Here is a 227,386-nt window from a genome sequence, read left to right as displayed (position 1 = left end):
GTTGATGGCGGGATGAGCGCCAGTGACTGGACGATGCAAAGCTTGTCAGACATTCTTGGCGCTCCTGTGGATCGTCCGGTGATGCAGGAAACAACGGTACTGGGCGCTGCATGGCTGGCCGGAATGACGGCTGGCCTATATCCCGACCAACAAGGGTTTGCGGAGACCTGGGCACGCGATCGGCAATTCACCCCGGCGATGGAAGAGGCGCAACGCGAGGCGGCCTACGCACGATGGAAACGTGCGGTCCATGCGGTGATCGGCGTTTAGGACCGAGGTTTAGGACCCAGACCGTTTCAAAAAAAAACGGGGTGAACTCCCGCGCCCGCAGGTGCCTTGCCTTTGGCAAAACCCCTTGTCGGCCTTGGGCCCGGCGCCGCGCTGATGCGCGGCGCCGGTCGCCTTTTTGGGAAACCGAGCCGATTCGGGGCAAAGGTCGTATCTGCGGCCACGCCAGAGGCGTGGTTTACCCTTGAGGCGACTCGGTTCGAAGATACCAGGCTGGAAAGTGCGCTTTCAGGGCAGATCTGCCCCTGAAAGTCTTGTCCGCAATCCCTCCTGCGCTGCACATCGTGCAGCGCCACGCCCAACCCGATGTGCATCATCCATGATGCTGCACCAAAGGGGCGGGAGCCCCCTGAGCATCAATAAAGGCGCGCGCCTTCTGCGATCATTTTCGGGCGGGCATTCAGATCTTCAATGCTAAAGCCGGCGATGGATTTGTACTTGGCGGCGTGTTCCGCGAGGCTCTTCTTCGACACAACGTCCTCGACGGTGGAGAAGTCCCCTGCACAGAGGTCTTCGATCATTTGCAACACCGCATCGGGTCCTCCTGCGGTGCGGTTGGCAAGGCCCACGTTCGTTGTGAGCGGACGCACCTCTGCCTCATAGGCCTCCAGTGCGGCGCGCGTTACGCCATGTTTCAGCAGGGCAACTCCGATGAGCCTGGCGTCCAGAATGGCCTGGCTGGCGCCGTTGGAGCCGACCGGATAGGTTGGATGGGCTGCATCCCCCATCAGTGACACGGCGCCGTATGTCCATTTCTCAAGGGGGTCCCGGTCCACCATCGGGTATTCATAAACCACATCTGCACCGCGAATGAGGCCGGGGACGTCAATCCAGTCGAACCGCCAGTCCTCGAAGTGACCGACAAAGTCATTGATATCCGCCGCGCGGTTCCAGTCTTCTTTTTTCCAGGCAGAGTCGGGGTCAAAGCTCTTTTCGGCGATCCAGTTGATTGTTGCCATGCCGTTGCTGTCCGGATCCGAGATCGGGTAAGCCACCATGCGCAGGGCATTGTGACCGATCATGCACATGGCGCCGCCGCCGTTCCAAACAGGGCCCTGGGTGGTTGCACGCCAGAGAATGCGGCCATTCCAGATCGGATCCCCCTCGGCGGGATACATCTGCTTGCGCAGGGCGGAATGAATGCCGTCGGCAGCAATCAGAAGGTTTCCGTCGAAGTGGCGGCCATCCGTCAGATGCAGAACGGCACCGCCTGCGGTGTTCTCAAAGCCAGCGGCCCGGGCATTCGTGTAAATGCAATCTGGCCCGGCACGCGTGACAAGAGCCTCGTACAGCATCATTTGCAGCGCCCCCCGATGGACCGAGTACTGCGGCCAGGCGTAACCCGCCTCAAGGCCGCGCGGCTCTTCCCATATGGTCTTGCCGAGCTTTGTATAAAATCCTAGCTGCCGCGTGCGCACCCCGATGCTGTCCAATTCTTTCGACAGTCCCAGGTCCATCAGTTCGCGGACCGCATTGGGCTGAAGATTGATGCCAACACCCATGGGCTTCAGCTCGGGTGTGGATTCATAAATGCGGAAGGGCACTCCGATCTGGTGCAATGTCAGGCCCAGCGTCAGCCCTGCAATACCGCCACCGGCAATGAGAATAGTCATACTGCGCCTCCCAAAACGCCCTTTGCCTGGCCGTTAAAAGCATGCCGGGGCAGGATAGGGCAAGAGCGAGCGTTCAATTTCCGCGGCGTGCAGGGCTGCGTCCATCAGCCCGAGGCAGCGATGATCAGGTCTGGGCCAAAGATGATGTCTGCATAGTTGCTCAGGTAGATCTTCAGCCAGGGCGTAAAGCGCTCCGGGTGGCGCTGCACTTCGGCGATCAGATCGTGATAGTCGACCCAGCGTGTTTCCATCACCTCATCAGGGTTTGGAGCCAGGCTGACGGGCCTGTGAGCATGGGCCAGGAATACATCGACGACCTCATGCTCGATCATACTATGGCCGACATCCGCCCTGTATTCGAGTTGATGGCGAAACTCAGGATAAAGACCTGTGATGCCAAGTTCCTCTTCCATGCGACGCACCGCGCAGGCAGATGCTGCCTCGTCCCACATTGGGTGCGTGCAGCAGGTGTTCGCCCAAAGGCCCGGCGTGTGATACTTGCCGATGGCGCGCCGCTGCATGAGGATCTCGGTGCCCTTCACCACAAACACCGAAACGGCCTTGTGTTTCAGCCCCTCTTCATGTGCGGTCAGCTTGTCCACAGGTGTTAGTTCGCCGTTCACCCAGGCCGGGATCGGATGTGTCATCTGCGGTTCAAATCCGTTTCAATCCCCAAAGGCGATACCTGGACCAGCTCCAGCCGCCACATCTTCAATTCGTTAGTCGCAATTAGGATCAAGAGCAATTACGCGAAAGGCCGCGCCCCTAGGGTCGCGGCCTGTTTTGCCAGATTTTTGTGCCCTGGTCTTTATTCGGTCGCGGCGGGCCCATGCTGCGCCAGGAAGGCGTAGATGTCTTCGCCGCCCTTCTTCAGCTTGAACGACATTTTTGACTTGGCCTTGCTGTCGTCCAGATACTCACGCAGGAAGCCGCGCGGATCTTGTGTGTAGGCTACGAAGGTTTCTTCGTCCCAGACCAGTCCAGCTTCGCCGGCGGCGACAAGGTCATTGCCATAACGGAACCCGTCAACGGCGCCTGCCGTACGGCCGACCACACCCCAAAGGTTCGGGCCGGTCTTGCCGCCCTTGACGATCGTTTCGCCGCTGTCAGAAACGACCATGTGGCATGATTTGCACTTGTTGAAGCCTTTTTCGCCCTTGGCAGCATCGCCTTCGGCAAAAGCGGGTGCGGCCAGCAGGGTCATTACAGCGGCGGACATCAGACGTTTCATATGCTTGCTCCAGTTTGAGTTGGCTGAGGGGAATACGAGCGCATTATTGGTCATAGTCAATGGACGTTTTGACGCGCCAGGAGAAATTTGCAGAGTTTTGCTGACCCCGCGACCCTGATCAAGCGGTGTTCCAGCAGGGCAACAGGTCTCCGGATGCGGGCTTGGCCTCGTAAACCGCACGTGCAATCGCCCGACTGAGGCACAGCGCCGCAGCATGGCCAATCTGGCCAAGTTCGGCCTCTGGGTTGGTCATGGCGCGTGCGCCGGATGTTGCGGCAAAAACCAGATCTCCGTCACCCGGCGCATGGGCTGGCAGGGTTGCGCGGCCAATGCCATCATGGGCGGCGGTGGCCACCCTTTGACACTGCGCCTTGGTCAGGGCTGCATCAGTGGCAACAATTGCGATTGTGGTGTTGCCGCGCTCATTTGATAGCGGCAGGCCCTCCGCCTGCCCACGCATGGTTTGCATCTTGCGGCTGGTCTCGGCCTGGCCCAAACCGCCACGGGGGTCGGGACCAAGGCCGCCGAATTCGCCATCCACTTCAAACGGTGCGGCCCAGAAGTGTCTATCACCGGGTGTGGTGACAGCGCCCATCGGGTTGGCCGCAACAAGCGCGCCGACCGTGATGCCGCTTTCAAGCACGAAAGAGGCCGAGCCAAGCCCGCCTTTTACCATTGCCGTCAGCGCGCCGGTGCCAGCGCCAGCCGTGCCGATGTCAAAGTCCTCGCCAGCGGCTTCAAAGGCTGCGCGGCCGAGGGCGCGATAGGGGTTTTCCTGCCAGTCCTTGTCGCCACCATTCAGCAGATCGAAAATGATCGCACCGGGTACAAGTGGGATGATTGCAGGCCCAAGGCGGAACCCGCGACCAACGGCGCGCAGTGCATCAACAACACCCGAACAGGCATCAAGACCAAAGGCCGAACCTCCCGACAGGACCAGCGCGTCAATCTGGGCGACCGATTTGTCCGGTGCCAGAAGGTCAGTTTCCCGCGTGCCCGGCGCACCGCCCATCACATGAACCGAGGCGGTAAAAGGACTGTCAGCGGTGAACACCGTTGCGCCTGATTTCAAAGTGTCATCCTGCGCATTGCCGACTAGAAAGCCATCAACGTCGGTGATCAGATTGCGGGGGCCGGGACGCATGACGATCCTCCTGAAAAAATTCTACCGATCGGTAAGGCGGTCGAGGTCAGATGCAGCGACCGCCGTCCACCTCCATGGCGACCCCGGTGATCATCGACGCCTCATCGGAGCAAAGGAAACAGGCGGCGTTGCCCATATCCTCAGGGGTTGAGAAGCGGCCCAGCGGAATGGTGGACAGAAACTTGGCACGCACCTCGGGCGTGTCTTCGCCCATGAAGGATTTCAGAAGCGGCGTTTCCCCGGCGACCGGATTGATCGCGTTGACCCGTACGCCAGCCGGGGCCAATTCGATCGCCATGGTGCGGGTTGCAGTGATCATCCAGCCCTTGGAAGCATTGTACCAGTTGAGGTTCGGGCGCGGCGAGACGCCCGCCGTGGAGGCCACGTTGAGGATTGCGCCGGTTTTGCGCGATTTCATATGCGGCACCAGAGCGCGGGCGGTAAGGTAGACAGACTTCATGTTCACGTTGAAGACCCGGTCAAAATCCTCCTCGCTGACCTGATCCAGCGGTGTGGGCAGATGGGTGACGCCAGCATTGTTGACCAGGATATCCACATGTCCAAAGGCCGAAAGCGCAGCCTCGGCCATGGTGTTGACCGAACCGCCGTCGGCCACATCGACGGCCTGTGCGATGGCGGAACTGCCTTTCTCCTGGGCCAGGGCTGCGGCGGCATCAGCGTTAATATCCGCAATCATCACCCGCGCGCCTTCGGTCAGGAACTTTTCGACAATTCCGGCCCCAAATCCCGAGGCGCCCCCGGTTACAATCGCCGTTTTCCCTGCAAGCCGCATAAGTGGTTCTCCGTCCGTATGAAATATCTTTTTGATAGCTTTAGCAGCGATCCCGGAAGGTGCAATCGCTGATCACACGCGCTGTTCTCATTCCGGATCTATCTTGCCGCGCCCCGCCTTGATCTGGCTACGCTGCTTCTTTGCCTCAAGACGGCGGCGGACCGACCCACGCGTGGGTTTCGTGGCGATCCTGCGTTTTGGGGCGACCAATGACTTGCGCACCAGTTCTGCAAGGCGATCACGGGCAATATCACGATTTCGCTGCTGCGACCGGGTCTCGTCGCATTGCAGGATGATCGCGCCCTCCTTGGTCCAGCGCCTGCCTGCGAGCCGTTTCAGTCGGGCCTTGACTGCCGGGGGCAGAGACGGGGAGCGGGCAGCCTCGAAACGCAGCTCAACTGCGGTGGCGACCTTGTTCACATTCTGCCCGCCCGGCCCCGAGGCGCGAATAAAGCTCTCGGTGATTTCCCAGTCCTGCAGGGCGATATCGTCAGTGATCCGTATCATCTTGGGGTGGACCCTAGCGTGGGTTGGCGCAAGGTAAAAGGGCCGCCCCAGCGGGACGGCCCTTCGAAAGTTCTCAGGAGGTCGGGTCGGTTAGATTTGCACAAGGCAAATCAGCCGCGGGGACCACACAGCAAAGGGCTGCCTCAGCAGGCGGACCCTCCGGTTGTTCCAACACCTTGCTCCAACACCTTTCTTGACACTGGATCACCTCCTTTACTTTTCTGTTTCCGTTGGTTTGAGCGTTGCACGGTTTTTCCGATCTGCCAAACAAAAAAACACGGCCCCCGAAAACCGGAGGCCGAAGCTGTTGCATTTCTGAGCAGTCGCCAGGGCGCAAAGATCAGGCAGGTTGCGCCGTGAGGCGGTTGACGATCACACGGAAGGGGATCAGCGCCACCAGGGCGAGCGAGAGTTTTACCATCCAATCTGCAACGGCGAGCGAGACCCAGAGCGGGGCAACCGGGCCTGTGCCCAACAGCGGCAACATTTCACCGGCCCAAGAGACATCATTTGCAGGCTCGATCCAGGACAGTGCTCCGGAAAAGGCGATGGTGAAAAAGAGCGCAGTATCCACGCTGGAGCCGACCAGGGTGGAGGCCAGCGGCGCGCGCCACCATGTGCCGCCCCGCAGGGCGGAGAAGACGGAAATATCCAGCAGCTGCGCGGTGAGAAAGGCCAGACCCGAACCGATGGCAATGCGCAGGGTTACGAGCGGGCCGAATTCGCCCATGATCTGAGTGCCGATGAGCGAGCATATCACGCCCACAATGAAGCCGACAAAGACCACACGGCGCGCCGGGCCTTCTCCGTATACACGGTTCATCACGTCAGTCACGAGAAAGGCGATGGGGTAGGTAAAGGCGCCCCAGGTCAGCCAATTGCCGAATAGGAATTGCACCAGGATGTTGGACGCCACAACAACGGCGGCCATGGCAAGAATGCCGGGGATATAGGAACGTGTCATCTATATGGTCCGTTTTGACAAGGTAGCGGAGACTTGTTAGGCGCTTCGCTCTGTTCGTTTGCGCCAAGGATCGGGCCAGTTAGTCGGTTCTGCGCAGTTTGGCAAGAGCTTCTGTGACAGCTGGGAGGGACGCTCCCGCCCGCCGGAAGGACCATCGCAGATGACCCATCGGCCGTTGGGCCGAGCAGCGCGCGCGTGCACGCTGCGGGTGCGCCTGTTCAATCGGGCAAGCTGTATTCGACCAGTTCGGTACGCTGAAACGAGCTGAAGTTATCGTCGGAAATCATCGTCGCGCGCAGCTGTCCGGCCGTATCACGCCAGACTGAGACGCCTTCGAGGTTGTCGTGGGTTCCGATACTCGTCTGCAGCAGGGTCACCTCTGCTGTGGGTCCGGTTTGCGTAAAGTCCCATCGCCGCAGGCGGCTCTGAAAACCGATCAGCAGGAAACGGCGCTCCAGCAGATAAAACCGCCCGTCGGGGCCAAAATCCGCACCGACCGGCATGAAGCCGTTGCGGCGCGGCAGGCTGAAAGGCTGGCTCCAGCCGGTGCCATCCCAGCGCCAGACCGGAATATTCCCATCATTGTCCGGAGCATTCTCCGGTACCGTGAAGAGCTGTCCCGCGCTGTCCATGGCCAAGGCTTCGAAAGACTTGTTGAAAGGCAGATGCCGGAACGCTGCGGGGCGTGGCAGGACCTTTGCGTTATCTTGGCCATTCTGATGGAATGCCACGCGCGATACGCCCTCGTAGGAAATGAAAAGGTGTCCATCGGGCCTATGTACCAAGCCCTCGCTGTCCATAACCCGTCCTTTGAGTAACTTGCCGACTGAGGTTCTGAGGGCGCGTCCCTCAGTGACGCGGGCGGATGTTATGAGCCCGCCGTTGCGCTCAAGCGTTGCGTAGGCCAGGGTTGCGCGGTCGCTGAGCACGACGATCCTGCGCCCCCTGTCCAACACCTCGATCCCGGAAAAACCGCCAAACCACTGAGTTGCCCCAGATGTTGGTGGAATCCAAGTGAAGGCCGACAGAAAACGTGCATGCCCCTCGGCCTGCTGAGCACGCGCACCGGCGTAGGCCGCAAGGGCCACAGCAAGCGCAGGGATCAGGGCAAGGATCAGTCTGATTGAAGTACGGCGGCACATTGCCGGGGCAGATCCTTGAGCGTGTAGTCACGGCGCGGTTTCGGTTTGGGCGCATTTGGATCGCGCGGCTTGGGCGGGGGCGGATTCAGGATGTCATTGACCCATTTCTGCGCATCGGCGCAGCCATCCCCGCGTGGCGGCGGATCCTGATCAACGCAGCCTCGGGCACCCCGCGGACAGTTGAGACGTACATGGAAATGGTAGTGATGGCCCCACCAGGGGCGGATCTTGCGCAGCCAGCGCCGATCGCCCTTGGCATCCTTGCACATCTGCACCTTGGCGCCCGGGAAGACAAAGATGCGTGCGACTCGTTTGTCGCTGGCGGCAGCCTTCAGCAGCTCGTGGTGCTGGCGGCTCCAATTGCTGTTAACATAGGCGCCCTTGGCCCGTCGCAGCGAAATTGAGGAGATGTTCTCGCGCTGGGCGCGGCTGAGGGTCAGCCGGTCGGGGGGCAGCATCCAGATGTCGATATCAAGACCGATCTGGTGGCTGCGATGACCTGAGAGCATCGGCCCGCCGCGTGGCTGGCTGATGTCACCGATGTACAGACCCTTCCAGCCCGGCAGCGTGGCGGCAAATGCACTGAGATCGCGAATGTAGTCGATGGTCTCGGGATGGCCCCAGTTGCGATTTCGCGAGAGGCGCATGGCCTGCCAGGTGGGGCCTGTTTCCGGCAGCTGCACCGCGCCTGCAACGCAGCCCTTGGCATAGGATCCCAGTGGGACGGGACGTTGCTGCGACCCAACCGCCTTGGCGCCGAATAGCTGCTTTGCGGGTGTTTCAGCCATTGCGGGGCCAAGAAGGCCCGTGAGGGCAAAAAGCGTCGCAATCAGCAGTCTCACTTCTGGTCTCCTTCGGCGTTGACCCATTTTAACAGAATCAAGCCTAGTACAAAGAGGCCGATAACGGGAGTGATCCCTAGGCGCGCGCTGCCGGTTATGGTGGTGGCAAGGCCGATCAAGGCGGGGGCAAGGAAGGCGGTGGCGCGGCCGGAAAGCCCATAAAGACCAAAGCTTTCGGTGGCCTTGGCCAGGTCCGTGTGACGCACCATCAGGCTGCGGCTGGCGGCCTGCAAGATTCCGCCGAAGCCGCCAATCAGAACGCCACAGCCAAAGAAAACGGCATCGGGCAGGGTGGAACCCTCGGGCAGCGGAATTCCAAAGACCTGTTCGCGGGACATAGAGACAACGGTAATGCAGACCAGCGTGAGCACCAGAATGGCGACAATGATAACCGGTTTCGGACCATGGCGCTTGTCCGCTTTGCCGCCCAGCCAGCTGAACAGCGTGGCCGAGATCGCGGCGATGATACCGAAGACTCCGATTGAGGTGATCGACCAGTCCAGAACCAGGCTCGCGTAGACCCCGCCAAAGGCGTAAAGCCCGTTGAGAGCATCCCGATACAGCATCGACGACACAAGGTAGCTGGTCAGGCTTGCGCGATGGCGCAGCCCGGCCACCAAGTCGATGACCATGCGCGCCGCGCGACGCATTGTGCCGCGCTGGCCGGTTGGGTTGTCATCATGCACCCAAAGAAAATAGGGCACCATGAAGAGTGCGAACCAGGTAGCGGTGAGCGGACCGACGGCGCGGGTGCCTTCGCGCGCCTCCGGATCAAGCCCAAGGATCGGATCAAGCCCGATCAGCGTCTTGCCGTTGCTCTGTTCCACGAAGAACAAGAGCATGATGAAAAGTGCGATTACGCCGCCTAAATACCCAAAAGCAAAACCCGAGCCGGAGATGGCTCCGACCTCTTCCTTACTTCCAAGCGAGGGAAGCTGAGCGTTTACAAAAATCAGTGCAAACTCGGCGCCGATGAAGCCAAAACCGAAGCTGAGCAGCATCAGCCAAAGGTTGCCGCCGGCGGGATCCATATACCAAAGGCCCCAAGCTCCGATCAGGTACATCATAGAAAACACCATGATCCAAGGCATCTTACGCCCGGAAATATCCGCCAGTGCCCCAAGAAAGGGTGCGCCAAATCCGATGAATAGCCCCGTGACTGTCATGCCGATGGACCAAACCGTTTGAGCCTGTGCTTCTGCAGCGGCCTCGCTCAGACCTTTCCCGAGGAAATAGTCGGCGGCGACAGCGGCGAAAAAGGGACCGAAAACGAATGTGACCAGCAGAGTGTGGTAGGGCTGGCTGGCCCAGTCAAAGAACCACCACCCCCAAATACGCTTTTTCTGTGAAACCTCTGCCATGTCGCCCATCCCCTCGTGTATTTGATGCCGATAAGACAGGCGCAGACGGTGCTAGGCAAGCCCAACCTTTTCATCGGACATTGGCGGCCAGGGGCGTGTGGCATCCGCCTGACACCAGGCATTGATCCAAGATGGCATGGAGGGGCTTTGCACATTTTCTTTGCCGATCGCTGCGAGGACCTTGGCTGGAGGAACAATGCCGTTTGCGTCTGTAATGGCGGTGCGCAGCATGACGTGGCTGGCGCAGTCTCCGTTCGCCTTCCACATGGACTGTTCGAGGTAGATGAACCTGTCGTCCCAAGCCACGGCGCGGCTGCGCATCTCGAAGCGTTCAAAGCCGCGGATGCGGCGACGAAACCGGACCGAGGTGCCCGCAACCGTCATGCCCCAGCGGTTCTGCCTGAGGGCGCCGATCAGCCCCACGCGCTGCGCCAGCATGGTACGCCCAAGGTCGTAGAGCGTCATGGCGCGCCCGTTGTTAAGCTCAAGCCAGATATCCAGATCCCAGGGCCAGCAGATATGGCGCGAGCGATGTACCGCCGTCAGCGGCAGCGGCTCCATGCGGCTGGCCACGAAAAGATCCTTCAGAAGGCGCCCGATTGGGAACATGGGGGTGACTCCGACTGTTGCGTGCCCGTCTTGCCACCCATTTACGGCCCGTCAACCGCAACCTCGCGGAAGGCTTGCGCATCGGGCCGCGTCTGCTTACCTGTTACGCTGCCTAACATAGGGGAATAGGATGCTCTCGCTGTTTCAAATCCTGCTTTTGATCCTGGACATCGTCTGGTTCTTCATCATCGCCCATGTGATCATGAGCTGGCTGATCAATTTCCAGGTGCTGAACCTGAACCAACAGCTGGTCTCTCAGATCTGGTACGGTCTCAACCGAATCCTTGAGCCTCTCTATGCGCCGATCCGCCGGATCATGCCGAATATGCAGGGCATTGATCTGACGCCGCTTGTTGTGCTGATCGCGGTCTATGCGCTGCGGATCATCATCCAGAATAACATGATGGCCTTCATCTGAGCCGAAGACGCAGGCCGTCCGTTCGGCGCGCCGCGTGCATGGATTTGACCGGGTGGCCCCTTGCCGCCCGATTCGTCCTGTGGGATTGTGTGCCTCGATACGAGCAGATACTCCCTTGAGGCCCCCCTTCGATGACGCAGACGATAGACCTGCCACAGGCAACCCCGCTGCTGCGCGATATCTTTGGATTTGACGCCTTCCGCCCCGGCCAGGAAGGGATCGTCGATGCGGTCACTGGTGGAGAGAACGTCCTGGCGATCATGCCTACGGGGGGCGGGAAATCCCTGTGCTATCAGTTGCCTGCGCTTTTGCGAGAGGGTGTGACTGTGGTGATTTCGCCGCTGATTGCCCTGATGCGTGATCAGGTCCGCGCGCTGCAAGAGGCGGGCGTTGTGGCCGGGGCGCTGACCTCGGGCAATACGGAAGAAGAGACCGAAGCCGTTTGGGAAGCGATCGAGGCGGGACGGCTGAAGCTTTTGTACATGGCGCCGGAACGTCTGGCCTCGGGGGCGGCCATGGGCATGCTGCGGCGCATCGGTGTGTCGCTGATCGCAGTGGATGAAGCCCATTGCGTCAGCCAGTGGGGCCATGATTTCCGCCCCGACTACCTGCGCATCGGGGAGCTGCGCCGCGCGCTGGGCGTGCCACTTGCAGCCTTTACCGCCACTGCGGATCAGGAAACCCAGGAAGAGATTGTTCAAAAGCTCTTTGATGGAGAGGCGCCCCGCGCCTTTCTGCGCGGGTTTGACCGGCCCAACATCCATCTGGCCTTTGGCGCCAAGGACGGGCCGCGCCGCCAGATCCTTGAGTTTGCGGCGGCGCGCAAGGGGCAGTCGGGCATCGTCTATTGCGGCACCCGTGCCAAGACCGAAGCGATTGCCGCCGCCCTGCGTGAGGCGGGTCATGTGGCCTGTCACTACCATGGGGGGATGGAGGCCGAGGATCGGCGTGTCGTGGAGTCTCGGTTCGCGCGCGAGGATGGGCTCATCGTGGTTGCGACGGTGGCCTTTGGCATGGGGATCGACAAGCCCGACATCCGCTGGGTCGCCCATGCGGACCTGCCCAAAAGCATCGAAGCCTATTACCAGGAGATCGGTCGGGCCGGGCGCGATGGCGCACCGGCGGAAACACTGACCCTGTTTGGCCCCGAGGATATCCGCCTGCGCCGCAGCCAGATTGATGAAGGCATGGCGCCGCCTGAACGCCGGGCGGCGGATCATGCACGGCTCAACGCCCTTTTGGGGCTGGCCGAGGCGCTGAAATGCCGCCGTCAAACTCTGCTGGCCTATTTCGGGGAGAAGGCGGCGCCTTGTGGCAACTGCGATCTCTGCGACAACCCGGTGGACGTCTTTGATGGCACCACTGCGGTGCGCAAGGCACTGTCGGCGATCCTGCGCACGCAAGAGACATACGGATCGGGGCACCTGATCGACATTCTGCGGGGCACCGAGACGGATCGGGTGCGGGCCAAGCGTCACGACGAATTGTCGGTTTTCGGTTGCGGCAAGGAATACGGGAAAGGGCAGTGGCAGGCGGTGTTCCGGCAGATGATGGGGCATGATCTGGTGCGACCCGATCCCGAACGCCACGGTGCCCTGCGCATGACCGAGGCGGCTTTGCCAGTGCTGCGCGGCGAGGCGGAGATTGCCTTGCGCAAGGATACGATCAAATCTGCCGACCGCCGCCCGGCCGTAAAAGCTCTGGTTTCGGACGAGGATGCGCCGCTGCTGTCGGCGCTGAAGGCAAAGCGCCGCGCGCTGGCCGAGGCGCAAAAAGTGCCCGCCTATGTGATCTTCCCGGATCGCACCCTCATCGAGATGGCCGAGCAGCGCCCCGAAAGCCTGGACCAGATGGCGCGGATCAGCGGGGTTGGTGCCAAGAAGCTGGAGCGCTATGGCGATGACTTCCTCACCGTGATCACCGGCGCCGTGGAGCAGTTGCACCCGCAGCGCAGGAAACTGGCGGCGCGGGACGGGGCTGGATCGCTCTATGATGCCCTCCTTGAGGCACAGGGCCAGTTGGCCCGTGGGGAGTGTGGCACTTTGAAGCCGCTCAGCTGCTCGGCATCACAATTGGCGAAGGTCGCCCAGATGCGTCCTGAGGATGAAACGGGGCTTGAGCGGCTTTTGGGGGAGCGCCGCGCGGAACGTTTTGCTGCGGCGTTTCTGGACGTCCTGCGCGGCGCGAGCTAAGTCTGACCCAGAACAAAACGAGGATGACAGATGCTGGTAGTGGTTTCCCCTGCGAAAAAACTGGACTGGGCCGAGCGCGATATGGAGATGACGACACCGGCTTTCCAACAGGATGCCGTGCGCCTCAACAGTACTGCGCGGGAATTGTCAGTAGCCGAACTGATGAAGCTGATGCACATCAGCGAGGATCTGGCCAAGCTGAACTACGACCGGTTCCGCAGTTTTGAGGAAGCACCCGAAGCAGACGCCTTGCGCCCTGCGGCCCTCGCCTTTGCTGGGGATACCTATCAGGGGCTTGAAGCAGCCTCGCTGGATGTTGAGGAAATGGCTTGGGCGCAGGATCATTTTCGTATCCTGTCTGGCCTTTACGGCGTGCTGCGCCCTATGGACGGAATGCAGCCCTATCGGCTGGAGATGGGCTCGCGGCTGAAGAACGAACGCGGCAAGAACCTTTATGAATACTGGGGTAGCCAGATCGCCGAGGCGCTGAACGCTCAGGCCGAAGTCACCGGCAGCGATATCCTTGTGAATTGCGCCAGCCAGGAATATTTTGGCGCCGTGGATCTGAAGGCCCTGAAACCAAAGGTCATCACGCCCGTCTTTATGGAAATGAAGAACGGCACGCCCAAGGTTGTCAGCTTCTATGCAAAACGCGCCCGTGGCGCGATGGCACGCTACATCATCCAGCACCGACTCGATGATGTGGCCGGGTTGCAAGAGTTTGATACAGGGGGGTATGCCTATCAGCCGGAGCTGTCTGAGCCGGACAAGCCGGTCTTTCTGCGGGGTGCCTGAGGAGGGTCAGGCGGCCGGAGACATGTCGATCGGTTGAGCGCCGTCCGGCACGTATTCCTCGATCCGTTCAAGGATAAGGGCCTTGCGCAGCGGTTTTGTGAGGTAGTGATCAAGACCGGCCGCTAGAATGCCGTCTGAATCGCCCGTCATGGCATGGGCGGTCAGTGCAATGATAGGCACGTGACGCCCGGTGCCTTCTTCAATCCGGCGAATCTCCGATGTGGCCTGTTTCCCATCCATGACTGGCATAGAGATATCCATGAAGATCAGATCAGGTTTGAAGCTTTCGTAGGCAGCTACGGCTTCGACACCGTTGTTGGCAAACTCCAGCTCTATGTTGATGTTCTTGACCATCTTGCGGAAGACCAGCTGGTTGGTCTTGTTGTCTTCAGCGGCCAGAACCCGCATCAAACGAGGCGCACCAGGTACGGGTTCCTCAGGAACTGCGGGGGCAGGCTCCGGCTGAGGTGAAGCCGCTTTGGCATTGTCTGCCGCATAGGCTTCTTCAAGCGTCATTTCATGCGGGTCCTCGACCGCCTGAGCTTGGGGGTCCGGTGTCTTGGAACCGGGCAGCCGCGTACCGATTTCTGCCAGTTTCTCAAAGAGTTCGTCTCTAGGGGTCGGCTTCTGGAGGATCTCGAACTTAAGCTCTTCTACATCGGCGTCCTGGACTGTGTGAGGGTTCGAGCTGAGCAGAAGGAAAGGCACGTCCGGCCAATCACCTTCATGGAGGCGTCGCGCCAGCTGCACCCCGCCACCGCCGGGCAGGCCATGTTCGCAGATGATAAGGTCAATGTCCGGCGTCATTGCATCCATCGCGCCAGCAATGGTTTGTGCAGTGGTTACGTCGACGCCGCGCAGCATCAAGTGACGCTGCATGATCTCGCAGTTGAGCGGGATATCGTCCACTAGCAAAACTTTTTTGAGGCCTCTGGGCACTTCCGGTATGTCGACCATTGCACCCTGCGGGGTGGGCATGGGCAGCCGGAAGCCGAAACAGGACCCCTGTCCCTCTTCGCTTTCAACCCAGATTTCACCTCCCATCATATCAATTAGACGCTTTGAAATCGCCAGTCCCAGTCCGGTCCCTTCGAATTTGCGATTGCGTTCGTCTTCGACCTGGTTGAACTCGCCAAAAATGTGCTCGAGCTTTTCTGGCGGGATGCCGATGCCGGTATCCTCGATGGTCACGTGGACCGAACAGCGGTTGCCGTCGGGCTCAGCTACCCCGGTAATCCTGACCGTGACATGACCTTCCTTGGTGAATTTCACAGCATTGCCGACAAGGTTGGTCAGCACCTGCCTGATCCGTCCCGGGTCCGCAACAAATCGGGTCGGCAGGAAGATGTCGTAATCCACGAGCAGCGCAATGCCTTTGTCCCGCGCCGTGGGTTGAAGGAGCATGACCACTTCGTGGATGCTGCGCTCAAGATCAAACGGTTCTGGATGCAGTGCCAGCTTGTCTGCTTCAATCTTGGAGTAATCCAGAACGTCATTGATGATTACGAGGAGGGCCTCGCCTGAGTTCTTGATCGTATTGGCGTAGAGGCGCTGTTCCTCAGAGAGCTCGGTATCGCTCAGAAGTTCCGCCATGCCGATCACACCGTTCATGGGGGTGCGGATTTCATGAGACATATTGGCCAGGAAGGCGGATTTGGCTCGGTTGGCGCTTTCGGCACGTTCGCGGGCGGCGCGCAGCTCTTCCTCGTAGCGTACCGATGAGGTGATATCGAGCGCGAGGCTCACGACATCCCCGCCCTGACCCCGTTGGTCGATCAGTCTCAGGAAGCGGTCGTCCCACATTTGGATCACGATGGGCTCAGGTTTCAGGGACATCCAGCGATCCGTCATCATTCCGCGCCAGTCGGACGGGTGCATGTCGCCGGTATTGACCAAGCCTTCGTCCGTCAGGATTTGCAGGATTCGAACGTAGGATACACCGGGGTTGATCTCTTCGAGCCCGTCAAAAATGTTGAGGTAGGCTGTGTTCGCGCCAATCAACCGGCTGTCACTGTCGAAAAAGGCAAAACCGTCCTGAAAGGCCTGGATCGAATGCCACAAACGCCGTTCCGCACGTTCGATCTTTTCGTTGGCCATGCTGAGGTCTGATTTGACCTTCGCGTTCTCGTCGCGTGTTTTGGCCACCTCGGCCTGGGTTTCCCCGATCTGTCGGGTCAGGGCCAGAGCATGGCGGCCGAGTTTGCGGTTCGCAGCGGTCAGCTCGGCCTGCTTCAATTCAAGCAGCCGCTCTGCCGCCAGGCGCGCCCGGCGTTCCTCAGCGAGTTTTTCGGCAAGGTTCATCCCTGCGTGCTCCAACCTCAATCTACAGACACACTGCGCCTGGCCTTCTCAAATACGACACATATGCCCTCTGAAGGTGTTACGACGGGAAACCTTGCTATGGCGTTAAACGCATGTCAGCCTGACATCATTTGGAGGGTGCCATGCTGGGTCGATTTCTTACTTTCTTTGTATCTCTATCGTGGATCTGTATGGCTCATGCGCAGGCTGCACCGGATCGGGTCCTGCCGCAGGTTCGCTACCAGTCGTTTGCGGACACCGACTACTATGGCTCTGATCTGCAAGCCCTTTTCGATACAGATCTCAGGTCTTGTGTCAGGGCCTGCAGTGCCAACCGCGATTGCGCCGGATTTTCCTTTAACAGCAAGGCAAATGCGTGTTTTCCGAAATCAGGGATGAAAGAGGCGACGCCCTACCAAGGCGCGATCTCTGCCGTCAAAATCCCGCTTCCAGCGGCCCTGGAAGTCGCGGCCCGCAAGCGTATGGAAGCAGCGCATTTCCTACGGGCGCAGGACTTTGAAGCAGCCCTTCGGCAGGCCACTGAAATTGGCCTGCGTTATCCGTCCTATGGTGCCAGCCTGGATGAGATGATCCGTTCTGGCCGGATGCAAGCGCGCAGTGGCAACGCACAGAACGCCATTGGCTGGCTCAGTTCAGCAGTTGCGATCACCGACGATCCGATGCTGTGGGGCGAGATTTCCACGCTTTGGCTACGATTCGCAGAGCGTGGTAATCAGGACAACAGATCCCGGCGCGAGGCGGCGTTGTCCGCTGCGCTGAACGCGTATCTGCGGGCCGACGTCTTGCCGCTTCAGGCAGATGCGCTGCAGCGCGCCGCCCGCGCCCTAGAGCGCCTGGGCCGTGGTCGTGACATGCTGCCAACCCTGCGTCTTGCCCAGGATCTTGCGCCGCGCCCTGAAACGGCTGCACTGTTGGACGAGGCGATTGGAAAATACGGTTTTCGCGTCACCGACAGCTCCGTGGAAAGTGATAGCGCCAGCCCCCGTATCTGCATGGAGTTCTCCGAGGAGCTGCAGCGCAGCGGTGTAGACTATGGCGATTACGTGAAAGGTATGGATGCAGGGCTCGCGGTTGTAGCGACCGGCCGCCAGCTGTGCCTTGATGGAGTGGAGCACGGCAAGCGGTATCGCATTGCTTTGCGACGCGGGCTGCCTGCCGCCAGCGGTGAAGCGCTGATCCGTGAGGTGGAAGTGACCCATTACGTGCGCGACCGTGCGCCAGCGGTGCGTTTTCCGGGCCGCGCCTATGTGCTTGCGAAATCTGATCAGGTCGCCTTGCCTGTTGAAACGGTCAATCTGCGCGACATTGACCTGCAACTACGGCGGGTCAGCGACCGCAACCTGCTGCGCACCCTGCAGGAAGGATATTTTGGCCGCCCTCTCTCCCACTGGCAGGATGAGTACTTTTCTTCTGACATTGCAGAGGAAGTCTGGGCCGGTACAGCGCGTGTTCAGAATGAACTCAACCGCGATGTGACTACAGGTTTGCCTCTGGCCGAGGTTTTGGCTGACCGACCGGTAGGGGTTTATGCATTGTCAGCCCGTATCCCGGGCGCTGACCCCTACGATGACCCCGGCGCGACTCAATGGTTCGTGCTGACCGATCTTGGTCTCAGTACCATGTCCGGCGCAGATGGGCTGCATGTCCAGGTGCAGGGTCTGACGGATGCCAAGCCCCGTGCAGGGGTCGAGGTGACGCTGATTTCCAACGCAAATGCCGTTCTGGCCACAACGGAGACAGACGCAACAGGCTACGCCCGCTTTGCCCCAGGACTGTCGCGTGGTCGCGGAGCTGCGGCGCCTGCCATGGTCATGGCGAAACAGGGAGATGTGGACTTTTCCTTTTTATCTCTGAAGGATGCAGCCTTTGATCTTTCGGATCGGGGTGTTGAAGGGCGGCCAGCGCCGGGGCCGGTGGATGTATTTCTGACCACGGATCGCGGCGCCTACCGGGCCGGGGAGGTGGTCCATGTGACCGCCCTGACACGTGACAGCCGTGCCCAGGCGATTGAAGGCCTTCCCCTTATTGCGATCCTGCACCGCCCGGATGGTGTGGAGTACAGCCGTCATGTCTTGACAGCGGGGGAGGCTGGAGGATATGCGCTATCCCTACCGATCGGTCAGTCAGCGCCACGTGGCACCTGGAGACTGGATCTCAAGAGCGATCCAAAAGGCCCTGCGCTGGCCACACGGCAGATCCTGGTGGAGGATTTCCTGCCCGAGCGTATCGATTTTGACCAAAGCGTTTCCAATGCCGATGCGTTGATACCCGGAGAGGCGGCGCAGCTAGAGATTTCCGCCCGCTATCTCTTCGGTGCGCCGGGCAGCGGTTTGACAATCGACGGCGATCTGCGCCTCAGCGCAAGCGACACGGTCGAGGGCTGGCCCGGATACCGCTTTGGCCGTTACGATGCGCAGGCCAATCCGCAGCGCTCGTACTTTGGCGGGGAAAAGACCGACGCGGCAGGAGCGGCCTCGCTTGTGGTGTCTCTGCCCTCTGCCGTCGCGGAGGGAAAGCCGATGCAGGCGATGGTCGTTACACGGCTGATGGATGGCGCCGCTCGCCCGGTTGAGCGTGAGCTGACGATTCCTGTCCGCCCCGCGACGCCGGTGATCGGTATCCGCCCCTTGTTTGAAGGTGTGGTCGGCGAGGGTAGCGAGGCCGGATTCGAGGTGATCTCCCTCGGCCCTGACCTTTTGCCAAAGCCGATGCATGTGAAATGGACCCTGAATCGGGTCGAGACGCGTTACCAGTGGTATCAGCTTTATGGCAACTGGAACTGGGAGCCAACCACCCGCCGCACTCGGGTTGCGACCGGAGAAGCGACACTCGGCACCGCGCCGCTGCAGCTGTCCGAACCCGTTCAGTGGGGGCGCTACGAGCTGGTGATTGAACGGCTGGATGGCACCCCTGTCTCTGCGGCTCTGGATTTCTATGCAGGATGGTATGCGCCCGCCGATAGCGCCGCCACGCCAGACCGTCTGGAGCTGTCGCTGGATGCGGGTAGCTATCAGCCCGGTGACACCGCGCGACTGCGTATCGTGCCGCGAGCGGCGGGAACCGCGCTGATCTCGGTAGTCTCCAATCGCCTGATCGAACGCATGGCGGTCGAGGTTCCCGCCGGTGAAACAACGATCCCTTTGAGCGTGACCGAGGAGTGGGGCAGCGGCGCCTATGTGACTGCGACCGTGCTGCAGCCTGTTACGGGCAAGGCCAGCCGTACACCCGCGCGCGCACTGGGGCTTGCGCATGCCAAGGTCACCCAGCCAGGCCAAGAGTTGAAGGTCGCAATCGATGTGCCCGCGGTGGCGCGCCCGCGTGGCACCCAGATAGCGCGGGTCAGCGTCGATGGCGCGGCCGCAGGTGAAGAAGTTTGGCTCACCGTAGCTGCCGTGGATCTGGGCATCCTCAATCTCACCGGCTTCCAAAGCCCCGATCCCTCAGGGCATTACCACGGACAGCGGCGGTTGGGGATGGAGCTGCGCGATCTTTATGGTCGTCTGATCGATCCCGGAAATGGCGCCATGGGGCAGGTGCGTTCGGGCGGGGATGCCGACAATGGAATGCGCATGCAGTCGCCGCCGCCGACGCAGGATCTGGTGGCGGTCTTCTCTGGCCCCTTGCAGGTCGGGGAGGACGGAACCGCCATGTTCCCCGTCGACCTGCCCGCCTTCAATGGCACGGTTCGCTTCATGGCAGTGGCTTGGTCGAAACGCGCCGTGGGGGAGGCCGAGGCAGATATGCTGGTGCGGGATCCTGTGGTCGTGACTGCTGCGGTTCCGCGCTTTCTTGCGCCTGGGGATCAGAGCCGCGCCCGGATCGAGATCGTTCATGCCGATGGTCCTGCCGGGGAAATGGCGCTTGCGGCGCGCTCTGTCGGTACGGGGATCAGCCTTGGCAGCCTGCCGACCTCGGTCATTTTGGCTGAGCAGGGCAAAGCGGTGCTGGAGCTTCCGGTGACGGCCCTTGGCGCGGGTGACCCCGAGATTGAACTCACACTGACGACGCCTGCAGGGCTGCCTTTGACCCAGCGGCTGCGCCTGCCGGTCCGAGCGAATGATCCTGCTGTCGCACAAACGCGGCGCTTCCGTCTTGCAGCGGGCGACAGCTTCCAGTTCAGCGAAGATGTCTTTGCTGGCCTCAGACCGGGCACCGCGCGGGCGGTGCTTTCTTCCGGACCTTTGGCAAGGTTGGATGTGCCCGGCCTTCTGGCACAGTTGGATCGTTACCCCTATGGCTGCACTGAGCAGGTGACCTCGACGGCGATGCCGCTTTTGTACCTGTCTTCGGTCGCTGAAGCCGCAGGGCTGGGAAATGGCCCGGCTGTGAATGCGCGCATTGATGCCGCCATTCGCAAGGTCTTGACACGGCAGGCAAGCAATGGGGCCTTTGGTCTTTGGCGGGCAGAAAGTGGGGATTTCTGGCTCGATGCCTATGCCAGCGATTTCCTGTCTCGCGCCCGCGCGCAAGGACACGACGTCCCGGACCAGGCCTTTGCTCAGGCCATGGACAACCTGCGAAACCGTATCAACTACGCCCCCGATTTCGATGAGGGCGGAGAAGACATCGCCTATGCGTTGCTGGTTCTGGCGCGCGAAGGGGCCGCCGCAATGGGCGATCTGCGCTATTATGCGGATGTGAAATCAGGCGATTTTGCCACCCCGCTGGCAGCTGCGCAGCTGGGGGCCGCCCTTGCAGCCTATGGCGATCAGCGGCGTGCAGATCGGATGTTTGCCCGTGCAGCGCAAATGCTTGGCCGTAGCGGGACCGAGGCTCCGGTCTGGCGGGCCGACTATGGGACCAACCGCCGGGATGCGGCGGCAGTTCTCGCCTTGGCCAGCGAAGCGGGTAGCGCCGCCGTGAGCCGCGACTACTTGCTGGCGCGGATGACCGAGGACGGTTCGACCATGTCCACGCAAGAGGCCGCCTGGACCCTGTTGGCAGCTCAGGCTCTGGTCTCAACCCCAGAGCACAGCGGTCTTTTGGTCAACGGACAAACTGTCAGCGGTCCGTTTGTTGAAGTGTTGGAGGGCGGCAGCGGTGCAGATCCCAAGTCCATCGCGGCAGCCTCTGGCCGTGATGTGGAGATCACTTTGACCACCATGGGTGTGCCCGAGGTTGCGCCGGACGCGGCGGGCTATGGCTACACGCTGACCCGCTCTTACTACACGATGGATGGCGCACCGATCGAGACGCTTAGCTTTGAGACCGGAGCGCGTTTTGTCACGGTGCTGACTGTAACTCCGCATGAGGGTACCGGAGCCCGATTGATGGTGAATGACCCGCTGTCGGCTGGGGTGGAGATCGACAACCCGAACCTGCTGCGCTCAGGCGATCTGCGGGATCTTGACTGGCTGAACCTCAGTGAGGCCACTCATGCCGAGTTCCGCTCGGACCGTTTCCTTGCGGCGGTTGATATAGGGGGCAGTAGCACTGTGACGCTGGCCTATGTCGCCCGCGCGGTGACACCGGGCAGCTTCCATCACCCTGCCGCCTCGGTCGAGGATATGTACCGACCTGCCTATCGCGCCCATACCGCAGCAGGCCGGGTCGAGGTTCGATGAAACGAGTGGGGCGGGGGGTGTCCGTGCCTTTCGTCTGGTCAGTCAGTTTCCGATGGCTTGGGCTGGCCTGTGCATTGGCTCTCGGCCTTGGGCTTGGCTGGCGTCAGTTCGACGTCTGGGTTGAGCGCACCGAGCTGCTCCCGACACTGACTGAAACCTCGACCGAAGTTCTTGATCGCAATGGGCAGATCTTGCGCGTTTATCCGGTGGAGGATGGCATCTGGCGCATGGGGCTCAGTCTCGATCAGGTGGACCCGCGCTTCCTCGAGATGCTGATCGCCTATGAAGATCGCCGCTTTTGGTCCCACTCTGGGGTAGATGTGCTGGCGCTGGCACGGGCAGCGGGGCAGGCGCTGCGTCATGGACGGGTGGTGTCCGGCGGCTCCACGCTGACCATGCAACTTGCGCGCCTTTTGGAGGATGGTCCCACGGGGCGCTGGTCCGGAAAGCTGCGTCAGATCCGGCTGGCGCTGGCCTTGGAACGGCGTCTCAGCAAAACCGAGATCCTGGCGCTCTACCTCACTCATGCGCCATATGGGGGCAATGTCGAAGGAGTGCGCGCGGCGGCCTATGTCTGGTTCGGAAAGGAGCCGCGCCGCCTGACACCGGCGGAGGCCGCTCTGCTGGTCGCGTTGCCACAGGCACCTGAAGGTCGCAGGCCCGACCGCGCGCCAGAGGCGGCCAAGGCGGCACGTGCTCAGGTCCTGAAGCGGATGGTTGCAAGTGGCGTCCTGAGTCTTGAGGACGGCTCAAGCGCCAGCAGGGCATCCTTACCAAAGGTCATGGCCGGAATGCCCAGGCTAGCGCCGCATCTGGCCGATCGCCTGCGCCTTGAAATGCCCGGTGTGCGGCGTTTGTCATTGACCGTTGATGCAGAGCTTCAGACCCGGATGGAGCGGTTGATGCAAGCAGCCGCGCAACGCGCTGGGGATCGGCTTTCGGCCGCGATGATCGTGGCCGACCACCAAAGCGGCGAGATTCTCGCCTCTGTCGGCTCACCCGGTTATGCCAATCAGGGACGGCAAGGGTTTGTGGATATGACCCAGGCGCTGCGGTCTCCCGGCTCAACCCTTAAACCTCTGGTCTATGGGCTGGCTTTTGATCAGGGGCTGGTGCATCCGGAGACACTGATCCACGACGGCCCGGTCGATTTCGAAGGCTATGCGCCGCAGAATTTCGATGGTGTATTCCGCGGAGATCTACGGGTGCGCGAGGCACTGCAGTTGTCGCTGAACATACCGGTGGTGAAGTTAACCCGAGAATTGGGCCCGCCGCAGGTCATGGCCGGGTTGCGTCGGGGAGGAGCCTCTCCTCACCTGCCGGGTGGCGCGCCCGGTCTTGCCATTTCACTGGGGGGAGTGGGCCTTTCCCTTCAGGATCTGGTGCAACTTTATGCGGGTTTGGCTGCAGGCGGACAGGGCGCTGAGCTACGCGTTCTGGGCAGCACGGCTAAAGTCGAACGCCCCCGGATGATTTCGGATGTGGCAGCCTGGCATCTGGGTGACATCCTGCGCGATCTTACTCCGCCACCGGGTGGGCGGGCGGGTAGTCTCGCCTATAAGACTGGTACATCATACGGACACAGGGATGCCTGGGCGGTCGGCTGGGACGGGCGCCATGTGATCGGTATCTGGATGGGGCGGGCGGATGGCACTCCGGTACCGGGCGCCTTTGGGGGCGATTTGGCTGCTCCTGTTCTGTTCGAAGCCTTCGGCCTGTTGAAACCCGATTTTGAGGCCCTGCCGCCGCCGCCCGCAGCCACCCTGATCCTGTCTGCTGCCGAGCTGCCACCCCCGCTGCGCCGTTTCCGGGCGCGGGATGCCGTGTTTGAACCAGCAGGAGATGCGCCTCAACTTCTGTTCCCACCTGATGGAGCACGGCTCGCGCTGGAGGGCCAAAGCTTGCCACTCAAGCTGCGCGGCGGGCAGGCGCCCTTTGTCGTGCTGGCCGATGGAAGGCCGGTTCTGAAGGGTGTTCAGTCCCGTGAGCTTGAAATCCCGAGCCCTGGTCTGGGGTTTTCCGATCTGGTGGTGGTCGATGCGGCCGGGCGCTCGGCACGTGTGGCGATCCAGATAGAGTGATCGATCAATCCGGTGCTCATGCGGTGTCATGCCGGGTAGCCATTAAAGACCACGCCGCGCTTGCGCGGCGCCCAGCCCAACTGGAGAGGGTCTCCGGTAGGAGGCCCGATACGGGCGGGAGGGACCCCGTTCACTTGTGTCATAACCGCCAAGGAAACTTAATCAAACGATCGGTCAGCTGCGCCCTTCCCGCAACCAACCGGCGGTCATCAGCGCGGCAATCACCAGCAGCATGAGCCAGGCCGGCAGCAGGGGGTGCTGAGAAACTGAAAGGGTCTCATAGGCTTCGCGTGGGGTCAGGCCGATCCAGCCACGCCCCGACGCGGGGCGTCCTTCTCGTACATCACGCAGTCGGGGAAGCCCCTCTTCAAGCCGCAGGATCCCGCCGCGCGCCGATGCAATCACCGGGCTCAGAATATCTCCGGTGGCGATTGTCTGTGCGAATTCCTTTGGCGCTGCTGGGCCGAGACCGATCACAGCTTCTGCGTCCCCTTCTTTTAGCCGATAAAGGCCGATTTCACTGCCCGTATGGCGACCTTGCCAAATTCCTGGTGCCTCTTCCGACAGCTCGAGGGAGGTTTCGCTGCCGTCGGGGGCCGTGATGGTCACCGCGCCGATACTGTCTTCGAGGCTGCGCCGGGTAATCTGCATGGTTTGCCCCGTCGCCTCGGCGGTCAAAACCTCTTCTTCCAGTTCCGGCTCTTTCATCATCCAATGGGCCAGTCGGCGCAGTAGCTCAAGTTGTGGGCCGCCGCCCTCATAGCCGCGACTCCAGAGCCAGGCATGATCCGAGGCCAGAAGAGCAACCCGGCCTTCACCCTCGCGATTGAGGATCAGGAGCGGGCGCCCGTCGACCCCTTCCATCAGGATATCGCCCTCGGGCGCCTCCAAATCGATCTGCCGCAGCCATCGGCCCCATGTCCCGTCTGCCTGCAGATCGGCAGTCACCGGATGGCGGTCACCAATGTCTGTCACCTCGGGCAGGTAGGGCTGCTCAAAGACGCGCGCCGTGGGGTTGGCGGGCAGAACGGCTGACAGGGGGCTGCGATAGATACTCGCGGCACTGGCAAAATCCGGACCTGCTGCAATCAGCACCGCGCCGCCCTTGGCGACATAGTCGGCAACATTGTCGAGATAGATCGCAGGAAGAATACCGCGCCGTTTGTAGCGGTCAAAGATGATGAGATCGAAATCATCTATCTTTTCGAGGAACAGCTCCCGCGTCGGAAAGGCAATGAGACTCAACTCGTCGACTGGCACCCCGTCCTGCTTTTCTGGCGGGCGAAGGATCGTGAAATGCACCAAATCTACCGAGCTGTCCGATTTCAGAAGGTTGCGCCAGGTACGTCCGCCGGGATGTGGCTCTCCCGAAACCAGCAGCACCCGCAAGCGGTCACGCACGCCGTTGATCTGGATGAGTGCAGTGTTGTTGCGCGCGGTCAGCTCTCCGTCCGCTTCGGGTGTTGAGAATTCGATCACGTTTCTACCGCCATGGGGCAGCGCCAGTGGCAGGTCGAAATCCACCCCAACCGGCAGGTTGAAACGCTTGGGCTCGCCCCCGTCGATGGCAATATCCAAGGGGGCCGAAGCGCTCCCGTCTGGTCGCGCGCCCTGATCTTCGATGCGGAGCGTGAGGGTAATCGGTTCGCCAATAATGCCAAAGGCGGGGGCATTACGGACCACAAGTCGGCGGTCCCAGTCGCTGTCTTTGCCGGTCATCAGCAGGTGAAGCGGGGCAGGCAGGTCGGGTACGCGATCCGCATCGTGCACTTGCCCGTCCGAGAGCGCGATTATGCCGGCAATCCGTCCACGGGGCGCATCGGCCAGCGCGTCAGATACTGCTTGCATCAGGGCGGTGCCGCTGTCGTCCGCTGCGTCCGGAACGTTGATCCATCGCGTTTCCGTATTGGGTCGGGCCTCAAGCGCGCGCGCGAGCCCTGTTTTGGCGTCTGCCATCTGCTCCAAGCGCCCCGGCAGGCTCTGGCTGGAGGTTTCATCCGTGACCACGATCACGATATCGCTGAGCGGTTCAGTGTTTTCATTCTGCACAACCGGCCCGGCGAGCAAGGCCAGCAACGCCAGGGATGCACCCGCGCGCAAGAGCCAGCCGCGCATCCGGGTCCAGATCGCAAGGAAAAGGGCGACAGCGGTTATCGCTGTCAGCGCCCAGATCGCGGGCCAGGGCAACAGAGGATCAAATAGGATTGTCTTGGTCATGGCCTGCCTCTATTGTCCCAGCCGCTCAAGCAGGGCCGGTACATGGACCTGATCGGATTTGTAGTTCCCGGTCAGCACATGCATCACCAGATTGACCCCGAAACGCCGTGAGAGTTCCCTTTGCCGCTCACCGGCAAAGCCGCGACCGACCGGCAGCAAGGGGCGGCCGTTTTGATCCACCGCCCAGGCCGAAGCCCAGTCATTGCCGCCGATCACCACCGGCGTCACCCCGTCATTGAGGTTGCGGAACGGGATGCCCTCGGTCTGTTCTGCATCAGGCGGGGCCGCTTCTACCCAAAGGGGGCCACGGGGATGGCGGCCAGGAAAGTCCTGCAGCAGGTAGAAGGTACGCGTCAGAACATGGTCCGATGGCAGGGGCTCCAGCGGTGGGATATCCAGCGCGAGAGCCAGTTGCTGCAACCTGCGGGCTTGCGGGCTGGTGGCCCCAACTGCGGCGACATCCGCATCGCGGGTGTCGAACAGGATCATGCCACCACTGCGCAAATATGTGTTGAGTCGGTCATAGGCGGCTGGCGACGGCATCTTCTGGTTTGCGGTTACAGGCCAGTAGAGCAGTGGGAAAAATGCCAGCTCATCGCGTTCAAGGTCCACACCCACCGGGTCCGAGGGTTCAATTGAAGTGCGGAAAAACAGTGTGTCCGACAGGCCCTGCAGACCGGCGCGCGCGATACGGTCAACCTCTGCATCGCCTGTCAAAACATGAGCTAGTGTCAGCTCAGCCGCCATCGCAACAGGGTCTTTCGATCCTTCGCTTTGGGCAAGGGCGTTATCAGGTGATAGGGCAACACAGGCGAGCATCAGCCCCGAGATGAGCGGTACCGCTGCCGCGCTGCGCCTCAGGTTGGCAAGCTGCCCCGACACAATCAGCGTGGCGATCACATCCAGTGCCAGCAAGACAAGTGCCAGTCCCAAAAGGACTCCGCCCAGGGGTTGCTCCTGCGGCAGACTGTAGCCCAGCAGCTTCACCGATCCCGGCCAGCTGGCGCTGTTCAGCGTGTCTTCCGGCCGCAGAACATTTCGGGCCAAGGTCTGGCTACCGCTGTCATAAAGACCGGGACGCATGAGGGGCCCGGAAGGCGCCGTGATCAGATCCGGGCCCTGAACGCCGGGCAGGGTGCCGGCATCAATCGCGCGGCCAAAGCCGTCGATCACCGATACCGGTCGCCAGACCGTTCCTTCAAGACTGGCCGCTTCGGGCGTGCCCACCGACGAGGACACCGCGAGCCGCTCCAGCATCTGCACAAAAAGGCCGGAGAGCGGCAGACTGCTCCATTCCGCATTCGCGGTTACATGGAAGAGCACAACCTGCCCCTGCCCCAACGGTTTACGGGTAACCAGCGGCGTGCCATCGGCCAGTGCAGCGATGGAGCGTGCGGCAAGGGTCGGATCGGGCTGCGCCACGACCTGTGCGGTGACCGTGACTTCATCCGGCGCGACCAGCCCGGCAAATGGAGTGCCTTCGCCAAACGGTGCGAGTGTTTTTGGCTCGCCCCAGCTCATGGCGCCGCCGATGCTGCGCCCGCCAAGGCGCAGGCGCACAGGCATTAGCGGCTCTTCCTCACTGCGGGCGGTGTCGCTTGCCGCAAGGCGCGGCCCGGCAAAACGCACCAATAGGCCACCCGCTTCGACCCATTCGATCATCGCGTCTTCCTGTGCGGGGGGCAGGCGGGCGACATCGGCAAGGACGACGACATCCGGGTTTGCGGGCAGAATATCACTGAGAGCGCCTTCCAAGAGATCGGCTGACGGCAATAGCGCCTGGCGCAAATAGTGCAGCGGCGACAGCAAAGCGAGGCCCTCATCCTCGCTTTCGGAGGCGATGAGAGCGACCTCGCGGCGGCGCAACCCGTCGTCAGCCAGGGCCACGGCGCCAGCGCTGCGCAGGCCGGTGAGTTCGAACCGGGTGATGCGTGCGCGCAGCTCGGAGGGAAGGGACAGACGCACGGTGGCTCGGCTTTCGCCATCCTCGAACCGTAGCGTTGCCTCTACCAGACTGCGCAGGGTGCCGCCCGGATCGCGGCCACGGGCCTGTAGCGTCAGTTCTTCTGCGGCGCCCGGCAGGCTGCGTTCGGCGGTCAGCTCCAGCGCACCATCCGCGATGGCCGGTGGGGCAAGGGCATAAACAGGGCCGGGGTGCTCATAGACCGTGAGGGGGCCGCGTGCCTCTAGCGCGGCGATTACCTGATCGCGGCCGGGGTAATCCAGCGCATCGCTGAACCAGAGCGTCTCAAAGCTTTCCGATGCCGTTTCAATATGTGCAAGAGTCTGCTCCACCTGAGCGGCAGAGGGTTGCCAGGGCTGGGGGTCGAGGCCCGGCAATTGCTGTAACCAGTCGCCGGCGGCGCGGAATTGCAGCTCGTCCGGGTCGGTCAACCTCAGCAGGGCCACCGGGCGTCCGGCCCGCCCGGCATCTTCAAGGCGCATGGAGATCTGATCGCGCGTGAGCTCCCAGCCATCGGCGCCCGCCCAGGTCGCATCCAGCACGACCAGCACCGGTCCGCTGCCGGATTGACGGCTTTCGGGGTTCAGGACTGGACCAGCAAGACCAATGATTGCGGCAGCCAGTGCCAGCATGCGCAGCAGCAAAAGCCACCAGGGCGTGCGGTCAGAGAGGCTCTCGTCATCGCTAAGGCCCAAGAGCAGTGTCACCGCCGGAAAGGGCTGCCGCCGGGGCGCTGGCGGCACCGCGCGCAACAGGATCCAAAGGATCGGCAGGGCCAGCAGGCCAAGCAGAAGCCAAGGGTAGGCAAATCCGATACCGGCGATCAGGGTCATGCGGGGGACCTTTCCAGCGCGTGATAGAGCCACATCAGTGCCGATTGGGCAGAATCGCCCGTGTGATGCAGCCCCAGTCGCCAGCCTGCGCTGCGGCAGAGGTTTTCCAGCGCATCGCGCCGCTCCGCCAGCCGGTCAAGGTAGCGATCCTTGAGGGCCGAGGCTTTTAGCGTTTCATGCATCAGACCGCCGCTGATGCTGTGAAACCGGGTGCGGCCCGAGAAGGGAAAGCTCTCCTCGCTGGGGTCGAGCACCTGCAGCAAGACGCCACGCACGCCGCGGTCAGCGGCCTTGGTCAGTGCCAGTTGTAACTCGTCATAGGGGCCAAGGAAGTCCGAGACAAACAGGGCGCGGGCATGGGGCGCCATGGCGCGGTGTTCAGGCGGCGCGTAGTCGGCCTCATCCTCGGCGCTCAGCGCCTCGGCGAGCCGCAGAACCTGTGCCTTGCCGCTACGGGGCGGCAGCTTGCCACCGGTGAGGCCCACCCGTTCCCCGCCGCGGAGCATCAGCACTGAGGTCGCCAGCGCCAGAAGGCGGGCGCGGTCGATCTTTAGCGGCAGGTCGGGGGAAGAGGAAAACCGCATAGAGGCGCCAAGATCCGTCCACAGGTGCACGGTCTGGGCGATCTGCCATTCCCGTTCACGGACAAACTGGACATCGCCGCGCGCCGAGCGGCGGTGGTCGATCATGCGGCGGCTGTCACCTTGCTGCAGGGGGCGGTATTGCCAGAAATCATCACCCGTCCCGGCGCGCCTGCGCCCGTGCTCCCCAAGCAGGACCGAGCCTGCCAGCATCTGTGCCTGCACCAAAAGGGGCGGTAGCGCGCTGGCCTCGGCCTCGGACCTGTGGCGTAGGTCGGCTGCGCCTTCGGCAGGAGAGGGGGCGGGCTGGTTCACGCGGCGGCCCCTGTGCGGGCGAGGCTTGCAGCGGTCTCATCAATCAATTCGGCGAGGCTTTCGCCGCGGGCGCGGGCCGCAAAATTCAGCTGCATACGGTGGGTCAGCACCGGGCGTGCCATCTCGATCACGTCCTCGACGCTGGGCGCAAGGCGCGCCTGCAACAGCGCGCGGGCGCGCACCGCCAGCATCAGCGCCTGTGCGGCGCGTGGACCCGGTCCCCAGGCCACTGTCTGGGCGATGCGATCAGAGACACCCGGCTCATCCGGGCGGAAGGCGCGCACCAGATCGAGGATCATCTCGACTACGGATTCCCCAACCGGCATGCGGCGCAGCAGGGTCTGTGCGGCGATCAGCTCATCGGCGGTAAAGACCTGATGGGCCTCGGCCTCTGCGACACCGGTGGTCGCCAAAAGGATATCGCGCTCGGTGCCGCGGTCGGGATAATGTACGTCGATCTGGAACAGGAAACGGTCCAGCTGTGCCTCGGGCAGTGGGTAGGTGCCTTCCTGCTCGATTGGGTTCTGGGTGGCGAGAACATGAAAGGGCGCACCGAGAGGCCGGTCTTCGCCCGCGACGGTGACAGTGCGCTCCTGCATCGCTTGTAGCAGCGCCGATTGTGTGCGTGGGCTGGCGCGGTTGATTTCATCCGCCATCAGAAGCTGGCAAAAGATCGGCCCAGGCACGAAGCGGAAAGCGCGGGTGCCATCGGCAGCCTTGTCGAGGACTTCGGAGCCCAGGATATCGGCCGGCATCAGGTCAGGGGTGAACTGGATGCGGTTGCCATCCAGCCCCATCACGGTCGAAAGGGTCTCAACCAGCCGCGTCTTGCCAAGGCCCGGCAAGCCGACCAGAAGCCCGTGTCCACCGCAAAGCAGGGTGGCAAGGGTCAGGTCCACGACCCGCTCCTGTCCGATAAAACGGCGGGTGATCGAATCGCGCGCCAGTTGCAGCTTGGTTTCGAGCGCCTCGATCTCGGCCAGCAGATCATCGGGTTCGGACATGACTTTCCTTTCACAGCGCATATATGTGAGTAGTGTATAGCGCCCAGCGGAAATGGCAAAAACAATGAGTGGACAAAACATCGTGACACCGACGGCCGAAGGGCTTGCTGCATCGGCTCAAGCAGCCCGAAAAGGCGGTGGATTGCCGCCTATTCATCTGTGGAACCCACCTTTCTGTGGCGATCTGGACATGCGCATCGCCCGTGACGGCACGTGGTTCTACCTCGGCACTCCCATCGGCCGGTTTGAGCTGGTGCGGCTTTTTTCATCAATCCTGAAGCGGGAGGGCGACAAATACTTCCTTGTGACCCCAGTTGAAAAGGTTGGCATCACTGTCGACGATGCGCCGTTTGTTGCGGTGGATTTCGAAGCTGCCGGGGCAGGTACGGATCAGATCCTGACCTTCTCTACCCATGTGGGGGATACGGCAGTGGCTGGGTCTGATCATCCTATTCGCGTTGTTCGTGATCCCGAAACGGGAGAGCCGTCCCCTTACGTCATGATCCGCGACGGTCTTGAGGCGCTGATTGACCGCAAGAGCTTTTATCGCCTGGTAGAGCTGGGCGCCCATCACGAGGGCTGGTTTGGGGTTTGGTCCTCGGGCCAGTTCTTTGCGATCATCCTTTCAGCCGACCTGGAATAGGTCTGAGCCACAGGGCGGCGGACCGGAGCTCGCCGCGCAAAAGGCGGCTATGGCAAAAAAGCGTCGGAACCGTGGCGATTGTGTGGCGGTTGCTTTCAATGCGGCATGTTCCTTCCCTTGGCGCTGAGAGGTCAAGGCGATAGACCTGCGCGTAAAACGACAGGACCCACCCAATGCCACGCTTTGCTGCCAATATTTCACTTCTGTTTGCTGAACTGCCTTATCTGGAGCGCTTTTCGGCTGCGGCGAAGGCGGGGTTCGAGGCGGTTGAGATCCTGTTTCCCTATGAACTGGCGGCAAAGGAAACCCAGCGGGCGCTTGTGTCCAATGGGCTGGAGCTTTTGCTGATGAATGCGCCGCCGCCGAACTACACCGGCGGCATGCCCGGCTACGCAGCGCTTCCGGGGGGGACGGACCGGTTCCAGCGGGATATCCGCCGGGTGTTGCGCTACGCCGATATCCTGCGCCCTGGCGCCATTCACATCATGGCCGGCTATGCCTCAGGGGATCTGGCAAAACAGACGTTCATTCAGAACCTGCAATGGGCCGCTGACCGGGCGCCCTCGCAGCAGTTCACCATCGAGCCGCTGAACACGGGCGATCAGCCGGATTACTTCCTCAACGACTATAACCTTGCCGCCGAAGTGCTAGAGGCCGTGGACCGCCCGAATGTGGGTTTGCAATACGATGCCTATCACGCTCAGCTGATTCATGGCGATGCGCTCAAGGTCTGGGAGAATTTCTCGGAAAAGGTCGTGCACGTCCAGATCGGAGCAGCCCCCAGCCGCTGTGAACCGGGAACGGGTCCGGTTGATTTTGAGGAACTTTTCGCCGCCATTGACGACAGCGGCTATGAAGGATGGGTCAGTGCCGAATACACGCCGTCCACCCTGCGTACCGAAGACAGTCTGGGCTGGATGGTCTGACACTTTCGCACAGGGAGTTGTGCTGTCGTGAAGCCGCAAACGGCTGGCATTCCTGCGTCGTGTATCACATACATACTGCTGAATGTGATCAAGGAGTCGCCCATGCTGCCTGCTCGTTTCGCCCCTGTCCTGTTTGGTTTCCTGTTGTCCGGGATCATGTCCTGCATCGTGACTTTTGTTGCGGCCCTCAAGAATATTGGCTTCACGGCGCAGACCGTGGACGCTTGGCTCAGCGCGTGGTTGTTCGGATGGCCGGTTGCCTTTTGCGTGGTGCTGGTCGTGGCACCGCTGGTGCGCGGATTTGTGAACCGGCTTGTGAAACAGGGCTCATGACCCTTCAGGTCCTCTGGACGAGAGCCGCAAAATCCTGCAGGTCGGAAGGTATCTCAGAACCTTGACACAAAGCGCTCAGCCATGACTGCCTGCACCTCTTCTGACTTGGTTGCCTTCCTCGTCGCCTGTGGCGAGCCGGACGTATCCCTTGCGCCCCTGCCTGGGGATGCCTCTGCGCGGCGGTACTATCGGCTTGAGGGGCGCGGCAAGATGCTGATGGAGGATCGCGTTGATCCGGATGGCTTTGCCGGGTTCATTTGGATTGCACGCCATCTTGCGGCCCTTGGCCTTAGTGCACCGCAGGTCCATTGTGCTGATGCTGAAAGCGGCCTTGCCCTGATCGAGGATTTCGGCACCCGCACCTACAGCGTGCAACTGGCCGCAGGACGGGACGAAGCGGAGCTTTATGCGCTGGCCGTCGACGCTCTGTTGCACCTGCATCATCACCCGCAAGCGGGCGCTGTGGATGTGCCGGACTACGATCTGGCGACGCTCCTCGATGAGCTGTCGATTTTCACGCAGTGGTTCGCGCCAGCTCTGCGCCCGGATGTTGATGTGGCAGCCTTCGATGCGGCCTTTCGTGCGCTGTGGCAGGCTCCGCTTGCCGGTCTGAACAAAGGGCCGAGTACGTTGGTTTTGCGGGATTTCCACGTTGACAACCTGATGGAGCTTGAGGGGCGCGAGGGGGTGCGCCGCTGTGGCCTCTTGGATTTTCAGGACGGGGTGATTGGCCTGCCAGAGTATGATCTGGTGTCCCTTTTGCAGGATGCCCGCCGCGATCTGGCGCCGGGATTGGAGCAGGCGATGCTGGAACGCTACATCGCGTCGGCGCCCAAAGGTGCCGGTGGGGAAACCGAGATCCTGCATCGTTATCATCTTTTGGGTGCGCAGCGTCACACGCGGATTGCAGGGGTCTTTCTGCGCCTGAACCTGCGCGATGACAAATCCGGTTACCTGCGTTTTTTGCCGCGCGTGCTGCGCCAGATGGAGGAGGCGCTACAGGCCGCCGGATTGACCGAGATCACAGAGTTCCTCGACCGCGAGCTGCCCGGATGGCGGCAGGCAGGCCCGACGCTGATCGGTACAGCCTGAACCGTCAGACAGGTCTGATCGGGCGGATGCGCAGATCACCCTGCGCGTTTGTCGAAACCTCCGCATGAACGCCATAGAGCGCCGCAAGACGCTCTGGAGTCAGCACCTCTACGCAAGAACCTTCGGCAGCAACACGCCCGCCAGAGAGGCAGATCACGTGCTGGGCAAACTGCGCCACGAGGTTAAGATCATGAAGCGCGATCACCGCGATCATGTTCTGACGGCGAACGGTTTCCTGAACGGCGTCCAGAACGACAAGTTGATGTCGCATGTCGAGCGCAGCGGTGGGTTCATCCAGAAGCAGCACCTCGGGGCGGCGGAACATGGCTTGCGCAAGGAACACCATCTGTCGCTGCCCGCCGCTGATCTGATCCAGCGCGCGGTCTGCCAGATGGGCGATGCCGAAGCGGGCCAGCGTGGCTTCAACCTCGTCCTGCAAGGCTTGCGGCACGGAGAGGCCAAGGCTGCGCATACGGCCCAAGAGAACCACTTCGAACACGCTGATACTGCTTTGCGCGCCGCTGTCCTGCGGCATATAGGCAAAGACTTCTCGCCGCTTGGGCGCATTCTGAACATCGCCGTTCAGGGTGACGGTTCCGGTGGCAGGCAAAAGACCGGAAATTGCCTTGAGCAGGGTCGATTTTCCGGTGCCGTTGGGGCCGATCAGGGCAGTGATCTGCCCCGTTTCAATCCGGGCGCTAACATCGGTCAGGATCGGTTTGCGCCCGTGGCTGGCATAAAGGGATTGGATCGAAAGGCTCACCAGCTTTTCCTCTTGCCGCGCAGGATCAGGATGAACAGGAAGGGCACGCCAAAGACTGCCGTGACGATGCCGATCGGGATGACGTGACCGGGTGAGATTAGCTTGGACAGGACCGAGGCCGCGACCATGACAAAGGCGCCGGTCAGGGCGGCCATGGGCAGAAGGAAGCGCTGATCCTCCCCCACCAGCATGCGGGCAATATGGGGCGCGACAAGGCCGACAAAGCCGATGGTGCCGACGAAACAGATCGCGCCTGCGGTCAACAGGGCGGTGAGGGTGAAGACCCGGATCCTGAGCCTGCCCACATCGACGCCAACAGCGGCGGCGCGCTCGTCCCCCATGCGCAGGGCGGTGAGGCGCCAGAGGTCCGGGATCAGGGCAAGGACACAAAGCGCGGTCAGGCCCGTGCTGATCGGCAGGTTGGTCCAGCTTGCCTTCAGGAGCGAGCCGAACAGCCAGAAGACGATGGCCTGAAGCACTTCGGGCTCCGCCATGTATTGCAGCATGGATTGCAGCGACTGGAACAGGAACAGCGTTGCAATCCCAGCCAGCACCATGATCTCTGAACTCATCCCCCGCACGCGGGAAAACCCGTAAACGAGTGCGGAGGCACAGGCGGAGGCCACGAAGGCGGCAAAGGGCACGGTGAACAGGCCGAGGATCGGTAGGGTGATCCCGGTGAGCAGAGCGAGCGACGCTCCGAAACCGGCGGCGGCCGATAGACCCAGCGTATAGGGGCTGGCCAAGGGGTTGCCGAGGATTGTCTGCATGGCAACGCCCGCAACGCTCAGCGCGACACCGATGGTGACGGCCATCAGGGTCATGGGCAGGCGGATAGACCAGACGATAACCACATTGGTGGCATCCGCCGAGCCAGGAAGGAAAAGGGAGTGCAGAACATCCGTCAGACCCAGCATCGCCGGGCCGGTGAGGATATCGAGCACTATTGCCAGACCCAGGGCGAGTGCCCCTAGGGTCAGCCATAAGACACGCCGCGCAATGATGCGGGCATAGAGAGGGGCGGCGTAAACCGCCCCGTCCATAGTGGTTTCAGGTACAGAGGTCATCCGTTTGCGGGATCCGGCAGCCGGGTCATATAGGTGCCCTTGAACTGGATCGGCATGTATTTGGCAAAGAAAGCCTCAAGGTTAGCCTCCGGGTCCACATCTGCGAAAAGCTCAGGATGCAAGGCCTTCGCGAGATACTGCAGGAAGACATAGTCATAGAGCGTGCGCGCACCGCCGTGGTAGATGGCATGGATATTGCCGTCCTGCACGGCAGATAGACCGCCCCAACCTGCCCGGTGGGTATAGGGCTGCATCCGGTCATGCGAGAGGGAGGAATCGATGCCCGGCCCCATGATCACGGCCTTGTCGCGGCCCAACCAGCCGGATCCGGCGAGGAAGATCACCTCGGGGTTTTGCGCCAGCACATACTCGGGACTGAGCGGGCCCCATTTCTCGATCTCGGTGGCGGCGATGTTCGTGCCGCCCGCGGTTTCGATCAGGCGGCCCCACATGGTGTTGCCATAGGAGTTGTCCACCTCATCGGCCCCCTTGCGGGCCAGTTCGACATAGACCTTGGGACGCGCGGTGACGCCTTCCAGGCGCTTGGTCACGTCTTCGACAGCGGCCTTATAGGACATGGCCAGTTCGCTTGCGCGGTCCTCTGCGCCCAGGATCTGACCCAGCGCCAGGGTGGAGGCGACATGTTTTTCAACGGTCTGCGCATTGAAATCCAGCACCACCACCGGGATACCGGCGGCTTCGAGCCGCTGAACCCCATCGCCAAGGGCGTTGTACTGCCAGCCCGCCAGGATTGCGACCTGAGGCTTGGCGGCCAGTGCGGCTTCTAGCGAGAAGGTACCACTGTCCACTTCTCCCACATCGGCAATGGTGTCGATACGCGGAACGGCCTTTACATAGGCCTTCCATTGCAGGCCGCGCCAGCCTTCCCAGGGGCTGCGGGAAATGGCTACCACGCGGTCATAGGCATCCTCGCCACCAACGGCGAAGAAGTCTTCAAAATAAAAGCCAAGCAGGATGCGGTCAGGGTTTGCGGGCACTTCGACCTCACGGTCGTAGGCGTCCTTGATGGTGATGGTCTCGGCCGCTGCGGGCGAGATGAGAGCGACTGCCAGCAGGATGCCGGACAAGAGGCGTGCAAAAGCGTTCAGCACGGGAGGTTCTCCAGAGTTTGTGGGTGGACGCGTGCGGGCACAGGGTGCCGACACGGAAAAGGGCATTAGCCGCAGGCAACGGGCACTGATCGATGCAATGCAACGAATTCGCCGCGCCGGGGCACAGATTTCGGGGGAGGGCATGGAGGAGGCAGCGCAGGGCTGCCGACCGTCAGGTCAAACCCGCCGGATCAGGCTGTGGGCGGTGCACGTGGTCCATGGGAGGTTCGCGCGTGTACATGCGGTAGAACGGCCGTTTCGGCGACCCGCTCCGGCAGGGCGACATATTCCAACTTGCGGTAAAAGCACAAAGGCTCGGGCAGCGTTGCCGCATCGACCAGCCGACACAGCGGGCAGGAGTCTGCGTTCGCTTTTCCGCTATCGCTGAATTCGCCGCAGAAATCCGCCGCTGCTTCGCCGTAGATCGCAAGGATCTCGGGGCTTACGGGGGCGTCCTTGGTCGTCACGCGCTGATGCCCAAATCCGACCGTCACCATGGTTATGGTGAAGACCAGTGCCGTCAAAAGGCGCAGGCAAAAACGTGTAGACAGGCGGCTCATGGCTTTTCGATAGCGCAAGTTCACGGCGATGTGAAAGGAAAAACGATTGTCATGTCACGTGTTGGCATCCGCGGATCGGTTTGAAAACCGAAAGCCCCGGTGCGCGGCAATTCGTTTATTAAGTATTTGATAATTATGTTTAAAATGATTTTTGCCTTGGTTCGACGCCTTGCGCTGATTCGTGCGAGTTGTCAGTAGGTCGTGGAAAGACGCCCCACCTGAGACAATTTGCCTGCCGCCGCCTTGCGTGTTCTGTGCAGGCCTTTTGTTTTAGCCTTGATCGGCGCGCGCCAGTGTTCTGGCGACCGTGCGCAGATGGTCTCTCATTGCGATTTCGGCCCCTGCAGCGTCATGGTTGATGATCGCAGTGGCGAGTGTCTGGTGCTGGCGGGCTAGCAGGGCAAAGACGTCATCCGAATAGGTCTCGGCCCGTTTGCGGGTCCAGTTGGCCTCACGCCGGACACTGCGGATCTCTTCATACATCGCGAGGTACAGGGCATTGTGGGCCATCTCGGCGATCTTGTAGTGAAAGATGTCATCTACCGCGTCATAGGCTGCCTGATCCTCTGCCGTCTGGCTGGCTTCTGCAATCTGGCTGAACTGCTCGCGCTCCTGCGCGTTGGCGCGGGTTGCGGCGAGCGCCGCCAGTGTCGGCTCCAGCCCGAGGCGGACCTCAATCACTTCGGCCGGGGTAATGCGGCGGGCAAGGGGCTTCAGGCGCGCCGCGTCGGTCGCCGGGGGCGGCAGGGCGAAGGTGCCCTGACCCCGGCGGCGGAAGATCGTGCCATCGGCGGCCAGCAGATCCAGAACCCGGCGCAGGCGGGTACGGCTCACGCCCTCCGCTTTTGCCAAATCGCGCTCAGGGGGCAGGCGACCATCCCGGTTCAGCAGATCGCCTGCAGCAATCTGCTGACGCAGGCGGTCTGCGATTTCTTCGTCGCTTGAGGTTGTAGCGGTCATAATGCCTTATCCGAAGAACAGATCCTTGAACATTCGGGCCGAGGTTATCAGTAGAAACAGACCGAACGACAGGCGCAGCGCGCGGCGCGGGATGCTGTGGGCCAGCTTCACTCCCACCCGCGCAAATGTGGTGCTGAGCGGGATGATCACGGCGGCCAGGAAGAGGTTCACATACCCAAGAGAGAAAGGTGGCAGACCTTCGGCGCCAAATCCCGTCGCCATGTAGATCAACGCGCCGGGGACACCGATGATGAAACCGATGGCAGCCGACGTGCCCACCGCCTTGCGGATGTCATAGCCGAGGAAGTTTAGCATCGGCACGCAGACGGTGCCGCCACCGATGCCCATCATGGCCGAAACTGATCCCGCAACCACGCCAAGCCCCGCCCAGACGGGTTTGGAAAAACTGCGGGGATTATCGCTGTCCTGTGCCTTGCGCAGGATCATGTCGAGCGCGACGAGGACGGCAACCGTGGCAAAGACGGCGATCAGAACCTGCCCCGAGACAACCCCGCCGAGGATACCGCCGATTACCACACCCACCAGGATCGACGGCGCCCAGAGTTTGAGCAGATCCATGTCGATGGCGCCCTTCTTGTAGTGGCCATAGCCCGAGGACAGCGAGGTAAAGACGATGGTGGATAGGGATGTACCCACCGCGACCTGCATCGTCAGCGCGGGCTCCATACCGGTGAAGGACAGGGCAAAGTAGAGCGCCGGCACGATGACAATGCCGCCGCCGACGCCCAGAAGACCGGCAAGGATGCCGCCGACGATGCCCGAACCTGCGGCGACGGCGGCCAGGGTCAGAAGCGTGTTCATATCAAGCATGGTGTATTCCCTTGTGGGGCTGTGTGAGGTGGTGGCCTAGCGGCCGATTGCATAGGCCTGCATCAGGCGCGGCGTGGCTGCGGCCTGCAGCGTGCCATCCGCATGGCGCAGGGCGGCTGTCAGGCGGCCGACGGTCCAGGGGTCGGCCACGGTCACGATATGGCCACGGGCGCGCAGGGCGGCGATAGTGGCGGCTTCATAGCTGGCCTCGATCATCATCTCGCCGGGACGCGCCTCGCGCGGGAAGAAGCTGCCCTGAAAATGCATGGTGTGAAACAAAGGCGCATCCAGTCCCTGTTGCAGGTCGAACCCATGGTGGACGAAGCGCAGGAACCAGATCAGCTGCCACTGGTCCTGCTGGTCCCCTCCCGGTGTGCCAAAGACCAGCCGCTGCCCGTCTTTTTCGGCAAGGCTCGGCGTCAGGGTGGTCCGCGGACGGCGCCCCGGCGCGAGCGAGGTGGGCAGGCCCTCCTCCAGCCAGAACATCTGCGCGCGCGAATTGAGCGGAAAGCCAAGCCCGGGAATGACCGGATTGGACTGTAGCCAGCCGCCCGAGGGTGTGGCCGAAACCATATTGCCCCAGCGGTCGATGATGTCGAGATGGACTGTATCGCCACGTTTCTCGGTCAGGTGGGCCATGGTGGGTTCCTGCGGGGCGGCATCCGCAACGCCAAAATCGCGGGACGCGCGCTCTATATAGGCGTCGGCCAGATTTTCGAACCCTGGCACCCGGCCCGGACGCTGCTCCAACGAGGCCTCACGCGTGATCAGCTTTGCGCGCTCTGCGTTGTAGCCATCCGACAGCAGTACCTCCATCGGCACCTCGCTGTGCGCGGGATCCCCGTAATAGGCCTCGCGGTCGGCATAGGCGAGCTTCATGGCTTCGATCACCGTGTGAGTGAACTCGTCCCCAAGGGGATCCATCGCGCCCAGGTCGAAATGTTTCAGGATCGCCAGCCCCTGCAGCAGCACCGGCCCCTGCGACCAGGCGTGGGTCTTGTGCACGGTCCAGCCGTGATAGTCGTAGGTCAGCGTTGGCTCATAGCCTGCGCGCCAGCCCGCCATGTCGGCGGGGGCCAGAACCGCGCGGTTTTTCTGCTCGGAGCCATCATGCACGCAGGCGTCCGACAGGTAGTCAAAGACCGCATCGGCCACGAAACCTTCGGCCCAAGCGGTGCGCGCGGCATCGATCTGTGTTGTGCGGTCTTCGCCTGCAGCCTCACCTACTTCCACAAGGCGCTGATAGGTGGCGGCAAGGTCGGGGTTGCGGAACATTGCGTTTGCTTCGGGGGCCGCGCCGCCCGGTGTCCAGACCTGGGCAGAGGAGGGCCATTCGCGGGCGAAATATTCAGCCAGATCCGCGATGGTATTGGCCACACGCGGCAGTACCGGGTGGCCGTCGCGGGCATAGTCGATGGCGGGGCTCATCACCTCGCGCAGGGACAGGCTGCCATGATCGCGCAGCATCAGCATCCAGCCATCAAAAGCGCCGGGCACCACAGTGGAGAGCAGCCCCGAGCCGGGGATCAGCGACAGGCCTTGCGCCTTGTAGTGTTCGATGGTGGCGCCCGCCGGGGCCGGACCTTGCGCGGCAAGAACCTCGGTCTTGCCTGTGCGGACGGAATGGAAGATCGCCGGAAGATCGCCCGCAGGGCCGTTCAGATGCGGCTCAACCACCTGCAGGACCAGACCCGTCGCCACGGCAGCATCAAAGGCATTGCCGCCCTTTTCCAGAATGCCAAAGCCCACGGCCGAGGCGATCCAATGGGTCGAGGTGGCGACCCCAAAACTGCCGCGGATCTCGGGGCGGGTGGTAAAGGACTGCATGGCTGTCTCTACTGATGTGGGTGCAGCCAGATTAGCTGCAACCAATTTTGAATTGGTCGAGATACTTCGTGGAAGCGGCGTGTTCTGTCAACCCGCCATCTGTAGCGTCTCAGCCTGCTGCCAGCGCCCGCGCCGCTTTGGCCAGTTTGGTAATCCCATCCCAATCGCCTGCCGCCACCAGATCCGCCGGGGCGACCCAGCTGCCGCCTGCACAGACCACATTGGGCAGCGACAGGTAGGTCTTGGCGTTCTCTGGGCTGATTCCGCCCGTGGGGCAGAATGAGATCTGCGGCAGGGGCGCGCCGATGGCCTTGAGCGCCGGTGCGCCGCCCGAGGCCTCGGCCGGGAAGAATTTCAGCATGTCATAGCCGCGCTCCAGCAGGCGCATGGCCTCGGAAGCTGTGGCCGCGCCGGGGAGCATCGGCAGGCCTGCGGCCTCGCAGGTATCCAAAAGTCTGTCGGTGGCACCGGGAGAGACACCAAACTGCGCGCCTGCTTCGACGGCTGCGGCCACATCCTCAGGCGTCACCAGTGTGCCAGCACCGACGACGCCACCGCGCACCGAGGCCATTTCACGGATCACATCAAGGGCTGCGGGGGTGCGAAGCGTTACCTCCAGCGCGGGTAGACCGCCTGCCACCAATGCCTCGGCCAGGGGGCGGGCATGGGCGATATCATGTACCACAAGTACCGGCACAATGGGTGCCATCTGGCAGATCTCGAGGGTGCGGGCGCTGGCGTTTTTGGGGGTGATGCTCATGGGGGTCAATCTCCGAATACGCTGGCGCCGGTATCGGCAGAGGTGACGGCGCGTCGGAACAGCGAGAACAGCTCGCGCCCTGTGCCATGCTGATAGGTCGAGAGGTCGGCAGTGGCAGGCTCCCTCTCTAGCGCGCCGGGGCTCAGCACATCGAGCGTGCCGCTCGTGGCATCCAGCCGCAGCATGTCACCATCGCGGATGCGGGCGATTGGGCCGCCGTCCAGCGCCTCGGGGACCACGTGGATGGCGGCGGGCACCTTGCCCGAGGCCCCCGACATGCGCCCATCAGTCACCAGCGCCACTTTGTGCCCCTTGCCCTGCAGAATGCCCAGCATGGGCGTCAGGCTGTGCAGTTCCGGCATGCCGTTCGCCTTAGGCCCTTGAAAGCGCACCACAAGGATCACATCGCCGGTGAACTCGCCTGCCTTGAAGGCGGCTTTGGCCTCGTCCTGATCGTGAAAGACACGGGCTGGGGCCTCGATCACGTGGTGCTCCTCGGCGACGGCGGAGACCTTGATCACTGCTGTGCCAAGGCTGCCAGTCAGACGCTTGAGCCCGCCGGTTTTCTGGAAAGGTTCCGCAGCGGGGCGCAAAACGCCCTCGTTCAGCGATTTGGTGGTGCCGGGGCGGAAGGTAAGGTCTTCGTCGGTCAGGAAGGGTTCCTTTGTGTAGTGTTCTAGCCCGGTGCCCGCGACGGTCTTGGTGTCGGGATGCAGGAAGCCGGCATTCAATAGCTCCCCGATCATATAGCCAAGTCCGCCTGCGGCATGGAAATGGTTCACATCCGCGAGGCCATTGGGATAGACCCGCGCCAGAAGCGGCACCACATCCGACAGATCCGCGAAATCCTGCCAATCGAGGATCACGCCCCCGGCGCGCGCCATTGCGATGAGGTGGATCAACAGGTTGGTCGACCCACCGGTGGCCATCAATCCGACGATGCCGTTGGCATAGGCTTTTTCGTCCAGCACATCGCAGACCGGCGTGTAGCTGTCGCCGAGGGCCGAGAGCGAGAGTGCCCGTTTCGCGCCCTCAATGGTCAGTGCCTCGCGCAGGGGCGTGCCGGGATTGACGAAAGAGGCGCCGGGCAGGTGCAGGCCCATGAACTCCATCAACATCTGGTTGGTGTTGGCCGTGCCGTAGAAGGTGCAGGTGCCGGGGCCGTGGTAGGCGGCCATCTCGGCCGCCAGCAGCTCCTCCCGACTTATTTCACCGGCGGCGAACTTCTGGCGGATCTTGGCCTTTTCATCGTTTGCCAGCCCGCTGGTCATCGGCCCCGCCGGCAGGAAGACGGCGGGCAGATGGCCAAAGGTCTGCGCGCCAATGACGAGTCCTGGTACGATCTTGTCGCAGACGCCCAAAAAGACCGCCGCGTCAAACACGTTGTGGCTGAGCGCAACCCCGGTCGCCATCGCGATGGTGTCGCGGGAAAACAGGCTTAGCTCCATGCCGGCCTCACCCTGGGTGACGCCGTCACACATGGCAGGCACCCCCCCCGCAACCTGCGCCGTGCCGCCCGCGGCGCGCACGGCATCGCGGATCAGGGTGGGGTAGGTTTCGAACGGCTGATGCGCCGAGAGCATGTCGTTATAGGCGGTGACTATGCCCAGATGCCCTGCGCTGCCGGTGGCAAGCGTGCCCTGATCGGCGCCGGTCGCGGCATAGGCATGGGCCTGACCCGAGCAGGACAGGTGCGCCCGTGCCGGGCCCTGGCTTTTGGCCGCCCGCATGCGGTCCAGATAGGCGCTGCGGGTCTCGGCGCTGCGGGTGATGATCCGTTCGGTGACCTCTTTGAGTGTCTTGTTCAAGCTCATGTGAGATGCCTTTCGGGTGTCTGGCGCGGGCTGGCTGGGGCAGGCGGAATGGGGCGGGTGAGGCGTGGGATGAGGGTCAGTCTCCGATACCGCGCCATCGGCGCCCGTCGCGGTGCATCAGGAGCAGCGAATCCTCGGGGCCGGATCCGCCGCGGTCATAGCGTTGTGGCTCGGTACCTGCCTCGGTCCAGCCAGCGATGATGGGGTCAGCCCAGGCCCATGCGGCCTCGACCTCGTCGCCGCGCATGAACAGGGTTTGATTGCCCCGGATCACATCCATGATCAGCCGCTCATAGGCGTCTTGGGGGCGGCCTGCGTCGGGCAGGGATTCGGCAAAGGTCATATCAAGGTTCGCGCCCGTCAGACGCATGCCGCCGGGGCCGGGATCCTTGATCGTGGTGCGCAGCGTGATGCCCTCATCGGGTTGCAGGCGGATCACAAGTACATTGCCATGTACCCCGTCTGCGCCTTCAAAGATGTTGTGCGGTGGGTCACGGAAATAGACCGCGATTTCGGACACGCGCTCGCGCAGGCATTTGCCGGTGCGCAGGTAAAACGGCGTGCCGGCCCAACGCCAGTTCGCCACCTGCACCTTCATCGCGACAAAGCTTTCGGTGGTGCTGTCAGGGTTGCCCGCATGGTCACGGTAGCTGTCACCGTTCTTGCCGCGATACTGGCCGCGGGCAATGTCGTCGGGGGCGACGGGATTGAGCGCCTCGATCACCTTGACCTTTTCGTCGCGTACCGCGTTTGGCGTGAAACGGGCAGGCGGCTCCATCGCGGTGAGGCACAGAAGCTGCATCAGGTGGTTCTGCACCATGTCCCGCATGGCACCCGATTTGTCGTAATACTCGCCGCGCCCCTCGACTCCGATGCTTTCGGCGACGGTGATCTGAACATGGTCGATATGGGAAGAGTTCCATAAGGGTTCGAACAGGGAATTGGCAAAACGCAGCGCCATCAGGTTCTGTACGGTTTCCTTGCCGAGGTAGTGGTCGATCCGATAGATCTGACCCTCTTGGAAATGCGCCCGCAGCGCTTGGTTCAGCGCCTGCGCCGAGGCCAGATCGTGGCCAAAGGGTTTTTCCAGCACGATGCGGCTGTCGGGCGTGGCGATACCACTGGCGCTCAGCTGGTCCGCGATATCAGTGAACAGGTTGGGGCCGACCGAGAGGTAAAATGCACGGATTACGTCTTCGCGCAGATGCTGACCGAGTTCGTCCCAGCCAGTGTCGCCGCGCGCGTCCACCGGCACATAGTCGAGTAGCTCTGCAAAGGCGGCGATATCCGCCTCGGTGGTTTCCCCCGGCTGACCGAACTCACGGATGGCATCGGCCGTCATGTTGCGAAAGCCTTGCCGGTCAAGGTCCGCGCGCGAGGTGCCAATGATGCGCGTTTGCGCATCGAACTGGCCGATCTGGAAGCGGTGAAACAGACTTGGCAGGATCTTGCGGCGGGCCAGATCGCCGGTGGCGCCGAACAGGACCAGATCGAACGGGTCTACGGGGATAACGCGGGAAACCATGTGACTGCCTGTTCCTTCGTTCGGGCCGGTTCTCTATCAGCCCGTCTTGCGGGTAAGTTTCGACAAAAGCCCCCGGGTAGAGCTGTCCTTGCCATCGCTTTCGGCGCCCTCGACCATGGGCAGGAGGCTGAGCGCAAGTTCCTTGCCCAGTTCCACACCCCACTGGTCGAAGGAGTTGATGCCCCAAATCACGCCTTCCGCGAAAACACGGTGTTCATATAGCGCAATAATCTGGCCCAGCACGAAAGGGGTCAGCTTGTCATAGGCGATGGTGACAGAGGGGCGGTTGCCGGGAAAGGTTAGATGCGCCGTCATGCGGTCCAGATCTGCGCCCTCGAAACCGCGCTTTGCAGCGATCGAGCGTGCCTCTTCAGGGCTGCGGCCCCGCATCAACGCCTCGGATTGGGCCAGGCAGTTGGCCACCAGCATGCGATGCTGGTGCGCAAGGTCCGGTTCGTGTCCTTCGGCGCCAATCAGGAACTCGGCTGGAATCACGCGGGTACCCTGGTGAAGCAGTTGATAGAAAGCGTGCTGACCATTGGTTCCCGGCTCCCCCCAGACGATGGGGCCGGAGTCGCGGGTCAGGGACGTTCCTTCCAGCGTGACGCCCTTGCCATTGCTTTCCATGTCAAGCTGCTGAAGGTAGGCGGGCAGTCGGGCAAGGCGCTGTTCGTAAGGCAGCACCGCGCGGCTTTCATAGCTGCAGATATTGTTGTGCCAGATTCCGATCAATCCCAAGAGGACCGGCAGGTTCCGGGCAAAGGGCGCGGTGCGGAAATGGTCATCCATGGCTGCCGCACCGCCGAGGAGGGCGCGAAAGTTCTGAGGCCCCACCGCAATCAGGATCGGAAGTCCAACCGGCCCCCACATGGAATAGCGGCCGCCGACCCAATCGGCGAACCCAAAGACACGCTCGGGCGGGATGCCAAAGGCGGCCGTCTTGTCGAGGGCCGAGGACACTGCCGCAAGATGTCCGCTTGCCTGATCTCCCAACGCCGCGCACAGCCACTTCAGCGCGGTTTCGGCATTGGCCATAGTCTCGGTCGTGGTGAAGGTCTTGGAGGCGATAATCACCAGCGTGGTTTCGGGGTTGAGGCGCCTCAGTGTGTCGGCGATATGGGCGCCATCGACGTTGGAGACGAAATGGCAGCGTGGGCCATCGTGGTAGGGGGCGAGGGCAAGAGTTGCCATGACCGGCCCCAGATCAGAGCCGCCGATCCCGATATTGACCACATCGGTAAAGGCTTGGCCGCCTGCCGTTTGGAACGTACCGCTGCGCAGGGCTCCGGCGAAGTCCTCCATCCGGTGCAGGGTTTCCTGCACGGCGGGTATGATGTCTGTGCCGTCCACGATGATCTTGCGACCTGCGGGTGCGCGCAGGGCGGTGTGTAAAACGGAGCGATCTTCTGTCGAGTTGATCCTATCGCCCGAGAACATCGCATCAATGTGGTCTGATAGTTTGGCGCCTTCGGCCAGTCTGATCAGCAGAGACAGGCTGGTGTCATCCAGCGATGTTTTGGAAAAATCCAACAGCAGCTCGTCGCTACTGGCCGAAAATCGGTCAAACCTGTCCGGTGTCTCGCATAGCGTAATAAGAGGGATTTCAGCGGTAGCCGCCCTCTGCTTTACCAAGTTTTCCCAGATGTCATTCATTCCAAATGATCCTTGCAAATCGTTTGAAGCCTGGTCCGGGAGCCTTGAGGCTTCAGGTCAAAGCAACAAAAGTTAGCGCTAACGCTTTTAGGCGTAAATTGGTTTGCGCACAATAGGCAGTAAAGGGTTTCGGCTGGGTTATCACAATCCGCCGCCTGTGCGTCAATTGCGAAGCTGTGGGCGGCAAAAGAGTATCGGCGCATAGGCTCCCGCCTGCTGCGGGGTATTCCCGGAATACCTCCTCGCAGTTGGGCCCGGCGCCGCGCTTTGCGCGGCGCCGGGCCCAAGACGGAAAGCGCCTTTTCAAAGGCGGTTGAAGGCGTGGGAGCGTTTGTCTGATGCCTTCCACTCATCCGGTTTCTTCAAGAAGCAGCGGAGAGGTGACACCGCCTATTCTGCACAGATGGGAAACGACATCTGGAACACCCTTGCCATGACGCAGGCTGGTGAAAACAAAGGGGAGGGCGCTGCGCATGCGGTGGGCATCTCGCTCCATCACCTCCAGCGAAGCGCCGACATGCGGTGCAAGGTCGGTCTTGTTGATGATCAGCAAATCAGATCGGGTAATAGCCGGGCCGCCCTTCCGAGGGATCTCTTCGCCCGCTGCCACATCTATCACGTAAAGGGTTACATCTGCCAGCTCGGGGCTGAAGGTGGCCGACAGGTTGTCGCCACCGCTTTCGATCAGCACGATCTCGAGATCGGCGTGGCGGGCCTGCATCTCGGCCACGGCTGCCAGGTTGATCGAGGCGTCTTCGCGAATGGCAGTATGGGGACAGCCGCCGGTTTCCACACCGATCACCCGGTCCTGCGGCAGCACCTGCATGCGCATCAGCGCCTCGGCATCTTCCTGGGTGTAAATATCGTTGGTGATCACCCCAATCGAGTGGTGGGGCGACAGCGCGCGCGCCAGTTGCGCCGTAAGGGTGGTCTTGCCGGCGCCGACCGGCCCGCCGATGCCGACTCGCAAAGGTCCGTTGAAACTGCTCATGAGCGGAAGATCCTCGAATACTGGGTTTCATGATGCATCGATGCGATGTCTGAGATAAAGCTTGCCCCGGCCAAAGCACCCAGATCCGTCTGAAGCGCATTCTGCGCGACATCCCGGATCAGGGGCGCCAACTCGGTCAGTACCTGCTGTCCCTCAAGCTGACCCACCGGAGCCAGCCGCTGGGCGGCGGCGACCAAGTTCGACACGAAGGCATGAACATACATTTGCAAGGTCAGATCCAGAGACAGCCCATGCAGCCGCGCCGCGCGGCCCACAGCAACTGGATAGGTGAGATCCGGCAGATCGTCCCCCCAGATGCCACGTGTTGTCTGACAGAAGGCAGCGCCCTGACTCACCGTTTCGGCCAGCCGTTCACGGGAGGGTGCAAAGGCTCGGGCGCGGGCATCCACCTGCACCAAGGCCGCGTCATCCTGCGCCTGATATGCGGCGGCAAGGATGATCGGATCGCTGCGTCCACTGCCATAGAGCAGCAGATCCCCGAGCCAATCCGACAGGGTCTCGGCGTTGGTGATCTGACCCGCGTTGCAGGCGGCCTCAAGCCCATGAGAATAGGCGAAGGCGCCCACCGGGTAGGCCGGAGAAAGCCATTGCATCAACAGGACCGCGCCGGGCTCAATGCTCATGAGAGTGCCCCTTTGCATGATCGTGACTGTGCTCGTGCCCGTGAGTATGCCCGTGATCGTGGGAATGCGTGCGCCCGTGGCCATAGGCGCCACCCTCGGGCGTGAAGGATTCGGTCACTTCCTTCACCGTTGCGCCAAGTTGCATTAGCATTGCGCGGATCACATGGTCGCGCTGGATCAGAAGCCGCTCGGGCGTGATCTGGCAGGGGGTGTGGCGATTGCCGATGTGCCAGGCAAGGCGGACCAGATCTCCCTTCTTTTCTGCTGTGATTTCCAGCAGGTCTTCCGGCGCGGCGACCACGGAAATCTCGCCACCGCCCTCAAGCAGCAGAACACCGCCTTGGTCCAGAGAGGTCGTCTGCGGCAGATCCACCAGAAGACGCGCGCCGCTTTCGGTGGTCAGCACCTTGCGGCGCAGAAATCGCGCGTCATAGTCCAGAACAACCCTGTCCTTGGGCTGTGGCTCATGCGCATGCCCGTGATACTGACGGGCAACCATTGTGTGCAGATGCGTGGGGGCGGTCATGACAGCCCCCCGCGCAGCGATGTGTCCGGGGCCGCGTCCCGGCTCAGATGTAATAGACGTCCGAGAAGACGTGCTGAACGATCTGGTCGCGCTTGAGACCGCGCTCTGCCAGCTCCGCATCGCTCATCGCCATCAAGGTTTGAACCTTGCGGCTGCGATCGTTGGCCTCGCCAAGTGCCACCAGCCCGTTGCCGATCGCCACGAACGGTTTCGCCAGGATTTTCAGAGCAGAGATCGGGCTGGCCGGAGCAGCCGATGCGGTGTGATGTGTCGTATATGCCATTGGAGGTCACTCCTGTTTCAGTTGTGAACTCCTCCCATTGGTGTTGAAGATAGGACATCAATTCTGACCTAGCTAGTCCTGAGTTGGAATGGCTGCCATGCGCCTGGCGCAACGTTATGAAAACGCTCATTTTTTGCGCTCCTCAGTACAAAAAGTAGCGCTGCGCCATGGGCAGCTCTTTGGCGGGCTCGCAGGTAAGCAACTCACCATCCGCGCGCACCTCATAGGTTTCGGGATTGACCTCGATTTGGGGCGTTGCGCTATTGAGGCGCAGATCCCTCTTGCCGATGCCACGGGTGCCTTTGACGGCAACGGTCTGTTTCGCCAGCCCCAGCTTGTCGCGCAGCCCATCGGCCTGCGCTGCCTCGGACACAAAGGTCACGGCGGAATGTTCGACTGAGCGGCCATAAGCGCCCCACATGGGCCGGGAATAGACCGGCTGCGGAGTGGGGATCGAGGCATTGGGATCGCCCATCTGCGCGCAGACGATGGTGCCCGCCATCAGAACCATCTCGGGCTTCACCCCGAAAAAGGCCGGGTTCCAAAGCACCAGATCGGCGCGTTTGCCTTCCTCGACGCTGCCGATTTCATGCGAGATGCCATGGGCGATGGCAGGATTGATGGTGTATTTGGCGATATAGCGACGAACCCGGAAATTGTCGTTCTCTCCGGTCTCCTCGGCGAGGCGACCGCGCTGTTTCTTCATCTTGTCGGCGGTCTGCCAGGTGCGGATCAGCACTTCGCCCACCCTGCCCATGGCCTGGCTGTCGGAGGCGATGATCGAAAAGGCGCCCATGTCGTGCAGGATATCCTCGGCGGCGATGGTCTCGCGGCGGATGCGGCTTTCGGCAAAGGCGACATCCTCGGGGATGGATTTGTCGAGGTGGTGACAGACCATCAGCATATCGAGGTGTTCCTCGATGGTGTTGACGGTGAAGGGCCGCGTCGGGTTGGTCGAGGAGGGCAGAACGTGATCCTCGCCGCAGATCTTGATGATGTCGGGGGCATGGCCACCGCCCGCGCCTTCGGTGTGGAAGGCGTGGATGGTGCGCCCCTTCATTGCGGCGACGGTGTGTTCGACAAAGCCGCTTTCGTTCAGGGTATCGGTGTGGATCATCACCTGTACATCCATCGCATCGGCCACCCCAAGGCAGCAATCGATTGCCGCAGGGGTGGTGCCCCAGTCCTCATGCAGTTTCAGCGCGCAGGCCCCGCCAAGCACCTGCTCTTCAATCGCAGCCGGAAGCGAGGCATTGCCTTTGCCTGCAAAGGCCAGGTTCATCGGGAAGGCATCCGCCGCCTGCATCATGCGGCCAAGGTGCCAGGCACCGGGGGTGCAGGTGGTGGCCAGTGTCCCGTGGGCTGGCCCGGTGCCGCCGCCCAGCATGGTGGTAAGGCCCGAATGTAGCGCATCCTCGATCTGCTGGGGGCAGATGTAATGGATATGGCTGTCAAAACCGCCCGCCGTCAGGATCCGCCCTTCGCCTGCGATGGCTTCGGTGCCGGGGCCGACGATGATATCGACGCCGGGCTGGGTGTCGGGGTTGCCCGCCTTACCGATCTTGTGGATGCGCCCGTCCTTGAGGCCAACATCCGCCTTGTAGATGCCAGAGTGATCGACGATCAGAGCATTGGTGATCACCGTATCCACGGCCCCTGCGGCGCGGGTGGCCTGAGATTGTCCCATGCCGTCGCGGATCACCTTGCCACCGCCAAATTTCACCTCTTCACCATACAAAGGCGCGTTCTCTCCCGCGCGTTCAGCGATCAGGTCGCATTCCACTTCGATGATCAGATCGGTATCAGCCAGCCGCAGCTTGTCCCCGGTGGTGGGGCCATACATGGCGGCGTAGTCAGCGCGGGAAAGTTTTGCAGGCATGTCTGGTGTTCCTATCCAGTCCGGTGGGTGCACGATGGCATGTGTACCAAAAAATATTGTTTCTTTAGGGCTTCGTAACTTGCGCTTTTCGGTTCGAGGACACCCTGTCCCCTGCGCTTGGCTCTGGCCTTGGAGGTGAATCTCAAACGTGGTTGTCTGTGTCGTGGATCAACAAATGAGCAGCACATGACCAACCTTTCATTCACTCTTCAGGCGCTGGGGTACGCCCTGTTTTTCCTTGCTATTCTCGGTCAGTGGCGCGGCTGGTGGTGATCCGCCCGGCGGTACGCCGGGCAGCGCCCGACCCGCCCCCATGGGCGGGCGCTTCACGCCCACCCTCGGGCCGGGCGCCGCCCTCTGAATTGAAACGCACCGGTCTGCCACGCTCACAAATCCCCCATGATCTGCTGGTTGAAACCATAGACCTTGCGCGCGCCGCCGATGGGGATCAGCTGTACCTCGCGGCGCTGGCCGGGTTCGAACCGCACGGCGGTGCCAGCAGCGATATCAAGCCGCATACCCCGGGCCGCATTGCGGTCGAAATCGAGCGCCGGATTGGCCTCGGCGAAATGATAGTGGCTGCCGACCTGCACCGGGCGGTCGCCGGTATTGGCCACCATCAGGGTTATCGCGTCGGAGCGCTCGTTCAGGGTCAGATCGCCGTGGGCGGGGAACAGCTCTCCGGGGATCATTTGCGCGACCGTACGTAGGCCAGCGCCGCAGCACCCCCTACGGTCAGTGCCGCCAGGATGACAGGCAGCCAGCTTTCCGATCCATGCGGATGCAGGTGCGCCCCACCATGGGCCAGGGCCGGACCAGCGGTGAGCGTGATGGCAGACGCGAGAGCGGGCAGGTGTTTCATCTGGGGTCTCCTCAAGGAATTCATCGAATGGGGTTGTGAACGGTCACCAGCTTGGTGCCATCGGGAAAGGTGGCTTCGACCTGAACCTCGTGGATCATCTCGGGGACGCCTTCCATGCATTGATCTCGGGAAATGACGGCGGCGCCTGCCTCCATCATCTCGGCGACCGAACGCCCGTCGCGGGCGCCTTCCACCACCGCATCGGTAATCAGGGCGATGGCCTCGGGGTGATTGAGCTTCACGCCGCGCGCCAGGCGCTTGCGGGCGACTTCGGCGGCCATGGCGACCAGCAGCTTGTCTTTTTCACGGGGGGTCAGGTTCATCGGATCTATAGTCTCCAGCAGCGCGGCAGGCCGGTCTCGGTCAGCCGGTCAAGAATGGGAACAAGGCTTTGGCGCAGGGTGAAACCGTCTTCTGCCAAGAGGCGCAGCACCAGAAGGCCATCAGTGACAAGCGACACGCCGCCGGTTGCGGGCAGCATTTCACGCAAGGGTTTGAGCCAGGCTTCGGCATCGGGCGCAGCCAGCACCAGCGCCGCCATGGCGCGCGCGCCTGCGGCAACGGCGGGGCGGTCAAGCGTGCCGGCGATGTCGCCCGAAAGATCCACCCCGTCATAGTAGATGAGGTGTCCGTCGCGGTGGATTTCCACGCGATCGCTGAAGGTGGCATCGCGCAGCTCTTCGCCCATTGCCATGCGGCCAAAGACGACAGGCTCCACCATCAGAAACCGCGCATCGCGGGCCATGTCGACATGTAACAAGCGGGAAAAGCGGCAGCCCTCGAAGAGAATGGTCTCCTGCGGCAGCCAGTTGAGCTGCGCGCCGCCGGCAAGCTCCAGCCGGGTCTCCATCCGCCCGGTCTCGTCCGGCTGGGCCCGATAGGCGCGTTCGGCGGCCTGGGTGGTGACCGTAAGTTTGCCATGCTCACGCGCCGCGGCCGAGACGCTGAACTGGTCTCCGCCGGTGATGCCGCCGGCTGTATTCACCAATACTGCCTCGGGATGAGGGCGGCCTTGAGGAAACAACAGTTTCATTGCGCCCGCCTGGTGCAGAGCCTTCAGGCGGACCGCGCCGTCCTTATAGTGGGTCGAGACACATGCGCGCCCCACAGCACGGGGCTGGGGGGGTATGACGGGGTGTGTACCCTGCTGCGATATGACGGCGGCTTCGGTTATCTTGCGCTCTCCCGCGGCTGATGATGAGTCTTACCAGTTGCTTAAGAGACTGCGCTTTGCAGGCGGCAATGACCATTTTGCAGGCGCTTAATGGCCGCTTCACAAGCAAAGCCGATCAAAGATTAATCGAGGACGGAAAAGAGCGCCCAGAATTTGGGCAAAGACGGATTCGTCGGTAAGCGGTGGATGCAAGGGTTTGCCAAGAGTGCCGCGCTGCAGAAACCTGACTGTGGCTCGCAGGTTTCGACATGCGGGTCATGGGAGTGTGGCGGCCACACGAATTGGACCTCGATCAGACCGCCACACGTTTTGCAACAACAGTTGCAGGGTTGACCTAGTGCCGCCGCCCTTCTTCCGCAAGGGAAAGAGACGGAACAGGTGCGCCCTGCCTGGAGGGAATGATGAGCTTCTTCAAGAAAACCGCTGCCAGCGTGCTGGCCCTTGGGATGACCGCCGGAGCCGGTATGGCCGCCGATTGTACCATCAAGGTGGGTGTTCTGCACTCGCTGTCGGGCACCATGGCGATTTCCGAAACCACCCTGAAAGACACCATGCTGATGCTGGTGGCCGATCAGAACGAAAAGGGCGGCCTTCTGGGTTGTGAGCTGGAAGCGGTCGTGGTCGACCCGGCCTCCGACTGGCCGCTGTTTGCTGAAAAGGCACGCGAGCTGCTGACCGTGCATGAGGTCGACGTGATCTTCGGCAACTGGACTTCCGTGAGCCGTAAATCCGTGCTGCCCGTCATCGAAGAGCTGAACGGCCTGCTGTTCTACCCCGTCCAGTATGAGGGCGAGGAAAGCTCCAAGAACGTCTTCTACACCGGTGCCGCGCCCAACCAGCAGGCGATCCCGGCGACTGATTACTTCCTTGAGGAACTGGGTGTTGAGAAATTCGCGCTGCTGGGTACCGACTATGTCTACCCGCGCACGACCAACAACATCCTTGAAAGTTATCTCAAGGGCAAAGGCATCGCCGAAAGCGATATCTTTGTGAACTACACCCCCTTTGGCCATTCCGACTGGTCCAAGATCGTTGCTGACGTGGTGGCGCTGGGCGCAGATGGCAAGAAGGTTGGCGTGATCTCCACCATCAATGGCGATGCCAACATCGGTTTCTACAAGGAACTGGCTGCTGCAGGCATTTCCGCCGATGACATCCCGGTGGTGGCCTTCTCGGTCGGTGAAGAGGAACTCTCGGGTCTCGATACCTCCAATCTGGTCGGTCATCTGGCGGCCTGGAACTACTTCCAGTCGGCTGACACCGAAGCCAACGAGGCCTTCGTTGCCAAGTGGAAAGAGCTGATGGGCGAAGAGCGTGTCACCAACGACCCGATGGAAGCGCATTACATCGGCTTCAACATGTGGGCCAACGCGGTGACCGCCGCTGGTACGGCTGACGTGGATGCTGTGCGTACCGCCATGTACGGGCAGGAGTTCCCGAACCTCACTGGCGGTACCGCTGTGATGCTGCCGAACCACCACCTGGCCAAGCCGGTGCTGATTGGCGAAATCCAGGAAGACGGACAGTTCGACATCATCTCGGCAACCGATCCGGTGCCGGGCGATGCATGGACCGATTTCCTGCCGGAATCGGCGGTTCTGATGTCCGACTGGAAGGATCTGGGCTGCGGTATGTACAACACCGAGACCAAGACCTGCGTGCAGACGCTTTCGAACTACTGATCTTCTGAACCGAGAAGAACAGTGTCGCGGCGGGGGCTTGTGCCTCCGCCCCGGCTGACGCCCTCGACCTGACGCCGAACCGGAGTCTTTGAGGGCATCATTTTCAGGGCGGATCTCAAAGACATGAAACGACTATTCCTTGCCTGCCTCGCGCTGATCTGCGCGTGTCAGGTCAGCCTTGCCCAGACACCTGCGGCCGATGGCCCACTGCAGCAGCTGTTACAGGACAACCGCGCGCTGATCGAGAAAAGCTCGCGCAAGACCATCGGGCCGGTGATCGACAGTATCGCGGCCAGTGGTCTGCCGCAGGCCCGTGGCTTCCTTGAGGCCTGGCAGAACAAGGACGTCTGGCAGCGAAAACAGGACGGCTTGTTTTTTGTCGGTAAGGAAGTCGCCAAGCGCACCTATGCCCTCAGCAGCCCCGATGATGGGACTTTGGCAGGGGAATATCCCAAGAAAGAGCTGAAACAGCTCAAACCCAACAGCGGCGTGCGCGCTCTGATCGCCACCGCCCTTGTACAATTCCAGCTGAGTGATCCCGATCCCGCCACCCGCGCCGAGGCCCTGCTGGCGATTGAACGCGCGCCGGGCGCGGACCTGCTGGCACCCCTAAGGGCTTCCATTGCGCGGGAGGACGATCCGGTCCTGAAAGCCCGCAAGACGCGGCTCGCCTTGCTATTGACCATCGCCTACGGCGCGGATGAGGCAGAGCGGATCGCCGCCATCGAAGGTCTGTCCGGTGATCTGAGCGTCGATGTGCGCGCCGCGCTCAACCCGTTGGTCGCTGTTACGGTAGAGGTGGCTGAGGAACTGCCCGAGGGACGCAATATTGCCCGCACCCTGACACCCGGCGAGGATAGCCTGTCCCGCACTGACGCCTATGACATGCTGGTTGCGGGCGGTCATGTGCCCGAACGCACCACCCCGGATGCCCTGCGCCAGACCCTTGCCGACCATATCAAGGGCGGACGCGTTGCGGGCGTGCCGCTGGCGCAGCTGTCAAACGAGATGGTCCGTCAAAAGGTCTACGAAAGCCTTGCCTCGGACGGGAAGGTGCCGCCCTTCGTGGGCGAAGAGGCGATCACCGTCGCCCTGAACCGCTATGTGTTCTTTGAAACCTACGCTGAACCATCCGCTGCGGTGACGGATGCTGCCGAGCAGGCGCTGGACAGCATTGGCACCAAGGTTGCGCTCAACCAGGCGGTGGATCTGGGGCTGGATGCGGTCTCTCTCGCGTCGATCTATTTCCTTGCGGCCATCGGCCTTGCCATCACATTCGGCCTGATGGGGGTCATCAACATGGCCCATGGCGAGTTCATCATGATGGGCGCCTACACCGGCTACGTGGTGCAGCAGGTGATCCCCAACCACACGGTGTCGATCCTGGTCGCCATCCCGCTGGCCTTTGCCGTCACATTCGCCGCCGGGGTCGCGATGGAGCGGCTGGTGATCCGGCATCTCTATAACCGCCCGCTTGAGACGCTCTTGGCGACCTTCGGGATCTCCATCGCGCTGCAACAGCTCGCCAAGAACATCTTCGGCACGCAGGCCCGCCCGCTGACGGCGCCGGGCTGGCTGGATGGCGCCTGGGTGATCAATGATGTGGTCTCGATCAGCTATATCCGTATCGCGATCTTCGTGCTGGCGCTGATCTTCCTCGCTCTGTTCCTTTTCATCATGCGGCGCACGCGGCTGGGGCTGGAAACCCGCGCGGTGACGCAGAACCCGCGCATGGCGTCCTCGATGGGCATCAATCCAGGTAGGGTGAACATGCTGACCTTTGGTTTGGGATCGGGGATTGCCGGGATTGCGGGAGTTGCTATCGGCCTATTTGCCAAGGTCACATCCGAGCTGGGACAGGATTACATCGTGCAAAGCTTCATGACCGTAGTTGTGGGCGGTGTCGGCAATATCTTTGGCACGCTCGCCGGTGCGGCGATGATCGGCTCCTTGCAAAAGGGAATCGAGTGGCTCAACCCGTCCAACACGCTGGCGGCGCAGACCTACATGATCATCTTCATCATCATCTTCATTCAGTTCCGCCCAAGAGGGATCATCGCCCTCAAGGGCCGTGCGGCGGGGGATTGATCCATGCGACAGTCATTCATTTCAAAGAACCCCTCTGTGCTGGTCTTTCTCGCGATCCTTGCGCTCTTTACCCTTGTGGTGACCCTGCTGGCCGAAGGGCCGGGAGCGGGGCTCATTCCGACGAGCTTTGTCAAGACGTTGGGCAAGACCCTGTGCCTGTGTCTGATCGCCATCGCGATGGATCTGATCTGGGGCTACACCGGTATCCTGTCGCTGGGTCATTTCGCCTTCTTCGGGCTTGGCGGTTACATGATCGGCATGTGGCTGATGTACGAGCGCACCCGCCTCATCGTGACCGAGGCATTGGCGCAGGGCGATATCCCCCCGACCGAGGCCGAGGTGGTCGATGCCATCGGCACGCAGATCTTTGGCGTTGTCGGCAGCAGCGAATTCCCGGTGGTCTGGATCTTCGCCGACAGTCTGGTGCTGCAGCTCATGCTGGTGGTGCTGGTGCCGGGCGTGCTGGCGGCGGTGTTCGGCTGGCTTGCCTTCCGCAGCCGGGTCACGGGCGTGTACCTGTCGATCCTGACGCAAGCCATGACGCTGGCGCTGGCCCTTTACCTGTTCCAGAACGACTCTGGCCTGCGCGGCAACAATGGTCTGTCGGGCCTGCAGAACCTGCCGGGGGTGGAGGCGCCGCAGGCAGAGGTCTCCATGTGGTTCTTCTGGGCCTCTGCGCTGGCCTTGGGGCTGGGTTACATGCTGGCGGCCTGGGTGGTGTCGGGCAAGTTTGGCTCGGTCATTCGCGGCATCCGCGACAACGAGGCCCGCGTGCGCTTCCTTGGCTACCCGGTCGAGACCTTCAAGCTTGCCGTATTTACCCTTACGGCCTGCATCGCCGCCATTGCCGGGGCGCTTTATTACCCGCAGGCGGGCATCATCAATCCGGCGGAAATGGCGCCGGTGGCCTCGATCTATCTGGCGGTCTGGGTCGCCATCGGCGGGCGCGGGCGGCTTTATGGCGCGGTGATCGGCGCTGCCTTTGTCTCGCTTGTGTCCACATGGTTCACCGGCGGGCAGGCGCCAGACATCCCGCTGGGGTTCTACACCATCAAATGGGTGGACTGGTGGCAGGTGATCCTGGGCCTGTCCTTTGTCCTCGTGACGCTCTTTGCGCCGAAAGGCATCGGTGGCCTCTTTGACCTCTTGCAGCGAAAGGACCGCACATGAGCACGCTTCTGGAAGTCTCGGGCGTCTCCGTCAGCTTTGACGGTTTCAAGGCGATCAACAACCTGTCGTTCCAGATCGCTGAGGCCGAGCTGCGCGCGGTGATCGGCCCCAATGGCGCGGGCAAGACCACCTTCATGGATATCGTCACCGGCAAGACGCGCCCCGATGAAGGTCGGGTGATCTGGGGCGAGAAATCCGTGTCACTCTTGGACATGGACGAGGCGCAGATCGCGCGGCAAGGGATTGGACGCAAGTTCCAGAAACCCACGGTTTTCGAGGATCAGTCGGTGCGCGACAACCTAATGATGGCCCTGAAAAAGGACCGCTGGGTGATCGCGGTGCTGTTGTTTCGCGCCTCAGATGCCGACATTGCTCGGGTCGAGGAGTTGGCGGCAGAGGTCGGCCTCTCGGATCAACTCGATCGGATCGCCGGAGAGCTGTCACACGGGCAGAAACAGTGGCTCGAAATCGGCATGCTTCTGGCGCAGGAGCCGCGGCTGCTTTTGGTGGATGAACCGGCGGCGGGCATGACGCCTGAGGAACGTGCGCATACCACTGATCTGCTGGTGGAGGCCGCCAAAACCCGCGCGGTGGTCGTCGTCGAACACGATATGGAGTTCGTCCGTCGCCTCAACTGCAAGGTCACCGTGCTGCATGAAGGCGCGGTTCTGGCCGAAGGGGGATTGGACCATGTGACCGCCGATCCCGAAGTCATCGATGTTTACCTGGGGCGCTGAGCGATGCTGGATCTGAAGGATATCACCCTCCACTATGGCCGCAGCCGGATCCTGAACGGGATTTCCATGCAGGCGGATCTGGGCGAAGTCACCTGCGTTATGGGCTGCAACGGAGTCGGTAAGACCAGCCTGATGAAGGCGGTGACCGGCACCCATCCCCGTTCAGGCGGCACCATGCATTTTGACGGGCAGGAGATCGGCGTCGTGCCCGCGCACCAACTGGCCCGTGCGGGCATTGCCTATGTGCCTCAGGGGCGCGATATTTTCCCGCTTCTGACGGTGAAGGAAAACCTTGAGACCGGCTTTGCCTGCCTGCCACCCGAAGAGCATTTCATCCCCGACCACATTTTCGAATTGTTCCCGATCCTGAAGGACTTCCTCGCTCGGCGCGGTGGCGATCTGTCGGGCGGGCAGCAGCAACAGTTGGCCATTGCTCGCGCCCTGATCACCAAGCCGAAGCTATTGGTGCTGGATGAGCCGACCGAAGGCATCCAGCCCAATATCATCAAGCAGATCGGCGAGGTCATCAAACTGCTGCGCACCCAGGGCGACATGGCGATCATCCTGGTGGAGCAGTTCTTTGACTTCGCCTATGAGCTGGCCGACCGTTTCGTGGTGCTGCGTCGGGGCGAGGTGGTGTTGGAGGGCCGCAAGGGCGCGGTGGAACGCGACGCGTTGCTGGAGGGCGTTTCTGTCTAGACCGCCCCGACCAAGCGCTTTTGGCGAAATTCCCCCTTGATCCGCTCGCCCCACTGGGGAACTTGGGCCCATGCGTGATTTCAACTGTCCCAACTGCGGCAGCGGCATCAGCCCTGCGATTGACGCGATCAAGATGCTGAGCTGCCCCTCCTGTGGCACAACCTTGTTCCTTGAGGACAAGGGCGCAAGGCTCGCAGGCGATGCGGGCGTCATGCACGATGTGCCGATGCTCTTTGGCCTTGGTGACTGGCTGCGCATCTCCGATTGGCAGTTCGAGGTTCTGGGCCATGCGCGGTTTTCCTACGGCCGCGGCACCTGGGACGAGTTCTTTTGCCGCCGTGAAGACGGCCCCCTGCGCTGGGTCTCGGTCGATGAGGGCGACGTGGTGATCCAGCAGGAGCTAACGCGAGCGAATTGGCCCCGTTACGATGGGACACTGCATCTGGGGCGGCAGATCGACTATGACCATGAGGATTTCACCGTTGTCGAGATGGACGAGGCGACCTGCGTGGCCCTGCGCGGCAGTTTCGATCATCCGCTCAGCGTAGGGGAGCGCTACAGTTTCGTGAACCTTCAGGACCGCCGCGGGCGGCTGTTGTCCGGTGAATTCCAGGGCAACTTTCGTGAGTGGTACAGCGGTGTCTGGGTGGACCCCTTTGATATCCGTGTCGAAACAGCGGGCAGGGCCGCGCAATGAGCCTCAATCCTGATCTGAAATCCATCGATTGTACCACTTGCGGAGCGGGGCTGGACGTTCTGGGCGGCGGGCGGGTTACTGTCCATATCTGCCCCTATTGCGGCACCGAGCTGGACGCGCTCGACAGCTACCGCGCCCTGCGCCGTTTCAACGATTTAGAGCGGCCCGAAACCCCCTTTCCCATTGGCATCACGGGGCGGCTTTATGGCGTTGACTTCACCGTCATCGGCATTCTGCAACACCGGGAATACTGGCAAGGTGAGGCCTATACTTGGCTCGATCACCAGCTGTACTCACCCACCCACGGCTATGCCTGGCTCACGATCGAGGACGGCCACCTGATCTTTGCCCGCCGCTATCGCGGCGGTGGCGGCTGGATGTCGGAGCGACAGGTGGAAACCTCGGACTATCCGCCGGAGGTCAGCATCGGCGGCGAGCGGTTCCGGTACTACGAGACCTCCACCAGTACGATCACCTATGCCGAGGGCGAATTCACCTGGGCGCCGCAAAAAGACGAGAAAACCACCGAGGTGACCGCCATCTCCGACGGTGCGGGCATGGGATTCGCCCAGACCGGAACCGAGCGCGAGACCTACCGGATGACCTATCTTGCGCCGCAAAAGGCCGAGGCTGCGTTCGGCGTCAGTACCGGGCTGGTGCCGCGCGGGGTGCATGCCTTGCAGCCGTTCCAAAAGGGGCCGAACCATGGCTTTCTCACCAAGGCAGGCCTTGCTTTTGCGGCTCTTTCGCTGCTGATCGCGGGCATCTTGTCGGCGCGACCCGGTGAGACAATTCTGTCGAACAGACTGATCTCCTTCGGGCAATTGCCAATAGAGATCCCCTTTGCCATCGAGACACCGGGGCGGCTGACACGGATCTACCTCGAAGGGGACACCCGCAACAGCTGGGCCTATTTCGCCCTGGAGTTGGAAGACCCAGAAGGCGAACCGCTGTTCGAGGCGGGCCGTACGGTGGAATACTACTATGGAACCGATGCCGATGGCCGCTGGACCGAGGGCACCAATCGCGCCAACCTCACCTTCCGGCCCGAAGTTGCGGGCGAATACACCCTCGCCCTTTCCTTGGAGGAAGGCGCGCACTGGGGGGCAGTCTATCCGCAAAGTAGCGCACCGACTGGGCCTGTGTTCCGACAATTGAAGATGGATATCCGCAGCAATCTGTCCAGTGGGCGCTGGATGGTTGTGCTTGCGGTGGTCTTTGGCCTGATCGGGGGCTATCCGCTGTTTCGGAAATATTGGCATGAAAAACGCCGCTGGAGCGGTAGCGACTGGACCGATGAGGACTGAGTGATGATTACCCCGTTCCGACTTGTCTTTCTGCTGCTGGCGGGGCTTGCCGTCGCCGGCACCTCCTATGTCGCCTACATGGGATACGGCAGCGAGAGCACGGATCTTGACCGATCGGTCAGGGTGGTGGGCGCCGGGCGCGGCCTGAATGGACATGTGAAATAACATCAAGAGGATGCCATGGAGTATTTTGCTGCAATTCAATTGGCTGAGCTGATAAGCACCGTCTTTTACACCTTTGTCGGCGTGGCGCTGATGTGGGTGGTCTGGAAGGTGCTGGACGCGCTGACGCCCTTTTCCATCGTGAAAGAGATCGAGGAGGATCAGAACATGGCTCTGGCCATTCTGATCGGCCTCTTGTTCGTCTCCATCGCCATCATCATCGCGGCCGTCATCTTGTCATGACCGGGGCCGTTCCCGGTGGCGGGGAACCCCGTGCGAACCTGCGGGAAGTCTGGCTTCTGGCGGCGACCTTTCTGGTGGCGGTTTCCGGCCTGATCTACGAGCTGATCGCCGCCACCCTGTCGAGCTACCTTCTGGGCGACAGCGTGCGGCAGTTCTCGCTGGTGATCGGGGTCTTCCTGTCTTCGATGGGGCTGGGCGCCTGGCTGTCGCGCTATGTGAGTCGCGCCATGGAGGGATTCATCTGGGCGCAGATCCTTCTGGGGGTGGCGGGCGGTTGCATGGCGCCTTTGGTCTTTTACCTCTACGCTTGGAGCGGCGCGGTGATGCTGCCGCTTTATGGGCTGCTGATCCTGATCGGGATGCTATCGGGGATGGAGATCCCGCTGATTGCCCGTGCGCTCAAGGAAATCGGCGCGCCGGAGTTCCGGTTCGAGAATGTGCTCAGCGTCGATTACGTCGGCGCGCTGGCGGCCTCGGTGGCCTTTCCGCTGCTTATCGTACCGCATCTGGGGCTGATGCCCGCCAGCCTCACCTTTGGGGCGCTGAACCTGCTGGTGGCGGGGGTCTCACTATGGGTGTTTCGCGCCGTTGCCAGCCGCGTGGCCGTTGTCATCTGGGCACTGGCGCTTGCGCTGACCTTTGCTGGGCTGGTGCAGGCTGAACGGTTGGTTTCAGTCGCCGAGGCGAACCTTTTTGAGGACGACATCATCCTCAGCGAGGCGACGCCCTATCAGCAGATCACCGTCACACGATACCGTGACCGCACACGGCTGTTTCTGGACTATTCGATCCAGTTCGACACGCTGGACGAGCACCGCTATCACGAAAGCCTGGTGCATCCCGCCATGGCTCTGGCCCCGCGCCGCCGCGACGTGCTGATCCTTGGCGGCGGCGATGGCATGGCCGTGCGCGAGGTGTTGAAATGGGATGAGGTCGCGCATGTGACGCTGGTCGATCTCGACCCGCGCGTCACCGCGCTGTTCCGCGATCACCCGGATCTGTCGGCGCTCAACGATCATGCCCTGTCGGACCCGCGCGTCACCATCCGCAACATGGACGCCTGGCAATTCGCGGAAAGCAGCGATCAGGTCTTTGACGTGATCCTCATCGATTTGCCCGATCCCAAGAACCTCGCCCTGTCCAAGCTTTACTCGCGCCAGTTCTATGGCGCATTGGTGGAGCGGCTGAGCGCTCAAGGGCTGATGGTGACGCAAGCCGGGTCGCCACTGTTTGCGCGGGAAGCCTTCTGGTCCATTGCCGCCACGCTTGAGGCGACGCGCAATCCGCTGGCGTTGGGGCAGGGGGCAGGGCAGGGGCTGCACGTCTGGCCCTATCACGCCTATGTCCCCAGCTTTGGCGACTGGGGTTTCGTGATCGCGGCGTCGCAGAGCTTGAAGACGCAAAGCCTGCCTCGCCTACCGGATGGTCTGCGGTTCCTTGATCAACAGGTCTGGCAGGCGGCGCAGGTCTTTGGCGGTGATACCGGGCCGGTTCTGGTCGAGGAGAACTCGATCCAGTCTCATGCCTTGGTGGGCTACTACCTTGATGGCTGGGCGCGCTGGTTTGAGTGATCAGGCCGAAACGGCTGCTTCGCGTGCCTGGGGCAACAAAAAGGGCACGCCGAAGGGCGGGGTGGTATTGACGGGCACCGGGCAGCCATAGACCTCGGCCAGGGTGCGGTCCGTCAGGACTTCTGCCGGGGTGCCTTTGGCGGCAATGCGGCCCGCCTGCATCAGCACCACGTGATCGGCGAACATGGCCGTGAGGTTCAAGTCATGCATCACCGCTACAACGCCGCCGCCCGCGCCGGCATAGCGCCGCGCCAGGTCCATCACCGTGAACTGGTGGCCGATATCAAGGCTGGCAACTGGTTCATCCAGGATCAGCCAGCGGGGGCTGCCATCGACCACCGGCTCCCACACCTGAGTGAGCACACGGGCCAGCTGCACGCGCTGCTGTTCACCGCCCGACAGGTCCTGATAATAGCGCCCGGCAAAACCGCCCAGATCCACGGCCTCAAGGGCCCTCAGCGGTAGATCGCTCTCACCCGCAGACAGGCCCGAGCTGAGACCAAGGCGCACGATCTCAAGCACGGTAAAAGGAAAGGCGATCGTGGTGCTTTGCGGCTGCACTGCACGGATTGCGGCCAGATCCCACGGTTTGAGCTTGGCTGTGTCCTGCCCATTGAGCAGCACCCGGCCCGTATGCGCGATCTCGCCGGTCATGGCGCGCAAAAGCGTGGTCTTGCCCGAACCGTTTGGGCCGACGATGGCAGTGACCCGGCCCGGTTCGGCTACGAAATCCACCCCGTGCAGGATGGTGCGGTTGCCCAGCTTAACGGTGATGTCTAAGGCTTTCATGTTCTGTCCAATCAAAGACCAAGGCCCGCGCGGCGTTTCAGCAGGATCCACAGGAAGACCGGCGCGCCCAGAACGGCGGTGACGATGCCGATGGGCAGCTCTGCGGGTGCGATGATGACCCGCGCGATCATGTCGGCGGCCAAGAGCAGCGTTGCCCCCAAGAGCGCGGCATTGGGCAGCAAGGGGTGGTGATCCGGCCCGGTGGCAAGGCGCAACAGATGCGGTACCACGATGCCGATGAAACCGATCCCGCCTGATACGGCCACAGCCGCGCCGGTGGCGCCGGCCACGGCCATGATAGAAATGTTCTTCACCCGTTGCACCGGGATGCCGATGTGCCCGGCGGCAGCCTCTCCCAGCGCCAGACCGTTCAGACCGCGCGCCAGGAACGGTGCGGCGCAGAGCGCCAGTCCAATCACCGGCAGAGCGGCGAGCACCTTGGTCCAGGTGGCGCCCGCCAACGATCCCATGCCCCAGAAGGTGAGATCACGCAACTGGTTGTCATCGGCCATGTAGACCAGGATGCCAGACAGCGCTCCGGCCAGCGCGCCAAGGGCGATGCCTGCGAGCAGCATGGTGGCAACCGAGGTCTGCCCGCCGCGGGTGGCGGTCCGATAAAGGATCAGGGTCGAGCCCCAGCCGCCAAAGAAGGCGGCAACCGGCACCAGCCCGGTGCCAAGCGTGTCGCGCAAGGCGGCTGGCAGCAGGCTGCCCAGCACGATGGCAGTGATCGCAGCCAAACCGGCCCCGGCGCTGACGCCGACGATACCGGGATCGGCCAGCGGATTGCGAAACAGCCCTTGCATGACGACGCCAGAGACCGCCAGCGCCGCGCCCACAAGAATACCGAGGCATAGGCGCGGCAGGCGGATGTCAAACAGGATTATCCGATCCAGTTGCGACAGCTCGCGCCCCGCAACAAGATCGCCCAGGGCGGACCAGACAGAGGTGCCCGCTGCGCCAAAGGTCAAAGAGGTGACAGAGGTCACCAGCAATAGAGCCGCCAGCACCAGCGTCAGGCGCCTTGCCTGATGTCGGCGGTCCACCGGCGCCCCGGTGGACCCGCCCCGAGCCGGGTCTGTGCTTCCCTGATGGGTGTCGGCGGCCAGGCTCATTTCGAGTGCCCTTCGTAAAAGGCACGCGACAGTGTTTGGATGGTTTCAGGGGTGCGCGGCCCGAACCCCAAGAGCGACAGCCCATCCATGCGTACCAGCCGCCCATTTTGCGCCGCCGGGGTGGGGATCAGCGCAGGCAGGCTGGCAAGTTGTTCCATTGCCACGCCATGATCGCCGCCCCGGTCCATCGCCAGGATCACATCGGGCGCCGTGGCCGAGACCGCCTCGTCTGTCATGGGCTTGTAGCCGTCAAAGCTGTCCACTGCGTTGATGCCACCCGCCATGCGAATGATACCATCGGCAGCCGTGTCGCGCCCTCCGGCCATGATGCGCCCGCCTTGGGTGGAGAGGATGAAAAGCACCCGCACAGGGGTATCCCCGGCCCGTTGTGCCGCGTCCTTCTGGGCGGCTTTCAGATCGTGTTTGATCCCGTCCAGCAGGACGCGCGCCTTGTCCTCGGCGCCAAGGGCTGCGGCGATGGTCTCGATTTTCTGGATCACCCCATCCGCCGAATAGACCTCGGGCACCTCGGAATAGGCGACATTGGCCTGTTTCAGCACCTCAAGCGTTTCTAGTGGACCGGCGCCGCTGCTGGCGATGATCAGGTCCGGGTCAACCGAGAGCACCCCTTCGGGCGACAGAGCACGGGCATAGCCCACATTCGGCAGCGCTTCGGCCTGCGGTGGATAGCTGGAGGTGCTGTCGCGCGCCACCAGGCGGTGACCTTCGCCCAAGGCATAGACGATTTCCGTGACAGAACCGCCGACACTGACGATCCGTTCCGCTGGTGCGGCTGCGGCCAATGACCCGGCCAGGAAAGCAAGGGAAACTCCCCTTGTCAGGTTGGAGATAAAGCCCATCATGCCGTCTCCACTTCTGCTCGGGCTTCGGCCTCAAGCGAGGGCAGGGAAGCCACGATCGCGTTCCACGCAGGGCGGCTGTCGTTTTCATCGGTCCGGCGTCCGAAGACCTGAAAGATGATGCTGCCATCGGAGTCAAACGCCTCATAGGAGATGGCATCGCCGCGTTTGGTGGGTTTGTTGACCGCCCAGACCTCGGCCACGTGATCAAGACGCAGGTGCAGATCGAAACCGGGGTCGAGAATGTTCTGCCAGGGACCCATTTCACGCAAATGCCGAACTGGTCCGCCGTGGATCTCGATGCAGCCCTTGTTGCCGACGAAAATCATCACTTCGATCTCCTGATCGCGCACGGCATCCAGCATGGTGTTTACAGTATCGGTGGGCAGCGCACGGGCAAAGGGTTCACCCACGATGCGATAGGCGCCAAGGCGGTTCATCTTGAGTTTGGAGCACAGGCGCATGAACTGATGGGTGTCGGTCATTTCGGCCCATTCGCGGCGCAGGGTCTCAGACTTTTCCGGGTCTGCTTTTGCGCCTTCGGGCGGCGTGCGGGCAACAACCGCAAGCGCGTCGGACTGATCCTCATGGGCGAGATCCGAAATCAGCGCTCTCCAGGCGTCGAGGTTCGAGGTTTCGCGCAGGTGCACCTTGTGGACCGCATCCCCCGCAGCATCGAAGAACTGGATGGACCGGCTGGTACCCCTTTTGCCCTCACGCTCCACCGCAAAGGCATGAGCAAAATGGCGGGGGAACAGGCGCAGGTCGATTTCCGGGGTCAGCACCATGCAGGCGTGTTCGCCGCTTTGGTAATGGCTGTACGTGCCGACCTTTTCGATCACGCAGGATTCGTTGCGGGTCAGAGCCATGACCTCTCCGAGATCGGCGAGCCTTGGGAACACCGCGTTCGGGTCGGCCGCGATTCGCGTCACCCCTGCGCCGCAGTAGGCGGCAACCAGCTGGCCTTCGCTGATGCCCAGTTTTGCGGCAAAGTCGCGGTCGCGCATTTCGGTGTGTTCGGCGCGCGCGGCACGGATGTCTTCTGCGTTGGCAGGAGTCGTTGTGGTCATGTCTGGCCCTTTCAAAGGCGGTCTTGGTGGCGTTTTGGAAAGGGCTGGCTGTGTTTGCCGACTGGCAAGACACGCTGGCGGCTGGCTGTGCAGCACGGCTGAATTTATGTTGACTGTTTTTATCACCTTTACTATCAGGCTCAAGCGGAATTTTGAATTTCGCCTGAATACACTCGGAAATACCGTGCCAGCCCTGCGCAAGCCTTCGGTTCAAGAATGAAAAGATGCGAAGGGAAATGTGATGGGCAAAGACCGTATTGCAATACGGCTGTTGGGGACTGTGTCGGTTCTGGGGCTCTTTATTGGAATGGGCGCGCAGGCGCAGGAATTGCAGCTCGAGCCTGCGTCAGAGCCTGAAGGGTTCCTGGGGACAGTGGAGCTTGGTCAGGGCAAGCGGGAAGTGCAGGTCAGCACGGCGGCTCCGGTGACCGTGATCAATCAGGAAGAGCTGGATGACCGGCAGGCCGGATCCGTGGCCGAGCTGGTCGATTCGGTTCCCGGCGTGACGCTGGTAAACGGCAGTCGGCCGCAAGGTTCGGGGCTGAACATTCGCGGGTTCGGCGCGACCAGCAGTTTCGGCACCGACCAGAAGGTGCAAATCCTGATCGACGGCGCCTCGACAGGTTCCGAAGAGCTGTACCGGATCGGCACACAGCTGTTCACCGACCCCGAGCTCTACAAGGAAGTCTCGGTCATTCGGGGCACGATCGGCAGTTTCGAATTCGGGTCGGGCATCATCGGCGGTGTGGTTCAGCTGGAAACCAAGGATGCGTCAGATTTCACCGGAGGCGAGGTAGGGCTGCGGTTCCGGCAGACCCTGGGCGCCTCGACCAATGCCGAGGGTTTTGTGACCTCCTCGATCCTGGCCTGGCAGCCGACCGAGAACCTGGAGGTTCTGTTCAACTACACCCTGCGGGATGTGGATGCCTATAAAGGTGGCGACGGTCAGTTGGTGCCCAACACGGAAAGCCGCATGCCCTCTTACCTTGGCAAGGCAACATACAGCTTTGGCGACAATCTGGAGCACTCGATCACCGCCTCCTATAACTATTCGGAAACCGACGAGAAGGACGTGCCATACGATACATTCGGAACCACCGGCGGCTCCTTCGGCAACGTGGACCGAAAGGTCACCAACGAAATTGCGGGCCTGCGTTATCGCTGGAACCCGGTCGGCAACGATCTGATCGACCTGGACGTGAACCTGACACAGTCGACCCAGCACATCGTGTCGAACTACGTGGCAGGCTCCAGCCCGCTTGAGGGGACGCCCTCGGGTCCGCGCATCATTCCGCTTGCAGATGCGGATCAGGATTACGAGATCACCAAGCTGACTGCGAAGAACAGCATGTACTTCGTGACTGGTATCGCGACTCACGACCTGCGCATCGGGTTTGAGCTGATGCAAAAAGAACGGTTGAATGCCCCTTCCGCGCCCGGAGGTACGGACAAGCGAATTGCGCTGTTTGCGGTCGATGACATCGGCATCGGGGACCATTGGACATTCACGCCCGCCATGCGGTTTGAAACTCAGGACATCGAGGCGCATGATGGCTCGGTCTCCTACGACAACTCGGCCCTGATGGGTGGCCTGTCCGCGCGCTATGCCTTCGACAACGGCTGGGCCATTTTCGGCAGCGGCGCCTATACCGAGAACCTGCCGATCATCGATGACCTCGGCACGCCGCGCTACATGACCATGCCGGAGCGGTCCCACACGTTCGAACTGGGGGCCTCTTATGCCACCACGGATCTGTTCGCAGGCGGTGATGCGCTGCAGGCCAAGGTGAACCTGTTCAGAAGCACGCTTTGGGACATCACCTCCTATGTGGACAGCACCTTTGTGCCGATCCAGGAGGTCAACAGCGAAGGCATCGAGATCGAAGCGACCTACAGCATGGAAAGCGGATTTTATGCCGACTTCAACGCCGCGATCGGAGAGTATGACGAGGTCAATTCAACCGGTGTCGCAGGGATCTGGCGCAACGCGCCCGCGGACAGCGCGCGCCTGACCCTGGGCAAACGCATCGGCGCAGCCTGGGATCTCAGCTGGGAACTGGTCGGAGCGAAGTCCTTTACCGACAGCACCGGCAGCAAGGTGAACGGCTACGGCGTCAGCAACCTGCGTGCCACCTACCGGGTGCAGACAGGCGTCATGACCGGCGCAGAGGTCCGTCTTGGCATCGAGAACGCCTTTGACAAGGCCTACACGCCTGCGCTTGCAACCCGCACCGCGCCGGGTCGCAACGTCAAGCTGACCCTCGCAAAGACCTTCTGATCCAACGGATATCAAAGAGGATTTAAATGGTACATCTGAACATGAAATGGGTGGCCCCGGCAGCAGTCATGCTGGCGGGGCTGGGGGGCGCGGCGCTGGCCGATGATTCTGCTGGCGCACCTGCGGTTTCCATCGAACTCAGCGCAGCAGAACAGGTGGGCGACGCCTGCCTTTTGTCCTTCGTGGCCCAGAATGGCCATGCCCGAAACATCCTTCAGGCGGTCTATGAAACGGTCCTCTTTGATGAAAACGGTCAGGTCGCGCGTCTGACACTGCTGGATTTTCAGGATCTGCCCGCGGGGCGGATGCGGGTTCGTCAGTTTCAGTTCGCGCGGGCTTGCGCCGGGATCAGCCGTGTGTTGATCAACGGCGCCACCACCTGCACGGGCGAAGCGCTGCCAGAGGGCGCCTGCAGCCGCGACCTGAGACTGAACAGCCGCACGGATCAGGAGTTGATCGGATGACCCTTCTGACCGATGCGCTGAACCGGGTGCTGGATCTTGGCGGCCCGGTGGTCTTGTTGTTGCTTGTGGTCTCGGTGCTGACAGTGGCGTTGGTGCTTTACAAGATCTGGCAGTACCGCGCGGCAAGCGTGGGTCGGCATGCGCATCTCTTGGCCGCGGTCACGGCCTGGGATCACGGTGACCTCGACACGGCGCTGCGGCACCTTGAAAGCAGCAAATCCTATCTCGCCCCTGTTTTTCGCACGGCCTTGTCCACTGATGGAATGCGCCGGGATGCCGAGGCTTTGTCTGCCCGCGCCGATGCCGAGGCAGAGGATTGTTTTGCCCGCCTTGAACGCGGTCTGGGCGCATTGGACATGGTCTCGCAACTGGCGCCATTGATGGGGCTTTTTGGCACTGTGATCGGCATGATCGAAGCCTTTCAGAAGCTGCAGTCGGCAGGCTCTTCGGTCGATCCGGCGCTGCTGGCCGGCGGTATCTGGGTCGCGCTTTTGACCACAGCGGCCGGTCTGGCGGTGGCGATGCCCACCTCGCTGGTGCTGAGCTGGTTGACGGCCCGGATGCAACAAGAGCGGGTCTTTGCCAACCGCGCCTTGCGGATCCTGTTCTGTCCAGCCGAGCAGCCGGATCGCCCCCAAGGGGTGGCTCATGTCGGTTAAACTGCAACCGCGGGCACGCAGACGGCTGTCGATGACTTCGCTCATCGATGTGATCTTTCTGCTGTTGCTGTTCTTCATGCTGACCTCGACCTTTTCGAAGTTCGGAGAGGTCGAATTGATGGCGGCAGGCAAAGGCACCAATGTGCAGGACCGGCAAAAGCTCTTTGTTACCTTGAGCGCCGCCGAGGTGACCCTGAATGGTCAGCAGGCGGATCTGTCCCGCATCGCCGATCTGGTGCGACTGCAACCACAGGATGGTGGCGGCCATCTTGTACTGATCAGCCCCGATGAGACTGCCAGCGCCCAGCGACTGGTCGACCTGTTGACGGCCTTGCGTCAGGTTGAAGGGCTGCAGACGGTGGTGCTGGGCTGATGCAGATCCGGCAAAAGATACAATCCGAGCGTGAGCCGACCATTGCGCTGATCAACATCGTTTTTCTGATGCTGGTCTTCTTCATGATCGCAGGTACGCTGGCGCCGCCTCTGGACCGTGAGATCCGGCTGGTCCGTACTGCAGACCTTGAGGGGGTTGCCCCGCCGGATACCCTGGTGATCCACAAAGACGGGCGGCTCAGCTTTCGGGGTGAAGATGTGAGTGATGCCGCTGCGCATATCTTGGCCCTGCCGGAAGAGGCCCGCGCGGTCCTGCGCGTGGTGCCGGATCGTGACTTGCCCGCGCGGGATCTTGTGAAGATCGGCAATGCCCTGCGCGCGGCGGGGGCAGAACGGGTCATCCTCGTGTCGGAAAGAGCCTTGAAATGAGCCGCGTTCCAACTTCTCGCATTGTGGCTCTTGCAGCCTTGGCTGCGGCGGCCACAGTGCACGCAAGCGCCGTGTTCCTGACCGACGGCAATCATGTTGAAATCGCAGGCGGCCAGACCACACTTGCGGCAGAGGGCGCCTCCTTTGCCAATCTTGCAATTGGGGTGGAAACGCCCGAGCCACCGCAAAAGATGCAGGAGGCACCGCAGCCGACGACTCGACCTCCCGTCTTGGTTGACCCAGTGCAGCCTGCTCAGCCGCAGGTGTTGGAGGCGCGCGCTCCGACCACGTCTATGCCGCTGACACCGGGTATCGAGATCCTGCAGCCGGTGGCCGAACCGGCCCCGCAAAAGCCCGCAGGCCCTCTCCTGCGCGCAACAGCGCCACAAGAGACGCAAACGGCCGAGGTGCCTGCTGCTGAGCGGCCGGACAAACCAGACCCCAACCGGGCCGTGTCTGTTCCTGTGCAGGAAACCGTTGCAATGAGGCCGTTGGAACCCGAACAGGAGCCAAGCCCGCAGGCCCCCGAGGTGACCGTCTCGCTGAAGCCGGTCACGCGGCCGACACCACAACAGGAGCCTGCGAAAGCGCCGCCGAAACCGCAGCCCGAACAGCCGGTCGAACGCGTCACGAAACGGCAGGAGGCGCCCACAAGACCGCGCGGCAACAGCGATGCCGATGCTACCCGCGGCGTCTCCGAAGGCCGGGCGGCAAAGCCTGGTGGGCAGGCGCGCAGCGAAGGCGGGACTGCCAAGGTGCAAGGCAACGCAGCCGTGAGCAACTACCCCGGACTCGTCATGCGGCGGATCCAGCGGGCCAAACGGCGTGCAAATGTGCGCGGCGAGGCGATGGTGGCTTTTCGTATCGGCCCTGGCGGCGGGCTCGTACGGGTGACTCTCGCCCGCAGTTCCGGCTCCGTAAGGCTGGATGAGATCGCCGTGGCGCAGGTGCGCCGCGCCGCGCCTTTTCCGCCGCCACCTGCGGGCGCGCGCACCAGCTTCACGGTACGGATCAAGGGCAAATAGGCCCCTGATCCGCCTGAATTTGATCAAAGATTGCTGCCCGTAGGAGGCTGGGCTACATAAGCGAAGCAGCGTCAAGAACAGGAGCCGCCATGACCCCGCTTTCAGGCCTCAAAGTGGTTGAACTCGCCCGTATTCTCGCCGGTCCCTGGATTGGCCAGTCGCTGGCGGATCTGGGCGCCGAGGTGATCAAGGTCGAAGCCGAGGCGGGCGACGATACCCGCCACTGGGGTCCTCCCTTCATCGAACGCGACGGCGACAAGACGGCGGCCTATTACTATGCGGCCAATCGCGGCAAGCATTGCGTGACGGCTGATTTTCGCACCCCGGAGGGGCGCCAGACCGTGCTCGATCTAATCAAGGGTGCCGATATCCTGATCGAGAATTTCAAGGTCGGTGGTCTCAAGAAATACGGGCTGGACTACGACAGCCTGAAAGAGATGAACCCGCGGTTGATCTACTGCTCGGTCACCGGTTTCGGGCAGGACGGTCCCTATGCCACCCGTGCGGGCTATGACTTCCTCTTGCAGGGCATGTCGGGGCTGATGTCGATCACTGGTGACCCCGATGGCCAGCCGCAAAAAGTGGGCGTTGCCATCACCGATATCGTGACCGGGCTGTATGGCACCATCGGCATCCTTGCAGCGGTGGAGCAGCGCCACACCACGGGGCGGGGGCAGCATCTGGATATGTCCCTCTTGGATTGCGCCACCGCCATGCTGGCCAATCAGGCGATGAACTATCTGGCCACTGGCACCAGCCCGGTGCGGCTTGGCAACGATCATCCCAATATCGCGCCCTATCAGGTGATGGCGGTCAGGGACGGTCATATCATCCTTGCGGTGGGCAATGACGGACAGTTCCAGCGCCTGTGCGATGCGCTGGATCTGCCGGACCTCAAGGTGGATGCACGGTTTCTGACCAACCAGTCTCGCGTGGCCAACCGAACCGATCTGACCGCGCTTCTGGAGGAGGCGCTTTCACAATGGACGCAGGCCGAACTTCTGGCAGCACTTGAGGCCGCGACCGTGCCTGCCGGGCCGATCAACACCATCGGACAGGCCTTTGACGATCCGCAGATCCAGCATCGCGGCATGCAGATTTCTCCCGAAGGCGTGCCGGGCGTGCGGGGACCGTGGAAATTCTCGGATGCCGAGCTGGCGCTCGATAAATCTGCGCCCAAGCTTGCCAAATAGGGGCGCGTGGGGGCAGGCTGGCGCCATAGAATTTGACATTGGAAAACCATGATGCGCGCGCCCTTTACCCTGATTGAAAACACCTGGATTCCGATGCCCGACGGGCGCCGCCTTGCCGCGCGCATCTGGCTGCCCGAGGGGGAGGGACCGTTCCCGGCGATTCTGGAATACCTGCCCTATCGCAAGCGCGACGGCACCGCGCCGCGGGATGAGACCACCCATACCGTCTTTGCCTCCAAAGGGTACGCCTGCATTCGCGTCGATATCGCAGGCAGCGGCGACAGCGAGGGGCTGTTTGACGATGAATACTCCGAACAGGAGCTAAGCGACGGCGAGGCGGTTCTGAAATGGATCGCGGCGCAGCCCTGGAGCAACGGCAAGGTCGGCATGATCGGTATTTCCTGGGGCGGCTTCAATGGCTTGCAACTGGCCTATCGCCGCCCACCCGAATTGCAGGCCGTGGTCTCGGTCGCCTCCACCGCCGACCGCTATGCCGATGACATCCACTACATGGGGGGATGTCTGCTCAGCGATAATGCCAATTGGGGCAGCCAGATGTTCGCCTATATGACGCGGCCCCTGGACCCTGAGCTGCGCCCCGACTGGCGCGCGGCCTGGCTGGAACGGATCGAAAAGCTGCCCTTCATGTCCGCCGACTGGCTGCGCCACCCCGCCCGCGATGACTTCTGGAAACACGGCTCGGTCTGCGAGGACTGGTCGGCGATCACCGCCCCGGTGCTGGCGATCACCGGCTGGGCCGATGCCTATCTCAACACGCCCGCGATGCTGGCCGCCAACCTGACCGCGCCGACCAAGGCGCTGATGGGGCCTTGGGAGCACCGCTATGCGCATATCTCGAAACTTGAGGCGTCGGATTTCCATGGCGAGGTGCTGCGCTGGTTCGATCACTGGCTGAAGGGCGAGGACACCGGCGCCGAGGCGCTGCCCGATTACCGCGTCTACATGCAGGAACATTTCGGCCCCACCAAGGAAAACAAGCCCCGCAAGGGCCGCTGGGTGGCCGAGCAGAACTGGCCTTCGCCCAATGTTCGCGAACGGGTGATTTATCTTTCAACAGGCTCTTTGGGTGAGACTGCTGGCATTGGAGAATGCACGGTTGCAAGTCCCGCAACCGTCGGTCAGGCGGGGGGCTATTTCTGCCCGGGGATGCGGTTCGACAATGAACTGCCGGGGGATCAGGCGGGGGATGATGCGCTGTCGGCCTGTTTCGACATGGCTCCGCTGGACGATGAATTGCAGATCCTTGGCCGCCCCCGTGTTCGTATCGCTTTCACCGTCGACCGTCCGGTGGCGCAGATCGTCGGGCGGCTGTGCGATGTGGCGCCGGATGGTTCCTCGCAGCGGATCAGCTATCGCTCCTTCAACCTGACGCATCTGAACGGTCATGACGCGCCAGAGCCTCTGGTGCCCGGTCAGCGGTATGAGGTGGAATTCCCACTCAATGAATGCGCCCATGCACTGCAGGCCGGTCACAAGTTGCGGCTGGCGCTCTCGACCTCCTACTGGCCGATCGTCTGGCCCGCGCCAGAGGCGGCAGAGATCACTCTGGACCTTGCAGGCTGCGCGCTGATCCTGCCCGAGCGGAGCGTGAGCGAAGAAATCCCACCCGAGGCGCCCGGTCCCGCGCAGCCCTATCCGACGCTGGGCGGCAGGCAGTTGCGCGATCCTTCGGGTACGTCGGAGACGAAAACGCTTGCGGACGGCACGCTGGTGCTGGATACCTTTGATGACTACGGCGAAGCGGTGAACCCGCATAACGGCATGCAGGTGGGCAGCCATGTCACGATGCACTACGCGATCCACCCCGATGATCCGGCCACGGCGACCTTCAAATCCGACTGGCGGTTCACCTTTGAACGCGGCGATTGGCAGTTGGCGATCGATACGGAAAACCGCATGACCTGCGACAAGGAAAACTTCTACCTCTGGCGCCGTGTCCATGCCTATGAGGGCGGCGTATCAGATCCGGTTTTGGTAAGGGAGTGGTCCGAGACCGTGCCGCGCGGCTGCCTGTAATCTGCGCCTCAGAAATCGAGGCCCAGATCCAGCGTCGGCGCCGAATGGGTCAGCGCCCCGGAAGAGATATAGTCGACTCCGGTGGCAGCGACCTCGGCGATGCGGTCCAGCTTCATGTTGCCGGATGCCTCGGTCACCAGATGGCCGCGCGCCATTTTGACGGCCTCTGCCAGAGTGGGCGTGTCCATGTTGTCCAGCAGCACAACGTCCGCACCGCCGGTGCTGAGGACCTCTTCGAGCTGGGACAGCGTGTCGACCTCGATCTCCACTTTCATCATGTGGCTGACGCTGGCCTTTGCGGCCTCCAGCACCGCGGTGATGCCGCCTGCGGCGGCGATGTGATTGTCCTTGATCAGGAGCGCATCCGAAAGGCCAAAGCGGTGGTTAAAGCCGCCCCCGTGCAGGACAGCCTGCTTTTCCGCGATACGCAGGCCAGGGGTGGTCTTGCGCGTGCAGGTTATACGGGTGTTCGTGCCGGATGTTTCGCGCACGAAACAATGGGTCAGTGTTGCGATCCCAGTTAGCCGTCCCGCGAAATTCAGCGCGACGCGTTCCCCCGACAGGATCGAGGCAGCCGAGCCTTCAATGGTCATCAGCGTGTCGCCCGGCTTGCAGGCACTGCCGTCGGGCAGCAGGGTTTCCACCTTCAGCCCGGCATCCACCAGGTGAAAGGCGATGCGGGCGATCTGCATGCCCGAAACAACGCCTTCCTGCCGGGCATTCAGTCGCGCGGAATACGTCACATCCGCCGGGATCACCGCACGGGTGGTGATATCGCCGTTCTGGCCCAGATCCTCGTGAAGGGCGGCGCGCACCATGGGTTCCAGGATCAGGTCGGGCAGGGTGGCAAAGGCGGTGTTCATGCGGGCTCCTTTGTGGCCTCGCCCGCGATCTGGTCGCGCAGGGAGAGGGCCTCGGTCAAGGTGATACGGGTGCGGTGGGCCAGTGAGGGGTCGGCCCCGGGGAAGTCATCGCGGTAATGCCCGCCCCGGCTCTCGCGGCGCATCAGGGCAGCGGCAGCAATCAGCGTGGCGGTGGCGCACATGTTGACGAAGCTTTCGTCATCACCGTGTTCCGCTTCAAGCCGCGCGATGGTGGTGAGCGCTGTCTTCAGCCCCTCTTCGGTGCGGCGCACGCCAACATGGGCGGTCATGGTCTCGCGCAGGGTCTGCACGGAGCCCGCGTTGGTTTCATGGCCATCCGGAGCAAAACTGATCTGCACTTCCGACAGATCGCCATTTTGCTCCAAATCCTTCATGTCGGCAGCGGCGGTGCGGGCATAAACCAGCGCCTCCAAGAGACCGTTGGAGGCCAGCCGGTTGGCGCCGTGCAGCCCTGTAGAGGAGACCTCGCCGCAGACCCACAGATGCTTCAGACTGGCACGCCCCTGCATATCGGTGTCCACCCCGCCCATGTGGTAATGGGCGGCGACGGCGACGGGGATTGGCTCGTTTACAGGGTCGATCCCGGCGCGGGCGCAGGTTTCGGCAACAGTGGGAAAGCGGGTCAGCACCTCGGCCCCCAGCGCCTGCCGGGTGTCCAGCACCGGGCGGCGCCCGGCTTGGGTTTCGGCAAAGATCGCGCGGGCCACGACGTCGCGCGGGGCAAGCTCGGCGTCCGGGTGGACGGCCAGCATGAAACGCTCACCTTTGTTGTTCCACAGTGTGGCGCCATCGCCGCGCAGGGCCTCGGTCGCCAGCGGAGCTGGGTCTTCGCCGATGTCAAAGGCTGTGGGGTGGAACTGCACGAATTCGGGGTCGGCAATGCGCACGCCCGCGCGGGCGGCAAGGCCGATGACCTGGCCCCGGATGCGAGGCGGGTTGGTGGTATGGGCATAAAGTCCGCCCGAGCCGCCACCGGCCAAGAGCACACCGGGGCAGGTGATCAGCACAGGATCCGAGGATGCATCGGCGCGGGCGATCCAGACACCGGTGACGGTATCGCCTTCGACTTCCAGCCGCACGGCCTGGGTGTTCTCCAGCACCTGCACGGAAGGAGCGGCGCGCACGGCGGCCACCAGGGTTTCCATGATCTGCGCCCCGGCCCGGTCGCCCTTGACGCGGACCACGCGGGCAGCGGAATGGGCGGCCTCGCGGCTCATGACGTAGTTGCCCATCTCGTCACGATCGAAGGGCGTACCAAGATCGGTGAGGTCGAGAATATGCTCGCGCGCAACGCGGGTGACCATGGCGGCCACTTCTGGATCGACGGTGCCCGCGCCTGCTGTTTGGGTGTCGGCGGCATGCGCCTCGGGGCTGTCGCTCTGGTCCATGGCGGCGGCGACACCGCCTTGCGCCCAGGCTGAACTTGCCCCGAAGCCCAGCGTTTCGGGAGAGATCAACAGAACAGGCCGCGGTGCCAGTTCAAGGGCTGCATAAAGCGCGCCAAGACCAGCGCCGACGATAACGATGCGGCCGGTCTCAACCGGACCTGTGCTGGCCGTTGCCACTGGTCAGATACCCAGTTTCTGGCTGAGGTCGATCATCCGTTGCACCGCGAGGCGGGCCTTGTCTGCCACTTGCGGATCGACTTCCACCGGCTCCGACATGGTGTGCAGCGACCACAGGATTTTCTCCAGCGTGATCATCTTCATGTAGGGGCACATGTTGCAGGGGCCGACAAAATCCACCTCGGGCAGGGCATCGGCGATGTTGGAGGCCATCGAACACTCGGTGATCAGCATCGCCTTTTCGGGCTTCTCATCAGTCACGTATTTGATGATGCCACTGGTTGAGCCGGAGAAATCCGCCTCGGCCACCACATCTGGCGGGCATTCGGGGTGAGCGATCAGCCGTGTCCCGGGGTTCCATTCGCGGAATTCGCGCAGGTCCTTGGCGGTATATTGCTCGTGCACGATGCAGGAGCCGTCCCACCAGACGATGTTTTTCTGCGGCACTTGATTGGCAACGTTCTGAGCCAGGTACTTGTCCGGCGTCATGATGACCGTGTCGCTCTCCATCGCGGCGACGATCTGCGCGGCATTCGAGGAGGTGCAGCAGATGTCCGATGCAGCCTTCACCTCGGCAGTGGTGTTCACGTAAGTGACAACCGGCGCGCCGGGGTACTTGCGGCGCATTTCCTCGACGCCCGCGGCGGTGATGCTTTCGGCCAAAGAGCAACCCGCGGCCATATCCGGCATCAGCACGGTTTTTTCAGGTGAAAGGATCTTGGAGGTTTCGGCCATGAAGTGCACGCCACACTGTACGATCACATCTGCCTCGACCCGCGCGGCCTCGATTGCCAGCTGAAGGCTATCGCCGACAAAGTCCGAAACGCCGTGATAGATCTCAGGCGTCATGTAGTTATGGGCCAGAATGACAGCGCCGCGTTCTTTCTTGAGCACATTGATGGCAGCGACGTAGGGCGCATAGCGGACCCAGTCGACCGGGTTCACAACACGATCCATCCGAGCGTAGGTTTCTGACATCTGTTCGGCCAGATCGGGATTGGGCGCCAGCTCATAGGTACTGGCGAGTTGATCGCGCATGGTTTGCAGATCGAACATGGCATTTCCTCGAAATCGCGCCGTGCCGGCACTTTGGGTCGGTCTTTTTTCACGTTCGTATGGCGCGCGCAAGGTGCGAGGCCAAAAGGCCGCAGGTGGTCTAGCTGAAGGTCCTGCGACAGATCGAAACGTTGGCGGGATGACAGTGTGGAACACAAACGCCTAGGGCTCGGATCCCGTGTCTGGGCCGACCATACTCCGAAGCGTCGAGCGGCGAACCACGGCCCCCGCCTTTCTGTCCGCCGTTATCGGTGCATCTCTCTATATGGTGGACAAATTGTCCTTTTTAAAGTCCGGCTGCATTTTTTCCTGTCGCCGATAACATTCCTGTGTTTTGACACTGGGAAAGCTAGGGGGAAAGCGCCGTTAACCCCAAGCCATCCGGGAGAAAACCAAGTACCATGTCTGATCTGTGGGAGGGTCTGAGCCAGGCGTTCTGGCTGGTGGTCTTGCTGGACCCTGATCTGGTTGAAATCACCCTGCGCTCTCTCCGGGTCACTTTGACCGCGCTTCTGATCGCATCCGTCATCGCCTTGCCTCTGGCCGCTTTGCTGGCCGTCAGACGGTTTCGTCTGCGCCGTGCAACCATTGCTGTGCTCAATGCGCTGATGGGGCTACCGCCGGTGGTGGTTGGGCTGATTGTCTATGTCTTCCTTTCGCGCGCCGGGCCTTTGGGCGTGTTTGGCCTGCTATTCACGCCAACCGCGATGATTATCGCGCAGGTCATCATCATCGTCCCGTTGATCGCTTCGATCGCGCACCAGTCTCTGCGCGAGTTGTGGAGTGACTACCACGACCTTTTGATCTCTATGAACACCACCCAAGGTCAGCGCATCCGCGCACTTTTGTGGGATGGGCGCCGGGCGCTGTTGACGGCGGCGCTGGCAGGTTTTGGCCGTGCGATTGGCGAGGTCGGCGCCATTATGGTGGTGGGCGGCAATATCGACCATGCAACACGGGTGCTGACCACGGCGATTGCCCTTGAGACGGGCAAGGGCGAGTTCGCCATGGCGCTGGGTCTTGGGTTCGTTCTGATCGGTATGGCCGTCGCGGTGAACCTTGCGATCCACTGGGTTGGGCATACCGAACGCGGGGGGCGCTGGTGACGGAGCTGTTTCCTTTGATCGTCGAGCAGGGCACGGTGCGCCGTCGCGGCAAAGTTTTGGTCGGCCCTGTGGACCTGAGGCTTGAGGGGCAGGGCGTTACCATTGTCGTTGGCCCGAACGGTGCTGGCAAAACCTCGCTTCTAAAGATGCTGCACGGGATTGTGCGCTTGAGCGAAGGGAGCCTTCGCTGGGCCTGCGCGCGGGAGGACGCTGAAAAGCGTCAGGCCTTTGTATTCCAGACGCCGGTGATGATGCGCCGCACCGTGGTGGAGAATATTGCCTATCCCCTGCGCCTGATCGGGGTGCCGCGCAAAGAAGCCCGCGCCCGAGCCGCAGACTGGGCGCGGCGGATTGATCTGGGCGATGCGCTGGAGCGGCAGGCGATGCTCCTCTCGGGCGGAGAGCGTCAGAAACTGGCCCTGGCCCGCGCCCTGATCCGCGATCCGAAGGTGTTGTTCCTGGATGAACCCTGTGCCTCGCTCGATGGGCGGGCGACGCGTGAGATTGAAGAGATCCTGACCGAGGCCGCCCAGAGCGGGACCCGCCTCATCATGTCCACGCATAACATGGGTCAGGCGCAGCGGCTGGCGGATGAGGTGATCCTCGTCATCGGTGGCCGCATTCACGAGTTTTCCCCGGCGGCAGAGTTTTTTGCCGGGCCCCAGACCCCGCAAGGGGCAGCTTTCTTGAGAGGAGATATTGTAGAATGAAACACGTATTGTTTGGCGCTGTTGCCGCCGCCGTACTGGCCACTGCCTCGATCGCCGAGGACATGAAGATGGCCGTGACCACCTCGTTCCATAACTCGGGCTTGGCTGAGATCCTGTTGCCTGAGATCAAGAAGGATCTCGATCTGGACGTGCAGCTTCTTGTCGTTGGCACTGGTCAGGCGATCCGCCTGGGCGAAGCAGGCGATGTGGATGCGATCCTTGTGCACTCCAAGAAGGCCGAAGAGCGTTTCCTGGCCGGGGGCAATGGCACCCACCGCCGCGAGATCATGTACAACGATTTCGTCTTTATCGGGCCGAAATCGGATGGCGCCGCGGTTGCGGAGGCGGAAACGGCTGTTGATGCCCTGCAAAAGGTTGCCAGTGCCGAGGCGCTGTTCGTCAGCCGCGGCGATGACAGCGGTACCCACAAGAAGGAGTTGAGTCTTTGGAAGGCGGCTGGGCTTGACGCCGAAGGGTTTGGTGGCTGGTACCGCGCAGTTGGCGCGGGCATGGGGGCTGCGCTCAACACCGCCTCGGGCATGGAGGCCTATATCATGGCGGACCGCGCAAGCTGGCTGAACTTTGGCAACAAGGGCGATCTGGCGCTCTTGTTCTCGGGCGATCCGGTGCTGTTCAACCAATACGCCTATCTGCCGGTCAACCCGGAGAAACATCCCCATGCCAAGAACGATTTGGCCATGAAGCTGGAAGGCTGGCTGGTGTCGGACAAGGCAAAAGGGTTGATCAACGGTTACACGATCAACGGTGAAACCCTGTTTGTCTTCAACGCCAAGCAATAGACGCGCAAGGTGTCCGTGGCGGGGGTGCTCCCGCCCGTGGCGCCGCATTTGAAAAATGCGCCTTCCCGGTTGGGCCCGGCGCCGCGCTGTCGCGCGGCGCTTTTCCTTGCTGAGAGGCCCATCAGGGGCAGGTCTGCCCTGATGCGCCATATCAAGTGTTCTGCCGACCAACTCCGCCTCAAGGGTAAACCGTGCATGCGCACGGCCACATACGTGGCCCTTGACCCGGAATTGGCGGCCGGTCCGCCGTAGACCGGACCCGCCGCGCGACAGCGCGGCGCTGGTCCCAACGGGAGGTGGTCTTCGTTAGAAGGCCACCGACGGGCGGGAGAGCCTTATTCGTCGTCGCCGCCGACAGTGAGGGTCACCCGGTCACCTGCGAACCAGGTTCGGCCGTATTCAATGGGGGTGCCCTCTGAATCCACGTTGATGCCAGTAGTGCGTAGGATCGGGGCGCCCTCGGGAATACGCAGATGCAAAGCCTGTGTTGCCGTGGTCTGACGGGCGGTGATGCGAGTCTCGCTGCGGGTATAATCCTCGATGCCGCAGCGTTTCAGGGCGGCGGTCACCGATTGTGTTTCTTCCAGAGCCGTGAGCATGCCCGGAAACCTTTCTGCCGGGAAGATGCTTTGAAACAGGGCTATGGGCTGCCCATCCGCCAGCGATAGCCCGTCATAGACATGCACCTGATCGCCCGGTTCAAGCCCGAGTGCTGCGGCCTCACCAGCCGCTGCGGCGCGGGTTTCGGTGGTCAGGATCTGCTTTGCCGGAATGCGTCCGCCTTTCGAGATGTTCTGGTGAAAGCGCACGCGCTTTCCGATCGGGTAATCCGTTGGCTTTGCGGCCACAAAAACGCCGGCGCCACGTCGTGAGTGCACCAGCCCGCCAGCCGCCATCTCGGCTAGGGCGCGGCGCACCGTATGGCGGTTAACCCCGAAGCGCGCAGCTAGCTGCGCCTCGGCCGGTAGCTTGTCGCCGGTATCATAGCGACCCTGCGCGATGTCTTCGGTCAAGGCGCTGGCGATGGATTTCCAGACGGGGGTGCGTGCCATGTCATCAAACTTTCACAAGGATTGGCTTGCGCCCCAAGGGACGAGTCACCTATTATTTGTCTAGTTGTATAGTAAATATAGACAACCTGGCCAAGAGGCTTTGACACGATGAACACCACTTTCTCCGCAGAGGATCGTAAGGCCTGGATGGGTCTGCTGGCCTCGGCTGACGATGCCCGGCTTGCCGACCTTTGGCGCGCCTTTGATCATGAGCCAGCCTTCGACTGGCTGCGCGCGCCCGAGGCAGGCGGCGTCATGGTCCGGGGCCGCATGGGCGGCAGCGGCGCGCCCTTCAATCTGGGTGAGATGACCGTCACCCGCTGCGCCCTGTCGCTGGCCGATGGCACCGTCGGGCATGGCTATGTGCAGGGGCGCTCCAAGGCCAAGGCCGAGATGGCGGCCAAGATCGATGCCCTGATGCAGACCGAGGCGGCAGAGACCCTGCGCGCCAAGATCCTGACGCCGCTGCAGGAAGAGCGGGCAGCGGCCAAGGTAGCCCGCGCCTCCAAGGCGGCGGCGACCAAGGTCGATTTCTTCACCATGGTGCGGGGAGAGGACTGATGAACCAAATGACGGACAATACGGTCTACGCGGGTGGCTTTGCCAATCCGCCGGTGGCCTCGGCCCATGCCTTTCGCGCCGCGATGAATGCCATGGCGCGGCCCGGCACGGTGCAGAATATCACCGGTGCAACTCCGCCCGAGGGGATCTCCCCCGCGGCGGGCAGCCTGTTGCTGACGCTTTGCGATCCTGAAACCGGTGTCTTCCTCGCGCCGGATGTCGACAGCGAGGCCATGCGTGGCTGGCTGACCTTTCACACTGGCGCGCCCATTGTTGCCGCCGAAGAGGCGGATTTCGCCCTTGGCGGCTGGGACGCGCTGATGCCGCTTGACCGTTTTCCGATCGGGACGGCGGAATACCCGGACCGCTCGACCACTCTGATTGTCGAGGTCGCGGGTTTTGATGCCCCCAATGCCACCCTTTGCGGTCCCGGCATCAAGGACACGGTGCAGATGCCCCTGCCGGATCCGGCGGCCTGCGCGGGCAATGCGATGCTCTACCCCTTGGGCGTCGATTTCTTTTTCACCTCTGGCAATCAAGTGGCGGCCCTGCCGCGCTCGACCCAGATCCGTGCGGAGGGTTAAGGTATGTATGTAGCCGTAAAAGGCGGCGAGCGCGCCATCGACAATGCCCATGCCTGGCTGGCGGAGGAGCGTCGCGGCGATACCTCGGTCGCGGAACTCTCCCTTGCGCAGATCCGCGAACAGCTGGCGCTGGCGGTGAACCGGGTGATGGCCGAAGGGTCACTGTTTGATCCCGATCTGGCGGCGCTGGCGATCAAGCAGTCGCGTGGTGATCTGATCGAGGCGATCTTTCTGATCCGCGCCTATCGCACGACCTTGCCGCGCTTTGGCTATACGCTGCCGGTGGATACCGGCGCGATGGCCTGCGACCGGCGGATCTCGGCGACCTTCAAGGATGCGCCGGGCGGGCAGGTTCTGGGGCCGACCTTTGACTACACGCATCGTTTGCTCGATTTCAAACTGGCGGCCGAAGGCGAAGCCGCAGAGGCCCCCACCTCTGCCCCCCGCACCGAACCCACGCCCCATATCACCGAGTTCCTGCAGGGCGAGGACATTATCGAGCGTGAACCAAGCTCGGATGCGCAGCCCGGAGACCTGACGCGCGAGCCGATGGCCTTTCCCGCTGACCGGTCGGTCAGGCTGCAGTCTCTGACACGCGGGGACGAGGGGTTCATCCTGGGCATGGCCTATTCCACCCAGCGCGGCTATGCGCGCAATCACGCCTTTGTGGGCGAATTGCGCATCGGCACCGTGGCAGTGGAGATGGAGATCCCCGAGCTGGGTTTTGCCATCGAGATCGGCGAGGTGGAGCTGACCGAATGCGAGACGGTGAACCAGTTCAAGGGCTCAAAAACCGTGCCGCCGCAGTTCACCCGTGGCTATGGTCTGGTCTTCGGTCAGTCAGAGCGCAAGTCCATCGCTATGGCGCTGGTGGACCGCGCGCTGCGCTGGAAGGAGTTGGGAGAGGACAACCTCGGCGCTGCGGCGCAGGACGAGGAATTTGTCCTGAGCCATTCGGACAATATCCAGGCGACCGGGTTCCTCGAACATATCAAGTTGCCCCATTACGTCGATTTCCAGTCCGAGCTGGAACTGGTGCGCAAGCTGCGCCGCGAAGCCGCCGAGGCGGTGGAGCAGATGGCGGCACGGGAGGCGGCGGAATGAGCGTTCTCTCCGATACTAGGGCGGTGACTGCCTGGGCCGGCGCGCATGCGCCTGCGTTTTGCCGGAGGCAAACCTGCGGTTTGACGGGGCAGGCAGGCGCAGCCCGGGCCGCAAGCGTCCCGGGCGAGAATTCGCGAAGTACTTACCCGGTTTTCCAATCTACTCAGACTGCGGAAAGGACACCCCATGTCTGACTACAACTTTGCATACCTTGACGAACAGACCAAGCGGATGATCCGCCGGGCGATCCTGAAGGGGCTGGCGGTGCCGGGCTATCAGGTGCCCTTTGCCAGCCGCGAAATGCCCATGCCCTATGGCTGGGGCACCGGCGGAGTGCAGGTCTCTGCCGCGACGCTGACGCCCGAGGATACCTTCAAGGTGATCGATCAGGGCGCCGATGACACCACCAATGCAGTGTCGATCCGCAAGTTCTTTGAGCGCACCGCTGGGGTCGCCACCACCGAGGAAACCGAAAAGGCCAGCGTCATCCAGACTCGCCACCGGATCCCCGAGGCGGAGCTGACCGAAGATCAGATCCTTGTCTATCAGGTGCCGATCCCGGAGCCGCTGCGCTTCCTTGAGCCGCGCGAGACAGAGACCCGCAAGATGCATGCGCTTCAGGAATATGGCCTGATGCACGTCAAGCTTTACGAGGACATCTCCCAGCACGGGGCCATCGCGACCTCCTATGCCTATCCGGTGAAGGTTTCGGATCGCTACGTGATGGACCCCTCGCCGATCCCCAAGTTCGACAACCCCAAGATGGAGATGGCCGCGATCCAGCTGTTCGGCGCGGGCCGCGAGCAGCGCATCTACGCGGTGCCGCCCTATACCAAGGTGGTTAGTCTCGATTTCGAGGACTATCCCTTTGAGGCCAGCAAGGCGGACCATCCCTGTGACCTTTGCGGGGCAGAGGACAGCTATCTGGATGAGGTGATCCTCGATGATGCGGGCAACCGGATGTTTGTCTGCTCGGATACCGATTACTGCCGTTCGCGGCGCGAGGCAGGTCATGTGGGCCGCCTGGGAGAGGAGGCCGCGGCATGACCCCTTTGCTGCAAGTGAAAGACGTCGCCAAGATGTATGGCGCACGGATCGGCTGCACCGATGTGAGCTTTGATCTTTATCCCGGTGAGGTGATGGGCATCGTCGGCGAAAGCGGCTCGGGCAAGTCTACCTTGCTGAACTGCCTTGCCGGGCATCTGGCGCCGGATCGGGGAGAGGTGGTGTTTGACACCCGCGCCGACGGGCCGGTGGATACGGTCACCATGTCGGAACCTGCCCGCCGGATGCTGGGGCGCACCGACTGGGCCTTTGTGCATCAGCACGCCCGCGATGGCTTGCGCATGTCGGTTTCGGCCGGGGGCAACATCGGTGAGCGGCTGATGGCGGTCGGTGATCGTCACTATGGCGATATTCGCGCCCGCGCTGCTGACTGGCTGGGCCGGGTGGAAATTTCCGATGCCCGCATTGATGACCGCCCCTCGGCCTTTTCCGGCGGCATGCAGCAGCGGCTTCAGATCGCCCGCAATCTGGTGACCGGGCCAAGGCTGGTCTTCATGGATGAACCCACCGGGGGCCTCGATGTCTCGGTTCAGGCGCGGCTTTTGGATCTCTTGCGGGGGCTGGTGCGCGAGATGGGCCTCAGCGCCATTATCGTCACCCACGATCTGGCGGTGGTGCGCCTTCTGGCGGACCGGTTGATGGTGATGAAGGACGGCCATGTGGTGGAAACGGGTCTCACCGATCAGGTGCTGGACGATCCGCAACATGGCTATACGCAGCTGCTGGTTTCCAGCGTGTTGCAGGTGTGAGGGTAAACGGATGATCGAACTTCAAAACGTCAGCAAAAGCTTCACCCTGCACAATCAGGGCAGCGCCGTGATCCCGGTGATGGAGGGCGCCACGCTCTTTGTCAAACCCGGCGAATGCGTCGGCCTGATTGGGGCTTCGGGGGCCGGGAAATCGACCCTGATGCGGCTGATCTACGGCAACTATCTCGCCGCTTCGGGCAGCATCATGGTGGGCGATACCGATGTGGCACAGGCCGAGCCGCGCGAGATCCTGGACTTGCGCCGCACGACGCTCGGCTATGTCAGCCAGTTCCTGCGCGTCGTGCCGCGTGTGCCCGCGCTGGATGTGGTGGCAGAGCCACTGCTTTCGGTGGGCACCCCGATCGAGGACGCGCGGGACAAGGCAGCGACCCTTCTGGGAGGGCTCAACATTCCCGAACGGCTCTGGAGCCTCAGCCCGACCACCTTCTCTGGCGGGGAGCAGCAGCGGGTGAACATCGCGCGGGGCTTTGCCTATGACTATCCGGCGCTGTTGCTGGATGAGCCCACGGCGAGCCTTGATGCGCAAAACCGCGCCACGGTTCTGGGGCTGATCGAAGGGGCCAAGGCGCGCGGCGCGGCCATAGTCGGCATTTTCCATGACGAGGCCGCGCGCGAGCAGGTCTGCGACCGCTTCGTCGATGTTTCGGCTTTCACGCCAAGGGCCGCGGCATGAGCATGGGCGCGAACAAGGGGCCGGTGATTGCCGTTGTTGGCCCCTCTGGCGTCGGTAAGGACAGCCTGATGGAGGGACTGCGGCAGGCCGACCCCGGTGTACGTCTGATGCGCCGGGTGATCACCCGCGCGCCCGAGGCGGGGGGCGAAGACTACACCCCCGTCTCCGAAGCAGAGTTTCTTGATCTTGCTCGCAAGGGGGCCTTTGCACTGCACTGGCCTGCCCATGGGCTGCACTATGGCATTCCAAGAGAGATCGAGAGCCTGCGCGTCGGGGCGAGCGCCGTATTGGTCAACCTCTCACGCGGGGTACTGCTGAACGCGCAGGAGGCCTTTGACGATTTTCGCGTGCTCTCGGTCACCGCCCGCCCCGAAGTGATTGCCGCCCGTCTGGCGGCGCGCGGGCGCGAAGATGCCGCTGAGGTGCAGCGTCGACTTGCCCGCGCGGGCAAACCTTTGCCTGCGGGGCTGGCCCAGGTGCAGGAGATCGACAACAGCGGCGATCTGGCTACGGCGATCATGGCCGCGCGCGCCGCGATTCAGCCGGTCAGGGCGTAGCGGTGGATCAGGTGAAAGCGCCCTTCGGTATCCTCGCCCATCAGCGCCAGATCATTGATCACAAAGGGCGTGGGCAAGAGCGGGTTCATATGCGCTTGCAGAGCCTCTTCGACGTCGGGCAGGTCCGGCTTGGGCAGTTTGCCAGTCAGGGTGATGTGAAAGCGAAACTGATCCAGTACGTAAGGATAGCCCCAGGTCACAAGGTTCTGGTCCTGCGCGGGGCTGAGACCCGCGCTGCGGCGGCGGGCGAGTTCCGCCTCAGGCGCGGGCGCGCGGAAGGGGTCGAGGTCGCGCACGCAGGCGGCGGCCAGCGCATTGAGCGCACTTTCATCTCCCACCGGGCGCAGCGCAAGGAAACGGCCCAGCCGTGTCAGCTGCAAACCGTCCAGCGTCACCGGGGCCCGCGTGGCGGCCAGCGCGGCGCAGGCGGTTTCCAGATCGGCCTGTGTGTATCCCTCTGCCAGTCGCATCGGCGGTTTCATGGTCGCATGCAGGCCATATTTGCGCGGCGTTGCTGTGATCGCGGCCACGTCCAGCCCTTCGACCTCCGGGTGCGGCAGTGCCTCCCCGGTCTCCATATCCCAGCCCAGCCAGCTGGCACCAAAACGGCTCCAGTCCGCCCCGTGGGGCGGCGCAAAATAGATCGCGTATCGCGTGAATGTCACATTGGCCTCCTAAACGTGGCCTTTCCAATACCTCGAAAGATGTGAACTCCAGATGACACAAGAGATGATCCTTGCCAATGCCACCCTTGTCCTGCCCGGTGAAACCCGCACCGGCAGCCTCAGGATCAAGGACGGAGAGATCACGGATATGGCCGAGGGTGCGGGCGTGCCCGCCGGTGCGGTGGATTGCGGCGGTGATATCGTCAGCCCCGGCCTGATCGAGCTGCACACCGATAATCTGGAGCGCCACATCCAGCCCCGCCCCAAGGTGGATTGGCCCCATGCCGCTGCGATCATCGCCCATGATGCGGAACTCGCCGGCACCGGCATTACCACGGTGTTTGATGCGATGCGCGTGGGCTCGATCAAGGCCAAGGAAGCGCGCTATGGTCAATACGCCCGCAGCCTTGCCAGCGAGCTTCTGGAACTGCGCGCCAAGGATGCGCTTAAGATCAGCCACTTCCTGCATTTGCGCGCCGAGGTCTGCTCGGAGACCTTGGTGGAGGAGCTCAATGCGTTTGGCGATGAAGACCGCGTCGGGCTGGTGTCACTGATGGACCACACGCCGGGGCAGCGACAGTTCCGCGATATTTCGAAACTCGAGGCCTATGTGAAGGGCAAGCACGGGTTCGATGACGATGCCTTTTTGCAGCATATCGCGAACCTCAAGACCATGCGCGACACCTATGGCGACCTGCACGAGGTGGAGGCGGTCAAGGCCGCAAAGCGTTTTGGTGCGGTGCTGGCCAGCCATGATGACACCACCGAGGATCAGGTCGCCGTCTCCGCCGGTCACGGCATCCGTCTGGCCGAGTTTCCCACTACCGTGGAGGCCGCCCGAGCCTGCCATGCCCATGACATACAGGTGATGATGGGGGCGCCGAACCTGATCCGGGGTGGGTCGCACTCGGGCAATGTTGCGGCACAAGAACTGGCCGAGCTGGACCTTCTCGATATCGTTTCTTCCGACTATGTCCCGGCCGCGCTGCTCTTGGCCGCCGCGCGTTTGGGAGAGATCTGGGGCGATATGGCGCGGGGGCTCGCCGCCGTTACCAGCGCCCCGGCCAAGGCGGTGGGTCTTGAGGATCGCGGGCGGCTGGAGATTGGCAAACGCGCGGATCTGATCCGCTTTGCCATGCGCGCCGGTGTGCCTGCCCTGCAGGGTGTGTTTGCTCGTGGTCAGCGGGTGGCTTGATATCTAACAGGATGAAAAAGGCTCCGGTGCAGCCTGCGCCGGGGCCGGTTCTCTATGCCGTTTCCGCTTAGGCGCGGTAGAACATGTAGCGGCCCTCGGGGATGCCTTGGGGTCCGTCCAACTCCTCGAATCCCACCAAAGGCTGGCCCGAGACGATGATGCCGCCCGGGGCCATGACAGAGGCGATCACCGGCGACATGGCAGCGGCTTCGGCGACGTCCTTTTCCTTGACGCCAAAGCCGAAATCATAATGGGCCAGCACGATCTTGTGACCTTCAGTGGCAAGGCGTTGCAGCATGGGTTCGGCTTCGCCTTGCAGGAAATCCTTTTCAGGCGGCACACAAGACGGGTGGCATTGCAGCACCCGGTCGATAACCCAGATGCGGCGCTGCGGTAGGATTTCGCGCAGATGGTCGTAGGTGCGCCCGTTGCCGAGCCCCATGTCCAGCGCATCGCCGGGCACGTCCGCGATCTGCTCGGCGGCCCAGTTCAGCCCGTCACGCTGGGCAGTCAGGCGGCGCAGCATCGAATCCAGTCGGCTCATTCAGGACGTCCTTTCGTCATAGGTCCAGGCCACGGCCGGGCCTGCCATCAGGCGCGCGATCAGCGCTTCGGTGAAGGTCCAGATCGCGGCATTATGTATCAGGTGGTGTGTCAGGATCCCATAGGGTTCGCGTACATCCGCGCGGCCCTGCCTACGATCCTTGAGGTGCTGTGTGACCTGCCTGATCAACTCGTCTTCGGGTAGCAAGGAGCGGCTGTCTTTCCAGGAGATCGGATCCAGGTGCGTGTTGATCTGGACCAGACCCGGCGCGGCTTTCGATTGGCTGCGCGGGGTGAAGGTTGACAGCGCTGCATACCCAAGCCCTGCCAACCAGGGCAGCATATCCGGCGCGATCCGGTTCCAGGGTGGTACGAACATCGGGCGCAGACTGGATCCAAACAGCTCTTTGAGGCGCCTCAGGCCGGCTTCGGCCTCGTCCAGCCTGTCGTCAATCGGACGGTGCGCGCCGAATTCGGATTTCTTTTCGCCCGCCGGTGCATGGCTTTGATGGGCCCAGCCATGCACGACAGGGATGAGCTGCGGGGTAGAACGCATATGTTCGACAAGGCCGGTTTGTGCGTCTTTTGGGATAATGGCGAGATGCACCGGCAGGTTCAGATGTGCAGAGAGTTCGCTCAACAGGTCAAGCGGCGGTGTGCGATCAATGGCATCGTCATCGCGCCACCATAGGGGCAGGGTCAGCCCAGCCTCTTGCCAGGTGTCCAGCTCACGATCGAGGGCGCTCCAATCCACTGTCATTCACGGTCCCCCGCCAGTTTGGCAGCAATCTCTACCGTTCTGGCGGCGCCGTCAAACCGGAAACCGTCTGTTGCGCGCACGTGGGCTGCCATCACGGTCCGCACCGCCTGTGTCAGCCCAACGGGCGTCAGGTCTGCGGTCTTGATGACCTCGATACCGTCCAGCGGTGCAAGGCTGCCCGCGCGCAGGGATTGCTCCACCTCCTTGCCTGCATCAAAGGGCACTAGCACGGCGGGCGTTCCCGCTTGCAAGAGGTCCAGTGCGGTGTTGTAGCCGCACATGCTGACCGAGGCGGCGGCATGGCGCAGCATCTGCCGGAAATCAGAGCGCGCGGCCTCGATCAGGGCGGGTGAACGCGCAGCCTCAAACCGAGCGATCCGATTTGCCGCATCGTTGCCTCCGACGAGAATACGCCACCGCGTGCCAGGCATTAGCCGAGCGGCCTCCAGCGCGCATTCGTAAAGGGAGTCACCCACGCTACCACCCCCGGCGCTGACCAGCACCTCGCCCGCGCCTGTCTGCTCGGGATGCGGTGCGGCGGCGCGGGGCGCGACGAAACCGGTGTAGCGCAGCTTCCCTGCCAGCATCTCGGAGACGGGCCAGCTGATTTCCAGCCGCGTGGCAGCAGGGTCGGAATGGACCAGCACAGCGTCATAAAACTCTGCAATCACCGCATCAGCCTCCACCGCTTTTCTCGGCTTTGAGGGTGGCGCAAGGATATCGCGGATCGAGGCCAGCACTATGGGGCGCCGGGGCAGGGCATGCGCGGCCTCCAAAAGCGCCAAGAACTCTGTCTTCAGGCTGCGGCGGCCAAATGGGTAAAGCTCGGTGATCAGAACGTCGGGCTGCATTTCCGTCAGAGCACTGCGCAGGGCGTCTTGCCGCGCGGTGTGGTAGCCCTCATCGGCAACCGTGCCATCGGGGGTCAGCAGGCGTGTGAAGTCTACCCCATCGGAACGCAAAGGCGGGAGTTGCACCAAGTCAAGGCCGTCATGCCTCAACTGGGGGGCGGGGAAGCCGCCCGAGGCTACGCAGACCTGATGACCTGCGGCGGCAAAGGCCCGGCCCAACGTGAGCGCCCGCGACAGATGTCCGGTCCCCAAAAGATGCGTGACGGCGATCAGAACCTTCATTGTGAGTCCTTGGGGATCAGGCGGATCGGGTCGGTCAGGGGGGTGAGGCTATCGCCGTCGATCTCGACCACGAAAAGCCGGTTGCGTTTGATCTTGAATGGCGCCGGGCTGTCGAAATCCCAGCCATGGGCGCGCGCCAGGATCATCCGCATGATGCCGATGTGGCAAACCGCAACGGTATCGCTCGTCAGGCGCTCAAGCCATGGCGCGATCCGCGCCCAGACCTCCTCCGGGCTCTCGCCACCGGGAGGGCGGTAGTCCCAGCCCCAATGCTCGATATCGCGAAAGCCACTGTCTGGGTCGGCCTTGAGGTCGATCCCGCGCAGACCTTCCCAGTCGCCCCAGTCCATTTCAATGAGTTCCGGCGCCGTTTCAGGTGCGTGCCCTGCAACCAGCCGGGCGGTTTCCGCCGCCCGCTTAAGCGGGCTGGACCACAGATCCGCTCGATCCCATGGGGCGGGCAGGGCCTGGGCTGCCAGTTCGGCGCGGGCCGCATCATCCAGCGCAATATCGCTGCGCCCCTGGATGCGGCCGACACGGTTCCAGTCGGTATGACCATGGCGCAAGAGGGCAAGACGGATCATGGGCGGTTCTCCAGCAGGGGCAATACCGCATCCCAGAAGCGGGTGGCGGCAGCGGGCGCAAGGTGGCTTTTGGAGATCATTTCGCGGGTTTTGGTGCTGCACTGCGCGCGCAGGTCCGGATTGGACAGGAGCGCATTGATCTGATCCGCCAGCGCCTCTGCGCCTTCTTCCGGTGCCGGATATGTTCCGGGCGCCAGAACATCGCGCATCCCGGGGCGGTCTTGCGCCACGATTGGCAGGCCATGGGCCTGCGCTTCTAGGTAGGCCATGCCGAATGCTTCGTTGACGCCGGGCCACAAGAACAGCCCCGCGCGGGCGTAGGCCGCACCAAGTGCCTGCCGATCGAGCTGTCCGAGGAAATGCACGCGTCGGCCAAAAGGCGCCATCATGGTTTCGACCTCTGCTCGGGCGGGGCCATCGCCTGCGATCTCTAGCCGCCAGTCACCGTCAAGATGCGACAGCGTGTCCGCGATGATGCGGTATGAGGCCAGTTTATCCCCGGCGCGCATCATGCCCACGCTCAGCATATGGCCCTGAAGGGTTGAAGGGGGCGGCAGTTTGGATTGCGGCAGGAACGGCGGCAAATGAACGAGGGCCTGAGCGCCGTGGCGTTCGCGCTCAAGCGTGATGAGGTCATTGGCCGTGAAGTAGAAGATGACATCGGCGGCATCGGCTGCGTCATGGGCTGACTGGGCAAAACCCGCCCAGTGGCCGGTGAGGCGGCTCATGGCGCGGGTGCTTTCGATCTGTACATAGGGAATGGCGCGCGCACGGGCGACTTCGGGACCGATCAGGTCAGGCGCCTTGTAGTAGTTGTGGTAAGTGACCCACAGATCCACGGTAGGCATCTTATCCAAAAGGCGCCGAACCTCCTGCCGGGCCGCAGTGCGCAGTGCGTCCTGCTGCTCGGCATTGCCCGCCTTGTCATAGATGCGCAGCTCGCTCATCAGATCGACCCGTGCGCCGCCTGCGGCGATGACATTCATCAGATTGCGGGCAATTTCACGGTCGCCCGAGGGCACCGGGCTGCGCGGCGATTTCATCGGCGCATAAAAGGCGATGCGTTTGTCAGTGCCGCCGGTCATGCGCCGTTCAGCATGGAGGTGAGCCGTTCTGACAGGCGCGCAATGCCGGGATCCATGCCGAACTCCTGGCGCAGGCGCATCAGGGCGGCCTCGGCCATGGTTGCGGTCTTCTCGGGGGTATTGGCCATGTCGCAGATCGCGGCGGCCAGCGCTTCGGGCGCGTCGTCACTCAGCAGACCATGCGTGCCGCTGTCTATGAACTCGGGGATGGCCGAGACGGGCGTCGACAAGATTGGCAGCCGCTGGGACGCGGCCTCCATCAGCACGTTCGGCAGCCCGTCGCGGTCGCCGTCTGCTGCGACGCGGCTGGGCAGAACGAAGATGTCGCTTTCGCGCATGGCCTCGATCACTTCGGGCTGATCACAGGCGCCGCGCCAGGTGATGCGGTCGGCAACGCCCGCATCCGTCGCCATGCCCTGCAACAGATCACCAAGCCCACCACCGCCGATATGGGTCCAGTGCCAGTCAAGCCCCGCCGGTAGCAGCGCCAGCGCTTCGATCAGACGGTCGAAACCTTTCTTTTCTACAAGGCGACCGACGGACATCAGGCGCAGCGGATCATGCGCTTTGCGCCAGACTCGCTCTGGCGGAGACGGAAAGCGGCTGAGATCAAGGCCGTGGTAGATCAGATCGATGCGTGCTGGATCGTCGGACATGTCCTGCAAGTGTCTTGCGCCAAAGGCGGTGCAGGTGGCACCAAAGGTGGCGCCGTGATCGATCGAGGAGAGCTTTTCGCGGATCTCCCAATCGGGGGAGGTCCAGATATCCTTTGCATGGGCCGAAAAGCTCCACGGCAGACCGCGCATGATCGCCGCATAGCGCGCCACGGACGACGGCGTATGGAGGAAATGGGCGTATAGGCCTAGCACGCTGTCCGGCATCTCGGCCGCCAGCACGCAGGCCTGACCAAAGCGGCGGATGCGGTTGCGACTGGGGTCGCGGCGCAGATCGGCGCGCCAGATCCGCCATGCTTCTCTGTAGCCGGGCAGGGTTTTTGCGGTTTCGCGGGCGCGCCAAACGCGCTCCGGCTCTTGGTAAAGGTATTCCGGCAGGTAGTTCACCTGCGCCTGCAGGCGCTCGTGAAGCGGATGGCGTTTCACATCCGTGGGATGGCGCAGGGACCAGATCTCGAACGCATGACCGGCTGCTTCAAGCGCGACCAGTTCCTGCGCGATGAAGGTTTCCGACAGGCGCGGCCAGCCTTTGACCAGAACCGCAAGCGGCGGGCGGACAGGGCTCATTCAGCGGCCTTTCTTGGCGCGTGCTCCACCAATGCGCTGACCCGGTGGGTGACATAGTCCAGCCCGTCCAGAAACCCCGCACCAAAGGCGGCCGAGGGACAGGGCTGATCCTTTAGCGCACGGATGGCGCGGATCATGGCCTCGGGCGTCCAGCCGTCGCGGTTTTCGTCCAGCATTGCGACGAGGCCCAGCTCTTCGGCGCGGCTGGCGCGGATCCATTGCTCCAGCCGGGGGGTGGTACGGGGGACGATCACTGCGGGTTTGTCAAAGGACAGGACTTCGCAGAAGGTATTGTAGCCCCCCATGCAGACGACGCCACAAGCCCCGGCAAAAAGGGTTTCGATCCGGCTTTCAAAGCCCACAGAGGTCACACGGCCGTTTAGAGCGGCAACGCGGGCCTCGAAGGCGTCGCGGGTGTCACCTGAAAGAAAGGGGCCATAGACCAGCACGGCGCGGGGGTTGAGGTCTGGATCCTGTTCATAAGCGGACAGCACCAGATCCACCATCATCGCACCATCACCGCCACCACCGGGGGTGATCAGGACATAAGGCTGCTGTGGTGGCTGCCCGCCTTGACTCAGATCGCGGCGCAGGTAGCCGGTCCAGTGCATGCGGGCGCGGGCGTCCTGGGACAGCTCCAGCCCCTGTGTCGGATCATAAACCGAGCGCAGCCCATAAACCCAGATCTCGTCATAGTAGTCTTCAGCGACCGGAACGGCATTCTTGCGCTCCCATTCCGCTGCCAGCACCTCGGGCTCATCCAGCACATCGCGCAGACCCAAGACCAGTTTGCATCGGCCCCGATTGCGCAGGCTGTTGAGGGCTGGCATCAACTCTCCGCGAAAGCCTGTTGGCTCCTTGTCGACGATCAGAACGTCGGGGTCATACTGCTCGGCCATTGAGCGGATCAGCCCGGCGCGCAGCTCGGTGGTTTCCTCAATGCTCATTCCCATGGTGCGCGAGGCATAGCTGCCGTCGCTGCGCTTGATCACGCCGGGCAGGCGCATGTGATCGACGCGGCTGGGGAAGGCAAAGCGCCCCGCCACGGGTGATCCGGTCAGGATCAGCGCCGATGCCGAGGGATCCGCAGCTGTGATTGCACCGGCCAGTGCCCGCGAGCGGCGCAGATGACCCAGCCCGAATGTGTCATGGCTGTAGAGCATGACACGCGGGCCGCGTGTGCCGCTGTCCCTCTCGGGCATTGCGCTAGTCTGGTCTTTCATTGGGTTGCCCGAAACAGGTGGAACATAGGGGGTGGTGCAATAGCCAGACGCTGAAATCAAGGGCGATTGGTCGATATGGTGCCGATTGGAGGGAAAATGCCATGCACCAGCGCAAGAGTCACCGGCGGGGGCATCAAACTCTGCTCCAGTGTTGCGCGCGGGCAATTGCACCTTTGGTGGGGGCTGGCTAACCTTCGGGGCAGATTTACGAGGATCTTCCTATCATGATTTTGCGCACTCTTCGCCTGTTCGGCCGAGTTGTCCCCGCCTTGGCGTTTTTCTTTTCGATCTGGGTCTTGGTCCCGGGCGCCTCGCAGGCGCAAACACTGCTCTATGGACAGGCGAGCAGTCAGGCCACCCCAGATACCAGCGCGGCGGATGAGAAAGATCCCTTTGCGCGGGCAATAGAACTGGCGGCGGAAAAAGGCGTTGGGGTGATCATCGTGGATGGCAGTGGCACCCGCCTGGATGGCGCGGGTGGTCCAGACAAGGCGGGTGCGGCATCTGACAAGATGGAAGGCGCCTCGATGTTGATGAAGGCCCAGTCGGAGATGGATATCTTCCGAGATGAGCTGCGCAGCAGACTGGAAGCATTGCCTTATTCCATCTTCGAGATGAAATACATCCTGCGTCAGACCAGCCCGGACGGGCGAATCATGACTTATGTGGAGCTTCTGTTCTGGAGCCTTCTGTTCCTGCTGCTTGGGCGCTGGCTGGCCGGTGAGATCTACGGAAAGCGGTTTGCGGTGCACTATGTGGTCGCCCGCTCCAAAGAGCAGCCGCAAGGCTACAGGGAAAAGATGCCGTTTCTGGTGTTTCGGTTTCTCATGGGCATCGGCGGAACGATCTTTGCAATGGTCGTCGCGCTTCTGGCCTCTTTCCTGATATTCGGCTCGTCCGGCGATGCCTCGATCCGGTTTACGGTTCTGGCCATTTACACGGCCTTCTTCCTGTCGCGGACCATTTCCGATCTCTGGCGCATGGTGTTGTCGCCCTACCTTAGCCAGTATCGGATACCGGTGTTTTCGGACCGGGATGCCAAGCGGCTCTATATATGGGCGTCAGTACTGGCCACCTATGACATTGCGACGCTGATCTTCGCGTCATGGGTGGGGGACTTTGGCCTCAATTACAACGTCTATGCGGTGGTCTATGGTGGGCTGGCGCTGTTGGGCGTGGTGGGGAATCTGGCACTGGTGGCCTTCAACGCCCGCGCCATCACCAGCGCAATCCGCGCAGGGCGTCCGGCGGAGGAATGCTCCTGGCTGCTCCGCGTCCTTTCTGTGGCCTGGGCTCCGGCCGTTGCGGCCTATATCGCCTTTGGGTGGTTGCAACTGGCATTTGATCTGGTTCTGGAGCGGGAGATGTCCATTCCGTTGATGATGGGCACTTATCTGGTCTTGACCTCAATCCTGGTGGTCTACGGTGTCATCAACTACGGGATCGAAGTCTATGCGAGCAGGCGGGGCCTGCCCCAGCAAAGCAGCGCTGAAGTCGGCGATGGCGAGGAAGGCGAGGGGCAGGAAGAGGCAGAAGAGATGGCTGCCCCGGTCCTGAGGCGCCACCCCATCGCCACCTTTGAAGACCTCGCGCGGCGGGTTGCAGGCATTCTGGCCTTTGTGATGGGGGCGGTGGCTCTGTTCTATGTCTGGAATCCGGATATCGATTGGATCGAGGATTCCGCCATCGACCGGTTCTACGATATCGTGGTGATCCTCTTCATCGGATACATTGTCTACAATGTCGCCCGGATCTGGATCGATGGAAAGATCGATGAGGAGGTGGGCGATCAGACGGAGGCAGAGCTCGGCGATGAGGGCGGCGCAGGCGGTGCCAGCCGCCTTGCAACACTCCTGCCATTGTTCCGGGGCGCCATCCTGGCGGTGGTGCTGGTCTCGATCATTCTGATCGTATTGTTGGAACTGGGCATAAACGTGAGCCCCCTGTTTGCTGGTGCCGGTGTCGTTGGTTTGGCGGTGGGTTTCGGCTCACAGGCGCTTGTGCGCGACATTTTCTCGGGGGCTTTCTTTCTGGTTGATGATGCTTTCCGCAAGGGCGAATACATCGACATCGGCGATGTGAAGGGCACGGTCGAGAAGATCTCGGTCCGGTCCTTCCAGCTGCGCCATCATCTGGGTGCGCTGCACACGATCCCTTTTGGCGAAATCCGGGTGTTGACCAACTATTCGCGCGACTGGGTAATGATGAAACTGCCCCTGCGCGTGACCTATGACACCGACGTGGAAAAAGTGCGCAAGCTGATCAAGAAGCTGGGCCAGCAGTTGCTCAGCGATCCGGTGATCGGCGACAATTTCATCCAGCCGCTGAAGTCGCAGGGTGTGATCGAGATGCAGGATTCGGCGATGATCATCCGGGTCAAGTTTATGACCAAACCCGGCGATCAATGGCTGGTGCGCAAGAAGGTCTACGAAGAAATCCGCCAGCTGTTCGAACGTGAAGGCATCAAGTTCGCACACCGTGAAGTAACGGTGCGACTTGCTGAGGATCAGGCGGACGGCATGACGCCGCAGAAAAAAGAAGCTGTGACAGGCGCAGTACAGGCGGCGATCGACGAGGATCTGCTGGACGTCAACGGGGGGCCAAGCGACGACCGTTAAGCGCGGAAGGGGGCGCTGGCGGCAGTTGAGTGCATGTCCGCACCCGCCTCGCGCCGGACCGCACAAGCGGGCTCCGTTTGGCGTTGGGCCGGGCGCAAAGGGGTCAGGCCGTCCACTGTGCGGGGGAGAAACCGGTCTTTGAGGCAGGCAGATCCCAGCGCATTTGCGTTGCCGCAAGCGCGAGGGGCGGTTTAAGCCGCAATCCTGATCCCCAGCTAGAACTTTCGATGGCGGGGGCGTAGTCCGCATCCTCAGCTTTCGTGATCTGTGCTCCGGTTGCCGAGGGGCGCAGGCTGGCCAGAAGCTCGGCTGTGCGGGCAAGCGACAGGCGCGCCTGGGGCGTCTTGCCGTGCTGAATCGCCTCTCGCAGGGCCGACAGGACGGCAGCGGCCATCAGGTAGCCCGTGGCATGATCCAGTGCCTGCACCGGCAGGGGTGTCGGCTTGTCCGCTTTGGCCCAGGCGCGGCCCGTATCGGCGATGCCGGCACTCATCTGAACCAAGCTGTCAAAGCCGCGCCGCCGTGCCCAGGGACCTGTCCAGCCATAGGCATTGAGCGTGACTTCCACCCTGTTCGGGGCAAGCTGGTCACGCATCTGCTGGCCGTATCCCAGATCCTTGAGGGCACCGGGGCGATAGCCGTGGACCAGCACATCGGCCCCGGCAAGGAGCGCTTCGAACCGGTTGCGGTCTTTTGGGCTTTTGAGGTCGAGCATGGCCATGCGCTTGCCCAGAGAGATATCGGGGATCACGCCGGGTTCGTCCCAGCCGGGTGGGTCGATCCGCAGCACCTCGGCGCCGAAGCCCGCCAGGGTACGTGTGGCAATCGGTCCGGCCAGAACGCGGGTGAGATCCAGCACCTTGAGCCCCGCCAATGGCCGTGCCTCGGTCGCATTCGGGAGGGCACGCGGACGAACATCGCGCGGCGCGGTCCACTGCACCAGCGGCTCGGAGGAAACGGCCATGCCTTGTGGATGCGACTGCCATAGATCTCGGCTGCGCATGGTTGCCGCCACGCCCCCAGCCGTGACGATCGCGCGCTCCAGATCATCTCCTGACCAGGTGGCAACAGCCGCACGCACGGCTTCGGGCGTGCCTGCACAGCCAAGTGCAGCAAGGGCAGCGGCGCGGTGGTGCGGCAGGTTGGTGTGCAGGCGAATCCAGCCGTCGGCGCAAGGGTAGTCGCCTGCAATGGGATCCCAGAGAGAGGGCATTTCCCAGCCTTTGGCGCGAAAACTGTAGCCGAACCAGAGCGAGGCAAGCCGTTGATCCACGGTTACCGCAGGCGGCGTGTCCGCGAGGTCCGCGGCCTTCATGAAGTGGGCCAGCTCGACCCCGACGGCGGCGACGCTGGCATTGGCCAGCTCGGTCACCGCAAAGGCCGAAGGCCAGACCCCGCTGCCAGTGATACTGTAGCTGGCGGGATCGGGCAGGGCGGAAATCAGGGTCATTGCTGGTAGGGGTCCAAACTGTCACGCAGCCCATCGCCAAGGAAGTTGAAGGCCAGTACCACCACGACGATAGGTAGCATCGGAATGGCGGTCCACCAGTAGATCTCGATATTGGCGAGGTTCTGCGCATCGTTCAGCATCACGCCCCAGCTGACCGCAGGCGCACGCAGGCCAAGCCCGAGAAAGGACAGTGCGGTTTCCCCGAGGATCATCGCCGGGATCGACAGCGTGGCCGAGGCGATCAGGTGGCTCATGAAATTCGGCAACAGATGCTTGCGGATCACCCGGCCCGATGTGGCGCCCATCATCTCGGCGGCGCGCACGTATTCCTCTTCGCGCAGCGACAGGAACTTGGCACGTACTGATCGTGCAAGTCCCGGCCAATCCAGGATGCCAAGGATCACCGAAATGATGAAGAAAACCGCCACCGGCGACCAGTTCGAGGGTACGGCGGCCGAAAGCGCCAACCAAAGGGGCAGCTCTGGCAGGCTACGCAGGATCTCGATCACGCGGTTGATCACCCAGTCAATCCGCCCCCCGAAATAACCTGCGACAGAGCCGAAAAAGATGCCCAGAACGAAGGATACGGTGATGCCGATCAGACCCACAGTGAGCGACAGTTGCGCGCCATAAAGAATGCGGCTGAAGACGTCACGACCCAGCCGGTCTGATCCCCACAGGAAGAACGGCATATCGGCGCTGGGCGCACAGATCAGATGCGTATTCGCGGGGATCAGCCCGGCAATCTGGTAGGGGCTGCCCTCGCAGAAGAATTTCAGCGGCTGCGGATTGTCGTAGTCCGGTTTGAACTCCCACTGGAAGGTTTCCATATTGGCCTCGGATGTCATCGGATAGATGAACGGACCAAGGAATTCGCCCTCATGGAAGAAGTTGATGTTCTGTGGCGGCGAATAGAGATGCTCGCTATGGCGCTGGTTCGGCCCATAAGGCGCGATGAAGCCGACGAAGGGCAGCATCAGGTAACAGAACAACAAAAACGCGCCGGAAATGAGGCCCAGCCGGTGGGTCTTGAACTTGCGCCAGATCAGCACCCAGTTGGGGGCGTCCAGATCTTTGCGCTCCAGCTCGCGGATGGATTGCTCGGGATCGTAGGGGGCGTCGTCGACGTAGCGACCATCGGGAAGCTGGCTCATGCGTCACGTCCCTCGTAGCGGATGCGCGGATCCAGAAGGACCAGCAGCACGTCGGAAATCATTGTGCCGATCAGCGTTAGAAGGGCAACGAACATCAGGATGAAGGCCGACAGGAACATGTCCTGCGATTTCAGCGCCTGCAGCAGGTCCGGGCCGATTGTTTGCAGTCCCAGAACGACCGAAACCAGAACCGAACCCGATACCATTGACGGCAGCAGGTTGCCGATGTCGGCCACAAAGGGATTGAAGGCGACGCGCAAAGGGTATTTCGCCAACATGCGCGAGGGGGCCATACCCTTGGCGATGGCGGTTTCCACATAAGGTTTGCCCAATTCATCGAGCATATTGGCGCGCAGGCGCTGCATCATCGCCGAAGCGCCGGAGGTGCCGATCACGAATGTGGGCACGATCAGGTGAATGAGGATCGATTTCACCTTGTCCCAGCTCATCGGCTCACCCTCGTAAACCGGGTCCATCAGCCCGCCGATGGGCAGATCAAACCAGCGGTGGCCGTAGTAGAAGAGGATCAGCGCCAAGAGGAAGTTTGGCGTGGCAAGACCCATGTAGCCGACAAAGGCCGAGGTGTAATCCACCCAGGTGCGCGAACGTGCGGCCGCCAGAACCCCCAGCGGCAGGGCAACGAGATAGACGAACAGCACGGCGGCCAGATTCACTAGCACGGTCAACCAAAGGCTGTCGCCGACGATTTCTGCAACGGGGCGATCGAATTCGAAGGACCAGCCGAAATTTCCCTGGATCAGGCCCGAGAACCCGTGTGGTCCCGGCAGGAAGCCGACCCAGATGAAATACTGCTGCCAAAGAGGCTTATCGAGCGCATATTCGCGCCGTAGGAACTCAGCCTTTTCCACCCCGGCCGTCTGACCGCTGGCGCGCAGTTCGGCGATCTGGTTGGACAGATAGTCGCCGGGGGGCAGGTTGATGATGACAAAGACCAGCACCGACACCACCCACAGCGTGAGCAGCATGGTGCCAAAGCGGTAGATGGCGAATCGTAGGATCTCCATCAGCCTTGGCCGTCCTCAAAGAAAAACTCGTCCATGCGGTGCACGCCGAAATGAGCGCCGGGATCCCAGGCCCAGATGCCACGCTCGGGCACGTTGCGCAGTCGGTTCGACACCACCACAGGCTGTGGTGCCCCTGCGACCAGACCGATGCCATAGACCTGATCTGCGTGGATCTTCAGCATAGCGCGCCAGGCGGCGGTACGCTCCTCGTCCGTGGTGGCGATTTCCCAGTCATGCAGCAGCTCCAGCAGGCGCTTGGCAGGTTCCATGTCGGGTGCTTCCCCGGCTTCGCCGCCCGTCTGGTGGTACTGTCCCCATTTGGGCCAGGCCAGGAAGACCTGATCGGTGGGCGCCAGATAGGCGGGCGATGTATAGGGCTGCGGGATGCCATTGTCCCAGCCATACCAGACCGAGGCCGCCGTCGTGCCCGAAAAGACCCGGTTGCGCAGAATGTCACGATCGAGCGGGCGCATCACCAGTTTAACACCCACGTCACGCCAGTCGTCGGTGATGATCTGCAAGGCGTTCTCGACCTCCTGCCGCTCGCCTGCGGTCTCGACAATCAACTCCATCGGGCGCCCATCGGGCAACTTGCGGATGCCATAGCCGTCCTTTTCCGTTAGGCCCGCCTCATCGAGGAGTTTGTTGGCCAGATCCGGATCGAACTGAGCCCAGGCCTCGCGCAGGGCCGGATCGAAAAACGGGCTTTGCTCAAGCACGGTCATGGCACCGGGCTTGGCGAGTTTGAAATAGAGCGCTTTGTTGACAGCCGCGCGGTTGATGGCCAGCGACAGGGCACGGCGCACGCGCACATCGCGCAGAACGGCGCGCCAGACCGGATCGTTCACGTTGAGGTTCGGATAGATAGCGATCTGCGATGCGGTGCCGGTGCCCCAGAGGTAGGTCTTGTAGGTGCCACCATCGGCCTCGCCCTTGCGCAGGATCGGGATGTCACGAAAGCCCAGACCACGCGCCTGCAGATCGGCTTCGCTGGCGTTGGACTTGGCGGCCACCAGCCCGCCCGAGACGATCTCCATCTCGACAGTATCGATATAGGGCAGTTGCACACCCTTTGAGTCGATGCGGTGATAATAGGGGTTGCGTACAAAGATCTGGCGGATCTTCTTGCCGGCAGTGGCGTTCATCCAGGGCTGCAGGGTGGGCAGTTCGAAATTGTCGAACTTGTACATGTTGTCGTATTTGTTGTGCAGCGCTGCCCAGCTTTTGACGCGTGCATAATCCACCTCTTCGGCCAGTGATTCAGGGTCCGCATAATCCGCGTGGAACTGTTTCAGATAGGCTGCCGGACGGTAGATGAAGGGTGGGCGCGCCTGCGCCAGATGGTGCAAGAAGCCGGGGTTGGGGTGGCTCCACTCAAAGACCACGGTGGTCTCATCCGGGAAGGAAACCTCGGGCAATTCTCCCTCGACGCGCAAAAAATCTGGAGGTCCAGAGGGGCTGAGGAGCGGATGGTTCGCCACATCCTTCCACCAGTACCTGAAATCGGCCGAGGTAAACGGAGATCCATCCGACCAGCGATGCCCCGGTCGCAGATGCAGCGTAAAGCACTTGTTGTCCTCGACCTCGTAGGCCTTCAGGATGTCGGCCTGCAGTTTGTAGTCCGCATCGTAACCGACAAGGCGGGCATAGCCGTAGACGACCATCTGCCGGATGTCTTTTGAGCGGGTCACCATGGTGTTGAGCGCGCCGCCCTGCACGCCGAATGCGCGCCCCTTGGCCGCCAGATCGATCACAAGCGGAGCATCGGGAATACGCTCGGCCACTGGGGGCAGGTCACCGGCATCCACCTCCTGTTTCCAGAAGGTGCTTTCGGTCAGCGGCGGCAGTGCCTCTGCCAGCGCCGCAAACGGCGTCAGAGCGGCTGCAAAGGCCATGGCCAACAGGGTTTTCGGAGCGGTTCGCAAAACGGCTTTCTTTGCATCAAACATGACAACGTACCTTGTGTCCGGGTTCCAAAAGCACCAGTGGCGGCGCTTCGGAACCTGTAAATCTGAAGTGTTCCGGCCAGCTGTCCGGCGCGCCGGCCCCCTGTGCCACCAGATCCAGATTGATCGGGCGGGCTATGTCAGGTTCGGGCTGCGCCGCGATCAGCGCCTTGGTGTAGGGGTGCTGGGGATTGTGAAACAGGGTTTCGGGCGGGGCCTGTTCGACGATCAATCCCCGCCGCATCACGGCCACCTCGTCGGCGATCCGCGCCACCACGGCCAGATCGTGGCTGATAAAGAGATAGGACAGCCCCTGCTGTTCCTGGATCTCTTCCAGCAGGCGCAGGATCTGTTCCTGCACGGACACGTCCAGCGCCGAGGTCGGCTCGTCACAGACGATGAGCGCGGGATCCAGCATCAGGGCGCGGGCGATCGACAGGCGCTGGCGTTGCCCGCCGGAAAAGGCATGGGGGTAGCGTTGCAGCATCTCCGGCCCCAGACCCACGGTCTGCAGCATCTTCGCGGCCCTGTCCCGGCGTTCGGATGGGGTGCCAATGCGGTGGATTTCGAGCGGCTCAACCATCGTGTCAAGGATCCGCATCCGCGGACTGAGCGAGGAATAGGGGTCCTGAAACACCATCTGCGCCTCGCGCTGAAAGGCGGTGCGGGCGGCCCGGTCCATCTGGTGCACCTTGACAGTTTCGCCGTCAGGATCCGGGCGGAACAAAACCTCACCACCAGGATCGGGAGGCTCGGCCCCCAGCGCGATCCGCGCTGCTGTGGTCTTGCCCGAGCCGCTTTCGCCGACGATGGCCAGCGTCTTGCCGCGTGGCAGTTTGAAGTCCACGCCGCGGCAGGCGTGAATATAGGTGGGCGGCGCCCAGCCTTTTCCGGCACGTAAGGTGTAGGTCTTGGAAACCGATTTCAGCTCGAGGATCAGATCCTCCTTGGGCTCGGGCGGTACGGGTTCTGTTGCGGCGGGGATCTTGGGGGCGGCCTCGATCAGCGCGCGGGTGTAGGCATGGGCCGGATCGGACAGGAGCGGCGCTGCGGGGCCCGCCTCCATCACGCGGCCCTTGTGCATTACCACGACATCCTCGGCCATGTTTGCCACCACGCCCAGATCGTGGGTAACCAGGATCATCGCCATGCCGGTGTCGCGCTGGAGTTCCTTCATCAACCCCAGAACCTGCGCCTGTGTTGTCACATCCAGTGCGGTTGTCGGCTCATCCGCGATCAGAAGGTCGGGTTTTGCCACCATCGCCATGGCGATCATGGCCCGCTGGCGCATGCCGCCGGACAGTTCGAACGGGTAGGAATTGTAGGTGCGCTCGGGTTCCGGGAAGCCGACACGCTCGAAACATTCCAGCACTTCCTTGCGCGCCTCTGCCTCGCTTTTGCGACCATGCAACCACAAAACCTCAGAGACCTGATTGCCGATCCTATGCAGCGGCGACAGGGACCGCATCGGTTCCTGAAAGATCATCGCGATTCGATTTCCGCGGACGTTGCGCATCTGCCGTTCCGACAGTGATAGAAGGTCCAGGGGCGCCTTGCCGCCGTTGAGGGTGATCTTGCCAGACCGGATCTGCGCGGCGCGCGGCAGGATGCGCAGGGCGGCACGGCAGGTGATCGTCTTGCCCGAGCCGCTTTCGCCCACCAGAGCCAGAGTGCCGCCGGGCGCGACATCAAAGCTGACGTCACGCACAACGGGTTCATCCCGGCCAAAGCCGATGCTGAGGCCCTCGACTGACAGCAGGGGAGTCATTCAGTGGCCCCCGCTCTTGATCCGGCGATATCGCGTCATTATCTTCCTGTGTCCCACTTTTTCCCCACCATCGCGCGGGCCATGCGCTCTAGTCAAACCCCCAATCGCCAATAGCGTCACAAGGTGCGGGATTTATGACGCGTCGGAGCGTCGCGCCGACGGGATTGGCGCTCACTTTTCTGTAATCTCTACACATTTGCAGAAAACTCTGACACATCTGCAGAAAATGGGCCGCTTCGCGGTCATGTACGGTAAGGAGACCTCATCATGAGCACCCGTCTGGACCTATTCATCGACCGCATGGTGTCTCAGCGGGCCTGCCTCGATCATGCGATTTCCGAAACGTCGAACATGGGCGGGCCTGTGTTCGAGTTGGGCCTCGGCAATGGGCGCACCTATCATCACATGAAGCACAACATCTCGGGGCGCGACATCTACGTCTTTGAACGCGCCGTTGCCTCGCACCCCGACAGCACCCCGCCCGAAGAGTTGACGATTCTCGGGGATGTGCGCGAAACGCTCCCCGCAGCGCTGGACCGGTTCGGCGCGACGGCCAGTTTGATCCATGCGGATCTTGGCGGGCACAATCGCGAAAAAAACGATGCCTTTGCCCGGCTGGTGTCGCCTCTGATCGAACCTTTGCTGGCAGTGGGCGGTCTGATGGTGTCTTCGGACCGGATGTATTTCGAGGCGCTGCGGGAGATGCCGCTGCCCGAAGGCGCGGTCGAGGGGCGCTGCTTCATTTATCGCCGCGACGCCTGAACCGTCCGCGACGCGCCGTCATGCTGGCCTGACCTGACCTCCCGCCCCTAGGCTGGGGGCAGCTTGAGGGAGGCTGCCATGATTTTCTACGATTGCTCTACCGCGCCCAATCCGCGCCGGGCGCGCATGTTCATTGCCGAAAAGGGTCTGAACCCCGAAACCCATGATATATCCATCGCCAAGGGAGAACAGCTGGATCCAGCCTTTCTGGAGGTGAACCCACGCGCAACGATCCCGGTGCTGGTCACCGACGCGGGCAGCGTGCTGACCGAGAACCTGGGCATTGCCGCCTATCTGGAAGCCGCCTATCCCGAACCGCCCCTGATGGGGCGGAACCCGGATGAAAAGGGGCTGGTTCTGATGTGGAATTCCATCGTCGAACAGCATGGCGGCGCGCCGATTGCCGAGGCGCTGCGCAATACGCACCCCGCGTTCCAGAACCGCGCCATTCCCGGCCCGGATCACTATGCGCAGATCCCGGCGCTGGCGGAACGCGGCAAGTCCCGAACTGCGCGGTTCTTTGACCTTCTGGAGGAACGGTTGAAGGAAAGCCCATTCCTTGCAACCGATCATTTCACCCTGGCGGATATCTCGGCCTTCGTCTTTGTGGACTTTGCCCGCGTGATCCAGATGCGGGTGCCCGAAGCCAACGGCGCCACCCTGGCCTGGCAAGCGGCGATCAGGGAACGGCCAAGTTCGCAGGTGTAGACCGGACTTTGCTGGCTCGGCCTAATGGTGGTCGGGGCGATGTTGCATCGCAGGGATGTCACGAAAGAGCAGGTCGACCTGCCCAGCGGGCCAAGACCTGTTGTTATTACATGCAATCGCTCCCCGAGACCAAAGCAAATGGTGGACGGCGCCAAATGCGGTGGACAAGGGGCGCGCACCGCCGCAGGATATTTCGCACGCCGTTTTGGCGAATGTCACGAGGTGTTCCGCACATGCCCACAAAACCGATCCTTCACCGGGATGATCCCACAGCCGAGCCTTTGACGGGGAACGTCAAAGTCACCCGAGCGGATTGGCTGAATGTGGCAATGGATGTGCTGATCAGTGATGGGGTGGAGCGGGTCAAGGTGCTGGCGCTGGCGGAGCGGATGGGCGTGTCACGCTCTTCCTTCTACTGGTATTTCAAATCGCGCCAGGATCTGCTGGATGCGCTGTTGACGTCGTGGGAGCAAACCAATACCGCCGCAATGGTCGCGCAGGCTGAAGCCCCGGCAAAGACGATCACCGGCGCCGTTCTGAATGTCTTTCACTGTATTGCCGACCCAGACCTGTTCAATACGGCGCTCGATTTTGCGGTTCGCGACTGGGCGCGCCGCTCGGGAAAGGTGCGAAGCCTCTTGGACCGGTCTGATGCGCGCAGGGTCGCGGCCCTGAGCGAAATGTTCGAGCGGTTTGACTACCCCGAACTGGAGGCCCAGACGCGGGCCAAGGTGCTCTATTACATGCAGCTTGGATACGATATGGCCGAGCCGAACGAGAGCTATGAACACCGGCTGAAGATGACGCCGCAATACCTTCGCGTCTTCACTGGCCGCGAGCCGCGTGAAGACGAGCTGGAAGAATTCGTGCATTACACGAAGCGGTTCTGGGATGTCTAGGCATACGGGCGCTCCATCGCGCGGCGCGCACGGCCCTATTGCAGGAAGTCAGGCTCTCTGGGCAGAGGGGATCGGGGGAATGCAGATTTCCCAGAACTTGTGCAGCGATGTGAGCACGTTTTTCAACTCGGCAGAGCCCTGAGGTTTCACGAAATACCCGCTCACATTCCGTTTGTAGGCGAGCGAGACATCCGTCGGATTGTCCGAGGTGGTGAACATGAAAACCAGATGATCCGATATCGACTCGTTGGAGCGCAGAGCCTGTAGGAAGTCGTGACCGTTCATGCGGGGCATGTTGATATCGAGAAGAATGAAAAAGGGACCGTCGGTCAAAGCGTTCGGAGCTTCACCTTCGAGGATTTGCAGGGCCTCGATACCATCGCGGGCGCGTACGATCGAGGCAGGCAGATCCATACGCTTCAGTGTGCGTTCTAGGATCATGGCGTCCAGATCGCTATCCTCTACCAGAAGGATATTCATTTCATTCGGCATTCAGGCGGCCTTCTACGAACCTTTAGTTGCTATTGTTGCGGGCCTGCTTCGGCCAGTCAAATCGAAACACGGTTCCGCTGCCGGGTGACGAGTCAACCGATACAGAAAAACCGTGCTGTTCCACGGCTTTCTTCACGATTGCCAGCCCGACTCCAGTGCTTTCCGGTGTACCCGCTTCGCGCAGGGTCTGGAATACACCAAAAATCTTTGAGTGGTACCTAGGATCAATTCCCTTGCCATTGTCACTGACTGCGACACGGTATCGATCATCAAGCATTTCAACTTTTACGATGATCTCAGCTTTGCTTTCTTCGGGGTGGTAGCGCACGGCGTTGCTGACCAGATTCTCCAGCACACTGCGAAACATCTGGCTGTCGTAGGACACGGTATCGGCGCTACCGGTCAATATCAACTGTTCCTTGCGTAGGCTCAGGTCCGAGCGGAGATCTTCGATGATCTTTTCAAGATCCAGAGCAGCCTCGCTTGGGACGCGCCTGCCGACCCTCGAGAACTCCAGGATCCCACCGATCAAAGCGTTCATTCGGCCAACCCGTTCAATGATATGATCAAGGTTGTTCTGTACATCGGGGTTGGCATCGGGACTAGCCAAGTAGTCTTCCAGGTCCTCTTTCACCATCTCCGTCAGGCTGCCGATCCCGCGGACTGGCGTTTTCAGGTCATGCGATGTGACGTAGGCGAACTGTTCAAGCTCATCGTTGGACTTGATCAATCGTGCGTTGGTCTCTTCCAGTTTGTTTCGTTCCGCGCGCAGCTCTGCCGTGACCTTGTCTGCATAGGCGATAGCCTGTCGGTTGGCCCGCGACATCATCACCAGCAGCGAAATGATCAGAGCTTCGATCAACAGGCCAGCAAGTAGGATGACGGTCGGTTGGGCAAAGGTGTTGTTTGCGCGAAAGGCTAGGTTCGTACGCATGTCCAGCGTCCAGACACGCCCATAGAGATTAAGCTCTACAGTCTCTGAATGCATCGGGTCAGGGTCGTTCAGGCCATCGTCAGCAGAGTGCTCGTCATAGATCAGCTCATCCCCGTCCCGAATACTGAACCGGACCTCACGCAAGTCCTTGGCCAGAAGGCCCTCCATGAGCTTGCGTACGACAAAGGGCGCGTAGACGATACCCAGGATGCTTTCCCGCCGTTCGGCGACCGTATCGCGAGGGCCGCCTTCGTAGTAGGGGGCATAGAAAAGAAAGCCTGGTGTACTTCCCTCGTCCTGAACCAAGACAATCGGGCCAGTGATCTGGCTTTCGCCGGTGTCTCGGCTCGCCAGTGCTGCCATGCGCCGGTTCTGCTCGTGAGCAACGTCAAGGCCGACCGCCGCAGCGTTCACGGCTTCCGGTTCGATAAAGGAGATCGGCATCTGGATCTCCTCGTCGTGAGGCGGATGTACACGGTAGCTTTCGCGCTCTCGCAGACGCTGTTCCATGTAACTTGGGATGTCTTCTTGGTTGAGGTAATGAATAATACCGATGCCGTTGATGCCGGGATATTTTTCTTCGATCCGCAACGTGTTGGCAAAGATCCGCCATTCCTCGAGACTCATGTCGCCGCCATGGGACTCGACGGCAGAGACCCCCGCCCACAGGGCGTCCTCATATTGCCCCATTCGGTCAACGATCAGGTCCAGTGCCCGATCCCGGCTCAACTCAAATCGCGATTTTATCCGTGTCTCGATCTGGCGTTCCGAGAACAGCCAAACTCCGACTGTCATCATGATGGACAGGGTCACCACGATGACATGCATCGCAGAGATTCTTCCATGCGCGGTTTTTTTCTTTGGAAGGGTTTCCATCGGCCGCGCTCTGCTCCAAGTTTTTAAACGCCAAGTCAGCCTATTCCTGTGGAGTTTAACATCCTGTTAAGTAGAGACGTTGGGCTGGGACAGAAAGGCAAAGCAAGCCAAAAAAGCGAAAATGCAACGCAAAAAAGTGAAATGCGTGCAAGTCGCATAAGGAGCGGACCTTAGGCGCGCTCCTCCTTCAGGTATGACTCTGCAACACGTGAAAAACGGTCAGATACGCGCCAGCCGCTTTTCGGCCTCGGCGCGCACCGTCTTGGCGGCGTCAAGACGGACCGGGCCGTAGCCGCGAATTTCAATCGGAGCCGACAGCACCTTGGCGCAGTCTTCGTGGCTTTGCGCCGAATAGCTGGTTGCGATCTTGTGGAGAGCGTTTTCATACCAGGTCAGAAGATCGCGGTGCAGGCGTGCTTCTTCGTGATATCCAAAGGGGTTGAGAGCACTGCCGCGCAGGCCCTTGGCCTTGGCCAGAACCGACAGCGCTGGGCGCAGCCAGGGGCCAAAGACGCTTTTCTTGGGGCGCCCTCGGCTGTCCTTGCCGCGTGCCAGCAGAGGCGGCGCCAAGTGGTATTTGACCGAATAGTCGCCATCGAATTCCGCCGCGATCTGATCCTTGAAGCTGTCAGCGGTCAAAAGGCGCGCAACTTCGAATTCATCCTTGTAGGCCATCAGTTTGAACAGGGATTTCGCGGCGCGCGTCACAAGATCGTCCTGCACATCTGCGGGCAGGGCGCCGCGCAGCCGGTCCAGCGTGGCGCGATAGCGGGCCGCATAGGCCTTGTCCTGATACTCGGTGAGGAAGGTGGCGCGGCGCTCGATCATCTGCTCCAGTGTTTCACTGTCTTCCGGGGTCTCGTCGTAGAATTGGCTGACAAGGCCGGGGTCCACTGCGATGGCGCGCCCAATGGCAAAGGCGAGGCGGTTCTTGTCGATGGCCACGCCGTTCAGCTCGATGGCTTGGGACAATGCCGCTCCGCTGACCGGCACCAGCCCCTTTTGCCAGGCAAAGCCCAGCATCATCACGTTGGCCAGCACCGCGTCACCCAGCAGCGCTTCTGCCGCCTCGTTGGCGTTGAAGCCCGACAGGTTCTCGGCGCCGACCACATTGGCGATTTCCTGTTCGCGAAGGCCGGCCATCAGGTCGGCGTCGCGGCGCAGCACCAGATCGCCCGTGGGCATTTCGGCGCGGTTCAGTACCACCTTGGTGCCAGCCCGGTAGTGGGCCGAGGCCTTGGGCGCCGAAGACACCACCACATCGCAGCCAATCACCGCATCTGCGGCGGCTTGATCGATACGCACCTGGTTCAGCGTTTCAGGCGTGTTCGACAGGCGAATGTAGCTGAGAACGGTGCCGAACTTCTGCGCAAAGCCGGTGAAATCCAGCACGCTTGACCCCTTACCTTCCAAATGGGCGGCCATGGTGATCAGCGCGCCCACGGTTACAACGCCAGTGCCGCCCACCCCGGTGACGAGCAGATCGAACGGCTCGGCGAGGGAGGGAAGGTCCGGGGCAGGCAGGCGGGCGGCCAGCTGGTCTGCATCGAGACCGGCAGGCTGCTTCTTGCGCCGCTCGCCACCCTCAACGGTGACAAAGCTGGGGCAAAAGCCGTTGAGGCAGGAGAAATCCTTGTTGCAGGACGAGAGGTTGATCTTGCGCTTGCGGCCAAATGGGGTCTCTTTCGGCTCCACGCTGAGGCAGTTGGATTCCACGGAACAATCGCCGCAGCCTTCGCAGACCAGGTCGTTGATGAAGGCGAATTTCTTCGGATCTTCCATCTTGCCGCGCTTGCGTCGGCGGCGTTTTTCGGTGGCGCAGGTCTGTTCATAGATCAGCACCGTGACACCGGGGATTTCGCGCAATTCGCGCTGAACGGTGTCCATGTCTCCCCGGTCGTGGAATGAGGTTCCGGCAGGGAAATCGGCACGGTTGAACTTGGCAATGTCGTCGGACACGAGGGCGATACGCTCCACCCCTTCGGCGCGGCAGGTCTGGGCAATGCCCGAGACACTGACCGGCCCGTCCACCGGCTGACCGCCGGTCATGGCAACCGCGTCGTTATAGAGGATCTTGTAGGTGATGTTGGTTTTCGCCGCGACCGCCTGCCGGATCGCCAGACTGCCGGAATGATACCAGGTGCCTTCGCCCAGGTTCTGGAACACGTGCTTGTTCCCGTTGAACTGCGAGGCGACCGCCCAGGGCACACCTTCGCCGCCCATCTGGGCGTATCCGGCGGTGTCGCGATCCATCCAGCTGGCCATGACGTGACAGCCGATGCCGGAGAAAGCCTTGGAGCCTTCGGGCAGCTTGGTCGAGGTGTTATGCGGGCAGCCCGAGCAGAAATAAGGCGTGCGGGTGGCGCCGGGCACATTGATCAGCTTTGGCGGCTGGGCTGTCAGCGCGGCGGCCTTTGCGGGCAGGTTTTCTTCCGGGAAGAAGGCATCAAGCCGCGCGGCCACGATGGGCGCCAGCATCAGCGGGCTGAGTTCCCCGGTCCAGGGGATCAGCGGCTCGCCTTGGCTGTCGTATTTGCCGACCATCTTCTTGGGTTTGTCGCCGGGCCAGTCGTAAAAATACTCCTTGAACTGGCTTTCGATGATGCCGCGTTTTTCCTCGACGACCAGCACTTCTTCCTTGCCGTTCACAAAGCGCAGCGCCTCGGGGCGGGCCAGCGGCCAGACCATGCCGACCTTGTAGATATCGATACCCAGACGGCGGCAGGCGGCCTCGTCCAGACCCAAGAGGCGCAGCGCCTCCATCAGGTCGAGATGCCCCTTGCCGGTGGTCACGAAACCGAACTTGGCGTCCTCGACGTCATAGATGCGGCGGTCGATCGGGTTGGCTTCTGCAAAGGCGCGCACCGCCTTGATCTTGGCCTGGATGCGGGTCTCTATTTCAGGTGAAGGCAGGTCGGCGCGGCGAATATGCAGCCCGCCGGGGTAGGGTGGCAGCTCGGGCAGGACAAATTCGCGATCCGGTTGCAATTCGACCGAACGCGCGCTTTCAACGGTTTCCGACACTGCCTTGAAGCCAACCCAGGTGCCGGAATAGCGGGACAGGGCAAAGCCGTATTCTCCAAATGTCAGGAATTCGGAAACATCCGCCGGGTTCAGAACCGGCATGAACCAGGCCATGAAAGCGACGTCCGACTGGTGCGGCATCGACGAGCTGACGCAGCCGTGGTCGTCGCCCGCAACCACCAGAACGCCACCCTTTTCGGACGATCCATAGGCGTTGCCGTGCTTTAGCGCATCGCCCGAACGATCCACCCCCGGCCCCTTGCCGTACCACATGGAAAAGACGCCCTCGACCTCGCAATGGGGGTCCAGGATAGCCTGCTGCGCGCCCAGAACGGCGGTGGCGCCCAGATCCTCGTTCACGGCGGGCATGAACTTGACCTTGGCCTCCTCCATCCGCTTGCGCGAGCGCCAGAATTCGAGGTCCACCCCGCCCAGCGGTGAGCCGCGATAGCCCGAGACGAACCCGGCGGTGTTGAGGCCCGCGTCACGATCCCGGCGCGCCTGGTCCAGCATCACGCGCGCCAGCGCCTGGGTGCCGGTCAGAAAGACGCGGCCCTTGGTCATCTCATAGCGGTCATCCAACTGGTAGCTGCGAAACTCGTGGCTCAGCTCGGTCATGGGGTTTCCTCGCGCGGGTGATCCTTATCGCGACAGGATAATCCACCTTTGGTGGAAATTTTTGCCGGATATACTGGTAATTTTGCATTTTGTGGGTAATTTACTCACAAAACGACCATTTGGCGGTGAGGAGTGCCGGTGCCATGCAGCTGGATGATAGGGATCGCCGTATTCTGACGCTCTTGCAGGAGGATTCGCGCGTCTCGAACGCCGACCTGGCCGAGGCAGTGGGCATGTCTCCCTCCGCTTTGTGGCGGCGGGTGCGAGCCTTGGAGGAGGCGGGCGTGATCGAACGCTATGGCGCGGTGGTCAACGCCAAGGCCATGGGGCTTGAATTTCACGCCATGGTGCATGTGCAACTGACGCGCCACGAGCCGGAAAAGCTGAAGGAATTCATCCGCGCGGTCGAGACGAATACGCTGGTGCAGGAGTGTTATGCCACAACGGGCCAGTCCGACTATCACCTGCGGGTTCTGGCGCCGGATCTTGATGCCTATAATCGGTTCCTTGAGGAGTTCCTGTTCCGCCTGCCAGCCGTGGCCAGCGCACAGACCAACGTGGTTTTGCGCACGATCAAGCGCGACAGGCCCGTGATGCCCTGAGACACGGAATTCAGGCGGCGTATTTCATCCACGCCGCGGCCATGGCGATATAGGTAAGCTGGTGCAGCGCCTGGTCTGTGCCCACCGCGCGCCAGAACACGGCTTGTTGGGGCGTCAGTTGCTTGCTGTCAGAGTAGCGCGCTTTGCAGTAATCGATGTTGAAGTGAACGATCCATTCGAGGGCGCAGATCACAAGGATGAACGCGACCGGGCTTCCCATTGCGACAAAGACCAAGATCGAGCCTATCACATGAACGCCCGCATGTTGGGCGCGGCCGCTGTGAAAGTACTCTCCACGTCCGGACAGCATCTTGGGTGTCTGCAGATAGAAATCCGCAAACATGTGTTTGACCTGCATTAGGCAAAGCAGCAACAGCAAGGCTCCGGTTGTTTCCGGCAAGGCGATCCCCTGATTAAACATATTGAGCGGAAGCTTACGTGTTTTTTGCGTCATGGCAAATGGTGCGTCGCCCTGTTCCGTAACGACAGGTCTGCGTGCTGGAATGTGTTCTTGCCATTGCCTGCAACAGGCAAACCGCGCTAGGCATAGGGTATCGATTTCAGACGCCAAGCCGGAGCTGTCTCATAGAACGGTCGCTGTTTCGTTTTATCTGGAAGTACTCCAAACGTGATCAGCTTGTTCTCTTGGTGGTCACAGCCTGCCTGTTCCCGCTGCTATACCTGACGCTGGAGCTGCCGAAGCGGATCATCAACGATGCCATCGGTGCTCAGACTGATACCATAGACATCCTGGGATATTCCTTCGATCAGCTGACCTTCCTGTGGCTTCTCTGCGGTGCTTTCCTGATTTCGGTTCTGATGCATGGTCTGCTGAAGATGCGCATCAACACGATGAAGGGCGTTCTGGCCGAGAGGATGCTGCGGCGTTTCCGCTACCAACTGATTGCCCGCGTGCTGCGTTTCCCGCAGCCCTATTTCGAAAGGGTCAGCCAGGGAGAGTTGGTCTCCATGGTGACGTCAGAGTCCGAACCGATGGGCGGATTGATGGGCGACGCTGTCAGTCAACCTGTCTTGCAGGCTGGGCAGATGCTGACGATCCTCTATTTCTTGTTCATGCAAAGCTTCTGGTTCGGGCTGGCCGCCGTGGCGCTGATCCCACTGCAGGGGTGGCTGATTCCGATGCTGCAGAGGCGGATCAACCTTCTGAACAAGGAGCGCATCAAGGAGGTGCGGGCGCTCGCCTCGGAAATCGGGGAAAGCGCCGCGGGCGCGGCGACCTTGCGCATCAACGGCGGCTGGCGCTACCGGATGGCTGTGATCACCGCGCGGTTGGGGCGGCTGTACGATATCCGCTTCGATATCTACCAGAAAAAGTTTTTCATGAAGTTTCTCAACAACTTCATCACTCAACTGACGCCTTTCTTCTTTTACGCAGTCGGCGGCTATCTGGTGCTGGAGGGCAAGGTGTCGCTCGGGGCGCTGGTGGCAGCGCTTGCGGCCTACAAGGACATTGCCTCGCCCTGGAAAGAGCTGCTTGCCTATTACAACCAGACCCAGGACATGTCCCTGCGCTGGGAGGTGATCCTCGAGCGTTTTGCGCCGCCTGGCATGGTCGATGAAAAGCTGATGACAGGAGAGCCGGATGAGATTCCGCGCCTGACAGGCGATATCGAGCTGTCCGAGGTTAACGTGCGCGATGCTGACGGCAACCTGGTGCTGGAAGATCTGAGCGCGAAACTGCCCGCAGGGCAGGTGATCGGCATTGCCGCCCCGTCGGAAGAAGACCGGCGCGCCCTCGCCGAGTTGCTGACGCGCGAAGTCCTGCCAACGGCTGGTACTGTAACCGTCGCGGGGCACGATCTGCGCGAGGTGCATCAGGCTGTTGTGGCCTCCCGTATTGGTCACGCGACCTCTCGTCCGGTCCTGTTCCGTGGCTCGTTCGGGGACAACGTGATGATGCCGATGCGTCAGCGCCCACAGGGTGAGGCGCAGGACATGTTGCAGTTCACGGCTGCATTGCGGGCGGGAAACAGTGCTGATCCCTTTGATGCGCCTTGGCTGGACCCCTCTCTGGCCGGATTTTCGACCGAGGCAGAACTGCGTGACTGGTGGGTTCAGCTGGTATCTGGCATCGGAACCGACACGGCCCTGTTCCGCCGTGGCATGGATCAGAAGTTCGACAGTGCAGTGCATCCGCGGCTGACCAAGACGCTTATTGACCTGCGTCCCAAGGTTCAGGCGGCGGTGGAAAAGGCCGGCCTGACCGCGCAGGCGCATGTTTTCGATCCGAAAGCCTATAACCCGGCGCTGCCGGTGGTTGAGAATCTGCTTTATGCCACCCTACGCGAGCCGATCACCGAAGAGGTCCTCAAGCGGCACGTGAACTTCCTTGATCGCCTCAAGGAGCTGCAGCTGGATCGCGATCTGGTGACATTGACGCAGGATGTCGTGGATATGCTGCGTCAGATCTTTGGTATCGACGGCACTGGCCATCCTTTGTTCCGCAAGTTGGGGCTGGAGACTTCGGCGTATGAAACCGCTTTGTCTTTGGTGGACAAGACCCGCAGCAAGGGAGCCGAAGCGCTGGAGCAGGACGAGCTGGCGCAGATGCTGATCGTGCCCTTCAGCATTTCGGCGGAGCAGATCGGCCCCGCGTTCAGCGACGAGATGAAGGAGCGCATCCTGCAGTTCCGCCGAAGCCACGCGGATGAGCTGCTTGGTACGCTCGAAGATATCTTTGTGCCGCTCGATCAGTCTGCCTTTGCCCCCGGCCTGACGGTTCTTGAGAACGCGCTGTTCGGGAAAATCTCCGATAGCTCAGGGGCGCGCGGTGATGAGCTGCGCAAGCTGGTTTCCGATGTGCTGGTGGAGAACGGGGCCCGCAACATGGTGATCGAGTTGATCTTCGACCTGCCCGTTGCGCTGGGCGGTCAGGGATTACCGGCCAGTTTTGCCGAACCGCTGGCCTTTGCGAGGGCCACGATCAAGCGGCCCGATATCCTGATTCTGGAGTCAGCCCTTTCGAGCTACGACCTTGAGACGCGGATTTCGGTTCACAAGAACCTGCGCAAGCTGTTGCCGGATACGACCTTGGTCTATCTCGATACCGATTTCGAGCGCTCCGAAGTCTTTGATGTTTTCTATCAACTGCGTCAGGGACGGCTGGTCAGCGATGAGACACAAGAGGCGGCTGTTGCCGACAGTGCCGCGAGCCAGGATCTGGCGCGCAAACTCAGGGCACTGGAACAGTCCGAGCTGTTTTCAGGTCTCAATCGCCGCCAGCTGCGCCTTCTGGCGTTTGGGGCACGCTGGTATGATGCCAAGGCAGGCGATGTGGTGTTCCTCAAGGACGACGATGCCAGTGACGGCGCCTATATGATCACCGAAGGAGAGGCGGGCCTTTTCCTGCCACAGGAGGGCCAGGAAGACCGGCTGATTGCCAAGGTCGGGCCTGGTCGCCTCGTCGGAGAGCTGGGTCTGATCCGCAAGGAGCCGCGCGCGCTGAGCATGGTGGCGCAGACTGATCTGACCTGCCTTCGTATCGGTGAAGAGGAGTTCTTGGCCGTTGTGGAGAATGATGCGGCGACGGCCTTCAAATTGCTGCAGGTTGTCGCGGGCTATGTCTCGAGCTGACCTTGCAAATCCGCTCGCGAGCGGCAACACAAGATTCCAAGACAAGCGAAAGAGGGGAGGCAGCCATGAAACTGCTGCGATATCGAATGGAGGGCGCGGTGCGCCCGGGGCTGATGGATGATGGCGGGATCGTACGTGATCTGTCCGGCCACATTGCGGATATCTCGGGCGAGGTACTGGATGACGCGGCGTTGGCCCGTTTGGCTGAGCTGGATCCGGCGTCATTGCCGGCAGTGGATGGCGACATCGATCTGGCGCCCTGCGTTGGTGGGGTAGGCAAGTTCCTGTGCATCGGCCTCAACTATTCTGATCATGCCGAAGAGGCAGGCATGCCCATCCCCGAGCACCCCATCCTGTTCATGAAGGCCAACTCGGCGATCGCCGGCCCCAATGATGATGTGGTGATTCCGCGTGGCTCCACCGCTACGGACTGGGAGGTGGAGCTGGGCGTCGTCATTGGTACGGCTGCGAAATACGTCACCGAGGCCGAGGCCCTGGATCACGTAGCGGGGTATTGCGTCATCAATGATGTCTCAGAACGCGATTTTCAGATCAAGCTGACCGGGCAATGGACCAAGGGCAAGAGCTGTGACACCTTCGGCCCCATTGGCCCGTGGTTGGTGACACGGGACGAGGTCGCGGATCCGCAGAACCTGGCTTTGTCCTGTGATGTGAACGGAAAGCGCATGCAGACGGGCAACACCGGCAAGATGATCTTTACCGTGGCCCAGATCATTTCCCATCTCAGTCAGCTCATGACCCTTCATCCGGGCGATGTGATTGCCACAGGCACGCCTCCGGGCGTTGGCATGGGGATGAAGCCCGATCCGGTTTACCTAAAGCCCGGTGACGTGATGGAGCTGGAAATCGAAGGCCTAGGTCGACAGCGCCAAAACCTGCGGGCGGACAGCTAACCCAGCCGCGGTTTCAATGGGCCAGCGGGGGTAGGCTCCCGCCCGTCTCCGGGCAGTCAAAGACTGCCCTTCGCCAGTTGGGCCTGGCGCGGCAAAGCCGCGCTGGGCCTAGGGCTGATTTCGGGGATTTGCCGCAGGCAAAGAAGGGGACAGGCACGAGAGCGCTTTGCTGACTGCAAGGCGGCTTCGATGCAGTTTGACGATTGGTCGTGCTTTTGAGGGCCGGTCAAAGGCCACTCAGGAGAGGTCACTCACCGCCGCAGAACTGGCGATAGAGAAGAGAAATGATCTCTTCGGTATTTGTGTCCTTCAACGAATAAAAAATCGTCTTGCCCTCACGCCGGGTGGCGACCAGCTCTTCATCGCGCAACCGGGCCAGCATCTGGCTGACCGCGGCCTGGCGCATGCCGAGCAGCGCCTCCAGCTCCCCGACGGACTTTTCACCGGTTCCAAGGTGACAAAGAATCATCAGCCGCCCTTCATGGGCCAGCGTCTTGAGGAATGCCGCAGCTTCGGTCGCACGCTGCGCCATATCGATCGGCGTATCCGGCGAAATCGTATCGGGGGATTGAATGGTCACGGGTCGAAAGTCCTGCGCTAGAGCTTGCGGCACATAATGCACTATTTTGCCCCGCTCGCACAAGCCGCGCTGCCGCAACGCCTATTCGGGCAGCGGCGGCGCGCCACCGGCGAAGGAATTGCCGTTCACATAGTCACAGGGCGCCTCCTGCATATTTAGGTGCAGATCGTCGCCGGAAAAGGGGTGTGCGCGGGCAAGATCCTCGTCGACTTCGATGCCGAGGCCCGGTGCATCCGGTGGTGTGATAAAGCCTCCTTCGACCCGGATCGCCCCTTTGATCAATGCGTCATGGAAAGGAGTTTCGATGCTTTCGGCCATCAGGATATTCGGGATTGAGGCCGCCAGGTGTATGTTCGCAGCCCATTCCACCGGTCCGGCGTAAAGATGCGGCGCCATTTGCGCGTTATAGACCTCGGCCATGGCCGCGATTTTCTTGGCTTCCCATATGCCGCCAACGCGCCCTAGCGCCGGTTGCAGAATGCTGGCCGCCCCTTCGCGGAGGATCGGAGCGAACTCGGCCTTGGTGGTCAGGCGCTCACCCGTGGCCACGGGCACCGGTTGACCCGAAACCACGCGTGCCATCTGGCCTACGGAATCGGGGGGAACCGGCTCTTCGAACCATAGGGGCTGGTAGGGCGCGATTGCCTGGCCCAGCCGGATTGCGCCTGCGGTGATGAACTGCCCATGTGTGCCAAAGAGCAGGTCTGCGCGGTCCCCCACCGCTCCGCGGATGGCTTTGCAAAAGGCGATGGATTGGCTGATGTCGCTCATCGCGGGCATGTGACCACCACGCAGGGTGTAAGGGCCTGCCGGATCGAACTTTACTGCCGTGTAGCCCTGACGCACCATTTCGGCAGCGCTTTCGGCGGCCATTTCTGGTGAGGTCCAGAAGGCAGAGATCTCGTGCTGGGGCAGGGGGTAGAGATAGGTATAGGCGCGAATGCGATCGTTCATCCGTCCGCCGATCAGCGCATGAACCGGGCGGCCACGATCCTTGCCGAGGATATCCCAGCAGGCGATCTCAAGCCCCGAAAAGGCACCCATCACTGTTAGATCGGGCCGCTGGGTAAAGCCAGAAGAATAGGCGCGGCGGAACATCAGTTCGATGTTTTCCGGGTTCTCCCCCTCCATGTGGCGGTGAAAGACGTCGCGGATGACATGGCACATGGCGTCCGGGCCAACCGAGGCGGCATAGCATTCGCCCCAGCCGGTGATCCCGGTGTCGGTGGTCAACTTGACCAGGATCCAGTAGCGCCCGCCCCATCCGGGAGCGGGCGGGGCAGTCACGATGATGTCGAGGTCCTGCAGCTTCATCGGGGGCTCCTTCGGGCTGCACGCAGCCGGTCAGCGGTTGAACAGGATCACGTTGCGCCGGGCAGAGCCGGTCTTGGTGTCTGCAATCGCCTCGTTGATCTGGTCAAGGCTCCAGCGTCCCGAGATCAGCTCGTCCAGTTTCAGACGGCCCTGTTCATAAAGATCGATCATCCAGGGAATGTCTCGCTGAATCACGACATCGCCCATTTTGGAGCCGACAAGTCCCTGCCCGATGGCGGCCATCACGACGGGTTCATACTCCGCCTTGGCACCCGAGTGCGGCATGCCGATCATCACCGCCTTGCCGCCCCGGCCCAGATAACGCACAGCCTGTTCATAGGCGGGAATGGCCCCCACGGTTACCAGAACCGCATCGGCCCCCTTTCCCCCCAGCGCCTTGTAGGAGGCGCGCCAGGGGGATTTCTGTGTGCCAAGGACGCCATGGGTGGCGCCGAACTCCTTGGCGACCTCCAGCTTTTCCTCGCTCATGTCGACGGCCACGATCCGGCGGGCACCGGCAATGCGCGCGCCTTGGATGGCGTTGAGACCCACGCCGCCCGCGCCTATCACCACCACATCCTGTCCAGCGCGCAGGCCCGCGGCATTAACAGCCGCACCAACGCCAGTGATTACCCCGCAGGAGATCAGCGCGGCGACTTCCTTACCCATGGTTTCGGGAATCTTCACGATCTGACGCTGATCCACGACCACCTTTTCGGCAAAGGCGCCACAGGCCATGGCCTGCTCCAGCGGGCTGCCGTCGGCGGTTTTGATCGGGCCGTTCTTCACTCCGTCATAGTGTGTTTCACAGATCGTCGGCTTGCCGCCGGCACAGCTTGGGCAGGTGCCGCAGGCGCGGATCAGGGTGACCACAACGCTGTCGCCCGTCGCAAAGCCGTTCACGCCATCGCCAACCTTTGTGATTTTGCCGGCCGCCTCGTGGCCATAGACGGCCGGAAGGTGACCGCCCCAGGCGCCCTCGGCATAGGAGATGTCGCTGTGACAGATTGCGACCGCGTCCAGGGTCACCTCGACCTCGCCCATGCGCGGGTCGGCGATCAGGATGTCTTCGATGACGAGGGGTTGACCGAATTCACGGCAGACGGCGGCTTTGATGGTTTGCATGGCGCTTTCTCCCGGTTGCCAGGCGTATCTGTCTGCACGGTGGCGCGGACAGACGCGTGCTGCAAGTGGGAAAGCGGGATGTGGAAGGCAGTTTTACGTAGCGGAACGCGTGGTGCGCACAAAGACGAGGCAGCCAATGATCATCAACACGAGCGCTACAAGAAATGGGGCGCCGGGGAGGTAAATCGCTGCGCCATCGCGGGTGAAGTGGGCAAAGGTTGCGGTCATCATCAGCGGAGAAACGATCATCGCCAGCGCATGCACAGAGGTCATCACACCCTGCAGCTCGCCTTGCTGATTGTCTGCCACCGTGCGCGACATGATCCCCTGCAGTGCAGGCTGCACCAGTGCCCCGAGTGCGGAAATCGGGATCAGCGCCAAGGCAAGCGTGCCGCTGGCGATGAAGGCCAGAACGCCAAAGGCCATGAAATCGAACACCTGTCCCCAAAGCACCGTGCCGCGCTCTCCGACCCACCGGACGCTATGGCGCAGGAGCCAGCCCTGCACCAATGCCATGCAAATCCCGTAGACACCCAGCGACAGTCCGATCATCTGGGGCTGCCAGCCGAAACGCTCGGCGCTGAAATAGGACCAGATCGCGGGATAGACATAGATCGCCACCGAGTAGAGGAAATAGACCCACAAGAGCGGCGCGATGCCCGGAATGCGCGCCATGGCGCGAAAGGCGCCAAAGGGGTTGGCGCGACGCCAGTCAAAGGCGCGGCGGGTCTCGTCGGTGACTGTCTCGCGCATCACGAACCAGCCAAGGGTAAAGTTCAGCGCAGCAAGTGCTGCAGCGGCATAAAACGGCGCGCGGGTGCCCATCTCTCCCAAAAGGCCGCCGATCAGCGGGCCAAGCACAAAACCCGCACCAAATGCGGCGCCCAAAAGTCCAAAGTTGGCGGCCTTTTCGTGGGGTTTAGAGATATCAGCGATATAGGCGCCCGCGGTGGAATGGGTTGCCGCCGTTATCCCGCCCACGATGCGCCCGATCAATAAAAGCCAAAGCGACCCGGCAAGCGCCATCACCAGATAATCGAGGGCCATCACGAAGAGCGAGATCAGCAGGACAGGCCGACGCCCCACCGCGTCGGACAAGGAGCCCAAAACCGGGCTGAACAGGAACTGCATCACTGCAAAGGCGGTGCTGAGGATTCCGCCCCAGATCGCGGCATCCGCGAGTGATCCGCCTTGCACCTCGACAATCAGGCTGGGCATGATGGGCATGATCAAACCGATACCCATGGCATCAATCATAACCGTGGTTAGCACAAAGATCAGCGGTAGGCGCATCAAAACCCACCCGCCGTACGTGTCACGGAGCGGGTCAAACCTGTTCTCAAACCGTCTATCCCGCGCCGCATATTGCTGCCTCTTGCCCGGTTATTCCTTGCCGCAGACTTCGGCGGCTTTTTCTGCAAAACGCAAGGCTTCCGCAGGGGCATGTCCCAGTTGCCGGGTCGGATCGAACAGGGCTTTGGTATCCAGATCAGGGAATTCCCGTGCAGCCAGGGCGCCCAGCTGTGTCTGGCTCTCATTGGCCTCAAGGCAGAGCCGTTTCACGGCCGCTTGTGCCTCTGGGCGGGGCAGGGTTTCGGTCAGGGCAAAGCTCAGCGCCTCGGCATGGATCATGTCGAGCCCGCTGTCCAGTGCTGCGGCCATGGCATCCGCGTTGGGCGTGATCCCGGCGGCAAGCGCCTTTGCCGTGGTGGCAGCACTTGCAGCGCCCAGCACGATCTGCGGCAGGCACATCCATTCGGTAAACCAGGCGGCGCCATCGCGCTGATGCTGCTGCATGGAGGCCCCGTGCAGAACCGTGAGTAGTCCCGATCCTTGCCGCGCCAGTGCGACCAGCGCCGAGGGCGCCACCGGGTTCTGTTTCTGCGGCATGGTCGATGATGCGCCGGCGCCGCCAAGGCGGATCTCCTGAATGCCAGTCTGCACCAGTGCGATGCAATCCTCGCCCATTTTGCCAAGAGTGATGTTCACGCGCACCAGCCAGTCCGCAATGCGCGTAACCGGGCTGCGGTCCGTATGCCAGCTGCGTCCGGGATCGCTCAGCGACAGCCCCTCGGCCAGCGCAGCGCGCAGGTCCGGCGCCTTGGGTCCTAGTGCTCCTGCGGTTCCGGCTGCGCCCGAGAGCGAGACCAGAAGGCAGGACTGGCGCAAGGTCGGCAGCTCTTCCAACAATGCGATCAGCGGAGCGCCCCAAGCGGCGACAACGGCGCCGAAACTGGTGGGCGTTGCGTGTTGGCCATAGGTGCGGGCGGGCATCGGCAGTTCGCCATGGGCGCGGGCGAGCGCCGACAAAGCGCCAAGCACAGCCTTCAGATCGGCCTCGATGGCGGCCAAGGCCTGACGCAAGCGCAGCATCAGCCCGGTGTCCATGATGTCCTGCGAGGTAGCGCCCCAGTGGACGTATTGCGCATGTTCCGGCGCATTCATCTCGCTGCGCAGGGCGGCGACCAGCGCGGGCACGGGCACGCCGTTCTGGCCCGTGGCCTTGCGCAGCGCGCCGGGGTCGAGCGCGACCTCCATCACCGCACGCTGAATGGCGGCGGCGCTGATCTCGGGGATAACGCCTGCGGCGCCTTGGGCCTTGGCCAGGGCGCCTTCGACCAGCAGCATGGCGCGGATTTCGGCGCTGTCGCTGAACAGGCGGCCCACATCGCCAGCGGGAAAGAGATCGCCGTATAGCTGGCTGTCAAATACCGATCCGGCCATGTCAGAGATCCTTTTCGATCCGGGTAATCAGATCCGCCAGCGCGTCCGGCGCGGCGAAGAAAGGAGAGTGGGAGGTCTCCATCACGTGCAGGCGCTCCGCGGGCCAGTCCTTTACCATATCGGCCTGGTATTCGGGCGGGATGGTCTGGTCACCCGCGCAGCGGATATAGGCCTTGGAGGTGCTCTCCCAGTTGCTGCCGATGGTCAGCGGCGTGTCCTGTGGCCGGATCGGTTGCGGGCAAAGGCGCTCCAGCGCGTAAGTGACGGCTTCCTCCGGGCAGTCGTGGTAGAACAGGCGCGGAACTTCGGCGCGGTCGATGGTGTAGCTGTTGCTGTCTTCGTCCTTGATCACCGCATGGGCCAGGGTCTGGCGCGGTCCGCGCTTGCGCATGTCGATCATCGACAGGCCCGAGGTCGGCACGTAAGCGCAGAGATAGATCAGCCCACGCAGGCGACTCGGGTCCTTTTCTGCGGCGGCGGAGATCGGATAGCCGGCCCAGGAGTGGCCCAGCACGATCGTGTCCGGCCCGGCGGCCATGAGGATCGCCTCGGCGGTTTCCTCCAGCGTCCCGCTGGAGAGGTCACGCCCGTCGTTGTGCCCGGGCAGGTCGATGGCGCGGGCTTTGTGGCCGCGCGCCTCAAGGGCGGGAATGAGGTCGCGCCAACACCAGGCGCCGTGGCAGGATCCGTGGATCAGCAGAAAGTCAGCCAATGTGTCCGATCTCCTTGAGGAAGGTTGTCAGCCGCTGGGTGTATTCATCGGGTTTCTCGACGCAAGGGATGTGGCCCGCGCGGCGGATCAGGTGGAACTGCGAGCCGGGGATCAGATCGACGGTTTCACGCACCAGATCGGGCGGGGTGGAGCCATCCTCGGCTCCGGCAAAGCCGAGGCAGGGCAGGCGCAAGCCGCTGGTGGGCGTGTAGAAATCGGTGCCCGCAATAGCCGCGCAGCAGCCCGCATATCCCGCGCGCGATTGCTGCACCAGCATGTTGCGCCACAGGGTCAGCTCGGGTTTGGCGCGAAACTCCTTGGCGAACCAGCGTTCCATGACGTTGTCAGCCAAGGCTTCGATGCCCTGCTCCTCGACCGCTTTGATCCGCTCCTGCCACATTTCTGCGGTGCCGATCTTGGCGGCGGTGTTCGACAGCACCAGTGCGCGCACCTGATCAAGCCGTTTCACCGCCAGCCCCTGGGCGATCATGCCGCCGATGGACAGGCCGACGAACACACAGTCGCGCACATTGAGATGATCCAGCAGTCGCTCGGCATCGCGCACCAGCGCGCCCATGGAATAGGGCGCGGCAGGCACCGTGGACAACCCATGCCCGCGCTTGTCATAGCGGATCACCTTGAGGCCTGCAGGCAGGCGCTCCACCACCGCGTCCCAGACCCTGAGGTCGGTGCCCAGCGAATTGGCAAAAACGATGGGTGCACCGTTTGGGTCCCCGTCCACACGATAGTGCAGCTGGACATCGCCCAGATCCGCGATTTGCATGATATTTCTCCCCGTCACGTATCCGGCGCACCATATCCGCGAACGTAAGGGAAGGTAAAGCGAGCGGGGCGCCCGGTGTCTGCTCAGACGCAGAAGTCTAGTGCGCGTTTGAACATATCGGGATCCACGTTGCCTCCGGTCGCCACCGCGATCACTGCGTCCCCTTCGATCTGGTCGCTATGGAAAAGCGCCGCCGCAAGCGCTGCCGCGCCGCCCGGTTCCACCGCAATTTTCAGTCGCAGGAAGGCCAGCGCCATGGCACGCAGCGCCTCCTCTTCGGTGATGACAATGCCAGGACCGCAAAGACGCGACAGGATCGGAAAGGTGATCTCCCCTGGCGCCGGTGTCAGGATGGCGTCGCAGATCGACCCAGAGGTGGCCGCGTTGCTTTCGATCTGGCCGCTTTGCAGCGAGCGGGTCACATCGTCAAAACCTTGAGGTTCAGCCGGGCGCACGCGCAGACCTGGAGCGCGCGCCTCCAGCGCCAGTGCGACACCACCGGTGAGGCCACCACCACCACAGCAGACCAGAACGTCGCCCGAGGTGATGCCCTCTGCGGCGGCTTGCTGGGCGATCTCAAGGCCGACGGTGCCCTGGCCTGCGATCACTTCTGGCTCATCATAAGGTTTGACCAGCGTGAGGCCGCGCGTTGTTGCATAGTGATCTCCCAGGTCTTCGCGGCTTTCACCACCGACCCGGTCATAAAGCACCACCTCGGCCCCCAGCGCGCGGGTGTTGTCGATCTTCAGCTGTGGCGCATCGGCGGGCATTATGATCACAGCTGGTGCGCCATGGGCCTTTGCCGCCGCAGCGACGCCCTGGGCATGGTTGCCGCTGGAATAGGCGATCACGCCGCGTTTGCGGGCTTCCTCCTCCATCGCCGACAGCGCCGCCCAGCCGCCGCGGAACTTGAAGGATCCTGTGTGCTGCAGGCACTCGGGCTTGACCAGCAGGCGGCGTCCCGCGATCTCGTCCAGGAAGGGGGACGACAGAAGAGGTGTTTTGCGGGCGTGGCCTTTGATCCGCTCGGCGGCGGCTTCGATCATGGCAATGGAAGTCATTTAATCTGGTCCAATAGGGAATGAATAAGTGAAAGCGCAGCGGGTTCGTCAAGAAACGGAACATGGCCGCGGTTGTTGAGTTCTACAGCCTTCAAGTCCGGTAGGCGGCGCTGCATCTCAAGGAAGGTTTCATGGCTCAGCACGTCCGAGTTGGCGCCCCGGATCACGCCGCAGGGCAGCCCCTCAAGCGCCATGAACAGGGGCCACAGATCGGGCGGTGGGCCCACCTTGGACTGCTCCAGCAGCGCATCGCGCAGGCGGGTATCGTAGCGCAGGCTTAGGCCATCCGGCGTTTCGTCGTAAAAAACCTCTACCTCTTCGCGCCAACGTGTGAGAGGCACATCCGGGAAGGCGGGCGCCATCAGGGCGGCCAGTGTTTCGGCAGCCTTGTCATGGGTCTTGGCGGCGGGGCGACGGCCCACGTATTCCATGATGCGGGCAATGCCGTCTTGCGGGATTTCCGGCCCCACATCGTTCAGCAACACGGCGCAAAGACGCTCCTTCGCGGTGGCGGCCAGAACCATGGCCACCATCCCCCCACGCGAGGTACCGAGAATTGCCGCCTGTTCCAGGCCTAAGTGATCCATCAGTTCGGTAACATCCTGCGCCTCGCGCATGACGTTGTAGTTGGCGATATTGGTATCATGATCGGACCGTCCTCGACCGCGCGCATCCAGTGTGATCATGCGATAGCGCGTAGCGTGCGGTGCGAAATAGCGAAAATCCTGCCCGTCGCGGGTGAGGCCCGGCAGGCAGATCAGCGGCAGGGGGCTTGCCTTCCCGGTATCGGTGTAATGGAGCGACAGCCCGTCCGTGGTGGTGAAGTGCGGCATCTGTGCGATGAGCTCCTTTGAAGCTGAGGGTCAGCCTTTGGCGATATCCGGGATCGTGGTCAGATCGCTGAGGACATGCTTCGGCGACCAGGGCAGGCGGTCCATCGGCTCACTGGCGCGGTTCACCCATGCCGTCTCGAACCCGTATCCCGTGGCCGCAGCCGCATCCCAGCCGTTCGACGACACAAAAAGCACCTCAGAAGGCGCGCAGGAGAAGCGTTCGCCGACAAGGTCATAGACGCTGGAGTGGGGTTTGAACACGCCGACGCTTTCAACCGACAGCACATCGTCCAGAACAGCGCCCACTCCGGCCGATTGCACGCAGCCCTCCAGCATGCCGGGGGAGCCGTTGGAGAGGATCGCGGTGTTGAAACCGGCCTCTTTCAGCTGGGTGAGCATCTTCGGCACCTCCGGGTAGGCCTGAAGCTCCCAGTAAAGCGCCAGAAGGCGCTTCCGCAGGGGGGCATCACCGGCAAGGCCGGTTGCCTCAAGCGCCCAGTCCAGCCCGTTCTGCGTGACCTCCCAAAAATCCGCATGGGCGCCGGTCACGGCCCGCAGCCAGGTGTATTGCAACTGCTTCAGGCGCCAGTGCCCCGCGAGCTCGGCCCATTTGTTGGCCAACTGCGGGAAGTCGGGTTCAGTTGCAGCTTGGCGCGCGGCGGCGGCGACATCGAATAGCGTGCCATAGGCATCGAAAACACAGGTTGTGATGGGCATGGGGTCCTCCGTTGCCGCAACACTGTCACAGGAGGAAGCCATTGCAAAAGTGCAAAGTTGTATGGGTCACAATCCTGTTAGCGCAGGAGCGATATGGGGCTAGGATCTGGCCCGCACAACCTGAGCGCTGCGTTTGGGATTATCGGCACATGAAGATTGAAAGGATCTACGAAACGTCGTTCGGGCGCTTCGGCTTTCTGTGCTTTCGGTCGCAGTATACCATGGGGGCGACTTCGGGTTTACATTGCAGACTGAACCTGTAGGGTCGCGCCCTTTAAAACCCAAGCTTGATCTGGAGGTCTCATGACCGAAGTAAAGAACGGCGATACCGTGCGCATCCACTACACGGGACGATTGACGGATGGCACCGTCTTTGACAGCTCCGAGGGACGCGATCCGCTGGAATTCACCGTTGGCGCGGGTCATGTGATCGGCGGCATGGATGCCGGTCTGCCGGGGATGGTCGCTGGCGACAAGAAGACTCTGGAGATCGCCTGCGAAGACGCCTACGGGCCATCCAACCCTGATGCGCGTCAGGCCATCCCACGCGAAGGAATCCCGGACGATATTCCGCTTGAGCCGGGCACCCAGCTGCAGATGCAGACCCCGGAAGGGCAGATTCTGCCGGTAACAGTTGTCGAAGCCGATGAGGCGACGGTGACGCTGGATGCAAATCATCCGCTGGCTGGCAAGGATCTGATTTTCGACATTGAACTGGTCTCGATCAACTGATCGCGAAAGACAGGAGCGGGTGCGGCGTTGGAGCTCCCGCCCGAAGACGCCGGATCAAGGATCCGTCCACTGTCGGTTGGGCGTAGCGCCGCTGCGCGGCGCAATCGGGGCGCTGAAACGAGTTGTGGCATTGGCCAAAATCGCATCTTGGGCGGGCCGCATCTGCATCCGCGGCGCGACAGTTTTACTGCTGTTGTCCCGATCTCGATCAGGGCGGCAGCACGCAAAGCGCGCTGGCAGGCCCAACGTGAGCAGGGCCATCATTGATGGCTTTGCGGCGGTTGGGAGTCACTGCCTCGGAAGCGCACCGGATTTCTTCCTTGCACTGCCCGGGGGCAACAGCTTTCCTGTTCACGAGGAAAGGGGTGCAATATGCCTGAGGACCTGATCAACACACTGGGGGTCACCGTTCCGATCTGTCAGTCGCCCATGGCGGGCGTCAGCTCTCCTGCCATGGCAGCCGCGGTCAGCAATTCAGGCGGACTCGGTGCGCTTGGCATTGGTGCCTCCGGTGTCGAAAAGGCGAGGGAAATGATCCGGCAGACCCGCGCGCTGACGGACCGCCCATTCAATGTCAATGTCTTCTGTCATAGGCCAGCTCAGCCCGATCCCGCCCGAGAGACTGATTGGCTCAATCTGATGGCGCCGGTATTTGAGAGCTTTGGCGCTTCTCCGCCGAGCACTCTCTCAGAGATATATACCAGCTTCCTTGTCGATATGCGGATGTTGCAGATGTTGCTTGCGGAGCGACCTGCAGTCGTCAGCTTTCACTTTGGTGTGCCCGGTTCGGACGTTATCAGAGCGTTGAAGGATGTGGGTATCGCCCTGATGGCAACGGCCACGTCCCTTGCGGAAGCACGAACCATTGCTGCTGCAGGCATTGATGCCGTGGTGGCGCAGGGTTGGGAGGCGGGCGGCCACCGGGGAGTTTTCGATGCGGATGCAGAGGATGCGCGCCTCAGCGCCCTTGACCTGACACGGATCCTCGTGGGCGAGCTAAATATCCCCGTTGTCACGGCTGGTGGGCTGATGGATGGGGGGGATATTGCCAAAGCCCTGAGCCTTGGCGCTGTGGCCGCGCAACTGGGAACCGCCTTCATTGATTGCGACGAGAGCCTTGCCGATGCGGGATACCGCGCTGCGCTGCATTCGGGTGCCGCGAAAAACACGACGATGACCGCGGCCATATCGGGTCGTCCCGCGCGTTGCCTGGCCAATGAGTTTACTGCCTGGGCAACTGAGACTGCCGAAGCTGTACCGCCCGATTACCCGATCGCATATGATGCGGGAAAGGCTCTCAACGCCGCAGCCAAATCGGCGGGAGTAGCAGGTTTTGGAGCGCAGTGGGCCGGGACAGGCGCGCCGCGCGCCCGTACCGGCTCTGCCGTAGACATCATGAATGTGCTGATCGACGAATGGCGGGCCGCAACGGCATAGAATGGCACAGGGTGCAGGGGCGCGATCCGGGGTGATCCGCGCAAGTCTGGAGGATAGAGTATGAGCACGCGAATGGACGACCTTCTGGCGCGGATGCGGACCCTTCAGGACGAGCTGGAAGAGGAAATCGCCGAGAAACGCGTTGCTTTCCGGTACAAGCTGGAAAACGGACGCATCGTCTGGGAGGAAGAGGCGCGGCGCCAACACCGGGCTCTGAGGATTCGCTGGCTGCGCTTTCTCGCCTATACGCGCCCAATGGTGTTGCTGACGGCGCCCTTCATCTACAGCCTGATCATTCCCTTCGTTCTGTTGCATCTGTTCGTTATCATCTACCAGGCCGCCTGTTTCCCGGTCTACGGAATCCCCAAGGTGCCCCAGGGCGATTACATCCGCATGGACCGGCAGCATTTGGCCTATCTCAACTGGGTGCAAAAGCTGAACTGCGTCTATTGTGGCTACTGCAACGGGGTGATCGCCTGGGTGCGCGAGGTGGCCAGTCGGACCGAGGCCTATTGGTGCCCTATCAAACATGCCGCCCGTGTCGAAGGGGCGCATGCCCGCTATGCCGAGTTCTCCGAATTCGGGGATGGCGAGGGGTTTCAGGCTGCCCTCGCGCGCTCCCGCCGCAAGGTGCAGGAGAAGGATCAGGGTGCCGCGGCAGATGCGGGGCAGGATCAGACCTGATCTGACTATTGACCATAGCAAAAGAAAAGGGCGCCCTACTGAGACGCCCGTAATCGCAATCGTCTGAGAGCAGTGTCTTACAGGTTTTCCTGCTGCGGCATGCCGAGGATATGAAAGCCACCATCGACGCGGATGATCTCGCCGGTCGTATAGGCCCCGGCATCAGAGGCCAGGTAGACGGCGGTACCGCCCACCGCTTCAAGTGTTGCGTTCGAGCGCATGGGGGCGTTTTGCTCGGTGTGCTTGTAGGTCTTGCGCGCGCCGCCAATGGCTGCGCCAGCCAGCGTTTTCATCGGGCCGGGCGAGATTGCATTGACGCGGATGCCTTCAGGGCCAAGGTCATTGGCCAGATAGCGGGTTGCGCTTTCCAGGGCCGCCTTGGCCACGCCCATGACGTTGTAGTTCGGGGTCACCCGGTTCGAGCCGCCATAGGTCAGCGTCAAAAGCGTGCCGCCGTTTTCCTGCATCATCGGATAGGCGCGGCGCGCCACCTCGATGAAGGAATAGGCCGAGATATCCATGGAATTCTTGAAGTTCGCGCGGCTGGTGTTGATGAAGCGCCCCGTTAGCTCTGACTTGTCCGAATAGGCAATCGCGTGCACCAGGAAATCGATCGTCGGCCAGCGCGCGCCCAGCTGTTCGAAAGCCGCATCAAGCGAGGCATCGTCGGTCACATCCACATCGACCATGAAATCGCTGCCCACCGAGGCCGCCAGCGGCTCCAGCCGTTTGCCAAAGGCCTCACCCTGATAGGTAAAGGCCAGCTCGGCGCCTGCGTCCGCCATCGCCTTGGCAATGCCCCAGGCGATGGAACGCTCGTTGGCAACGCCCATGATCAGGCCCCGTTTGCCGCTCAACTGTCCGGACATGCGCGCTTATCCCTTGTATTTGCTCAGGACCATGGAGCCATTGGTGCCCCCAAAGCCAAAGCTGTTTGTCATCACGCTGTCCAGCCCTGCGTTTTCGACGCAAGCGGTGGCAACCTCATCCGGTTCGATCCCTTCGGCAAGGGTTTCGACGTTGATCGAAGGTGTGATGAAATCATTGTCCAGCATCAGAAGGCAGAAGATCGCCTCCAGCGCGCCGGCAGCACCCTGCGCGTGGCCGGTCATCGATTTGGTCGAGGAGATCGGCGGCACCTTGCCTGCGCCAAAAACGCGGCGGGCGGCTTCGACTTCTCCCACATCGCCAACGGGCGTCGAGGTACCGTGGGCGTTGATATAGGAAACCTTGCGCCCCTCGGGCAGGGTCGACAGGGCCAGACGCATGGCGCGCTCGCCGCCTTCACCGCTGGGGGCGACCATGTCGTGCCCGTCGGATGTGGCGGCAAAGCCGGTCACCTCGGCATAGATCTTGGCGCCGCGTGCCAGCGCGTGATCGAGATCCTCCAGCACCACGATGCCGCCGCCGCCCGAGATCACAAAACCGTCGCGGTCCTGATCAAAGGCGCGCGAGGCTTTCTCGGGCGTGTCGTTGTATTTCGAGGACATCGCGCCCATGGCGTCGAACAGGCACGAGAGGGTCCAGTCCAGTTCCTCGCCGCCACCTGCGAACATCACGTCCTGCTTGCCCATCATGATCTGCTCGGCCGCGTTGCCGATGCAATGCAGCGAGGTGGAGCAGGCCGAGGTGATCGAATAGTTGATCCCCTTGATCTTGAAGGCGGTGGCAAGGTTCGCGGAAATCGTCGAGGACATGCATTTCGGCACCGCAAACGGCCCGATCCGCTTGGTTGCGCCGGTTTTCAGCACGGTCTGATGCGCCGTCAGCATGGCCGAGGTGGACGGCCCGCCAGAGCCAGCCACCAGACCGGTGCGTTCATTGACGATCTGATCCTCGGTGAGGCCCGCATCGGCGATGGCCTGTTGCATGGCGATATGAGCATAGGCGGCACCGGGGCCCATGAACCGCAGGGTCCGCTTGTCCACATGTTCGGACGGATCGATCTTCAGCGTCCCGGCCACCTGGCTGCGAAAGCCGTGCTCGGCCATCTCGGGGCTGGCGACGATGCCGGATTTCCCGGCTTTGAGCGAGGCAAGAACCTCTTCGGCAGTGTTGCCGATCGAGGAGACGATCCCCAGACCGGTGACGACAACGCGACGCATAGATGCACTCCCTTGATACCTTGTGCCTTACTAGGCCGTGCAGGGCATGGGTGCAAGATGGGTTGGGTGGTGGCTCGCCGACGATCAATGCTCGCAGCTTCTGTTTGCCATATGGTGTCGAATGCAAAAGCTAGCCTATAGTTCAGCAACTTTCCGGACTACTTTTCCACGCTCAATTGATAGCATCGTACGTATTGCCATTCGTATCTTAGGGCTGGATAGCCTGTACGCATTTTCATGTGGGAGGCGTCGTAGGAGGGGGTTCTCGCCCTTAGCCAGTCTGGTGAGTTCTCCCGAAACATTCAATGAGATACCGTTTGTGGTCTCTGGGAAAAGTTCTCTAATTTTGTCCTCGACATCTCTGTAGGTAAACCTGTCCACTTCAATTTCGCCACATGCGTAAATGCACTGGTTCCTTCTTGCTGCCTTTGTTTCTTTTGAGTTTAGGCGCGCTGAAACAATCGCGCAATTCGCTCGGATCGAGTTTCTCGCCCATTTCAAGACTGCGCGATCAAATACGATTTGATCAATTTTTCCACCTTTTCTTTCGGCCTCTCTTGCAATTTTTAGGCCAAGCTCTTGGAGTTCAAGTGCTATTCGATCTGTGACCCTAAGCATCCTTTCGTAGAAAACCTCTTTGTTTCCAAGAACCTCTAATTTAAGAATGCTTTCTAGTCCAAGGCTCATTAGGGCCTTTGCTTCTCTGGCTGTCATTCTTTCGACTTCAGGAATTTCCTTCAGGCGAGTTGATATTGTTTGGACATTTCCGGTTTTTGCTAGCTTTTCGTCGATCCCGGCTGGTGTGCCGACGATTACAATTTTTACATTATATTCTGCGTAGGTGGGATCATCTAAAAGCACAACGCAATTTGAGATCGCTTTACAAATGGCTGCGTCACCTGCGACCTGTTCAAAGTTGTCAAATACAACAACCGCCTTTTTCTTGCCTGCCATTTTTCGAATGTATGCAAGCAGTTTTTCAAATGGTTCTTTTTTCCCTTTGACATACTTCCATGTGCCTTCGAAATCCACGCCAACACCAGAAGGCTTTACGCCACCCGATTTAGAAAGCTCATACTCTTCTTTCTCCAGCAGTTCTTGCCGAGATAACTTGTCTTCAAATGCGGCTGAGAGAGACCCGAGCGCTGATGCTTGGACGAGATTTACCACCTCATAAAAAACATCTTCTTTTTCAAAAACACTCTTATAGAGCCATGATTTTCCGTTTCCACTTTCGCCAAATATTATTAAGTGTTGGCTTTCTAGTAAGCCGTCAGAAAGCTCTGCTTCAAGGTCAGGCCTTGGTATGTAGAGGCGAGAATTAACACTGGCTGATCGTGGTGTGAATACTTCTTCTGGTTTTGGTTTGCCGCTAAAAAATGACATAAATCCAACCTACGTTCTCATGTGTCTCGAGGATAGTGTCTTTGATATCAATACACAAAGCTCCGTGCACGCATTTATTTCATGGCTAGGTGTAATTTGAATGCAGGTGCACTTCACCAAAGGCATCAATCGTTACTTTTCAAAAACGCGGTGTGTTCGGTGATCAAAGCCTAATCCTCGGGATGCTATGCGCGGCGAAGACAACCTGTTACATGCCTAAACAAAAAAGAGGCCCCGCGGGGCCTCCTGATCTTCTTGACTGGCTGCGCCTCAAATCAGCTTTCGCTGAGGGCGACCTTCATGTCCTTGACCTGGTAGATCACCTCTCCGTCGGCTTCCACGATGCCGTCGGCGACGCCCATGGTCAGGCGGCGGGTCTGGATGGCCTTGGTGAAATCCACCTTGTAGGTCAGCATCTTGCGGTCGGGGCGCACCATGCCGGTCAGCTTGACCTCGCCCACACCCAGCGCATAGCCGCGCCCCTGCCAGCCGCGCCAGCCAAGGTTGAAGCCGGTCAATTGCCACAGACCGTCAAGACCCAGACAGCCGGGCATGATCGGGTTGCCGGGGAAGTGGCAGTCAAAGAACCACAGGTCCGGGGTGATGTCGAACTCGGCCAGGATGTGACCCTTGCCATGGGCGCCGCCATCCGCGCTCACCTCGGTGATGCGGTCCATCATCAGCATGGGCGGGGCGGGCAGCTGGGCGTTGCCGGGGCCGAACAGCTCGCCTCGGGCGCATTTCAGCAAGTCGTCTTTGTCAAAGCTGCTCGGGTAATCGGCCATGCTGGCGGTTCTCCTGCCTTCGTGTGTCGGTTGTCTAGCTGGCCTCCTGTAGCACCGCGCCAAAGGGTCCTGCAAGCCTTGTGCGCCGTGTGGCGCGCGCCGGGACACGGGGTCGCAGCAAAGGGGGCGAATGGCATTCTAACGGGAGTCCATTTGAAAACGATGCGTCAATGGCCCTATATATACAGTCAGCAACGCGAGGCAGGATCTGCACATGACGCCAATTAGCGAAGATCTGGCAACCAAATGGCTTGGACGGGCCGGACTGCGGCCGACCCGACAGCGGGTGGCGCTGGCTGAGCTGTTGGTCGGGGACGGCAAGCACCGCCATGTCACCGCCGAAAGCCTGTTTGAAGCGGCCAAGGACAGGGGCGATGCTGTTTCTCTGGCCACCGTCTACAACACGCTCCGCGCCTTTTGCGACGCGGGGGTCTTGCAGGAAATCACCGTGGACGGGTCGAAAAGCTATTTCGACACCAACACCCATGATCACCCGCATTACTACTGGGAACAGGATGGCCGCGTCACCGATGCGCCTTCGGACCAGCTGGTGATCCAGAGCCTGCCGGACGCTCCCGAGGGTATGGAGATTGCCTCAGTCGACGTGGTGATCCGCTTGCGTAAGCGTTGAACGCTCTGCGCTCAGGACTTTCTTGAGACTCTCGAGCGCCCGATGCGCGGGCGAGGCTTCTGGGACGCCTTCAGGAGCTGCCAGAATGACCGGTTCCTCTGCGCTGGTATCCGTAACTGGGACCGCGCACAGCGCTTTGCCGTCATAACTGGTCCCGCCGGGTGGCAGGCTGTAACTGATGCCTACCCCTTCGCCATTGGCTGCCAGACTGCGTAAAAGCTCCAGCGAGTCGGCCCGCTGCGCGATCCGTGGCACCAACCCGTGAGCCTTGAACAGCCCCAGCATGTGCTGTACCGAAAGCCCTTCCTGCGACAAAACCAGCGGGTGGGCGGCCAGTTCGGCCAATGAAATACCACCGCGGCCTGATATCGGGTGGTCGGGCGGCACCAGGGCATGTGGGGCAAGGCGATGCAGCACCGCTCTGCTAAACCCTGCATCCAGCCCAAGATCATAAGTGATGGCCAGATCCGCCTCGCCCCCGGACAGGGCAGCGATCAGAGGATCGAAGCCACAGGCCCTGTGGCTGATCTTCACGTCCGGCAAGGCCTGGCGCAGCGTCTTCAGGGCAGGGGCCAGCAAGAATGGCGCAAGGTCGGAGAAACACACCAACGTCAGATGATGCGTTCCAGAGCTTGCGCCTTTTGGATCCTCCAGCAGGGCTGCCTGCGCAAGAAGTCCCTGGGCCTTTTCCGCAAACGCCCGTCCCTGGGGCGTCATCGCCAGAGCTGAGCCCCGTCGGCGCCGGAACAGTGCATACCCCAAATGATCCTCAATCCGGCTAAGCGCGGCAGAAAGCGCAGGCTGGCTGACGTGCACTGCTGCTGCGGCGGCTGACAGGCTGCCATGGCGGGCGACAGTGCAGACATATTCGTAGTGGCGCAGAGTCAAATATAACATAGAGTAAAGGGTAGCTTAAAAATATATGATTTGAAACTATGACTGCTACGCGGCAGGACTGATCCACCGGATTTCCATATTCAGTAGCGGAGGCAGCAATGGTCCACCCTCTCATCACGCAAGAGCATGTCGAGCAGTTTCAACGCGATGGCGTCGTGCTTGTGCGCGGGCTGTTTGCGGATCAGGTTGAGCTGCTGCGCGCCGGGGTCGAGGCAAACATGCAGGCGCCAGGTCCCTACGCATCGAACAACGAAAAGCCGGGGCAGACGGGTCGGTTCTTTGACGATTACTGCAACTGGACCCGCATCCCTGAATTTGAGGAGGCGATACATGCCTCCCCGGTGGCTGAAATTGCCGCCGATCTGATGCAGTCAGACTATGTGCAGATGTTCCACGACCACGTGCTGGTCAAGGAGCCGGGAACCTCTATGGCGACACCCTGGCACCAGGACGGCCCCTATTACTTTGTCGAAGGGCAGCAGACGATCAGCTTCTGGTCGCCGCTCGATCCTGTGCGCGAGGCCTCGCTTCGCTGTGTGGCGGGATCTCACGCCTGGGAAAAGGAAGTGCTGCCCACTCGCTGGGTCTCGGAAGAGGGGTTCTTCCCGGATGAAGGCCAGTACATACCCGTGCCTGACCCCGATGCCGAAGGAATGCGGGTTCTGGAATGGGAGATGGAGCCGGGCGATGCGGTGGCCTTCAACTATCGCACCCTGCATGGCGCACGCGGCAATACCTCAAGCCAGCGCCGCCGCGCCTTTTCCCTGAGGCTGGTTGGGGAGGATGCGCGATACGTGGAGCGCCCGGGCCGTACATCTCCGCCCTATCCGGGCCACGACATGCAGCCGGGTCAGCGCCTGCGCGAGGATTGGTTCCCGGTGCTGTTGCAGCGGTAATGGATTAAAGGGGGCTTGCATCAAAACCACTGCCCCGGCTCCATCAGGCCAAGATCCAATAGCTGCTGTGAGTGCCATTCGAACGGCACTGAGTTATGCCAGCGGAAGGTCTTGATGTCGAAAGACGAGCCGGGATTGCGCTTCAGGGCTTTGGCAGTGCGGAACGAACAGATCGCCGCCGTCAGGTTATGATGCCAAGGGCAGGCGTAGGTGTTGTACTCCGGCACGTTGAATGTGTGGTTGGGCAGCAGTTCCAGATCGGCGCTGGCTCGAAACAGGGAGATGCGGTCGATTTTTCGGCTGGTATGCGGGATATGTTCTTCATGGCGCCATCGCATGCCTCCAAAGAAGTCCAGTTGGCGCTCTTCGGGTGTGCTTTTCGTGCCAAGGTAGCGAGCTTGGGCATAGTAGCCGGATTTGTCCAGATAGGCATCATCCAGCGCCACTGCATTGGGGTGCTCTGTAAGGTCTCCCGCGTAAAGGTCGATCACATAAGTCAGCATGGCGGCGCGTTTTTCTTCGGTGTGAAAGCGCAGCATTTCCGGGACAGAGCGTGTTTCGCAGAAGGGAAAGAACAGGAATTCAGCGTTGTAGCAGTAATAGAGCCAGCATCCCGGAGAGGCGCTGCGGATCACCTGATTGATTGCGTCAAACACGCTTTCGGCAATGCCGCAGTCAAAGGAGACACGATGCACCTTGGCCGAAACCGCCTCAGGCAATTCAATCGTATCAGGCATGAAGGCGACGACGGTGTCAAAACCGCTTTGCAGGTGATGGCGCAGGGTGCTGGCGACCTCGACCGCGTCCTCAACGAACACCAACGCAACCGGTCCTTTTACGAGGCGCGCGCGCTGTTGTCTGAGAAAGTCGTCAAGGGTGGGGTAGGTCACGGGGTGCTGCTCCTGCCGTTCTGGCATTTGCCCCCAAAATCGAGTATCAGCGCGCGCATTGCAAGCGGCGTCATTCCCCTGTAAGGCAGACCGCTGATCTACCTTTTGTCCGGCGAAAAGGCAACGAACCCATGAGTGCGCCCAAGAAGCTGTTTATCAAGACCTACGGCTGTCAGATGAATGTCTATGATAGCGAACGCATGGCCGAGGCGCTGGGCGGGCAGGGTTATGTGGAGACGAAATCGGCGGATGAGGCCGACATGATCCTGCTCAATACCTGCCACATCCGGGAAAAGGCCGCCGAAAAGGTCTATTCCGAGCTGGGCCGCTTCAAGGGGCTCAAGGCGGAGAAGCCGGATCTCAAGATCGGCGTGGCGGGCTGCGTGGCACAGGCCGAGGGCGAAGAGATCATGCGCCGCCAGCCACTGGTGGATCTTGTGGTCGGCCCCCAAAGCTATCACCGCCTGCCGGAAATGGAGGCCAAGGCGCGTGGCGGGGAGAAGGTGCTCGACACAGATTTCCCCGAAGAGGACAAGTTCGAGAAACTGAAAAACCGTCCCAAGGCCAAGCGTGGCCCGACGGCGTTTCTGACGGTGCAGGAAGGCTGCGACAAGTTCTGCGCCTTCTGCGTGGTTCCCTATACCCGCGGCGCCGAGGTGTCCCGCCCCGTGTCCCGGGTGATCGGCGAGGCGCAGGAGCTGGTCGAGCGCGGCGTGCGCGAAATCACCCTGCTGGGCCAGAACGTCAACGCCTATCACGGCGAAGGTCCAAATGGTGCCGATTGGACACTGGCACAGCTGATCTGGGAACTGGACAAGATCGACGGGCTGGAGCGTATCCGGTTCACCACCTCGCATCCCAACGACATGATGGACGACCTGATCGAGGCGCATGGCACTTGCAAGAAACTGATGCCCTATCTGCACCTCCCGGTGCAGGCCGGATCGGACCGGATCCTCAAGCGGATGAACCGCAGCCATACCGCCGAAAGCTATATCCGTCTGATCGAACGCATCCGCGCCGCGCGCCCCGACATCCTGATCTCGGGCGATTTCATCGTCGGCTTCCCAGAAGAGACCGAAGAGGATTTCCAGGCAACGCTGGATCTGATCGAGGAAGTGAAGTATGGCACTGCCTATTCCTTCAAATACTCGACCCGTCCCGGCACGCCGGCAGCAGAACGCGCACAGGTTGAGGCTGCCGTGGCCGATGAGCGCCTGCAGCGCCTGCAGGCCCTTCTGACGCGTCAGCAGCGTGAGATCCAGGACAGCATGGTCGGGCGCGAGGTTGGTGTCCTCTTCGAAAAGGCGGGCCGTCTGCCAGGTCAGATGGTCGGTAAATCCGACTACCTGCATGCGGTCCATGTTGCCGATTGCGACCGGCAGATTGGCGATCTGGCGCGGGTGCGCATCGTATCGTCCGGGGCAAATTCTCTCGCGGGTGAGTTGATCGGATAACACGCGATCGCCCCCACGGTCTCACACGAGGCGCGCAAGTGGCACACCTCCTGGCCGACGGATGAGGACGGCCAGGTGAGTCTTTATTGCATCCATTTTGAGAACAATTGCCGGAAACGGGTTTGAGTGTTGGCGAAAACCGCATAGTTTCGTGAAAAAAATCTCATCATGGCACGCAATCTGCGGAAAATTCGTGTAGTTTTGCGGGCATACATTGAATTCGATGATAGCCTGAGCGTTAACGCATGATGCGGCAAACTCCGGGGGACTTAGGTGAAGGAAATCTGGTTGTGCTGAAGTTCAACATGAAAACCGCAGGCGCTGTGCTGGTCGCTGCCGTGACCGCGCTAAGCCTGTCGACGGCGTCGGTTGCGGCGCAGGATTCGCAGTCTCGTACTGTGCGGGGCGAGCGTTACATCCCAACAATCTGGGTAGACCCGGATGGCTGTGAACATTGGGTCATGGATGACGGGGCCGAGGGCTATATGACTCCGCATGTTACACCCGACGGAAAGCCGGTGTGTCGTCGTGGTCAGCTTTGCGGCATGATGCCGACGGATCAGTTCTTTGCCACCGACAAGCACCATATCAACGCGGCGGGTCGTTCGCGCCTGACGGAGTTCTTCCAGAAAGCCAAGCCGGGGACCCGTTATTTCGTGATTGCCGGCCATACCGACAGCCGCGCGTCGGATGAATACAACATTGCTCTGTCTAAGCGCCGCGCCAATGCCGTGGCGCAGGTGGCCAAATCCGCCGGGGCCCGTGTGGGTGACATCCGTGCCTATGGCGAACGTGACCCGCGTGTACCGAACACCAGCGCGGCAAATATGGCGCAGAACCGCCGCGTTGAAATCTACTGTGTGCGCTAGGGGGATTACAGGATGACCATTCTCAAAGGAGCCGCCGCCCTGTGCCTGGCGCTGTCTGTCGCCGCTTGTGGTGATGTCACGGACAAGACCCGCGACCAGAACATCTTTGATGGCAAAAGCGGGGACCTTTCGCAATTGACGGCCGGTATATGGGTCGATCCCGCAGGCTGTGAACACTGGATCATCGATGACGGTGTCGAAGGCTATGCGGACTTGCGCCGGACACCGGATGGCAAGCCGGTTTGTAACAGCGAACTGCCGCGCAATGTGGCCACCGGCCCCTTCAAATCCGGTTCTACATTTGGCGATCCTCTCTGATCGACCCCAAGCAAATGCGATAAACCAGCCGTCCCAACTGGGGCGGCTGTTTTCTTTTGAGCCATTTGTTTCACCTCTGTGAATTTTTCGCCCCTGCGCTTGCGCATGGTGGCGGAGAGGTTCACACTAAGCCAAGAGACACCCAAGCAGAGGACTACAGATTGGCCACCAGCGCCCCGACCCCGTCGCACCACGCCCATCCCGACACCGCACATGAAGTGCTGCTGGAATTCCCTGACAATCGCCTGCTGATCGACCTTTGCGGTGAATACGATCGCAATCTCGCCGAAATCGAACAAAAACTAGGAGTGCAGGTCCTGCGTCGCGGCAATCTTTTGTCCGTTATGGGCGAGACAGGCGCGCGGGAGCAGGCGGCGGCTGTCCTGACGGCGCTTTATGACCGGCTTGAAACGGGCCGCAGCGTTGAACCCGCCGATGTTGATCGTGAATTGCGCATGGAGCAGGCCGATGCGGCGAATAGCGGCAGCCAGCTTGAGATGTTCAGCGGTGGCAAGGTTGAAATCAAGACCCGCAAAAAGTTGGTGGAGCCGCGCACAGATGCGCAAAAGGCCTATGTGAAGGCCCTCTATGAACACGAGATGGCCTTTGGCATTGGCCCTGCCGGCACCGGCAAGACCTATCTGGCCGTGGCAGTGGGTGTCAGCATGTTCATCACCGGTCAGGTCGACAAAATTATCCTGTGCCGTCCCGCCGTTGAGGCGGGCGAGAGGCTCGGCTTCTTGCCGGGTACCCAGGAAGAGAAAGTCGATCCCTACATGCAGCCGCTCTATGATGCGCTGAACGATTTCCTTCCCGGCAAGCAGCTTGCCAAGTTGAAAGAAGAAAAGACGATTGAGATTGCACCTCTGGCCTTTATGCGGGGGCGCACGCTGTCCAATGCCTTTGTGGTGCTGGACGAGGCGCAGAACGCCACGACCATGCAGATGAAGATGTTCCTCACCCGCCTCGGCGAGGGCTCGCGCATGGTGATCACTGGGGACCGCAGCCAGGTGGACCTGCCGCGCGGGGTGCCCTCGGGGCTGGCGGATGCGGAACGGCTGCTGAAGTCGATCCCGAAGATCAGCTTCAACTACTTCACCGCGCGGGACGTGGTGCGCCACCCGCTGGTTGCTGCCATCATCGAAGCCTATGACGCCGACGTTCCGGCAGGCTGAGTGAAACCCCGTCATGACGCTTGAGATTTCTCTGGAGGATGACCGCTGGAACGCGGTGGCGTTTGAGGCCTTGGCCGAACGCAGCATCAGCACTGCGCTCGATCATTTCGGCTTGGATCCTGAGGAGTGCGAGATCTCGCTCTTGGCCTGCGATGACGCGCGCATTGCCGACCTCAATGCTGAATTCCGCGACAAGCCCACTCCGACCAATGTTCTCAGCTGGCCTGCTGATGATCTTGCGGCGGAGGAACCGGGCGGCACGCCGCTACCGCCAGAGGCGGATTTCACCGGAGAAATCTCATTGGGTGACGTCGCCATTGCCTATGAAACCTGCGCGCGCGAAGCGGATGAGGCGGGCAAACCGCTTGCCGACCACCTCTCCCATTTGCTCGTTCACGGAGTGTTGCATCTTTTGGGTTACGATCACATCCGCGACCCGGACGCCACAGTGATGGAAGCTCTTGAGGTCGAAATACTTGGCAAACTGGGTATCGATGACCCATATACGGAAAGTGGAAGCCTCTGATGGGGCATATTGGATAGGATAGATGGGCGATATAGAAGGCAGTTCTAACGCAGCGCATAGCGCGCTGCAGATAGAGAGTGAGGCCCTTGCGGGCAAAAAAAACGGGACGGATCTCGGAGTGGATCACGACGAGAAGACGGGGTTTTTCGGCCGCCTCTTTGGGTCGCTTGCGCCAACGGCGACGGCAGACGCGCCGGAAGAAGAGGGCGCGACCGCGCCAGAGGTTCGCCCTCACGGCATGATCAACCTGCGTCGGATGCGTGTGGAAGACGTGGCCATCCCCTCGGCGGAAATCGTGGCCGTTCCCGTGACAACTGACAGCGAAGATCTGGTTCGCGTCTTTCGTGAAAGCGGGTTCACCCGCGTTCCTGTCTACGAAGGTACTCTGGATACGCCGCTTGGCTTTGCCCACCTTAAGGATTTTGCGCTGACCCACGGGTTCAACTGTGGTGAGGAAGCCTTTGATCTGCGCAAGATGCTGCGCCCTCTTCTCTTTGTACCGCCGTCTATGCCCATTGGCGTCCTCTTGGCCAAAATGCAGGGCGAGCGGCGCCATATGGCGCTGGTGATCGACGAGTATGGCGGCGTGGACGGGCTCGTGACCATCGAGGATCTGATCGAACAGGTCATCGGGGAAATCGAAGACGAGCATGACACCGGCGAGGATCAGACCTGGTTCCGTGAGAAATCCGGCTGCTACATCGCGCAGGCCCGCACGCCCTTGGCTGAGTTCGAGGCCGAGATCGGCATGTCCCTGACCAACCATGATGATGTGGACGAGGAAGAGATCGATACTCTGGGTGGGCTGGTCTTTATGCTCTCTGGCCGTGTGCCCGCACGCGGCGAGGTGATCGTTCATCCTGATGGCCCCGAGTTCGAGGTGGTGGACGCCGATCCTCGGCGGATCAAACGGCTGCGGGTTCTGGTGCCCAATACCACAGAATGATGCAAAGGCTGCGCCTGAGCCGGGATGCGTTGCTTCCCGGACTTATGGCCCTTGCTCTGGGCGCTCTGATGTCTTTTGCGCTGGCTCCTGCGCATTTCTTGTGGACGGTTCCCATCGCTTTGGGTGGGATCGGCGTGCTTGTGTTGCGCATCAAGAGTCCCCGTCTTGGGGCTTTCCTCGGCTGGGCCTTCGGGGTTGGCTATTTTGCTTTAGGACTTGCTTGGATCATCGAGCCCTTTTTCGTTGACCCTGAACGCCACGCCTGGATGGCGCCTTTTGCGCTTTTGTTTCTGGCCGGTGGGTTGGCTTTGTTTTGGGGGGGCGCCTTTTTCGTCGCGGTGCGTTTTGCCGATGGTGGCGCGCGCCTTCTGCTGCTGATGGCGCTGTGGAGCCTTGCGGAATTTGCCCGCGCCTATGTGCTGACGGGCTTTCCCTGGGCGGCCTTTGGACAGTTCTGGATTGACACGCCTGCAGTGCAGCTTTTGCCCTGGATTGGTCCCCATGGACTGGCCTTGCTGACGCTTGTCGCCTTTTTGCCCCTGGCGGTGATACATCAACGCCCGGCTCGCGCACTGCTGCCAGCGGTCGCTCTGGCTGCGCTTGCGGCGTTTTTGCCTGAACCGCCTGCGCCCGAGCGGACGGAACACAGAGTGCGCCTGGTGCAGCCCAATGCGCCGCAGCATCAGAAATGGCACCCTGATTTTCGATGGGATTTCGTGCGCCGCGCCATGGCGTTTAATGCCGAAGGCGCGCGCCCGGACATGATCATCTGGCCAGAAACATCGGTTCCGCAGCTATTGAATCACGCGCAAGAGACGCTTGAGGCGGTACATCAGGCCGCGCCGGGCGTGCCTCTGCTGATCGGGATCCAGCGTGAGGAAGATGGAGCATATTACAATTCCGCGGCCTACCTGGGGCCGAATGGCGCCGTTCAGGGGCTTTATGACAAGGCGCATCTGGTTCCGTTTGGGGAGTACGTGCCCTTTGGAGATATGATGGCGCGCTTTGGGATCCATGGCTTCGCCTCGCAAGCGGGGGCAGGCTATGCGGCCGGCCCCGGTGCGCGATTGCTGGACCTGCCAATCGGGGCGGCGCTGCCGTTAATTTGCTACGAGGTCGTGTTTCCGCAGGATGTGCGCGCCGCGCCAGAACGCCCCGATGTTCTGGTGCAGATCACCAATGATGCCTGGTTCGGTACCCGGTCGGGGCCGTATCAACATCTGGTGCAGGCGCGGATGCGGGCTGCCGAACAGGGCCTGCCAATGCTGCGCGCCGCCAATACGGGGATTTCCGGGTTGATCGACCCCTATGGGCGCCTTGGTCCGTCGCTTAAGCTGGGAGAGGCAGGCTATGTCGATGTCGTTCTGCCCGCCCCCTTGCCCGAAACGTTCTTCAGTCGCACCGGAGACTGGCCTGTCTTTATCCTCTGCGTGATCCTCGCGGCTCTAGCCTTGCGCCGTGGCACAATTCCGCCACCACGTTCATAGCTGCTCAACCCATTTCTGCAAAAAGATTGACGACAGGCATGTGCCTGCTTACTGAGCAGTGATTCCTCCCACAACGGCTTCCTGGCGTGGTGAGGTAAAACACAAATGGAGCACTTTTCATGACCCGCAAGAACTACACTTTCACCTCGGAGTCCGTTTCCGAGGGCCACCCGGACAAGGTTTGTGACCGGATTTCCGATGCCGTACTGGATGCCTTCCTTGCAGAAGAGCCAGAGGCACGCGTTGCCGCTGAAACCTTTGCCACGACAAACCGTGTGGTTATCGGGGGCGAGGTGGGTCTGTCCGATAAGGACAAACTGCACGACTACATGGGCAAGATCGATGAGATCGCCCGCGCCTGCATCAAGGACATCGGCTACGAGCAGGAGAAGTTCCACCACGAGACCGTGGAAATCACCAACCTGCTGCACGAACAATCTGCCCATATCGCGCAGGGTGTGGATTCAAGCGAAGGCAAGGATGAAGGCGCCGGTGACCAGGGCATCATGTTCGGCTTTGCCACCAATGAAACCGATGCGTTGATGCCTGCGCCGCTGCAATTCAGCCACGCGATCCTGCGTCGCCTCGCTGAGGTTCGCAAGAACGGCACCGAGCCTGCACTGGGTCCGGATGCGAAATCACAGCTTTCAGTGATCTATGAGAACGGCAAGCCGGTTGGAATTTCCTCGCTGGTTCTGTCGACGCAGCATCTTGATGAAAGCCTGACCTCTGCTGATATCCGCGCGCTGGTCGAGCCTTACATCCGCGAGGTCCTGCCCGAAGGCTGGCTGACAGCTGACACCATCTGGCACGTGAACCCGACTGGAAAGTTCGTGATCGGTGGTCCCGATGGCGATGCAGGCCTCACCGGGCGCAAGATCATCGTGGATACCTACGGCGGCGCAGCGCCCCACGGCGGCGGTGCCTTCTCCGGCAAGGATCCGACCAAGGTGGACCGTTCGGCGGCCTATGCAGCGCGCTATCTGGCGAAAAACGTTGTTGCGGCCGGCATGGCGGACAAATGCACCATCCAGCTTTCATATGCGATCGGTGTTTCCAAGCCCCTGTCGATCTATGCCGACACCCACGGCACCGGCGAGGTTGAGCCTGCGGCTATCGAAAAGGCCATCGATCAGGTGATGGATCTGACCCCGCGTGGCATCCGCTCGCACTTGGGGCTGAACAAGCCGATCTACCAGCGCACCGCTGCCTATGGTCACTTTGGCCGCGAGCCCGATGCGGATGGCGGTTTCAGCTGGGAGCGTACCGACCTGGTAGAGGCCCTGAAAAAGGCAGTCTGAACTGCTTGTTTCTACAAGTTTGGAAGGCCCGTCGCGATGCGGCGGGCCTTTGCTTTTTGCGGTGCTTGGGTACGGCGGTTGTTTTGGCTCTTGAGGGCGTTCGAGCTAGCGTCCATGCCCCAACGGAACCTTTGGTGGCCTCGAAAATCTATGCAACCTTTGCGTGGCGAACAGGGAGGTCGACCAATGCTCATCGATGTGGGGCTGCCACTATCACTTGCTTTCATCATGTTTTCATTGGGCTTTGGACTGACCTTTGCCGATTTCGGCAGGGTGCTTGCAATGCCCAAAGCGGTTCTGTCCGGGGTTGTGATGCAGGTCGTGGCGGTCCCTTTAGTGGCCTATCTGCTGCTCATCATCTTTGACCTGCCGCCCGCGATGGCTTTTGGGGTGATGATCCTGTCGTTTTGCCCTGGCGGCGTGACCTCGAACATTCTGACCAAACTGGCCGGCGGCACGGTGGCCCTGTCGATCACCCTGACTGCCGTGGTGAGCCTTCTGTCGGTGATCACTGTTCCGGTACTGGTTGCCTGGGCAGGGTCGACCTTTCTTGGTGCCGCCGCTCCCGCGGTGAACGTGCTAGGCATCGGCATGTCGATGTTTGCCATCACGGCGGTGCCTGTGATCATCGGCCTTTTGGCTCGCTGGATGGGGCCGGGTGTGGCGGCCAGGATCGAAACTAGTGTTTCGACCCTGGCGTTGATCCTTTTCGTTGTGATCGTTGTAGCGGCATTGGCTACGAACTGGGAGTTGTTCACGGCCAACATGTGGTCACTGGGGCCGGTGTTGATGATCCTGAACGCGCTTCTCCTGGTGCTTGGAGTGGGTATCGCGGGCCTGATCGGCCTGTCAGGGCCGGACGGGCTCTGTATCTCGGTCGAGATGGGGGTGCAGAACGCGACTCTCGGCATTGCGGTTGCAGGCATGGTGGCGCAGGCCTCCGGCATTCCGGAATATGCAGTTCCAGCCGCGCTTTATGGCATCACGATGTATATCGTGACCATTCCCGGCATGTTTCTTCTGAAGCAGGTCTTTCAAGGATGACTGCTTGGGACGTTCTATGAAAAAGCCTTGGACTTGACCTAGGGCGCCTCCTGCGGCAAAGGCACGGGCGATCCAAGCGAGAGAGACGATGTCTGACAAGCCGAGCGACAATCACCCTACGGGCGCACCCTGGCGGAATTTCTATGGTCGCTTTAGTGGCAAGACCCTGAAGGACAGCCAGCGGCGCTACCTTGAGGAAGATCTGGACGCCCTGTCTCCGGGGGCTGTGGGCTGGGATGAGAACCCGGATCGCAAACCGCTTGATCTGGAGGCACTCTTTGGTGGGCGTGATGTCTGGCTTGAGGTTGGCTTTGGCGGCGGTGAACATCTGGTTCATCAGGCTGTGAGCAACCCGGATGTCGGCATCATCGGTGCAGAGCCTTTCATCAACGGTGTCGCCATGCTGCTGGGGAAGATCCGCAAGGCGGGTGTCGAAAACATCGCAGTGCATCCGGGGGATGCGCGCGATCTGATGGATGTCCTGCCCGAGGGATCGATTTCGCGCGCCTTCCTGCTCTATCCCGACCCCTGGCCGAAAAAGCGCCATCACCGCCGCCGGTTCGTGACGCCAGAACATCTTGAGCCGCTGGCGCGCTGCCTGAAACCCGGTGCGATCTTCCGCGTGGCTACGGATATACCCGATTACGTGCGCCAGACGCTGGAAGAGGTTCCGAAAGCCGGGTTCGAATGGCTGGCCGAACGGCCCGCCGACTGGCGCGAACCTTGGGACGACTGGATCTCCACCCGGTACGAGCAAAAAGCCTTGCGTGAAGGACGTACGCCCCATTATTTGACCTTCCGCCGTCTCGGGTGAAATCCCGATCATCGGCGCTGGACCGCTCGCCATCAATTCGCTACCGATAGCGGAAACATGTCTGCGCGGGGCGCGGGCAGAGATACTCTGACGAAGGAAAGCCAAATGTCCGGACACGGCACGCCCATCCCGATGACCTCTCACCGTGCTGACCGGCTTTCTGGTGTGGCGGAGGTGCCAGGCGACAAGTCGATCTCGCACCGCTCTCTGATACTGGGCGCCATGGCGGTGGGCGAGACGAAGATCACGGGGCTTCTTGAAGGCGAGGATGTGCTCGATACTGCCAAGGCGATGCAGGCCTTTGGCGCCGAGGTGGTGAACCACGGTGGTGGCAACTGGTCAGTCTTTGGCGTGGGGGTCGGTGGCTTTGCCGAGCCGGACAACGTGATCGATTGCGGCAATTCGGGCACCGGGGTGCGGCTGATCATGGGCACCATGGCGACCTCGCCGATCACTGTGACTTTTACTGGCGATGCCAGCCTCAATAAGCGCCCCATGGCGCGGGTGACGGATCCGCTTGCTCTGTTCGGTGCGCAGGCGGTGGGGCGCTCGGGCGGGCGGCTGCCGATGACCATCGTCGGGGCTGCCGATCCCGTGCCGGTGCGCTACGTGGTGCCGGTGCCCTCGGCGCAGGTGAAATCGGCGGTGCTACTGGCGGGCCTCAACGCGCCAGGGCAGACTGTGGTGATCGAACAGGAAGCGACCCGCGACCATACCGAACGCATGCTTGAAGGCTTCGGCGCTGAAATCACCACCGAAGAAACGGACGAGGGTCGCGTCATCACCCTGACCGGGCGACCCGAGTTGAAACCGCAGGTGATCGCCGTGCCGCGCGATCCGTCTTCTGCGGCATTCCCAGTGTGCGCTGCGCTGATCACGCCCGGATCGGACGTTTTGGTTCCTGGAATCGGCCTGAACCCTACCCGCGCCGGCCTGTTCACCACGCTGCGCGAGATGGGCGCGGATCTGACCTATGAGAATGAGCGGATCGAGGGCGGCGAACCCGTGGCCGATCTGCGCGCGAAATACTCCCCCTATATGAAGGGGATCGAAGTGCCGCCCGAGCGCGCGGCCTCGATGATTGATGAATACCCGGTTCTGTCGGTGGTGGCCTCTTTCGCCACAGGCGAGACCATGATGGCGGGCGTCAAAGAGCTGCGCGTCAAGGAAAGCGACCGGATCGACGCCATGGCGCGGGGCCTGCGCGCAAATGGTGTGGCCGTCCGTGAAGGCGAGGACTGGTGGGCGGTGATGGGGATGGGCCCCGAAGGTGTACCCGGTGGCGGCACCTGCGAAAGCTTTCTGGATCACCGTATTGCCATGTCTTTCATGGTGATGGGCATGGCGGCGCAGAAGCCCGTATCCGTGGACGATGGCGGCCCCATTGCCACCTCCTTCCCGATCTTCGAGCCGCTGATGGTGTCGCTGGGCGCCAAGTTCACCCACGCATGAGGTGTCAGGGATGACGAGCCAGAGTTTCACCATTGCAATCGACGGCCCGGCGGCTGCCGGAAAGGGTACGATCTCCAAAGCGGTCGCCGCGCATTTTGGCTTTGCTCACCTTGATACCGGGCTTCTGTACCGTGCTGTCGGCTCCAAGGTGCTGATGGGGGAGCAGCCAATTCGTGCGGCGCAGGCCCTTGTTGCAGAGGACCTTGAGGTCGATGGCCTACGTACGGCTGAGGTTGCACAGGCCGCGTCCAAGGTGGCGGTGATCGGCGACGTGCGCCAGGCACTGGTCGACTTCCAGCGCAGTTTTGCCCGCAGGGCAGGGGGAGCGGTGCTGGACGGGCGGGATATCGGCACGGTGATCTGCCCAAGTGCCGAGGTGAAGTTGTTCGTCACCGCCAGCGCCGAAGTGCGTGCCGAGCGGCGTTACCTGGAGCTGCGCGAGGGCGGCTCGGAAAGTGATTTTGAGACGGTTCTCGCCGATGTCAAAGCGCGAGACGAGCGCGACATGAACCGGGCCGAGGCGCCTTTGAAACCGGCCGAGGACGCGATTGTGATCGACACTAGCGATCTGAGCATCGAGGCTGCCATCGCAGCGGCCATTGGTGTGATCAAGGAAAAGCAGGGATAGGTCTGCGCTTAAATCAGCGGCACGGATTACCTGCATGCCTGCACCTCGGGTGCGCCTTTTTCTAAATGAATCCAGTTTTGCTGCCGTTCTTGCTGCAAATTGTTGTTGGACGCGGCGTCAATGGCTGACTGAGAGAACGAATGGACTTGAACTAAACAGTTCAGTTTGATTTACGCGCTGGCGGAGGACCCTCCCCTCACTGGAAGGATTGCTGCAATGCTGGATAAACTGAACTGGCGCTATGCCACCAAGAAAATGGACCCTGCAAAATCGGTGCCTGAAGAGAAGGTCGCAAAGATCATCGAGGCGGTGCGCCTTGCGCCGACCTCAAGCGGTGTGCAGCCTTTTGAGCTAGTGTTGATCCGTAACAAAGCGCTGCGCGCCAAGCTGCAGCCCCATGCCTGGAACCAGGCCCAGCTGACGGACGGATCCCACCTTTTGGTCTTTGCGGCTTGGGACACTTACACCGCTGAGCGCATCGACGCCGTGGTCGCCCAGATGGCCGAGGAGCGCGGCGGCACCAGTGAGCTGGTGACCACCTACTACGAGAACCTGAAAAAGGCCTACCTGCCGCGCGATCCGCAAGTCAACTTTGAGCACGCCGCCCGTCAGGCCTATATCGCGCTTGGCTTTGCCATGATCGCCGCGGCTGAGCTTGAGGTGGACTGCACCCCGATGGAAGGCTTCGACCCGGCAAAGTTCGACGAAATTCTGGGGCTGAGCGACAAGGGCCTCAAGTCCGTCGCGATTCTCCCTCTGGGCTACCGCGCAGAGGAGGGCGACTGGCTGCTGCCGCTGAAAAAGGTGCGCAAGGCCAAAGAGGCTCTGGTCACTGAAATCGATTGAGGTCAGCCTGGACATCAAACCATGCGGGCGGCAGGAACAGCTGGCGCCTGCCCCAATGATTTCGACGGAGTAGCAGCGACTGGCTGCCAGCTGAGAGCGCAGAGTCCCTTTCCCCTTGCCAGGAAGGCGTAAACCCCCTATACGGCGCCTGTCGACAGAGATGCGAAAACGCACGAAAGACACTCTGAGCAGGGTCGGGGCAACCTCCGGCCCTTTGTGTTTGTTTGCTCCAGAGGGTCCAACTGCGTGATCTCGGACCGACCAACCCATTCAGACCGGCGGAGACAACCGCATGGCCAGCAAAATACGATATGAAAAGGAAATCCGAGACCACATGGCTCAGAACACATCGATGGAGGAATTCGAAGCCCTCCTGAACGAAAGCTTCGAAATGGATACCCCGGACGAGGGTTCCGTTGTTAAAGGCAAGGTCATCGCAATTGAAGCAGGCCAGGCCATCATCGACGTCGGCTACAAAATGGAAGGCCGCGTTGATCTGAAAGAATTCGCAAATCCCGGCGAAGCCCCTGAAATCGCTGTCGGCGACGACGTGGAAGTCTTCCTGCGCGCAGCCGAAAACGCCCGTGGCGAAGCCGTCATCTCCCGCGAGATGGCCCGCCGCGAAGAAGCATGGGACCGCCTGGAAAAAGCATACGCAGACGATGCCCGCGTCGAAGGCGCGATCTTCGGCCGCGTCAAAGGTGGCTTCACTGTCGATCTCGGCGGTGCCGTGGCCTTCCTGCCCGGCTCGCAAGTTGACGTGCGCCCGGTGCGTGACGCTGGCCCGCTGATGGGTCTGAAGCAACCCTTCCAGATCCTGAAAATGGACCGCCGTCGTGGCAACATCGTTGTGTCGCGTCGTGCCATCCTGGAAGAATCGCGTGCCGAACAGCGTGCAGAAGTCATCGGCAAACTGTCCGAAGGCGATGCGGTTGACGGCGTGGTCAAGAACATCACCGAATACGGTGCGTTTGTTGACCTCGGCGGTGTTGACGGCCTGCTGCACGTCACCGACATGGCATGGCGCCGTGTGAACCACCCGTCCGAGATCCTGTCGATCGGCGAAACCGTCAAGGTTCAGGTCATCAAGATCAACAAAGAGACCCACCGTATCTCCCTCGGCATGAAGCAGCTGCAGGAAGATCCGTGGGATCTGGTTGGTGCCAAGTTCCCGCTGGGTTCGGTGCACAAGGGTCGCGTCACAAACATCACCGATTACGGTGCATTTGTTGAGCTCGAGCCCGGTGTCGAAGGTCTGGTCCACGTTTCCGAGATGTCCTGGACCAAGAAGAACGTGCACCCCGGCAAGATCGTCTCCACTTCTCAGGAAGTCGACGTCATGGTTCTGGAAATCGACGGCGCAAAGCGCCGCGTGTCCCTGGGCCTCAAGCAGACCATGCGCAACCCCTGGGAGCTCTTTGCCGAGACTCACCCTGAGGGCACTGAGGTCGAAGGCGAAGTCAAGAACATCACCGAATTTGGTCTGTTCATCGGCCTCGAAGGCGACATCGACGGCATGGTTCACCTCTCCGACCTCAGCTGGGACGAGCGTGGCGAAGATGCGATCCAGAACTACCGCAAAGGCGACATGGTTTCGGCCGTTGTCTCCGAAGTGGACGTTGAAAAAGAGCGTATCTCCCTGTCGATCAAAGCCCTGGGCGGTGACAAGTTCGCCGAAGCCGTGGGCGGCGTGAAGCGTGGCTCGATCGTGACCGTCGAAGTGACTGCCATTGAAGACGGTGGCATCGAAGTGGAATACGAAGGCATGAAGTCCTTCATCCGCCGCTCCGACCTCAGCCGCGACCGCGCCGATCAGCGCCCCGAGCGCTTCTCGGTCGGTGACAAGATCGACGTGCGCGTCACCAACGTCGACAGCAAGACCCGCCGTCTGGGCCTGTCGATCAAGGCACGCGAGATCGCCGAAGAGAAAGAAGCCGTGGAACAGTATGGCTCCTCGGACTCCGGTGCATCGCTGGGCGACATCCTGGGCGCCGCGCTGAAGACCGGCGACTGATCTTTCGATCCGAAATCCCTGAAACGGCCCTGCCTTTGGCGGGGCCGTTTTGTATTTGTCGTCCGGCTTGCGCACATGGGATGGCGCATAGGGATGCTGCGAATCAAACCAATTGGCGGGGCGAGCAATGGGCGAAAACTCTCTCACGACTCCAGGCGCCGCCACATGGGGCAGCAAATCGCTGGTTTTACATGGCATTTTCAGGCAAACTTCAAGAATAAGGAGATCGGCCGTGCCTCTTCCGGTTCCCGGAGCGCCGATTTCCTTGCTATAGTCGGGGGCACTTTGGCAGAGGATTGCGTTGGCTTGGGAGGGCAGGAAATATGATCCGCTCTGAACTGATTCAGAAGATTGCAGACGAAAACCCGCACCTGTATCAGCGGGACGTCGAAAGGATCGTGAACACGGTATTCGAGGAAGTGACCAACGCGATGGCCCGGGGCGACCGGGTTGAGTTGCGTGGATTCGGGGCTTTTTCGGTAAAGAAGCGGGATGCGCGGGTTGGTCGCAATCCCCGTACCGGAGAAACGGTCCATGTAGAGGAAAAACATGTGCCGTTCTTCAAGACCGGAAAGCTCTTGAGGGACCGTCTGAACGGAAAGGCCTAAATGCGCTATATTCGTTATGCCATTCTGGGCACGCTGGGGATCGTTCTGGTCTCGGTGTGTCTTGCGAACCGCTCTGTCGTCGAGCTGAAGCTGATGCCAGCCGCCTTCGCGGAACTGGTCGGTTGGAACCCGTCCATTGCCCTGCCACTGTTTGTGGTGGTACTGGGCGGGATTGCCGTCGGTCTTGTGGTCGGTTTCATCTGGGAATGGCTGCGTGAGCACAAGCACCGCCGCGAGGCCGGGAATCAGAGCCGCGAGGTGAAGAAATTGTCCCGTGAAGTGCAGAAGCTGAAAAAGCAAAAGCACGAAGGCAAGGACGAAGTGCTCGCCCTTCTGGACGATACGGTCTGATCTCATGACTACCGATATTCGGGTGAAGGTCTGCGGCCTCAGCACGCCGCAGGATGTCGAGTGTGCAGCGCGTGTCGGTGCGGCCTATGCGGGTTTCGTGTTTTTCCCAAAATCCCCGCGCAACGTTTCCTTGGAAACCGCTGCCAGCCTTGCTGGGCATGCCCCCGTCGGCCTGTGCAAGGTTGCGCTAACCGTGAATGCGGATGATCAGGCGCTTGATGCGCTGATCACCGCGGTACCGCTGGATATGTTGCAACTTCATGGGAGCGAGAGCCCGACGCGGGTGGCTGAGGTTAAATCGCGTTACGGCCTGCCAGTCATGAAAGCGATCGGAGTCGCCGATTCCGCAGATCTGGCGCAGATTGATCTTTACTCCGATGTGGCTGACCAGTTGCTGATCGACGCCAAACCTCCCAAAGGAGCAGACCTGCCCGGTGGCAACGGTCTGGCCTTCGACTGGCGCCTCTTGGCGTCACGGAAATACTGGCGCAAACCCTGGATGCTGGCCGGTGGCCTAACCCCTGAGAATGTGGGTGAGGCGATCCGCATGACCGGGGCGCGGCAGGTCGATGTCTCCTCCGGCGTAGAGGCTGCACCGGGCCAGAAGGACGCAGAGAAGATCGCAGCCTTCGTCTCAGCCGCCCATGGTGCGCGCGGCTGAGCGGTTCCGAGCCACCTCTCCGCCACAGGTTTTCCGCGTTGCTCTCTTTACCCATCGCCAGACGCGCTATAGTCAGGAGCAGTGCCGCGCAGAGAGGAACAATCATGGCCGAAGATCTTTTCAACAGCTTCATGAACGGACCCGATGAAAAGGGCCGCTTTGGCATCTTCGGTGGGCGTTTCGTCAGTGAAACGCTGATGCCGCTGATCCTGAGCCTGGAAGAGGAATACGAACGGGCAAAGGACGACCCGACGTTCTGGGCCGAGATGGACGATCTGTGGAAACACTATGTGGGCCGTCCCAGCCCGCTTTACTTCGCCGAGCGCCTGACGGAGCATCTGGGCGGTGCCAAGGTCTATATGAAACGCGACGAGCTGAACCACACCGGCGCGCACAAGGTGAACAACGTGCTGGGGCAGATCCTGCTGGCGCGCCGCATGGGCAAGACCCGGATTATCGCCGAGACCGGGGCCGGTCAGCATGGGGTGGCCACAGCGACTGTCTGTGCGAAATTCGGGCTGAAATGCGTTGTCTACATGGGGGCTCACGACGTCAAACGTCAGGCCCCCAACGTCTTCCGCATGCGCCTGCTGGGGGCTGAAGTGATCCCGGTGACCTCCGGACGCGGTACGCTCAAGGATGCAATGAACGACGCGCTGCGCGACTGGGTGACCAATGTGCGTGATACCTTCTATTGCATTGGCACCGTGGCAGGCCCGCATCCCTATCCGGCGATGGTGCGCGACTTCCAGTCGGTTATCGGCAAGGAGGTCCGCTGGCAGCTGGCAGAACAAGAGGGCGAAGGTCGCCTGCCGGACACGGTGATCGCCGCGATCGGCGGCGGCTCCAACGCCATGGGGCTGTTCTACCCGTTCCTTGACGACAAGAGCGTGAACATCATCGGGGTCGAGGCCGGTGGTAAAGGTGTTGATGAAAAGATGCAGCATTGCGCCTCTCTGACTGGCGGGCGTCCGGGTGTCTTGCATGGCAACCGGACATATCTTTTGCAGGACGACGATGGTCAGATCCTCGAAGGCTTCTCGATCTCTGCTGGGCTCGACTATCCGGGTATCGGCCCCGAACACGCATGGCTGCACGACATTGGCCGCGCCGAATATGTCTCGATCACCGACAAGGAAGCGCTTGAGGCCTTCCAACTGTCCTGTGCGCTTGAAGGAATCATCCCTGCGCTGGAGCCAAGCCATGCTCTGGCCCATGTGATGAAGATCGCGCCGACCCTGCCAAAAGACCACATCATCGTGATGAACATGTGCGGTCGCGGCGACAAGGACATCTTCACCGTTGCCCGGCACCTTGGTTTTGACATGTCCGACACTGAAGAAGGCCGTGATCTGGAAGAGTAATCCGCCTCTGCATTTCGACAGCAATTTCAAACAGAAAGAGCCGTATCACTGCGGCTCTTTTTGCTTTTTGGGGGCATAAACCGAGGTTTACGTGGACTAAACCAAAGACAGGGTCAGCCGAAACTAAACCTGGGTCCAATGTTCCACCACTCCACGGTTTGCCCACTCTTGGCCAAGGCGGATGAACACCGTCTGCTGAAATGATCAAGAAAAGGACGACCGAGATGAACCGCGTACTTCTGACCAGCACAGCCATCCTCTTGGGTTTGGCGGCCACCACATTTGCCTCCACCGATGTAAGTTCGGGTGAAGAGCATGAGCATTCCTATGAACATGCACATCAGAACGAACACGCCAACCAGCACGCCCACGCCTATGGCCGATCCGATGACCATGGCGATGACAGTTCAGATCATGGTGACGGCCATGACGACGGAGAGGGCCACGGCGGAGAGGGTCATGGCGGTGAAGGTCACGGTGGCGAAGGTGGCGACGGCCATGGCGGCGGTCACGATTAGACTGAAACGCGCACGCCAAGCGCGCCCGAGGCGCATTTGTAGCATCTGTCCCAATGCTTCATTCCCCGAACGCGTCTCGAAAGGTTCAACCGCGGTATGTTCTGCCTGATGCCGCGGTTGAGCTTTTCTGCCGATCAGTGCCATGGTGCACAAAACGCTCTGTAACTCCACGCAACTCGACTCAAAGGAGGACATGATCCGTGCGTCGTAGGATGGCTGACCTCCTCTTTGCGGCCGTGTTGCTGCTGATGCTTCCGGGCATGGCCGCTGCGGATCGCCTGACCGACAGCATAACGGACCAGTTGCGCAGCCAGGGCTATGGCCAGATCGAAGTCTCGCGCACGTTCCTTGGCCGATACAGGATCGTCGCGTCCACGGACACGGTTGACAGAGAGATCATCGTCAATCCCGGAACGGGTGAAATCCTGCGCGACTACATTGAAGACAAGGGCGCCGAGCGGAGCGGCAGAGGACTGTTCAGCCTGTTCGATGGCGGCGGCTCGGGGACTGCTACTGACTCTTCTGATTCCAGCTCTGATGACAGTGATGGCGATGATGGCGACGGAGCTGCCGGGGGCAATGCTCCGGGTGGCCATGGCGCAGGAAGCGGTTCCAGCGGTGGAGGAGCAGGCGGTGGTTCGGGCCATGGCGGAGGTGGCGAGAGCGGAGATGGGGATGATTGATAGGCTCATATTTCCGCGCGCAGCATCGGGGACCAAGACGACATGAGGAGAGGCCTGTTTCTGCCCGCTTTGATCGTCGTACAAGGGCTGTGCGCCCTATTCTTCGTCTCTGATATCACGATGACCGTTCTGGGGTTAAGGTCGCGCCCGATCAGCTGGCAACTGCGCGAGTTGATCGAGATTGGTGCGGCCGTGGGTCTTGTTCTGGGTGTTATTCTGGGCTGGATTGCCTTTCGGCGCAGTCAGCAGAGGGTTCGGCGGGCCGAGGCATCCTTGCGTCTCCTTCAGGCGACCTTCAAGGACCACCTGGAAGATCGCTTCGACGCCTGGAAGCTGACACCGGCCGAACGGGACGTAGCGCTTTTTACCCTCAAGGGGCTCAGCCTTTCGGAAATTGCCGCGTTGCGGGAGACCTCCGATGGCACGGTAAAGGCGCAAAGCAATGCAATATACCGCAAGGCGGGTGTGAGCGGGCGGACCCAGCTTTTGAGCCTGTTCATTGAGGACTTGATGGAACAAGATCTGGAGGGCGATCAGGCCGCATGAGGATCAAGGCACCGGACTGTGCCTCAATCCAGTGGTTTTTGGTAGGCAGATATTCTGCCTCAGCTTTCCTGCAGGACGGTTTCGAACCCTTCGAACTGCGGATGCCCGATAAAGGGGCTCTCCCCCTCCGCGCGGCGTGCATTGCGGTGGGAATCTCGAAACTGTTCGGACTTAGTCCAGGCCTCGAAGTCTTCCTGGCTGTCCCAAATCACGTGGCTTGAATAGAGGCTGTGGTCTTCGCCTTTGGGCCCCTTCAGCAGGCGGAATTCGCGGAAACCCTTCATCTCCGTCAGACGGCTTTCACGGTTTTTCCAGATGGTTTCGAAGTCTGCCTCATGTCCAGGACGGATCTTGAAGCGGTTCATGGCGATGTAAGTCATTTTGCCCTCGGTTTTTTCTTCAGCGTTTGCATAAGGCTGGCGAAGGCAGGCAATGGTGCGCACCGGGGCTGGCGATGATGTTCCCTACCGGAGAAAATGCGAATCGGTCAACGAAAACCGGATGAGGCACAGGCGCACAGGTGTTTACCGGGCCGCATGCGCTTCCAGGATCGAAAGCGGGACGAGATCGAGCGCGCGAAGATGCGTGCCCGCCAGATTGACTTTTGGAGCGCAGCCTTCGTCAACAGCTTGCAGGAACCTCGCGGCGCACAGGCACCAGCTGTCGCCCGGTTTGAGGCCGGGAAACTGGTATTCTGGCCGGGGCGTGCTGAGATCGTTGCCGACGTATTTCGAATAGGCCAGGAATTCGGCGGTCATCACCGCGCAGACGGTATGGCTGCCCTGATCCGCCGCGCAGGTGTTGCAGGCGCCATCGCGGAAAAAGCCAGTCAAAGGATCGGTGGAACAGGGCTGTAGGGCGCTGCCCAATACGTTGATGCTCTCGTCTTTTTCCATGTGGCTGACCTATAGTGCGCGGGCAATTTCTCGGAACATTTCGATATTAGCGCGGTTAACGCCGTTGTCCCGGAATTTCCGATCCGCAGCGGTGCTGACGATGACCACATCGCGGGCCTGATCTATGTAGATGTACTGGCCATAGACGCCACGGGCCATGAATTCGCCCGCCTGTGCACCGACCGGGATCCACCATTGATAGCCATAGCCGATTTTACCTTCCTCAGTCGGGGCAGAGGGGCGGGTTGAGGCTTCAATCCAACTCGCAGGCACGATTTGCTGACCGGCATATAGGCCGTCCTGTTCGATCATAAGGCCAAAGCGGGCATAGTCTCGCGTGGTGATATTGAGCCCGCCCAAGACAAAGGCAACGCTTTCGCCATCGGTCACGTAGTAGGGCTCTTGCTCAAGTCCCAGTGGCGTAATGATCTTTTCCGACAAAAGATCCGGGATACTGCGGCCCGTGGCGCCTCGGATTACCATGCCGATCACATGGGTATCGATGGAGACATACTGCCAAGTGGCGCCGGGGTCGGTGAACGTCTCTGTCAGATCTGCCGCGAACTGATCGAGCGTGCCGCCCAAAGCCACCTCGCGGCCCATGCGGTTGATATCCGAATCGTAGTCCAGATAGTCCTCGTCAAAGGTGACACCGCTGGCCATGTTCAACACGTTGCGAATGCTGGCCCCGTCATAGGCGCTGCCTTCCAGGAGCGGCGCATACTTTGTGACCGGATCGTCGATGGAGGCGATTGCGCCTTCCTCCAAGAGGATCCCAAAGAGGGCCGAGAGGTAACTCTTTGCCACCGACCACGAGATGCGGCGGTCGTCCTCACCGGTGCCGAGGTGATAGCTTTCGTGGCGGACCTCCCCATCCTTCAGCACCAGAAGCGAAGTGACCGCCCGGTCCGTGATCCAGTCCTGGGTACCGCCCGGCAGGGTCATCTCTGGCCCTTGGGGCAGGGCTGAGACGGCAGTTTCGCCGCGCTGCACCGGCTGGGTCAGAAAGGCGGCATCCATGTTTGAAAAGTTGTACACGATCTTTTCTGCGGAAAAGAGCGAGTTCACGGCCCATAGGCGCATGATCTCTTCGCGCTTCCACAGTCCGCCTGCCACAACGACAACCGCCAATACAGCCAGAACACGCCCGGCGATCCGCAGGAATTTGCGCATGTCTTTCCTCCCCTTTTGCGTCAGCCTAGCTGTGGGGCGGGCCTTGCGCAAAGCGGACGCAACGGCAAGCGGGCTAGCGGAACTTGTCCACCAGACGCTGCATCGGTGAGCGGGTGTCCTCGGCCTTCGGCGCGTCCGTTTCGGCCCTTTGCTCTTTTGCGGGCTTGTCTTTTCCCTTGGGGGAAGTCGAGCTGCGCGGCGGGGCGGTGCGTAGGGCGACCGCATTCATGAACTTGCCGCCATCGCCTTTGGCCAGTTCGGCGGCGCCGTCTGATATTCCACGCATCAGATCATCCAGCCAGGCTTCATCCGCCTTGGGAAAATCGCGCAACACATAGCCCGCGACTGCGTCCTTGTGGCCGGGATGACCGATCCCAAGGCGCACGCGGGCATAGTCCGCCCCGATATGGGCGTGGATCGACCGAAGCCCGTTGTGGCCCGCATGGCCACCACCCTGTTTGACGCGCGCCTTGCCGGGGGCAAGGTCCAACTCGTCATGCAGCACAGTCACATCCGCCGGGGTGAGTTTGTAGAACCGCATCGCCTCTCCGACGGACTGACCAGAGTTGTTCATGAAGGTCTGCGGTTTCAGCAGCAGCACCTTGGTTCCGCCCAGAGTGCCTTCGCTGACTTGTCCCTGAAACTTCGATTTCCAGGACGAAAACCCGTGATCCTCGGCGATCCGGTCCAGCGCCATGAAACCGATGTTGTGCCGGTTGTGCTCGTATTTTGCGCCAGGGTTGCCAAGTCCGACAAAGAGTTTCATTGAGTTGCTCGCTGTTTGAAGGTCGCTCTGGAGTCAGTGATAGGAATACATGCCCGTTCGGTCGCCGAAAATCCAGAGGTGGTGCCTCTGCGTACGGCAAAAGAAAACGGAGCCCGACAAGGGGCTCCGTTCAAAAATCCAGACAGTGGCGCAGATTTTATTCTTCTGCGGCTTCCGCTTCGCCTTCTTCCTCATCGTCCGAGGCAGCCAGGCCAGCAGGTGCTGCGATGTTCGCAATCACGAAGTCACGGTCGATGGTCGGCTTGGCACCGCTGGGCAGGTCAACAGCAGAGATGGTGACGGTGTCACCGATCTGCAGCTCGGAGATGTCGATAACCAGCTTCTCGGGGATGTCGCCGGCGGTCACAACCAGTTCCACCTCGGGGCGGACAACGGACAGCATGCCGCCTTTTTTGATGCCGGGCGCAACCTCTTCACCGGTGAATTCAACCGGAATGAACAGGTTGATCTTGGTGGTGCGACGCAGGCGCATCAGGTCGAAGTGAGTGGGCAGATCCTTGACCACGTCACGCTGGACGTCGCGGCAGATGACGCGCACGTCTTCCTGGCCTTCGACCTTCAGGTTCCACAGGGTCGACTTGAAACGACCAGCCTTCAGCTTTTTGAACAGCTCGTTGAAGGGGATCTGAATCGCCATCGGCTCAGCATCGCCACCAAAAACAACACCAGGAACCATGCCAGCGCGACGCGCTGCGCGAGCGGCGCCCTTGCCCGTCCCCGCACGTTCCTGGCAAACGAGATCAGGAATCTCTCCAGCCATTTGAATTCTCCAATATGTTAGGGCGGGATGCCTCCAAGGCTGTCACCCCGCGTGAAGCCGCGCGTATAGCCGAGATCGCCTGAAATGCAAAGCGCTAAATAATAGACGACGCCGGACCTCTGTCCGGCGCCGCCAAAGGCTGCCTTGATACTGGTTCAAATCGATTTCAGGTACTCAAGCAAGGCGGCCTTGTCCGCATCAGACAGGTTCGTGCCAAAATCGTGGCCACAGCGGCTGTTGCCCGAGGCAAGATCATCACAGCCGGTGGTTTCGATCACCTGGTCAAAGGCCGTCTGATCGCTGGCCATGCCGACCGATTCGATGTCATAGGCAGGGCCGGGCTTGAAGGAGGCGATGCGCTGGTCGGGCGATTTCAACAACTCGGCCAGACTGGGAACCGACCCATTGTGTAGGTAGGGCGCGGCCGCCCAGATCCCGTCGAGAACACGCGCCTCATAGGCGCAACTGCTGTCTGCAGTCATTGATTCGAGCACCCCGGCACTATCGCCAGTCGGAAAGGCGCCCCTGAGGTCTGTGAAGGGCGCGAGCGTTTCCATGTCATCTGCGCGGTCCGGGGTTTCGACCGCAGTTTTCGCCGCTGTCAGCATCTTGTCGTCATAGCTGCCAAGGGAATGCTGCACGATGGCCCCGATGACTGAGACCGCCAGCACATCAAAGGCTTGGGCCTGCTCTCCCAGCGTGGTTCCGATCAGGGGGATCTTGGCGCCATTCAGAACACCGGTCTGCACCTGGCGTTTCAGGATCTGACATTCGCGAATATCAGTGCCGACATCCTGGATGGGTGTGGCAAAGGTGGTGTGGAAGATTGAGCGGAACTTGCCTTTCTTCTTGCCGTGGCATTCGACACAGCCGCCTTGCGTGGTGGGCAGGTTGAAGATGATCTCACCCTGTGCAGCCAGTGTGTGATACAGCTCCCAAGGCCACCGGGGGGCGCCGATATCCCATATCCACTCTTCCAGCGCTTTCAGGCCCTGCCAGTTGGCCGAGTTCTGGCTGATGTAGTCGCGATTGAACAACAGGCCGGACTGCGGCAGCGGGTGGAAGTCACCAAAGACTCCGTAGACCTCGCCCAGGTTGCGCGACAGACCAAGAAGGTCGTTGCCATTGGCAGCAAATCCAGGCCACTGGGTGAAGTCCTGCCGCGCCGCGTTCCAAAGGAATGGATAGCGCGCCGGGGCGTCCGCGACGGCAATATTGTCTGGAATGAGATAGTTATCTTCAGGCGCGCCGATGTCGAGCCCCGCAAGCCGGTTGAAGATCATCGACAGCGCATCCAGCCGCGCGGGCGCCCAGGACGGGTCAGGCAATGAACGGTCTATCAGTGTGTGAAAGCGTTTGCTCCAGACGGTGACCTCGTCTTTGAAGGTGGCAATCTCGGCGGCAGAAGCATTGGGGCCCAAAACGGTCTTGGCAAAGGCGTCAAAGCGAGCCGAGGTTTCAAGCACCGCCAGCACGGCCTCATCCAAGTCTTTGAGGAAACTCTGGAAGTCCACAATGGCTGGGCCTCCGTCAATCCGGTAGTTGGTGCCACTCACATCGATCTGCCGCGTGTGACAGGCGGCGCAGGTCATGCCGATGGCCATATCCGCACCGCTGCCATTGGTGGTGAAACCTACCGGCAGATCAGCCTCTTGCCGTCCGGGCAGCGGCAGGTAGCCATAGCGGGCTAAAGCGTCGTGAAGAAAGGCCTGCCCATCCGGCAGGGTCAAGGCCCGCATCCAGGCAATCGGCATGATCCGCGCGCCTTGGTCCTGCGTGTAGAACTCTTGCCGGAGATCCGCGGTCCAGCTGTTGCCCTGGTTGATGTAGACGGTCTGAGCCTTGGCCGGCATGGAAATGGCTGCAGCGACCGCAAAGCAGGCTGCAACTAGCTTTTTCATGAAACGCCTCCTGAATACCCGATACGCACAACCCATGATTGCACGTATCAGGCGTTCAGGATAGTCAAATATCAATCAGAGATTGATGTTCGCAGAGCCTCAGTCTTGCCAGATCCCTTCGAAACCTTCGGGAATCAGCAGGTTGTGACGGCCCAGATCCTTCACGTTGCGCTCGCCGCACAGGGCCATGGTGGTGTCGAGCTCCTTCTGGATCACCTCTAGCGCGGTGGTGACGCCCTTTTGCCCCATGGCGCCGAGGCCGTAGACAAAAGCTCGACCGATCATGGTGCCCTTGGCCCCCAGCGCCAGCGCCTTCAAGACGTCCTGGCCCGAGCGGATACCGCTGTCGAGATGGACCTCGACCTCATCCCCGACTGCGTCCATGATCTGCGGTAGCATGCGGATCGAGCTGAGCGCGCCATCCAGCTGGCGCCCACCGTGGTTGGAGACCACAATGGCATCGGCGCCGACCTTGGCGGCCATCTTGGCGTCTTCGGCGTCCAGGATCCCTTTCAGGATCACCTTGCCGCCCCACATCTCTTTCAGTTTTTCGATTTTGCTCCAATCGAGCGAGGGGTCGAACTGTTCCGCGGTCCAGGCGCCCAGCGAAGAAGCGTCGGAGATTCCTTCCACATGGCCCACGATATTGCCGAACTCGCGACGTTTCGCGCCCAGCATTTCGATGCCCCAGGCCCATTTCGTCATCAGGTTTGCGATTGTCTTGGGTGTCAGTTTCGGTGGGGCGGAAAGGCCGTTCTTCAGATCCTTGTGGCGCTGACCGAGGATCTGAAGGTCCAGCGTGATCACCAGGGCCGAACACTTTGCGGCCTTGGCCCGTTCGATCAGGCGGCGCACGTAGTCTTCGTCCTTCATGGTGTAAAGCTGGAACCAGAAGGGTTTGGTGGTCGCCTCGGCCACGTCCTCGATCGAGTTGATCGACATGGTGGACAGTGTGAAGGGCACGCCAAAGGCTTCGGCGGCACGGGCGGCTTTGATCTCGCCATCTGCATGCTGCATGCCGGTTAGGCCAACAGGTGCCAGAGCGACGGGCATAGTAACATCCTGCCCGATCATCTGGCTTGCGGTGGAGCGGCCAGACATATCGACCGCCACCCGCTGTCTCAGGCGGATCTGTTCGAAATCAGAGGTGTTCTCGCGGAACGTCTGTTCCGTCCAACTGCCACTTTCGGCGTAGTCGTAAAACATCCTTGGAACACGTCGTTCGTAGATGCGCTTTAAGTCATTAATATTTGTTATTACCGGCACAGGTTCTGTCCTCGCCCCCAGTGTGGCTTATGATGTGGTCAATAATGTTTACCAATTTTCTATCTTGGACGCAATGATCACGACACAAAATGTCTCTAAATGACATTTTGCGTTAGCTTTATTTGGAGAGACCTGTAGGATTCTAGGTGGGTGAAGGGTGCGCGGTTTTCTGGCAATGATCGTTTTGATTGTCAGATCATCGCCCGAGAGAGCTGGGAGGGGCCTGTCAGGCAAGAGGCATTGACCGTAAAACGCAATTCCAAGTCGTCTTTCCCGGAACGGGGTACAGTGGCTGAAATGCGGGCTGCATTTGAGCGTGAACGTTTGGCGCGTGAAAAAGCCGAAGCGGCCAATGCTGCAAAATCCGCCTTCCTTGCTGTCATGAGCCACGAAATCCGCACTCCTCTGCACGGTGTCCTTGGTATGGCTGATGCCCTTGCGGAAAGCGGATTGCGGGAGGACCAGAAGCAAACCCTGGACACGATCAAATGCAGCGGGAACCTGCTGTTGACGATCGTCAACGACGTTCTGGACCTGTCGAAGGTTGAGGCAGGCAAACTTGAACTGGAATGGCTGCCGACCAATGTGAATGAGACCTTTTTGTCTTTGTGCGAAGAATTTCGCCCGCGGATCGAGGCAAAAGGTCTGTCTTTCACGACTGTTCTGAGTGGCCTCATGGTCAAAAGGGAGGTCTGGGCCAAACTGGATCCGGTCCGTCTGCGGCAGGTTCTTGGCAACCTGTTGTCCAATGCCTTGAAATTCACCACCGAGGGAGCGGTGACCTTCAGTGTTTCCGCCGCTCCGCTTGACGGCGCCACCATTGCGCTCGATTTCCGGGTGCGCGACACTGGAGCCGGTATTCATGAAACCCAGCACGGCAAGTTGTTCAACCCTTTCGTTCAGGCCGAGGCCAGTGTGAACAGGCGATATGGCGGTACTGGGCTGGGCCTTGTTGTGGCGCAGCAGATCTGTACGGAACTGGGTGGCAGCATCGCCTTCACAAGTGCCGAAGGCGATGGAAGCGAGTTTCATGTCTCCCTCGTCCTGAAGGTAGCGCAGCCCTCTGCCGGGACATCCACGGAGGACAGTGACTGGAGCCATGATCTGCTGAGGTGTCGGCGCTGGCGGGTCTTGGTGGCCGAGGACAACCTCACCAATCAGATGGTACTGCGTCACCAGTTGAAAGAATACGATCTTGATCTGGAGATCCTGCCGGACGGGGCTGAATTGTTCGAGCTTTGGCAGGCGGGCGGTGCGGACCTGATCCTTATGGACATCAACATGCCTGTGATGGACGGGGTTACCGCAACAGACAAGATCCGAGCAGCCGAGCAAGAGGCCGGGCTGCCGCCGACCCCGATCATTGCGATCTCTGCGAATGCGATGCTGCACCAGGTGCAGGGCTATCTGGCACGCGGAATGTCTGACTATGTCGCCAAACCGACTCGCAAGCGCGATCTGATTGCCATCATGGCGCGCGCGCTTAGTGCGGCCTCAAGACGTGAAGACGCCCCTGAACATGTTTGATAGCTGATGGTGTCGCGTGCGCAGGGCTGGTCTCAGGCCGCGTGGGCTCCGTCGGAGAGGGATTTGACGAAGGCGAGAACCTCTTCAACACTCTTGCCCGCTCCGATCTGGCCTACGATGGCACTGCCCACAACGGCGCCATCAGAGACCGAAGCGATATTGCGCGCTTTGTCTGGGGTGTTGATCCCAAACCCGACGATGACAGGCAGGTCGGTCGCGGATTTGATGCGCGCCACTTCGGGGCCTACATCTCCCGCTTCGGCCTCGGCAGCGCCGGTAATGCCGGTGATTGAGACATAATAGACAAAACCAGATGTGTTCTGGAGAACACGGGGAAGGCGCTTGTCATCGGTGGTGGGCGTCGCCAGTCGAATAAAATTGAGCCCCGCAGCCTGCGCCGGAATGCACAGCTCTTCGTCTTCTTCGGGGGGCAAGTCCACAACGATCAGACCGTCGATCCCGGCCGCTTTTGCATCCGCGAGGAAGGTGTCGACCCCGCGATTGTAGATCGGGTTGTAATAGCCCATCAGCACGATCGGCGTGGTGTCGTCTTCCTTGCGGAATTCGCGCGCCAGCTCCAACGTGCGCTCAAGCGTCATTCCCCCATCCAGCGCCCGCTGACCAGCCAGTTGGATGGTCGGACCATCGGCCATGGGATCGGTAAAGGGCAGGCCTAGCTCAATGATGTCCACGCCCGCAGCAGGCAGGCCTTTGACGACCTGCAAAGAGGTTTCGTAGTCAGGATCTCCGGCCATGACATAAGAGACGAAAGCTTTCTTCCCTGCTGCCTTGAGGTCTGCGAATTTTGCATCGATGCGGGTCATGGTCGGGCCTTGTTTTAACTGTCCGCATTGGTGTGCCGAATGTTGAAGCGGAAATCAATCCCAAGCCCGACTGGCATGCGCAGATCGCCGGGCCTTGAGAAGGCGCGTGTGCGGACCCGCGTCAAAGCGGAAAATGCCAGCGCAGCTGCAAAGAGTTCACGCCAGGATTGATATCTCCGGTCGAGGCATTGGATTTGTGGGACAGGGACAGCGAAAGCGCCGTGCCATTTGCAAACCTGTGGCCGACTGCGATCTGGCTGCGGATCTCGAAAGTCGAACCCAAATCATTGAGGTCGACATTTTCTACAAAGGCTCCGGGCAGGATGCTGGCATCAATGAACCACGACTTGCCAAGATCCCACTTCCCCGCAATGCCGGCTCCCAAAAAGGCATCTCCGGTTTCCTGTACATCCACAGCTGCCCCAAATCGGGCAGCGAAGATCCCTTTCTCAAAAAACGGTGTGTGTCGGTAGTCGAGCGATACGAGAGCACCGTTCTCGGCCCCGGATCGGGAGAACTCAGAATATCCAAGGCCGATGGAAAGCTCTCTGTCTTGGGCAGCGACTAGGTCGGCACCGAAGGTTAGAGCGGCGAGCGTGGAAAGAGCGGCGGCGTATTTCATGATTAATCTCTGCATGTTGGCATCAGGGTGCCTGGAACATGTGCATTGAAGACCGGATGCAACACGGAAATCAAGGAATTGGCACAGGTCGTGAAGATCCGTGACCGGTTCTCAAATTCCACCGCCTGTGTGGGCTGAGATGCCAAGGATGCTTGCGCCAAGTCCCATTGGTGCCTAGAAGCGGCTCCCAAATGGCATCAGGAGGCCGCTATGGGCTTTAAAATGGGAATCGTCGGTCTGCCCAATGTTGGCAAATCGACGCTGTTCAACGCGTTGACGAAAACGGCTTCGGCACAGGCGGCGAATTTTCCGTTCTGCACGATCGAACCCAATGTGGGAGAGGTCGGTGTTCCTGATGCGCGCCTCGACAAGCTGGCGGCCATCGCGGGCTCCAAGCAGATCATCCCGACGCGGATGACCTTTGTCGATATTGCAGGGCTGGTCAAAGGCGCCTCCAAGGGCGAGGGACTTGGCAACCAGTTCCTTGCCAACATCCGCGAGGTAGACGCCATCGCCCATGTGCTGCGCTGCTTTGAAGATGGCGACGTGACCCACGTGGAGGGTCGCGTTGATCCGGTGGCTGATGCCGAAACCATCGAAACCGAACTGATGCTGGCGGATCTGGAAAGCATCGAAAAGCGTCGCGCGGGTCTGGTGCGCAAGCTGAAGGGCAATGACAAGGAAGCGCAGCAGCAGGACCGGCTGCTGGCCGATGCCCAGGCCATGCTCGAAGACGGCAAGCCCGCACGGCTGGTCGAGGTGGATGCCGAAGACGCCAAGGCCTGGCGTATGCTGCAGCTTCTGACCACCAAACCGGTTCTCTATGTCTGCAACGTCGGCGAAGCCGAATCCGTCGAGGGCAATGAGCATTCCGCCAAAGTGGCTGAAATGGCCGCCGCCCAGGGCAACTCCCACGTAATCATTTCCGCTCAGATCGAAGAAGAGATCAGCCAGTTGGAGGCGGAAGAAGCCCAGATGTTCCTTGAGGAAATGGGCCTTACCGAGGCAGGCCTCGACCGACTGATCCGCGCAGGCTACGAGTTGCTGCATCTGGAAACCTATTTTACCGTCGGCCCGAAAGAGGCGCGCGCCTGGACCATCCGTCAGGGCACTTCCGCGCCGCAGGCGGCCGGCGTGATCCATGGGGATTTCGAAAAGGGTTTCATCCGTGCAGAAACCATCGCCTATGAGGATTTCATCGCTCACAACGGCGAGCAGGGTGCCAAGGAAGCCGGAAAGATGCGTGCTGAGGGCAAATCCTACATCGTTCAGGACGGTGATGTGATGCACTTCCTGTTCAACACCTAAGCACCCCTTTTTTACAAACCACATGTAACACCCGCGATGTATCTTCGCGGGTGTTTTTCATTAAGGGCAGGAAAGCAGGTTCGAAGTTCCAAAACGCCGTGGTCTTCGCACCGTTGCACATAGCCATTCTATCCAGTGCACTTGAGCACACGAGAATGCGCCTATATGCATTTTCAAACAGTTTGGTATATCACTCGAGTTCTGGCCGAGGCCCCACCTACGTTTCATTCACAGGAACCTATTGCCTTTGGTAAGGATCGCCGCGCCATCGGGAGCTCACGCAAATGCAGCAAAATGCAGGAAGACCCGATAGCCAATGACACAGCAAAGCCGCGCAATTATGCTGATGATCGGAGCGATCTTCTGCTTTTCAATTATGGATGCGGCGGTCAAGGCCGTAACGCCCGGTGTCGGCGTTCTACCTGCCTTATGGGCCCGCTATGCGGGGCAGATGGTGTTGGTGCTGGTGCTCGTGATGCCGCGTGTGACACAGGTGGTCCGCACCCGATACCCGGTTCTGCAACTGCTGCGTTCGATTCTGCTCATGAGTGCAACAGCGTTCTTTTTCACAGGGTTGAGCCTCATTCCCCTTACCGATGCCGCGGCGCTGATGTCCACCAACCCAGTTCTGATCACTCTTGGCGCGGCGCTTTTTCTGGGCGAGCGGCTTGGCATTCGCAGGGTAGGGGGCATCGCCGTTGCGCTGATCGGGGCCATGATCGTCATGCGGCCCGGAAGCGGCGTGTTCACGCCGGCTGCGCTGCTGCCGTTGGCGGCCGCTGCCTGTTACTCGGGTTATGCCTTGTTGACCCGGCGGGTTGGGCCGGATGAGGATGTCTGGACATCTCTGTTCTATACGGGCCTCGTCGGTACTGTCCTTCTGAGCCTCGCAGTTCCTTTCCAGTGGCAGTCTCCCGATCCTGGCGACGCATCCCTTATGGCGATCATCGCGTTGGCAGGAACAGTTGGACAACTGGCCTTGATCCGGGCGTTTTCTCAGGGCGAGGCGGCCATGCTGGCGCCGTTTTCCTACACAGGACTTGCCTTTGCGGCGCTGTGGGGGCTGGTATTTTTTGCCGAGATACCCGACGTCTGGACTATCTTGGGCAGCGTTCTAATCGCGGGAGCCGGACTTTATGTGTGGCACCGGGAGACCTACAAGCGCCGATAGCTTCGGTGGCTTGCCGTTGTGTTTTCCGCGCTGGGGCAATTTCAGTTCAACTGCAGATTTCCTGCAGAAACCGCTTGTACGCCTTTGCCTTTTTAAATAGGACGGTCAGCGGAGACGTGGCCGAGTGGTCGAAGGCGCTCCCCTGCTAAGGGAGTAGGCGGGAAACCGTCTCGAGGGTTCGAATCCCTTCGTCTCCGCCATCACCTTCCTATATATCGTTGATTTTAAAGATAAATTTACCGGGTGGCGCAGTCTTGTCCCCCAGGATGTCCCCCAAAACGACATGGACTGCCCCGGAACAAGCAGGAAGACTTGAGGCGACTTACAGGCTACCTTGCGGGCATGTTCAATTGATTTGCGGCGGTCATGACAAAGGAGAATTCAGCAGACGCTTTCGAGGGATGGGTTTCAGTCGGGCTCCTTCTCCTGCCTGGAATTCCGCTTTGGTTCTTCTGGGATGAGCTTTGGAGATGGTCTGGGGGCTACGGCGAAACCGTCGCAGGTGTCGTTATCTTCCTCCAAGCTGCGTCCCTGTTGCTCCTGAGGCCGCTTGTGATGCGCCGCATTCACGACCTATCCCGCTGGCTGGATGCTCACCGAAAAAAACAGCACTCCGACAACCTAGGCGATGCAAACCCGGCCCTTTCAGGCCTTCAAGATAATCTGCGCGAAATGCCGAAGGAACGCGTGCGTGAGTTGGCCTCAATGGCCGCTGATCTTGCCCGGCTGGATCGAGAACAGAATGTCCGGGTGGCTTTGAAGCAAATGATCGACAAGCAATCCGTAGCCAATTCTTCGAAGATGCGGTTCTTCCTGGTGGACCGCTCCATCCCCGCCTTGGAGCCCGAACCCGGTTCCATGCTGCTGCTTGGCTCTGACGGAACCTGGTCGGACATATCCCCGTCCGAGGTTCTCGCCGATGAAGGCTCGCCCGAGGTGTCCGAGGAGATTTTCGTCTCCGTCGTGGCCCGACTCGGCGGTTCCATGCCCCGCGCGTCCTGATCGAACAGCCTGCGCCATCCTGATGGACGGGCTCAATCTCCATGAAGCTTTTCAGCCCGCCATTTCGCCCAGCGCTGCCGTTGAGCCTTGGCTATTCGTTCGCGGCCCTCTGGCGTCTTTGGTCCGGTCGATGCCCCGCCGTGAAACCTGCATCGCTCTTTTCCGGGTAGCGCTTTCGCCTTGCAAGGCGCTCCCTTTCGGGTGTTTGCACCACAAAGGCTCTCCGGCAATTTTTCGGATGAAGGCCCAAAGCGCCCTAAAACCCCACCCCGCGCGCGCGCGAAATCGGGTGAAAAGCTGGTTGTCATAGCAGCCCCACAGCTTGGCATTGCGCCTCGGTGACACGGCCTTCTGAGACCAGCTCGCGCGCCTTGTGGGCACTCACTCCGCTGAGCAAGTAGCGCTTACCGGCCTTGATCGCCTCAACTTCCATTTCCATTTCTTTCGCGGCTTTCTTCGGCAAGGTTTTTTTAGGGTTCTTTTTGGGTTCGGGCGCACCCCCTGCGGAGCTGGCCGTCGTCACCTGCGGTGGCTGGCTATCTGCTGTGCTGGGGTGCACCACATGCGGGGGGGCATCCGTTGCGGGGGGTAGCGTCAGGCGATACACGTTGCATCCCTTTGGCCCGGCATTTCTCTCAACGCTGATCAAGCCACGCTTTTCTAGCTCTTTCAGCACACCCTGAACCGTTCTGACCCCACAGCTGCAATCGCGGGCAAGGCTCGCGACACTGGGCCAACAACCACCCGTCTTGTCGTTGGCTCGATCTGCGAGACGAACCAACACTATACGTTCGTAAGTGCTTAAGAGGTCTACAGCCCAGGCCGCAGTCAGGAGAGCATTGGACATGGTGATGTATCCGCGAGCGCATCAAGCGCTGCGCTGCTGTCGGCTTTCGAGCCAGTCGCCAATGTCGCTTTCTCGCCAGGCAACGAGGCGCGTACCCAGCTTCACCGGCTGGGGGAATTCACCTCGCTTCATCCAGTCGTAGAGGGTCGAGCGGGACAGCCCCGTCCGGGCTTCGACCTCAGGGCGGCGCAACAGTTTTTCGGCCATGTCGGTTCCTTTCGGTTTGATCTAGTCGCAACCGGAAGGTGGCAGAGCGCGGCCTGTAGAGGCGAGGGAGGAACGGGAGCTTATCTACTTCCCCAGGAATGTTTCAGTCTCGGCGGTTGCCTCTCAGGCCATCGGGGCATGGCGGAAGTATTCGAGCTCGCAACTTGTTGGCTTGTATCAGGTCCGCCTTCTGCGCAGGGGTAAGCCCTTCAGTTTCCTGCGATAGCTGCCCGCACCAGACCTTGCCCCGTAGCGGATCATTTGCCCATTTGGGAAATTCCTTTTCAATCGTGGATGCCTTGGCAGTGAAAGCGCCGACACTGAATTCATCGCGCCACCGCGCCGCTTGGTGGCTCGCCTCATTCGCTGAAACACCTGCCTCGCGCATTACGGCTACTAGGAAAAACGCTCGATCTTCCCAAGCTTGCCGCAAGAATTGCCCCTTGTTCTGGCCCTTGTCGCGAAGCCGCAGGTCCGCAGCGCGACCAAAGGCGGTTTCAACTGCCTTCGTGGCGGGAAGCTTGCTTGCGAAAACAATCCGCAAAGCTTCATCGGCCCACCACGGACTTTCGAAATGCCAGAAGCGCGACAGATAGAGCGCAACGATTTCCGCATCTCGCCCGACTAGAGCCAATGCCTCCTGATCTTCAAGGCGCTCAATATACTCCTCGGGAATTGCCGCAAGGATTTCGTTTCTGAATGCGGCAATCTGCTCGTTGGGGGTAATCGGCGGCTCATTACAGTGCCCCGAAAGGCTGGATGAAGGGCCTGCGAGCGTTGGTCCCTTCATCCCGGCGTACCGATCTTCACAACGTTATCGACCTGCACCGCCTTGCCACCCAGGAACCCGGACCAATCGGCCATCATGGCGCGCCGCCGGTCGAGCATGTCGGATCGCTGATAGGCGCGTTCCACCTCGGAGCCGATGAAATGTGCCAGAGCGATTTCGGCCATGTCGCGGGGATAGCCCCGTTCCGCCGCCCACTGCCGGAAGGTCGAGCGCAGCCCGTGCGGCACGGCTGGACGCTTGCTGGCCGGGTCTAGGTAGCCTTGGACGCCTGCCTTCTCCTGCGCCGCCTGCATGCGCCGCATGACTGCCGAAATGGACATGTCCGATAGCATCCCGCCGCGAGGCGCGAAGAACACGAAAGGAGAGCCATCGAGGCGCGGCAGGCTTTCAAGCAAAGCCGCTGCTTCGGGCGAGAGCGGAACGCGGTGCGGCCTGCCGTTTTTCATGCGCGAAGCCGGGATCGTCCAGATGGCCCGTGCCGCGGATGTCGCAAGCGTCGAAGCGTCTCCAAGGTCGACTTCGTCCCACATCATGCCCCGCACCTCGCCGGAGCGGGCGGCGGTCAGGGTCAGAAACCGGAGCGCCTGCGCTGCCATCCCCTCGCGTTGCGCGAGGTCGTCCCACCAGCGCGAAACATCCGCAAGAGCAAGTGCCGGTTGATTGTCCGACTTCGCCACCTTCGCGGGCTTGGGCAGCATTTCGGACAGGTTGCCCCGCCACCGTGCCGGATTGTCCCCCGCGCGGTGCCCGGCCACAGTCGCCCAGGACAGCACGTTCTCGATCCGGCCCCGCAGACGGGAAGCGGTTTCTGTCTTGGTTTGCCAGATCGGCTCCAGCACGCGGAGCACGTCCTGGACAGTGATGTCCGAAACCAGCTTTGGCCCCAGTATCGGGGCGGCGTAGGTGTCTAGCGTCGAACGCCACTGTTTGCGGTGCTTCTCATTCCGAAACTCTGACAGCTTGGCCGTCAGGTAGGTGTCCACTGCATCGGCGAAACGCATGCCCTCGCGCGCTTTGCGCTTGTCAGCCAGTGGATCGCCGCCCAGCATCGCCTTGCCTCGGTTTTCGAGCGCCAGCCTACGCGCCGTCGCCAGCGGCACGGCGGGCGGACTGCCAAGACCCAGCTCACAGCGCTTGCCGCGAATGACGATGCGCTGAACCCACTGCCGCGCGCCGTTCTTGGCGACCCTCAGAAAGAGGCCTTGTCCGTCGAAGTATTTGCCCGGCTCTGTCACCGTCTCCACGAAACGTGCCGAGAGCGCCTTTTCCGGTGTTCGGATGTTCTCACGTGGCATAGCGTCCCCCATTACATCCCCCACAATTCCGTGGATCGACTAGGATTATGCCGGAACATGACGCACAAAGGAAGGTGTTAAACATCTAATAAAAAAGACAATTAGGGAATTTCACGGAAGACGTGGGAAAATGGCATGGCGGCCTTCGTCTCCGCCACCAACATATTGTCTTATATTTCAGTGATTTATGTCGGAGGCACCGTGGCTCTCCATAGCAGTGCCTCGTGGCAGTTATTCGGTGTGCCTGTCATCATTGGCCACCCGGGCGCTGCCGCATGCACCAAAATGTGTTTTCTCTCAAGGTGCCGACATTCGGTAACTCGACTGAGTCGAGCTGGTTTTTGCGGAGTTAGCGGAAACTGAACCCGATGACCTGGCCTGGCAGAGCCGGACTGGACCGATCAGGATTTGGAAGACCTGGTCTGGCCGTCAGACGGAGAAGTTGTCGATGATGAAGCTGGCCCGGACGCGGGTTCCGTCATTCAGCCTGAAGGCAATAACCTGGGTGATTGTACCGCCAACCATGGCAACCGTGTCCTTCACGAAATCAGCCGTGCCGGTGCGTTCGTCCGTGCAGTCCGTGGGAGCACTGCGCACGCCGCTGCGCTATTGCTTTATGACAGGTATGCCAAGAGCCCGTAGAGTAAATCCTTCGGGGAAGGGGATATGCCCTGTGAACCGCATTTGTGCGACAACGCCAACAGGATCAGTCATGAATGGGGTTGCGACTGGACTGAATTTCGCGAACCCGCTGCGGCCATGTTGATCTTAGGTAAGCGAGAATATCCCAGATTTCGGCCTCGTCGAGGACTCCTTCAAACGCAGGCATCCCACTGTTGAAGCCGGTAACGCCGCGCAGCGACAATGCCTCAGAGCCGCCAAGCTGCGTGTAATCGAACAACAACTGGCTGTCGTGATGCCAGGTATGGCCGGTTTCATCATGTGGTGGGGCTGGCAGGATCCCGTCTGTGCCGGGCGTTTGCCAGTCGGGTTGCCCTTCTAGATTTTTGCCGTGGCATGCAGCGCAGTGTTCCGCATAGAGAGCGGCCCCGTTACGGGTGTCCCGCCCTTCCATTTCGTGATCCGCCTGTGCAGAGGCGGCAATGCAGCCAAGGACAACGACGGGTATCAAGTGTTTCAGTTTCATTGCGTTCATCCCGGCAGCGTGAGAGTGCTGGTCAATCGCGCGGTTGTTGCAAACACCAAGATGAAAACGACGGCTTCCACTTCGATGGCCCGCGCCAGTCGGCGTCCCGCTCCGGTTTCGGCCCGTCGCAGCGCCGGAACAAAGCGCAGCTTGTTTGCCGCAGCGACGGCCAGCATAGCGCTGACCAAGGCGATCTTTAACAGCAGGCCCTGACCATATTGGGTATGCAATAATGCACTTGGGCCGCCCAGCAAAAGCCAGGCCATAATGGCGCCGATAGCGATCAGGCCGGGCACGAACCAGATCGCCAGCTGTCCGAACCTTTCGCCAAATTCTGCAGCTGAGGCGGGGTTGATTTCGTCCAAAGACAGCTGCCTCAGCGGCGACAGAACCCCGACCCATAACGATACACCCAAGAGATGCAGAAACAGAAGCAGACGCAGGGCGATCTGCTCCAGTTCAGGCACGTGACCGATCAAGGTAAAGGACCAAAGGCCGACCGCTCCCCCTAAAAGAGATATCCATGGTCGGCCCTGTCCCAGAAAGAGGCCAAACAGAAGAACCATTCCGCCGATCACCCGATAGATCAGCGCATCTCCCACTGTAGTCTGCCAAAGGAGGTTGAGCATTTCAGCATCCACCATGCCACCGGCGTCTCCCGTTAGCGATGCGCCGCGCAACGAAAAACTGAAACCCGCGGCAATCAGGCCCAGCGTCGCGAGAGCTGCAGCTTGTTTTTGCATCCGTAGCCATAGAGGGGTTGTGAGCTCTTCAAATAGGATGCGAACGATCACGAGGCCCGTCGCACCACAGAAGCCGGCATAGAGCGCCAGTTTGCCGATGGTGGCGAGCATGTCCCAGATATCCGGCACGAACCTACTCCACTGAGAATGAGAACGCGCCGCGCATGGGGTGGCCGTCCAGCCCAAGCCCGCGCCATTCGACACGGTAGTCGCCGGGATCCAGCCTTTGAACCGGTAGACTGAACTCCTGCTCAAAAGTGGTATGCGCCCTCAGATCCAGCTTTATCTCGGATCCCTTTTGCGGCGAGAGCTTCACAACTGTCAGCCGTATAGCCTTGGAAAACGTGAAGTCGATGCTGGTGGTGGGCTGAGTCACAACAGCCCCGTCGGCTGGCGTGGTGTCTGAAACCTTGGAGTGTGCAAGGGTCTGGGTTGCCAAAAGAGCTGCCAGGGCAAAGGATGCGATTGTCTTCATGGTTGACCTCACTGAATACCGTTTGCCCGCTGGACGTCGCGAATATAGGCCGTGACCATTGCCACGTCGCCCCGTGTCAGACCATCAACGGGAGGCATGTCCCCAAAACTCCAGTGATGGCTACGAACACCCAAGGCGACCGCACGCTGGAAGGCTTCATCTGCGTGATGACTTGGCTCGTAGATAATGTGAATCAAGGGCGGACCGGCTCCCTCCTTACCTGCAGCGTTATCACCGTGGCACTCCGCGCAGCGCCTTGTAAAGATTTGCTGTCCTATTAAGGAATTACCCTCGAGGGGTGGCATCTGGACGGTGACGATGGGTTCCCCTTGTGCGTTCGATCGCGGTGCGTTCTCCGGGGCGGGGTTTGAGGCAAGCTGAAAGGTGGCCGCCGCGGCAGCAATCACGGGCACCCCGATTAGGAAGTATTTGCGTTTCATTCTGTATCCTGACATTGGTCTTCTGCTGCGCGGCTATTGCCGCGCTGCTTTGACGATTGCGGCGCCAGGCGGGCCCGGCGGTGCAGATCTTCTTGCAGGTCAGGCGTTTGGGGGACGTTCCGGATTTTCCGGTTTCACGGGCGTTGCCACTGCGTAGGCTGTGGTGGCCCAGAGTACTTTCGGGGCCGCGAAATCCTCATCCTCGATCGCAAGCGGCAGTACGATGGCATTGCAGGTAAAAGGACCGCAGCCATCATCACCAAGGCCAGCGTGATCGTGCGCGGCGTCCCGATCGCTGCCTTCGAAGACAGAGGATGGTATTTCCTGCGGGTGATCGGAGATGGACATGTTACAGTGTCCGCCCGGGCAGGCGCCGGAATGAGCGTGAACGGCGCCATCGATCCCTGTCATCACCAGCAGAAGCCCGATAAGTGCAGCCGTCATTATGTGCCTCACGATCGACATGCAGGCATGCTAGTCTCCGCATGCCTGCAGCGCAACTCTCTACGCGATGATGATATGCTCAATGTGAAGAACGCCCATGTCATGTTATCTGGTCTAATCACGCGGGAGCATTGATTTGGATTGATCTGGTAAGGGAAAGACGTCATCCGCCGCGCATTGAATCAGCGCAACTCATGCGGACATGGCCGGGCAGGCAAGTGCGGTGATCCTCAAAAATGCCTGGCGAATACCAGACGGAGATACCCCACCACCTGACGCTCGGCAGTCTCGCGCGTGAACTTGTCTGGATACATCAACATGTTCAGCCACAGACCGTCGAACATGCCTTCAAGGGTTTGGGCGACCTCATCTGCGTCAGTAAGGGGGTATGCGCCTTCGGCAATGATGTTGCTGCACAGTTCCGCGCACAGCTGTTGTCGCTCCATGTCGATCCGAGAAGAGATTGACCGGTAGGTCTTTCTATGGTGCGCCTCCCCAAAGAAGGCGAACCAGACGGCAAGTTTCTTGCGACTGCAAATACGTGGATGAAACTGTGAGGACACCATTGAACGCAGTTTGTCGGCGTCGGACAGCTCGTCGCGTTGCACATCGCGTAGCCACATGTCGCGATGTTCGGCTGCCAGATGCCTCAGTGTTTCGGACAGCAGCGCGTCCTTGCTCTTGAAATGGAAATTCGCCAGCCCCAGCGATAGCCCGGCTTCCTTGGCAATGGCGTTGAGGGTGGTGCCGGATATGCCCTTGCGTGCGATGCAGGTGATGGTTGCGTCGATCAGTTGTTTTCGCCGTACTTCTGGGGGGGCAGTGCGCGGCTTCTTCGTCGTGGGCTTCGGGATCATGTGGTGTATCTATTGAATGTTCATTCAATCAGTATCTTGATTGCTGCTGGCGGTCAATTGTAGGATTTGATCAAATCAAGGATTCGCACTGGAAGGACATACCGATGGCTCAGAAGCTTCCCACGCATGCGCAGACAGTGATTATCGGTGGGGGCTCAATCGGCTGTAACACCGCCTATCACCTGACCAAACTTGGCATGTCGGACGTTGTCGTTCTGGAACGTGACCAACTGACATCAGGCACCACGTGGCATGCTGCGGGGTTGATCGTGGCAGGTCTGCTGCCGTCTGAGGCCGAATGTGAGATCTACACCCATGGGCGGGATCTATATGCCAACCTGGAAAAAGAAACCGGGGTGCCGACCGGTTTTCGCGACGTGGGGTATCTGCAAATTGCCAACAATGAAGAGCGGGTTCATGAGATGCGGCGGCTTGCCCCATTCATGCGTCGGCACGGTATCAATATTCACGAAATCTCGCCAAAGGAAACGGCCGATCTGTTCCCCATCGGGGATCTGAGCGATGTGCTGGCGGGATTTTACATTCCGGAAGATGGTCGCGCAAATCCGGTTGACGTGACCATGTCGCTGGCAAAGGGCGCCCGGATGGGCGGCGCTCGGATTTTTGAAGGCACCACAGTGTCTGAAATCATGGCGAGGAATGGCACGGCAACCGGGGTTCGCACGGCTGATGGTCAAATCATCACGGCCGAAAACGTTGTGATCTGCGGGGGGATGTGGTCGCGTCAACTGGGCGCCAAAGCTGGCATTAACCTGCCACTGCAGGCGGCCGAGCACTACTACCTGATCACCGAAAACATTGACGGCCTTAGCCGAGACCTGCCCGTGCTCGAAGACCCCTCGACCTACACCTACTACCGTGAAGAGGTGGGAGGATTGATGCTGGGCCTGTTTGAGCCAGGCGCCGCGCCGTGGAAACTGGAGGGCATCCCCGAAAATTTCTCCTTTGGAGAAATTGAGCCCGACTGGGACCGGGTCGGCCCGCACCTGGAAAAGGCCTATTCCCGGGTGCCTGATGCCTTGAATGTTGGCGTGCGTAAACTGTTCTGCGGACCGGAAAGCTTCACCCCGGATCTGGCTCCTCTGGTGGGTGAAACGCCCGAACTGCGCAAATGTTTCGTCGCCTGCGGAATGAACTCTCTGGGCATCCTCAACGGTGCCGGTACAGGGAAGGTGCTGGCGCATTGGATCGTGGACGGACATCCCCCCATCGACGTCACTGGTATCAACGTGAACCGGTTCACGCGCCACGAGGCCACCCCTGCTTTCCGCCGCGATCGCGGTCCCGAACTCTTGGGGAAGATGTTCGGGCAGCACTATCACAATGAAAGCTATCAAACGGCCCGTGATCTGAAGCGGTCGGTATTGCATGATCGGCTGGCCGCCAATGGTGCCTATTTCACCGAAGGGCATGGCTGGGAAATGCCGGACTGGTTCGCGCCCACACCTGACTTGGCAAAGATCGAGAGATACAGCTGGTTCCGTCAGAACTGGTTTGACTGGCACGCCGAAGAGCATCGTGCAGCCCGCGAGGACGTGATCATCATGGACATGTCGACCATGTCCAAGTTCCAGGTGGAAGGCCCTGATGCACTTGCCCTGATGAGTCGCCTGTCCTGCAACGAGGTCGACGTTGAGCCGGGGCGGCTGGTCTACACCGCCTGGGTCAATGAAAAGGGCGGCTTCGAGGCCGATCTGACCGTGACCCGTCTGGCAAAGGACCGTTTCATGGTCGTTGTCGGTGAAAACAGCCATGGCCATACGTTGATGCGAATGCAGCGTCACATTCTGGACGGCGAGGTCGTGGTGATTACCGACCTCACCCCGGGTATCACGCAGATCAACATCCATGGCCCAAAGGCCCGCCTGCTGATGGAAAAGGTGACCACCGCGGATATGTCGAACGAGGCCTTTCCGTTCATGACCTGGCAGGACATCGACGTCGGGTATTGGATCGTCAGGGCCTTCCGGGTCACCTTCGTTGGCGAACTCGGCTGGGAGCTTCAGGTGCCGTCCTACGCTGCGGTGCAAGTCTATGATTTGCTCAAAAAAGCAGGACAGGAGTTCGGACTGCGCGATGCGGGGATGCAGACCCTGAACTCCCTGCGGCTGGAAAAGGCCTATCGCGATTTCGGGCTGGACGTGGATAACACCGACAATCCGATCGAAGCCGGGCTTGGCTTCGCCGTGAAGCTGGACAAGCCCGGTGGGTTTATCGGCCGTGATGCGCTTGCAGAAATCAAGGCGCGAGGCGTTCCGAAAAATCGGATGCTGCAGTTTCTCCTGCAGGATCCCGAGCCGCTTCTCTACGGGAACGAGTGTATCTACCTCAACGGCGCCGAAGTCGGGCACCTGCAGGTCGGCGGCTATGGTCACAGCCTGGGTGGTGCAGTCGGGATCGGTTTTGCCGAACTAGACGAGCCTTTGACCGCAGCCGTGGTTGAGGAGGGCCAATGGGAAATCGAAGTGGCCGAAAAGCGCTACAGGGCGACGGCCTCCTTGAAACCCCTGTTCGATCCGGGAATGCAAAAAGTCAGATCTTGAGGCGGCATGCCCGCCTGATGGCCAGGCGCCGGTCCTGATTGCATCATGCCAGTGCCACACGCCCCCCCTTTGTCCCTTGTGATCGGCAAGGGACAAAGGGGGGCGTTTAAAGGGGCGTATATTCAAAGCAGACCATGGATGCCATGGCCGCGCCTGTCGGTGGCCATTCAAACCGCCGCCGACCAATGACCGGATCATGGGTTCGGTTTCGGTTGTTCTTATTGGTAATGTGGATCAGGCCGCCAGTCCCTTGGAACCGATATCGAGGAACTTCTGGCGGCGGTCCTTTATCAACTCTGCGCCGTCCTTGTCCTTCAGCTCGCTCAGCATTGACGTGATGGCTGCCCCGACCGCAGCTATCGTGGTCTCGGCATCCCGGTGCGCGCCGCCCAATGGTTCTTTGATGATCCGGTCGATGACGGCCAGCTCCAGAAGATTCTGTGCGGTCAGGCGCAGGGCCTCAGCAGCTTCGCGCATCTTTTCGGCGTCCTTCCAAAGGATCGAAGCACAGCCTTCGGGGCTGATCACGGAATAGACAGCGTGTTCCAGCATGGCGACCCGGTTGGCGGTGGCAAAGGCAACGGCGCCGCCCGATCCACCCTCGCCGATGATGACCGACACAACAGGCACGCCGATCTTGAGGCTCATCTCGGTCGAGCGTGCGATGGCTTCGGACTGGCCACGTTCCTCGGCGCCCTTGCCGGGATAGGCGCCGGTGGTGTCTACAAGGGTGATCACCGGCAGGCCGAAACGTCCGGCCATCTCCATCAGGCGCACCGCCTTACGGTAGCCTTCTGGGCGGGCCATGCCAAAGTTGTGCGCGATGCGCGATTTGGTATCGGCGCCCTTTTCATGCCCGATCACCATCACCGGCTGGTCGTTGAAGCGGGCAAGCCCCCCCATGACGGCCAGATCGTCGGCAAAGTTCCGGTCCCCCGCCAGAGGTGTGTACTCGGTGAACAGAGCCTCGATGTAATCCTTGCAGTGCGGACGCTCCGGGTGGCGGGCCACTTGGCATTTACGCCAGGGGGTGAGGTCCTTGTAAAGATCCTTCAGTAGCTGTTCGGCCTTGGCATCGAGCGCAGCCGCTTCACTGGCTACATCCATCTCTTCATTGGTGCGGGCCAGGGCGCGCAGTTCTTCTGCCTTGCCTTCGATTTCGGCCAGCGGTTTTTCGAATTCAAGATACTGGGTCATGTCGCCTCGCTCTGCGCCCTAGGATGCGCGGTTTCAGCGATATATGGCCTTGTCGCGCGGCGGATGCAACTCAGCAGATGTGCCCGGCCCGCCAGCAGCGTTTCGTGTCGCGGTACTGTCCGTTTCAGTGGGGCCAGATCACAGGGTAAAGAGACGCGACCAGAAGCAGAGCCATTGTCCAGTTGAATAACGCCAGGCGGCGTGGGTTGGTCAGAAATCGAGCCATCTGCTGCCCCAGAACGGTCCAAGAGCTGACCGAGGGCAGATTTACCGCGCCAAAGAGCGCGGCAACAAGAAGGATCGCCCAGAAGGTTTGGTCGGGTGCATAGGCGCTGATGGCTGTCAGGGCCATTGCCCAGGCTTTTGGATTGACCCACTGAAAGGCAGCTGCCTGAACAAACGTCATGGGGTGACCATTTGCATTTCCCGTCTCTGCCGGTGCAGCATTTGCGATCTTCCAGGCCAGATACAAAAGGTAGATGACCGAGACCACCTTGAGCACGGTGTAGCTGAAAGGGAAGGCATCAAAGACCTGGATCAGGCCCGCGCCGACCAGGACGACCATGAACACAAAGCCCAAAGCCACCCCCAGCATATGCGGAATGGTACGGCGGAACCCGAAATTTGCGCCCGAGGCCATCAGCATCAGGTTGTTGGGCTCCGGTGTGATCGAGGAGACGAAGGCAAAGAGCGCGAGTGCGAGGATCAGATCAGTAGTCATGTCGGTGAAACTGCCGTGCAGACGTCAGAATGAAATTGCGTTCTGCTGCGTGTTGAATGTATTATTGCAATAAATGGTGAAAAATGACAAAATAAACCAACGAATATTGCAAGAGTTGGCCCGCGATGGTCGGATCAGCAATCTGGAGCTTGCCGAGCGTGTTGGCCTTTCGCCCTCGGCCTGCCTACGCCGTGTGCAGGAGTTGGAGCGTCAAGGCGTCATCACCGGCTACAAAGCGGTTTTGAACCGCGAAGCGATGGGCGTCGGTTTTGTTACCTACATCGGCGTTGGCCTTGGGGAGCACACCAAGGAAGCGCAAGAGGCGTTCGAGAAGGCGATGCGGGCTGCGCCCGAGGTGGTGGAATGCCACAATATCACCGGCACCATCGAATACCTGTTGCGGGTCGAATGCGCAGATCTGCCCAGCTACAAGCGGTTTCACACGGATATCCTCGGCACGTCACCCTATGTCACCGCGATCACGACTTACGTCGTCATGGGCTCTCCCAAGGACATGCGCGCTTAGGTCTCTGGCAGGAGCGCCCGCATTGCAATCTCGGGAGAGGCCAGTACGGGCACATTGCTTTCGATATACCGGGTGGCTCCCGCCATCGAGGCTTGAGCAAGCACAACACAGGACGTATCCGAAACAAGCGACAGGGATGTGGCAACCCATTCCGCGATCTGCTGGTGAAATCGGTCGGTGTTGCCATCGGTGAAATGGTGCCAAAGCCCGGTCAGGGGCAGACTACGGATTTCAGGATTTTTTTCCTGCTGCATGAAGGCGCGCTCCAAAAGGGCAGTGGAGGGCGCGCGGGTGCTTTCCAGGCAATAGGCCAGCATCACCGGACCGCCGATTTCCGCAGCCGCTTGCATCATTGGCCAGTCGATCCGGGGGGCGCCGGCCTCTTCAGCGATGGTGCCCAGGGTGGTGCAGGTGCACAGAGAGGATCCTTTGACCGCCGCGATGGCCTGCAGAATTTCTTGCCGCAGATCGGTGTCGATGCCGCCCTTGGCCCTGTCCAGCCAATCAGCACGCACCACATGTATCAGGTCTGCATCCGGGGCGAGACGGTCAAAGGTCTTTACGTGGGCATCTGTGGTGTGAAACAGGGTGAGTGCGGCCAAGGTAAAGCTCCAAACAGCAAAAAAGGGGCACCGGTGTGGAGCCCCTTTCACTCTAGTCACAGATCGGGTGCGGCCGATAGTGTCAGCTTGCAGCGATCAGTTCGGCCTGAGCAACGATCACCTCTGCCTGCTTGATCGAGGCGATGTCAACAAGGCGTCCTTTGTAGACTGTGGCGCCTTCGCCGTTGGCCTTGGCCTGTTCCATCGCGGCGAGGATCTCGCGCGCCTCTGCAACCGCCTCTTCGGAGGGAGTGAAGACCTGGTTGGCCAGGGCGATCTGCTTGGGGTGGATGGCCCATTTGCCAACCATACCCAGCGTGGCCGAGCGTTTTGCCTGGGCGATATAACCTTCGTCATCCGAGAAGTCGCCAAAGGGGCCGTCAACGGGCAGTACGCCATGGGTGCGGCAGGCGGCGACGATAGCGGCCTGCGCCCAGTGCCAGGGGTCTGACCAGTGTTTTTCGCCCTCGCGCAGCATGTAGTAGTTTTCCTGCGTGCCGCCGATGCCGGTGGTCTGCATGCCCATGGAGGCGGCAAAGTCGGCCGCGCCCAGGCTCATCGCTTGCAAGCGCGGAGAGGAGGCTGCGATTTCTTCCACATGAGCGATACCAGCGGCGGACTCGATGATGACCTCAAATGAGATGGGCTTTGTGCGGCCCTTGGCGCGTTCGATCGCGGTCACTAGCGCATCCACGGCATAGACGTCCGCAGCGCAGCCCACCTTGGGGATCATGATCTGGTCCAAGCGGTCACCGGCCTGTTCCAGCAGATCCACCACGTCGCGGTACCAATAGGGCGTGTCCAGACCGTTGATACGGACCGACATGTATTTTTTGCCCCAGTCGACGGTGTTCAGCGCTTCGATTACATTGGCGCGGGCCAGGTCCTTGTCGGTGGGCGCCACCGAGTCTTCTAGATCGAGGTTGATCACATCCGCAGCCGAGGCGGCCATCTTGGCAAAGAGTTTGGTGTTGGAGCCGGGGCCGAACAGCTGGCAGCGGTTGGGGCGTGCCGGGGCGGCGGGCTGGATGCGAAAGCTCATGGATGGCGCTCCCTGATAGGGTAATGAAATTACGATTTGGGTCGCCTTTGTGGTATGAAATTGCGCATTGGCATGCAAGAGGAAGTTTGCAGCCGCAGCATTGTCGTAAGGTGCTGGGGCGAAAATTCTTTCCGCTGCGTAAGAGTGGTCGATATGTGGCGATTGAGTGAGATTTTCTTCGGTAAAAGTGCTGATTGATGGAAGATTCTTCGAATGACGCTTTCTTGCAAATGCAAAAACGGGACCGCTTCGCAGGGCTCTCTCCTTATTGTCCAAATGAATCATGTTTAACGGAGGCCCGAGATGATCGAGACACCCTATCTGCTGTTCCTGGGCGACGCGCCCGACATGCTTGCGGCAAAGGTTGCCATCGGCATCCGTGACTGGCGCCCCGACCATGCGGTGGGTCAAATCTCTTTGCCGGGCTGCGGCGCGGATCTGGGCCTGACCGAGATGACTCTGGAAGAGGCCAAGGCCGCCGGGGCAAAGACCCTTGTGATCGGTGTTGCCAATCGCGGCGGGGTTATTTCACCTGCTTGGAAAGAAGTGCTGATCAAGGCGCTGGACATGGGCTATGATATCGCGTCAGGCCTGCACAACCTCTTGCGCGACGAAGGTGATCTGGTGGCGGCAGCCCAGACCCATGGTGGCACCCTCCATGACGTGCGCGTGCCTTCGGTCGGCTACCCGATCGCCAATGGCGTGAAGCGGAAAGGCAAGCGCTGCCTGGCTGTTGGTACCGATTGCTCGGTCGGCAAGATGTACACCGCCCTGGCGATGGATGCCGAAATGCAGGAACGCGGAATGAAATCCACCTTCCGCGCCACCGGCCAGACCGGCATCCTGATCACCGGCCATGGTGTTCCGCTGGACGCGGTCATTGCCGACTTCATGGCGGGCTCCATCGAATACCTGACCCCGGACAATGACGAGGATCACTGGGATCTGATCGAAGGTCAGGGCTCCCTGTTTCACATCTCCTACTCCGGTGTGACCATGGCACTGGTGCATGGCGGTCAGCCCGATGCGCTTATCCTGTGCCATGAACCCACCCGCGAACACATGCGCGGCCTGCCGGGCTATAGCCTGCCGACCCTGGAAGAGCTGCGCGACACCGCCCTGCCGCTGGCCCGCAAGGCCAACCCGGATTGTCAGGTCGTTGGCATTTCGGTGAACACCCAGCATCTGAACGAGGAAGAGGCCGTCGCCTATCTCGAAGAGGTCGAAAAGCGCATGGGCCTGCCCGCTGTTGACCCCTATCGCCACGGCGCTGGCCGCCTGGTGGACGCGCTGGCCGCAATCTGATTTCTATGAGGGGGCGTCTGGCAGCAGGCGCCCTTTCTATGTCCAATCCGCCAAAGTCCCAGATCAAGACCTCGAAAGGATCAATCATGAAAGTCACCGTGACGCCGGATGTCTTCAAACTGGCGCGGGCCTTCACCATCTCCCGCGGCTCGCGGACCGAGGCCAAGGTGCTGACCGTCCGGGTCGAACAGGATGGGGTGACGGGGTGGGGCGAATGCGTGCCTTACGCGCGCTATGATGAAACCCTCGACAGCGTCACAGCTGAGATCATGGGCCTGCCCGAGAGCTTCACCCGCGCCGAACTGCAGGAACTGCTTCCCGCGGGTGCCGCCCGTAACGCGGTGGATTGTGCCCTTTGGGATATGGAGGCCAAGCAGACCGGCAAACGGGTCTGGGAACTGGCCGGTCTGCCCAAACCCGGCCCCGAAATCACCGCTTATACCCTTTCGTTGGACTCACCCGAAGTGATGCGGGAGCAGGCCGCCGAGAACGCCCATCGCCCGCTCTTGAAGATCAAGCTCGGCACCGCCGACGACATGCCCCGCTTAGAGGCCGTGCGCGCGGGCGCGCCAGCTTCCAAGATCATCATTGACGCCAACGAAGGCTGGAGCGCCGAAGTCTATGCAGACCTTGCCCCGCATCTGGTGCGACTGGGCGTGTCGCTGGTGGAGCAGCCCTTGCCCGCGGGTGAAGACGACGCCCTGATCGGCATGGAACGCCCGGTGCCCGTTTGTGCCGATGAAAGCTGCCATGACCGTGCCAGCCTGCCGAAACTCAAGGGCAAATACGATGTGGTCAATATCAAGCTGGACAAGACCGGCGGGTTGACCGAGGCGCTGAAGCTGCGCGAAGCGGCGCTGGCCGAGGGGTACGACGTGATGGTCGGCTGCATGATGGGATCTTCCCTGGCGATGGCGCCTGCGCAGCTCTTGGCGCAGGGGGCGATGGTAACGGACCTTGACGGGCCGCTGCTTCTGTCCGAAGACCGCGAGGTCACAATGGAATACGACGCTGCCGGTGTGCATCCGCCCAAGGCAGAACTCTGGGGCTGAGGAGACGACAATGACCCGTACTGTTTATGTGAATGGCGAATATCTACCGGAAGACGAAGCGAAGATTTCGATCTTCGACCGTGGCTTCCTGATGGCGGATGCGGTCTACGAGGTGACCTCGGTCCTGGGCGGAAAGCTGATTGATTTCGAAGGCCACGCGGTGCGCCTGAAACGCTCGTTGGATGAGCTGGACATGGCTGAGCCCTGCACCAAGGACGAACTGCTGGAAATCCACCGCAAACTGGTGGAGCTGAATGGAATCGACGAAGGCCTTGTCTATCTTCAGGTCACGCGTGGATCGGATGGCGACCGCGATTTCGTCTTCCCCAATCCCGAGACCACTAAACCGTCGATCGTGCTGTTCACCCAGAACAAGCCTGGGCTCGCGGACAGCCCCGCCGCCAAGAAGGGCGCCAAGATCATCTCGATCGAGGACATCCGCTGGGGCCGCCGTGACATCAAGACGGTGCAGCTGCTGTACCCCTCGATGGGCAAGATGATGGCGAAAAAGGCCGGTGCCGACGATGCCTGGATGGTGGAAGATGGCTATGTGACCGAGGGCACCTCGAACAACGCCTATTTCGTCAAGGACGGCGTGATCGTGACGCGCCCGCTGTCCAACGATATCCTGCACGGCATCACCCGTAGGGCGGTTCTGCGCATGGCGGAAGAGGCGCAGCTGAAGGTTGAGGAGCGTCTGTTCACCATCGACGAGGCGAAAGAGGCGGATGAAGCATTCACCACTTCGGCCAGTGCCTTTGTGATGCCAGTTGTCGAGATCGACGGTGTTGCGCTGGGTGATGGCGCACCTGGTCCGATCGCCAAACGCCTGCGCGAAATCTACCTGGAAGAATCTGTGAAGGCTGCAATCTGATCGCTACGGAAATCCCCTTTTCCATGACAAAGGCCGCTCGTGATGGGCGGCCTTTTATTGTTGCAACGGCTGCATATTCTGTTGGTCGACTTTGAGCTACCTGCCCTTGATGTTGCATTCGGTGCGGGCGTCAACTTTACTCGGATCTGACGCCGTGTCGTGCCTTGGAGTTCAAATTGACTGCGAACCAGACAACCTTGATCCTTTTTCCGGTGTTGGTCTGCTCTCTGGTCGTCGGCTTCGTTCTGATCTCCAGGAGGCGTAAGAAAAGCCGGCCGCCAAAAGTTCATGGCCCGCATAATTCTGATGTGGGTTACGATCCCAAAGAACTTGCCAGAAGCAAGGGGAGCGGGATGGCTGATGGCGGAGTTGGTTAACCGAACCGAAAGCTGGACGCTGTGACACCGCCAAAGATGTCCTTCTGGTGATAGACCCTAGTGGACAGCTCTTCTTCTGCGGCGCCAAGGGCTGCGAAGAGGGGGGCAAGATGGTCTTCCTGCGCGTGGCAGGCCCGGGCGTAAGGAGCACTCTCCCAGTTGAGCAGCGCTTCTGTGCGCTCTGCGTTTGGCAAGGTCATAACCTCGTTCAGCCAGGTGTCAAAGGCCTCTGAAGGGACTTTCGCCCGCGGGCCGAATTCCGCAAGGTTGTGATAGCTGAGGCCGGAGCCCACGATCAGGATGCCTTCATCGCGCAAGGGAGCAAGGGCGCGGCCAAGGGCGAAATGCTCTTCTGGGCTGTAGCCGTGGCGCATGGAGATTTGGAAAAGCGACACATCGGCATCGGGATACATCACCGCCATCGGGACAAAGGTGCCGTGATCAAAGCCTTGGTTTGCATCGGTTGCGACCGGCAGCCCTGCGCCTGCGATCAGGTCAACAGCGCGCTGTGCCACATCGGGGGCACCGGGTGCGGGATACTGGATTTCATAGGTTTCTGGCGGAAAGTTGTAATAGTCATAAACCATCGGCGGGTGGGGCGAGGTCATGACGGTAAAGCTCTCCTCCTCCCAGTGGCCCGAGATCATGAGCACCGCCTTTGGCCGCTGCCCGATCTCAAACGGCATCCGGGCGAGGGACTCGGCCAGCGGGGCCAGCGCGGCATTCATGTTGGGTACCCAAGGCCAGGGGCCGCCGCCGTGAGAGATGAAATAGCTGGGCAATCTTAATGTCATGATGACCTCCTATCAGCGCGTATCTCAGGCTGCCGGGCAAGAGGCGGGGCTGCCTGAGATAACACTAACAACGAGGTCCGTCCTGTTTTAGGCGCAGGAGGGAACAGGACTTGTGCGCCGATCCGCGGCTTCCCGCACACGGATCGGAAAGATCACGACTTGTCGGTGACGTTTTCCTTGAAGGCAATCTCGAAGTCAGCCTTTTTTTCAGGGCTTGCCTCGGTCTGGTAGTTGGATTTCCACTCATCCATGGTCATGCCGTAGAAAATCTCGCGCGCTGCGGTCTTGTCCATCTCGATGCCGCGTTCGTTGGCGGCTTCTTGATACCAGCGGCTGAGGCAGTTGCGGCAAAAGCCCGCCATGTTCATTAGGTCGATATTTTGCACATCGGTGCGGTCTTCCATCAGGTGCTTCTGCAGGCGGCGGAATGCGGCGGCCTGAAGCTCGATCTCGGTCTGTTGATCCATGTGGTTTCCTCCCGGTTTGCACGCAAGTTTGATGGCTGCGATCTAGCTAGCCCGCATATCAGTGCATGGCTTGTCTAGGCAATGCCGCAGCAGGTGTTCAGATCAGTCTGAGTGCAAGGTAGGGCATCAGGCAGAATATGAAAATCAGGATCTTGTAGGTCGCGAGATATGAGAAATAGGCTGCCTTGACCGTCTCGATGTCGAGGCCGAAAAGACTGGCATGCAGGGCAGCAAATCGGTCTCGAAAGCTGATAAGCAGCAGGGACGTGATCACCAGCAAGGCTAGATTGAGCGCGGTGAGCCAGCCAAAAAAAGCAACAAGAGTATCGAAGGGCATCATGTATCCTTTTCGGGTGCCAAGAGGTACTAGCCTGCACCTGCCGTTCATTCTGCGTTTTGCAGCTGTGCGAGGCAAGTGTGCAGCGCAGCTGCTCAAAATCTGAGAGTTCCTGCTTTCTAGATTTGCGCGCTCTCTAGCGCCTGCGGTAGAACTCTGGCTAGGCGCTCGGCCCAGTGCCGCTGACCGGCGGCATCGGCAATCAAGTCGTTGCGCAGCTCAATCAGCGTGTTGGGGCGGCCATGGGCGGTGCCGTGGGTGTCGATCGCATCGCCGGGCAGGTAGCCGGTGTAGGGTTCGTTGACCCCGACGCAAAGATCCCCCTCGGACTGGAGCGTGTCGATCAGCGCGGGGGAGAACCCCTCACCTTCCGGGTAGAGGATACCGATCTCCCATGGGCGGGGCGGGCGACCGCGCAACTGGCGGGTAAAGGAATGCATCGAAACGATCACGGTGCCCGGCCGCGCAGCCAGACGGGCTACCTCTGCGTGATAGGGGCGATAGCAGGCGTCGAGCCGGGCCTCCCGCTCGGCTGCATCTGCATGTCGGTTGGCCGGGATGATTGTGCCGTCATAAAGCTTCATTAGCAGGGTCGGATCGTCTTCGCCGCGGTTGGGATCGATCACCAGGCGCGAGAAATTGGAGGCCACCACCGGCGCATTCAGCATCTCGCCCAAATGGCGCGCCACCGCATAGGCGCCAATATCATAGGCGATGTGGCGCTCCATGTCCTCATGGGGAAGACCAAGGTCTCCGCCATTGACGAGAGGGGGGACATGATTGGTCGCGTGATCGCAAGTGATCAGCCAGCGGGCAGGTCGATCCGTCCCGTGCACATGGAAGGGTTGGTAAGTCATAACTTTGTCATCATTTGTTGTCGTTACCTTTAGGGCAGTTGCGGCAAAATTGGAATTGCGCCATAAGCAGCTCAACCATGTTTGCGGTAACGCCCGCCCGCTACAGACCCGATACCAGAAGGAACCTGCCGATGAAACGTTCTCGCAGCGTGAAGATTGTTGCCACCCTGGGGCCAGCGTCCGAGACCTACGACATGATACGCGCGCTGCATGAAGCCGGAGCAGACGTGTTTCGACTGAACATGTCCCACGGCACTCATGCCGAGATCACCGAAAAGCACAAGATCATCCGCCAGGTCGAACAAGACCTTGACAGCTCGATCGGTATTTTGGCTGACCTTCAGGGGCCGAAGCTTCGTGTCGGTGTCTTTGCAAAAGGTGAAGAGGAACTTGTGGAAGGCGCCGCCTTCCGCCTGGACCTTGACCCGTCTGAGGGCGACGTTGCGCGGGTCTGCCTGCCACACCCAGAGATTTTCCAGGCGCTTGAGCCCGGTGCGCATCTTCTCGTCAACGACGGTAAGATCCGCCTGCGGGTGGAAGAGTGCGGGGGGGACTTTGCCAATTGCATCGTGGTGACAGGCGGGACCATTTCGAACCGCAAGGGCGTGAATGTGCCGGATGTGGTTCTGCCCCTTGCGGCCCTTTCGGAAAAGGACCGAGATGATCTGGAGTTCGCTTGTACCTTGGGCGTGGACTGGGTCGCGCTGTCTTTTGTTCAGCGCGCCAAGGATGTGTTTGAGGCCAAGGGGCTTGTGGATGGTCGTGCCGCGGTTCTGTCGAAGATCGAAAAACCCTCTGCCGTGGAGCAGTTCGAGGAGATCCTTGATGCTTCGGACGGGATCATGGTTGCGCGCGGTGATCTGGGGGTTGAATTGCCGGTCTCTGCCGTGCCGCCGATCCAGAAACGCCTGGTGCGCAAGTGCCGCGCTGCCGCCAAGCCGGTGATCGTCGCGACGCAGATGCTTGAAAGCATGATCGAAAGCCCGATGCCCACGCGCGCGGAGGTTTCAGACGTTGCAACTGCGATCTATGAGGGCACGGACGCCATCATGCTGAGCGCTGAATCCGCTGCTGGTCAGTATCCTGTCGAGGCCGTACGCACGATGGACAATGTCGCGGCCGAAGTCGAAACCGATCCCACTTATGTACAGATCATAGCGGCTTCACGCTCCTCCAAGGGGACGACGATTGCCGATGCCATCGTTTCAGCCGCGCGCGAGATCGCAGAAAAGACAGATATCAAAGCGATCTGTTGTTTCACCCAAAGCGGTACCACCGCCTTGTTGACGGCGCGCGAGCGGCCTGGTGTTCCGATTATCGCCATGACTCCTCTGGAGGGCACGGCCCGTCGGCTTGCCCTCAGCTGGGGGTGCCATTGCGTGGTCACCGGCAGTCAGGAGCGGTTCAAGGGCGCTGTTGTCAACGCGGCGCGCGCGGCACGTGCGGGCGGCTTCGCCACCGAGGTCGACCAGATTGTTGTGACTGCGGGGGTTCCGTTCAACGTGCCGGGGACCACCAATATCCTGCGCGTTGCACCTTGTGATGAACGTTTGATTTACAGTACCGACCCGGAATAGGCTGATCCCTGGCCCGTAAACCAGCGGGCAGGGGAGGGGCAGATATGGAAAGTGACCTCGCAATGGTGCTGGGCCTGCTCTTGGGCGGCCTTGGAGCGGTCTCTGCGCTATCCGCATTCAGTGATGGCCGACGTCCATACACTGCATCTGCTTTGCTGCTGGTGTGCGCCGGCCTCATCCTGTACGCCGTGTGGGCGCGACCCACCGCATACAGGCTGGAGGAGTTGCCAGATGTGTTTTTCGGCGTGATTGGCCGTCTTTTCTGAAAGAAACCGCTTGCCCTTGTCATCCTGTTTTCGTATGTGGCCACCCTGTTCACGTGGCCGGCCAGAGTGGCATGCCGAGTCGCGTATTGACCGAACCCGAAGTGAAGGAGACGGAAATGCCCAAAATGAAGACGAAATCGAGCGCCAAAAAGCGCTTCAAGGTGACCGCCACCGGTAAGGTGATGGCAGGTCAGGCCGGCAAGCGCCACGGCATGATCAAACGTCACAAGAAATTCATCCGTGATGCCCGTGGCACCACGACCCTGTCCGCCCCCGACGCCAAGATCGTCAAGGGCTTCATGCCCTACGACCGCTAAGAGGAGATTTGACACATGTCCCGCGTTAAAGGTGGTACCACAACTCACGCCCGTCACAAGAAGGTCATCAAGGCAGCCAAAGGTTACTACGGCCGCCGCAAGAATACCTTCAAGGTCGCCCGTCAGGCCGTCGACAAGGCGAACCAATACGCAACCCGCGACCGTAAGGCACGCAAGCGTAATTTCCGCGCCCTGTGGATCCAGCGCATCAACGCTGCTGTCCGCAGCCACGACGAATCGCTGACATATTCGCGCTTCATCAACGGTCTGAACCTGGCCGGTATCGAAGTCGACCGTAAGGTTCTGGCTGATCTCGCCGTGCACGAGCCCGAAGCATTCGGTGCGATCGTCAAGCAGGCTCAGTCCGCTTTGGCTGCCTAAGTCAGACGTCACAAACACTCTGTTGAACGACAGTAAAACCCGTCGGAGCGATCCGGCGGGTTCTTTTCGTTTTGGTCAGGGTTGTTCTTCGGGTTCTGCATGAGGCTCAGTGCGCCCGGCCATTGCGCGGCTGCCCAGCATCAGGGCCGCGACAGGGAAGATCGCCCAGGGAAATGAGGTGGTCATCAGGTTGATGCACACCAGAAAGGCCGACAGGATCCAGATCCGAACCGGAATGGACTTGTAGGTCTTGAAGCCCAAGAGCTGTTCGCCGTGGATCTGCCCATAAACAAGAGCGAAGGCCAGGATCGGCCAGGCGGGCCAGAATTTGCCGCCAGAGATCACATTCAGCAGCACAGCAGCGCCGACCCCGAACACAAACAGGCGCTGGCTCGGCGTCTTCAGCCCTGAAAACGCACCCGACAGCAGGCCGTGCGGTTTCCGGTGCGGGGTGTCATCACCGGCCGGTAGCACCTCTTTTTGAGTGTTTTCAGTTCGCGCGCCGTCCCAGACATGGGCTACTTTTTCAGTCTGCGGTGGCCGCTCTGCTTTGATCTTTGGTCTGACCTTCTCAATGCGCGCAGCACTCGCGCCTGCCGTGGTGATCCGATAGACCGAGACCTCGTCCGGCATGTTCTTCGCGGGCCTTTCGCCAAGGTATTCAAAGCCGATGGTCAGCTTGTTGTGCACCTGATCATAGACTTGCCGCGAAATCAGGATGCCTCCCGGTTCGGCCATGGATTGCAGGCGCGCGGCCAGATTGACGCCGTCCCCAAGGAGGTCGTCCCCATCACAGATCACATCACCCAGGTGAATGCCGATCCGAAACCGCAAGGGGCTTTCCTCGGCGGCAAGCTCTTGCTGGGCCTCGATGGCGCAGTGGGTGGCCTCTACTACGGACGGAAAATCCGCGATCAGCCCGTCGCCCGCAGTATTGGCAACCCTCCCGCCGTGCCGTTCGATGAGCTTGAAGAACACGGCTCGCGCTGCTTTCAGCGCGGCGTAGGTGCCCACCTCATCGGCCTCCATGGCTGCACTATAGCTTTCGGCATCGGCGGCCAGGATGGTGGTCAGCTTGCGGGTGACAGGGCTGCTCATAATATCAATCTCTGGAAAATGACCTCAAGTCTTGCGGTCAAGATGGGACGTCCGGGGCGCGCTTGCAAGCGCCGCTTGGCGTTGGGGCCGGTATTGTCGCAACGAATGCGGCTGTGTCGGGGCGCTGCAGGCCCTGCTGCCCTTGCGTTTGGCGGCGCGTGTGGTAGCAGAAGGCAAGCAAATTTCAGGGGACCGTCATGGACGATCTTAAGGCAAAATATCTGGGGCAGATCGCCGATGCCCGTGATGAGGATGCGCTGGAGGCGATCCGCCTGGCCGCTGTCGGCAAGAAGGGCGAAGTGGCCCTGAAGATGCGCGAGCTGGGCAAGATGACGCCCGAAGAGCGTCAGACCGTTGGCCCGGCGCTCAATGCGCTGAAGGATGAGATCAACTCGGCGCTGGCGGCGAAAAAGGCTGCGCTGGCCGATGCGGCTCTAGACGAACGCCTGCGCACCGAGTGGCTGGATGTGACCCTGCCCACGCGTCCGCAGCGTCAGGGCAGCCTGCACCCGATCAGCCAGGCCAGCGAAGAGCTGACCGCGATTTTTGCGGAACTCGGCTTTTCCGTTGCAGAAGGCTCGCGCGTGGAAACCGACTGGTACAACTTCGATGCGCTGAACATCCCCGGCCACCATCCGGCCCGCGCCGAGATGGACACGTTTTACATGCACCGGGCGGAAGGCGACGACCGCCCGCCGCATGTGCTGCGCACGCACACCTCTCCGGTGCAGATCCAGTCGATGGAGAAGATGGGCGCGCCCCTGCGGGTGATCTGCCCCGGTGGCGTTTACCGCGCCGATTACGACCAGACCCACACGCCCATGTTCCACCAGGTTGAGGGCCTTGCGCTGGACACCGATATCTCGATGGCGAACCTCAAGTGGGTGCTGGAGGAGTTCGTCAAATCCTTCTTCGAAGTGGACGACGTGGAGCTGCGCTTCCGCGCCTCCCACTTCCCCTTCACCGAACCCTCGGCCGAGGTGGACATCCGCTGCTCCTGGGACAATGGCCAGCTGAAGATCGGTGAGGGCGACGACTGGATGGAGATCCTTGGCTCCGGCATGGTGCATCCCAAGGTGATCGCCGCCGGCGGGATCGACCCGGAGGTCTACCAGGGCTTTGCCTTCGGCATCGGGATCGACCGTCTGGCGATGCTGAAATACGGTATCCCCGATCTGCGCGCCTTTTTCGACAGCGACCTGCGCTGGCTGCGCCACTACGGGTTCAGCTGCCTTGATGTGCCGACGCTGCATGGGGGTCTGAGCCGCTAGGACGTGACGACCCGCCCGACCGTGAGGCCGGGCAGCGCCCGACCCTCCCCATGGGAGGGCGCTTCTCGCCCACCCCGGGCCGGGCGCTGCCCTCTGGTTGGCGTCCAAACCTTGAAACACCGGGCAATCCTTGCCATTGCCTCTGCTAACCGCATTCATCTGCCAAAAGGGCGCTGAGACATGAAATTCACCCTCTCCTGGCTGAAAGACCACCTCGACACCGATGCCTCGGTTGAAGAGATCGCCGAAACCCTCACTGATCTCGGCCTTGAGGTCGAAGAGATCATGAACCCGGCCGATGCGCTGAAGGGCTTTACTCTGGCCAAGGTCGTGGGCGCCGAGCAGCACCCGGATGCCGACCGCCTGCGCGTCTGCAACGTGATGACCGACGAGGGCGAGAAGCAGATCGTCTGCGGCGCCCCCAATGCCCGCGAAGGCATCACCGTGGTCCTGTGCAAACCCGGCGACTATGTGCCCGGTTTGGATATCACCCTCTCGGTGGGCAAGATCCGCGGCGTCGAAAGCCACGGCATGATGGCCTCCTGGCGCGAGCTGGAACTGGGCGAGGATCACGACGGGATCGTTGAGCTCCCCTCGGGTGAGGTGGGCGACCGTCTGATCGACTGGCTGGCGGAAAACGATCCCTCCAAGGTCGATCCCATGATCGAGATCGCCATCACCCCGAACCGCCCCGATGCGCTGGGCGTATACGGCATTGCCCGCGATTTGGCCGCGCGTGGCCTTGGCACGCTGAAGACCCCCGAATACGAGGCTATCCCCGGCGATTTCGAAAGCCCGATCAAGGTCACCATCGACGAGGACACGCTGGATGGCTGCCCGCTGTTCACCGGCCGCCTGATCAAGGGCGTCAAGAACGGCCCCAGCCCGCAATGGCTGCAGGATAGGCTTACCGCCATCGGGCTGCGCCCCATCTCGGCGCTGGTGGATATTACCAACTTCTTCACCTTCGATCAGAACCGCCCGCTGCATGTCTTTGATGCGGCAAAGGTGCAGGGCGATCTGCGGGTTCACCGCGCCAAGGGCGGCGAGACTCTGCTGGCGCTGGATGAGAAAGAATACACGCTTGGCGCTGGCCAAATGGTGATTTCGGACGCCAATGGCCCCGAAAGCATCGCCGGCATCATGGGCGGCGAGGAAACCGGCTGCACCGAGGAAACCGTCGATGTCTTCCTCGAAAGCGCCTTCTGGGATCATGTCCAGATTGCCACCACGGGCCGCGCACTCAAGATCAATTCGGATGCGCGCTATCGTTTTGAACGGGGCGTGGATCCGGAATACACGCTTGAAGGGCTGCATCGCGCGACCCAGATGATCCTGGATCTGTGCGGCGGTGAGCCTTCAGAGGTTGTTGTCGCTGGCGCGGTGCCGGATCATTCGCGTGCCTACAAGCTCAATCCCGAGCGGGTGCAGTCACTTGTTGGCATGGACATCCCCGAAAGCGATCAGCGCCAGACGCTGACCCGCCTTGGTTTCCGCCTTGAGGGTAACATGGCCCATGTGCCAAGTTGGCGCCCCGATGTGCAGGGCGAGGCGGATCTGGTGGAGGAGGTGGCGCGGATTGCCTCGCTGACGAAACTTGAAGGCAAGCCGCTTAAGCGTCTGACACCGGGCATTCCGAAACCTGTCATGACCCCGCAGCAGCGCCGCCAGCAGATGGCGCGGCGCACCGCGGCCAGCCTCGGTTACAACGAAATTGTCAGCTACACCTTTATCGATAAGGCCTCAGCGACGCTCTTTGGCGGTGGTGCCGATGCGACCATGTTGGCCAACCCGATCTCCTCCGAGATGTCGCACATGCGTCCGGATCTGCTCGCGGGCCTGTTGCAGGCGGCGGCGCGGAACCAGGCGCGGGGCTTCATGGATCTGGCCCTGTTTGAGGCGGGTCCGGTTTTCCATGGAGGTGAGCCGGGCGAGCAGCGCGAGCAGATCGCGGGCATTCTGGTGGGGCGCACCGGTCCCAAGGATGTGCATGGCGCTGCCCGCCCCGTGGATACCTTTGATGCCAAGGCCGATGTAGAAGCCGTGCTGGCCGCTATCGGCGCGCCTGCCAAGGTACAGATCCTGCGCGGAGGTGATGGTTGGTGGCATCCGGGTCGCCACGGGAAGATCTGCCTCGGGCCGAAAAAGGTGCTGGGCGTGTTTGGTGAATTGCACCCCAAGGTGCTGAACGAGATGGGCGTCAAGGGGCCTGCCGTGGCCTTTACTGTCTGGCCGGACGAGGTGCCTTTGCCGCGGAAATCGGGCGCAACTCGCGCAGCCTTGGCGATCAGCGATCTGCAGGCGGTGGAGCGTGATTTCGCCTTTGTGGTGGACGAAAGCGTAGAGGCACTGACGCTGGTCAATGCTGCAGCCGGCGCTGACAAGGCGCTGATCGAGGATGTGCGCGTCTTCGACGAATTCATCGGTGGCAGCCTGGGCGAGGGCAAGAAATCTCTTGCGATCACCGTGCGTCTTCAGCCCAGCGACAAGACGCTGAAAGAAAAGGACATCGAAGCGGTGAGCGAAAAGATCATTGCCAAGGTGACCAAGGCAACCGGCGGGTCCTTGCGCGGCTAACCCACCCTGATTGTATTTTTGCCAGACAGACCGCGCTCCATTCGGGGCGCGCTTTTATTTTGCCGAGAGGATCTCTGCCAAGAGATCGAAGACGATGCGGATCTTGCGGCTGGTGTGCAGCTCGCGGTGGGTGGTCAGCCAAACCGGAAAGCGGATCGGCTCCATCTGCGGGAAAAGATGCACGACCTCGGGCGTGTTCAGGCCAACCCGATCTGCCATCGGAGCGAGGCCAAAGCCATTTTTGACCAGTTCCCAGGCGACAAGGCCGCTCTGTGAACCGTAGCGAAAATTACGCGCCGAAACTGCGATTCCCAGCGGTTTGAGGTGATCGATCATCTCTGTTGCACTGCCAAAACTTATGAAGTCATGCGTGCTGAGGTCTACAAGGCTCACTGGTCTTCCCGCGCGCTCCAGATAGCTTGGGGCGGCGTAGAAATGTGCTGTGTCTTCGTTGATGAGGCGCGTGATGAGCTCTGGTTGCTCAGGCCGGACATGGCGAATGGCGATATCCGCCTCGCGCCGCATCAAGTCACGAATGTCATTGGCTGCGATGATTTCCACACTCAGCTCTGGCGCCAGCTGGGACAGGCGGTGCAAGACCTGCGGCAGCACGTAGACGGAATAGACATCGCTCGCGGTTATCCGCACCGTTCCGGTGATCGACTGGGACTGTCCCATAGCGGCCAGAGCAATTCTGTCGGCAGCAAGGCCCATGGGGCGGGCATGCTCCAGCAATTCCACTCCGGCTTGGGTGAGTTGCAGGGATTTTCCGATGCGCTCGAACAGCATCAGACCCAGACCTTCTTCCAGCGCGGCGACCTGACGGCTGAGTGTCGGCTGAGTCAAACGCAGGCGGCGGGCTGCAGCGGAGAGCGAGCCTTCCTCGGCCGTGGTCAGAAAGGCGCGGATATGATTCCAGTCAAAATGGTCAGGCGGGACATTCATACGTTTATGTATATGCAGTCTTCGGTATTCGGCAATTCCTGCATAGGTGTTTGACCGGTATTCTGCCTGCAAAGGAGATCAGAGCCATGTCATCACCCGTTCAATTCTGGGACAGTATCGCAGAAAAATACGCCCGCAGCCCAGTACGGGATCCTGCGGCTTATGACTATACTCTTGAAAGAGTGCGCAGCTATCTGGGAGCGGAGGATCGCGTGCTGGAACTGGGTTGCGGCACCGGCACAACGGCACTCCGGCTGCGTAATACAGTCTCTTGTTACACGGCAACGGATATTGCCCCGGCGATGATCGCCATTGCGCAGCGCAAGAAACAGGAGGCGGAAGCCGACAACCTGCGCTTTGTCGTCTGCGATGTGGCAAGCGCACCGGATGAAGCCTTTGACGCGGTGATGGGCTTCAGCCTCTTTCACCTGGTGGATGATCTGGATGCGGCTCTGGCGCAGGTTCACCGCAGGGTACGTTCCGGAGGTCTTTTCATCTCGAAGACACCCTGCCTCAAGGACAGCAAGAGTGTCTTTCAGCGTCTGATGATGCGGGTGATGATCCCGGTGATGCAGTTGGTTGGGAAGGCGCCAAGCGTGGTGCACTTCATGTCGATCAACGATTGGCAGGCGCGCATCGAGGCCGCGGGTTTTGAGATCGTGGAAACCGGGAACTTCCCGGCCAATCCTCCGAGCCGTTTCATCGTGGCGCGGCGCAGGTAGGGCGCCTGCACTGGTTCATCGCGGCGATCCGGTTTAAGCAGGGCAGGATAGCGAACGGAGGAATGCATGACGTTGAACGTATATCTTTCAGGGGAAATTCACACCGACTGGCGGGAGCAGATCATATCTGGGGCCGCAGATCTTGACGTGACCTTCAACAGCCCCGTCACTGATCACGCCGCCAGCGATGACTGTGGCGTGGCTATTCTGGGCGCGGAAGATAACAAATACTGGCACGATCACAAGGGCGCTATGGTCAATGCGATCCGCACCCGCAAGGGGATCGAGGATGCGGATGTGGTCGTCGTTCGCTTTGGCGAAAAGTATCGCCAGTGGAACGCGGCTTTTGATGCGGGCTATGCGGCGGCCCTGGGCAAGTCGATCATTGTGCTGAGCCTGCCGGAGCACCAGCACGCCTTGAAAGAAGTGCATGCGGCGGCACTGGCGGTGGCAGAGGAGCCGCGACAGGTGGTGGAGATCCTGACCTATGTGTTGAAAGGTAAGCTCCCGGCGTGAGCGATGTGGTGCTTGAAACCGAGCGCCTGATCCTTCGCCCGCATGGGGTGGAGGATTTTCAGGATGTCGCGGCGCTTTGGGCGGATCCGGTTGTTGTGCAATATATTAGCGGTGTTCCTTCTACGCCCGAGGCCTCCTGGGCGCGACTCTTGCGGAATATGGGGCACTGGCAGGCAATGGGGTATGGCTACTGGGCATTGATTGATCGCGAGGGTGGCGGATTTCTTGGCGAGGTTGGCTTCTCGGACTTCAAACGCGACATTGATCCAGAGCTGAATGGCCTGCCAGAGGCGGGGTGGGTGCTGGCTCAGAAGGCCCACGGCTGCGGAGTCGCTAGTGAGGCAGATAAGGCGATGCACGCCTGGGCTGATGTAAAAAGAGATTGGAGTGAAACGGTGTGCCTGTTTGATCCTGCACACGCCGTCTCCCAGAAGGTGGCGCTGAAACTGGGCTATGCGGTGCGGGAGAAGGCCGCGCGCTATCAAGGTAAGCCGACGCTCGTAATGGAGCGAAAGGCAGGGCGCTCCCGCCCCTGAGCCTGCGCCACGGGCGCAGGATACAGCGTTGGGCCTGGCGCCGCGCAGATGCGCGGCGTGGTTGCGACAAGTCACAACGGTAGCTTGGAAAGCGATGGCGCCCCGCCATAGGCGGGGCGCCGGACCCAACGGGATGATGGGCGCAAGCCCTAAAGGCGGGCAGCAGCCTCAGCCTTCTTTCTTGATTTCGACGCTGTGGGGATAGGGGATCGAGATGCCCGCTGCGTCAAAGGCTTCTTTCACGCCCTGCGTCATGGCGAACTTGAGTTCCCAATAATCCGACGCCTTGCACCAGAGCCGGACCGTGAGGTCCACTGAACTGTCCCCAAGGTTGGTCACCCGCACCCAAGGTTCCGGGTCCTTCAGCACGCGGGTATCCGCGGTGGCCTGGCTCAGGATGATTTCCTTGGCCTTGTCGGCGCTGTCGCCGTAATCGATGCCGAACACCATATCAACGCGGCGGGTATCATGGGCCGAGTAGTTGGTGATGATCGAGCCCCAGGCCTGCCCGTTTGGAATTATGATCTGGACATTGTCCGGGGTGACGAGTTCGGTCACGAAGAGATTGAGGTCCTTCACTGTGCCCGAGGTGCCGCCGATATCGACAAATTGGCCCAGCTTATAGGGTCTGAACAGCACCAGCATGAACCCCGCTGCCAGATCACTCAGGGTGCCTTGTAACGCCAGGCCAATCGCCAGAGTGGCTGCACCCAGCATGGCCACGAGGCTGGTAGCCTCTATGCCAAAGATCCCGAGAACCGCGACCAGCACGACTGCAAGTAGGGCCCAGCGAATGATGCTGGCGGCAAAGTTCCCCAAAGTCGGGTCTATCTGCGGGGTTTTGTTGATGCGTTTTCGCACAACGCCGCTGATCATCCCGGCTGCGATCCAGCCGATGACCAAAACAATAAGCGCCTTGGCTGCGCTCAGCACCAGTGGCCAAAGCGCGCCAAGCTGTTCAATCATGTCTTCCATTTCAATTTGGTCCTCTTTTCTGGGCCATGTCCAATCGTCATCATGCCGTCGCTGCGGAAACGCTCCATGACAGCAGTGGCGGCGCGCCTGACCGGTACGAAGTGCGGCTCTTGCGCTGACACTACTCTTAAGCTTCTGTTAATTCATAGGGGAAAACCCGAGCTGATTGCGCAGGTGCGACCAGCTTGTGCAGCTCGCTCGGTATCGTTGCAGCGCATATGAAAAGGCCGCAGGTCCGGGTGGGCCTGCGGCGCGTGATGGATATGGCGACCGGCGGTTTTTCCGCCAGAAGCCTTTTGGGTAAGCTGTGGCCGGACGTGAGAGCGCCGTCAGGACTTCAACGCGACAGTGGGAGAGATCACATCGATGCCAAGCGCTTTGCCAACCGCGTAGTAGGTCAGCTTGCCGTCATGGACATTGAGGCCGTTCAGAAGGTGAGGATCATCTTGGCATGCCTGCTTCCAACCCTTGTCAGCAAGGGCCAGAAGGAATGGAAGCGTCGCGTTGCCCAAGGCCTGGGTTGACGTGCGCGCGACGGCGCCCGGCATGTTGGCAACGCAGTAGTGCATGATGCCATCGACCTCGTAAATCGGATCAGCGTGGGTGGTCGCTTTGGAGGTCTCGAAACACCCGCCCTGATCGATTGCCACATCGACAAGGGCGGCTCCCGGTTTCATCTCGCTCAATTGTGCACGGGAAACCAGCTTGGGCGCAGCGGCCCCGGGAACGAGTACAGCTCCGATTACCATATCGGCCTCGCGGACCAGTTCAGCCGTGGCAGCGGCGGTCGAGTAGCGTGTCTGAAACACACCGCCAAAGACATCATCAAGATACCTGAGGCGCTGCAACGAGCGGTCCAGAACAGTTACATCGCTTCCCATGCCGGCCGCTATACGGGCGGCATGAGTGCCAACCACACCGCCGCCGATCACGACCACTTTGGCCGGGGCAACACCTGGCACACCTCCCATCAGCACGCCGCGACCGCCGTTGGCCTTTTGCAATGTCCAGGAGCCGACCTGGGGCGCAAGCCGTCCGGCCACTTCAGACATGGGTGCCAAGAGCGGCAGGCCGCCGCTTTTGTCTGTTACAGTCTCGTAGGCGATAGCTGTGCAGCCTGAGGCCAGAAGATCATGCGTCTGCTCGGGGTCTGGGGCAAGGTGCAGGTAAGTAAAGAGCAACTGCCCCTCGCGCAGCATCTTGCGTTCGGCCGCCTGTGGTTCTTTGACTTTGACGATCATGTCGGCCGTCGCAAAGATTTCCTCTGCGGTATCGATCAGGACAGCGCCAACAGCTTGGTAATCCGCATCGCTGTAGCCGGCCCCTGTACCCGCGCCGCTTTGGATCAGCACCTCATGGCCGTGGACGATCGCTTCGTGAGCTGCATCCGGCGTCATGCCGACGCGATACTCCTGCGGTTTGATTTCAGTGGGGCATCCAATTTTCATGCGCTATCCTCCCTCATGTATCGGAAGCCTAAGTGTGCATCTGTGAAATGTGCTTCTTTTTTGAGCAAAATAAAAAGGTGCGTTTCGTAAGATATTCGATTATCCGCGAGATATGTGCAAAAGGCTTCGAAGAAATGTCACTTGATTCGACGGATCGTCGCATTCTCCAGGTGCTGCAACGGCAGGGTCGGATTTCAAACGCCGAGTTGAGCGAGCAGGTGAACCTCTCTGCCTCGGCCTGTCATCGCCGTGTTCAGCGGCTCGAGAGCGATGGCTACATAAAGAACTATGTGGCCTTGCTGGATGCGCGCAAGCTGAATGTGCCAACAACGGTCTTCGTGGAGATCACTCTGCAAGGTCAGGCGGATGAGTTGCTTGATGCTTTTGAAAAGGCCGTGGCGCGGATCCCGGATGTGCTGGAGTGTCACCTTATGGCAGGCACGGCTGACTACATTTTGAAAGTGGTGGCCGAGAACACCGAAGACTTTGCCCGTATTCATCGCCAACATCTGACGCGGCTGCCAGGGGTGGCTCAGATGCAATCTAGTTTTGCGCTGCGCACTGTGTTCAAGACGACCGCTCTGCCGGTCTGATCCAGACGGTACAACGGACTCGTCCCCCGTCGGCGGCCTTTTGATAAAAGCACCTCCCGTCGGGCGCGGTAGACCTTGGGTCTTGGGGGAGAGGGCGATGTCTTATTTGTCTTACATTTCCTTGCGGCTTCTGCTTCAAGAGAGAGAAGATTGAACGACGGGGGAGCAGGCCATGCAGTTTGACTACATCATCGTGGGTGCAGGAAGTGCAGGGTGCGTTCTGGCCAAGCGGCTGAGCGAAGGTGGTCAACGGGTATTGCTGCTCGAAGCGGGGGGGCGCGACAATTACCATTGGGTGCATATCCCGATGGGCTATCTTTACTGCATCAACAACCCGCGCACAGACTGGATGTATCGTACCGAGGCGGATCCGGGGCTGAACGGGCGCGCGTTGATCTATCCGCGCGGCAAGGTGCTGGGCGGCTGCTCCTCGATCAACGGTATGCTCTACCTGCGTGGACAGGCTGCAGACTATGACGGCTGGCGCCAGCGGGGTCTTGCGGGTTGGGGCTGGGACGATGTTCTGCCCTATTTCAAGAAGTCCGAAGACTATGTCGAAGGCCCCACGGAGATGCACGGCGCGGGCGGTGAATGGCGTGTCGAGAACCAACGCCTGCATTGGGATGTGCTGGATGACTGGATGGAGGCTGCCGCGGCCTGGGGGCTGCCAAAGGTCACGGATTTCAACACCGGCAATAACGAAGGCGTTGGATATTTTCGCGTCAATCAGCGTTCGGGCTGGCGAATGAATACGGCCAAGGCTTTCCTTAAAACTGCTACGGGGCAGCATTTGAAGGTTGAAACTCAGGCCCATACCCGGCGGATTCTCATTGAAGAGGGACGTGCTGTCGGGGTCGAATACCAGAAAGGCGGCGAAGTTTGCACCGCGCATGCCAGTGGCGAAGTCATCCTGTCCGCAGGCGCCATCAACAGCCCCCAGATCCTGCAGCTTTCGGGCCTTGGCCCCGGCGCGCTATTGCAAGAACACGGGATCGAGGTGCTGCGGGATATGCCGCAGATCGGTTCCAATCTGCAGGACCATTTGCAGCTGCGCTGTGCCTGGCGCCTGCAGGGGGCCCATACGCTCAACACTCTGGCGAATTCCTTGGTGGGCAAGGCGAAGATCGGTCTTGAATACGCGCTGAAGCGGTCTGGCCCGATGTCCATGGCGCCCAGCCAGCTCGGCGCGTTTTCCCGGTCTCGGCCCGATCTGGACACGCCAGACCTTGAATATCACGTACAGCCCCTGACGCTTGAGGCGTTTGGTCAGCCCCTGCATGATTTTCCGGGTCTTACGGCTAGTGTGTGCAACCTGCGACCCGAAAGCAGGGGGCGGGTGGAAATCACCTCACCCGATCCAATGAAAGCGCCCAGCATTCAGCCCAACTACCTGTCCACCGAAGGGGACCGGCAGGTCGCCGTTGCAGCGATCCGTCAGGCTCGGGCAATCATGGCGCAGGCTCCGATGCAGGGATACGCTCCACAAGAGATGAAACCAGGTATCACGTCAGACGATGAACAGGACCTGGTGCGTGCGGCAGGGGACATTGGAACTACGATTTTTCATCCTACCTGCACGGTTCATATGGGGACAGGCGATAACGCTCCGCTTGATCCAGAATTGCGCTTGCGCGGTGTGATGGCCTTGCGCGTTGTGGATGCCAGCGTCATGCCGACCATTACAAGCGGCAACACCAATGCCCCGACGATCATGATCGCTGAAAAGGCATCCGACATGATTCTTGCCGCCGCCCGACGATAAGTGACTGGAAAACCGCCTAGCGGCACTTTTGCGCTTGCAGGCGGTTCGAATTTTCGTTTCCTTTTGTGGATGCGGTCGCTCTCGATTTCTTTGATGAGCCGACCGCTATGCACCCGCATTCTGGCGATTTGGCTGTACGGTAAAATGTGACATCAAACGATCACATCCACCGGCTATGGCAAACCCGCAGATCAGTAGATTACTTAGGAGCAGCACTGTGACCAGCGACACGGAACCTGATTCATTCGATTGGCTGGATGCCGAACTTCAGGACACGCTGGACGAGGATTTCGAGATCGAATTTGCCGAACCCATGCTGTCGATGGAGTTGCGCAAGATCTACCGCTCTCAGCATCCCGAGATGCTGGACCGGAAGGTATATTTCCGCAATCTGCTTCGGTTGCAGGCAGAACTGATCAAGCTGCAGGACTGGGTTCAGCACAGCGGTGCCAAAGTCTGTATCCTGTTCGAAGGGCGCGACAGTGCCGGCAAGGGGGGAGTGATCAAGCGCATCACCCAGCGCCTGAACCCACGGGTGGCGCGCGTTGTGGCATTGCCTGCGCCCTCGCGGCGTGAACAGAGCCAGTGGTATTTCCAGCGCTATGTACCGCATTTGCCCGCGGCCGGGGAAATCGTGCTGTTCGATCGATCCTGGTACAACCGCGCCGGCGTGGAGCGGGTCATGGGTTTTGCAAGCGATGATGAAGTGGAACAGTTCTTTCAGGATGTTCCGGAATTCGAGCGCATGCTTGTGCGCTCGGGGATCATCCTGCTGAAATACTGGTTCTCCATTACAGATGAGGAACAGCAACTGCGCTTCATGATGCGCATTCACGATCCGATGAAACAGTGGAAATTGTCGCCGATGGATCTGGAAAGCCGTATCCGCTGGGAGCAATACACCAAGGCCAAGGAGGATATGTTTGAGCGCACAAACATCCCCGAGGCGCCTTGGTACATCGTTGAGGGCAACGACAAGAAGCGGGAGCGGCTCAACTGTATCGAGCATCTGTTGACCAAGGTGCCTTATGAAGAGGTGCCGCAGGAGAAGGTGACGCTGCCGGATCGTGAGTACAATCCGGACTATGAACGGCGTGTGTTGCCAGACGAGCTGTACGTGCCAAAAATCTACTGACATCACTGCGGGCAGGAGGCTCTCCCGCCAGTTCTGGCGCAGCCGGTGGGCTGCACCAGCTGCGTTGGACCCGGCGCCGCGCTACGCGCGGCGTGCGTGACCTGCTAGCGTTGCCGCCCCTCGCCGGGCTATTCGGAATCTTCAGACATATTAGCGAGGAAGCGCTGCAGGTATCCGGTAAAGGATGCAAGCTCGTCTGGTGAAAAACCCTTGAGCAGAGCGCGTTGCCGCTCCAGTGCGCGCGGCAGCATCCGGGCATGAAGCGCGTGCCCGGCGTCTGTCAGCAGCCACGACTTTCGGCGTTCATCTCCGCCGAGAACCTCGGCCCGTGCTAGACCGGCCTGTTCCATGCGCTGCAAGGCCCTGCTGACGGCGGCCTTGTCGATGCCTGTCGTGCGCGCGGCATGCCCGACCGAACAGCCGGGATCGCGTGTCAACATCACGAGCATGCGCCACTCCATTACGCCGACGCCGAATTCTTGCTGATAGGCACGGGCAGCATTTCGGGTCAGGCGGTTGCCTGCAAAGGTTACTGTCACAACCGGGCTGCGCGTGAAGTCCAGCGTTGGGGCCGCGGGGCTGACATCACTGCCATCCGGCAGGATCAGGAACATGTCATCGGTCAGATCACTCATGTCTGAAGATTAAATGATATGAGTTGACAAGACAACAGACGCTCCGCAGTCTTGACCGCAGGGAGACTTCGGGAGGGCATCTGATGGCGCGCAAACCTGTATACGAGATCGACCCGCAGGCGTTCTGGCAAGACCCCTATCCGGATCTGAAAAGGCTGAGGGCTGAGACCCCGGTTGCCTATGTGCCGCAGCTTGATGCGGTCTTGATCACACGCCGAGACGATATCTTCCGTGAGGAGAAACGGATCGATGTGTTCTCTTCGGATCAACCCGATGGATTGATGACCCGGCTGATGGGGCAGAACATGATGCGCAAGGACGGTGCCGCGCACTTGCAGGAGCGAAAAGCAATCTTTCCCAGCGTATCGCCGAAGACCGTCAAGCAACACTGGCTGTCGCAATTCCGTGCAGCGACGCTTCGGATTCTGGAGGATATGGCGCCGAAGGGGCGCTGCGATCTGGTGCGGGACTATGCCATGCCAGTGTCGGCCGAGGCTTTGAAGGCAGTGACCGGGCTGACCCGGATGCGGGCCGAAGACATGGACGCTGTGAGCCAGGGTATGATCGATGGCTGCGCAAACTATGCGGGCGATCCAGCGGTTGAGGCAAGGTGCCACGAGAGCACTCGACTGATTGATGAGCATATCAGTGAGATGTGGGAGGAAACGGCAGAGGCGGGTTCATATTCCCTGCTTCGCGTGCAGCAAGCGGCCAGACTCCCCGAAGACCAGATCAGGGCAAATATCAAACTGGCCATCTCGGGCGGACAGAATGAGCCGCGCGATGCGATTGCGGGGACGGTCTGGGCTTTGCTCCGATATCCTGATCAGTTGGCTTGTGTAAGAACTGGCGAGGCTACTTGGATGGAGGCTTTTGAGGAATACGCGCGCTGGATTTCTCCCATAGGGATGTCACCGCGCCGGGTGGCGCGTCCCTATTGCCTTCGCGATGTGGATCTTGAACCAGGAGAGCGCGTCTTTTTCATGTTCGGTTCCGGTAATCGAGATGAAAGCAAATTTGCGCGGCCGGATGCATACGATATCCGTCAGGATATCAGTGCCGCGATTTCCTTTGGGGCGGGTCCACATTTTTGTGCCGGTGCCTGGATCTCACGCGCATTGATTGCTGAAGTGGCGCTGCCAATGCTGTTTGAGCGTCTGCAGGGTCTGACTTTGGATGGAGAGGCGCATTTTGGAGGGTGGGCTTTTCGTGGCCCGCTGTCATTGCCTGTGCGCTGGGAAGGCTGCCGCTGAGCCACGGCAGGCAAGCCGACGAGGCCATATGGTGCGCGGATTTCATACCGGATCAAGAGGGGTGAGGACGCCAAAGGATCTGCGGCACATCGCAGCGCAGAGAGAGATACCCCGGAAGGGCCACAAGCCTTGGGTGCAGGAAGCAAGGCCAACGCCAGTTTGGGGGAGGGCGGAGCCGCCTCCGGGGAATATGCCGAGTGTTCCAGCTTCGGCATGAGGGCTCTGTGACTTGAAATTACAAGCTTTTTGAAACCTCACCTCAACGTAGCAGCTTGCTTTGCCTTGCACACGTATAAGTTTAGTGATTTGAGGGGGCTATCAATACACTGGCATAAAAAATGTTGTGTTTTAAACGACAAACCCCCGGGCAGGGCCGCGGGGGTCGTCATAAGCATCCAGAAAAAACCGGAGGAAGATCTTAGAGGAGACCTTCGCGCTGTGCTTTCTTACGTGCCAGTTTACGGGCACGACGAATCGCTTCAGCTTTCTCGCGCGCTTTCTTCTCGGAGGGCTTCTCGAAATGTTGCTTGAGCTTCATCTCGCGGAACACACCTTCGCGCTGCAGCTTTTTCTTCAGGGCACGAAGCGCCTGATCGACATTGTTGTCACGAACACTAACCTGCATGTGGTTTTCACCACCTTTCTAAGTTGAGTTGCAAGGATTTGCAGGAGGTGGCCGTATAGCAAAACCGATCTAACATGTCTAGTACTGTGCTGGATGACCGATCCCGGTCGGCAATGGCGTGCAGCGATGGCATTCAACCGTTACGGAGAAGCAGTATGACAGAGCAGTCAACCGAGAACCCTAACAGTGGCGAGCCGGCGCACATCGAGACGCTTCTGGATGCGGCCTTGATGCATGTGGCCTTTGATGGCTGGACCGAGGCGAGTTTTTCTGCGGCAGTAGCGGATTGCGACATGGATCCGGTACTTGCGCGTGCACTCAGCCCGCGCGGGTCGGTGGATCTGGCGCTGGCCTATCACCGGCGGGGGGATCGACTGATGCTGGAACGTCTGGCCACAGAAGATCTGACAGGCCTCAGGTTCCGGGACAAGATCGCAGCTGCCGTGCGATTCCGCCTTGAGGCCGTCGAAGACAAGGAGGCGGTGCGCCGGGGCGTTACGCTGTTTGCGCTGCCGACCCATGCAGCCGACGGCGCCAAGGCGATCTGGGGCACGGTGGATGCGATCTGGACGGCACTGGGAGACACCTCGGAAGATATCAACTGGTACAGCAAGCGCGCAACGCTATCGGGCGTTTATTCGTCCACGGTTCTGTACTGGCTCGGTGATGACACGCCCGGCCATCACGCGACATGGGAGTTCCTGGATCGGCGCATCGACAACGTGATGCAGTTCGAAAAACTGAAGGCCGATGTGCAGAAGAATCCGTTGCTGAAGCCGCTGCTTGCGGGGCCCTCATGGCTGGCAGGGCAGATCCGCAAGCCAAAGATGGCAGAAGATATGCCTGGACGAGGCAACAGCTACTGATTTCAGGCGCGCTGTGGGCATTTTGGCCCAAGGCATATGGGTGCGGCGCGAAAGCAGGGTTTGAGCGCTCCAATGCCGGTGCTATGCACAAAGGAAACATTCCAGGGAAAGGATCATTTGATGCCGGAAGGTTTGCCCGAAACGATGCGCGCGATCGAGATTTCACAACCCGGAGGGCCTGAGGTACTGACCCTCACACAGCGCCCGGTTCCAACTCCGGGGCATGGGCAACTGCTCCTAAAGGTGGCCTATGCAGGTGTGAACCGACCGGATGCGCTGCAACGGGCAGGGGCCTATGATCCACCTCCGGGTGCCAGTGACCTGCCGGGTCTTGAGGCGTCGGGGGAGATCGTCGCGATTGGCGCGGGCGTCACTGAATACGCGGTTGGCGATAAGGTTTGCGGTTTGTTGCCCGGCGGTGGCTATGCCGAATACGTGGTGACTCCGGCAGCCCATTGCCTGCCAATCCCCAAGGGCCTGTCCATCAAACGTGCGGCCTGCTTGCCGGAAACCTGCTTCACGGTCTGGTCCAATGTCTTCACCCGTGGTGGTCTTAAGGCGGGGGAGCGTTTCCTCGTGCATGGCGGATCTTCGGGCATCGGGACAACCGCGATCCAGCTGGCCTCGGCGCTGGGTGCGCGGGTTTTCACCACAGCCGGATCCGATGAGAAGTGTCAGGCCTGTCTTGATCTTGGCGCTGAACGCGCGATCAACTATCGAGACGAGGATTTCGTGAAGGTGCTGCGGGCCGAGGGCGGCGCCGACCTGATCCTTGATATGGTCGGTGGCGATTATATCCCGCGCAATATCCGCGCGCTGGCCGACGATGGCCGCCTGGTGCATATCGCGTTCCTGTCCGGCCCCAAGGCCGAGCTGAACTTTGCCCAGATCATGGCGCGCCGTTTGACGGTGACAGGATCGACCCTGCGCCCGCAAAGCGACCTTGCCAAGGCTCGCATCGCTCAGGATCTGGCCGAAGCTGTCTGGCCTTTGGTCGAGGCGAGCCGGATGAAGCCTGTGATGGACAGCGTTTATCCGCTGGAGGAGGCGGCAGAGGCTCATGCCCGCATGGAAAGCTCAGGCCATATCGGCAAGATCGTTCTGAAGGTTGCTGACCTCTAGAAAGGCAGAAAGACAAGGTGCGCCGTCATCGAACGGCAGCGGCGCATCTTCATATTATGATCTCACCGAACCGGGGCAAAGAGCGCATCCTTCAGCGTGCAGTCGCGGATCACGTCACGGCCGCAGGGCACCGGATCAAGGCTACGCGACAAGCAGATGCGGGCTTCCTGAATGTGGCCGTCGCGGCAGGTGATGGTCAGGCTGTCGCGGCTCAGTTGCGGGTTTTCCTTGAGAAAGGCCTCCTCCACCAGCGAGGCGGGCAATTTCACGGTCTTATCGAGTTTGCGGAAAATCGCGGGGCGTGTGACCTGGTCATAAGCCTCACGCGAGATCGCGAAATACTGCTCTGGGTTTAGGCCCGAACAGCTACCGTGTTTCTTCCACTGGTGCCAGGCAAGGCCAGGGCTGCCCATGATATCGGCCATCTCTGCGGTCTGGCGCCGGGTGGGGGGCGCCTCAACCGTCCGGCAGAAATCTGGCCAGCCCAGGTGGTATTGCGGCCAGAGCCCATGCAGCGTCCAGCCGTGATCATGGCGGTCGTCGCATTGGTCTGATCCTTTGGCGTCGCCTTCGATCGCGCACCAGTTCGGCGACCAGCTGAGGCTCAGGACATAGTAGTCGAACTCGCCCGAAATCTCCCTGGCCCGGTTGCTGCCCGCCACGGCGGGGATCGAACTCAGCCCGAAAATCAAGGTTGCAATTGCCAGCAAGAACCTGCGCATCGCCTCTTTCCTTATGAAAACAAGGCGACTATACAGGACTGAAGTTCCCCGACAACGGAAACCCGCCCCAGACCTCGGGGCAGCCTATCTCAGGCGACGGGAAAGATGTACCTGTGGGCCCGTGGGAAAAACGTGTTTTAAGGAGATACGCGCATGGCAAAACCGTTGATGACCAAGGCGACCGCCGTGTGGCTGGTGGACAATACCACGATCAGCTTCAAGCAGATCGCCGATTTCGTTGGCATGCACGAGCTGGAGATCCAGGGCATTGCAGACGGCGATGTTGCTGCGGGTGTGAAAGGGTTCGACCCGGTCGCGAACAACCAGCTGACGCAGGATGAGATCGACAAGGCCGAAGCCAATCCGCTGCACAAGCTGAAGCTCAAGTTCAACCCGGCAGCCGCAGGCGAGGAAAAGCGCCGCGGCCCGCGCTACACTCCGCTGTCCAAGCGTCAGGATCGTCCGAACTCGATTCTGTGGTTGGTGAAATTCCACCCGGAGCTGTCCGATGGTCAGATCGCAAAGCTGGTGGGCACCACCAAGCCAACGATTCAGTCGATCCGCGAGCGGACACACTGGAACATCGCCAACATGCAGCCGATTGACCCTGTTGCCCTTGGGCTGTGCAAGCAGTCCGAATTGGACGCCGCTGTGCAGAAGGCCGCCGCCAAACGCGCTGCCGAGGGCGGCGTGATGAGCGATGATGAGCGCCGTAAACTTGTCTCTACCGAGCAATCTCTGGAAATGGATACAGAGCCCAAGATCCCGAGCGCGATCGAAGGTCTGGAAACCTTTACCCTGGGTGGTGGCTCCGACGAGAGCAGTGATGCCGAAGAACCTGTGCGCGATGCGGACAGTTTCTTCAACCTGCCTGCAGGCAACGATGACGATGAAGAAGACGAGGACGGGATTGATCCCCGCTTCTGAACTCGCGGCGTCGGTTCGAAATTATTGAGCCATGTCCGTTGGGCATGGCTCTTTTCTTTTTCTGCGTTCACCAAGCGTCTGCATAGCGGGGGCCGGGTGATGCAGGCCCGGCGCTGGCCAGAGCCCGATGCAGAACGTCCCGTGTTTTTGCAGGATCGATAACCGCGTCGAACTCCAGAAGGCTGGCTGCATTCAGGGCTTTGCCGCGCTCATAGAGCTCATCGACCAGCCGTTGATACTCCGCCTCCCGTTTCTGCGGATCGCTGATCGCGGCAAGATGGTCCCGATGGCCCAGCTTGACCGCGCCTTCCAAACCCATGGCACCGATCTCTCCGGTGGGCCAGGCACAGCAGAAATGCGGACGGTCTAGGCCACCACCGGCCATGGCCATGGCGCCCAGCCCATAGGCCTTGCGCAGGATCAGCGTCACCAGCGGCTGGCTGAAATGTGCTCCAGCCAGGAACAGCCGCGAGACATGCGCGACCTGACCGGTCTTCTCGACCTCGGGGCCAACCATGAAACCGGGCGTGCCACACAAGGTCACCACCGGCAGGCCCCAGGCATCGCAAAGCTGCAGGAACCGCGCGCCCTTGTCCCCGGCACTGGCATCGATTGCACCGCCAAGATGCAGCGGATTGTTGGCCGCGATGCCTATGGCGCGCCCGTGCAGGCGGGCAAAGCCGGTGATCATGCCGACGCCAAAGCCACGGCGCAGCTCCTGGAAACTGCCCGCGTCAACGATGCCATCGATCGCATGCCGCATGTCATAGGCGCGGGTTCTGTTCACAGGCACCATGCTGCGGAGCTCCGGGCGTATTGCGTTTTCGGGGGGAGGTGCATCTTTTGAAAGGGTCAACAGCTGCTTTGCGGCTGCGACCGCCTCTGCCTCATCCCCTGTCAGGAAATCGATCAGCCCGGTTTCAACCTGGATATCGCTCGGACCGATGTCCTTTGGTGCAACAGTTCCAAGGCCTCCGCCTTCGATCATCGCGGGGCCACCCATGCCGATCCAGCTGTTCTTGGTCGCAATGCGCAGATCGCAAACGCCAAAGAGGGCCGCGTTCCCGGCAAAGCAATAGCCCGCAACGATTCCGATCTTCGGTCCCTTGTAGGCCGCAAAATGGCGAAAGGAGGTGACATTGAGCCAGCCCGCCATGATCAGCGCCGCATCGCTGTCGTTGGGCCGACCTCCGCCGCCTTCGGCAAAGAGGACGATGGGCAGTTGGTCGCGGCCCGCGACCTCGATCAACCGGTCCATCTTGCGATGGTGGTTGAAGCCTTGGGTGCCCGCCAGCACCATATAGTCAACTGCCATGGCCGCCACCCTGCGCCCGGCCACCGTGCCGATGCCGCAGATGATACCGTCGCCCTGGGTGCGGGCCTGCAGGTCATCAAGGTCGCGCCTGCCGCGCTGGGCTGCGATGGCCAGTGCGCCGTATTCGGTAAAACTGCCCTGATCGAACAGATCCTCGATATTCTCGCGCGCCGTGCGATAGCCCTGAGCGTGCCTCTTGGCGACGGCCTCTGCGCGCGCCGCATCGTCGAGCAGGGCCATCCGTGCAGCATATTCCGCCATATCCGGTCGATCAGCCTCTTCGCAGGCCGCCGTTTCAACCGCAACTTCGGCAGGCTCAAGGGTGATCAAGGGGACGCCGCCCTGCAACTCATCGCCCGGTTTGACGTGCACCGCGCTGATGATACCCGGGTGCGGTGCGCGGATTTCGTGCCGCATCTTCATCAATTCGGTAGCCAGAAGAACCGCGCCCTCGGGCACCTTTTGTCCGGTTTCGACATGCACTTCTGCCACGATTGCGGCGCTTTCTGCCTTGATGACTGTCACCAGCCGTCCTCCCTTTGCTCCCCGGTGATCAGTCAATCGCCGGTGCAGGGATGCTGTCAATTCGGCCGTTGGGTCACTTGCGAAAGCGGCCTTTCATGACAGGACCGGCCGCCGATGGACTTCGGGGTTTTCTACCATGCCTCTTGTCGCTAGCGTGGCCGCAAACCCCGAGGGAGCAAATGCAATGAACCAATATGCAGGGATGAGCCAAGACCGTGCCGATGTCGGTGTGATCTGCGATTTGCGCAGTGATACCGTGACCAGACCGGATGAAGCCATGCGCCAGGCGATGGCCTCGGCCGAAGTGGGCGATGACGTCTATGGCGAAGACCCGCAGGTCAACCGGCTTGAGGCCACCCTGGCCGAGCGCCTTGGCAAAGAGGCAGGGTTGTTCCTTCCGACCGGCACCCAAAGCAACCTCGCGGCGCTTTTGGCCCATTGTGGACGCGGCGAGGAGATCATCACCGGACGCGACTATCATGTGTTCAAATATGAGGCAGCGGGCGCGTCTGTCCTTGGCGGCATTGCGCTGGACCCGCTGCCGGTGCAGCCCGGCGGGACGCTGAGCCCGGATGCCATCACATCTGCCGTGAAACCCGACGACTCCCACATGCCAGTGAGCCGCCTTCTGTCTCTGGAGAACACTCACAACGGGCAGGCCATTCCATTGGCCGATGTGCGCGCGATGACCGACGCCGGGCGGGCGGCAGGTCTGTCGCTACATCTGGACGGGGCACGGTTCTTCAATGCCGTCGGGGCGCTGGGATGCTCTGGGCCGCATCTTGCGGTGATGTTCGATACGCTGTCGATCTGCCTGTCCAAAGGGCTTGGTGCCCCGGTCGGCTCGGTTCTGGTTGGCCCTTCTGACCTCATCGCGCGTGCTCGGCGCTGGCGCAAGATGCTGGGCGGGGGCATGCGGCAGTCGGGTGTGCTCGCCGCGGCCGGACTTTGGGCGCTGGAACACAACGTGGACCGCCTTACAGAAGATCACGCCCGCGCCGAAGTCCTTGCCAAGGCCCTGCGCGCCCTTGGCGCCGGAGAGGTCGTCCAGTCCACCAATATGGTGTTCTTCACTCCGACCGAGGGCGGCAATGCGGCCCTGCAAGCGCATCTGGCCAAGGCGGGGGTTGTCATCGGGGCAGGGGAAAACGGGCCGATCCGGCTGGTCCTGCACAAGGATGTCAGAGATGAGGGTCTTTCAGCCGCTATCAAAGCCTTCGAAAGCTACTATAGCTGACCTGAGTGTCGCGGCTCGGTCAGCAGGCGGAGTGCCGGGAGCAGGGCAAAAAGGATCTGCCCTGCAAGTCCCAAGGCACCTTCAAGGGTTGTCCAGCGGGCAAAGAACTCGGCGCCAGATAGGCCCATGGCCGTAGTGGCCAGCAGGTATTCGACCAGCATCAGCAGCAGAAAGGCCCAGCCCCCCGTTCCAAGGCGCGCGTACAGCGTGGCAAGGCTGGGGCGTGCCTTGGTGATCCGCCCTGCGATCAGCCAGCTGAGCGTCAGGATCACTGGCAGTTCCAGCAGCAGCGCCCAGATCTCTTCCATGCGCGGTAGCAGGATAAGGATCCGGATGGTGCCAAGGACAAAGCCACAGGCGAAGACGCCTGCGAAATAGAGGGTCGCGGCAATCAGGACAGGGCGTGTCAGGGCCTTGGGCATGGGGTTTGCCTTTACGATAGCTCCTTGCGGGCCTTCAGGGCGGCGCTGATGGTGCCATCGTCAAGGTAATCCAGCTCTCCGCCAATGGGCACGCCCTGCGCCAGCGATGTGAGCCTGACCTGGCCATTCAGCTGATCGGCGATGTAATGGGCGGTGGTCTGCCCGTCGATGGTGGCGTTCAGGGCTAGGATCACCTCGCTGACGGACTCGCTGCCGACACGATCCACAAGGCGCGGAATGCGCAGGTCCTCGGGGCCTATGGCGTCTAGCGCTGAAAGCGTGCCGCCAAGGACGTGGTAACGGCCCTTGAAGACGCCCGCTCGCTCCATCGCCCAAAGGTCAGAGACGCTTTCGACGACGCAGAGCTCTCCGTTGGCGCGGGTCTCATCCTCGCAGATGTCGCAGATGTCCTTGGTGCCGACATTGCCGCAGTTCAGGCATTCGCGGGCGGTGGTGGCAACGCGGCTCATCGCGTCCGACAGGGGCGTCAGCAAGAGGCCCCGCTTGCGCACCAGATGCAGCACCGCGCGGCGGGCCGAGCGTGGCCCCATGCCGGGCAGTTTCGCCATCAGGTCGATCAGGTTTTCGATATCGCTGGTGGAGCGGTCTTGCATTCGGGTGCGGCCTTCGCGGTTTCAGCCCATATAGGCGCATCGCGCGGGGAAAAGGCAAGGGGAGGGGCGGTGGATGTTCGGCTTTTGTCTGCTGGTGGAAGGCAGGCATGGAAAAGGCGGCCGAAGCCGCCTTGCCTTTGTCCCAGGAAGCGACCCTCAGAACGGCAGCTTGATGTCCTTGGGCAGGCCCATGCTTTCGGTCAGCTTGGTCATCTCTTCCTGCGCCTTTTCAGCCGCCTTGGACTGGGCGTCCTTGATGGCAGCGAGGATCAGATCTTCGACCATTTCCTTGTCATCGCCATTGAAGATCGACGGGTCGATATCCAGCGCCTTGAGGTCACCCTTGGCCGAGGCGGTGGCTTTCACGAGGCCCGCGCCCGCTTCGCCGGTGACCATGACATTGTGCAGGTCTTCCTGCATCTGCGCCATTTTGGTTTGCAGTTCCTGAGCCGATTTCATCATCTTGGCCATATCGCCAAGACCGCCGAGGCCTTTGAGCATCTGTGTTCTCCTAAGTGCGGGGGCGCAGCGCGCCGTAAGTCATCACGGCACATATCGCAATTGCGAGCGCAATGAACAAGTGCGGCGGGCCGATGCAGCCTTCTTTGATGGCGTAATACCGCACATCGTCAACAATGGGGCCATAGGCGTCCAACGAAACGATCAACGCCAGGCCGCCCCACAAAAATCCGCTCAAGGCCTTCAGGAAGCGCGATCGCGATATCAGGGCAAAAATCGCCAGAGCGAAGAGGGCGATGGTGATCGGTAGTGTGGACAGACCTATCAACTCGTCCAGAGCCGTGGCAGGCCCAGATGCGGGATCCCAGGAGGGACGTTCTTTGTCGCAAACCTCTGCCCAAGCACTCGCCGGGCAAAATGCAGAAACGCCGATGAGAACGGATCCTATTCTTCTTCGAACGGATCCCATTCGTCCTCCACCTCGGGCAGGGCCTCCGCCTGCACCTCGGCAGCCAGTTCCTCGGCAGTGCGGATGCGGGTGATCTTGGCCTTGGGGAAGCTGTCCAATACCGCCTGCACCATCGGGTGTTCTGAGGCCTTTTCGCGCAGGGCGTTTTCGGCGGCATCGCGCACCTCGGCAATGGTCGGGGCTTCGCCATCGGGGGCGATGGTCACGACCCAGCGGTTGCCGGTCCAGTTCTGCAGGGCGGTGCCGAGGCGGGCCGCGAGATCATGAGGGGCATTGGCGTGTGGTGTGAACTCGATCCGGCCCGGCTGGTAGGAGACCAGGCGCACGCCGGTTTCCACCTCGACCAGCAATTTCACGTCGCGGTTGGTGCGGATCAGTTCCACCACGTGTTCGAAGCTTGGATAGCGGGTGAGGGCGCTTTGCGCGGCGGGAGCCAGCGCGGCGACCTGCCCCTGGCCATGCGACATGGTCATGCCGCCGGAGGGGCCTCCAGACGGTGCGCCTTGCGGCGGGGCCGAGGCCCCGCCTCCCCCGCTCGCCGCAGGCGCGCCCATGCTGTGCATGGGCATCCCTCCACCTCCACCGGGGGGCGGGGGCGGCATGTCTTGCAGCTTGCGGATCAGCTCTTCGGGGCTGGGCAGGTCGGCCACATGGGTGAGGCGGATGACTGCCATTTCTGCGGCCATCATTGCATTGGGTGCGGCGGCGACCTCTTCGAGCGCTTTCAATAGCATCTGCCACATGCGGGTCAGAACGCGCATCGGCAGGGCCTCGGCCATCTGCTGCCCACGGGCGCGCTCATCGGGGCTGATGGTCGGATCTTCCGCGGCATCGGGCGTGATTTTCACGACCGAGACCCAATGGGTGATCTCTGCCAGATCGCGCAGCACGGCGAGGGGATCTGCGCCTTCAGCATATTGCCCGCTGAGTTCGGTGAGTGCCGCAGCCGCATCGCCGCGCAGGATCATGTCCATCAGGTCCAAGACCCGCCCCCGGTCGGCAAGACCCAGCATGGCGCGGACCTGATCGGCGGTGGTCTCTCCCGCGCCATGGGAGATTGCCTGATCCAGCAGCGAGGTCGCATCGCGGGCCGAGCCTTCGGCGGCGCGGGTGATCAGCGCCAGCGCGTCCTCGGCAATTTCGGCGCCTTCGGAGGTGGCGATCTTGCGCAGGAGCGCGATCATCACCTCAGGCTCAATGCGGCGCAGATCAAAGCGCTGGCAGCGCGACAGCACCGTTACCGGCACCTTGCGGATCTCGGTGGTGGCGAAGATGAACTTCACATGCGCCGGGGGTTCCTCAAGTGTTTTCAGAAGCGCGTTGAAAGCGCTGGTCGACAGCATGTGAACTTCGTCGATGATGTAGATCTTGTAGCGAGCCGAGGCGGCGCGGTACTGGACCGAATCGATGATCTCGCGGATGTCACCGACGCCGGTGCGGCTGGCGGCGTCCATCTCCATCACGTCCACATGGCGCCCCTCCATGATCGCCTTGCAGTGTTCGCAAACACCGCAGGGCTCGGTTGTGGGGCCTCCAGTGCCGTCGGCTCCGATGCAGTTCATGCCCTTGGCGATGATCCGTGCCGTCGTGGTTTTCCCGGTGCCCCGGATCCCCGTCATGATAAAGGCCTGTGCGATGCGATTGGCCGCAAAGGCGTTCTTCAGCGTGCGCACCATGGCGTCCTGACCGACGAGATCTGCAAAGGTCTCGGGGCGGTACTTTCGGGCGAGAACTTGGTACTGCCCCTGATTGGCATCTGCTGGGCTGTCAGTCGGGACCGTGCCAGATCCGGTTGCGGGATCGAGGGTGGGAGTGTCGCTCATGCTGTCTCTTGCTGCTTGCGGCCAGGCCGTTTCGGGGCAGGCTACAGGGTAGGGAAGCAAGAGGAGTTCGTCCACCGCTGTTGACCCGTTGCGGCGCGAGGTGGCACAGTTTTTTTGTATGGTGGAGGGTGGCATGGAGGAGCAGCAATCCAGCCCGTCGACAGATCAAGCCAACCAGCCGTTCACGATATTTGCTGTTTCGGTAGCAAACGGCATTCTGGCAATCTGCCCCTTGCCGGGTGCGTCCGGCGACTACAAGGGGGATATGGAGCTGATCCACGACTGGCAACCGGGGCTTGTGATATCAATGACGACCGAGGCCGAGCATGTGGCCATCGGGGCGGCCTCGATTGGCGTTGATTTTCAAAGCATCGGGAGCCGCTGGGCGCATTTGCCGGTTGAGGACTTTGCAGTGCCGAAGGCCGAGGTGAACGCCGAATGGCCCGATGTCAGTGCTGTGGCACGGCATGCTTTGGAGGGGGGCGGACGCGTCTTGTTTCATTGCCGCGGGGGGTGTGGGCGCTCGGGAATGGCCGCGCTGCGTCTTATGATCGAATGCGGCGAGACAGCAGAAGGGGCTTTGAGCAGATTGCGTATGGCACGGCCCTGCGCGGTCGAGACCGAAGAGCAGCTCGCCTGGGCGCGCGCAGGGCAGCCCACAGATCTGGGTCCGCGAGCAAAACGATGACTTGAAAGGCAGCGGTCTGCCCGTCCTTGCCCCGAAAACGGGGCGGCCTTGCGCTCGGCCGGGCAGCGCCCAAGGCGCGCTGCGGGCGCCAGGATTTGCTGATGGCTGGGCCTGCTGAAGCGCCGACATCGTTGTTGTGCCCTAAACCCCGAACGCTGTAGGGCCGACGATCATGTTTCTGTGGATTTGGGGGCGTTCAGCGGAAGGGCTTGTCTGATCGCGCAAGGCAAGTGGCTGGGAAGCTGCCACAGGTTGGCATGTTCCGACGGGCCCAGAATGGCATCGGCAACGCGATTGAGGTCCATGCGATCTGTCCCCGGCCGGACATCGCAAAACAAGCGGATCTGGTCGTGAGGTGCGAATAAGCGGGCAGGGCACTGAAGATATCATCCATCGAGGATGCTATCGTCGGCCACTTCGAAATTTTTTTGGGATGCCGCACCGGCAGAGTGCACTGCTTGGGACAGGCAATTCAGCATCCGCCTTGGTGCGGGGCAGGCCTCGCCGCTGTGCTGGCGTATGGTAGAGGCAAGCTCGTGTGGATGTGCTGTCCAGATCATTGCACCCTCCGCCCTTGCGGCAGGACGGTTGACCGGGAGAGGGCATGGCGGGCAGTCTGCGCCGGATCGACGCGGCCTTGGGCCTGTCCTCTCACCCGCTGCGGACGTCCAGCTCGGTTTCGAGTTCTTTGATGGTAGGTCTCTTGACACGAGGGTTGTCGTTTTATCGGTCCTTCCCGGTCACGGCATGTGCTTTGACCAGTGAATCGTCCGAAGTCGCTCTCCACCTACAGTTGCGGGGGCAGTCGTGGAATTGATCAGGCCGCCGACGCGCCCCGACCACACCACGTTCCCTTTTTATTTCGAGACCCTTTTGAGGCGCGGGTAAACATCGGCTTTGTTGGTATCTGCCGTTCTGCCGGCTCGTTAATTCAGATATTTGAGTACTCGCGACTGTCCGCCGGATGAAAAGGCGCACAACGTCGAGGACCTTGCGTCGGCTATGCTTGCTTTACGGGGTCACAGACCAACAAGCCGACGGGACCACGGCGGAACCATCACACCTGTCGGGTGAGCTTTTCTTCGGTCATGCTGGCAAAGTCAGCGATGCGGGCGTTGAACTTTCGTTCCATGCTGCCGCGGGCAAGTTTGAAGGATTGCATCAACAGCCTGCCGGAAAGGGTCTTGGCTGAAACGCTGAGAGCGACGCTCAGCCGGGTGCGGTTGGGAGACAGTGCCACCAGGTCGATCTCGGTTTGACCCTTCAAGGCGTTGCTTTCCCCGTTCAAGACAAGACGCGTGACGGGTTCGTATGAGGAGAGCGTAATGCGAAGTTCCCGAGCTTTGCCTCTGAAAGTGAACTTGGCGTCCCAGGCCAACCCTTTCCCGGGCGCGTCGATATCCCCCAGGCGCTGCACTTCTACGCCGCGACGAAAGGCTGATCTTTCAAAGCTTTCAAAGTCGCAAAGAGCTTCGAACACCTCCGCGATCGGAGCCTCAATGTCGTGTTTGCTGTTGAAGTCCATAGCTTTGCTGCCTTTTGCCGGGGGTCTGTTGGTCCCGTTGTCCGTTAGGTTCGAGAATGCTTTGGAAAGCCCCGTTAGTCTAGAGTGTCTGCGAGCCAGTTCTGCAAAAGAAAATGTGCAATTGCGCCTTTTCGAGCCGGCTTCAATACGGGATGGTCTCCGGCGAAGGCCGTCATCATCTCTTGACGACTGACCCACATGGCATCTTCGATTTCGACCGGATCAACCTTGATATCGCGCGTCAGCGCAGTGCCTTTGCAGCCAAACATCAAGGACATGGGGAATGGCCAAGGTTGGCTGGACAGATACGATACGTCACCGACTTTGATCCCGACCTCCTCAAAAACCTCCCGCCGAACCGCGGCCTCCAGCGTTTCGCCAGGTTCGACGAAGCCGGCGAGCAGGGAGTACATCCCTTCAGGCCACCCCGGCGAGCGGCCCATCAACACCGCATCTCCTTGGGTTATGAGCATGATCACGACAGGATCAGTGCGTGGAAAGTGCCCGGCCTTGCATTTCGGGCAGGTGCGTTGCCAGCCACCTTGGGTGATGTCGCTGGGGTGTCCGCAACGGGCGCAGAATTGATGGGAGTCATGCCATGACAACAGCGCCCTGGACGTTGCTGCCATTTCCGCCTCTTTCGGGGCAAGGCGCGTCATCACCCGTCGCAACTCGGCGAAAACCTGGCCATCAGGCAGGTCGGGGTGCTGTTGTTCGCTGATGTCCGCAAAACTGGCCAGCGCCATCTCATCAAGGGCGTCGGGTTGCCAACTGCTGATGTCACAGGCGAAAACGGCGGCCTCATCGTGCATTTGCCCGAGAAATAGCCGGGTTCCTGCATAGCCTGCCAGGACCGGATGGTGGGATGAGGTCCAGGCGAGGCTTGAGGCCGCTTTCGTCTCGCCATCACGCTGACACAGGGGCTTGCCGCGCCACACCAAAAGAACCTTTGTCTCCTTGGCACTCCAGGCGGCTTCCATTGCTGCAACATCCGATCGCAGATGTGCGCAACGGTCCAGGCCTCCACCCCCAAAGGTAACCTCTTCGGCGCGTTTCATGTCAGTTTCCTTATTCTGCCCGTCTCCAAAGCCGCCACTTGGCCCCGCTGCGGCCATTGATGGCTGTAAACGCGGGCAATGACCAGACTGTCAGGGCGGGTGCGTCCCGATAGTTTTGCGGTAATAGACGGAGATTTGTCGGTAGCTGACCGGTTAGACGCTGGAAACTGGCGGAATACCGGCCTAATTTTCGTCATCTGCGCCACAATCGTTAACATCCTCATAAATGGTGACTTTGCAAATCGGTGAAAGGCTGATTCAACAGGGTAAACGTGACCGGCTCGGGGCACGACCAGGGGATGAACGGAGCAGGCCGTGCAAGTTGCAGGTGAAGACATATGACTGAAACGGAACGACTCCCGGCGCAGCGAAATGGGGTGCTGCGCCTGCTGGCGACGACCGATCTTCACAGCAACCTGCGAAGCCATGACTACTACGCGGACCGTTCGGACCCCAGCGTCGGGCTGTGTCGCACTGCATCCCTGATTGCCGAAGCCCGGGCGCAAGTGGCAGAGGTCGGCGGGGTTACACTGTTACTGGACAACGGGGATTCATTTCAGGGCGCACCGATCGGCGAGACATCGTTTGACACGCCGAGGGTGCCGCACCCTGTCATGCAGGCCTTCGAAGCGCTGGGATATGATGCAATCGGCCTTGGCAATCACGACTTCAACTTTGGTCTTGAAACGCTGGAGACGGTCCTTGAGCAGGCCCCTTGTCCAGTTGTGTGCTCGAACATGTTGTCGGTCGAGCCGGGGCGCAAGCTGCCTTTTGTCAGTAGTGTAATTCTGGAACGCGACATGAAGGCCTGTGAGGGTGTTCCGCCTTTGCGGGTGGGTGTTTTGTCTGTGCTGCCTCCGCAGACTGTCACTTGGGACGCACATCTCCTCAAAGGGCAGGTGACCGTGGCCGACATGGTTCAGACCGCGCGGGACAAGGCTTTGGAGTTGCGTGCGGGTGGCTGCGATATTGTCGTTGCGCTGGCTCATACGGGTGTCGGTGCACGCGACACTGTTCCGGGCATGGAAAACGCTTTGGTGCCGATTGTTGAGATCGATGAGATCGACGCGGTGATCGGGGGGCATACCCACAAGACTTTGCCACATGGCGAACATCCATTCGACAAGCCGGTTGTGATGGCGGGTGCACACGGCTCACATCTGGGTGAGATCGATCTGAACGTGGTTTTTGGGGCAAAGGGCTGGCAGGTAACGGACGGCGTCGCGCGTCTGCATCCGATCTGTGAGCGGCGGCAGGACGGAACACTCGTCTCGCTTGTCGAGGAAGCCCCTGAACTGGTCGGGATTCTGGAAACCGCGCACGAAGCAACGCGCGCGCGAATGCGTCAGCCCGTGGGCCACAGCGAAGTCCCTTTGCATTCCTTCTTCACTTTGTTCAGTCAGGATCTTGGTCTCAAGCTCGCGGCTGCGGCACAGGCCGCCGCTGTGAGGCCGCTGTTGCATGAAACTGCCGCCGGGGCGTTGCCCTTGTTGTCAGCCGCCGCGCCGGGGAAATTCGGTGGGCGATCCGGGCCGAGCCACTATACCGACATCCAGAGCGGGCCGCTTTGCATGCGCAATGTGGCAGATTTGCATATCTTCCCGAATGAGTTGCGGCTGGTGGTTGCCACTGGTGCACAGGTTCTGGATTGGCTTGAAATGTCGGCGGGCGTTTTTAACCAAATTGCCTCCAATTCTACGGAATGCGATCTGGTTGATCCGGAAAGAGCCGGACACAATTTCGACGTCCTGTTCGGGTTGAATTATGAAATCGACCTGTCGCAGCCCCCGAGGTTTTCAATTTCGGGCCAAAGGGTCATGCCGTCCGCAAGTCGCATTCGCAACGTTACGGTCGGTGGGCGCCCTATATCACCCACGCAGCAATTCGCGGTGGTGGCCAACAGCTACCGTGTGAGTGGCGGAGGCAACTTCCAGATGGTCAAGGAAGCGGCGAGCGTTCCGTTGCCGACAAT

The 227,386-nt window shown here is 61.0% G+C and carries 222 protein-coding genes, 1 tRNA gene and 2 riboswitches (2 of these 225 cut by a window edge); of the genes, 102 read left to right on the top strand and 121 right to left on the bottom strand.

What is annotated here, in order from left to right; translation table 11 throughout:
• On the top strand, positions 1-270 hold the final stretch of the coding sequence (gene glpK / locus INS80_RS05160; protein ID WP_192964607.1) for a glycerol kinase GlpK. The gene continues 1,233 nt to the left of window position 1, outside the view; 270 of the gene's 1,503 nt are visible here — the last part of the coding sequence; the start codon falls outside the window, past its left edge; the stop codon is at positions 268-270.
• A gap of 374 nt (positions 271-644) precedes the next feature.
• On the opposite strand, the gene INS80_RS05155 is transcribed toward glpK, so the two are convergent.
• The 11 genes from INS80_RS05155 to INS80_RS05105 form a co-directional block, all read right to left on the bottom strand.
• Entirely contained in the window at positions 645-1,901 is a 1,257-nt protein-coding gene (locus INS80_RS05155; RefSeq protein WP_192964606.1) for a flavin-dependent oxidoreductase, read from the bottom strand.
• Positions 1,902-2,005: 104 nt separating this feature from the next.
• Positions 2,006-2,548, bottom strand: coding sequence for an isopentenyl-diphosphate Delta-isomerase (gene idi, locus INS80_RS05150; protein ID WP_192964605.1), 543 nt, complete (start codon positions 2,546-2,548; stop codon positions 2,006-2,008).
• Positions 2,549-2,709: 161 nt separating this feature from the next.
• Complete coding sequence (locus tag INS80_RS05145; protein ID WP_192964604.1) at positions 2,710-3,132, bottom strand: c-type cytochrome; 423 nt, start codon at positions 3,130-3,132, stop codon at positions 2,710-2,712.
• Positions 3,133-3,250: 118 nt separating this feature from the next.
• The gene (locus INS80_RS05140; RefSeq protein WP_192964603.1) at positions 3,251-4,276 is read right to left on the bottom strand and encodes a P1 family peptidase; all 1,026 of its coding nucleotides are present in this window, start codon (positions 4,274-4,276) and stop codon (positions 3,251-3,253) included.
• Positions 4,277-4,322: 46 nt separating this feature from the next.
• Entirely contained in the window at positions 4,323-5,069 is a 747-nt protein-coding gene (locus INS80_RS05135; RefSeq protein ID WP_192964602.1) for an SDR family oxidoreductase, read from the bottom strand.
• Between the two features lie 87 nt (positions 5,070-5,156).
• Complete coding sequence (arfB, locus tag INS80_RS05130; protein WP_192964601.1) at positions 5,157-5,576, bottom strand: alternative ribosome rescue aminoacyl-tRNA hydrolase ArfB; 420 nt, start codon at positions 5,574-5,576, stop codon at positions 5,157-5,159.
• 340 nt (positions 5,577-5,916) lie between these two features.
• Positions 5,917-6,540: a queuosine precursor transporter gene (locus tag INS80_RS05125; protein WP_192964600.1), complete on the bottom strand. Its 624-nt coding sequence runs from the start codon at positions 6,538-6,540 to the stop codon at positions 5,917-5,919.
• Between the two features lie 218 nt (positions 6,541-6,758).
• The gene (locus tag INS80_RS05120) at positions 6,759-7,682 is read right to left on the bottom strand and encodes an esterase-like activity of phytase family protein (protein WP_192964599.1); all 924 of its coding nucleotides are present in this window, start codon (positions 7,680-7,682) and stop codon (positions 6,759-6,761) included.
• On the bottom strand, positions 7,655-8,470 hold the full coding sequence (mepA, locus tag INS80_RS05115) for a penicillin-insensitive murein endopeptidase (protein ID WP_226892713.1): 816 nt from the start codon (positions 8,468-8,470) through the stop codon (positions 7,655-7,657). The genes INS80_RS05120 and mepA overlap by 28 nt, the downstream gene beginning before the upstream one ends.
• 50 nt (positions 8,471-8,520) lie before the next feature.
• A complete protein-coding gene (locus tag INS80_RS05110) occupies positions 8,521-9,885 on the bottom strand; it encodes an MFS transporter (protein ID WP_192964597.1) in 1,365 nt (454 codons plus the stop codon).
• 51 nt (positions 9,886-9,936) lie between these two features.
• Positions 9,937-10,494, bottom strand: a complete 558-nt coding sequence (locus INS80_RS05105; protein WP_192964596.1) for an acyl-CoA thioesterase — start codon at positions 10,492-10,494, stop codon at positions 9,937-9,939.
• Positions 10,495-10,624: 130 nt separating this feature from the next.
• On the opposite strand from INS80_RS05105, the gene INS80_RS05100 reads away from it, so the two are divergent.
• From INS80_RS05100 to yaaA, 3 genes are all read left to right on the top strand, one after another.
• Positions 10,625-10,912, top strand: coding sequence for a YggT family protein (locus INS80_RS05100; RefSeq protein ID WP_192964595.1), 288 nt, complete (start codon positions 10,625-10,627; stop codon positions 10,910-10,912).
• Positions 10,913-11,043: 131 nt separating this feature from the next.
• The gene (gene recQ, locus INS80_RS05095) at positions 11,044-13,104 is read left to right on the top strand and encodes a DNA helicase RecQ (protein WP_192964594.1); all 2,061 of its coding nucleotides are present in this window, start codon (positions 11,044-11,046) and stop codon (positions 13,102-13,104) included.
• A 30-nt stretch (positions 13,105-13,134) separates the two neighbouring features.
• The gene (yaaA, locus tag INS80_RS05090) at positions 13,135-13,899 is read left to right on the top strand and encodes a peroxide stress protein YaaA (protein WP_192964593.1); all 765 of its coding nucleotides are present in this window, start codon (positions 13,135-13,137) and stop codon (positions 13,897-13,899) included.
• Positions 13,900-13,905: 6 nt separating this feature from the next.
• Here the strand turns inward: yaaA and INS80_RS05085 are convergent, their stop codons facing one another.
• On the bottom strand, positions 13,906-16,200 hold the full coding sequence (locus tag INS80_RS05085) for a response regulator (RefSeq protein ID WP_192964592.1): 2,295 nt from the start codon (positions 16,198-16,200) through the stop codon (positions 13,906-13,908).
• A gap of 143 nt (positions 16,201-16,343) precedes the next feature.
• Here INS80_RS05085 and INS80_RS05080 point away from each other — a divergent pair, with 143 nt between their 5' ends.
• Both INS80_RS05080 and pbpC read left to right on the top strand, forming a co-directional pair.
• The gene (locus tag INS80_RS05080; protein WP_192964591.1) at positions 16,344-21,785 is read left to right on the top strand and encodes an alpha-2-macroglobulin family protein; all 5,442 of its coding nucleotides are present in this window, start codon (positions 16,344-16,346) and stop codon (positions 21,783-21,785) included.
• Entirely contained in the window at positions 21,782-23,866 is a 2,085-nt protein-coding gene (pbpC, locus tag INS80_RS05075) for a penicillin-binding protein 1C (RefSeq protein WP_192964590.1), read from the top strand. Before INS80_RS05080 ends, pbpC begins: the two co-directional genes overlap by 4 nt.
• 174 nt (positions 23,867-24,040) lie before the next feature.
• On the opposite strand, the gene INS80_RS05070 is transcribed toward pbpC, so the two are convergent.
• Genes INS80_RS05070 through INS80_RS05055 form a run of 4 tightly spaced genes read right to left on the bottom strand, consistent with a single transcriptional unit; the run spans position 24,041 to position 30,779 of the window.
• Positions 24,041-26,083, bottom strand: coding sequence for a hypothetical protein (locus INS80_RS05070; protein ID WP_192964589.1), 2,043 nt, complete (start codon positions 26,081-26,083; stop codon positions 24,041-24,043).
• A gap of 9 nt (positions 26,084-26,092) precedes the next feature.
• Complete coding sequence (locus INS80_RS05065) at positions 26,093-28,879, bottom strand: DUF4159 domain-containing protein (protein ID WP_192964588.1); 2,787 nt, start codon at positions 28,877-28,879, stop codon at positions 26,093-26,095.
• Positions 28,876-29,775 (bottom strand): DUF58 domain-containing protein, encoded by a 900-nt coding sequence (locus tag INS80_RS05060; protein ID WP_439650929.1) that lies wholly within the window; start codon positions 29,773-29,775, stop codon positions 28,876-28,878. The genes INS80_RS05065 and INS80_RS05060 overlap by 4 nt, the downstream gene beginning before the upstream one ends.
• Complete coding sequence (locus INS80_RS05055; protein ID WP_192964587.1) at positions 29,772-30,779, bottom strand: AAA family ATPase; 1,008 nt, start codon at positions 30,777-30,779, stop codon at positions 29,772-29,774. The genes INS80_RS05060 and INS80_RS05055 overlap by 4 nt, the downstream gene beginning before the upstream one ends.
• Before the next feature lie 64 nt (positions 30,780-30,843).
• On the opposite strand from INS80_RS05055, the gene INS80_RS05050 reads away from it, so the two are divergent.
• The 4 genes from INS80_RS05050 (at position 30,844) to INS80_RS05035 (ending at position 33,773) form a co-directional block, all read left to right on the top strand.
• The gene (locus INS80_RS05050; protein WP_192964586.1) at positions 30,844-31,422 is read left to right on the top strand and encodes a DUF1285 domain-containing protein; all 579 of its coding nucleotides are present in this window, start codon (positions 30,844-30,846) and stop codon (positions 31,420-31,422) included.
• 173 nt (positions 31,423-31,595) lie between these two features.
• Positions 31,596-32,348, top strand: coding sequence for a hydroxypyruvate isomerase family protein (locus tag INS80_RS05045; protein ID WP_192964585.1), 753 nt, complete (start codon positions 31,596-31,598; stop codon positions 32,346-32,348).
• Positions 32,349-32,450: 102 nt separating this feature from the next.
• Entirely contained in the window at positions 32,451-32,681 is a 231-nt protein-coding gene (locus INS80_RS05040) for a DUF2798 domain-containing protein (RefSeq protein ID WP_192964584.1), read from the top strand.
• 81 nt (positions 32,682-32,762) lie between these two features.
• A complete protein-coding gene (locus INS80_RS05035) occupies positions 32,763-33,773 on the top strand; it encodes an aminoglycoside phosphotransferase family protein (RefSeq protein WP_192964583.1) in 1,011 nt (336 codons plus the stop codon).
• Positions 33,774-33,777: 4 nt separating this feature from the next.
• Here the strand turns inward: INS80_RS05035 and INS80_RS05030 are convergent, their stop codons facing one another.
• The 20 genes from INS80_RS05030 to INS80_RS04935 form a co-directional block, all read right to left on the bottom strand.
• Positions 33,778-34,536: an ABC transporter ATP-binding protein gene (locus INS80_RS05030; RefSeq protein ID WP_192964582.1), complete on the bottom strand. Its 759-nt coding sequence runs from the start codon at positions 34,534-34,536 to the stop codon at positions 33,778-33,780.
• On the bottom strand, positions 34,533-35,579 hold the full coding sequence (locus INS80_RS05025; RefSeq protein ID WP_192964581.1) for a FecCD family ABC transporter permease: 1,047 nt from the start codon (positions 35,577-35,579) through the stop codon (positions 34,533-34,535). The genes INS80_RS05030 and INS80_RS05025 overlap by 4 nt, the downstream gene beginning before the upstream one ends.
• Positions 35,580-35,599: 20 nt before the next feature.
• The gene (locus INS80_RS05020; protein WP_369411369.1) at positions 35,600-36,715 is read right to left on the bottom strand and encodes an ABC transporter substrate-binding protein; all 1,116 of its coding nucleotides are present in this window, start codon (positions 36,713-36,715) and stop codon (positions 35,600-35,602) included.
• 191 nt (positions 36,716-36,906) lie between these two features.
• Entirely contained in the window at positions 36,907-37,275 is a 369-nt protein-coding gene (locus INS80_RS05015; protein ID WP_192964579.1) for a hypothetical protein, read from the bottom strand.
• Between the two features lie 270 nt (positions 37,276-37,545).
• Entirely contained in the window at positions 37,546-38,235 is a 690-nt protein-coding gene (locus tag INS80_RS05010) for a FadR/GntR family transcriptional regulator (protein ID WP_192964578.1), read from the bottom strand.
• Positions 38,236-38,241: 6 nt separating this feature from the next.
• Positions 38,242-39,066, bottom strand: a complete 825-nt coding sequence (locus INS80_RS05005) for a sulfite exporter TauE/SafE family protein (protein WP_192964577.1) — start codon at positions 39,064-39,066, stop codon at positions 38,242-38,244.
• Between the two features lie 36 nt (positions 39,067-39,102).
• Positions 39,103-40,893, bottom strand: a complete 1,791-nt coding sequence (locus INS80_RS05000; protein ID WP_192964576.1) for a gamma-glutamyltransferase family protein — start codon at positions 40,891-40,893, stop codon at positions 39,103-39,105.
• A 109-nt stretch (positions 40,894-41,002) separates the two neighbouring features.
• Complete coding sequence (gene eda / locus INS80_RS04995; RefSeq protein WP_192964575.1) at positions 41,003-41,653, bottom strand: bifunctional 4-hydroxy-2-oxoglutarate aldolase/2-dehydro-3-deoxy-phosphogluconate aldolase; 651 nt, start codon at positions 41,651-41,653, stop codon at positions 41,003-41,005.
• 5 nt (positions 41,654-41,658) lie between these two features.
• A complete protein-coding gene (gene edd / locus INS80_RS04990) occupies positions 41,659-43,467 on the bottom strand; it encodes a phosphogluconate dehydratase (RefSeq protein ID WP_192964574.1) in 1,809 nt (602 codons plus the stop codon).
• Positions 43,468-43,543: 76 nt separating this feature from the next.
• The gene (gene zwf / locus INS80_RS04985) at positions 43,544-44,992 is read right to left on the bottom strand and encodes a glucose-6-phosphate dehydrogenase (RefSeq protein WP_192964573.1); all 1,449 of its coding nucleotides are present in this window, start codon (positions 44,990-44,992) and stop codon (positions 43,544-43,546) included.
• A 36-nt stretch (positions 44,993-45,028) separates the two neighbouring features.
• The gene (gene pgi / locus INS80_RS04980) at positions 45,029-46,645 is read right to left on the bottom strand and encodes a glucose-6-phosphate isomerase (protein WP_192964572.1); all 1,617 of its coding nucleotides are present in this window, start codon (positions 46,643-46,645) and stop codon (positions 45,029-45,031) included.
• Positions 46,646-46,994: 349 nt separating this feature from the next.
• Positions 46,995-47,636, bottom strand: coding sequence for an urease accessory protein UreG (gene ureG / locus INS80_RS04975; protein WP_192964571.1), 642 nt, complete (start codon positions 47,634-47,636; stop codon positions 46,995-46,997).
• Positions 47,633-48,280: an urease accessory protein UreF gene (locus INS80_RS04970; RefSeq protein WP_192964570.1), complete on the bottom strand. Its 648-nt coding sequence runs from the start codon at positions 48,278-48,280 to the stop codon at positions 47,633-47,635. The genes ureG and INS80_RS04970 overlap by 4 nt, the downstream gene beginning before the upstream one ends.
• Positions 48,270-48,806, bottom strand: coding sequence for an urease accessory protein UreE (gene ureE, locus INS80_RS04965; protein ID WP_192964569.1), 537 nt, complete (start codon positions 48,804-48,806; stop codon positions 48,270-48,272). Before ureE ends, INS80_RS04970 begins: the two co-directional genes overlap by 11 nt.
• Positions 48,807-48,849: 43 nt before the next feature.
• Complete coding sequence (locus tag INS80_RS04960) at positions 48,850-49,089, bottom strand: DUF1127 domain-containing protein (protein ID WP_192964568.1); 240 nt, start codon at positions 49,087-49,089, stop codon at positions 48,850-48,852.
• Between the two features lie 142 nt (positions 49,090-49,231).
• Positions 49,232-50,968 carry an urease subunit alpha gene (gene ureC / locus INS80_RS04955; RefSeq protein WP_192964567.1) on the bottom strand — a complete coding sequence of 579 codons (1,737 nt, stop codon included), beginning with the start codon at positions 50,966-50,968 and terminating at the stop codon, positions 49,232-49,234.
• A gap of 386 nt (positions 50,969-51,354) precedes the next feature.
• Positions 51,355-51,660 carry an urease subunit beta gene (locus tag INS80_RS04950; RefSeq protein WP_192964566.1) on the bottom strand — a complete coding sequence of 102 codons (306 nt, stop codon included), beginning with the start codon at positions 51,658-51,660 and terminating at the stop codon, positions 51,355-51,357.
• Complete coding sequence (locus INS80_RS04945) at positions 51,657-51,830, bottom strand: hypothetical protein (protein WP_192964565.1); 174 nt, start codon at positions 51,828-51,830, stop codon at positions 51,657-51,659. Before INS80_RS04945 ends, INS80_RS04950 begins: the two co-directional genes overlap by 4 nt.
• Before the next feature lie 20 nt (positions 51,831-51,850).
• Positions 51,851-52,153, bottom strand: coding sequence for an urease subunit gamma (locus tag INS80_RS04940; RefSeq protein ID WP_192964564.1), 303 nt, complete (start codon positions 52,151-52,153; stop codon positions 51,851-51,853).
• A 5-nt stretch (positions 52,154-52,158) separates the two neighbouring features.
• Positions 52,159-52,938, bottom strand: a complete 780-nt coding sequence (locus INS80_RS04935; RefSeq protein ID WP_500796523.1) for an urease accessory protein UreD — start codon at positions 52,936-52,938, stop codon at positions 52,159-52,161.
• A gap of 512 nt (positions 52,939-53,450) precedes the next feature.
• Here INS80_RS04935 and urtA point away from each other — a divergent pair.
• The 10 genes from urtA (at position 53,451) to INS80_RS04885 (ending at position 63,360) form a co-directional block, all read left to right on the top strand.
• Positions 53,451-54,686 carry an urea ABC transporter substrate-binding protein gene (urtA, locus tag INS80_RS04930; protein WP_226892708.1) on the top strand — a complete coding sequence of 412 codons (1,236 nt, stop codon included), beginning with the start codon at positions 53,451-53,453 and terminating at the stop codon, positions 54,684-54,686.
• A gap of 123 nt (positions 54,687-54,809) precedes the next feature.
• Positions 54,810-56,774 carry an urea ABC transporter permease subunit UrtB gene (gene urtB, locus INS80_RS04925; RefSeq protein WP_192964561.1) on the top strand — a complete coding sequence of 655 codons (1,965 nt, stop codon included), beginning with the start codon at positions 54,810-54,812 and terminating at the stop codon, positions 56,772-56,774.
• Positions 56,775-56,777: 3 nt separating this feature from the next.
• Complete coding sequence (gene urtC, locus INS80_RS04920) at positions 56,778-57,944, top strand: urea ABC transporter permease subunit UrtC (protein ID WP_192964560.1); 1,167 nt, start codon at positions 56,778-56,780, stop codon at positions 57,942-57,944.
• The gene (urtD, locus tag INS80_RS04915) at positions 57,941-58,681 is read left to right on the top strand and encodes an urea ABC transporter ATP-binding protein UrtD (protein WP_192964559.1); all 741 of its coding nucleotides are present in this window, start codon (positions 57,941-57,943) and stop codon (positions 58,679-58,681) included. Before urtC ends, urtD begins: the two co-directional genes overlap by 4 nt.
• A 3-nt stretch (positions 58,682-58,684) precedes the next feature.
• Entirely contained in the window at positions 58,685-59,380 is a 696-nt protein-coding gene (urtE, locus tag INS80_RS04910) for an urea ABC transporter ATP-binding subunit UrtE (RefSeq protein WP_192964558.1), read from the top strand.
• A gap of 70 nt (positions 59,381-59,450) precedes the next feature.
• The gene (locus INS80_RS04905) at positions 59,451-60,077 is read left to right on the top strand and encodes a DUF4178 domain-containing protein (protein WP_192964557.1); all 627 of its coding nucleotides are present in this window, start codon (positions 59,451-59,453) and stop codon (positions 60,075-60,077) included.
• Positions 60,074-61,384: a DUF4178 domain-containing protein gene (locus tag INS80_RS04900; protein ID WP_192964556.1), complete on the top strand. Its 1,311-nt coding sequence runs from the start codon at positions 60,074-60,076 to the stop codon at positions 61,382-61,384. The genes INS80_RS04905 and INS80_RS04900 overlap by 4 nt, the downstream gene beginning before the upstream one ends.
• A gap of 3 nt (positions 61,385-61,387) precedes the next feature.
• Complete coding sequence (locus INS80_RS04895; RefSeq protein WP_192967357.1) at positions 61,388-61,549, top strand: hypothetical protein; 162 nt, start codon at positions 61,388-61,390, stop codon at positions 61,547-61,549.
• 15 nt (positions 61,550-61,564) lie between these two features.
• A complete protein-coding gene (locus tag INS80_RS04890) occupies positions 61,565-61,789 on the top strand; it encodes a DUF350 domain-containing protein (protein ID WP_192964555.1) in 225 nt (74 codons plus the stop codon).
• A complete protein-coding gene (locus INS80_RS04885) occupies positions 61,786-63,360 on the top strand; it encodes a polyamine aminopropyltransferase (protein ID WP_192964554.1) in 1,575 nt (524 codons plus the stop codon). Before INS80_RS04890 ends, INS80_RS04885 begins: the two co-directional genes overlap by 4 nt.
• Here INS80_RS04885 and INS80_RS04880 read toward each other — a convergent pair whose 3' ends face one another.
• The 4 genes from INS80_RS04880 to INS80_RS04865 are packed head-to-tail and all read right to left on the bottom strand — an operon-like array spanning position 63,361 to position 67,194.
• A complete protein-coding gene (locus tag INS80_RS04880) occupies positions 63,361-64,149 on the bottom strand; it encodes a heme ABC transporter ATP-binding protein (protein WP_192964553.1) in 789 nt (262 codons plus the stop codon).
• Positions 64,150-64,160: 11 nt separating this feature from the next.
• On the bottom strand, positions 64,161-65,264 hold the full coding sequence (locus INS80_RS04875) for a FecCD family ABC transporter permease (protein ID WP_192964552.1): 1,104 nt from the start codon (positions 65,262-65,264) through the stop codon (positions 64,161-64,163).
• Positions 65,261-66,127, bottom strand: a complete 867-nt coding sequence (locus tag INS80_RS04870; protein ID WP_192964551.1) for a heme/hemin ABC transporter substrate-binding protein — start codon at positions 66,125-66,127, stop codon at positions 65,261-65,263. The genes INS80_RS04875 and INS80_RS04870 overlap by 4 nt, the downstream gene beginning before the upstream one ends.
• The gene (locus tag INS80_RS04865) at positions 66,124-67,194 is read right to left on the bottom strand and encodes a hemin-degrading factor (protein WP_192964550.1); all 1,071 of its coding nucleotides are present in this window, start codon (positions 67,192-67,194) and stop codon (positions 66,124-66,126) included. The genes INS80_RS04870 and INS80_RS04865 overlap by 4 nt, the downstream gene beginning before the upstream one ends.
• Here INS80_RS04865 and INS80_RS04860 point away from each other — a divergent pair.
• The 9 genes from INS80_RS04860 to INS80_RS04820 all read left to right on the top strand — a co-directional run bounded on the left by INS80_RS04860 (position 67,193) and on the right by INS80_RS04820 (position 75,612).
• Positions 67,193-67,414 carry a hypothetical protein gene (locus tag INS80_RS04860; RefSeq protein WP_192964549.1) on the top strand — a complete coding sequence of 74 codons (222 nt, stop codon included), beginning with the start codon at positions 67,193-67,195 and terminating at the stop codon, positions 67,412-67,414. The two genes, INS80_RS04865 and INS80_RS04860, sit on opposite strands and share 2 nt — an antisense overlap.
• Before the next feature lie 21 nt (positions 67,415-67,435).
• Positions 67,436-69,472: a TonB-dependent receptor domain-containing protein gene (locus INS80_RS04855; protein ID WP_192964548.1), complete on the top strand. Its 2,037-nt coding sequence runs from the start codon at positions 67,436-67,438 to the stop codon at positions 69,470-69,472.
• Positions 69,473-69,498: 26 nt separating this feature from the next.
• Entirely contained in the window at positions 69,499-69,936 is a 438-nt protein-coding gene (locus INS80_RS04850) for a hypothetical protein (RefSeq protein WP_192964547.1), read from the top strand.
• A complete protein-coding gene (locus INS80_RS04845) occupies positions 69,933-70,595 on the top strand; it encodes a MotA/TolQ/ExbB proton channel family protein (protein ID WP_192964546.1) in 663 nt (220 codons plus the stop codon). Before INS80_RS04850 ends, INS80_RS04845 begins: the two co-directional genes overlap by 4 nt.
• Positions 70,585-70,968: an ExbD/TolR family protein gene (locus INS80_RS04840; protein ID WP_226892564.1), complete on the top strand. Its 384-nt coding sequence runs from the start codon at positions 70,585-70,587 to the stop codon at positions 70,966-70,968. Before INS80_RS04845 ends, INS80_RS04840 begins: the two co-directional genes overlap by 11 nt.
• On the top strand, positions 70,968-71,357 hold the full coding sequence (locus tag INS80_RS04835) for an ExbD/TolR family protein (protein ID WP_192964545.1): 390 nt from the start codon (positions 70,968-70,970) through the stop codon (positions 71,355-71,357). Before INS80_RS04840 ends, INS80_RS04835 begins: the two co-directional genes overlap by 1 nt.
• A complete protein-coding gene (locus INS80_RS04830; protein ID WP_192964544.1) occupies positions 71,354-72,382 on the top strand; it encodes an energy transducer TonB in 1,029 nt (342 codons plus the stop codon). The genes INS80_RS04835 and INS80_RS04830 overlap by 4 nt, the downstream gene beginning before the upstream one ends.
• 89 nt (positions 72,383-72,471) lie before the next feature.
• Positions 72,472-73,575 carry a CaiB/BaiF CoA transferase family protein gene (locus INS80_RS04825; RefSeq protein WP_192964543.1) on the top strand — a complete coding sequence of 368 codons (1,104 nt, stop codon included), beginning with the start codon at positions 72,472-72,474 and terminating at the stop codon, positions 73,573-73,575.
• Positions 73,576-73,626: 51 nt separating this feature from the next.
• Complete coding sequence (locus tag INS80_RS04820; RefSeq protein WP_192967189.1) at positions 73,627-75,612, top strand: CocE/NonD family hydrolase; 1,986 nt, start codon at positions 73,627-73,629, stop codon at positions 75,610-75,612.
• An 8-nt stretch (positions 75,613-75,620) separates the two neighbouring features.
• On the opposite strand, the gene nadC is transcribed toward INS80_RS04820, so the two are convergent.
• Genes nadC through nadA form a run of 3 tightly spaced genes read right to left on the bottom strand, consistent with a single transcriptional unit; the run spans position 75,621 to position 79,117 of the window.
• A complete protein-coding gene (gene nadC, locus INS80_RS04815; protein WP_192964542.1) occupies positions 75,621-76,475 on the bottom strand; it encodes a carboxylating nicotinate-nucleotide diphosphorylase in 855 nt (284 codons plus the stop codon).
• Positions 76,472-78,061, bottom strand: a complete 1,590-nt coding sequence (locus INS80_RS04810) for an L-aspartate oxidase (protein ID WP_192964541.1) — start codon at positions 78,059-78,061, stop codon at positions 76,472-76,474. Before INS80_RS04810 ends, nadC begins: the two co-directional genes overlap by 4 nt.
• 3 nt (positions 78,062-78,064) lie before the next feature.
• Positions 78,065-79,117 (bottom strand): quinolinate synthase NadA, encoded by a 1,053-nt coding sequence (gene nadA / locus INS80_RS04805; protein ID WP_192964540.1) that lies wholly within the window; start codon positions 79,115-79,117, stop codon positions 78,065-78,067.
• Positions 79,118-79,518: 401 nt separating this feature from the next.
• Between nadA and INS80_RS04800 the strand changes: the two genes are divergently transcribed.
• The 3 genes from INS80_RS04800 to INS80_RS04790 are packed head-to-tail and all read left to right on the top strand — an operon-like array spanning position 79,519 to position 81,733.
• On the top strand, positions 79,519-80,223 hold the full coding sequence (locus tag INS80_RS04800; protein WP_192964539.1) for an ABC transporter permease: 705 nt from the start codon (positions 79,519-79,521) through the stop codon (positions 80,221-80,223).
• Entirely contained in the window at positions 80,220-80,933 is a 714-nt protein-coding gene (locus INS80_RS04795; protein WP_192964538.1) for an ATP-binding cassette domain-containing protein, read from the top strand. Before INS80_RS04800 ends, INS80_RS04795 begins: the two co-directional genes overlap by 4 nt.
• Complete coding sequence (locus INS80_RS04790) at positions 80,930-81,733, top strand: ABC transporter substrate-binding protein (RefSeq protein ID WP_192964537.1); 804 nt, start codon at positions 80,930-80,932, stop codon at positions 81,731-81,733. Before INS80_RS04795 ends, INS80_RS04790 begins: the two co-directional genes overlap by 4 nt.
• A 335-nt stretch (positions 81,734-82,068) precedes the next feature.
• Here the strand turns inward: INS80_RS04790 and phnF are convergent, their stop codons facing one another.
• Positions 82,069-82,785 (bottom strand): phosphonate metabolism transcriptional regulator PhnF, encoded by a 717-nt coding sequence (phnF, locus tag INS80_RS04785; protein ID WP_192964536.1) that lies wholly within the window; start codon positions 82,783-82,785, stop codon positions 82,069-82,071.
• Between the two features lie 108 nt (positions 82,786-82,893).
• Between phnF and phnG the strand changes: the two genes are divergently transcribed.
• The 7 genes from phnG to phnN all read left to right on the top strand — a co-directional run bounded on the left by phnG (position 82,894) and on the right by phnN (position 88,099).
• Positions 82,894-83,346, top strand: a complete 453-nt coding sequence (gene phnG / locus INS80_RS04780) for a phosphonate C-P lyase system protein PhnG (RefSeq protein ID WP_192964535.1) — start codon at positions 82,894-82,896, stop codon at positions 83,344-83,346.
• A complete protein-coding gene (gene phnH, locus INS80_RS04775) occupies positions 83,346-83,930 on the top strand; it encodes a phosphonate C-P lyase system protein PhnH (RefSeq protein WP_192964534.1) in 585 nt (194 codons plus the stop codon). Before phnG ends, phnH begins: the two co-directional genes overlap by 1 nt.
• A gap of 3 nt (positions 83,931-83,933) precedes the next feature.
• Positions 83,934-85,034: a carbon-phosphorus lyase complex subunit gene (locus INS80_RS04770; RefSeq protein WP_192964533.1), complete on the top strand. Its 1,101-nt coding sequence runs from the start codon at positions 83,934-83,936 to the stop codon at positions 85,032-85,034.
• 186 nt (positions 85,035-85,220) lie between these two features.
• Positions 85,221-86,081 carry an alpha-D-ribose 1-methylphosphonate 5-phosphate C-P-lyase PhnJ gene (locus INS80_RS04765; RefSeq protein WP_192964532.1) on the top strand — a complete coding sequence of 287 codons (861 nt, stop codon included), beginning with the start codon at positions 85,221-85,223 and terminating at the stop codon, positions 86,079-86,081.
• Positions 86,078-86,848 (top strand): phosphonate C-P lyase system protein PhnK, encoded by a 771-nt coding sequence (gene phnK / locus INS80_RS04760; protein ID WP_192964531.1) that lies wholly within the window; start codon positions 86,078-86,080, stop codon positions 86,846-86,848. The genes INS80_RS04765 and phnK overlap by 4 nt, the downstream gene beginning before the upstream one ends.
• Before the next feature lie 10 nt (positions 86,849-86,858).
• The gene (phnL, locus tag INS80_RS04755) at positions 86,859-87,542 is read left to right on the top strand and encodes a phosphonate C-P lyase system protein PhnL (protein ID WP_192964530.1); all 684 of its coding nucleotides are present in this window, start codon (positions 86,859-86,861) and stop codon (positions 87,540-87,542) included.
• Positions 87,539-88,099, top strand: a complete 561-nt coding sequence (gene phnN / locus INS80_RS04750; RefSeq protein WP_192964529.1) for a phosphonate metabolism protein/1,5-bisphosphokinase (PRPP-forming) PhnN — start codon at positions 87,539-87,541, stop codon at positions 88,097-88,099. The genes phnL and phnN overlap by 4 nt, the downstream gene beginning before the upstream one ends.
• On the opposite strand, the gene INS80_RS04745 is transcribed toward phnN, so the two are convergent.
• Positions 88,081-88,764: a DUF1045 domain-containing protein gene (locus tag INS80_RS04745; RefSeq protein WP_192964528.1), complete on the bottom strand. Its 684-nt coding sequence runs from the start codon at positions 88,762-88,764 to the stop codon at positions 88,081-88,083. The two genes, phnN and INS80_RS04745, sit on opposite strands and share 19 nt — an antisense overlap.
• A gap of 52 nt (positions 88,765-88,816) precedes the next feature.
• On the opposite strand from INS80_RS04745, the gene INS80_RS04740 reads away from it, so the two are divergent.
• Positions 88,817-89,959 carry an alpha-D-ribose 1-methylphosphonate 5-triphosphate diphosphatase gene (locus tag INS80_RS04740; RefSeq protein WP_192964527.1) on the top strand — a complete coding sequence of 381 codons (1,143 nt, stop codon included), beginning with the start codon at positions 88,817-88,819 and terminating at the stop codon, positions 89,957-89,959.
• A 67-nt stretch (positions 89,960-90,026) separates the two neighbouring features.
• On the opposite strand, the gene INS80_RS04735 is transcribed toward INS80_RS04740, so the two are convergent.
• The 7 genes from INS80_RS04735 to INS80_RS04705 are packed head-to-tail and all read right to left on the bottom strand — an operon-like array spanning position 90,027 to position 96,507.
• Complete coding sequence (locus INS80_RS04735) at positions 90,027-90,503, bottom strand: class I SAM-dependent methyltransferase (RefSeq protein ID WP_192964526.1); 477 nt, start codon at positions 90,501-90,503, stop codon at positions 90,027-90,029.
• Positions 90,504-91,262: a polysaccharide deacetylase family protein gene (locus INS80_RS04730; protein ID WP_192964525.1), complete on the bottom strand. Its 759-nt coding sequence runs from the start codon at positions 91,260-91,262 to the stop codon at positions 90,504-90,506.
• On the bottom strand, positions 91,259-92,395 hold the full coding sequence (locus INS80_RS04725; protein ID WP_192964524.1) for a glycosyltransferase family protein: 1,137 nt from the start codon (positions 92,393-92,395) through the stop codon (positions 91,259-91,261). Before INS80_RS04725 ends, INS80_RS04730 begins: the two co-directional genes overlap by 4 nt.
• A complete protein-coding gene (locus INS80_RS04720; protein ID WP_192964523.1) occupies positions 92,392-92,979 on the bottom strand; it encodes a histidine phosphatase family protein in 588 nt (195 codons plus the stop codon). The genes INS80_RS04725 and INS80_RS04720 overlap by 4 nt, the downstream gene beginning before the upstream one ends.
• Entirely contained in the window at positions 92,976-94,064 is a 1,089-nt protein-coding gene (locus INS80_RS04715) for a glycosyltransferase family 4 protein (protein ID WP_192964522.1), read from the bottom strand. Before INS80_RS04715 ends, INS80_RS04720 begins: the two co-directional genes overlap by 4 nt.
• On the bottom strand, positions 94,061-95,305 hold the full coding sequence (locus INS80_RS04710) for a glycosyltransferase family 4 protein (protein ID WP_192964521.1): 1,245 nt from the start codon (positions 95,303-95,305) through the stop codon (positions 94,061-94,063). Before INS80_RS04710 ends, INS80_RS04715 begins: the two co-directional genes overlap by 4 nt.
• A complete protein-coding gene (locus INS80_RS04705; protein WP_226892563.1) occupies positions 95,302-96,507 on the bottom strand; it encodes a glycosyltransferase family protein in 1,206 nt (401 codons plus the stop codon). Before INS80_RS04705 ends, INS80_RS04710 begins: the two co-directional genes overlap by 4 nt.
• Positions 96,508-96,752: 245 nt before the next feature.
• Here INS80_RS04705 and INS80_RS04700 point away from each other — a divergent pair, with 245 nt between their 5' ends.
• Positions 96,753-99,146 carry a mechanosensitive ion channel family protein gene (locus tag INS80_RS04700; protein WP_192964520.1) on the top strand — a complete coding sequence of 798 codons (2,394 nt, stop codon included), beginning with the start codon at positions 96,753-96,755 and terminating at the stop codon, positions 99,144-99,146.
• Positions 99,147-99,249: 103 nt separating this feature from the next.
• On the opposite strand, the gene INS80_RS04695 is transcribed toward INS80_RS04700, so the two are convergent.
• The 5 genes from INS80_RS04695 to INS80_RS04675 are packed head-to-tail and all read right to left on the bottom strand — an operon-like array spanning position 99,250 to position 106,489.
• Complete coding sequence (locus INS80_RS04695) at positions 99,250-100,596, bottom strand: CoA transferase (RefSeq protein ID WP_192964519.1); 1,347 nt, start codon at positions 100,594-100,596, stop codon at positions 99,250-99,252.
• Positions 100,593-101,750, bottom strand: a complete 1,158-nt coding sequence (locus tag INS80_RS04690) for an ABC transporter permease (RefSeq protein WP_192964518.1) — start codon at positions 101,748-101,750, stop codon at positions 100,593-100,595. The genes INS80_RS04695 and INS80_RS04690 overlap by 4 nt, the downstream gene beginning before the upstream one ends.
• Positions 101,747-102,775, bottom strand: coding sequence for an ABC transporter permease (locus tag INS80_RS04685; protein ID WP_192964517.1), 1,029 nt, complete (start codon positions 102,773-102,775; stop codon positions 101,747-101,749). The genes INS80_RS04690 and INS80_RS04685 overlap by 4 nt, the downstream gene beginning before the upstream one ends.
• Complete coding sequence (locus INS80_RS04680) at positions 102,775-104,670, bottom strand: ABC transporter substrate-binding protein (RefSeq protein WP_192967187.1); 1,896 nt, start codon at positions 104,668-104,670, stop codon at positions 102,775-102,777. The genes INS80_RS04685 and INS80_RS04680 overlap by 1 nt, the downstream gene beginning before the upstream one ends.
• 46 nt (positions 104,671-104,716) lie before the next feature.
• Positions 104,717-106,489, bottom strand: a complete 1,773-nt coding sequence (locus INS80_RS04675) for an ABC transporter ATP-binding protein (RefSeq protein ID WP_192964516.1) — start codon at positions 106,487-106,489, stop codon at positions 104,717-104,719.
• Positions 106,490-106,756: 267 nt separating this feature from the next.
• On the opposite strand from INS80_RS04675, the gene INS80_RS04670 reads away from it, so the two are divergent.
• The 3 genes from INS80_RS04670 to INS80_RS04660 all read left to right on the top strand — a co-directional run bounded on the left by INS80_RS04670 (position 106,757) and on the right by INS80_RS04660 (position 108,858).
• Entirely contained in the window at positions 106,757-107,251 is a 495-nt protein-coding gene (locus INS80_RS04670; RefSeq protein ID WP_192964515.1) for a class I SAM-dependent methyltransferase, read from the top strand.
• 78 nt (positions 107,252-107,329) lie between these two features.
• On the top strand, positions 107,330-107,959 hold the full coding sequence (locus tag INS80_RS04665; RefSeq protein ID WP_192964514.1) for a glutathione S-transferase family protein: 630 nt from the start codon (positions 107,330-107,332) through the stop codon (positions 107,957-107,959).
• Positions 107,960-108,192: 233 nt separating this feature from the next.
• Positions 108,193-108,858, top strand: coding sequence for a TetR/AcrR family transcriptional regulator (locus tag INS80_RS04660; RefSeq protein ID WP_192964513.1), 666 nt, complete (start codon positions 108,193-108,195; stop codon positions 108,856-108,858).
• A 48-nt stretch (positions 108,859-108,906) separates the two neighbouring features.
• On the opposite strand, the gene INS80_RS04655 is transcribed toward INS80_RS04660, so the two are convergent.
• From INS80_RS04655 to INS80_RS04645, 3 genes are all read right to left on the bottom strand, one after another.
• Positions 108,907-109,350 (bottom strand): response regulator, encoded by a 444-nt coding sequence (locus tag INS80_RS04655; RefSeq protein WP_226892562.1) that lies wholly within the window; start codon positions 109,348-109,350, stop codon positions 108,907-108,909.
• A 22-nt stretch (positions 109,351-109,372) separates the two neighbouring features.
• Positions 109,373-111,112 carry a CHASE domain-containing protein gene (locus INS80_RS04650; protein WP_226892561.1) on the bottom strand — a complete coding sequence of 580 codons (1,740 nt, stop codon included), beginning with the start codon at positions 111,110-111,112 and terminating at the stop codon, positions 109,373-109,375.
• Positions 111,113-111,379: 267 nt separating this feature from the next.
• The gene (locus tag INS80_RS04645) at positions 111,380-114,802 is read right to left on the bottom strand and encodes an indolepyruvate ferredoxin oxidoreductase family protein (protein ID WP_192964511.1); all 3,423 of its coding nucleotides are present in this window, start codon (positions 114,800-114,802) and stop codon (positions 111,380-111,382) included.
• Positions 114,803-114,945: 143 nt separating this feature from the next.
• Between INS80_RS04645 and INS80_RS04640 the strand changes: the two genes are divergently transcribed.
• Positions 114,946-115,404: an Lrp/AsnC family transcriptional regulator gene (locus tag INS80_RS04640; RefSeq protein ID WP_192964510.1), complete on the top strand. Its 459-nt coding sequence runs from the start codon at positions 114,946-114,948 to the stop codon at positions 115,402-115,404.
• Between the two features lie 10 nt (positions 115,405-115,414).
• On the opposite strand, the gene INS80_RS04635 is transcribed toward INS80_RS04640, so the two are convergent.
• Positions 115,415-115,825 carry a DUF3307 domain-containing protein gene (locus tag INS80_RS04635; protein ID WP_192967185.1) on the bottom strand — a complete coding sequence of 137 codons (411 nt, stop codon included), beginning with the start codon at positions 115,823-115,825 and terminating at the stop codon, positions 115,415-115,417.
• A gap of 176 nt (positions 115,826-116,001) precedes the next feature.
• On the opposite strand from INS80_RS04635, the gene INS80_RS04630 reads away from it, so the two are divergent.
• Together INS80_RS04630 and INS80_RS04625 are read left to right on the top strand one after the other, a co-directional pair.
• The gene (locus INS80_RS04630) at positions 116,002-118,998 is read left to right on the top strand and encodes an ABC transporter transmembrane domain-containing protein (RefSeq protein ID WP_439650954.1); all 2,997 of its coding nucleotides are present in this window, start codon (positions 116,002-116,004) and stop codon (positions 118,996-118,998) included.
• Positions 118,999-119,063: 65 nt separating this feature from the next.
• The gene (locus INS80_RS04625; RefSeq protein WP_192964508.1) at positions 119,064-119,912 is read left to right on the top strand and encodes a fumarylacetoacetate hydrolase family protein; all 849 of its coding nucleotides are present in this window, start codon (positions 119,064-119,066) and stop codon (positions 119,910-119,912) included.
• A gap of 247 nt (positions 119,913-120,159) precedes the next feature.
• Here the strand turns inward: INS80_RS04625 and INS80_RS04620 are convergent, their stop codons facing one another.
• The 10 genes from INS80_RS04620 to INS80_RS04575 all read right to left on the bottom strand — a co-directional run bounded on the left by INS80_RS04620 (position 120,160) and on the right by INS80_RS04575 (position 129,762).
• Entirely contained in the window at positions 120,160-120,444 is a 285-nt protein-coding gene (locus INS80_RS04620; protein ID WP_192967184.1) for an ArsR/SmtB family transcription factor, read from the bottom strand.
• A gap of 129 nt (positions 120,445-120,573) precedes the next feature.
• Positions 120,574-121,806 carry a mandelate racemase/muconate lactonizing enzyme family protein gene (locus tag INS80_RS04615; protein ID WP_192964507.1) on the bottom strand — a complete coding sequence of 411 codons (1,233 nt, stop codon included), beginning with the start codon at positions 121,804-121,806 and terminating at the stop codon, positions 120,574-120,576.
• 30 nt (positions 121,807-121,836) lie between these two features.
• On the bottom strand, positions 121,837-122,931 hold the full coding sequence (locus INS80_RS04610) for a Zn-dependent alcohol dehydrogenase (protein WP_192964506.1): 1,095 nt from the start codon (positions 122,929-122,931) through the stop codon (positions 121,837-121,839).
• Positions 122,932-123,024: 93 nt separating this feature from the next.
• Positions 123,025-124,224 carry a TCR/Tet family MFS transporter gene (locus tag INS80_RS04605; RefSeq protein ID WP_192964504.1) on the bottom strand — a complete coding sequence of 400 codons (1,200 nt, stop codon included), beginning with the start codon at positions 124,222-124,224 and terminating at the stop codon, positions 123,025-123,027.
• A gap of 90 nt (positions 124,225-124,314) precedes the next feature.
• Positions 124,315-125,655, bottom strand: coding sequence for a class-II fumarase/aspartase family protein (locus tag INS80_RS04600; RefSeq protein WP_192964502.1), 1,341 nt, complete (start codon positions 125,653-125,655; stop codon positions 124,315-124,317).
• A gap of 1 nt (position 125,656) precedes the next feature.
• Entirely contained in the window at positions 125,657-126,367 is a 711-nt protein-coding gene (locus INS80_RS04595) for an alpha/beta fold hydrolase (protein WP_192964500.1), read from the bottom strand.
• On the bottom strand, positions 126,360-127,151 hold the full coding sequence (gene pcaD / locus INS80_RS04590; protein ID WP_192964499.1) for a 3-oxoadipate enol-lactonase: 792 nt from the start codon (positions 127,149-127,151) through the stop codon (positions 126,360-126,362). Before pcaD ends, INS80_RS04595 begins: the two co-directional genes overlap by 8 nt.
• 83 nt (positions 127,152-127,234) lie before the next feature.
• Entirely contained in the window at positions 127,235-128,212 is a 978-nt protein-coding gene (locus INS80_RS04585) for a threonine ammonia-lyase (RefSeq protein ID WP_192964498.1), read from the bottom strand.
• The gene (locus tag INS80_RS04580) at positions 128,209-129,045 is read right to left on the bottom strand and encodes an alpha/beta fold hydrolase (protein ID WP_192964497.1); all 837 of its coding nucleotides are present in this window, start codon (positions 129,043-129,045) and stop codon (positions 128,209-128,211) included. The genes INS80_RS04585 and INS80_RS04580 overlap by 4 nt, the downstream gene beginning before the upstream one ends.
• A gap of 30 nt (positions 129,046-129,075) precedes the next feature.
• Positions 129,076-129,762: a haloacid dehalogenase type II gene (locus tag INS80_RS04575; RefSeq protein ID WP_192964496.1), complete on the bottom strand. Its 687-nt coding sequence runs from the start codon at positions 129,760-129,762 to the stop codon at positions 129,076-129,078.
• Between the two features lie 303 nt (positions 129,763-130,065).
• Between INS80_RS04575 and INS80_RS04570 the strand changes: the two genes are divergently transcribed.
• From INS80_RS04570 to INS80_RS04560, 3 genes are all read left to right on the top strand, one after another.
• Entirely contained in the window at positions 130,066-130,494 is a 429-nt protein-coding gene (locus INS80_RS04570) for an FKBP-type peptidyl-prolyl cis-trans isomerase (RefSeq protein ID WP_192964495.1), read from the top strand.
• A gap of 372 nt (positions 130,495-130,866) precedes the next feature.
• Positions 130,867-131,931, top strand: coding sequence for an NAD(P)H-dependent flavin oxidoreductase (locus INS80_RS04565; RefSeq protein WP_192964494.1), 1,065 nt, complete (start codon positions 130,867-130,869; stop codon positions 131,929-131,931).
• Between the two features lie 60 nt (positions 131,932-131,991).
• Positions 131,992-132,615, top strand: a complete 624-nt coding sequence (locus INS80_RS04560; RefSeq protein WP_192964493.1) for a hypothetical protein — start codon at positions 131,992-131,994, stop codon at positions 132,613-132,615.
• 77 nt (positions 132,616-132,692) lie between these two features.
• On the opposite strand, the gene INS80_RS04555 is transcribed toward INS80_RS04560, so the two are convergent.
• From INS80_RS04555 to fabA, 4 genes are all read right to left on the bottom strand, one after another.
• Positions 132,693-133,484 (bottom strand): enoyl-ACP reductase FabI, encoded by a 792-nt coding sequence (locus INS80_RS04555; protein ID WP_192964492.1) that lies wholly within the window; start codon positions 133,482-133,484, stop codon positions 132,693-132,695.
• Positions 133,485-133,490: 6 nt separating this feature from the next.
• Positions 133,491-134,720 (bottom strand): beta-ketoacyl-ACP synthase I, encoded by a 1,230-nt coding sequence (fabB, locus tag INS80_RS04550; protein WP_192964491.1) that lies wholly within the window; start codon positions 134,718-134,720, stop codon positions 133,491-133,493.
• A 135-nt stretch (positions 134,721-134,855) separates the two neighbouring features.
• Positions 134,856-136,106, bottom strand: a complete 1,251-nt coding sequence (locus INS80_RS04545; RefSeq protein WP_192964490.1) for an AAA family ATPase — start codon at positions 136,104-136,106, stop codon at positions 134,856-134,858.
• 275 nt (positions 136,107-136,381) lie between these two features.
• On the bottom strand, positions 136,382-136,891 hold the full coding sequence (gene fabA, locus INS80_RS04540) for a bifunctional 3-hydroxydecanoyl-ACP dehydratase/trans-2-decenoyl-ACP isomerase (protein WP_192964489.1): 510 nt from the start codon (positions 136,889-136,891) through the stop codon (positions 136,382-136,384).
• A gap of 214 nt (positions 136,892-137,105) precedes the next feature.
• Here fabA and irrA point away from each other — a divergent pair, with 214 nt between their 5' ends.
• Entirely contained in the window at positions 137,106-137,522 is a 417-nt protein-coding gene (gene irrA, locus INS80_RS04535; protein WP_192964488.1) for an iron response transcriptional regulator IrrA, read from the top strand.
• Here the strand turns inward: irrA and INS80_RS04530 are convergent.
• Positions 137,487-138,419, bottom strand: a complete 933-nt coding sequence (locus INS80_RS04530) for a LysR family transcriptional regulator (RefSeq protein WP_192964487.1) — start codon at positions 138,417-138,419, stop codon at positions 137,487-137,489. The genes irrA and INS80_RS04530 overlap by 36 nt on opposite strands.
• A gap of 98 nt (positions 138,420-138,517) precedes the next feature.
• Here INS80_RS04530 and INS80_RS04525 point away from each other — a divergent pair, with 98 nt between their 5' ends.
• Complete coding sequence (locus INS80_RS04525; protein ID WP_192964486.1) at positions 138,518-139,315, top strand: phytanoyl-CoA dioxygenase family protein; 798 nt, start codon at positions 138,518-138,520, stop codon at positions 139,313-139,315.
• 20 nt (positions 139,316-139,335) lie between these two features.
• On the opposite strand, the gene INS80_RS04520 is transcribed toward INS80_RS04525, so the two are convergent.
• The gene (locus INS80_RS04520; protein ID WP_192964485.1) at positions 139,336-140,205 is read right to left on the bottom strand and encodes a glycosyltransferase family protein; all 870 of its coding nucleotides are present in this window, start codon (positions 140,203-140,205) and stop codon (positions 139,336-139,338) included.
• 131 nt (positions 140,206-140,336) lie between these two features.
• Between INS80_RS04520 and miaB the strand changes: the two genes are divergently transcribed.
• The 21 genes from miaB to INS80_RS04415 all read left to right on the top strand — a co-directional run bounded on the left by miaB (position 140,337) and on the right by INS80_RS04415 (position 159,813).
• Entirely contained in the window at positions 140,337-141,662 is a 1,326-nt protein-coding gene (gene miaB, locus INS80_RS04515) for a tRNA (N6-isopentenyl adenosine(37)-C2)-methylthiotransferase MiaB (RefSeq protein WP_192964484.1), read from the top strand.
• A 305-nt stretch (positions 141,663-141,967) separates the two neighbouring features.
• Positions 141,968-142,531, top strand: a complete 564-nt coding sequence (locus INS80_RS04510; protein WP_192967183.1) for an OmpA family protein — start codon at positions 141,968-141,970, stop codon at positions 142,529-142,531.
• Positions 142,532-142,543: 12 nt separating this feature from the next.
• A complete protein-coding gene (locus INS80_RS04505) occupies positions 142,544-142,849 on the top strand; it encodes a hypothetical protein (protein ID WP_192964483.1) in 306 nt (101 codons plus the stop codon).
• Positions 142,850-143,010: 161 nt separating this feature from the next.
• A complete protein-coding gene (locus tag INS80_RS04500) occupies positions 143,011-144,024 on the top strand; it encodes a PhoH family protein (RefSeq protein ID WP_192964482.1) in 1,014 nt (337 codons plus the stop codon).
• 13 nt (positions 144,025-144,037) lie between these two features.
• On the top strand, positions 144,038-144,550 hold the full coding sequence (gene ybeY / locus INS80_RS04495) for an rRNA maturation RNase YbeY (protein WP_192964481.1): 513 nt from the start codon (positions 144,038-144,040) through the stop codon (positions 144,548-144,550).
• A 22-nt stretch (positions 144,551-144,572) separates the two neighbouring features.
• Positions 144,573-145,496, top strand: a complete 924-nt coding sequence (locus tag INS80_RS04490) for a hemolysin family protein (protein WP_192964480.1) — start codon at positions 144,573-144,575, stop codon at positions 145,494-145,496.
• Positions 145,497-145,540: 44 nt separating this feature from the next.
• Positions 145,541-146,983: an apolipoprotein N-acyltransferase gene (lnt, locus tag INS80_RS04485; RefSeq protein ID WP_226892558.1), complete on the top strand. Its 1,443-nt coding sequence runs from the start codon at positions 145,541-145,543 to the stop codon at positions 146,981-146,983.
• 62 nt (positions 146,984-147,045) lie between these two features.
• Positions 147,046-147,096, top strand: a riboswitch (SAM-SAH riboswitch).
• Positions 147,097-147,102: 6 nt separating this feature from the next.
• Complete coding sequence (gene metK / locus INS80_RS04480) at positions 147,103-148,284, top strand: methionine adenosyltransferase (RefSeq protein ID WP_192964478.1); 1,182 nt, start codon at positions 147,103-147,105, stop codon at positions 148,282-148,284.
• Between the two features lie 186 nt (positions 148,285-148,470).
• A complete protein-coding gene (locus tag INS80_RS04475; RefSeq protein ID WP_192964477.1) occupies positions 148,471-149,328 on the top strand; it encodes a bile acid:sodium symporter family protein in 858 nt (285 codons plus the stop codon).
• Positions 149,329-149,416: 88 nt separating this feature from the next.
• Positions 149,417-150,142: a tRNA (guanosine(46)-N7)-methyltransferase TrmB gene (gene trmB / locus INS80_RS04470; RefSeq protein ID WP_192964476.1), complete on the top strand. Its 726-nt coding sequence runs from the start codon at positions 149,417-149,419 to the stop codon at positions 150,140-150,142.
• Positions 150,143-150,247: 105 nt separating this feature from the next.
• Positions 150,248-151,594, top strand: a complete 1,347-nt coding sequence (gene aroA / locus INS80_RS04465) for a 3-phosphoshikimate 1-carboxyvinyltransferase (protein ID WP_192964475.1) — start codon at positions 150,248-150,250, stop codon at positions 151,592-151,594.
• Positions 151,595-151,604: 10 nt separating this feature from the next.
• Positions 151,605-152,222: a (d)CMP kinase gene (cmk, locus tag INS80_RS04460; RefSeq protein WP_192964474.1), complete on the top strand. Its 618-nt coding sequence runs from the start codon at positions 151,605-151,607 to the stop codon at positions 152,220-152,222.
• Between the two features lie 216 nt (positions 152,223-152,438).
• On the top strand, positions 152,439-153,068 hold the full coding sequence (locus INS80_RS04455; RefSeq protein WP_192964473.1) for an NAD(P)H-dependent oxidoreductase: 630 nt from the start codon (positions 152,439-152,441) through the stop codon (positions 153,066-153,068).
• A gap of 292 nt (positions 153,069-153,360) precedes the next feature.
• A complete protein-coding gene (rpsA, locus tag INS80_RS04450; RefSeq protein ID WP_192964472.1) occupies positions 153,361-155,082 on the top strand; it encodes a 30S ribosomal protein S1 in 1,722 nt (573 codons plus the stop codon).
• 323 nt (positions 155,083-155,405) lie between these two features.
• The gene (gene ihfB / locus INS80_RS04445) at positions 155,406-155,690 is read left to right on the top strand and encodes an integration host factor subunit beta (RefSeq protein WP_192964471.1); all 285 of its coding nucleotides are present in this window, start codon (positions 155,406-155,408) and stop codon (positions 155,688-155,690) included.
• Positions 155,691-156,041 (top strand): LapA family protein, encoded by a 351-nt coding sequence (locus INS80_RS04440; RefSeq protein WP_192964470.1) that lies wholly within the window; start codon positions 155,691-155,693, stop codon positions 156,039-156,041. It begins immediately after the preceding gene.
• Positions 156,042-156,045: 4 nt separating this feature from the next.
• Complete coding sequence (locus INS80_RS04435) at positions 156,046-156,702, top strand: phosphoribosylanthranilate isomerase (RefSeq protein ID WP_192964469.1); 657 nt, start codon at positions 156,046-156,048, stop codon at positions 156,700-156,702.
• 104 nt (positions 156,703-156,806) lie between these two features.
• On the top strand, positions 156,807-158,066 hold the full coding sequence (trpB, locus tag INS80_RS04430; protein ID WP_192964468.1) for a tryptophan synthase subunit beta: 1,260 nt from the start codon (positions 156,807-156,809) through the stop codon (positions 158,064-158,066).
• Between the two features lie 224 nt (positions 158,067-158,290).
• Positions 158,291-158,584: a hypothetical protein gene (locus INS80_RS04425; protein ID WP_192964467.1), complete on the top strand. Its 294-nt coding sequence runs from the start codon at positions 158,291-158,293 to the stop codon at positions 158,582-158,584.
• Positions 158,585-158,796: 212 nt separating this feature from the next.
• Positions 158,797-159,267 carry a hypothetical protein gene (locus INS80_RS04420; protein WP_226892557.1) on the top strand — a complete coding sequence of 157 codons (471 nt, stop codon included), beginning with the start codon at positions 158,797-158,799 and terminating at the stop codon, positions 159,265-159,267.
• Positions 159,268-159,309: 42 nt separating this feature from the next.
• Positions 159,310-159,813: a helix-turn-helix transcriptional regulator gene (locus tag INS80_RS04415; protein ID WP_192964464.1), complete on the top strand. Its 504-nt coding sequence runs from the start codon at positions 159,310-159,312 to the stop codon at positions 159,811-159,813.
• 59 nt (positions 159,814-159,872) lie between these two features.
• Here INS80_RS04415 and hmuQ read toward each other — a convergent pair whose 3' ends face one another.
• The 7 genes from hmuQ to INS80_RS04380 form a co-directional block, all read right to left on the bottom strand.
• Positions 159,873-160,193 (bottom strand): heme-degrading protein HmuQ, encoded by a 321-nt coding sequence (gene hmuQ, locus INS80_RS04410; protein ID WP_192964462.1) that lies wholly within the window; start codon positions 160,191-160,193, stop codon positions 159,873-159,875.
• 144 nt (positions 160,194-160,337) lie between these two features.
• Positions 160,338-160,709, bottom strand: coding sequence for a DUF2237 family protein (locus tag INS80_RS04405; RefSeq protein ID WP_192964460.1), 372 nt, complete (start codon positions 160,707-160,709; stop codon positions 160,338-160,340).
• A gap of 9 nt (positions 160,710-160,718) precedes the next feature.
• A complete protein-coding gene (locus INS80_RS04400) occupies positions 160,719-161,882 on the bottom strand; it encodes a serine hydrolase domain-containing protein (protein WP_192964459.1) in 1,164 nt (387 codons plus the stop codon).
• A gap of 73 nt (positions 161,883-161,955) precedes the next feature.
• Entirely contained in the window at positions 161,956-162,648 is a 693-nt protein-coding gene (gene pth, locus INS80_RS04395; protein WP_192964458.1) for an aminoacyl-tRNA hydrolase, read from the bottom strand.
• Between the two features lie 157 nt (positions 162,649-162,805).
• Positions 162,806-163,429 (bottom strand): 50S ribosomal protein L25/general stress protein Ctc, encoded by a 624-nt coding sequence (locus tag INS80_RS04390; protein ID WP_192964457.1) that lies wholly within the window; start codon positions 163,427-163,429, stop codon positions 162,806-162,808.
• Positions 163,430-163,584: 155 nt separating this feature from the next.
• Positions 163,585-165,330: a di-heme-cytochrome C peroxidase gene (locus tag INS80_RS04385; RefSeq protein ID WP_192964456.1), complete on the bottom strand. Its 1,746-nt coding sequence runs from the start codon at positions 165,328-165,330 to the stop codon at positions 163,585-163,587.
• 99 nt (positions 165,331-165,429) lie between these two features.
• Positions 165,430-166,596, bottom strand: coding sequence for an alpha-hydroxy acid oxidase (locus INS80_RS04380; protein WP_192964455.1), 1,167 nt, complete (start codon positions 166,594-166,596; stop codon positions 165,430-165,432).
• Positions 166,597-166,836: 240 nt separating this feature from the next.
• Between INS80_RS04380 and INS80_RS04375 the strand changes: the two genes are divergently transcribed.
• A complete protein-coding gene (locus INS80_RS04375; RefSeq protein ID WP_226892556.1) occupies positions 166,837-168,123 on the top strand; it encodes an ATP-binding protein in 1,287 nt (428 codons plus the stop codon).
• 32 nt (positions 168,124-168,155) lie between these two features.
• Here INS80_RS04375 and trpA read toward each other — a convergent pair whose 3' ends face one another.
• Positions 168,156-168,947: a tryptophan synthase subunit alpha gene (gene trpA, locus INS80_RS04370; RefSeq protein ID WP_192964454.1), complete on the bottom strand. Its 792-nt coding sequence runs from the start codon at positions 168,945-168,947 to the stop codon at positions 168,156-168,158.
• Positions 168,948-169,068: 121 nt separating this feature from the next.
• Positions 169,069-169,584, bottom strand: coding sequence for an acyloxyacyl hydrolase (locus INS80_RS04365; RefSeq protein WP_226892555.1), 516 nt, complete (start codon positions 169,582-169,584; stop codon positions 169,069-169,071).
• Between the two features lie 195 nt (positions 169,585-169,779).
• Here INS80_RS04365 and ychF point away from each other — a divergent pair, with 195 nt between their 5' ends.
• The 4 genes from ychF to INS80_RS04345 all read left to right on the top strand — a co-directional run bounded on the left by ychF (position 169,780) and on the right by INS80_RS04345 (position 173,050).
• Positions 169,780-170,877, top strand: coding sequence for a redox-regulated ATPase YchF (gene ychF, locus INS80_RS04360; RefSeq protein ID WP_192964453.1), 1,098 nt, complete (start codon positions 169,780-169,782; stop codon positions 170,875-170,877).
• A gap of 316 nt (positions 170,878-171,193) precedes the next feature.
• A complete protein-coding gene (locus INS80_RS04355) occupies positions 171,194-172,048 on the top strand; it encodes a DMT family transporter (protein WP_192964452.1) in 855 nt (284 codons plus the stop codon).
• 110 nt (positions 172,049-172,158) lie between these two features.
• Positions 172,159-172,248, top strand: a tRNA-Ser gene (locus INS80_RS04350).
• 472 nt (positions 172,249-172,720) lie between these two features.
• Positions 172,721-173,050, top strand: a complete 330-nt coding sequence (locus tag INS80_RS04345) for a hypothetical protein (protein WP_192964451.1) — start codon at positions 172,721-172,723, stop codon at positions 173,048-173,050.
• 32 nt (positions 173,051-173,082) lie between these two features.
• On the opposite strand, the gene INS80_RS19420 is transcribed toward INS80_RS04345, so the two are convergent.
• From INS80_RS19420 to betI, 12 genes are all read right to left on the bottom strand, one after another.
• On the bottom strand, positions 173,083-173,358 hold the full coding sequence (locus tag INS80_RS19420; RefSeq protein WP_304622241.1) for an HGGxSTG domain-containing protein: 276 nt from the start codon (positions 173,356-173,358) through the stop codon (positions 173,083-173,085).
• Positions 173,355-173,897: a helix-turn-helix domain-containing protein gene (locus INS80_RS04340; protein WP_192964450.1), complete on the bottom strand. Its 543-nt coding sequence runs from the start codon at positions 173,895-173,897 to the stop codon at positions 173,355-173,357. Before INS80_RS04340 ends, INS80_RS19420 begins: the two co-directional genes overlap by 4 nt.
• 21 nt (positions 173,898-173,918) lie before the next feature.
• On the bottom strand, positions 173,919-174,104 hold the full coding sequence (locus tag INS80_RS04335; RefSeq protein WP_192964449.1) for a helix-turn-helix transcriptional regulator: 186 nt from the start codon (positions 174,102-174,104) through the stop codon (positions 173,919-173,921).
• A gap of 103 nt (positions 174,105-174,207) precedes the next feature.
• The gene (locus INS80_RS04330; RefSeq protein WP_192964448.1) at positions 174,208-174,894 is read right to left on the bottom strand and encodes a hypothetical protein; all 687 of its coding nucleotides are present in this window, start codon (positions 174,892-174,894) and stop codon (positions 174,208-174,210) included.
• The gene (locus tag INS80_RS04325) at positions 174,891-176,189 is read right to left on the bottom strand and encodes a tyrosine-type recombinase/integrase (protein ID WP_226892554.1); all 1,299 of its coding nucleotides are present in this window, start codon (positions 176,187-176,189) and stop codon (positions 174,891-174,893) included. Before INS80_RS04325 ends, INS80_RS04330 begins: the two co-directional genes overlap by 4 nt.
• Before the next feature lie 429 nt (positions 176,190-176,618).
• Positions 176,619-176,786 carry a hypothetical protein gene (locus tag INS80_RS04320; RefSeq protein WP_192964446.1) on the bottom strand — a complete coding sequence of 56 codons (168 nt, stop codon included), beginning with the start codon at positions 176,784-176,786 and terminating at the stop codon, positions 176,619-176,621.
• 109 nt (positions 176,787-176,895) lie between these two features.
• Complete coding sequence (locus tag INS80_RS04315; protein WP_192964445.1) at positions 176,896-177,336, bottom strand: c-type cytochrome; 441 nt, start codon at positions 177,334-177,336, stop codon at positions 176,896-176,898.
• Positions 177,337-177,341: 5 nt separating this feature from the next.
• Positions 177,342-178,208 (bottom strand): CopD family protein, encoded by an 867-nt coding sequence (locus INS80_RS04310; protein ID WP_192964444.1) that lies wholly within the window; start codon positions 178,206-178,208, stop codon positions 177,342-177,344.
• Positions 178,209-178,212: 4 nt separating this feature from the next.
• Positions 178,213-178,554: a copper resistance CopC family protein gene (locus INS80_RS04305; RefSeq protein ID WP_192964443.1), complete on the bottom strand. Its 342-nt coding sequence runs from the start codon at positions 178,552-178,554 to the stop codon at positions 178,213-178,215.
• Between the two features lie 8 nt (positions 178,555-178,562).
• On the bottom strand, positions 178,563-178,994 hold the full coding sequence (locus INS80_RS04300; RefSeq protein ID WP_192964442.1) for a c-type cytochrome: 432 nt from the start codon (positions 178,992-178,994) through the stop codon (positions 178,563-178,565).
• A gap of 99 nt (positions 178,995-179,093) precedes the next feature.
• Complete coding sequence (locus INS80_RS04295) at positions 179,094-179,438, bottom strand: hypothetical protein (protein ID WP_192964441.1); 345 nt, start codon at positions 179,436-179,438, stop codon at positions 179,094-179,096.
• Positions 179,439-179,668: 230 nt separating this feature from the next.
• A complete protein-coding gene (gene betI / locus INS80_RS04290; RefSeq protein ID WP_226892553.1) occupies positions 179,669-180,295 on the bottom strand; it encodes a transcriptional regulator BetI in 627 nt (208 codons plus the stop codon).
• 104 nt (positions 180,296-180,399) lie between these two features.
• On the opposite strand from betI, the gene INS80_RS04285 reads away from it, so the two are divergent.
• A complete protein-coding gene (locus tag INS80_RS04285; protein ID WP_192964440.1) occupies positions 180,400-182,859 on the top strand; it encodes a GcvT family protein in 2,460 nt (819 codons plus the stop codon).
• Positions 182,860-183,093: 234 nt separating this feature from the next.
• Here the strand turns inward: INS80_RS04285 and INS80_RS04280 are convergent, their stop codons facing one another.
• Positions 183,094-184,056, bottom strand: a complete 963-nt coding sequence (locus tag INS80_RS04280; RefSeq protein WP_192964439.1) for an acetyl-CoA carboxylase carboxyltransferase subunit alpha — start codon at positions 184,054-184,056, stop codon at positions 183,094-183,096.
• A gap of 124 nt (positions 184,057-184,180) precedes the next feature.
• Positions 184,181-184,777 (bottom strand): LysE family translocator, encoded by a 597-nt coding sequence (locus tag INS80_RS04275; protein ID WP_192964438.1) that lies wholly within the window; start codon positions 184,775-184,777, stop codon positions 184,181-184,183.
• Between the two features lie 73 nt (positions 184,778-184,850).
• On the opposite strand from INS80_RS04275, the gene INS80_RS04270 reads away from it, so the two are divergent.
• Positions 184,851-185,303: an Lrp/AsnC family transcriptional regulator gene (locus INS80_RS04270; RefSeq protein ID WP_192964437.1), complete on the top strand. Its 453-nt coding sequence runs from the start codon at positions 184,851-184,853 to the stop codon at positions 185,301-185,303.
• Here the strand turns inward: INS80_RS04270 and INS80_RS04265 are convergent.
• Together INS80_RS04265 and INS80_RS04260 are read right to left on the bottom strand one after the other, a co-directional pair.
• On the bottom strand, positions 185,300-185,905 hold the full coding sequence (locus INS80_RS04265) for a hypothetical protein (RefSeq protein WP_192964436.1): 606 nt from the start codon (positions 185,903-185,905) through the stop codon (positions 185,300-185,302). The two genes, INS80_RS04270 and INS80_RS04265, sit on opposite strands and share 4 nt — an antisense overlap.
• 82 nt (positions 185,906-185,987) lie before the next feature.
• The gene (locus tag INS80_RS04260; RefSeq protein WP_192964435.1) at positions 185,988-186,947 is read right to left on the bottom strand and encodes an L-malyl-CoA/beta-methylmalyl-CoA lyase; all 960 of its coding nucleotides are present in this window, start codon (positions 186,945-186,947) and stop codon (positions 185,988-185,990) included.
• A 303-nt stretch (positions 186,948-187,250) separates the two neighbouring features.
• Here INS80_RS04260 and dgcN point away from each other — a divergent pair, with 303 nt between their 5' ends.
• From dgcN to INS80_RS04245, 3 genes are all read left to right on the top strand, one after another.
• Positions 187,251-188,252 (top strand): N-acetyltransferase DgcN, encoded by a 1,002-nt coding sequence (gene dgcN / locus INS80_RS04255; RefSeq protein WP_192964434.1) that lies wholly within the window; start codon positions 187,251-187,253, stop codon positions 188,250-188,252.
• A gap of 86 nt (positions 188,253-188,338) precedes the next feature.
• Complete coding sequence (dgcA, locus tag INS80_RS04250) at positions 188,339-189,304, top strand: N-acetyl-D-Glu racemase DgcA (RefSeq protein WP_192964433.1); 966 nt, start codon at positions 188,339-188,341, stop codon at positions 189,302-189,304.
• Between the two features lie 10 nt (positions 189,305-189,314).
• The gene (locus tag INS80_RS04245) at positions 189,315-190,178 is read left to right on the top strand and encodes a D-amino-acid transaminase (RefSeq protein WP_192964432.1); all 864 of its coding nucleotides are present in this window, start codon (positions 189,315-189,317) and stop codon (positions 190,176-190,178) included.
• A 373-nt stretch (positions 190,179-190,551) separates the two neighbouring features.
• Here INS80_RS04245 and INS80_RS04240 read toward each other — a convergent pair whose 3' ends face one another.
• From INS80_RS04240 to INS80_RS04225, 4 genes are all read right to left on the bottom strand, one after another.
• Positions 190,552-191,349 carry a DODA-type extradiol aromatic ring-opening family dioxygenase gene (locus tag INS80_RS04240; RefSeq protein ID WP_192964431.1) on the bottom strand — a complete coding sequence of 266 codons (798 nt, stop codon included), beginning with the start codon at positions 191,347-191,349 and terminating at the stop codon, positions 190,552-190,554.
• A 152-nt stretch (positions 191,350-191,501) separates the two neighbouring features.
• On the bottom strand, positions 191,502-191,816 hold the full coding sequence (locus INS80_RS04235; RefSeq protein WP_192964430.1) for a DUF1244 domain-containing protein: 315 nt from the start codon (positions 191,814-191,816) through the stop codon (positions 191,502-191,504).
• A gap of 97 nt (positions 191,817-191,913) precedes the next feature.
• Positions 191,914-192,153 carry a DUF6868 family protein gene (locus tag INS80_RS04230; RefSeq protein WP_192964429.1) on the bottom strand — a complete coding sequence of 80 codons (240 nt, stop codon included), beginning with the start codon at positions 192,151-192,153 and terminating at the stop codon, positions 191,914-191,916.
• A gap of 119 nt (positions 192,154-192,272) precedes the next feature.
• Positions 192,273-193,010: an N-formylglutamate amidohydrolase gene (locus INS80_RS04225; protein ID WP_192964428.1), complete on the bottom strand. Its 738-nt coding sequence runs from the start codon at positions 193,008-193,010 to the stop codon at positions 192,273-192,275.
• A 131-nt stretch (positions 193,011-193,141) separates the two neighbouring features.
• Here INS80_RS04225 and pyk point away from each other — a divergent pair, with 131 nt between their 5' ends.
• The 4 genes from pyk to rplT all read left to right on the top strand — a co-directional run bounded on the left by pyk (position 193,142) and on the right by rplT (position 195,551).
• Positions 193,142-194,587: a pyruvate kinase gene (gene pyk, locus INS80_RS04220; protein WP_192964427.1), complete on the top strand. Its 1,446-nt coding sequence runs from the start codon at positions 193,142-193,144 to the stop codon at positions 194,585-194,587.
• Between the two features lie 44 nt (positions 194,588-194,631).
• Positions 194,632-194,853 carry a hypothetical protein gene (locus INS80_RS04215; RefSeq protein ID WP_192964426.1) on the top strand — a complete coding sequence of 74 codons (222 nt, stop codon included), beginning with the start codon at positions 194,632-194,634 and terminating at the stop codon, positions 194,851-194,853.
• A gap of 116 nt (positions 194,854-194,969) precedes the next feature.
• Positions 194,970-195,170, top strand: coding sequence for a 50S ribosomal protein L35 (rpmI, locus tag INS80_RS04210; RefSeq protein WP_009178285.1), 201 nt, complete (start codon positions 194,970-194,972; stop codon positions 195,168-195,170).
• Between the two features lie 15 nt (positions 195,171-195,185).
• A complete protein-coding gene (rplT, locus tag INS80_RS04205) occupies positions 195,186-195,551 on the top strand; it encodes a 50S ribosomal protein L20 (protein ID WP_065271322.1) in 366 nt (121 codons plus the stop codon).
• Between the two features lie 75 nt (positions 195,552-195,626).
• Here the strand turns inward: rplT and INS80_RS04200 are convergent, their stop codons facing one another.
• Positions 195,627-196,649, bottom strand: coding sequence for an adenylate/guanylate cyclase domain-containing protein (locus tag INS80_RS04200; RefSeq protein ID WP_192964425.1), 1,023 nt, complete (start codon positions 196,647-196,649; stop codon positions 195,627-195,629).
• A gap of 197 nt (positions 196,650-196,846) precedes the next feature.
• Between INS80_RS04200 and pheS the strand changes: the two genes are divergently transcribed.
• Together pheS and pheT are read left to right on the top strand one after the other, a co-directional pair.
• Entirely contained in the window at positions 196,847-197,920 is a 1,074-nt protein-coding gene (gene pheS / locus INS80_RS04195) for a phenylalanine--tRNA ligase subunit alpha (protein WP_192964424.1), read from the top strand.
• Between the two features lie 180 nt (positions 197,921-198,100).
• On the top strand, positions 198,101-200,497 hold the full coding sequence (gene pheT / locus INS80_RS04190) for a phenylalanine--tRNA ligase subunit beta (protein WP_192964423.1): 2,397 nt from the start codon (positions 198,101-198,103) through the stop codon (positions 200,495-200,497).
• 54 nt (positions 200,498-200,551) lie between these two features.
• Here pheT and INS80_RS04185 read toward each other — a convergent pair whose 3' ends face one another.
• Complete coding sequence (locus INS80_RS04185) at positions 200,552-201,442, bottom strand: LysR family transcriptional regulator (protein WP_192964422.1); 891 nt, start codon at positions 201,440-201,442, stop codon at positions 200,552-200,554.
• A gap of 86 nt (positions 201,443-201,528) precedes the next feature.
• Between INS80_RS04185 and INS80_RS04180 the strand changes: the two genes are divergently transcribed.
• The 3 genes from INS80_RS04180 (at position 201,529) to INS80_RS04170 (ending at position 203,216) form a co-directional block, all read left to right on the top strand.
• Positions 201,529-202,164 (top strand): class I SAM-dependent methyltransferase, encoded by a 636-nt coding sequence (locus tag INS80_RS04180; protein WP_192964421.1) that lies wholly within the window; start codon positions 201,529-201,531, stop codon positions 202,162-202,164.
• A 66-nt stretch (positions 202,165-202,230) separates the two neighbouring features.
• A complete protein-coding gene (locus INS80_RS04175) occupies positions 202,231-202,680 on the top strand; it encodes a YtoQ family protein (protein WP_192964420.1) in 450 nt (149 codons plus the stop codon).
• Entirely contained in the window at positions 202,677-203,216 is a 540-nt protein-coding gene (locus tag INS80_RS04170; protein ID WP_192964418.1) for a GNAT family N-acetyltransferase, read from the top strand. Before INS80_RS04175 ends, INS80_RS04170 begins: the two co-directional genes overlap by 4 nt.
• Positions 203,217-203,384: 168 nt before the next feature.
• Here the strand turns inward: INS80_RS04170 and INS80_RS04165 are convergent, their stop codons facing one another.
• Both INS80_RS04165 and ald read right to left on the bottom strand, forming a co-directional pair.
• Positions 203,385-204,191, bottom strand: coding sequence for a mechanosensitive ion channel family protein (locus tag INS80_RS04165; protein WP_192964417.1), 807 nt, complete (start codon positions 204,189-204,191; stop codon positions 203,385-203,387).
• Between the two features lie 329 nt (positions 204,192-204,520).
• Positions 204,521-205,639, bottom strand: coding sequence for an alanine dehydrogenase (gene ald, locus INS80_RS04160; protein ID WP_192964416.1), 1,119 nt, complete (start codon positions 205,637-205,639; stop codon positions 204,521-204,523).
• Between the two features lie 134 nt (positions 205,640-205,773).
• On the opposite strand from ald, the gene INS80_RS04155 reads away from it, so the two are divergent.
• The 3 genes from INS80_RS04155 to ppk2 all read left to right on the top strand — a co-directional run bounded on the left by INS80_RS04155 (position 205,774) and on the right by ppk2 (position 209,129).
• Positions 205,774-206,232 carry an Lrp/AsnC family transcriptional regulator gene (locus INS80_RS04155; protein WP_192964415.1) on the top strand — a complete coding sequence of 153 codons (459 nt, stop codon included), beginning with the start codon at positions 205,774-205,776 and terminating at the stop codon, positions 206,230-206,232.
• Between the two features lie 172 nt (positions 206,233-206,404).
• Positions 206,405-207,994 (top strand): GMC family oxidoreductase, encoded by a 1,590-nt coding sequence (locus INS80_RS04150; RefSeq protein WP_192964414.1) that lies wholly within the window; start codon positions 206,405-206,407, stop codon positions 207,992-207,994.
• 217 nt (positions 207,995-208,211) lie between these two features.
• Positions 208,212-209,129 (top strand): polyphosphate kinase 2, encoded by a 918-nt coding sequence (gene ppk2 / locus INS80_RS04145; RefSeq protein ID WP_192964413.1) that lies wholly within the window; start codon positions 208,212-208,214, stop codon positions 209,127-209,129.
• A 128-nt stretch (positions 209,130-209,257) separates the two neighbouring features.
• Here the strand turns inward: ppk2 and INS80_RS04140 are convergent, their stop codons facing one another.
• Entirely contained in the window at positions 209,258-209,764 is a 507-nt protein-coding gene (locus INS80_RS04140; protein ID WP_192964412.1) for a MarR family winged helix-turn-helix transcriptional regulator, read from the bottom strand.
• Between the two features lie 83 nt (positions 209,765-209,847).
• Between INS80_RS04140 and INS80_RS04135 the strand changes: the two genes are divergently transcribed.
• Positions 209,848-211,017 carry a cytochrome P450 gene (locus tag INS80_RS04135; protein ID WP_192964411.1) on the top strand — a complete coding sequence of 390 codons (1,170 nt, stop codon included), beginning with the start codon at positions 209,848-209,850 and terminating at the stop codon, positions 211,015-211,017.
• A 418-nt stretch (positions 211,018-211,435) separates the two neighbouring features.
• On the opposite strand, the gene rpsU is transcribed toward INS80_RS04135, so the two are convergent.
• Positions 211,436-211,642, bottom strand: a complete 207-nt coding sequence (rpsU, locus tag INS80_RS04130; RefSeq protein WP_005614280.1) for a 30S ribosomal protein S21 — start codon at positions 211,640-211,642, stop codon at positions 211,436-211,438.
• 155 nt (positions 211,643-211,797) lie between these two features.
• On the opposite strand from rpsU, the gene INS80_RS04125 reads away from it, so the two are divergent.
• Together INS80_RS04125 and INS80_RS04120 are read left to right on the top strand one after the other, a co-directional pair.
• Positions 211,798-212,508, top strand: a complete 711-nt coding sequence (locus tag INS80_RS04125; protein ID WP_192964410.1) for a COQ9 family protein — start codon at positions 211,798-211,800, stop codon at positions 212,506-212,508.
• A 132-nt stretch (positions 212,509-212,640) separates the two neighbouring features.
• Entirely contained in the window at positions 212,641-213,630 is a 990-nt protein-coding gene (locus INS80_RS04120; RefSeq protein ID WP_192967179.1) for an NAD(P)H-quinone oxidoreductase, read from the top strand.
• Positions 213,631-213,692: 62 nt separating this feature from the next.
• On the opposite strand, the gene INS80_RS04115 is transcribed toward INS80_RS04120, so the two are convergent.
• Positions 213,693-214,352, bottom strand: a complete 660-nt coding sequence (locus tag INS80_RS04115) for a ribonuclease T2 family protein (RefSeq protein ID WP_192964409.1) — start codon at positions 214,350-214,352, stop codon at positions 213,693-213,695.
• 153 nt (positions 214,353-214,505) lie between these two features.
• On the opposite strand from INS80_RS04115, the gene INS80_RS04110 reads away from it, so the two are divergent.
• On the top strand, positions 214,506-215,279 hold the full coding sequence (locus INS80_RS04110; RefSeq protein ID WP_192964408.1) for a DUF1013 domain-containing protein: 774 nt from the start codon (positions 214,506-214,508) through the stop codon (positions 215,277-215,279).
• 67 nt (positions 215,280-215,346) lie between these two features.
• Here the strand turns inward: INS80_RS04110 and INS80_RS04105 are convergent, their stop codons facing one another.
• Positions 215,347-217,119: a carboxyl transferase domain-containing protein gene (locus tag INS80_RS04105; protein ID WP_192964407.1), complete on the bottom strand. Its 1,773-nt coding sequence runs from the start codon at positions 217,117-217,119 to the stop codon at positions 215,347-215,349.
• Between the two features lie 184 nt (positions 217,120-217,303).
• Between INS80_RS04105 and ltaE the strand changes: the two genes are divergently transcribed.
• Positions 217,304-218,356, top strand: coding sequence for a low-specificity L-threonine aldolase (gene ltaE, locus INS80_RS04100; RefSeq protein WP_192964406.1), 1,053 nt, complete (start codon positions 217,304-217,306; stop codon positions 218,354-218,356).
• Here ltaE and INS80_RS04095 read toward each other — a convergent pair.
• From INS80_RS04095 to INS80_RS04075, 5 genes are all read right to left on the bottom strand, one after another.
• Positions 218,347-218,778 carry a hypothetical protein gene (locus INS80_RS04095; protein WP_192964405.1) on the bottom strand — a complete coding sequence of 144 codons (432 nt, stop codon included), beginning with the start codon at positions 218,776-218,778 and terminating at the stop codon, positions 218,347-218,349. The genes ltaE and INS80_RS04095 overlap by 10 nt on opposite strands.
• Positions 218,779-218,789: 11 nt before the next feature.
• The gene (recR, locus tag INS80_RS04090) at positions 218,790-219,392 is read right to left on the bottom strand and encodes a recombination mediator RecR (protein ID WP_192964404.1); all 603 of its coding nucleotides are present in this window, start codon (positions 219,390-219,392) and stop codon (positions 218,790-218,792) included.
• Between the two features lie 156 nt (positions 219,393-219,548).
• Complete coding sequence (locus INS80_RS04085; protein WP_192964403.1) at positions 219,549-219,893, bottom strand: YbaB/EbfC family nucleoid-associated protein; 345 nt, start codon at positions 219,891-219,893, stop codon at positions 219,549-219,551.
• A gap of 10 nt (positions 219,894-219,903) precedes the next feature.
• The gene (locus INS80_RS19265; protein WP_226892552.1) at positions 219,904-220,089 is read right to left on the bottom strand and encodes a hypothetical protein; all 186 of its coding nucleotides are present in this window, start codon (positions 220,087-220,089) and stop codon (positions 219,904-219,906) included.
• A gap of 206 nt (positions 220,090-220,295) precedes the next feature.
• On the bottom strand, positions 220,296-222,143 hold the full coding sequence (locus tag INS80_RS04075; protein ID WP_192964401.1) for a DNA polymerase III subunit gamma/tau: 1,848 nt from the start codon (positions 222,141-222,143) through the stop codon (positions 220,296-220,298).
• A 133-nt stretch (positions 222,144-222,276) separates the two neighbouring features.
• Between INS80_RS04075 and INS80_RS04070 the strand changes: the two genes are divergently transcribed.
• Positions 222,277-222,831: a protein-tyrosine phosphatase family protein gene (locus INS80_RS04070; protein ID WP_192964400.1), complete on the top strand. Its 555-nt coding sequence runs from the start codon at positions 222,277-222,279 to the stop codon at positions 222,829-222,831.
• A 676-nt stretch (positions 222,832-223,507) separates the two neighbouring features.
• A riboswitch (cobalamin riboswitch) is annotated at positions 223,508-223,719 on the bottom strand.
• Positions 223,720-223,888: 169 nt separating this feature from the next.
• Here the strand turns inward: INS80_RS04070 and INS80_RS04065 are convergent.
• Both INS80_RS04065 and nudC read right to left on the bottom strand, forming a co-directional pair.
• On the bottom strand, positions 223,889-224,356 hold the full coding sequence (locus INS80_RS04065; protein WP_192964399.1) for an SRPBCC family protein: 468 nt from the start codon (positions 224,354-224,356) through the stop codon (positions 223,889-223,891).
• 74 nt (positions 224,357-224,430) lie between these two features.
• On the bottom strand, positions 224,431-225,414 hold the full coding sequence (gene nudC / locus INS80_RS04060; RefSeq protein WP_192964398.1) for an NAD(+) diphosphatase: 984 nt from the start codon (positions 225,412-225,414) through the stop codon (positions 224,431-224,433).
• A gap of 338 nt (positions 225,415-225,752) precedes the next feature.
• Between nudC and INS80_RS04055 the strand changes: the two genes are divergently transcribed.
• Positions 225,753-227,386, top strand: partial view of a 5'-nucleotidase C-terminal domain-containing protein gene (locus INS80_RS04055; RefSeq protein WP_192964397.1) — the 5' portion only. It continues 223 nt past the right edge of the window; only the first 1,634 of its 1,857 coding nucleotides appear in the window; its start codon is at positions 225,753-225,755; its stop codon lies off the right edge, out of view.

This window comes from Phycobacter azelaicus (genome assembly GCF_014884385.1).
Taxonomy (GTDB): Bacteria; Pseudomonadota; Alphaproteobacteria; order Rhodobacterales; family Rhodobacteraceae; genus Phycobacter; species Phycobacter azelaicus.
This window is presented reverse-complemented; position numbering and strand designations above follow the sequence as displayed.

Coding starts and splice junctions, on each gene's coding strand:
- pheS (WP_192964424.1), top strand. CDS start 196,847: ATGGACGATCTTAAGGCAAAATATCTGGGGCAGATCGCCGATGCCCGT.
- INS80_RS05025 (WP_192964581.1), bottom strand. CDS start 35,579: ATGGACGGGGCGGTTTACGCCGCCCCTCTCTATGCCCGCATCATTGCG.
- ald (WP_192964416.1), bottom strand. CDS start 205,639: ATGAAAATTGGATGCCCCACTGAAATCAAACCGCAGGAGTATCGCGTC.
- INS80_RS04355 (WP_192964452.1), top strand. CDS start 171,194: ATGACACAGCAAAGCCGCGCAATTATGCTGATGATCGGAGCGATCTTC.
- INS80_RS04085 (WP_192964403.1), bottom strand. CDS start 219,893: ATGCTCAAAGGCCTCGGCGGTCTTGGCGATATGGCCAAGATGATGAAA.
- INS80_RS19420 (WP_304622241.1), bottom strand. CDS start 173,358: ATGACAACCAGCTTTTCACCCGATTTCGCGCGCGCGCGGGGTGGGGTT.
- INS80_RS04705 (WP_226892563.1), bottom strand. CDS start 96,507: ATGCCCGAGAGGGACAGCGGCACACGCGGCCCGCGTGTCATGCTCTAC.
- INS80_RS04735 (WP_192964526.1), bottom strand. CDS start 90,503: ATGAGCCGACTGGATTCGATGCTGCGCCGCCTGACTGCCCAGCGTGAC.
- pcaD (WP_192964499.1), bottom strand. CDS start 127,151: ATGCAAATCGCGGATCTGGGCGATGTCCAGCTGCACTATCGTGTGGAC.
- INS80_RS04305 (WP_192964443.1), bottom strand. CDS start 178,554: ATGAAGACAATCGCATCCTTTGCCCTGGCAGCTCTTTTGGCAACCCAG.
- INS80_RS04230 (WP_192964429.1), bottom strand. CDS start 192,153: ATGCCCTTCGATACTCTTGTTGCTTTTTTTGGCTGGCTCACCGCGCTC.
- INS80_RS04510 (WP_192967183.1), top strand. CDS start 141,968: ATGAAAACCGCAGGCGCTGTGCTGGTCGCTGCCGTGACCGCGCTAAGC.
- INS80_RS04820 (WP_192967189.1), top strand. CDS start 73,627: ATGCGCGCGCCCTTTACCCTGATTGAAAACACCTGGATTCCGATGCCC.
- eda (WP_192964575.1), bottom strand. CDS start 41,653: ATGAGCATCACCCCCAAAAACGCCAGCGCCCGCACCCTCGAGATCTGC.
- INS80_RS04475 (WP_192964477.1), top strand. CDS start 148,471: ATGCTCATCGATGTGGGGCTGCCACTATCACTTGCTTTCATCATGTTT.
- INS80_RS04715 (WP_192964522.1), bottom strand. CDS start 94,064: ATGACCGGCGGCACTGACAAACGCATCGCCTTTTATGCGCCGATGAAA.
- INS80_RS04600 (WP_192964502.1), bottom strand. CDS start 125,655: ATGGCCGGATCGGTATTTGACAGCCAGCTATACGGCGATCTCTTTCCC.
- INS80_RS04530 (WP_192964487.1), bottom strand. CDS start 138,419: ATGTTATATTTGACTCTGCGCCACTACGAATATGTCTGCACTGTCGCC.
- INS80_RS04685 (WP_192964517.1), bottom strand. CDS start 102,775: ATGGAGATCCTACGATTCGCCATCTACCGCTTTGGCACCATGCTGCTC.
- trpA (WP_192964454.1), bottom strand. CDS start 168,947: ATGACCCGCATCGATGCAAAATTCGCAGACCTCAAGGCAGCAGGGAAG.
- INS80_RS04385 (WP_192964456.1), bottom strand. CDS start 165,330: ATGAAAAAGCTAGTTGCAGCCTGCTTTGCGGTCGCTGCAGCCATTTCC.
- INS80_RS04185 (WP_192964422.1), bottom strand. CDS start 201,442: ATGAATGTCCCGCCTGACCATTTTGACTGGAATCATATCCGCGCCTTT.
- INS80_RS04830 (WP_192964544.1), top strand. CDS start 71,354: ATGAGCCGCGTTCCAACTTCTCGCATTGTGGCTCTTGCAGCCTTGGCT.
- INS80_RS04710 (WP_192964521.1), bottom strand. CDS start 95,305: ATGAGCCCTGTCCGCCCGCCGCTTGCGGTTCTGGTCAAAGGCTGGCCG.
- phnN (WP_192964529.1), top strand. CDS start 87,539: ATGAGCATGGGCGCGAACAAGGGGCCGGTGATTGCCGTTGTTGGCCCC.
- ureC (WP_192964567.1), bottom strand. CDS start 50,968: ATGCCTGCAAAACTTTCCCGCGCTGACTACGCCGCCATGTATGGCCCC.
- INS80_RS05065 (WP_192964588.1), bottom strand. CDS start 28,879: ATGACCCTGATCGCCGGTATCGGATTTGCCTACCCTTGGCTTCTGCTT.
- rpsA (WP_192964472.1), top strand. CDS start 153,361: ATGGCCAGCAAAATACGATATGAAAAGGAAATCCGAGACCACATGGCT.
- irrA (WP_192964488.1), top strand. CDS start 137,106: ATGACGCCAATTAGCGAAGATCTGGCAACCAAATGGCTTGGACGGGCC.
- urtA (WP_226892708.1), top strand. CDS start 53,451: ATGACCGCCGGAGCCGGTATGGCCGCCGATTGTACCATCAAGGTGGGT.
- INS80_RS04895 (WP_192967357.1), top strand. CDS start 61,388: ATGATTACCCCGTTCCGACTTGTCTTTCTGCTGCTGGCGGGGCTTGCC.
- INS80_RS05055 (WP_192964587.1), bottom strand. CDS start 30,779: ATGTCCGAACCCGATGATCTGCTGGCCGAGATCGAGGCGCTCGAAACC.
- INS80_RS04490 (WP_192964480.1), top strand. CDS start 144,573: ATGGGCGATATAGAAGGCAGTTCTAACGCAGCGCATAGCGCGCTGCAG.
- nadA (WP_192964540.1), bottom strand. CDS start 79,117: ATGTTCGATCTGCAAACCATGCGCGATCAACTCGCCAGTACCTATGAG.
- INS80_RS04095 (WP_192964405.1), bottom strand. CDS start 218,778: ATGCCCAAGGCCCTGACACGCCCTGTCCTGATTGCCGCGACCCTCTAT.
- INS80_RS04560 (WP_192964493.1), top strand. CDS start 131,992: ATGAGCACGCGAATGGACGACCTTCTGGCGCGGATGCGGACCCTTCAG.
- INS80_RS04620 (WP_192967184.1), bottom strand. CDS start 120,444: ATGGCGCAGCGTGCGACCGAAGCTGCGGCATTCCTCAAGACGCTGGCC.
- INS80_RS04835 (WP_192964545.1), top strand. CDS start 70,968: ATGCAGATCCGGCAAAAGATACAATCCGAGCGTGAGCCGACCATTGCG.
- INS80_RS04440 (WP_192964470.1), top strand. CDS start 155,691: ATGCGCTATATTCGTTATGCCATTCTGGGCACGCTGGGGATCGTTCTG.
- INS80_RS04635 (WP_192967185.1), bottom strand. CDS start 115,825: ATGTTTAATCAGGGGATCGCCTTGCCGGAAACAACCGGAGCCTTGCTG.
- INS80_RS04390 (WP_192964457.1), bottom strand. CDS start 163,429: ATGGCTGGAGAGATTCCTGATCTCGTTTGCCAGGAACGTGCGGGGACG.
- INS80_RS04150 (WP_192964414.1), top strand. CDS start 206,405: ATGCAGTTTGACTACATCATCGTGGGTGCAGGAAGTGCAGGGTGCGTT.
- INS80_RS04135 (WP_192964411.1), top strand. CDS start 209,848: ATGGCGCGCAAACCTGTATACGAGATCGACCCGCAGGCGTTCTGGCAA.
- INS80_RS04070 (WP_192964400.1), top strand. CDS start 222,277: ATGGAGGAGCAGCAATCCAGCCCGTCGACAGATCAAGCCAACCAGCCG.
- INS80_RS04245 (WP_192964432.1), top strand. CDS start 189,315: ATGACCCGTACTGTTTATGTGAATGGCGAATATCTACCGGAAGACGAA.
- yaaA (WP_192964593.1), top strand. CDS start 13,135: ATGCTGGTAGTGGTTTCCCCTGCGAAAAAACTGGACTGGGCCGAGCGC.
- INS80_RS04790 (WP_192964537.1), top strand. CDS start 80,930: ATGAAACACGTATTGTTTGGCGCTGTTGCCGCCGCCGTACTGGCCACT.
- INS80_RS04950 (WP_192964566.1), bottom strand. CDS start 51,660: ATGATCCCCGGAGAGCTGTTCCCCGCCCACGGCGATCTGACCCTGAAC.
- recR (WP_192964404.1), bottom strand. CDS start 219,392: ATGCAAGACCGCTCCACCAGCGATATCGAAAACCTGATCGACCTGATG.
- INS80_RS04675 (WP_192964516.1), bottom strand. CDS start 106,489: ATGACTCCCCTGCTGTCAGTCGAGGGCCTCAGCATCGGCTTTGGCCGG.
- INS80_RS04365 (WP_226892555.1), bottom strand. CDS start 169,584: ATGCAGAGATTAATCATGAAATACGCCGCCGCTCTTTCCACGCTCGCC.
- INS80_RS04180 (WP_192964421.1), top strand. CDS start 201,529: ATGTCATCACCCGTTCAATTCTGGGACAGTATCGCAGAAAAATACGCC.
- INS80_RS04155 (WP_192964415.1), top strand. CDS start 205,774: ATGTCACTTGATTCGACGGATCGTCGCATTCTCCAGGTGCTGCAACGG.
- INS80_RS04225 (WP_192964428.1), bottom strand. CDS start 193,010: ATGACTTACCAACCCTTCCATGTGCACGGGACGGATCGACCTGCCCGC.
- INS80_RS05050 (WP_192964586.1), top strand. CDS start 30,844: ATGAGTGGACAAAACATCGTGACACCGACGGCCGAAGGGCTTGCTGCA.
- INS80_RS04695 (WP_192964519.1), bottom strand. CDS start 100,596: ATGACCCTGATTTCCGCCCTGCCCGATCCCGCCAGCTACAGTATCACT.
- INS80_RS04125 (WP_192964410.1), top strand. CDS start 211,798: ATGACAGAGCAGTCAACCGAGAACCCTAACAGTGGCGAGCCGGCGCAC.
- ureE (WP_192964569.1), bottom strand. CDS start 48,806: ATGACCGCCCCCACGCATCTGCACACAATGGTTGCCCGTCAGTATCAC.
- INS80_RS04845 (WP_192964546.1), top strand. CDS start 69,933: ATGACCCTTCTGACCGATGCGCTGAACCGGGTGCTGGATCTTGGCGGC.
- urtD (WP_192964559.1), top strand. CDS start 57,941: ATGAGCACGCTTCTGGAAGTCTCGGGCGTCTCCGTCAGCTTTGACGGT.
- INS80_RS04525 (WP_192964486.1), top strand. CDS start 138,518: ATGGTCCACCCTCTCATCACGCAAGAGCATGTCGAGCAGTTTCAACGC.
- urtE (WP_192964558.1), top strand. CDS start 58,685: ATGCTGGATCTGAAGGATATCACCCTCCACTATGGCCGCAGCCGGATC.
- ureG (WP_192964571.1), bottom strand. CDS start 47,636: ATGAGCAGTTTCAACGGACCTTTGCGAGTCGGCATCGGCGGGCCGGTC.
- nadC (WP_192964542.1), bottom strand. CDS start 76,475: ATGAACACCGCCTTTGCCACCCTGCCCGACCTGATCCTGGAACCCATG.
- INS80_RS04110 (WP_192964408.1), top strand. CDS start 214,506: ATGGCAAAACCGTTGATGACCAAGGCGACCGCCGTGTGGCTGGTGGAC.
- INS80_RS04905 (WP_192964557.1), top strand. CDS start 59,451: ATGCGTGATTTCAACTGTCCCAACTGCGGCAGCGGCATCAGCCCTGCG.
- INS80_RS04405 (WP_192964460.1), bottom strand. CDS start 160,709: ATGGAAAAAGACGAGAGCATCAACGTATTGGGCAGCGCCCTACAGCCC.
- INS80_RS04455 (WP_192964473.1), top strand. CDS start 152,439: ATGCTGGATAAACTGAACTGGCGCTATGCCACCAAGAAAATGGACCCT.
- phnG (WP_192964535.1), top strand. CDS start 82,894: ATGAACACCACTTTCTCCGCAGAGGATCGTAAGGCCTGGATGGGTCTG.
- pgi (WP_192964572.1), bottom strand. CDS start 46,645: ATGAATGACATCTGGGAAAACTTGGTAAAGCAGAGGGCGGCTACCGCT.
- INS80_RS04240 (WP_192964431.1), bottom strand. CDS start 191,349: ATGACATTAAGATTGCCCAGCTATTTCATCTCTCACGGCGGCGGCCCC.
- INS80_RS04865 (WP_192964550.1), bottom strand. CDS start 67,194: ATGACCACAACGACTCCTGCCAACGCAGAAGACATCCGTGCCGCGCGC.
- pbpC (WP_192964590.1), top strand. CDS start 21,782: ATGAAACGAGTGGGGCGGGGGGTGTCCGTGCCTTTCGTCTGGTCAGTC.
- INS80_RS04770 (WP_192964533.1), top strand. CDS start 83,934: ATGTATGTAGCCGTAAAAGGCGGCGAGCGCGCCATCGACAATGCCCAT.
- INS80_RS04610 (WP_192964506.1), bottom strand. CDS start 122,931: ATGCAAACCATCAAAGCCGCCGTCTGCCGTGAATTCGGTCAACCCCTC.
- INS80_RS04300 (WP_192964442.1), bottom strand. CDS start 178,994: ATGAAACGCAAATACTTCCTAATCGGGGTGCCCGTGATTGCTGCCGCG.
- INS80_RS04680 (WP_192967187.1), bottom strand. CDS start 104,670: ATGGCCTTTGCAGCCGCTCTGACGCCGTTTGCGGCGCTGGCAGAGGCA.
- INS80_RS04875 (WP_192964552.1), bottom strand. CDS start 65,264: ATGAGCCTGGCCGCCGACACCCATCAGGGAAGCACAGACCCGGCTCGG.
- INS80_RS05080 (WP_192964591.1), top strand. CDS start 16,344: ATGCTGGGTCGATTTCTTACTTTCTTTGTATCTCTATCGTGGATCTGT.
- INS80_RS05045 (WP_192964585.1), top strand. CDS start 31,596: ATGCCACGCTTTGCTGCCAATATTTCACTTCTGTTTGCTGAACTGCCT.
- INS80_RS04860 (WP_192964549.1), top strand. CDS start 67,193: ATGTCTGGCCCTTTCAAAGGCGGTCTTGGTGGCGTTTTGGAAAGGGCT.
- INS80_RS04640 (WP_192964510.1), top strand. CDS start 114,946: ATGCAGCTGGATGATAGGGATCGCCGTATTCTGACGCTCTTGCAGGAG.
- phnK (WP_192964531.1), top strand. CDS start 86,078: ATGACCCCTTTGCTGCAAGTGAAAGACGTCGCCAAGATGTATGGCGCA.
- INS80_RS04435 (WP_192964469.1), top strand. CDS start 156,046: ATGACTACCGATATTCGGGTGAAGGTCTGCGGCCTCAGCACGCCGCAG.
- INS80_RS04840 (WP_226892564.1), top strand. CDS start 70,585: ATGTCGGTTAAACTGCAACCGCGGGCACGCAGACGGCTGTCGATGACT.
- INS80_RS04825 (WP_192964543.1), top strand. CDS start 72,472: ATGACCCCGCTTTCAGGCCTCAAAGTGGTTGAACTCGCCCGTATTCTC.
- recQ (WP_192964594.1), top strand. CDS start 11,044: ATGACGCAGACGATAGACCTGCCACAGGCAACCCCGCTGCTGCGCGAT.
- lnt (WP_226892558.1), top strand. CDS start 145,541: ATGGCCCTTGCTCTGGGCGCTCTGATGTCTTTTGCGCTGGCTCCTGCG.
- INS80_RS04330 (WP_192964448.1), bottom strand. CDS start 174,894: ATGAAGGGACCAACGCTCGCAGGCCCTTCATCCAGCCTTTCGGGGCAC.
- edd (WP_192964574.1), bottom strand. CDS start 43,467: ATGAGCTTGAACAAGACACTCAAAGAGGTCACCGAACGGATCATCACC.
- hmuQ (WP_192964462.1), bottom strand. CDS start 160,193: ATGACTTACATCGCCATGAACCGCTTCAAGATCCGTCCTGGACATGAG.
- INS80_RS04075 (WP_192964401.1), bottom strand. CDS start 222,143: ATGAGCGACACTCCCACCCTCGATCCCGCAACCGGATCTGGCACGGTC.
- INS80_RS04940 (WP_192964564.1), bottom strand. CDS start 52,153: ATGAACCTGACCCCCCGTGAAAAAGACAAGCTGCTGGTCGCCATGGCC.
- INS80_RS04880 (WP_192964553.1), bottom strand. CDS start 64,149: ATGAAAGCCTTAGACATCACCGTTAAGCTGGGCAACCGCACCATCCTG.
- INS80_RS04415 (WP_192964464.1), top strand. CDS start 159,310: ATGAGGAGAGGCCTGTTTCTGCCCGCTTTGATCGTCGTACAAGGGCTG.
- INS80_RS04280 (WP_192964439.1), bottom strand. CDS start 184,056: ATGACCCAGTATCTTGAATTCGAAAAACCGCTGGCCGAAATCGAAGGC.
- INS80_RS04325 (WP_226892554.1), bottom strand. CDS start 176,189: ATGCCACGTGAGAACATCCGAACACCGGAAAAGGCGCTCTCGGCACGT.
- urtC (WP_192964560.1), top strand. CDS start 56,778: ATGCGACAGTCATTCATTTCAAAGAACCCCTCTGTGCTGGTCTTTCTC.
- INS80_RS04970 (WP_192964570.1), bottom strand. CDS start 48,280: ATGAGCATTGAGCCCGGCGCGGTCCTGTTGATGCAATGGCTTTCTCCG.
- INS80_RS04285 (WP_192964440.1), top strand. CDS start 180,400: ATGGCTCAGAAGCTTCCCACGCATGCGCAGACAGTGATTATCGGTGGG.
- INS80_RS04425 (WP_192964467.1), top strand. CDS start 158,291: ATGAACCGCGTACTTCTGACCAGCACAGCCATCCTCTTGGGTTTGGCG.
- INS80_RS04655 (WP_226892562.1), bottom strand. CDS start 109,350: ATGCCGAATGAAATGAATATCCTTCTGGTAGAGGATAGCGATCTGGAC.
- INS80_RS04295 (WP_192964441.1), bottom strand. CDS start 179,438: ATGACGGCTGCACTTATCGGGCTTCTGCTGGTGATGACAGGGATCGAT.
- INS80_RS05015 (WP_192964579.1), bottom strand. CDS start 37,275: ATGAGCCGCCTGTCTACACGTTTTTGCCTGCGCCTTTTGACGGCACTG.
- INS80_RS04555 (WP_192964492.1), bottom strand. CDS start 133,484: ATGTCCGGACAGTTGAGCGGCAAACGGGGCCTGATCATGGGCGTTGCC.
- metK (WP_192964478.1), top strand. CDS start 147,103: ATGACCCGCAAGAACTACACTTTCACCTCGGAGTCCGTTTCCGAGGGC.
- INS80_RS04850 (WP_192964547.1), top strand. CDS start 69,499: ATGGTACATCTGAACATGAAATGGGTGGCCCCGGCAGCAGTCATGCTG.
- INS80_RS05100 (WP_192964595.1), top strand. CDS start 10,625: ATGCTCTCGCTGTTTCAAATCCTGCTTTTGATCCTGGACATCGTCTGG.
- dgcN (WP_192964434.1), top strand. CDS start 187,251: ATGATCGAGACACCCTATCTGCTGTTCCTGGGCGACGCGCCCGACATG.
- INS80_RS04065 (WP_192964399.1), bottom strand. CDS start 224,356: ATGGACTTCAACAGCAAACACGACATTGAGGCTCCGATCGCGGAGGTG.
- INS80_RS04945 (WP_192964565.1), bottom strand. CDS start 51,830: ATGAAACACCTGCCCGCTCTCGCGTCTGCCATCACGCTCACCGCTGGT.
- INS80_RS05035 (WP_192964583.1), top strand. CDS start 32,763: ATGACTGCCTGCACCTCTTCTGACTTGGTTGCCTTCCTCGTCGCCTGT.
- INS80_RS04215 (WP_192964426.1), top strand. CDS start 194,632: ATGGAAAGTGACCTCGCAATGGTGCTGGGCCTGCTCTTGGGCGGCCTT.
- INS80_RS04545 (WP_192964490.1), bottom strand. CDS start 136,106: ATGTCATTTTTTAGCGGCAAACCAAAACCAGAAGAAGTATTCACACCA.
- ihfB (WP_192964471.1), top strand. CDS start 155,406: ATGATCCGCTCTGAACTGATTCAGAAGATTGCAGACGAAAACCCGCAC.
- INS80_RS04765 (WP_192964532.1), top strand. CDS start 85,221: ATGTCTGACTACAACTTTGCATACCTTGACGAACAGACCAAGCGGATG.
- INS80_RS04870 (WP_192964551.1), bottom strand. CDS start 66,127: ATGATGGGCTTTATCTCCAACCTGACAAGGGGAGTTTCCCTTGCTTTC.
- trmB (WP_192964476.1), top strand. CDS start 149,417: ATGTCTGACAAGCCGAGCGACAATCACCCTACGGGCGCACCCTGGCGG.
- INS80_RS04315 (WP_192964445.1), bottom strand. CDS start 177,336: ATGAAACTGAAACACTTGATACCCGTCGTTGTCCTTGGCTGCATTGCC.
- INS80_RS05010 (WP_192964578.1), bottom strand. CDS start 38,235: ATGACCGCTACAACCTCAAGCGACGAAGAAATCGCAGACCGCCTGCGT.
- INS80_RS04270 (WP_192964437.1), top strand. CDS start 184,851: ATGGTGAAAAATGACAAAATAAACCAACGAATATTGCAAGAGTTGGCC.
- INS80_RS04885 (WP_192964554.1), top strand. CDS start 61,786: ATGACCGGGGCCGTTCCCGGTGGCGGGGAACCCCGTGCGAACCTGCGG.
- INS80_RS04140 (WP_192964412.1), bottom strand. CDS start 209,764: ATGAGTGATCTGACCGATGACATGTTCCTGATCCTGCCGGATGGCAGT.
- arfB (WP_192964601.1), bottom strand. CDS start 5,576: ATGATACGGATCACTGACGATATCGCCCTGCAGGACTGGGAAATCACC.
- nudC (WP_192964398.1), bottom strand. CDS start 225,414: ATGAAACGCGCCGAAGAGGTTACCTTTGGGGGTGGAGGCCTGGACCGT.
- INS80_RS04890 (WP_192964555.1), top strand. CDS start 61,565: ATGGAGTATTTTGCTGCAATTCAATTGGCTGAGCTGATAAGCACCGTC.
- ltaE (WP_192964406.1), top strand. CDS start 217,304: ATGAACCAATATGCAGGGATGAGCCAAGACCGTGCCGATGTCGGTGTG.
- INS80_RS05155 (WP_192964606.1), bottom strand. CDS start 1,901: ATGACTATTCTCATTGCCGGTGGCGGTATTGCAGGGCTGACGCTGGGC.
- pheT (WP_192964423.1), top strand. CDS start 198,101: ATGAAATTCACCCTCTCCTGGCTGAAAGACCACCTCGACACCGATGCC.
- INS80_RS04660 (WP_192964513.1), top strand. CDS start 108,193: ATGCCCACAAAACCGATCCTTCACCGGGATGATCCCACAGCCGAGCCT.
- dgcA (WP_192964433.1), top strand. CDS start 188,339: ATGAAAGTCACCGTGACGCCGGATGTCTTCAAACTGGCGCGGGCCTTC.
- INS80_RS04575 (WP_192964496.1), bottom strand. CDS start 129,762: ATGCCCATCACAACCTGTGTTTTCGATGCCTATGGCACGCTATTCGAT.
- INS80_RS04585 (WP_192964498.1), bottom strand. CDS start 128,212: ATGACTTCCATTGCCATGATCGAAGCCGCCGCCGAGCGGATCAAAGGC.
- INS80_RS05070 (WP_192964589.1), bottom strand. CDS start 26,083: ATGACCAAGACAATCCTATTTGATCCTCTGTTGCCCTGGCCCGCGATC.
- INS80_RS04800 (WP_192964539.1), top strand. CDS start 79,519: ATGTCTGATCTGTGGGAGGGTCTGAGCCAGGCGTTCTGGCTGGTGGTC.
- INS80_RS04900 (WP_192964556.1), top strand. CDS start 60,074: ATGAGCCTCAATCCTGATCTGAAATCCATCGATTGTACCACTTGCGGA.
- ychF (WP_192964453.1), top strand. CDS start 169,780: ATGGGCTTTAAAATGGGAATCGTCGGTCTGCCCAATGTTGGCAAATCG.
- INS80_RS04720 (WP_192964523.1), bottom strand. CDS start 92,979: ATGATCCGTCTTGCCCTCTTGCGCCATGGTCATACCGACTGGAACCGT.
- INS80_RS04420 (WP_226892557.1), top strand. CDS start 158,797: ATGGCTGACCTCCTCTTTGCGGCCGTGTTGCTGCTGATGCTTCCGGGC.
- INS80_RS04275 (WP_192964438.1), bottom strand. CDS start 184,777: ATGACTACTGATCTGATCCTCGCACTCGCGCTCTTTGCCTTCGTCTCC.
- INS80_RS05135 (WP_192964602.1), bottom strand. CDS start 5,069: ATGCGGCTTGCAGGGAAAACGGCGATTGTAACCGGGGGCGCCTCGGGA.
- INS80_RS04670 (WP_192964515.1), top strand. CDS start 106,757: ATGAGCACCCGTCTGGACCTATTCATCGACCGCATGGTGTCTCAGCGG.
- INS80_RS04700 (WP_192964520.1), top strand. CDS start 96,753: ATGATTTTGCGCACTCTTCGCCTGTTCGGCCGAGTTGTCCCCGCCTTG.
- INS80_RS04725 (WP_192964524.1), bottom strand. CDS start 92,395: ATGAAGGTTCTGATCGCCGTCACGCATCTTTTGGGGACCGGACATCTG.
- mepA (WP_226892713.1), bottom strand. CDS start 8,470: ATGGCTGAAACACCCGCAAAGCAGCTATTCGGCGCCAAGGCGGTTGGG.
- INS80_RS04615 (WP_192964507.1), bottom strand. CDS start 121,806: ATGAAGCTGCAGGACCTCGACATCATCGTGACTGCCCCGCCCGCTCCC.
- INS80_RS04400 (WP_192964459.1), bottom strand. CDS start 161,882: ATGCGCAAATTCCTGCGGATCGCCGGGCGTGTTCTGGCTGTATTGGCG.
- phnF (WP_192964536.1), bottom strand. CDS start 82,785: ATGGCACGCACCCCCGTCTGGAAATCCATCGCCAGCGCCTTGACCGAA.
- pyk (WP_192964427.1), top strand. CDS start 193,142: ATGAAACGTTCTCGCAGCGTGAAGATTGTTGCCACCCTGGGGCCAGCG.
- urtB (WP_192964561.1), top strand. CDS start 54,810: ATGAAACGACTATTCCTTGCCTGCCTCGCGCTGATCTGCGCGTGTCAG.
- cmk (WP_192964474.1), top strand. CDS start 151,605: ATGACGAGCCAGAGTTTCACCATTGCAATCGACGGCCCGGCGGCTGCC.
- betI (WP_226892553.1), bottom strand. CDS start 180,295: ATGATCCCGAAGCCCACGACGAAGAAGCCGCGCACTGCCCCCCCAGAA.
- INS80_RS04605 (WP_192964504.1), bottom strand. CDS start 124,224: ATGCGCCTACCGCTGATCTTTGTGCTAACCACGGTTATGATTGATGCC.
- INS80_RS05005 (WP_192964577.1), bottom strand. CDS start 39,066: ATGCTTGATATGAACACGCTTCTGACCCTGGCCGCCGTCGCCGCAGGT.
- INS80_RS05085 (WP_192964592.1), bottom strand. CDS start 16,200: ATGAACCTTGCCGAAAAACTCGCTGAGGAACGCCGGGCGCGCCTGGCG.
- INS80_RS04260 (WP_192964435.1), bottom strand. CDS start 186,947: ATGAGCTTTCGCATCCAGCCCGCCGCCCCGGCACGCCCCAACCGCTGC.
- INS80_RS04340 (WP_192964450.1), bottom strand. CDS start 173,897: ATGTCCAATGCTCTCCTGACTGCGGCCTGGGCTGTAGACCTCTTAAGC.
- INS80_RS04345 (WP_192964451.1), top strand. CDS start 172,721: ATGCCGAAGGAACGCGTGCGTGAGTTGGCCTCAATGGCCGCTGATCTT.
- INS80_RS04570 (WP_192964495.1), top strand. CDS start 130,066: ATGACCGAAGTAAAGAACGGCGATACCGTGCGCATCCACTACACGGGA.
- INS80_RS05040 (WP_192964584.1), top strand. CDS start 32,451: ATGCTGCCTGCTCGTTTCGCCCCTGTCCTGTTTGGTTTCCTGTTGTCC.
- INS80_RS04200 (WP_192964425.1), bottom strand. CDS start 196,649: ATGAGCAGCCCTGTCACCCGCAAGCTGACCACCATCCTGGCCGCCGAT.
- INS80_RS04505 (WP_192964483.1), top strand. CDS start 142,544: ATGACCATTCTCAAAGGAGCCGCCGCCCTGTGCCTGGCGCTGTCTGTC.
- INS80_RS04175 (WP_192964420.1), top strand. CDS start 202,231: ATGACGTTGAACGTATATCTTTCAGGGGAAATTCACACCGACTGGCGG.
- INS80_RS04855 (WP_192964548.1), top strand. CDS start 67,436: ATGGGCAAAGACCGTATTGCAATACGGCTGTTGGGGACTGTGTCGGTT.
- INS80_RS04625 (WP_192964508.1), top strand. CDS start 119,064: ATGAAACTGCTGCGATATCGAATGGAGGGCGCGGTGCGCCCGGGGCTG.
- INS80_RS05125 (WP_192964600.1), bottom strand. CDS start 6,540: ATGACACGTTCCTATATCCCCGGCATTCTTGCCATGGCCGCCGTTGTT.
- aroA (WP_192964475.1), top strand. CDS start 150,248: ATGTCCGGACACGGCACGCCCATCCCGATGACCTCTCACCGTGCTGAC.
- ybeY (WP_192964481.1), top strand. CDS start 144,038: ATGACGCTTGAGATTTCTCTGGAGGATGACCGCTGGAACGCGGTGGCG.
- INS80_RS04960 (WP_192964568.1), bottom strand. CDS start 49,089: ATGGCATATACGACACATCACACCGCATCGGCTGCTCCGGCCAGCCCG.
- INS80_RS04580 (WP_192964497.1), bottom strand. CDS start 129,045: ATGCCGCACTTCACCACCACGGACGGGCTGTCGCTCCATTACACCGAT.
- rpsU (WP_005614280.1), bottom strand. CDS start 211,642: ATGCAGGTTAGTGTTCGTGACAACAATGTCGATCAGGCGCTTCGTGCC.
- INS80_RS04690 (WP_192964518.1), bottom strand. CDS start 101,750: ATGAGCCAGCTTCCCGATGGTCGCTACGTCGACGACGCCCCCTACGAT.
- idi (WP_192964605.1), bottom strand. CDS start 2,548: ATGACACATCCGATCCCGGCCTGGGTGAACGGCGAACTAACACCTGTG.
- phnH (WP_192964534.1), top strand. CDS start 83,346: ATGAACCAAATGACGGACAATACGGTCTACGCGGGTGGCTTTGCCAAT.
- INS80_RS04665 (WP_192964514.1), top strand. CDS start 107,330: ATGATTTTCTACGATTGCTCTACCGCGCCCAATCCGCGCCGGGCGCGC.
- pth (WP_192964458.1), bottom strand. CDS start 162,648: ATGAAACTCTTTGTCGGACTTGGCAACCCTGGCGCAAAATACGAGCAC.
- INS80_RS05000 (WP_192964576.1), bottom strand. CDS start 40,893: ATGCAGTCCTTTACCACCCGCCCCGAGATCCGCGGCAGTTTTGGGGTC.
- INS80_RS05145 (WP_192964604.1), bottom strand. CDS start 3,132: ATGAAACGTCTGATGTCCGCCGCTGTAATGACCCTGCTGGCCGCACCC.
- INS80_RS05110 (WP_192964597.1), bottom strand. CDS start 9,885: ATGGCAGAGGTTTCACAGAAAAAGCGTATTTGGGGGTGGTGGTTCTTT.
- trpB (WP_192964468.1), top strand. CDS start 156,807: ATGGCCGAAGATCTTTTCAACAGCTTCATGAACGGACCCGATGAAAAG.
- INS80_RS04115 (WP_192964409.1), bottom strand. CDS start 214,352: ATGCGCAGGTTCTTGCTGGCAATTGCAACCTTGATTTTCGGGCTGAGT.
- INS80_RS05140 (WP_192964603.1), bottom strand. CDS start 4,276: ATGCGTCCCGGCCCCCGCAATCTGATCACCGACGTTGATGGCTTTCTA.
- INS80_RS04730 (WP_192964525.1), bottom strand. CDS start 91,262: ATGACAGTGGATTGGAGCGCCCTCGATCGTGAGCTGGACACCTGGCAA.
- rpmI (WP_009178285.1), top strand. CDS start 194,970: ATGCCCAAAATGAAGACGAAATCGAGCGCCAAAAAGCGCTTCAAGGTG.
- zwf (WP_192964573.1), bottom strand. CDS start 44,992: ATGGTTTCCCGCGTTATCCCCGTAGACCCGTTCGATCTGGTCCTGTTC.
- INS80_RS04165 (WP_192964417.1), bottom strand. CDS start 204,191: ATGGAAGACATGATTGAACAGCTTGGCGCGCTTTGGCCACTGGTGCTG.
- INS80_RS04740 (WP_192964527.1), top strand. CDS start 88,817: ATGACACAAGAGATGATCCTTGCCAATGCCACCCTTGTCCTGCCCGGT.
- fabA (WP_192964489.1), bottom strand. CDS start 136,891: ATGGCCGATTACCCGAGCAGCTTTGACAAAGACGACTTGCTGAAATGC.
- fabB (WP_192964491.1), bottom strand. CDS start 134,720: ATGCGTCGCGTTGTCGTCACCGGTCTGGGGATCGTCTCCTCGATCGGC.
- INS80_RS04335 (WP_192964449.1), bottom strand. CDS start 174,104: ATGGCCGAAAAACTGTTGCGCCGCCCTGAGGTCGAAGCCCGGACGGGG.
- rplT (WP_065271322.1), top strand. CDS start 195,186: ATGTCCCGCGTTAAAGGTGGTACCACAACTCACGCCCGTCACAAGAAG.
- INS80_RS04235 (WP_192964430.1), bottom strand. CDS start 191,816: ATGGATCAACAGACCGAGATCGAGCTTCAGGCCGCCGCATTCCGCCGC.
- INS80_RS04565 (WP_192964494.1), top strand. CDS start 130,867: ATGCCTGAGGACCTGATCAACACACTGGGGGTCACCGTTCCGATCTGT.
- INS80_RS04645 (WP_192964511.1), bottom strand. CDS start 114,802: ATGACCGAGCTGAGCCACGAGTTTCGCAGCTACCAGTTGGATGACCGC.
- miaB (WP_192964484.1), top strand. CDS start 140,337: ATGAGTGCGCCCAAGAAGCTGTTTATCAAGACCTACGGCTGTCAGATG.
- INS80_RS05105 (WP_192964596.1), bottom strand. CDS start 10,494: ATGTTCCCAATCGGGCGCCTTCTGAAGGATCTTTTCGTGGCCAGCCGC.
- INS80_RS05120 (WP_192964599.1), bottom strand. CDS start 7,682: ATGTGCCGCCGTACTTCAATCAGACTGATCCTTGCCCTGATCCCTGCG.
- phnL (WP_192964530.1), top strand. CDS start 86,859: ATGATCGAACTTCAAAACGTCAGCAAAAGCTTCACCCTGCACAATCAG.
- INS80_RS04650 (WP_226892561.1), bottom strand. CDS start 111,112: ATGCATGTCATCGTGGTGACCCTGTCCATCATGATGACAGTCGGAGTT.